The organism is Mesosutterella porci, from assembly GCF_022134585.1.
Classification (GTDB): Bacteria; Pseudomonadota; Gammaproteobacteria; order Burkholderiales; family Burkholderiaceae_F; genus Mesosutterella; species Mesosutterella porci.
Window position 1 is genome coordinate 1 of sequence record NZ_JAKNCT010000007.1, and the last position, 164,781, is coordinate 164,781.

Consider the following 164,781-nt stretch of genomic DNA (forward strand, 5'->3'; position numbering starts at 1 on the left):
CGTTCCGATACATTACTCACCCGTTCGCCACTCGCCGGCAGGAGCAAGCTCCCCCGCTGCCGTTCGACTTGCATGTGTAAGGCATGCCGCCAGCGTTCAATCTGAGCCAGGATCAAACTCTTGAGTTTAATCACTGCTGTTACTGCTGCCCTGTTTCCAGGGCGTCGCGCTCAAAATCATCGACTGGTGATGCGAAAGCTTCTTGCGAAGCCTTCTATCTTCCATTCGTTTTTTTTCGAGCACCTGATTTCTTTTGAGCGGAACTCCCGAAGGAATCCCTGAGGCTCTCAAAAACCAGATGCCCACGCTTATCGGTTCGTTGTTCAGTTTTTAAAGATCGCTGCGCTTTAAGCGGCGCAGATCATTATTATGCATCATCAATTCCGAAATGTCAAATATTTTTCCTGCTTCTTTTCTCGGCCGCTCCGCCTGATGTCATGAGGCTGCCTGCGTCATGGAAAAATCCTCTAGGAAATCTCGGAGCTATAAGGTGCCTCTATCCAGTTGACCGGCAAGCGGCCGTGCCGGGTCAGCCACTCATTTGCCTTGCGGAAATGCCCGCAACCAATGAAAGGCACCGGAGGCCTGTTAGCTGAAAGCGGGGAGGGATGGTTGCATTTAAGAATCAAATGATCATGGCCCGACGCCATAATCAGCTTCTCTTTTTTTTGGGCGGCGGCGCCCCACAGCAAGAAAACCTTTGGTGCACTGTTTCGTGCCAACGCATCGATGACCTGATCAGTCAGAATTTCCCAACCTCTGCCGGCATGACTCCCTGCCCTCCCCTCCTCTACGGTCAAAACCGCATTCTGAAGGAAAACTCCTTGCAAAGCCCAAAATGACAGGTCTCCGGAAACCGGGCACTGATCAGAGTACTCGCGGCGAAGTTCCTTAAAAATATTTCTAAGGGAAGGCGGAACAGGGCACTTGGCAGACACGGAAAAAGCCAACCCCTGAGCCTGGTCCCTCTCATGATAGGGATCCTGTCCCATGATGACGACCTTCACGCCATCACGCGGCGTCAGTTCGAAAGCCCTAAACGGGGTCGGAGGGTAGATGACAGCTCCCTGCTCTGATCTTTCTTTTAAGAACCTCTCCAGCCTTAGTCCCGGCTCTGAAAGGAAAAATTTTTTTAAAAGTGGCTCCCACCCGTTGGCTGCGCACCCTTCAGGCCACAGCATAAAAAAGCTCCCTCAGCCCGGCCCCGGGGTCAGCTTTCCGCATACAGGCTTCCCCAACCAAAAAAGATCGGATTCCAATCTGCTTGAGCCTTGAAACATCGGCCCTGTCGTGGATTCCGCTTTCACTGACAAGCCATCGGTCCGAAGGCACCAGCTGCTTGAGACGCACCGTCGTCTCGAGACTCACCTCGAAAGTATCCAAATTCCTGTTGTTGATGCCAATCAGAGCACGTGGAATCTCCAGTGCCCTTTCCAGTTCCTCCTCGTCGTGAGACTCAACGAGGACGTCAAGACCCTGTTCTTCCGCGGCCTGCGCCATCTCGCCGAGCTGCGAGGAAGACAAGGCGGCGATCAAAAGAACGGCATCCGCCCCCCAGGCTCGGGCCTCGAGGATCTGATAAGGATCTGACAGAAAATCCTTTCGCAGTATCGGCAGTGATGAGCACGCCCGCACCTGCATCAGAATTTCACTTGATCCAAGGAAATACCCCTCTTCGGTGAGCACCGACAAACAGGCCGCACCGTTCCTTTCATAGGACTTGGCAATTTCCTGCGGATTGAACTTTGGACGAATCAGTCCTTTGGACGGACTCGCTTTTTTAATCTCTGCGATGACAGAGCAACCGCTCAAGGACGCCTTCTCTGCCAGAGCTTTAGAAAAAACATGCCGGGGCCTGGCAGGCAGTTCCTCAATCTGCCGCAGCAGCTGAGCTTCGGGTACAGCACTTTTGCGTTCCTTCAGCCGAAGTTCCTTTTCTTTCCAGATCGTTTTCAATATTCCCTGCATGCCAGCCCCTTAGTTCAATGCCGCTAAAAATTAATACCTAACCGGAGGTTCTGTCCCGGCAAGTTCGTTTGTTTTCGCGACATATGCGCGCATTTTTTCCAAAGCAGCCCCGCTGTCGACAGCTTCCCGGGCCTTTTGAATTCCTGCGGCAATGGAAGGAACAAGGCCTGCCGTGTAAAGCCCGACGCCCGAGTTGAAAATCACCACTGTCTTTGCCGGGGTGTTTTCGCCATGAAGGACGTCCAGCATCATTTTTACAGACTCTTCGGGGCTGTTGACCTGGAGATGGCGGACAGAGCTCATCGGCAGATTGAAGTCTTCCGGATGAATGTCGTATTCACGAATCTTCCCGTCAATTAATTCGCCAATCATGGTTTTGGCACCAAGGCTGACCTCATCCATCCCATCACAGCCGTAGACAACCAAAGCCCGCCGCAGTCCCAGGTCTTTCAAAACCCGTACGCAGATGCCAACTAGATCCTGATGGAACACGCCCAGCATTTCGCAACCGGCATTTGCAGGGTTGGTCAGGGGCCCCAGAATATTGAAAATCGTCCTGACCCCCAGCTCCTTACGGACGGGAGCCGCATACTTCATGGCCGCGTGATGCAGCGGAGCAAACATAAATCCTGTGCCCGTCTCCTCGATGCACTGCGCGATCTGCTCGGGGTTGAGCATGATGTTGCCGCCGATAGCCTTCAGCGCATCCGCAGCCCCAGACTTTGAGGAAACAGACCCGCCGCCGTGTTTGGCAACCCGCCCGCCAGCTGCGGCGATGACAAACATCGAAGTCGTGGAAATATTGAACGTTTTCGCCCCGTCTCCGCCTGTCCCCACAATGTCCAAAAGCGTTTCCGGGTTCTTGACTACCACTTTCTTGGAGAGCTGGCGCATTACTTTTGCCGCCGCCGTAATTTCACCGATCGTCTCTTTTTTTACCCTCAGACCGATTGTTAGGCCTGCAATCTGCGCCTGAGTCAGCTTCCCGGTCATGAGCTCCATCCAGATCTGCGTCATTTCATCCGGGAATATTTCCCTGTGCTCAACCGTTCTCTGAATGGCCTCTGAGATAGTAATAGTCATTTTTACCTCGCAGTTAAGAGTTTAAAGATCACTGATTATTACCCGAAGAACCGGGGGAGAACCGCAGAAAACTGCTCAGGGCCCCGATCCGCGTGTGCAAAAGATTAATCCGGCAGGCAATCATCTGATTCCCCGCTCCGGTTCCGCTGCCCATCATCGCACTTTCGAACCCGCACTCCTTCTTGGCGTAGAGTTCGAATGCGCTGTTCGCTGAGCTGAGCATCGATGTCAAGCCGCCCGCACGCTTGTGCTTTTTCTGCCCGGCTCCATAGGGCTGGCCCTCGCGGTCAGACAGCTGCGCAGACAGCTTCTCAAGGATTTCCTCGTATTCGCGCTGGGTTTGGTCCAACTCCTTTTGAAGGCACTGACGGACCTGAACCCGATTTTCCGCATTTTTGTAACACTCAGACAATGCCTCTGCCTGAACAGATGCGGACACCAGCATTAAAAATGATGCACTCGCGCAAAATGCACATTTTCCAAACGCCATTTTCTAAATCCTTACATCAAGGAAATTCTTGAGCATCTCCATCCCGTGTTCCGTTGCGATGGACTCCGGATGAAACTGAACGCCCTGGATATCGTATTTCTTGTGGCGAACCCCCATGATCTCTCCGTCCGAAGATGTCGCCGTCACCTGGAGGCAGGAAGGAAGCGCATGAGGATCAATCACCAGAGAATGGTATCTTGCAACTGAAATGCCTTGCGGCAGCCCCTTGAAAACGCCCTCGTTGGTATGTTGGATGACATCAGTCTTGCCGTGCATCACGCGACCGGCAAGCGAAATTCTTCCCCCGAAGACCTCGCCGATCGCCTGGTGCCCGAGGCACACCCCCAGAATGGGCATCTTGCCTGCGAAATATTTGATCGCCGATTCTGAGATGCCTGCATTTTTAGGGACGCTGGGCCCCGGAGAAATGCACAGATAATCCGGCCTGAGACGTTCAATTTCCTCAAGCGATGTCTCATCGTTTCTAAATACCCTGACGTCCTGCCCCAGCTTTCCAAAATACTGGACGAGGTTATAGGTAAAACTGTCGTAATTGTCGATCATGACCAGCATGGCGTTCTCCTAAATTGCCTGTTCCAGCCCGTCTTCAACCATCTCTGCCGCCCTCAAAACGGCCCTGGCCTTGGTTTCAGTTTCCATGTACTCATTTTCCGGAATGGAATCTGCGACTATGCCTGCTGCCGCCTGCGCATACAGCATCTTGTTTTTGATAATGGCCGTGCGAATAGCGATGCACATATCCATGTCCCCGGCATAGGAAAAGTAACCGACGGCTCCGCCGTAAATGCCGCGGCGAACGGGTTCGAGCTCATCGATAATTTCCATGGCCCGGATCTTGGGGGCACCGGTGAGCGTACCGGCGGGAAATGAAGCCTTAAAGACATCAAAATTCGACAGCCCCGGGCGAAGACGCCCTTCAACCTCGCTGACAAGGTGCTGGATGTGACTGTATTTTTCTACGACAAACTTATCCGGGACATTAACCGAACCAATTTCCGCGATACGTCCGATGTCGTTGCGGGCCAAGTCGATGAGCATCAGATGCTCGGCTTTTTCCTTGGGATCAGTCTTCAGATCATTTTCAAATTTCTGATCCTGCTGCGGCGTCAGCCCCCTCCTGCGCGAACCCGCTATGGGGCGAATGTACACTTTCCGAGTTCCATCCGGCTCTCCTTCGCTTCGGACCAGAATTTCAGGAGAAGCGCCAACAATATGGAAATCGCCAAAATCGTAATAGTACATATAAGGCGAAGGATTCAGAGAACGCAGCGACCTGTAGAGGGATATTGGCTCATTGGCAAATTTTCTGGCGATCCTTTGCCCGATCTGGACCTGCATCACCTCCCCCTGAGCGATATAGTCCTTAGCCTTCTGAACCGCGGCTAGATAATCCTTTTTCGCAAACTCGCGGATTTCCGCCTGGCGCACGCCAGGCCCCACATACGGATTTTCAGTCGCCCTATGCAGCTTCTGCCGAAGTTCACGCAGACGGTTTACGCCCCTGGAATAGGCTTCAGGATGATTGGGATCGACATGGATGATCATGTAAATACGGCCGGAGATATTGTCAACCACCGCTATTTCTTCCGTCAGAAGAAGCACGATATCCGGAACACCCAGGTCATCCTTCTTGGGCGCCCCCAGCTTCTTTTCAATCAGACGAACCGTGTCGTAGCCCAGATACCCCACGAGTCCGCCGCTGAATCTAGGAAGACCGGGGCGCGGAGCTACCTTAAAGCGATGGAAGTACTTCTCAATGGCTTCCAGAGGGTTGCCCTCCAGCACTTCGATGACTTTCCCATCCTCAACGACGCGGGCCCGCGAATCCTCTCCGTTGATCCTTACTTCAATTCTCCGGCGGGCCGGCAGACCTATGAATGAGTAGCGCGCAAACCGCTCGCCTCCTGCTACTGATTCCAGCAGAAAGCTGTTGGGCCGGTCAGCCAGTTTTCTGTAAATAGACAAAGGGGTGTCCAGGTCAGCTAGGCACTCCGCAACCAAGGGAATGCGGTTGTAGCCTTCTGAGGCCAGGGCTTTGAATTCGGATTCGAGCATAGGGTACTCCTGCTAAATCGTCTGCCCCTGTCCCGGCGAGCTCTGAGCCCGCCTTGGTAAAAAATTCAATAAGGAGCAGACAAAAGAAATACGGAAAACAAGGGAATTCCCCGGAAAACGCGCAGGGAATTAATACGGCAGAAGCTTAGAGACGCCAAGACCATGCCCCCCGGGTGTGCAGACGGATCGACGCTGCCACCCGGCTGATGCTTCCAAATGAAACCGCAAACATCAACATGATCTAGCCAAAGAAAAGGGATAAGAGAGGATCAGCGCCGCATCTGTTTCAGCGCTTCACCAATATTGTCAAATATAGCACTAAAACCATTTTCGGAGGCCCACCTGTCTATGGGCACGCCTTCGTTATAGCCGGTTCTGACTAAAACGGACTGCATTCCCGCAGCTCGGGCAGCCAGAGCGTCATTTCGGGAATCGCCGAACATGGCGCATTGCCCCGCAGCAACGCCCAGCCTGCGGGAGGCCAGCAGAAGCATGTCCGGTGCGGGCTTCGGGGAGAGCCCGCCATCAGGAGAGATCCTCAAATTTTCCGGGAAAAACTCTTCCAATTCTGTTTTTTTTAGAACGTCTCCAATCAGAGCTCCAGCCTTGTTTGTCACCAGAGCAAGCGGAATGCCGTCTGCCCGTAAGGCAGCCAGCGACTCTTTTACCGTAGGCATCAGCCGGGTATGCGTGTTTCCGGAAACTGAAAGAGCGTTCACATAGTCCCTTGTGAATTTCTGTATCTCCTCTTCCCCGGCCTCCGGCAGCCTCGCCTGAAGAACCCGCTGAGCCAGGTTGACCACTCCTTTCCCGATATAGCGGCCGACCTCCTCCTCGCTCATCGAGGCCAGATGCCATTTCCTGAGAACCTGCTCGATTCCGAAATGCAGATCCGGCAGCGAGTCCACCAGAGTTCCATCCAGATCAAACAAAATGGCTTCGATTTTTCCTAAATACTGTACGCTCACGAACAGCACCTTTTAAATTCCCGATTTACCAATTTCGTCGCGCATGCTCCGCATAGCCTGCCGATAGCCGTCCTTGCCCTTCTGCCCGAATATGGCCGACCCGGCGACAAAAGTATCCGCACCGGCAGCGGCGATGCTGGCAATGTTTGCGGTTTTGACGCCTCCGTCGACCTCCAGCCGAATCATGTGTCCTGTCTCACTTTCATGCTGGTTCAGGACTTTCCTTGCTGCCTTTATTTTCGGAAGGCAGGAAGAGATGAACTTCTGCCCACCAAATCCCGGGTTGACGCTCATAAGAAGAACCATATCCACTTTATCCAGCACATAGTCCAGACAGGAAAGAGGGGTCGCAGGGTTAAGGGCGAGCCCTGCATGAATCCCAAAGGAGCGGATCAGCTGAAGCGTGCGGTCTATATGCCTGCACGCCTCAGCATGAAAAGTAATCCAATTGGCGCCCGCCTCAGCAAAAGGACCAACCAGCGCATCGACTGGCTCGACCATGAGATGCACATCGATGTCAACCGCAGTGTAGGGGCGGATTGCCTTTAAGACGCAGGGACCGATGGTCAAATTAGGAACAAAATGGTTGTCCATCACATCAAAATGAATCCAGTCAGCTCCTGCTTCCACGACGTCTTTGACTTCCTCCCCCAGCCGGGCGAAATCTGCCGACAAAAGAGAAGGGGCTATGAAAATTTTTTTCATCCGCTTTTCCTTGCGTTAAAGGGTAGTGTTATTTTAAAAGACCCCTGAGGTTTTCTTTTGCACCCTTTTCCTGCTTTGTTTATATAAAAGAGACTATCGTGAACTTTCAGCCGCTTCGCTGGATTCCGTCCCTCGTTCTGGCCGGCATCGCCAGCCTCGCCCTTTTCGGCTGCCAGAGCGTTCAGCCCCCCTCAGCCCAGATCAACCGCGTCAGCCACATGCCCCGGTTTGAACCCGCTTCCTTCTCTGATTTCCAGCATGTTTCGGCAAAAGACTGGGAAAATGCAAAGCAATCTTTCCAGTCTTCCTGTGCGCTGCCAGGATTCAGACAGTCTTCGCTCTGGGGACGGAGCTGCGCTTCTTTAGAAAATCAGAGCTCTGCGCGGAACTTCTTTTCCAACGGCTTCACAGTCTGGAAAATCCTGGATGAAAAACTCACGGACGGCGCCTCTTCCTTTTCAGCTACAGGTTTGCTCACCGGCTATTACGAACCTGTCCTGAAAGCCTCGCTGAAACGAACGGCTCAGTACTCCTGGCCTGTCCTATCTACTCCTCCGGATCTGATAGACGTTGACCTAGTCACTTTGTACCCCGAATTGAAGGGAAAAAGAGTCCGGGGCAAACTTTCTGGCCGCAGGCTCATCCCCTATGACGACCGGCACTCCATTGACGAACGAAGAGATCTTTACCCATATGCGATTGCCTGGCTGTCAGATCCGATTGACCAGCTTTTTCTGCAGATTCAGGGATCCGGCCAGCTTCAGATCCCTGGGAGGGGGGTTATCAGGGTCACTTACGCCAACCAAAACGGCCATCCATACAAAGCCGTGGCGCAATGGCTCATCAGGAAGGGATACATCACTCCCAAAGAGGCATCCATGCAGGCCATCAGGGCCTGGGCCAAGGACAATCCGGGAGAGATCCGCAGCCTGCTTGATTACAACCCCAGCTACGTGTTTTTCAGGCAGGACTTAACCGCCCGGCCTGGCCAAGGGCCCCGCGGAGCGCAGGGAGTCCCGCTGACCCCTCTGGCCTCCGTTGCGGTTGACCGCAGCATATGGAAGTTCGGCAGTCCGTTCATTCTTCAAGTGAGGCAGAGTTCTCCGGACATTCACTTTGTAAGGCCGGTCATAGCCCAGGATACAGGAGGAGCCATCAGGGGCATTCTCCGCTTCGATTATTTCTGGGGCTCAGGCGACGAGGCGGGGGACATGGCCGGAAGGCAAAAAAGCCAAGTCTCTGCTTGGATTCTGGTTCCCCGCGGCCACCGGCCGGAAGAACTTCTCCGGCCCTGAGCCAGGGCGGCACAAATATAAGCTCCAGAGCTGGACGTCCCTTGGCGGCTAGAAAATCGACACTCATGCTCTGCGGAACTGGCCGCCTGTCCGTCTTTGAAGCTGTCAACCTACTTAGTTTTTTGAGGGATCAAGGCTTGCATTCAAGAAATCGCACCAGAGGCTCAAATAGAATTGGATTTTTATGAAAAACTGTGCTAGGATATTATCCTCTCGCGTGGTCAGGTAGCTCAGTCGGTAGAGCAACGGACTGAAAATCCGTGTGTCGACGGTTCGATTCCGCCCCTGACCACCACTCATACAAAAAAGCGTCTTGCGATTGAATCGCTTGACGCTTTTTTCTTGACCACAATATTTATAGCAAATTGATTTTATTAATTTTATCTATTGCACGCTTTGAGTGACGCAACTCTTTTCCGCCGGGTATTGCTCGAAATGGGCATAAATGAACCATTCCCAAGGTCCCATAAAACGGGCAGTAAATTTATGCTAAAGAATAACCTGAAAGTTATACAACAGGCACACGTTCGGTTGATTTCGGCTGAGTAGACCGCAGAAAGGGTATGTTTTCTGCGGTTTTTTCTTGACCTATTTAGTGTTACTATATATAATATAGATAACATTATTGGAGCCAGCCATGTCCCGCCCCTATACCGGAAAAATCCATGTCGGCCAGCGCCGCGTAACCCGCGCCAATGGGGATGTCTACGTCTACGAGCGCCACACGCAGTACGACCGGGAGACGCAGAAGACCGTCACGTTGAAAAACAAGCTTTTGGGCAAACTAGACCCTGAGACGGGCGAAATTGTTCCGACAAGGCCTAAAAGCAAGTCTAAGAAGGAGGCTTCCGCCTCCATCGAGCACGCCTGCCTGGCTGACATCCTGGACCTTGTCGCAAGGGAAACCGGGATCGACAAGGGGCTTGAAAGCGCCTTCGGGACGGCCGCGGCTCAGAAGATCGCCACCATCGCCCGTTACCTGATCGCCACGGACGGCGCGGCGATCCCCCGCATGGAGGCCTGGCAGGTCGGCCACCCGACGCCCTACGAGGAAGGCCTGGGCGAAAGCGCCTGCAGCGAGCTCTTCGACAAGGTCGGCAAGGATGGCGACGGGCAGCAGAAGTTCTTTGCCTCCCGGGCGGCAAGGCTCGAGACGTCCCCGAGCATCGCCTTCGACTCGACCACGGTTTCGACCTGCAGCTCGGGGCAGGCCGAGGCCCGCCAAGGATTCAACAAGGACGGCGACGGGCTGGACACCGTCAAGCTGCTCACGCTCTACTCGATGAATGACCGCCAGCCCGTCGCCTTCGCGAAGCAGCCGGGGAACGTGCCGGACGTCATCTCCATCCAGAACGCCATCCGCCAGCTCCAGTGCTTCGACATCGACAAGCCCGTCGTGGTTACGGACAACGGCTTCTACAGCCAGGCGAACATGGCGGAGTTCGCACGGAACAGCATGAAGTTCCTGACGCTCGCCTCGCCCTCCACCCTCTGGATTCGGGAGATCGTCGACGAGCTGCGCGACAGGCTCGACTCGGTGTCCTCCGTCTGCTCGTTCGACACTTCGGTCCATTGCGCCTCGAAAATGGTCATGAAGGAGCTGTCCGTCGTCAGACAGAGGAGCCGCGGCGGCATTGCCGCCGGCGAGGCGGAGACCTTCAGCCGCAGGCTCTATGTCCACGTCTGCTATTCCAGGGACCGCGCCACAAAGGACGAGCAGAGGCTGGTGAACGACCTGTTCGAGCTCAAGAGGCTCGTCGAGGCTGGCGAGCAGCTCTCCCCCGCGGGCGAAAAGAAGGCGGAGAAGTTCCTCCACTGTTCGACCGTGGGCCGCGGCGGGAAGCTGAAGGTGGCCTTCATAGACGAGTCCTTCCGCGAGGCCAGGAAGTATTTCGGCTTCTTCGCGCTTGTCTCCAATGAGGTCAAGGGCGCCGAGGAGGCGCTGAAGTCCTACAGGCTGAGGGAGAATATTGAGGAGCTCTTCAATGTCCAAAAGAATGGCATGGACGGGCGCCGCCCACGCGTCTGGCACCCTGACAGCCTTCAGGGCAGGCTCTTCGTGCAGTTTGTCGCGCTCGGCTACCACTGCTACCTCACCAAGCGGATTGGCGAGATCAAGGAGCGGCTCGGCACGGAAAAGGATGGGAAAACGAAGACCGAGCTCGATCTGGAAGTCAGTCTCAAGAAATGGCTTGAGGCCAGGTCCCTGATTCAAGTCCTCGAGTGGTTTGACTGCGTGAAGACGACCTCCGTGATGACGCCGCGGGGAATGAGGCGCTGGAGCACCGAGTCCGTGAAGCGCGACCAACTGTTCCTGAAGCTGCTCGGCATTTGATGAGCCAGAGCCACGAAGGCTTTCGTGGCTCTATTGCAGAACTTTTGGGAGAATAAGGAGAATGCCAATACGGCGGCCATCATTCTTCCAAGAACCAAGAGCGAAGTCATGGCTTAGGGGGGAAAGGCGGACACAAAGGCACATTAACCTTCGGAGGCGTGTCCGGCCTGCCCACAACCTATTCACAGAAAAGCGCCAAGTGATTCAAAAACTTGGCGCTTTTCTTAGCTTAATTAACCGAGCTTGATGAATTTAATTGTTTTCAAACCTATTTCTCACTCATGCCGCCCTTCCTGTCTGGCATCCCTCGAAAGCAACTTCGGGACCTTTCGCAGTTCTCCTAAAGTAACCCGATCGTGACCTCCGAGATCCTTTAAAGTTCTTACGTCCGAGAACCCCGCCTCGGAGAACTGCCTCCGACAGGGATCGCCCTGATCAAAGCCATGCTCAACGGCAAGCCAGCCGCATGGGGAAAGAAATTTCGGAGCCTTGAGAATGATCTCCGTCAGATCATCCATCCCCTCCGGCCCGCTTACAAGCGCACCCTTCGGTTCATAGCTGAGATCTGCCAAGTAAGGGCTTGCTTCCGCAACATACGGCGGGTTTGAAACAATAAGCTCGAAGCGGCTCCCGTCAGGGACTTGGTCAAACCACCGGCTCTTGAAAAAAATAACGTTTGTTCCTGCGGCGTTGCCTGCGGCCACCCGCAGGGCAGGCTCAGAAATGTCGCAACCCGTCACCCGGGCCGAAGGATTCTCTCTCGCGATGGTCACGGCTATGCAGCCGCTCCCGGTCCCCAAATCCAGCACTCGTGGCGATTTGAACTGCCCCAGGATATGAAGCGCTGTTTCCACCAGCAGCTCAGTATCGGGCCGGGGAATCAGAACATCGGGCGTGACTTTAAAAGCCCTGCCAAAAAACTCCTGCTCGCCTGCGATATAGGCGTAAGGCTCGCCTTTAAGCCTTCGTTGAACTACCAGCCGGTAGGCCTGCTCCTGCGAAGCGGAAAGTTCCATCTCCGGGTGAGCAATTAATTTTTCAACGGGCACGCCCATGACATAGGCGAGAAGCAGCCGGGCCTCAAAGCGCCCTAGCCTGGTGCCTGCTTCCTGAAGAATGCGGCCTGCCTGCATAGTGACCGACCCTTAGCTCTGGCGCCCGGCCATCTCGGAGAGCTGCTTGGCCTGATGTTCCGTAATCAGAGCCGAAATAATCTCATCCAAATCGCCGTCCATGATCTGATCGAGTTTATACAGCGTCAAGTTAATCCGATGATCCGTAACTCTTCCCTGCGGGAAGTTATAAGTTCTGATTCTTTCGGAACGATCCCCGGACCCTATCAGGCTCTTGCGCTCCGAGGCTTCGGCCTCCTGTTGTTCTGCAACTTTTTTAGCGTAAAGCCGGGCGGCGAGCACCTGCATCGCCCGCTCCTTGTTCTGCCTCTGGCTTCGCTCGTCCTGACATTCCACGACCAGGCCGGTGGGAAGGTGGGTTATGCGGACTGCAGAGTCAGTTTTCTGCACATGCTGGCCACCCGCCCCCGAAGCCCGGTACACATCGATTCTCAGTTCCGATGGATCTATTTTTACAGCCTCCACCTCGTCGAGCTCCGGCAGCACGGCTACCGTGCACGCAGAGGTGTGAATCCGTCCCTGTGACTCCGTCACAGGGACTCGCTGCACCCGGTGGCCGCCGGATTCAAATTTGAGCTTCGAATAGGCTCCCCTGCCAATAACGCGGACAATGACTTCCTTGTAGCCTCCCAGATCGCTTTCATTCTTAGAGACTATTTCAGTTTTCCAGCCCTGCCGCTCCGCGTAACGCAGATACATGCGAAGAAGATCACCTGCAAAAAGAGCCGACTCATCCCCGCCGGTGCCTGCCCGGATTTCCAAGAAAATATTCCGATGGTCGTTGGGATCGGTCGGAAGAAGCAGCACTTTCAACTCGCTTTCCAATTCCGCCAGCCGCTTCTTGCCTGCGAGAAGCTCTTCCTGAGCCAGAGCCTTCATATCCGGGTCGGACAGCATCTCCTCGCAGTCGGAAACCTGCTGCTCCACTTTCTGGTATTCGCGCGCTTTCTGCGCCACAGGCTCGATTTCCGCCCTTTCCTGGGAGAGCGCACGATACTTGTCTATGTCGCTGCAGACTTCGGGAGACGACAGCATCGCGTCTATCTCTTCCAGCCTCCTGTCCAGAGCCCTAAGCCTAGCTCGCATTGATTCGTTCATCATGAGGAGTCTTACCGTCAAAAAAGAGGTTGGGATTTAAATCCCCAAAACTCAGGAAGCGCCGTTTTCGGACCTGGGCAGATAGAACTCCCGGAGAATTCCTGCCGCCTTGGCTCGCTCCGCCGGCGGCAGCCCGCCTCCATCGCGCAAAAGCACGGTAGGGGAATGCAGGAACTTTCGCGTCAGCGCCCTGGAGAGCTCCTCCAGCACGGTTTCAGCCTCCACCCCGGCGGCCAGCCTTTGACGAGCCTTCTGCAGTGCTTCCTGTCGAAGCTGCTCTCCCCTGCCGCGCAGAGCGCGGATTTCCGGGACGGCCTCACGCGTGGCAAGCCAGGCCTCAAAATCCCTGACACGCATTTCAATAATGGCCTCCGCCTGCGAAACCGCCACACGGCGGCTCTCTTTGCCGTAGGCCACGACTTTCCCCAGATCATCGACCGTATAGAGGTAGACATCCTCCAGCTTCGAGACTTCCGGCTCCACATCACGGGGAACGGCCAGATCAATGATCAGAATCGGACGGTGCCTGCGCTGAGCGACAGCCCGCTGGATCATGCCCAGGCCAATAATCGGCAGAGCCGATGCGGTGCAGGTGACGATGATGTCAAAATCCGAGATGATGTCAGGCAGGGACTTGAGCTCCGCCGCCTCGGCCTGAAAGCGCCGCGCAAGCGCTGCGCCGCGGTCAAGGGTGCGGTTGGCAATCACAACTCTGGCTGGATGCTGCGCACAGAAATGAGCGGCGCACAGCTCAATCATTTCTCCGGCACCGACGAACAGAATCTTTTCCTTGGAAAGGTCGCCAAACAGCTGGGAGGCCATCCGGACGCCGGCCGCGGCGAGTGAAACCGAGTTTGACCCAATGGCGGTCGCAGTGCGCACTTCCTTGGCAGCTGCAAAGGTGCAGTCAAACAAGTGTCCCAGCATCAGGCCGATCGCCTTCGCCTGCCTTGCCTCCCTCCAGGCTTTTTTGATCTGGCCGACAATCTGAGTCTCGCCAAGCACCATGGAGTCAAGCCCGCTCGCGACCCTGAAGGCGTGTCTTGCCACATCAGCCTGCCGAAACTGATAAGTGTGGGGGAGCAGTTCCCGAAGGCTGAGTCCCTTCGTGTCCGCAACAAAGGGAACCAGCTTTTGGGCAGCCAGGGATGCGTCCTCAGCCGAAAAGAAAAATTCCGTTCGGTTGCAGGTCGAAAGAATCATCGCCTCCTTTACGGCGCCTTCAGTCTTCGGAGCAAACGCATCCAGCACGGCCGGAAGCGCCTGCGCTATTTCCTCCGATGTAAAGGAGACGGACTCCCGAACAGCGAGCGGGGCTGTTTTATGGTTTAAACCTATGGCTAAGAGTTGCATTGCAGAATTTTTCCCAGGCTCTTGCAAAAGAGCCCGGGGAGGGTCATATGTCTTCTTTATTCAGGACCAAGCGGCTTTTTCTTCTGTTAAGAAAAGCAGACCACGATTATATGATCCTTTCCAAATGCCTCCGTGCCCATGCGAGCTAGTGGCTTTTATACACCTCTTTTCTGATTTTACTATTATAAATGAGAAACTCTTAAAATCTAAATCAAAACAATAGATTATCTATTATCAATCTTCCAGGAAGGACTCTCCCATCAAATACTTGTCCACGGCCTTCGCAGCATGGCGGCCATCCGCAATCGCCCTGACCACCAGGCTTTGCCCCCTTCGCATGTCTCCGGCCACGAAGACCTTGGGCACATTCGTCTGATAGGCCGAGGCTCCGGCAGCGGCAGCGCGCGCGTTTCCCCTGAGATCCTTCTCCACTCCGAAAGCGTCCAGCACTTCTGCGCTCGGATGCACGAATCCCATGGCTAGAAACGCTGCCTGGACAGGGATCTCCATTTCGGTGCCAGGCTTTTCCTTGAACACCCGGCGCCCCGTCACCGCATCATGCGACCACTCGAGCTGAACCGCCTTGACCGCGCGGAGATGGCCTTTATTATCGCCCAGGAACTCCTTGGTGCCGAAACACCAGCGGCGCTCGCATCCCTCCTCATGGAAAGCAGAGGTCCGAAGAATCCTCGGCCAGTCCGGCCAGACCGCAAACCGATCCGCTTTTTCAGGCGGCTCGGGATTGATTTCAACCTGCATGACGGAACGGGCGCCCTGCCTGTGCGCTGTGCCCACCACATCGGCCCCGGTGTCACCGCCGCCGATGACGATGACGTCCTGATCCTTGACGCAGATTTTTGACTTTCCTTCTCCCGATACCTCCCGATTGCAGACCTGCAGAAGCTCCAGAGCAAAATGCACCCCCTGAAGCTTGCGGCCCGGAACATCGAGATCGCGTGGCACCTCGGACCCGCCGCAAAGCACGACCGCGTCATAGGCATTAATAAGATCAGATGCCGCTATTTTCTTCTTGGCCTTGGAGCCCACGCCCGGAGAAAAACGGTCGGATCCCACCGCAGTGGAGACCACAAACTTCACGCCTTCTGCCTTCATCTGTTCGAGTCTGCGGTCCAGCACCGACTTGGAAAGCTTGAAATCCGGAATTCCAAACCTGAGGAGCCCGCCCGGGCGTTCGTTTTTTTCGTAAACGGTCACATCGTGCCCGGCTCTCGCAAGCTGTTGGGCGCAGGCGAGACCGGAAGGCCCTGAACCGACGACAGCCACCTTTTTGCCGCTTTTCTCCTTGGGAATCAGGGGCACAACCCAACCCTCTTTCCATGCGCGCTCCACAATGGCATTCTCAATGGCCTGGATGGTCACGCTGGAATCTTTTGCGAACCCCAGGGAGCAGGACCCCTCGCACAAAGCCGGACAGACCCGGCTGGTGAATTCAGGGAAATTATTGGTGCTCGCCAGACAGAGCCAGGCCTGTTTCCACTCGCCGCGCCTGACATCGTCATTGAACTCGGGAGCCAGGTTATGAACAGGGCAGGCCTGCGCACAGAAAGGCGTGCCGCACTCCATGCAGCGCTCGGCCTGCTCGATGGCTTTTTGCGGGGACAGCGTATGCCGGAACTCGCTCCAGCGCACAATCCGCTTCTCGACAGGATCCTCGGCCCGCTCTTCTCTCTCTATTTCCATAAAGCCGCGATTATTTATCATTTTTAAGGCTCCTTTCAGTGGATGAGGCCAGCTTGCAGCACTTTGCGGTACTCAAGGGGGAATATCTTGACGAACCTCGCCCTAGAGACCTGCCAGTTGTCCAGAAGCTCCTTGGCCCTTGCGCTACCCGTATATCTGTAGTGGCTGGCGATCAGCTCGTGGAGAAGCTCCTCGTCCGTGCGGCCCTGGTGCCACAGGGCGCGGCTTTCATTTCTCTCCTGCTCGGCCGAGGAGGGCACGCGCTCGAGCATGACCGAGGCCGAATTGCAGCGTCTTTCGAAATCCCCCTTGTCGTCGTAGACGTATGCGATTCCTCCGCTCATACCCGCAGCGAAATTCCTACCCGTTTCCCCGAGCACAACTACCGTCCCGCCGGTCATGTACTCGCAGCCGTGGTCCCCGCAGCCCTCGACCACCGCCGAGGCACCGGAAAGCCTGACGGCAAAACGCTCGCCAACTACGCCGTTGAAGTACGCTTCGCCGGAGGTTGCGCCATAAAGCGTCGTGTTACCCGCAATGACGTTTTCCGCGCCGCGGCCGTGAAATTCGTCTGTACACTCCACGATGATTCTTCCGCCGCACAGTCCCTTACCCACGTAGTCGTTGGCCTCGCCCTTCAGATCGAGAGTAATGCCGGGAACAAGGAAAGCCCCCAGGCTCTGTCCCGCGCTGCCGTGCAGTTCAACATGGATAGTGTCATCGGGCAGTCCCTCCTTCCCGTACCTGAGGGCGACCTGGCTTGACAGCAGGGTGCCGCAGGTGCGGTTGACATTGTGGACATCGAGGGACATGCGCACCTTCTCGCCTTTTTCCAAGGCCGGCTTCGCAAGTCGTATCAGCTCCCAGTCGAGGCTCTTCTCCAGCCCGTGGTCCTGGACGGTGCTGTTGCGCCGCTCCTCAGGGCTGGAAACCTCAGGCTCATAGAGCACTCTCGAGCAGTCTATCTTCGAGGCCTTGCCACCCGCATCTGCGCGCTGCACTAGGCAGTCTGCGCGTCCGATCATATCGTCGAAACGGCGGAAGCCGAGCGAGGCCATCAGCTCACGCACCTCTTCGGCCACAAAGTGGAAATAATTCACCAGATGCTCGGGCTTGCCGTGAAACAGCGCGCGCAATTCCGGATCCTGAGTCGCTATGCCGGCCGGGCAGGTGTTCAGATGGCATTTGCGCATCATCATGCAGCCCAGAACCACCAGTGGGGCCGTGGCAAACCCGAATTCATCGGCGCCGAGCAGCGCTCCTATAACAACATCGCGGCCAGTCTTGATCTGCCCGTCAACCTGAATGCGAACGCGGCTGCGCAGGCGATTCACCACCAACGTCTGCTGCGTCTCGGACAGGCCGATCTCCCAGGGAGTCCCGGCGTGCTTGACTGAAGACAAGGGGCTGGCGCCTGTGCCTCCGTCATGTCCGGAAATCACGATATGGTCCGCTTTGGCCTTGGCTACACCGGCGGCGATGGTCCCCACGCCAGATTCGCTGACCAGCTTCACGGAGATGGAGGCCTTCGGATTGGCGTTCTTCAGGTCGTGGATAAGCTGGGCCAGATCCTCGATGGAGTAAATGTCATGGTGTGGAGGCGGCGAAATAAGGCCGACGCCAGGCACCGAGTAGCGTAGCTTTGCAATATAGGGGCTCACTTTTTTGCCGGGGAGATGTCCGCCTTCGCCCGGCTTGGCCCCCTGGGCCATCTTGATCTGGATCTGGTCTGCTGACAGCAGATACGTTTCCGTCACGCCGAACCGGGCCGAAGCCACCTGCTTGATCCGGGAGCACAGGGAGTCTCCCTTTTTCAGATCAAGCCGCCCGGCAACGACGTCCTTGCCCAGGATGTCGGCCAGCGTCATGCCATCTTCGATGCCAGAGCTGCCCGTACGCAGTTCCCTCTCGTAGCGCTTTTCATCCTCGCCGCCTTCGCCTGTGTTGCTTTTCCCGCCGATGCGGTTCATGGCAACGGCAAGAGCCGCGTGCGCCTCCGCGGAGATAGAGCCCAGCGACATGGCCCCGGTTGCGAAGCGCTTGACGATTTCATCCGCGCTTTCCACCTCCGAGAGCGGCACCGCCGCCTCCGGGTTCAGCTTAAAGTCAAAAAGCCCGCGAATCGTCATGTGCCTTTTGCTCTGATCGTTGATGATCTGGGCGTATTCACGGTATCGGCCGTAATCGTTGAAGCGGGCGGCTCTCTGCAGGGCGCCGATGGCCTGGGGCGTCCACATGTGCTCCTCGCCCCTCGGCCTCCAGGCGTACTCTCCCCCGTCATCGAGCTGGAGGCTCATCGAAGGCGCCCGATGGAACGCCTCGTGATGCATGTTTACGGCCTCCTGCATGACATCGAAAAGGCCCAGGCCGCCGATCGAGGAGCGGGTTCCCTTGAAATACCGGTCCATCAGCTCCTGGGACAGCCCGATCGCCTCAAAGATCTGCGCGCCTCGATAACTCATGTAAGTGGAGATGCCCATTTTGGCCATGATTTTCGTCAGTCCCTGGTCAAGGGCGTAAATGTAGTTCTCCACCGCTTTTTCACTGGTCAGGCCACCATGCGCAGAGCCGTCTCCGTAATAGTCACGGAGCGTTTCAATGGCCAGGTACGGATGAACGGCTTCGGCCCCGAAACCGGCCAGGAGAGCGAAATGGTGCGTTTCTCTGGCGCTTCCGGTTTCGACCACAATGCCCGTCTGAGTACGCAGTCCCGCCTTGATCAGGTGCTGGTGCAACGCGCTGGTGGCCAGCAGTGCCGGCACCGCCACCATCTTCTCATCAACGCCGCGGTCCGAGACGATGAGAATGTTGAAGCCGCTGCGGACGGCGTCCACGGCCTTCGCGCACAAACTGGCAAGATGGGCCTCCACCCCGGCCGCGCCCCACTCCACCGGATAGCACAGCGACAGGCGGCAGGAACGGAACTTTCCGGCCGTGTATCTGGAAATTTGATTGATCTTCTCCATCTCACCGTCGTTGAGAATCGGCTGGTTCACCACCAAGCGACGCGGCGGATTCACGTTATTAATATCGAGAAGATCGGGCTTAGGGCCGATGAAGCTGATCAGGGAAGTCACCATCTCTTCCCGAATCGGGTCGATCGGCGGATTGGTCACCTGAGCGAAAAGCTGCTTGAAGTACTGGTAAAAGGACTGGCTTCGCGATGAAAGCACCGGCAGTGAAGTATCGTCGCCCATCGATCCCAGGGGCTCCTTTCGCTCCTCGGCCATGGGACACATCAGGACCTTCAGGTCTTCGGCAGTGTAGCCGAACGCCTGCTGCTCGCGGACAAGGGGAATCTTGCGCAGGTGCGGCAGCTTTTTCGGCTCCTCAATGGCCGACAGCTTAATGTTGATTTTCTGGGTCCACTCCTCATAGGGATGCGCGCCCGCGAGCTGTTTTTTGACTTCTTCGTCGCTGATGATCCTTCCGAGCCCAGTGTCAATCAGGAGCATCTTGCCCGGGTGCAACTTCTGCTTTCTCCGAATCCTTGAGTCCGGCACAGGGATGACTCCCGCCTCGGAGGCGAGGATGACGTAGTCGTCGTCGGTCTCCACGTAACGGGCCGGCCTCAGGCCATTGCGGTCGAGAGTCGCGCCAATTCTCACTCCGTCGGTGAAGGCGATGACGGCCGGTCCGTCCCAGGGCTCCATGATGGCGGCGTTGTACTCGTAGAGGGCCCGTTTTTCGGGCTCCATGTCCTTTTCCGCTCTTTCCCAAGCCTCTGGGATCAGCATCATCACGGCGTGCGGCAGTGAGTAGCCGCACATCACCAGCAGCTCCAGCGCGTTGTCGAGGCAGGCCGTGTCGCTCTGTCCCTCATAGATCAGCGGCGAGAGTTTTTTCAAGTCCTCGTCCGAGAGAACAGCGCTCTTCATCCCTTCGCGGGCCCTGATCCAGTTGAAGTTGCCTTTGACCGTGTTGATTTCGCCGTTGTGAGCGATGTAACGGTAGGGATGGGCGAGCTCCCAGCTCGGGAAAGTGTTGGTCGAAAACCTCTGGTGAACCAGCGCGATGGCGCTCTTGCATAGAGGATTGGCGAGATCCCGGTAGTAAACCCTCACCTGATCGGCCAGCAACAGCCCCTTGTAAACCACGGTTCTAGTGCTCATGGACGGCACAAAATACTCGTGCCCGTGCGTAAGCTTGAGCGCCTGGATTTTGTGGCTCGCGCTCTTGCGGATGACATAAAGGCGCCGCTCGAGAGCCTCCTGCACCATCACGTCCGGGCCTCGGCCGATGAAAATCTGACGGATGACAGGCTCGCTCGCTTTCACCGTCGGGGAGGTCGGCATCTCGTGGTCGACCGGCACCTCGCGCCACCCAATGACCACCTGGCCCTCGGCCCGCACGGCCCGCTCAAGCTCTTCTTCGCAGGCGCGGCGGCTGGCCGGCTCCCTGGGCAGGAAAATCATGCCGACCCCGTACTCTCCCGGCGGGGGCAGAGTGATGCCCAGCTGTCCGAACTCCGCCCTGAAAAGTTCATCGGGGATCTGAATCATGATGCCGGCGCCGTCCCCGCACAGGGGGTCGGCCCCGACGGCCCCGCGGTGATCCAGGTTGTGCAGGATCTTCAACCCCTGTTCGATCGTGCGGTGCGTCGCAACTCCCTTGATGCTTGCGACAAAGCCCACGCCGCAGGAGTCATGTTCATATGCCGGGGAATAAAGCCCCTTTTCTGCAGCCTCGCGGGCCGCCTCTGCCTTTTTCATCGTTGTCTCCCTGCGCTGTTTTCGAACACCAAGGGCGTTCCGCGCTGATGGGATTCATTTTTGCCGCAGAGGCCGAGGATTCGCAACGATGTCGCCCCCTTGATATGTCCCTAATTTCCAATAAATGCGATGTAGCTTGCTCTATAATAAGGGACATATCATATTTATCGTAGAGACACAACCTTACCGCCGAGGCCTTCGCGGCCGGCCCGGCTTCCTGCCGGTTGGAACCCTGTCGCGAGGAACGCCGCTCGAATCCATCCATCCCTTCGCACCAAAGGGGCGGCCCAGGCGGGTGGCGCAGCGCAGCTCGTCCAGCCATCGGCCGGACTCCGCCTTCATAAGAAAGTCCTGATACCTAGCCTGACGGTCGAACGGCGTGTTGCCCAAATCCCACCAGGATCTCGGAGTTTCGACATCAATCGCGCCGGGAGTCCCCATCACACGGGCCGAGCAGCTCGACCAGCGGTATTCCCACGGCCGTTCGCATACGCCCTGAAAGCAGGCCAGAGCGTCTACAAACCTCATCGCCCTCAGCTCCCAAGACGAGTCAACGGGACAGCTGTAATACCTGCCGGTCCACGGGGACCCGGTCAGGTGATGCCGCTGGTTGTACTGGGGAACCCAGCGGCGGCCAAGGCCCTGCATCAGCAGGGCGAGAGCGCCTTTCTCGCGGGGCCGGACCAGCAGGTGCACGGAATCCGGCAGCAGGGACCATGCGAGAAGACTGGCTTCCCTCTCCCTTGCTTCTTCCGAGAGCGCATGGAGCAGCATCACGCAGTCGGCCTCGTCGAAAAAAACCGTCTGCCGCCCCCTGAGAGCTACATGATGGATTTCGCCCACCAGCTCTAAACGCGCCATTCTTGCCATGGAGGCCTCTTTGATGGGAAATAAAAAAAACACCGAGGCGCCGCCCCGCAGCGATGCCTCAGTGCCTTCGTCCCAGCCTGCACAGCCGCACCGGCCTGTTTCAGAGTTGGGACCCCGTCAATAACCTGGTGCCCGTTGTCTGACTCGAACAGACGACCTTTCGCTTACAAGGCGAGTGCACTACCAACTGTGCTAAACGGGCAGGTATGGAACTATACCCGATTATTTGATTTTTTGTATGTTCAGCCGCTTCCCGCTCCCCGTCTGAGCGGGCTGGGCGTCAGCCGCGGGCTTGTAGTCCAGACAGAAGCCCGCCTCGGGGCATTCGGCGGGATAAGCCGCTATCACGGCGCGAACCGGAATCCTGATTTCACTTGCCTGCATGCCGAAGCGCGCCGCAAAAGTGATCTCTTCATTGCCAAAGTCGGCGTTGTGGGCAGCCTCGGCGGAGACGTTCAGCACGATCTGTCCATCCCGAACGTACTCGCGCGGAACCTGCACCCCGTCGTCGACCTGGATGACAAGATAAGGGCGCAGGCCATTGTCCTCACACCACTGGACCATGGCCCGGATCAGGTAGGGCTTCAACGGGACTGCAGGGTGGAAATCGCTTGTATCGTTCATATCAGCGGCGCATCACTTTTTCTGAAGGGGTCATGGACTCCATGAAAGCGGGCCGGGAGAACACTCTCTCCGCATAAATCTGGATCGCCTTCGCCGTCTTGGGCAGCTCGATCTTGTAGTAGTCAAGCCTCCAGAGAAGAGGGGCTATGCAGATGTCGAGCATGGAGAAATCTTCTCCGAGGAAATACTTGTTCTTGGAGAGGTGGCCGGAAAACTGCTGCAGCTGGTTGGCGATGCTCCTTCTGGCGATCGCCTTGTCTTTCTCGGCCGAGGCATGATTCTCCAGAACGCGCACAGGCTGATAGAGCTCGCGCTCAAACCCGTAGAGGAACATGCGGGTGCGGGCGCGCGTGATGGGATCCGGCGGCATGAGCTGAGGATGAGGAAACCGCTCATCAATGTATTCGTCAATGACGTTGGCTTCATAAAGGATAAGGTCCCTCTCACTGAGGACAGGCACCGTCCCGTACGGAGTCATGGCCTTGACTTCGGGCGGGATGTTGAACATGTCCACATCGCGAATCTCGAAGTCCATGCCCTTCTCGAAGAGAACAAAGCGGCAGCGATGAGAAAAAGGATCCGTTGTGCCAGAATACAATACCATCATATGATGCTGTTTCCCCGATTGAAGAAAAGCCTCGTTCCTTTTAGCCAAGGAGAAAGACTTTTGGTTCAGAAAACGGCTTTACGCCGTTTTTGATTTTAAAATAGTTATTTTAGAACTTTCAGCAAAGTGCCGCCAAAGCCAGCCTTTAGCGCAGCTCCGGCGCCTGTTCTCATCAACCTAAAGGTACCACGATGAGTTTTTTAAAAGAATTCCAAGCCTTCATCTCCAAAGGCAACGTCATGGATCTGGCTGTCGGCGTCATCATCGGCGGCGCTTTCAACCAGATTGTCTCGAGCCTTGTAAAGGACATCATCAACCCGGTGGTGGGCTTCATCATCGGCAAGCCGGATTTCCACAACCTGTTCTGGGTCATGAAGTTGCCCGACGGCTACACCGGACCGCAGACCTACGAGGCCCTCACCAAGGCCGGCGCCACCGTGTTCGGCTACGGCGCCTTTCTGACGGCGGTGATCCAGTTCCTCCTCCTGTCTCTGGTCATCTTCTTCATCATCAAATCGATGAACACGATGCGCGAGCGGCTGGAGCGCAAGCAGCCCCCCGCTCCGTCCGCTCCGGCGCCGGTCCCTGAAGACATCCAACTGCTACGGGAAATCCGCGACCTGATGAAGAAAAACGGCTGATTTTTCATCTCTCCCGGCTGTGCCGGGAGAGCCCGCCTCACTTGCCTTTCAGGGGAGGCCGCTCCTGCAGCGTCACCTGAGTCCTCCATTTCTTCCCGCCCCGATAGAACATCACCTCGACGGTCCGTCCGGGCTTGATGGCCGACACCTGCCGCATCATGGCCGCCACATCCGTGACCGGCTGCCCGTCCACCGATGTGATCAGATCCCCTTCGCGTATCCCGGAGGCCCACGCCGCTGCATCCTTCTTCACTACGGCGACCAACACCCCCTGGCGTCCGCCCAGCTTCAGCTTGTCCGCAATTTCAGGCGTTAGGGCCTGCGGCACCAGCCCCAAGTACCCGCGCCGGACCCTGCCGCTCTTCATGAGGGCCGGCAGCACCTCGTTCACCAGCCGAGTGGGAATCGCAAAGCCAATGCCGACAGAAGTCCCCGCATTCATGTCGGGGGAAAAAATCGCTGTGTTTATTCCGATGAGCTGACCGGAAGAATTGATGAGGGCACCTCCCGAGTTGCCGCGGTTGATGGCAGCGTCTGTCTGAATGAAGTCCTCGAAGCTATTCAGACCGAGACTGTGCCGTCCGAGTGCGGAAACAATGCCCATGGTGACCGTCTGACCGACGTTGAAGGGGTTGCCGATGGCCAGCACAACGTCCCCCACCTCCAGGGTGTCGCTCGAGCCGAACTCAATGGGCGAGAGATCCTGCGCGTCGACCTTGAGGAGCGCCAGGTCCGTCTCAGGGTCTATGCCCATCCTCCGGGCTTGGAATTCCCTGCCGTCATGCAGTGCAACAGAGATATCCGTCAGGTCTTCTATAACATGATTGTTGGTGAGGATGAAGCCGTTTCTGCTCACGACGACCCCGGAGCCCAGGGGAGTAGCGCCGGAGGAGCGGGGAATGCCAGCCGGGTTCGTTCCGGCTGTATCCTCGTCTTCCTCGACGGCCTGCGTCGTATAGATGTTGACGACAGCTGGAGCAGCTTTTTTAACCGCTTCCGAGTAGGAGAGCACGGTTCCGCTCTCCCGCATGACCGGCAGGCTGGCCGCGTCCGGGCTGCCGTGGAAATGCTCCCACAAAACAACCGCCAGGCCGACCCCCGCGCAGACGGTGACCGTTTGGGCGAAAATAAGCCACAGGCGCTTCAACATAGAGGACTCTTTCCATGCAGACCCAAATGCTGGTTGAAAAGCTCAACTCGCTGCTTGAAATCGAACGCTTCCATGATTATGCCCCCAACGGGCTGCAGGTCGAAGGCAGGAAGGAGACCGTCCGAATTATAACCGGCGTCACGGCCTGTCAGGCCCTGCTTGACGCCGCTGTCAGCCGGCAGGCCGACGCTGTGCTCGTTCACCACGGCTGGTTCTGGAAAAATGAAAGCCCCTGCATCACCGGCATCAGACGCAGACGCATCCAAACTGCCCTGCAAAACGGGCTGAACCTGATCGCCTACCACCTTCCGCTCGACGCCCACCCCGTCCTCGGAAACAACGCAAGGCTGGCGGGAGTTTTGGGCATTCAGCCCACCGGCCAGTGGGGGGAGATGAGCCTCGGCTGGAAAGGTATTTTAAAGAGCGGCCCGATGACGGCCTCCGGCTTTGCCGCCCTGGCAGCCGAAAAGCTTGCCAAGAAGCCCCTTCTCGTAGGTGATCCAGACCGAATGGTTCAAACGGTCTGCTGGTGCACGGGCGCCGCGCAAGGCTTCTTTGAGGAGGCTGCAGCTCAGGGCGCCGATCTGTACCTGTCCGGAGAAATCTCAGAGCAGACATTCCACCAGGCGAGGGAATCCGGCGTCCCGTATCTCGCCTGCGGACACCATGCGACGGAGCGCTTCGGCATCCTGGCTTTAGGCGGATGGATTCGGGAAAACCTCGGGCTCGAGGTGGAATTCATCGACATCAACAACCCCGTTTAAGGGGGCTGCGGCCGAACCCAGCGGCCCCGGGCGGAATGCGCCGCGCGGCCTCACTTCCCGTCCCCGGCTTCCTTTTCGCGCTTCTCGAGCTCTGCGATTTCCTCGCGCTCCTGCTCCATGAACGGCTTAGGGTTCTTTTTCCCAAAGAGCTGGACAAGCCAGATGCCCGCCTGGTAAAGGATCACAAGCGGCAGTGCCAGCAGGATCTGGGAGAGGACATCCGGAGGGGTGAAGATCGCCGCAAGAACAAAAGCGCCGACGATGACATAAGGACGGGCCTTTTTCAGGGCCTGCAGAGAAGCGATGCCCACATGGTTGAGCACCATGACGATAATCGGCACCTCAAACGTCACCCCGAAGGCGAAAAAGAGCGTCAGCACAAAGCTGAAGTACGAATCAATGTCCGGAGCGAAATTGACTGACTCCGGGGAGAACTGGGCAATAAAGCGGAAAACAAATCTGAAGACGACGAAATAGCAGTAGACGATACCTGCTGCGAACATCGCAACGGAAGAAACCAGAACCGGCAGGACCAGACGTTTTTCCTGACGGTAGAGCGCGGGCGCCACATAGGCCCAGGCCTGATAAAGCACATAAGGCAGAGCGATCAGGAAGGCGACGAACAGCGTCACCTTCAGCGGCACCAGAAACGGCGCGACGACGCCCGTTGACAGCAGTTTCGTTCCCTGCGGCAGTGCGACCATCAGCGGCATGGACAGAGCGTCAAACAGCTGCTTCATGAAGGGGGAAAGGATGAAAAAGACGATGATGATAGCCAGCATCGACTTGACCAGCCTGTTCCGCAGCTCGATCAGATGCTCGACGAGAGGCTGCTCGTTCCTCGGATCGTCTGGGGCTTCAATCGGAAGGTTTTCTTTCTTTTCGCTCATGGCATCTTTTTAGCGATAAATGCGGGGGCGGTTCGAACGGGCTCGCGGGGCATACCTGCGGTTGTTGCCCACGAACTGATGCCGGCTCATTTTCAGTTTTTCCCGAAGGTTTTCCACCTCCGCTGCCAGCTCGTCGACCGAGGGGCCAGAAATGTAGCGCTTTTCGAAGACATGCGTCTCCTGAGTCTTGTAGGAATCCGAATCATCGTTCCAAGAGAAATCGCTGCTGTCATAGGACTCGCCGCCACCAGACCCGGAAGAGCTCTCCGCATCCGAAGAACCACCTGCCGCATCATCGGAAAAAGAGTCGATGCTCGTCGCCACCTTGCCGGAGGTGTCTTCCAGCGCCTTCTCCGCCTCCGTCATGTTTTTCTGGGCTTCTCCCGCAACAGAGTCGACATTTTTTTCAATGTCCTTGGCCGCGTTCTGAACCGTGGAATTCAGATCGGAAGCCACTTTCTGAGCGTCATCCTTTATTTTCTTTAGCTCAGAGAGCTCTGTTTCGCGATCTATGTCTTCCTTCATCTGCTGAACAAAACGCTGAGCCTTGCCAATCCACTGCCCGGCCGTTTTGGCGACCTCTGGCAGCTTCTCCGGCCCAAGCACGACCAATCCCACGACGCCGCAGACAACAAGTTCGCTAAAGCCAAAATCAAACATAGATGCCTAAAAATAAAAGAAGACGCCCCGTGCGGCCCCATGGAAAGGGTGTACGGGGGGCAACGTCCGTCCGGTCAGACCGACGAAATCAGGCCTGCTTGTCTTTCGCTGCGGCTTCGGCTTTCACCACCTCAGGCTTCGCCGCCTCAGGCTTTGCCGCAGCTTCGCTCTTGGCAGCGGTCTTTTTGTCGTCTTCGGTGGCTTCGCTCATGCCTTCCTTAAAGCCCTTGATGGCGCCGCCCAGATCCTTGCCCATGTTCTTGAGCTTGCCGGTGCCGAACACCAGAACAACGATGGCAAGAACAATCAGCCAATGCCAGATGGAAAGAGAACCCATGATATTTAGCTCCTATGCCTGCTTCCAAGGACGGGGCCCGCCCAGAACATGGACATGCAGATGAGGTACTTCCTGACCGCCGTCGCGGCCTGTATTAATGACCACCCTGAAGCCGTTCCTGCACCCAAGGTCCAGGGCAAGCTTTCGGGCGAGATTTAGCATTTTACCCAAAAGCGCACTGTCTTCGGAAGTGGTTTCCGCCAAAGAGGTGATATGGCGCTTGGGAATGATCAGAAAATGAACGGGGGCATGAGGATTAATGTCATAGAAAGCAAACAGTTCCTCATCCTCATAAATCTTTTTGCTCGGGATTTCGCCGCGGGCTATTTTGCAGAACAGACAGTCCCCATTAGACATAAGCAGTCTCCCTTTGAAGTTCTATCGGGCCTTGCGGCTGGCCTTTTCGACCAGACCAGAAACGCCCTCCCTCCGGGCCAGCTCCGCAACAACATCCTCGGGGCGCAGCCCATAGCAGGACAGCGCCACCATGGAGTGGAACCACAGATCAGCCACTTCATACACCAGGTGGCTTTTGTCGCCGGAGCCATTGGCCACGTCCTTGGCGGCCATGATGACCTCCGAAGCTTCCTCGCCGATTTTCTTCAGCATGCCGTCTGGCGCCTTGGAAAACAGCTGCGCCACATAGCTTTTCGACGGATCCGCGCCATGCCGCGAGTCAATTGTATCCGCGATTTCTTCCAGTACGCCCGAACAGTCCCTGTTCATCGTTACTCTCCCTTCGGCCTGTGATGGTACATCTCTTCCGGGTCCTTGAGCACCGGCGAGTCTTCAACCCACCGCAGGCCCCCGTCCTGCTCGGCCAGCCTGCGGAAAAAGCAGCTTGCATGCCCGGTGTGGCAGGCCACGCCTCCAACCTGCTCAATCTCATACACCAGGGCGTCGCCGTCGCAGTCCAGATAAATGCCGAACACGTTCTGGACATTGCCACTTTCCTCGCCCTTGCGCCACAGCCGCGAGCGGGAGCGGGAATAATACACGCCCCGGTGGGTTCTCGCGGTTTCCTCAACTGCCTGCCGGTCAGCCCAGGCGAGCATCATGACGCGGCCGCTTGCGCGCTCCTGAGCAATGACCGGCACCAGGCCGCGGGAATCAAAACGAATGTCGTCAAGCCAGCTCATTCCCGGGCCTCCCCTGCAGGCAGGCGCATGCAGATGCCGCGGGATGCCATGTAGCGCTTCGCCTCTTCGATGGTGTATTCGCCGAAATGGAATATGGACGCCGCAAGCACGGCGTCAGCGCCGCCCTTCAGCACGGCATCAGCAAGATGGCTGAGATTACCCGCACCACCCGAGGCGATCACGGGGATGTCAACGGCCTCGCTCACCGCCCGCGTCAGGGGCAGGTCAAATCCCGCCTTCGTTCCGTCGGCGTCCATGCTGGTCAGAAGGATTTCTCCGGCCCCGAGGCTCTGCACGCGCTGCGCCCACTGCACGGCGTCCAGCCCCGTCGGCTTTCTTCCGCCGTGAGTGTAGACCTCCCAGTGCCCGTCGGCCGTCTTCTTCGCGTCGATGGCGCAGACAATGCACTGGCTACCGTACAGAGCCGCGGACTCGCCGATCAAATCCGGATTTAGGACGCCTGCCGTGTTAATGGAAATTTTGTCGGCGCCGGCGTTCAACAGCCGCCTGATGTCCTCCACGCGGCGCACGCCTCCTCCCACCGTCAGGGGGATGAAGACCTGAGAGGCCACCCCCTCAATGACCGAGAGGATGATATCCCTCGCATCAGAACTGGCCGTGATGTCCAGAAAGGTCAGTTCGTCTGCCCCTTCCCTGTCATACCGGCGCGCAATTTCAACTGGATCGCCGGCATCCCGGAGATCCACAAAATTGGTGCCTTTCACCACCCTTCCGGCGGTGACGTCCAAGCAGGGAATTATTCGTTTTGCCAGCATGGCACACTCCCCGGCGGGCTGTCGATCAAAGCTTGTCGTCGTCTGACACGGGGCCGCCGCCCGTGACGTAATTCAGCGCTTCCCTGAAGTCAAGCGTCCCCTCGTACAGCGCCTTGCCGAGGATGACCCCGGAAACACCGTCGGCCTCCGCCTCCATCAGCGACACCACGTCGCCGATGTCTCTCACGCCGCCCGAGGCGATGACGGGCACTGAGGTCGCTGCGGCGAGCCTTCTCGTAGCCTCCACGTTGACACCGCACAGCATCCCGTCTCTTGAGATGTCGGTGTACAGGAAGAAGGCCGGCCCAAGGTCCGCAAATTTCCGGGCGATCTCAAGAACGTCCACGCGGGATGTCTTCTTCCACCCGTCGGTCGCCACCCTCCCATCGCGGGCGTCCAGCGAGACGATGATGGCGTCCTGAAAAGCGCTGCAGGCATTGGCGAGAAAACCCGGCTGCTTGATGGCGGCGGTTCCGATCACTGCGTAGCGCAGCCCCTCGTCCAGATAGTCCTCGATCGTATCGAGGTCCCGCAACCCGCCCCCCAGGTCAATTTCCATGAGGCCGCCGTAGGAGCGGAGGATCTCGTTGATCACGTCGCGATTGGCAGAGCGGCCGCTGCGGGCGCCATCCAGATCCACAAGGTGCAGTCTTTTTGCCCCCATCTCAGCCCAGCGATAAGCCATTTCAACCGGGTTTTGGGAATAAACCGTGATGTCTTTGTCCAAATTGCCCTGTTTCAGGCGGACGCAGGCGCCGTCCTTGATATCGATGGCAGGGATGAGGTCAAGCACTTTTTTCACCTTCAAAGGTAAGAGTCAGAGGAAGGAAAGATTAAGGATTCCATTGGAGGAAATTCGAATAAAGCCGCAGGCCGTTCCCTGCGCTTTTTTCCGGATGGAACTGGGTTGCAAAGACATTATCCTTCGCCACCGCGCTGGCGTAAGGCAGGCCGTAGACCGTCATGCCGGTGATGAGGCGAATGTCCTCCGGACTGACGAAGTAGCTGTGTACGAGATAAAACCAAGCTCCGTCCTCGATGCCGGCCCACAGGGGATGGGCTGCGGCCTGGTAAACCCGGTTCCAGCCCATTTCGGGGACCTTCAGCCTCTCGCCCGTCGACAGCCGCATGGCGGAAGCCGGAAAGCGGATCACCCGCCCGGGCAGAATGCCCAGCCCCTGGGCATGATCTTCCTCGCTTTCCCTGAACAGCATCTGCATTCCGATGCAGACCGCAAACACCGGCTTGGTGGCCAGAGCCGAGCGGACGGCCTCCTCCAGACCTGAGGCCTTAAGGTGCCTCATGCAGTCGCCCATGGCACCCTGACCCGGCAGCACGATGCGGTCCGCGCTTCCCACTTCCTTCGGGTCTGAAGAGACCTTCACTTCATCCCCGGACTGCGCGACGGCCTCCAGAGCCTTGGAGACCGATCTCAGATTGCCGCTGCCGTAGTCGACGACGATGATTTTTCTCATAGCAGACCTTTTGTGGACGGAATGATCCCCTTCATGCGCGGATCGGGCTCCACTGCCATCCGAAGCGCCCGGCCGAAGGCCTTGAAGATGCTCTCAGCCTGATGATGAGCGTTTTCGCCGCGCAGGTTGTCGACATGCAGCGTCACCATGGCGTGGTTGGCAAAGCCCCGGAAGAACTCGCGCACAAGCTGGGTATCAAGTCCACCGATGCTCGGAGCGGTGAAGGCGGCTTCGAAGACAAGGCCGGGCCTGCCCGAGAGATCCAGAACCACTCGTGAGAGCGATTCGTCCAGCGGCACATAAGCGAACCCATAGCGCCTGACCCCTTTTTTGTCGCCCAGGGCGGAGGCCAGGACGTCTCCCAGAGCAATGCCCACGTCTTCGACCGTGTGGTGGCCATCCACGTAAAGGTCGCCCTTTGCATGAACCTTCAGATCGACCAGCCCGTGGCGGGCGACCTGCTCCAGCATGTGATCAAAAAAGCCGATGCCCGTCTGGATGTCCGATTTCCCGGTTCCATCCAGGTCAAGGCTCACGCAGACTTCGGTTTCCCGCGTTTTCCGGGTCAGTTCCCCTGATCTGGTCGGATTCATGTAGAGTCTCCCCCTCTCTTCGCCGTTTCGCGTTCCGCCCGCCGCAGGGCCGGGACGGAACGCTGCCGCTGCCGGCCCTTACTTTTTCAGACGATAGCAGGCGCTGGTCGCGTGAGCAATCAGGTGCTCGCCGCGCGCCAGTACGTCAGCGATCGGAGCAAGAACCTGCGCGCCCTGCTCCGAAACGCGGATGATGCTCGTGCGCTTCAGGAAGTCATAAACCCCGAGCGGCGAGGAAAAACGAGCCGTTCTGGAGGTCGGGAGCACATGGTTGGGACCGGCGCAGTAATCCCCGAGCGCCTCGACGGACCAGCGGCCCAGAAAGATGGCGCCGGCGTGCCGGAGATGGTCAACCCACTTCTCCGGGTTTTCAGTGGAGATCTCAAGGTGTTCCGGAGAAATGGTGTCCGCCACCCGGCAGGCCTCTTCAAGATCGCGGGTCACGATGATGGCGCCGCGATTGGCAAGGCTCTTCTCGATGATCGCCTTGCGGGGCATGGTCGGCAGAAGACGATCAATGGACTTGGAAACCTCCTCGGCGAAGGCCGTGTCCGGCGTGAGCAGAATCGCCTGGGCCAACTCGTCGTGCTCGGCCTGGGAAAACAGGTCCATGGCGATCCAGTCGGCCGGAGTCTTTCCATCGCAGATCACCAGAATTTCAGAGGGGCCGGCGATCATGTCAATGCCGACGCGGCCGAACACATACCGCTTGGCGGCGGCCACGTAGGCGTTGCCCGGCCCGACGATCTTGTCAACGGCCTCGAGCGTCTTCGTGCCATAGGCGAGGGCGGCGATAGCCTGCGCCCCGCCAATCGTGAAGGCCCGGGAAACGCCTGCAAGATAAGCGGCGGCCAGGACCAGCTGGTTGCGCTCGCCGCCCGGGGTCGGGAACACCATCTCAATGCGGGGAACGCCCGCCACGTGGGCCGGCATGGCATTCATCAGCACGGAGGAAGGATACGCAGCCTTGCCGCCGGGAACATAAAGGCCCACGGAGTCAACGGCACGGATCCTCTGGCCAAGCACGTCGCCCGCCTCGTCGGTGATGGTCCAGCCTTTTTCCAGCTGGTGCTCATGGAACACGCGAATCCTGCGGGCGGCCGTTTCAATCGCGTTCTTCTGGTCCGGCGGAAGGCTGTCGAAGGCCGCCTTCATTTCCTCGCGGCTGACAATAGCCTCGCTCATGTCCTTCAGATTCAGGCGGTCAAAGCGGTTCGTGTACTCAAGAACGGCCTCGTCGCCCCGCCGAGCAACGTCCTGCACAATCGCCTCGGCCCTGCGCGTGATCTCCGGGTCCACCGAAGCGTCCCGGGCCACCAGCGTCGAAAATCTGGCCTCAAAGTCTTTGTCTGTTGTCGAAAGTTTCCTAATCATTCTTTTTTGCCTTACGGATATTTTCAATAATCGGTGACAGTTCGGCCTTCTTCAGGCCCATGGAAATCTGATTCACGATCAGTCTAGAACTGATCGGGGCGATCACCCTCACCTCGCGCATGTTGTTGGCCCGCAGAGTCGCCCCCGTAGCCACAATGTCCACGATGGCGTCGGCCAATCCGGCGATGGGGGCAAGTTCCATGGAGCCGTAGAGCTTGATCAGATCCACATGAACGCCCTGGCGCGCGAAGTAATCGCGAGCCCACTTCATGAATTTGGTCGCGATGCGGATCCTCCCGCCGGAGCGCACCAGCCTTTCATAGTCAAAGCCGTTCGGGGCGGCCACGCTCATCCTGCACTTGGCGATCTGCAGGTCGACCGGAATAAACAGGCCGTTGCCGCCGTGCTCGTAGAGCGTATCCCATCCGCACACGCCCAGGTCCGCAGCCCCGTACTGAACGTAGGTGGGCACATCCGTCGCACGGATCACCACAATTCTCAGGTCGGGACGGTTCGTCGCGATCATGAGCTTGCGGCTTTTTTCTGGATCCTCGGCCGGGAAAATGCCGGCAGCCGCAAGGAAAGGCAGCGCCTCCTGATAAATGCGGCCCTTGGCCAGCGCCATCGTGATCATTCAGACAGTCTCCTGATATTCGCCCCAAGGGCGCTCAACTTCACCTCCATCCGATCATAACCGCGATCAAGATGATAAATGCGGTGGACGTCAGACTCCCCCTCGGCCGCCAACGCAGCGATGACCAGTGAAGCCGAAGCCCTGAGGTCCGTCGCCATGAGCTCCGCCCCCTCAAGCCTGCGCACGCCGTTCACAACTGCCGTATGCCCTTCGACCTGAATGTCCGCCCCCAGGCGCTGAAGCTCAGGAACGTGCATGAAGCGGTTTTCGAAAATAGTCTCCGTGATGTGCGAAGTGCCCTCGGCGATGCAGTCCATCGCCATGAACTGCGCCTGCATGTCCGTCGGGAAGCCAGGATGCGGCTCGGTTCTGACCGAGACGGCCAGGGGGCGCCTGTCCATCCGGATCCTGATCCAGTCCTCGCCTGTGGTGACTTCCGCTCCGGCCGCCCGCAGCTTATCGAGCACAACGGTCATGTCCGCGGGGCGGGCCGCAGAGAGGAGGACATCACCTCTGGTCGCCACAGCCGCCACGGCGAATGTGCCCGCCTCGATCCGGTCCGAAACGACAGTGTGCTCCGCGCCGTGAAGCGCCGGCTGACCTTCGATCACGATTCGCGAGGTACCGTCCCCCGTGATTCTGGCCCCCATCGCCCGCAGGCAGTTAGCCAGATCGACCACTTCCGGCTCCCTGGCAGCGTTCTCAATGATGGTATCGCCCTCGGCGAGCACTGCCGCCATCATGATGTTTTCTGTTCCGGTGACGGTCACCATGTCGGTCACTATCTTGCAGCCCTTCAGCCTCTTGCTCTGCAGGTCCACAAAACCGTGGTCTATCTCAACCTCCGCCCCCATGCGACGGAGGGCCTGGATGTGCTGATCGACGGGGCGCGCCCCGATGGCGCAGCCGCCCGGCAGGGACACTCTCGCCGAACCGAACCGGGTGGCCAGCGGACAGAGCACCAGAATGGAGGCGCGCATGGTCTTTACCAACTCATAGGGCGCGACCGTGCTGCGGATGTCCGAAGCCTGAAGTATGACGTCCTCGCCCTCGCGCCGGCACCGGACCCCCATACCGGCCAGAAGCCGAAGCATGGTCCTCACATCGGCCAGATCGGGCACGTTGTGCAGGATCAGATCTTCCGGAGTAAGAAGGCAGGCCGCCAGAATCGGCAGGGCCGCGTTCTTGGCCCCCGAAATCTTCACCGTCCCGCAGAGACGGCTGCCGCCAATGATCTTCAGCTTTTCCATAACCAACCCAAGTTGTGTTTCCGCAGCCCGGTCCGGACCGCCTTAAGTTTATGCGCGTCTTGCCCGCGGGAAGGACGCGCGCCGCTACTCCCGAGCTTCTCAGGCCGCTTCAGTCCCGCTCGCCTGCGGCTGAGGATTCAGCAGCCCTTCAACCTCATAGAGCCTGCACAGATCCAGTATTCCGGCCGGAAGCGTCTTCACGCGAAACGGCACGCCGGCCTTCTGGCAGCTCCGCTTCCAGTGCAGCAGACAGGCGACCGCCGAAGAATCCCCGCGCTGAACGCCGGAAAAGTCGAACTCCCCGTCTCCGGCTGCAATGGCGGCGTCACCGGCGGCAATCACCGGCTGAACATTCTTCAGCGTAACGAACGATTCCTTAATTTTCATACGCCATATTACTGTTTGTGGTTAAGCGCGGAATTCTTGTCGTTCATGGAGGCGATCAGGGCAGGAATGCCGCCGTTGGCAAGGATACTGCCGAACTGAGAATGATAATTCTGCACCAGCCAGATGCCGCTCACATTGACATCGATGATCTGCCAGCCGTTCGCACCCTTGGCCAGCCTGTAGCCTACATCGACCGGCTTTTCCGTCTTGGAGACCAGCCGCGTGCGCACGATCGGGGTGGCGCCGGCGGCGCCCCTGCTGGGCACGAGTTCAGCCCGGTAGTCCTTCACGCCGCTGAAGGCTCCGGAATAAACTCTTGTGAGCAGATTCCTGAACCCATCTTCGAGCTGCCTGCGCTGATCGGCGGAGGCCTGGCGCCACCGGGGTCCGACTGCCGTACGCGTCATGCGCGGAAAGTCGACGACCGGGAGAATCCTGTTGGACACGAAGGTCCTGATGCGCGCAGGATCCTCTTTCTTCAGGGCCGGGTCCTTGCGGATGTCCGCAAGCACCTGGTTCATCATTCCGACGACCCAAGCCGATGGGTCAGCGTCAGAAGGCGACGCGGCCTGAACCCTCAGGGAGACGAGGCCGAGTAAGGAAACGGGCAGAATCTCCGCCACAAATCTGCGTCTTGAAATCATAGTTCCTGCATCCTTTCTTCAAAACTCTTACTTCGCGGCCGGGGCGGAAGCCTCCGGCTGAGCTGGAGCCGGGGAGTCGCCCGGGTCTTCAGCAAAAGTGTCTTCCGGCGGCTCGCCGTCGTAGACCAAGTTGCGGCGATACTGCAGGTAGCCGTCGCGCGTCTGGGTGTACGGATCGACGGCCGTGTCGAGGACCTCGTCCATATCCAGAAGCCTCGCGCGAGTGTCAATGACGTCCACGCCCCAGACCGCCCAGCCCGCCCAGTCGGGATCCACCCATGTCTGTATGGAGGAGGCCCAGTTGACGCCCTTGCCCACGGTGTCGCGAACCGTCGAGGGCCCGAGGAACGGAATGACGAAATAGGGGCCATTGCCGATGCCCCAGTAGCCAAGCGTCTGTCCGAAATCCTCGGGCTTCGGGGTGAGGTCGCCCATGCTGGCCACATCAAAGCAGCCCAACAGCCCGAATGTCGAATTCACCACAAAGCGCATGAAGGACACGAACGCATTGTTGCCCTTGCCCTGCAGCGCGTTATTGAGCACGTTGCGCGGCTCAGTCAGGTTGTCCATCATATTGCTGATGCAGCTGCGCACAGGCTTCGGTGTCACCGTTTCATAGCCCTTGGCCACCGGGCGCATGAAGTACTTGTCAAAGCCCTGGTTGAACGCAAAGGTCTGGCGGTTCATGGTTTCCCACGGATCCACCGGATTTTCCCCGGAATTTGCGGGCACGCTGACGCACCCGCCCGCCATCAGGGCTGCGGCCAGCGCACCGACGACAGTCAAACGTTTAAGCGATCTCATTTCGCAGCCTCCTGATCAGGGGAGCCCCCCTTCTTTTCAGCCGTGTTGAACAGAAACTGACTGATCAGGTTCTCCAGGACAATGGAGGACTGCGTCTGCTGGATCCGGTCGTTGTTTTTCAGGTTGCTCTCCTCCGAACCGGCCTCCAGGCCAATGTACTTCTCACCGAGAAGACCTGCCGTAAGGATTTTGGCCGAGGTATCGGAAGGGAATTTGTAGTTGCTGTCGATGTCCAGCTTTACAACGGCCTGAAACGTCTGCGGATCCAGCGAAATCGATTTCACCCGCCCAACGTTGACCCCCGCGCTGCTTACGGAAGCACGCGGCTTGAGCCCTCCGGCATTGTCAAAAACCGCTGTCACTTCATAGGTTTTCTGCCCGAAGTTGAGAGAAAGCATATTGCCGGCCTTCAGGGCCAAAAACAACAGAGCCGCTATGCCCAGCAATACAAAAACGCCCACTAGCAAATCCGTTTTCCTGCTTTGTTCCATTTTTTCATCCGCTATATTCTTCAGGCGAACATGAGCGCCGTCATGATAAAGTCAAATCCAAGAATCATCAGCGACGAGACAATCACCGTTCTCGTTGTCGCAAGCGATACTCCGGCAGGCGTCGCGCGCGAAGTGAACCCCTGGAAAAGAGCCACCAGCCCGACAATCACCCCGAACACGACGCTCTTGATGAAACCGTTGCCAATGTCCTCAAAGAGGTCGACCGAGGACTGCATGTGCGACCAGTAGGCACCCGCGTCAGAGCCTATGAGGACGACCCCTACCAGCCAGCCTCCCAGAATGCCTACCGCGTTGAAAATCAGGGTGAGGATCGGCACGGAGATCGTCGTAGCGAGAAAGCGCGGCGCCAACACCCGCTGGACGGGGTCCACGCCCATCATTTCCATGGCCGAGAGCTGCTCGCCGGACCTCATGAGCCCTATCTCGGCCGTGAGCGACGTGCCGGCCCGGCCGGCAAACAGAAGCGCAGTCACGACTGGGCCAAGCTCCCTGATCAGCGCGAGCGCGACAAGCACGCCCAGGGCCTCCTCACTGCCGTAGGTGACCAGGATGTCATAGCCCTGAAGCCCCAGGACGGCCCCGATGAACAACCCGGAAATGGCAATAATCAGCAGGGAACGATTTCCCACAAAGAAAATCTGCTGAGCAAGCAGCGGCAGCCGCCGCAACGAAGCCGGGCAGCTCCTGAGCACGAGCCAGGTGAGCCTGCCGAAGCGGCCTGCGTAGAGAACTTGATTCACGACCCAGGCGCCCAGAGACGCGATTTTTTCGGCCAGAGCGTTCATGCCTGCACCCCGAAATCTTCAGCAATCGAACGGGTCGTGGGATAGTGAAAAGCCACGGGGCCGTCGGGCAGACCGTTGAGGAACTGCCGCACAAAAGGATCCTTCGAATGGGAAAGCTCTTCGGGAGACCCCTGTGCTGCCACCTTACGGTTGGAAATCATGTAAATGTAGTCTGCAATATCGAAAGTCGTCTTCACATCATGAGTGACCACGACGCTGGTGGCGTGCAGCGCTGTATTGAGCCGCTTAATCAGGCGCGCCGTCACGCCCATGGAGATCGGATCCAGTCCGGTAAAGGGCTCGTCGTACAAAATCAGCTCCGGGTCGAGCGCGATCGTGCGGGCGAGCGCCACGCGCCGGGCCATGCCGCCGGATATCTCAGAGGGCATCAGCCGGGCGGCTCCGCGTAGCCCGACCGCGTTGAGCTTCATCAGCACAAGGTCATGGATGGTCTCCTCATCGAGCTCCGTGTCCTCACGCATGGGAAACGCCACGTTATCGAAAACCGAAAGATCGGTGAAAAGGGCGCCAAACTGGAAAAGCATGCCCATTCTTTTGCGCAGGGCGAAAAGGCCGTCCCTGCTCTGAGCGTGAATATCGACGCCTCCCAGATACACGTGCCCCTTCTGCGGACGCAGCAGGCCGCCGATCAGCTTGAGGAGAGTGGTCTTTCCCATCCCCGAGCCGCCCATCACCGCAACGACCTTCCCCTTCCCAAAGGAAAGGGAAACGTCATCCAATATGACTCTGGCCCCGAAGCCGAAAGTCATATGGTCTACTTTTAAGAATTCTTCCATCTGGCAAAAATTAAACCCGAACAGCCCTTTGCCGGCGCTCTTTCGAAAAACCGAGACACTGAACGAGCGTTCATTTGGGGATAAAAAGCATTATCGCACAAGAGCAGCCGCCAACAGGCCCCTTCAGGGCGGCTTTTCAAGCCTCCGGGCCCTGCTCGCAGGCCGGCAGGCCCAGCTCCCTCGGGATCCACTTGACAGGTCTGGAGATGCCCAGTTCTTTTAGCCGGGGGTCATCGGGTGCAACCACATCGAAGGCATTCAGCAGGCTTTCGGGAACGGTGCATACTTTTTTTGTAACAAAGTCAATATGGGCCCACTCCGTTGCCGCGAGCGTGACCAGCTTGCCGTGGCGGACGAATGCATACCTTCTGAGTGACACAGGTCCCGCAACAGCCGAGATCCAGGTGTACAGGGCCAGCTCATCGCCCAGCAGCGCCGGCCTCAGGTACTCAATCCAGTGCTCCCGGGCCACCCAGACGTGCTTCTCGCGCAGATAGCGCTCCTGGGGCCAGCCCAGAGCCGCGGAGTGCTCTATGGCGAGGTCCTCCATCCAGCGCAGGTACTCTTTGTTGTTGACATGCCCCAGCACGTCAATCGATGCCTCGGTCACTTTCAATGTCTTGGAAAAAATGCTGCTGCACATATGTCAGGGGTTCCTTCTCATTGCTTCTTGCGGCGGGGACGTCCCTGCCGCCTCGCGGGACGGCGCCTGCCGTCCTCCACCGGGAGGCTTCGCACAAACGGCTCCTCTCCGGCCGGCCAGCCGCGCCTGGCCTGCTTCTCCAGATACCTTCCGAACCACTCCCTCTGAGGCGTGGCGCACATCTGCCTGTAGCGCCGGGCGCGCTCCTGGGGCGAGTCGCCCAGAGCCCACAGCACGGGCGAGTCGCTCAGAAATTCGTCTACCCGTGTGCCCGTATGGTGGGCATAGCTCGACCAGACATACTGCCCGGGCTGCAGAACAAAGCCGAGCCTGACGGGAAGCTCCTCCAGATACCTGCAGGCCTCAAGCTCCCAGGCCGGGTCCAGAACGCAGGACCTGAAGCGCCCGCCCCAGATGGTGCCCGAATGCAGGTAACGCGCGTTAAACCATCGGACATAGCGCCTGGAAAGCTCCTGCATGAAATGACTCAGCGCCAAAGAGGTCTCCGGACAGAGCAGCAGGTGCGCCCCTGCGGGCAGAAGGACGTAGCCGCGCACGGCGACGCCGGAACTTTCCGAACACCGGCGGACAGATTCCAAATAATACAGGTAATCCTCGTCGCTCCTGAAGACATCGAGCCTGCCCGCCCCCTTCTGAACCACCAGGTGGGGCAGGCCGGCAATTGTGCAGCGCGTCAGCCTTGCCATGAATCTCCCCGCCCTATGGCCGGTAGCCGCCCCAGAGCAGCGTCTGCCGCAGCAGTTCCATGGGCACTTCCTCGACAGTCGTGCGCCCGATGCCGTGAAGGACGACAAACCGGATGTGCCCGCCTGCGCTCTTCTTGTCTCCTTTCATGCAGGCAATGGCTGCCTCAAGTGGCAGTCCCTCGATCCTTACCGGAAGTCCCGCTGAGCGCACGGCCTCCGTCACTCTCCCGAGTTCTTCCTGCGTAAGATACCCGAGCCGCCTGGACAGATCGGCAGCGAGCACGAGTCCGCAGCCGACGGCCTCACCGTGCAGCCACGTGCCGAACCCGGCCAGCTTCTCGATGGCGTGGCCGAAAGTGTGCCCAAGGTTGAGCGTGGCTCGTATTCCCGACTCCTTCTCATCGCGCGAGACAATGCCGGCCTTCAGTTCGCACGACCCGGCGATGACCTTCGCGAGGACCTCGTGGTCGAGCCTGCGGATCGCCGCCATATTCCGGAACACCATGTCGAAATAGGCGGCGTCGCCCAAAAGCCCGTGCTTGATGATCTCTCCCAGCCCCGCTGAGACCTCGCGCGCGGGCAGTGTCTCCAGCGTCTGCGTATCGGCCACCACGAGCGAGGGCTGGTGAAAGCAACCGATAAGATTCTTTCCCGCGGGGAGGTTGACTCCGGTCTTTCCTCCTACGGAACTGTCCACCTGAGCGAGCAGCGTCGTCGGGAACTGGACGAAGCGGATGCCACGCATCCAAATGGCCGCCGCGAACCCGGCGATGTCTCCGACTACGCCGCCGCCCAGGGCGCATATCACAGAGTGCCGGTCAGCCCCCGCGGCCGTCAGTCCGTCAAGGACTTTCTGCACCGAGCTGAAATTCTTAAAACGCTCGCCATCCGGAAGGATGACCGAAGAGACCGGGGCGATGCCCCGGCAGGAGGTGGTCAGCCGCTCCAGATAAAGCGGCTGCACTGTCTCGTTGGTGACTATCACGATCCGGGTGGGGTTGAGCTTTTCCACCCAGGCCCCGGCCTGCTCAAGAAGCCCCGGTCCCGTCAGAATGGGGTAGCTGCGCCCCCCCAGATTGACCTCTGTTGTCTTAACCATGAATGTCCTCGCTCAGTAGTCTGCCCACACGGGGGTGCGCCAGGATCCGCGCCGCCAAGGCGGCGGGCGATCCCTCTGCACTCTGAAAGCTGATGTCCGAAGTGGCGCAGTACAAGGGATGCCTCGCCTCAAGCAGGCTTCTCACCCTTTCCTCCTTATTATCTCCCGCCAGTTTCGGGCGTCCGGTGCATCCCCGGGTGCGGGCGAGCACCGTCTCTGCGGACACCCTGAGATAAACGACTAGGCCCGTCTCCGAGAGGATCCGCCTGTTTTCCTCGGACAGTATCACGCCACCGCCGGTTGAAACCACAAGCCGGTCCCTCACCGACAGACGCCGGAGGAGATCGGTCTCCATTCTGCGGAATCCCGCCTCGCCAAGAAGCTCGAAAATCCTGGGAATACTGAGACCTCTTTCCTGCTCGATCTGGCGGTCCATGTCAACCCATGGCCAGCCGGTTTTCCCGGCCAAGATCCTGCCCACGGTAGATTTCCCTGTCCCCATCATCCCCACCAAATAAATAATCTTTCCCATTTCTGATCCGGCGTTGCACCCTATGCGCATTAGAGCATAACTCACCGAAAGGCCTCTCCCCGCCGTCGCAAATCTGCCACGGGAGGCGATCCGCGTTTCAAAACCGCTAAAATGAAGAAACTTCAACAACCCCGTCTGAAGCTGACGCCGCCCAGGCATTCGCTGTGCCGCCAGAAGCGGCCGGGCGGTTTTCATCATCCGGAACCGCAGGCATCAGCCGTACCGGGAGAACAGGTTTCTATGCTTCCTTCGAAGATCCAGGGTCAATCTCCTGTCAAAAAACGCAGCATCGGCAGGATTCTGGGCTGGGTGTGCGCCATCGGCGCCGCCTGCGCCGCAAGCGGCATGCTGCTGTTTACCTTTCTGTTCGCCATTGTCTACGCCCAACTGCCGGACATGACGGAAATGCGCTCCTATTCTCCAAAGCTGCCGCTCAAGATATGGTCCTCCGACAACCAGCTGCTGGCCGAATACGGTGAAGAACGCCGGGACTATGTTCCGATCGACGAACTGCCCAAGCATGTCAAGCTGGCTATTCTGGCCGCCGAAGACTCGGATTTTTACGAACACTCGGGCGTGGATCTCTCCGGCATTGGTCGGGCCCTCATCAGCAACATTCTTTCGGGACACAAGGGGCAGGGCGGATCCACCATCACCATGCAGGTCGCGCGCAACTGCTTTCTCTCTTCCGAGAAAAGCTACATGAGGAAGCTCTATGAAATCGCCATCGCGACCAAACTTGAGCACGAACTCACCAAGGACCAGATTCTGGAAATCTACGTGAACCAGATTTATCTCGGCCAGCGGGCCTACGGTTTTGGATCGGCCGCGAGGACGTATTTCGGCCGGCCGCTGAAGGAGCTGAGCATCGGGGAAGCTGCGACGCTGGCCGGACTGCCGGTGGCACCCTCGGCATACAACCCCGTTGTCAACAACCGGCGGGCCACCATGCGCCGCAACTACGTGCTCGGGCGGATGGCGGCCCTCGGGTTCATTTCCGAGCAGAAGCGGCAGGAAGAGCAAGCCAAGCCGGTCTATGTGCAGGATGCCGTGGCTGACGCCGTGGCCGGCAAACGCTCCCTCAAGATTCATGCTGAATATGCGACAGAGCTCGCCCGGCAGCTGGTTTACGACATTTTCAAGGACGATGCCTACACAAGGGGCCTCAACGTCTATCTCACCATCAACAGCAAGGACCAGCAGGCCGCCTATTCAGCCGTGCGCTCGAACATCGCCTCCTTTGACAAGGTCCGCGGCTACAGGGGCGCCGAAGGCCAGATTCGCCTCCCGGCCAGCCTCGACGAACAGGCTAAAACCATCAAGCAGGCCCTGCACGCCGCCGCCTCCAGCCCCAACCTTCTTCCTGCCATTGTTCTGAGCACATCGCCCTCTATCAGGGCGGCCATCTCCAATGGCGAAACCGTTACGCTGGACCGGGCCTCAAACGCATTTGCCGGAAAATTCCTCAAGGCGAAACCCGATGATCCGACTGGGCTGCGTCCCGGAGCCCTCATTAGGGTCACACGCACCTCCGGCGGCTGGACGCTCTCGCAGATTCCTCAGGTTCAGACCGGCTTCATGGCCGCAGACTTCCGCACTGGTGCTATCCGGGCGCTGGTCGGAGGGTTTGACTACGACCTCAACATGTTCAATCACGTGACGCAGGCCTGGAGGCAACCCGGCTCATCGTTCAAGCCGTTCATTTACTCCGCCTCGTTGGAGAAGGGATTTACGCCCAACACCATCCTTCAGGACTCGCCTTTCTATCTGGACGCCAAGAAAAACGGCGGCCAAGCCTGGTCCCCCAAAAATTACTCGGGGAAATTCGAGGGACCGATGCCTCTGCACAGGGCGCTGGAAAAATCCCAGAACATTCCTGTGATCCGCGTCATGAACGCCATAGGCCCCAAGTACGCCCAAGAGTTCCTGGCCCGCTTCGGCTTTCCAGCCTCACGGCACTCACCAACCCTCTCCACTGCGCTCGGTTCGGGCACCGTCACCATCTGGCAGATGGTGGAGGCATACTCGATTTTCGCCAACGGCGGCTACCGCGTGCAGCCCTACTTGATTGACAAGATTGTGGACGAAAGCGGCCGCACCATCATGACGGAGGAAAACCGCGAGGCCGGCGACGAATCCATCCGCGCCATTCCCGCCCGCAACGCCTTCGTGATGTCAACGCTTCTCAATGACGTCGCCCGCAGGGGAACCGCCGCGCGGGCCGGCGCTGCGCTGGGCCGGCCCGACGTGGGCGCCAAGACCGGAACTTCCAACGACTCCAACGACGCCTGGTTCGCGGGCTTCGCCGGCAATCAGGTCGCCGTGGGCTGGATGGGCTACGATCAGCTGCGCTCTCTCGGCAGCAAGGCAACTGGAGGCGTGCTCATGCAGCCTATCTGGATCAGCTATATGCAGACCGCGGTGCGCGGGCAGCCGATATACAATCGGATGCCGCCCGGCGGCGTTGAGCAGCGGGCGGGCGAATGGTGCTACTCGGAGGTGAGCGACGGCACGCATGCCGAGAGCTCTACCCCAGTCTCTTCGGGAGACGATCCCGTCAGCTCCCTGCTGAAGCTTTTTTAGGAGGCCTGGAGAAGCGAACCTCCTCGCCGGCGAGCAGGCTGGCCGCCGAGGCAAGAACCTCCCAGAACTCCCGTCCCTCGGAGTCTTCCCACCGCTCGCCGTGAAGCGAGAAGTGGAAGCCCCCGGAGCGGCGGGAAGCGAGCCAGACCTGCTGCGTAGGCGTCTGGAGGTTTATGACGATCTGCTCCCCGCTGTCGAATTCGATGGTCAGGACATTGCCGTTGCGGTCGCAGTCCGCCATTGACAGTTCAGGAGCGTCTTCAATTTCGGAGAGCAGCGATTCCGCTTTTTCTATAAAAAGAGTCTGATTCATGATGAAAAACAGGTTCCTACGTGCCTCGATCATTGTAAGTCTTTCCTGCTGCGCGCTTCTGACCGGCTGCGGGCTGAAGTCCGGGCTTTACATGCCGGCTCCCGCACACCGTCCGTCTGCCGCCGGTTCTGCCCAGAACCCGCAGGCCCGGCAGACGCCCGGCTCCGCCGCTCGGGATCAGACCTCTTCGGACGAACACGCCGCCTCCGGCGCTGCCGCTGAAAACAAATAACCGATAACCTGTCAAAAACATGACTGATACCTTGCAGACACAGATCCCTTCTCTACCAGATGGCGTGTCCTTCGCCTACAGAGGGGATGCCCTTTACTGCGAAGACCTTCCCGTTTCAGAGCTTGCGTCCCGCTACGGGACGCCGCTGTACGTCTATGGGCAAAAAGCCATCCAGACGGCCTACCAGGAATACGACCAGGCCTTCGGAGAGCATCCGCACAGCATCATGTACTCCGTGAAGGCCAATTCCAATCTGGCCATCGTAAATCTGCTTGCGCGGCTCGGCGCAGGCTTCGATGTTGTCTCGGGCGGGGAGCTGTTGCGCGTGATCGCTGCCGGCGCCGAGCCCTCCCGGGTCGTCTTCTCCGGCGTCGGAAAAACGGACGCTGAAATCACCCTCGCCCTGCAGAAAGGCATTCGCTGTTTCAACATAGAAAGCATCCCAGAGCTTGAGCAGATCGCGTCTATCGCGAGGAAGCTGGGCCGGAGGGCCCCGGTGTCCGTCCGCGTCAACCCGAACGTCGATGCCAAAACCCACCCCTACATTTCCACGGGCCTCCGGAACAATAAATTCGGAGTGGCCTACGAGCAGACCCTGTCCCTATACCGGCACGCGGCAGCCCTGCCTGAGATTGAAGTCACGGGCATCGACTGCCACATCGGCAGCCAGATCACCGAGCTCTCGCCTTTCGAGGACGCCGGAGAAAAAATCCTGGACCTGATCGCGAAGCTGGCCGAGGAGGGCATCGCCCTGAGGCACATCGACTTCGGAGGCGGCCTGGGAGTCCGGTACAAAGATGAGACGCCCCCCAGCAGAAAAGCCTTCATAGAGACTCTCCTTGGCATGCTGGAACGCCGGGGCATGAGCCGCCTCGACTGTCTCATCGAGCCGGGAAGATCGATCGTGGCCAACGCCGGCATACTGGTCTGCTCAGTCATCAGGGACAAAACGGGAGAAACCAAAAATTTCGCTGTAGTGGACGCTGCAATGAACGATATGGGCCGGCCCATGTTCTATCAGGCCTGGATGGGAGTCGTGCCCGTAAAAATCCGCAGGGGCGACTCCCGCTGCTATGACGTCGTAGGCCCCATCTGCGAGTCCGGAGACTGGCTGGCCAGGCAGAGGATGCTGTGCATCAGGCAAGGTGACCTTCTCGCCGTTACCTCGGCCGGAGCTTACGGCATGTCGATGAGCTCAAACTACAACACCCGGCCCAGGGCGGCCGAAGTGCTGGTCAGCGGAGAGCAGGCTTTCTGCATCCGGGAGCGGGAAAAGCCGGAAGACCTATGGAGGCTGGAGCATATCCCCCAGCCCTGAGGATTTTTCTCCTTCCTTCTTTTTTGGCAGGACGACAAAGTGAGCATCTACGAATCAGCCCGGTTTCTAACCTCTTCGAGCAGCATCAGCGGCCTTCCGGCGGCTGCACTGCCCGAGATAGCCTTTGCGGGCCGTTCCAACGCCGGCAAGTCCACCACCATCAACGTTCTTACCCGCCAGGGTAAGCTCGCCTACGCCTCCAAGACGCCTGGACGCACGCAACTGATCAATTTTTTTGAATTGGCACGCAAGGATCCTGCGAGCCATGAGCGCATTCCCCTGGGCTACCTTGTCGACCTCCCTGGCTACGGATTTGCCAAAACTACGGAACAGATCCGCTCGTCATGGTCTGATCTGGTCGGCGGCTATATGGATTCCCGAAGCTCGCTGATCGGTGTCGTCCTCGTGATGGATGCGCGCCGCCCGTTCATGCCGTCCGATGAATGGGTGATCAGCTTTCTTGCCAAGCGTCCTACCATGCGCATGGCGTGGCTTCTCAACAAGGCTGACCAATTAAGAACGGTTTCAGAACGCTGTGCTTTAATTCGCAGAGTCAGGGAACGCGCGGCGGAATTCGCCAACCCGGTTTCCGTCCAGCTGTTTTCGGGTCTGAAAAAAACAGGGACCGAAGAGCTTCGCTCGACATTGGACTCCTGGCTGGGCATTGGCTGAATCAATTTTCATCCCCGCCGCGGCCGGCTTGGGGAAGTTCTCCCCCCCCCTCCGCTGCCCTGAGTTTTTTTATTAGAGGCTTTATCCATGCAAACGCTTGGTCAGTTTCCGATGGTGCGCATGCGCCGCAATCGTCATGACGACTTTTCCAGAAGGCTGGTAAGGGAGACGACACTGTCCCCGAGCGATCTGATCCTTCCTGTCTTCGTAGAAGAAGGCCAGAACCGCCGCGACCCCGTCCCGTCCATGCCCGGCGTGTGCCGGCTCTCCATTGATCAGTTGCTTGAGGTCTGCGAGGAGATGGTCTCCCTGGGCATTCCCATGGTCGCCCTGTTCCCGCATATCGAGCAGAATTTGAAGGCCCCGGACGGACGCGAAGCCCACAACCCCGATGGCCTCATTCCTCGCGCCGTCAAGGCGATCAAAGCCAAATTCCCTCAGCTCGGCGTCATGACGGACGTCGCCCTCGACCCCTACACCACGCACGGCCAGGACGGGCTGATCGATAGCACAGGCTTTATCCTCAACGACGAGACGGTCGAGCAGCTGATTCTCCAGGCCCTCTGCCAGGCCCGGGCCGGCGCCGACGTCATCGCCCCGTCCGACATGATGGACGGGCGCATTGGCGCCATTCGCAAGGCACTGGAGGATGACGGAAGGATTTACACCCGCATCATGGCCTATTCCGCGAAATACGCGTCTTCCTATTACGGCCCCTTCCGCGACGCCGTCGGCTCGTCCTCCAACCTGGGACGTTCAAACAAGGACGTCTACCAGCAGGATCCTGCCAACGGCAACGAAGCGCTGTGGGAAGTCGGCTATGACCTGGCGGAGGGCGCCGACATGGTGATGGTGAAACCCGGCATCCCCTATCTGGACGTGCTTTGGAGAGTGAAGGAAGAGTTCAAGGCCCCGACTTTCCTCTATCACGTCTCCGGCGAATACGCCATGCTGAAATTCGCCGCGGCAGCCGGCGCCATCGATGAAAAGAAGATCACTATGGAAACCATGATCTGCGCCAAGCGTGCTGGAGCTGATGGCATCCTCACGTACTGCTCGCTTGACGTGGCACGCTGGCTCAAGGAGGGCTACGAGTACTAATTCCGCGCCTTGAAACCCCCGCCCTGCCGCTGCAGGGCGGCCCCGTGCCGGTCTTCTCTCACCGACCGGCCTTAAAGGCCCGCAGTCGCCTGCCCTCGCGCTTTGTTGGACGGCCACCCCTGATGGAGCGGGCCGGCTCCGCCGCCAGCTTAAGTATTTCCTTCCTGTGCTTTCTTAATTCACGGCTGGACTCGGTCTCCTCGTAAAGCTTCGAGGCTTCTGAGGCCGAACCCCGTTTGTCGCTCAGTCCGGTGACACGCACCTCCATCAGCTCCTCGCCCCGGCGGATCGACAGCAACATGCCGGGCCTGACCTCCCTGGAGGACTTCAGCCTCTCGCCCTCGCAGGTCACGCGCCCGGTGGCTATGGCATCCTGCGCAAGAGACCTTGTCTTGAAAAAACGCGCGGCCCAAAGCCATTTATCGAGCCGTACATCTTCTGCTTCTTTTTGCATTTTCGACCCTAAGAAAAAGCGGATCCTGCCGTTTAAACAGAATCCGCTTCGTCAGCTGCCGGCGCCGGGCGCAGCTGAAGGCCGCACCCGACGGGAAACCCTTGCTTACTCAGCCTTCTTGGCCTCAGCCTTTTCCTCAACAGGCTCGGCCTTCGGGGCGGCCTTTTCGGTGAGCTCCATATAAGCGAGGGGAGCGTTGTCGCCCACGCGGAAGCCCATCTTGAGGATACGGGTGTAGCCGCCGTTGCGCTTGGCAAAGCGCGGCCCGATTTCGTCAAACAACTTGGTGACGGTCGCACGGTCGCGCAGGCGGTTGAAAGCGAGGCGGCGGTTGGCAACGGAGGGATTCTTGCCGAGAGTGATCAGGGGCTCGACAATGCGGCGAAGCTCCTTGGCCTTCGGAAGAGTCGTCTTGATGGCTTCGTGCTGAAGCAGAGAGACGGCCATGTTGCGGAACATGGCAAGGCGGTGGGAGCTGGTGCGGTTAAGCTTGCGAAGACCTAAACGATGACGCATTTTAATTCCTATATTTTCTTTGAAAGTCGAAAAACGACGCTGTACCCGACTCTTCTATCCCCCGAAGGGGCGGACGGGTTATGAACGCCTGTGCTGCACGCACAAAGCAAGGGCGGAGATTACTCTCTTTTCCTGCTTTGTGCAAATAAAACAAAAGTTAACGCTCAAGTCCCTGCGGCGGCCAGTTTTCCAGCTTCATGCCGAGGGTAAGACCGTGAGCTGCAAGAACCTCCTTGATTTCGTTGAGGGACTTGCGGCCGAGGTTCGGGGTCTTGAGCAGCTCATTTTCCGTGCGCTGAATCAGATCGCCGATGTAGTAGATGTTCTCGGCCTTCAGGCAGTTGGCGGAGCGCACGGTCAGCTCGAGGTCATCGACCGGACGCATGAGGATCGGGTCAAGCGGCGGCGGATTGCTGGCGCCAGCTTCTTCCACAACAGCCTCATTCTTGTCGGCGGCTTCAGTCGTGATGGAACCGAAGACAGTGAGCTGGTCCTGCAGGATCCTAACGGCTTCGCGGAGTGCGTCCTCGGGCGTAATCACACCGTTGGTCACGATCTCGAGCGCGAGCTTGTCGAGGTCGGTCCTCTGACCGACGCGGGCGGAGCTCACCTGATAGGCGACGCGCAGAATCGGGCTGAAGGAAGCGTCCATGATCAGGCGGCCGATCTGCTGGCGCGAGTGGTCGTCCTCAAAAGCACGAACATTGCCGGGCTGATAGCCGCGTCCCTTTTCAACCTTCACCTGCATTTCCAGGCGGCCGCCCGAGAGATGGGCGATGACATGGTCAGGATTCTGGATCGTCACGTCATGCGGCAGCTCGAAATCCGCCGCGGTTACCACCGTATTGCCTTCCTTGCGGAGCATCAGGGAGACTTCATCGCGGCCCTCGAGCTTGAAGATGACGCCCTTCAGGTTCAGCAGGATGTCGACGACGTCTTCCATGACGCCTTCAATCTGGGAGTACTCGTGAACGATGCCCGTGATCTGGGCTTCAGTAGGAGCGTACCCGACCATGGAGGCGAGGAGAATGCGGCGCAGGGCATTGCCCAGCGTGTGGCCATAGCCGCGTTCAAACGGCTCCAGTGTGATGACGGCCCTGTTAGGGTTTTTCTCATCAACCGCAACGTCAATTGTGTTGGGCTTGAGAAGTTCAGCGTTGAACATTGGTTGACTATCCTATTCAATACCCTCGGCTCGTTACACCGATAAGGCTGATGGAGGTCAGGGGCTGAGGAAAAAACGCGGACAGCGCCCCAGTTGGTCCATCCGCGTCTGAAAATTGTAACTGGCCGATTCCCCGCTGGGGAACCGGTCAGATGCAGCCTGATTAACGAGAATAAAGTTCAACGATCAGGGCTTCGTTGACCTCAGGGTTGAACTCTTCGCGCTCAGGCAGGTTCTTGAAGGTGCCTTCAAACTTCTTGGCATCGACGGAGACCCAGCCGGGGAAACCGTTCTGGGTAGCCAGTTCAAGAGCCTCGGCGATGCGGGCCTGCTTGCGGGCCTTCTCGCGGACGGAGACGACATCCCCGGCTTTCACCAGGGCGGAAGGAATATCGACGCGCTGTCCGTTGACAGCGATCGCGCCGTGGTTCACCAGCTGGCGGGCTTCTGCACGGGTGGATGCAAAGCCCATACGGTAAACCACATTGTCAAGGCGGCTCTCAAGGAGCAGCATAAGGTTTGTACCAGTGTTGCCGCGCCGGGCTTCAGCGGTCTTGAAAATGCGGCGGAACTGGCGCTCAAGGATGCCGTACATGCGCTTGACCTTCTGCTTTTCGCGAAGCTGGGTGCCGTAGTCGGACATCCTGGCGCCGGAAATCTTGCCGTGCTGGCCCGGTTTGGTTTCGGCGTCCTTAACTTTCGAGTCGAAGGAACGGCGAGCGCTCTTCAGGTTGAGATCACAACCCTCACGACGCGCGAGCTTGAGCTTGGGACCGAGATAACGTGCCATTTAAATTAGCCTCTCTTATCCTGCGGAATCACTCCGCATTCAGTCTTTTCTCTCGGTTGATGGAGAAAGGACACGGAAATGTTGTTGATGTTAAACGCGGCGGCGCTTCGAAGGACGCACACCGTTGTGCGGGATCGGGGTCACGTCCTGGATGGAGGTGACGCGAATACCCACGGAGTTCAGGGCGCGGATGGAGCTCTCGCGGCCGGGGCCGGGCCCGGTGACCTGAACGTCGACGCTCTTAAGGCCGAATTCAAGGGCAGCGCGGGCAGCCTGTTCGCTGGCCACCTGAGCGGCGAACGAAGTGGACTTGCGCGAGCCTTTGAAACCCTGAGCGCCGGAAGAAGACGCCGAAATGACGTTCCCCTGGCGATCGGTGATGGAAATAATCGTGTTGTTGAAGGACGCGTGGATGTGCGCGACGCCTTCCGTCACGACCTTGCGGACCTTCTTGCGGCCGCGGGCGGCAGAAGCGGATCCTGCGGCTTTCTTATTGGTAGTTGTGCCAGCCATTCTTTACCTCGAAATTACTTCTTGAGCGTGACACCAACCTTGCGCGGTCCCTTGCGGGTGCGGGCGTTGGTGCGAGTACGCTGACCACGGACCGGAAGCCCACGGCGATGACGCATGCCGCGATAGGTCCCCAGGTCGATCAGACGCTTGATCGAAAGCTGAATTTCACGACGGAGGTCACCCTCAACGGTGAACTTGGAAACCGCATCGCGGATCTTCTCAAGCTCTTCATCATTGAGGTCTTTGACCAACTTGTCCTGCGGAACACCGCAGGCATCACAGATGTCGCCAGCGCGGGTGCGGCCGATGCCATAAATGGCGGTCAACCCGATGACGGCATGCTGATTCGGCGGAATATTAATACCGGCGATACGAGCCATTTTTTTTTCCTTACCTCTTTAGCCTTGACGCTGCTTGTGACGCGGATCGCTGCAGATCACGCGCAAAACACCCTTGCGCTTGACGATCTTGCAGTTGCGGCACATCTTTTTAACCGAAGCTGCTACCTTCATTTTCATCTCCAGCCATGCCGCTCAGCGGCATGGGTTCTGATGCTCTTGACAAGAAGGAGGGAGCATATACCATTTTCGGGATTTGCACAACCGGATTGAACAAAAAATGATCTCACCGGCTGCGCAATCCCGAGCCATGGAGCCCGGTCCCCTTGTCGCGGCTTTTGCAGAAAGCCGCCGGCACCGTATTATGCCGGGGTCAAAGTCCCCGACCAAAGCCTTGGAAGTTTGTCTTCCTCAGCAAACTTTCATACTGCTGTGACATCAGGTAAGCCTGGACCTGAGTCATGAAGTCCATCGCCACCACCACAACGATGAGCAACGATGTACCGCCAAAATAGAACGGAACGTTGAACTTCAGGTTCAGGAATTCAGGAACCAGACACACAAACACCAGGTAAATCGCACCACTCAGCGTGAGCCTCTGGAGGATCCGATCGACATACTTCGCCGTCTGATCCCCAGGACGGATGCCGGGGATAAACGCCCCGCCCTTCTTCAGATTTTCCGCCGTCTCCTTCGGATTAAAGACAAGAGCCGTGTAGAAGTAGGCGAAAAACACGATCAGCGCAGCATACAGCAGCGTGTAGATCGGCTGTCCCGGCGAGAGCGAAGAGGCAAGATCGCGCAACCAGCGGTTGGAGTCGCTGGCCGTCATCCAGCCTGCCACCGTCGCAGGAAACAGAATCAGGGAAGAGGCGAAAATCGGCGGAATCACGTTGGCCATGTTTATCTTCAGGGGAAGATAGGTCGACTGCCCCCCGACGATATTCCGGCCAATCTGGCGCCGCGCGTAATTCACCGTAATACGACGCTGCGCCCTCTCCATGAACACCACGAAGGCGGTCACGAGAAGGACCACGGCGATCACGAAGATAGCCGCGAGCGGGCTGATGGCTCCAGTGCTCACCAGCGACATCAGGCCGGACGCCGCATTGGGAAGCCCCGCGACGATACCGGCGAAGATGATGATGGAGATACCGTTGCCAAGCCCTCTTTCCGTAATCTGCTCGCCCAGCCACATCAGGAACATAGTCCCGGTCACCAGCGAGACCACGCAGGTGAACTGGAAGACCGGACCCGGATTGACGACCAGGCCCGGCTGGGTCTGCAGTGCCACGGAAATGCCCAGGGCCTGAAACAGGCCCAGGAACAGAGTCGTATAGCGAGTGTACTGAGTGATTTTTCTGCGGCCGGACTCTCCCTCTTTTCTCAGAGCTTCAAGGGAGGGCATCACATAGGACAGCATCTGCAGAATAATGGCTGCAGAAATATACGGCATGATGCCCAGGGCAAAAAGCGAAAAACGAGAGAGCGCCCCGCCGGAGAACATGTTGAACAGCCCGAGAATGCCGCCCTGCTGCTGATTGAACAGCTGCTGGAGCATATCAGGGTCAATGCCCGGAACCGGAATGTGAGCTCCGATCCGGTAGACGATCAGAGCAAAGGCAAGGAACAGCAGACGGCGCTTGAGGTCGCCGTACTTGCTTCCGCTCTGCTCTTTTTTGTTTCGGCTGTACGCCACGTTCTACCTCACTGAAGAAAGATTACTCTGCAGCGACAACCGTGCCGCCGGCGGCCTCGATGGCCGCCTTGGCGCCTTTGGTCACGCTCAGCCCCCGGACCGTCACCTTGCGGGTGATCTTGCCGGACAGGATGACGCGGGCTTCAGCGGTGAGCGGCGACACGACATTCGCCTTCTTCAGAACAAGCAGATCGATCTCGTCAACCGGGAGCTTCTCAAGGTCGCTCAGGCGGACTTCCTCCACATACTTGTGGGTAAGGGAGGTGAAGCCGCGCTTCGGCAGACGGCGGTAGATCGGCATCTGGCCGCCTTCGAAACCCACCTTGTGGAAGCCGCCAGCACGGGACTTCTGGCCCTTGTGACCACGAGTAGCGGTCTTGCCCATGCCGGAGCCAACGCCGCGGCCGACACGGCGGACCGCGGACTTGGAACCCTCAGCGGGCTTAATCGTATTCAAACGCATTTTTTATCCTCAGATCATTCAGCACGCACAAGGTAGGAAACCTTGTTGATCATGCCGCGCACGGCAGGCGTGTCTTCGAGCTCGCGGGTCTGGCGGATCTTCTTCAGGCCCAGGCCGAGAACCGTCTTGCGGTGGTCAGCCTTGCAGCCGATCGGGCTGCGAACCAGGGTGACTTTAACAGTCTTCTTGTCAGCCATTTAATCTTCTCCAAACTTAGCCAACAAGATCCTCGACCTTCTTGCCGCGCTTGGCTGCAATCTCGGCCGGAGAACGCATGTTGCTCAGAGCATCAAAAGTCGCGCGAACCATGTTGTAGGGATTCGCAGAGCCATAGGACTTGGCAAACACATCGGTGATGCCAATGGCGTTGCAGATGGCGCGCATCGGGCCGCCGGCGATAATGCCGGTACCTTCAGGAGCCGGGCGCAGCATCACGGTGGAAGCGCCGTGGTGGCCGGTGACGACGTGGTAGACGGTCCCGTGATTGAGCGGGAACTTCTTCATGTCGTGGCGGGCTCGGTCCATAGCCTTCTGAACGGCAGCCGGAACTTCGCGGGACTTGCCCTTGCCCATGCCGACGCGGCCCTCGCCGTCGCCGACAACCGTCAGGGCGGCGAATGCAAGAATTCGGCCGCCCTTAACGACCTTGGTCACGCGGTTGACCGCAATCATTTTCTCGCGGTAGTTGTCCTCAGCCGCCGCGTTTTTTCCTTGAAACTTAGCCATAGTTGCCCATGTCCTTAGAACTTGAGACCGGCTTCACGAGCGGCCTCGGCCAGCGCAGCAACGCGGCCGTGATAACGGTAACCGGAACGATCGAAGGCGCAGCTTTCAATTCCGGCCTTCTTCGCCTTCTCGGCAATGCGGGTGCCCACGATCTTAGCGGCGTTCACATTGCCGCCGTGGCCCTTCACGCTCGCGAGCTGAGCGCGAACCTCGGGCTCCACCGTAGAGGCAGACACGAGCACACGGCTTCCGTCAGCGCTGATGATGCTCGCGTAAATGTGCAGATTCGAACGATAGACCGTCAGGCGGTTCACCTTCTGCAGCTTGATGCGGGCACGCGTGGCACGCGCGCGACGCAGACGGCTTTCTTTTTTATTGATCATATCCGTCTCTCTTACTTCTTCTTGGTTTCTTTAATGATGACAACTTCATTCTCGTACCGAATGCCCTTGCCCTTGTAGGGTTCCGGCTTGCGGTAGGAGCGAACATCAGCAGCGACCTGTCCGATCAGCTGCTTGTCAGCACCAGAAATAACAATGGAGGTCGGGGTCGGGGTCTTCACGACCACGCCGGCCGGCATTTCATGCACCACAGGATGGGAGAAGCCGAGCGACAGATTGAGCTTGTTGCCCTGGGCCTGCGCACGGTAGCCCACGCCAACCAGCGTGAGGGTCTTCGTGTAGCCTTCGGAAACTCCCTTGTTCATGGAACGCACGATGGCGGTCATGGTGCCGGAGTTCTGATTGGCTTCGCGAGAATCGTCCTTGGCAGAGAACTTCAGGCTACTGCCTTCCTGAACAATGTTCACGCGGGGAAGGATGTGGGTGGAAACTTCACCGACCTTGCCCTTGAGGGTGATGCTATCGGCAGTGACCTTGCACTCGACGCCGGAGGAAAGGACGACCGGAACTTTTGCAATTCGCGACATTCTCTTCCTCCAATTAAGCAACGTAGCACAGGACTTCACCGCCGACGCCGGCAGCGCGGGCCGCACGGTCCGTCATCACGCCCTTCGGGGTGGAGACGCTCGCAACGCCCAGGCCGTTCATGACCTGCGGGATATCCTGATGATTCTTGTAGACACGGAGTCCGGGACGGGAAACTCGTTCAATGCGTTCAATCACAGGGCGGCCGGAATAATACTTCAGGCCGATGCGGAGTTCGGACTTGCCATCCTTGGTGCTAACAGTAAAACCGTCGATATAGCCTTCGTCTTTCAAGACCTTGGCAATGGCCACCTTCAGCTTGGAGGAGGGCATCACCACTTCCGTCTTGTCGACAATCTGCCCGTTACGGATGCGGGTCAGCATATCGGCGATCGGATCACTCATGCTCATTGTGTAATCTCCTCGCTTACCAGCTGGCCTTGACCAGGCCAGGAATATCGCCGCGCATCGCGGCATCACGGATCATGGAACGGGACAGGCCGAATTTGCGGAACGTTCCGCGGGGACGGCCGGTCAGAGCGCAGCGGTTGCGCAGACGAACCGGGCTTGCATTGCGGGGCAGAGCCTGCAACTGCGCGCGGGCTTCCATCCGCTCTTCCATCGTGCGAGTGGAGTCGTTGATAATCGCCTTGAGAGCAGCGCGCTTGGCCGCGAACTTAGCGACAGTCGCTTCACGCTTCTTTTCGCGATTGATAACTGCGAGTTTAGCCATTTGACACCTGCCTCAATTGCGGAACGGGAAATTAAAGCCGGCGAGAAGAGCCTTGCCTTCTTCGTCCGTCTTAGCCGTCGTAGTAATACTGATGTTCATACCGCGGATCGCATCGATCTTGTCGTATTCGATTTCCGGGAAGATGATCTGCTCGCGCAGGCCGATGTTGTAGTTGCCGCGGCCGTCGAACGCCCTGCCGGAAACGCCGCGGAAGTCGCGCACGCGCGGGAAAGCGATGGTAACGAGGCGATCAAGGAAGTCGTACATGCGGTCGCCGCGCAGCGTCACCATGCAACCAATCGGCATGCCTTCACGAATCTTGAAGTTAGCGATGGCCTTGCGGGTATACGTCACGATCGGCTTCTGACCGGCAATCTTGGTCATGTCGCCGACGGCGTTTTCAATGATCTTCTTGTCATTAACAGCTTCACCAACACCCATGTTCAGGGTGATCTTGGTGATGCGGGGCACTTCCATAATGGACTTGTAGCCGAACTTCTTGGTGAGCTCGGGAACAATCTTTTCGGAGTACAGAGTATGGAAACGAGACATCACGACTCCTTAAGCCTTGGCGCCGACAACAGAACCGTCCTTGAACACACGGACTTTCTTGCCGTCAACGATCTTGAAAGACACGCGTTCACCCTTCTTGGTGGCGGGGTTGAACAGCATGACATTGCTCTGGTCGATCGGCATCGTCTTCTCAACAATGCCGCCAGGCTGGTTGATCATGGGGTTCGGGCGGACGTGCTTCTTGACGACGTTGACGCCCTCGACGACCACATGGCGGTCATCAACGCGAGCAACCACAGTACCCTTGGTGCCCTTGAACTTGCCGGTGGTAACGATGACTTCGTCACCTTTACGGATACGCTGCATCGTTATCTCCTTAGATCACTTCAGGAGCCAGGGACACGATCTTCATGAACTGCTCGGTGCGCAGCTCGCGCGTAACCGGCCCGAAGATACGAGTGCCAATCGGCTCTTTCTTGTTGTCGAGAAGAACGGCGGCATTCTTATCAAAGCGAATGCAGGAGCCGTCCGGACGACGAATGGCGGCGGCAGTGCGAACCACAACGGCGTCGTACACCTCGCCCTTCTTGACGCGGCCGCGCGGAGCCGCTTCCTTGACCGTGACTTTGATAATGTCACCAACGGTGGCATAGCGGCGCTTAGAGCCGCCGAGCACCTTGATACACATTACTGAACGGGCGCCGGTGTTGTCGGCGACGTCCAGTCGAGTTTGCATCTGAATCATGGCTACTTATTTATCCAACTTATGCCGCAAAAGCGGACAGTATTGGTCCCGTACGGGAGAAAGCTGAAGCGTTCCGAGCCAGCTGGCTCGTGCGTTTTCAGCTGCTGAGCTGTCTTTCCCTGACAGGCTTGATCACCAGCCCGGAAAAGCAGAGTTCAGGATTATGCCTCAAAATTAAAAGCTTTGCAACCCAAACTGCTCATGATTTTTCAACCAGGGACCGCGTTAACAAGGAGGAGCCTCCTCTCCGGAATTTCCTCCTCATCTCGGGTCTGCGGGTACCCTTTTCCGGCTTATTCGTAGAATCCGGAAATGAGCAAGGCGCAGGGTGCCGCAGTATATCCGAAGTTGCTGTGAATTTCAACCGCCCGGCGCAAGGCACATGGCGCGCTTGAGCGCTCAAAACCTGTCGGCCGGGTCTGGCCGCTGCTGTCTCAAATCGAGTAGGAGGCGGGCGGTTCGCCCGCCGTCCTCTCACACCACCGCCCGTACCGGTCTGGTAGGCAGGCCTCGCGGTCTGTTTAATGGGATGGTCAGCCCCTGCAGCGGAGCATTATTCAGCGACCATCCATCATGAAACCTTCATTAGAAAAAAAAGGAGCGCCCTTATTTCTCAGAAGATAACCCCGCCCGGGGTTATAACTGAGTTATCCCAAAAAGAGGAGCGCTCCACCATGAATTCTACCTTCTCAGGCAACCCCGCTGTTGTCATCGGCATTGATCTTGCCAAAAGCCATTGCGATGTCGTCGGCTACGACAAGGACCGGAAGATGGTGCTGAGACGCCCCGGTTCGGCCTGAAGCCGCAGTTCGAGTCCGAGAACGTCAGGTCGTAGCGCATCCCGAGTACCTGCGCACGGCCTGCTGGACAAGCCGGTCGAGGACTGTCGGGATTCCAAGATCTCTGTATTTCCCTTTCTCTGGTTTAGGAATGGTCACCCACTTCACGGGGGAGGGGCGGTAACGCCCCTCGCGCACCGCGCTCGTGAGATCGCCCGGGTGGCTGACGATGTAGTCCCGAACCTCTTCGGTCCTCATCCCGTCCACGCCGGGAGCCCCTTTGTTCGACTCGACCTGCTTCAGGGCGAGCAGAAGGTTGGAGGGGCTCAGTATCCTCTCGCGCGTGATGCCCGAAAAGTCGGGCTCAGCATGTGTCGTCTCTTCCTTCGCTATGACGGTCTTTGCGCCCTCCCGGCACTCTTTCCCCGTTCCGCGGGTAATCCGGTGCCGGGCAGGTTCTGGTTTTCTGCGCCGTGAGGCTTTGCATCTCCTGGATGACACTCCGCTGGATTCGGGCCTTCGCCAACTGCTGCTCCGGTTACTATGCCCTCTGCTGACTTCTCGCGGCAGGCTTTACTCCATGAGCCGGGAGGCTTCATGTCCGCGAGATCTCCTCGGGTTAGAACACGTTCTTTCCCGCCATGCATCCGCCGCATTGACACCTCGGAATCCGGACAGCTGGGGACTTCGCCTTGTCTAGCAGGCTCATCCTTCCTCGTATGCCTTATGCGGTTCCTGTTCGTCGGATCGGCGGTTTGCCTCGGGCTTCCTTCAGATTCCGTCTCGCGGCGGACGCCCTTGCCTCCGGCTATGTGCTTGGTGCTGTCTCCTGCACTCGGGACTTTCACCCGTTAGAACGCGCTCATGCCGAGCGCACTAGCAAAAGCCCCCGTCCTTTCGGGCGGGGGCTGCAGATTTAATCTTTTTGTAAAAATTAAATCTTCTGAGCCTTGGTCACGACGCGGTCGAGCTTCCAGTGAACCGTCTTGGAAATAGGACGGGTCTCGGAAATCTGAACGGTATCGCCCTCAGCGGCCTCGTTGGCTTCGTCATGGACATGAACCTTGCGGCTCTTGATGACATACTTGCCGTAGATCGGATGCTTGACGCGGCGCTCAACAAGCACCGTAATCGTCTTGTCCATCTTGTCGCTGAGCACCACACCAGTCAGCGAGTGGCCCTCGGACTTCTCAACTTTTTCTTCAGTCATTATTTAGCGGCCTTCTGAGCGAGAATCGTCTTGATACGGGCAATGTCGTGCCGCGTATTGCGAATCTGGTTGGTGTTATGAAGCTGCTGAGTGGCCTTCTGCAGGCGGAGCTTGAAAAGCGCCTGATGGAGGTCATTCAGTTCCTTCTTAAGAGCGGCCTCGTCGAGGCCCTTGAGTTCTTTAACGTCCATTGCCGTCTCCTTACATGCCGATCTGGCGAACAACGAACGTGGTCTTCACGGGCAGCTTAGCAGCTGCCAGAGCGAAGGCCTCACGAGCCACGGACTCGTCCACGCCGTCCATTTCATAAAGAACGCGACCCGGCTGAACCTGGGCCACCCAGTACTCGGGATCACCCTTGCCATTGCCCATACGGACTTCCGCAGGCTTGGAAGAAATGGGCTTATCCGGGAAAATGCGGATCCAAACGCGACCACCGCGCTTGATGTGGCGGCTGATCGCACGACGGGCTGCCTCAATCTGGCGAGCCGTAATGCGACCGCGCTCGAGCGTCTTCAGGCCGAAGTCGCCGAAGGCAACATTGGCGCCGCGCTGGGCCAGGCCGTTGTTGCGGCCCTTCTGGTCCTTGCGGTACTTTGTACGCTTAGGTTGCAGCATTGTTTATTCTCCGTCTTTGGCTGAAGCCGTAGCCTCAGCCTCGTTGTTGCGATGGCCGGCGCCGCGGCGGGCACCCGGACGAGCGGGGCGATCGCCGTTGCGGCGGGCGCGATGCTCGCGCTCAGGAGCCGGCTCCATAGCCGTATCAACGCTGAGGTCGTCACCCTTGTAGATCCAGACCTTGACGCCGATCACGCCATACGTGGTGTGAGCCTCAGAGAAGCCGTAGTCGATGTTGGCGCGAAGGGTATGAAGTGGAACGCGGCCTTCGCGGTACCACTCGGTACGGGCGATCTCGGCGCCGTTCAGGCGGCCGGACGACATGATCTTGATGCCCTTGGCGCCAAGACGCATGGCATTCTGCATGGCGCGCTTCATGGCGCGGCGGAACATGATGCGCTTCTCGAGCTGCTGGGTGATCGACTCGGCGACGAGCACCGCGCAAAGCTCCGGACGGCGGATTTCTTCGATGTCGATGTGGACAGGAACGCCCATCATCTTCTGGACCTCAGCCTTCAGCACCTCAATGTCAGCGCCCTGCTTGCCGATCACGATGCCGGGACGGGCCGTGTAGATCGTAATGCGGGCGTTGTTGGCCGGACGCTCGATGAGGATGCGGCCGACGGAGGCGTTCTTCAGCTTCTTCTGAAGGAAGCTGCGAACCTTCAGGTCCTCAGCCAGAGTACGAGAAAAGTTGCGGCCAACCGCATACCAGCGGGACGTCCAGTTGCGCGTCACGGGCAGACGGAAGCCGGTGGGATTGATTTTCTGACCCATAATTCACCTTTACTTAGCTTTCGCGTCGCTGACAGTCACAAAAACGTGAGCCGTCTGCTTGCCAATACGGCAACCGCGGCCCTTCGCGCGAGCCTGGAAACGGCGCAGCGTGGAGGCCTTCTCGACGTAGATCTTGGACACATAAAGTTCATCAATATCCGCACCGAAATTGTGCTCGGCGTTCGCAATCGCAGACTCCAGAGCCTTGCGGATAATGACGGCGGCCTTCTTCTGGGTGAAAGCCAGAATATTAAGGGCCTTGTCAACAGGCTTGCCGCGGACGAGGTCGGCAACGAGGCGGCCACGCTGGGCCGACAGGCGCACACCGCGAACAATAGCAGTAGTTTCCATCTTTTACCCCTTAGGCGCCTGCCTTTTTATCGGCAGAAAGCGCGTGACCATGGAAGGTCCTCGTCATGGCGAACTCGCCCAGCTTGTGGCCAACCATATTCTCATTGATATAAACCGGAACATGCTGACGGCCGTTGTGCACGGCGATCGTCAGGCCAATCATTTCCGGAACGATGGTAGAACGACGGGACCAGGTCTTCAGCGGCCGCTTATCGCGGGTTTCCTGGGCCTTTTCAACCTTTTTCATCAGGGAAGCGTCAACAAACGGTCCCTTTTTGAGTGAACGAGACATTCACGCCCCCTTATTTGCGATAGCGACGCTGAACGATCATGCTGTCAGTGCGCTTGTTGTTGCGAGTACGGTAGCCACGGGTGAGCTGGCCCCACGGAGTAACCGGGGCGCGGCCCGTACCAGTCTTGCCTTCGCCACCGCCGTGCGGGTGATCCACCGGGTTCATCACAACGCCGCGGACCGTCGGGCGGATACCGCGCCAACGGTTGGCGCCGGCCTTGCCGAGCTCGCGCAGGTTGTGGTCGTCGTTGGAGACCACGCCAATGGTGGCACGGCAGTTGATGCCGATGCGGCGCACTTCGCCGGAACGCAGGCGAACCTGAGCGTACTCGCCTTCACGAGCGATCAGCTGAGCGTTGGAGCCGGCAGCGCGGGCGAGCTGAGCGCCTTTGCCCGGGAAGAGCTCAACGCAACAGATAGTGGTGCCGACCGGGATGTTGCGAAGGGGCAGGCAGTTGCCGACCTTGATGGCGGCCTCGGAGCCGTTCACGATCTCGGAGCCGGCAGTCAGGCCCTTCGGGGCGATGATGTAGCGGCGTTCGCCGTCGGCGTACAGCACCAGAGCGATGTGCGCGGAACGGTTCGGATCGTACTCAATCCTCTCCACACGGGCGGGGATGCCGTCCTTGTTGCGGAGGAAATCAATCAGGCGATAGGCGCGCTTGTGGCCGCCGCCCTTATGACGGGTCGTAATGTGACCGAAATTGTCGCGGCCGTTGATGCGGTTCTTCTTTTCGGTAAGCGCAGCGAAAGGCTTGCCCTTGTGAAGTTCCGGATGAACAACCTTGACCATGTGACGGCGTCCGGCGGACGTCGGCTTCATGCTGACGAGAGCCATTACTTCACCTCCTGCGCGAAGTTAATGTCCTGACCAGGCTTGAGGCACACGTAAGCCTTGCGGACATCCGAACGACGCCCCTCAAAGCGGCCAAAGCGTTTCTGCTTGCCCTTCAGGTTAGTAACCTGGACGGAGTCAACCTGCACCTTGAACAGCAGCTCGACTGCATCCTTCACTTCTTTCTTGGTCGCGTCCTTGGCAACGCGGAAGGCAACCTGGTTGTTTTTGTCGGCGATCATGGTGCTCTTTTCAGAGACGATCGGGCCAACCAGCACCTTGTAAAGACGTTCCTGGCTCATCCCAGCATCTCCTCGATCTTGGCGATCGCAGCTTTCTCAACCACCACGTTCTTGTAGTGAATAAGGGAAAGCGGATCAGCGTAGCGCGGCGTAACAACAGAGACATTCTTCAGGTTGCGGGAAGCAAGATAAAGATTGTCGCTGACTTCGTTGGCAATAAACAGAGCCGAATCGGCAACGCCCAGAGCCTTGGCCTTGGCGGCAAAAGTCTTGGTCTTGGGAGACTCGACATCGAGCGACTCGACCACGACCAGACGGCCGTCCGCAACCAGCTTCGAGAAGATCGAAGACAGCGCGGCGCGATACATCTTCTTGTTGACCTTCTGACTGAAATTCTCATCCGGAAGGTTCGGGAAGGCGCGGCCGCCCTTGCGCCACAGAGGAGAAGAGCTCATGCCGGCGCGAGCGCGGCCGGTGCCCTTCTGCTTAAACGGCTTCTTGGTGCTGTGGTGAACTTCGGCGCGGGTTTTCTGCGCGCGAGTTCCCTGGCGTGCGTTCGCCATGAAAGCGACAACGATCTGATGAATCAGAGCTTCGTTGTATTCGCAGCCAAACACGGCATCGGCAGCCGCCAGCTTGGCGGTTTCCTTACCCTGTTCGTTAATAACATTCAGTTCCATGGGTCACTCCTTACGCCTTAACTGCAGGACGGACGACAACCTGACCGTTCGCAGCGCCGGGAACAGCGCCACGGACTAACAGCAGACCGCGGGCAGCGTCCACACGGGCAACAACCAGATTCTGGGTGGTGCGCTGGACATCGCCGAGATGACCGGCCATGCGCTTGCCGGGGAACACGCGGCCCGGGTCCTGGCGGTTGCCGGTCGAACCGGGGGAATTCGTCGTCACGGAGTTGCCGTGGCTCGCACGCCCGGAACTGAAGTGGTGACGCTTGATCACGCCCGCGTAGCCTTTGCCGATCGTACGGGCGGTCACATCGACCTTCTGCCCGACGGTGAACATTTCTACGCTAAGGACCTGACCGGGCTTGTAGGAATCAAGCTTATCAGCGTCAACGTGAAATTCTTTAAGGGTAGAGCCGGCTTCAACACCGGCTTTGGCGAACTGGCCGGCAAGGGCTTTCGTCACGCGGCTAGGACGGCGGGTGCCAAAGGCAACCTGAATGGCGTTGTAGCCGTCGGTTGCTTCAGTCTTAACTGCCGTGACACGGTTGTTCGACACATCGAGCACAGTCACGGGAACAGACTTGCCGTCATCCGTGAAAATGCGCGTCATGCCGACCTTGCGACCAACAAGGCCAAGCTTATCACTCATTGTTTTCTCCACCCCGGCTACGATTGGCCGGGACCGTTACTTAAAAGCGCCGCCAAAAAGAGTACTGGCGGCAAAAATAGGTGCGATTTTAACCCAAAGGCTGAATTGCTGCAACCCGGGCAAAATCAAATCCGTTACTCCACCTTAATCTTCACATCCACGCCGGCCGGAAGATCCAGCTTCATCAGGGCGTCAACCGTCTTGTCCGTCGGATCAATGATGTCCATCAGGCGCTGATGCGTGCGGATTTCAAACTGATCGCGGCTGGTCTTGTTGATGTGAGGGGAGCGCAGGATGTCGAACCGCTGGAAGCGGGTGGGAAGGGGAACCGGGCCGCGGACAACGGCGCCAGTGCGTTTGGCCGTATCGACGATTTCCTGAGCGGACTGGTCGATCAGTTTGTAGTCATAGGCCTTGAGGCGGATGCGGATGCGCTGAGACTGCATTTCAAATTTCCTAAAAGAACTTAGAAAGAACAAACAACAAAACAGGGTCGAGATTTTATCTCGACCCTGTTTGTTTTGTCAACCGCCGAAGCCCGGCAGTTGGTAATCCTTGAGTTTACTCAAGAATCTTGGCCACAACGCCGGCGCCAACCGTGTGACCGCCTTCGCGAATAGCGAAGCGCAGGCCCTCTTCCATGGCGATCGGGGCGATCAGCGTGACGGTCATCGTCGTGTTGTCGCCAGGCATCACCATCTCAACGCCCTCTTCGAGCTCGATCGTGCCGGTCACGTCCGTCGTGCGGAAGTAGAACTGCGGACGATACCCCTTGAAGAACGGGGTGTGACGGCCGCCTTCTTCCTTCTTCAGCACGTACACCTGAGCTGTGAACTTCGTGTGCGGGGTGATCGTGCCGGGCTTGGCAACCACCTGGCCGCGCTCGACTTCCTCGCGCTTCGTGCCACGCAGCAGGCAGCCGATGTTGTCACCGGCCTCGCCCTCGTCGAGCAGCTTACGGAACATCTCAACGCCCGTGCAGGTCGTCTTCTGAGTCGGCTTGATGCCCACGATTTCAATTTCGTCGCCCACGCGGATCGTGCCACGCTCAACGCGGCCCGTCACCACCGTGCCGCGGCCGGAAATCGAGAACACGTCCTCGATTGGCATCAGGAACGGCTTGTCAAGCTCGCGCACGGGCTCCGGGAAGTACGTGTCCATCGTCTCAGCCAGCTTCAGGATGGAGGGAACGCCGTACTCGGACTGATCGCCTTCCAGGGCCAGCTTCGCAGATCCCTTGATGATCGGGATTTCGTCGCCGGGGAACTTGTACTCGGTCAGCAGGTCGCGGACTTCCATCTCGACCAGTTCAAGCAACTCCGGATCGTCAACCAGGTCGCACTTGTTCAGGTAGACGATGATGTTCGGAACGCCGACCTGACGGGCAAGCAGAATGTGCTCGCGGGTCTGGGGCATCGGGCCGTCGGAGGCGGCCACCACCAGGATGGCGCCGTCCATCTGGGCCGCGCCCGTGATCATGTTCTTCACATAGTCGGCGTGCCCCGGGCAGTCCACGTGAGCGTAGTGGCGCTTCTCGGTCTCGTACTCCACGTGAGCGGAGTTGATCGTGATGCCGCGGGCCTTCTCCTCAGGAGCCGCGTCAATCTGATCATAAGCCATGGCATGCCCGCCGAACTTCTGGGCGAGGACGGTCGTGAGCGCAGCCGTCAGGGTGGTCTTGCCGTGGTCAACGTGACCGATCGTGCCCACGTTCACGTGGGGCTTGGAACGTACATACTTCTCTTTTGCCATTTTTCTTCCTTATTGGGAATTGCTGTGAAGATCTGGTTATTTTATCTCAGATCATCAAATTACTTTGCTTTTTCTGCGATGACGGCTTCGGTCACGTTGCGCGGGGTTTCCTCGTAGTGATCGAATTCCATCACGTACGTAGCGCGTCCCTTGGTGAGCGAACGCAGACGGGTCGCGTACCCGAACATTTCAGCCAGCGGCACCATGGCGCGAATGGCCTTTCCGCCATTTTCCATGTCGTCCATGCCGTCAACCTTGCCGCGGCGGGAAGACAGATCGCCGACCACGTCGCCCATGCTCTCTTCCGGAGTCTCGACCTCGACCTTCATGATCGGTTCGAGCAGAACGGGTTTGCCCTGGCGCAGACCGTCCTTGAAAGCCATAGAAGCGGCCACCTTGAACGCGTTTTCGTTCGAGTCCACCTCGTGGTAGGAGCCGAAGTACAGGGTCGCCCTCACGTCAACCACCGGATAGCCGGCGAGCACGCCGGACTTCAGAGAGTCCTCAATGCCCTTCTGGACGGCCGGGATGTACTCACGCGGCACCACGCCGCCCTTAATGGCGTCGACGAACTCGAAGCCCTTGCCCGCAGGGAGCGGCTCAAGCTTGAGCACAACGTGACCGTACTGGCCACGGCCGCCGGTCTGCTTGACGAACTTGCATTCCGCCTTCTCAACCGTGGCGCGGATCGTCTCGCGGTACGCCACCTGGGGCTTGCCGACCGTCGCTTCGACATTGAACTCGCGGCGCATACGGTCAACCAGCACGTCGAGGTGCAGCTCGCCCATGCCGGAAATAATGGTCTGGCCGGACTCTTCATCGGTGTGGACGCGGAAGGACGGATCCTCCTGAGCCAGACGCTGAAGGGCGAGAGCCATCTTCTCCTGGTCGGCCTTGGTCTTGGGCTCGACAGCCTCAGAAATCACGGGCTCCGGGAATTCCATCTTTTCCAGAATGACCGGGTGATCGATGTCGCAGAGCGTATCGCCGGTGGTGACCGTCTTCAGTCCCACGGCAGCGGCAATATCGCCGGCCTCGACTTCCTTGATTTCCTTGCGGTGATTCGCATGCATCTGCAGCAGGCGGCCCAGACGCTCCTTCTTGTCCTTCGTGGCATTGAGCACGGTTTCACCGGAAATCATGACGCCGGAGTAGACGCGCAGGAACGAGATCTGGCCAACGAAGGGGTCGGTCATGATCTTGAAGACCAGGCAACTCGCGTATTCCTTGTCGTCGGCGCGGCGCTCGACAGGCTGATCGTTCAGGTCAAAGCCCTGAACCGGGGGAATGTCGACAGGAGAGGGCAGGAACTCGATCACGCCGTCAAGCATGCGCTGCACGCCCTTGTTCTTGAAGGCCGAGCCGCAGAACATCGGCTGAGCCTTGTTGGCAATGGTGAGCTGGCGAAGGCCCTTGATGATGTCCTCGTTGGAAAGCTCTCCGTTCTCGAGATACTTTTCCATGAGCTCGTCGTTTGCCTCGGCAGCAGACTCAATCATCTTCTCGCGCCATTCCTTGGCCTGGTCCACCAGCTCCGCGGGGATCTCCTCGTAGTCGAACTTGGTGCCCTGGGAGGCTTCGTCCCAGATGATGGCCTTCATTTCTAGCAGGTCGATCACGCCTTTGAAGGAATCCTCAGCGCCCAGCGGAATGACAACGGGAACGGGGTGGCCCTTCAGGCGGGTCTTCATCTGATCATAGACGCGGAAGAAATTCGCGCCGACGCGGTCCATCTTGTTCACGAAAGCGATGCGGGGCACGTGATAGCGCTCCGCCTGGCGCCAGACCGTCTCGGACTGGGGCTGCACGCCGCCAACGGAGTCATAGACCATCACAGCGCCGTCGAGTACGCGCATGGAGCGCTCAACTTCCACCGTGAAATCCACGTGCCCCGGGGTATCGATGATGTTCAGACGATAGGCATCCGGATACTGCATCTTCATGCCGTGCCAGAAGCAGGTCGTGCAGGCGGAGGTAATCGTGATGCCGCGCTCCTGTTCCTGCTCCATCCAGTCCATCGTGGCCGCGCCGTCATGGACTTCGCCGATCTTGTGGTTCACGCCGGTGTAGAACAGAATGCGCTCGGTCGTGGTCGTTTTGCCCGCGTCAATATGGGCAGAAATACCAATGTTGCGATAGCGCTCAATCGGAGTGGTACGCATAGTAAATTTGTCCCTTTAAAGGGAGGCGTTTTCAGCAAACGCCCTCCCTTGTTTGAAAAATTAGAAGCGGAAGTGGGAGAACGCCTTGTTGGCTTCAGCCATGCGATGGACCTCATCGCGCTTCTTAACCGCACCGCCGCGGCCCTCAGCGGCATCCATCAGCTCACCGGCGAGGCGCTGGGGCATGGATTTTTCGGAACGGCTCTTCGCGGATTCACGCAACCAGCGCATAGCCAGCGCCATGCGGCGAATCGGGCGGATTTCGACAGGGACCTGGTAGTTCGCACCGCCGACGCGGCGGCTCTTCACTTCAACCAACGGACGGACGTTATTCAGAGCTGTAGTGAAAACTTCCAGCGGGTCCTTGCCGGATTTTTCCTGAATCTGCTGGAGAGCGCCATAGACGATGCGCTCGGCGACGGCCTTCTTGCCGTCCAGCATGATCACATTAATGAACTTGGTGATTTCAACGCTGCCGAACTTAGGATCCGGCAGGACTTCACGTTTGGGTACTTCACGACGACGGGGCATTCTTTCCTCTCGTTAAATCTTCAGTCATTTTGACCCATTATGGCGGGCCATATATCCAGCAGCCACTTACTGCAGGCTGCGACTTACTCGGCATTCGGATAAACCGACTCTGCCGTTCTGTCCTTGCAGCTGCTCTGCGATGATCAGGCAGCCTTCGGGCGCTTCGCGCCGTACTTCGAACGGGACTGCTTGCGGTCCTTGACGCCCTGGGTATCCAGAGAACCGCGGACGATATGGTAACGCACGCCCGGCAGATCCTTCACACGGCCGCCGCGGATAAGCACCACGGAGTGCTCCTGCAGGTTGTGCCCTTCGCCGCCGATGTAGGAAATGACTTCGAAGCCATTGGTGAGGCGAACCTTCGCAACCTTACGAAGAGCGGAGTTCGGCTTCTTCGGGGTGGTGGTGTAGACACGGGTGCAGACACCGCGCTTCTGCGGGCTGTTCTTCAGCGCAGGGCTCTTGCTCTTCTCATGAGTGAGAGTGCGAGGCTTGCGCACAAGCTGATTGATAGTTGGCATTAAAAACGTCCGTTAAATAAAAAACTTTTAAATTAAAAGTTTCCGTTGGCTAATACATACTTAGTCTTTCCCCGCCGAGGCGCGGCAAAGCCTAAACCTTCCGCACACCTGCCGAGAAAAGACATGTGAGTATGGACTTTAAAGGCCGAATTGTCAAGTCACCTTCTGATTTTTTAAGATTTTTAGCTTCCGGGTACTTTAATCTGCGCCCCAAGCAAAAAGGCGGGCCATCATTCCTGATGGTCCGCCCTGTTGCGCGAGAACTTACCGCTTATTGCGCAGAAGGATCAGCCTTGGGAGCTGAGGCGCTCTGCGCGGCAAGCTCCGAGGCCGCCGCCACCTGTTCGGCGGCGGTAGCTTCGGCCAGAGCCCTGGCCTCAGCCGCCTCTGCGGCTTCCTTCGCCTTGACGGCCTTGTGATAGGCAAGCCCGGTTCCAGCCGGAATCAGGCGGCCGACGATCACGTTCTCCTTGAGTCCGCGAAGGTGATCAACCTTGCCCATGATAGCGGCTTCGGTGAGCACCCGGGTCGTTTCCTGGAAGGAAGCGGCGGAGATGAAGGAGTCCGTCGACAGCGAGGCCTTCGTGATGCCAAGCAACAGATTCTGGTAAGTGGCAGGCTGCTTGCCTTCCTTGACGGCAGCGTCATTGGCGTCGAGAAGCTCGGCGCGTTCAACCTGCTCGCCCTGGATAAACCCGGTGTCTCCCGGATTTTCCACGATGACGCGGCGCAGCATCTGGCGAACAATGACCTCAATGTGCTTGTCATTGATCTTCACGCCCTGCAGCCTGTACACGTCCTGCACCTCATCGACAACGTACCGAGCAAGGGCCTCGATGCCGAGCAGCCTCAGAATGTCGTGCGGATCCGTCGGCCCATCCACAATCTCCTCGCCCTTCTGGACAACCTGGCCGTCATGAACCAGCACGGTCTTGTCCTTCGGGATGAGGAACTCATGGTCGTTGCCTTCACCATCGGTGATGATGAGGCGCTGCTTGCCCTTGGTCTCCTTGCCGAACGTCACGGTGCCGGTCACCTCGGCGAGCATGCCGGCATCCTTCGGGGAACGGGCCTCGAATAGCTCGGCCACGCGCGGCAGACCGCCAGTAATGTCGCGGGTCTTCTGAGACTCGACAGGAATGCGGGCGAGGACTTCGCCCCGGCCGATGCTCTGGCCGTCGCGAACCAACACCAGAGCTCCCACAGGCAGCTGAATTGTCACCGCGTGGTCCGTGCCGGGAACCTTGACCTCGTTGCCGTTCACATCGAGCAGATGAACCAAAGGACGCAGGGTCGACACCGACCCGCCCTTGCGGGACCCGTGGCCGGAGGCGCCGGAACGCTTCGGATCGATCACAACCTGAGTGGACAGTCCGGTCACCTCGTCGGTCTGGCTCATCACCGTGACGTTTTCAATCACGTTTTCAAAGCGGACCTGACCAGCGTGCTCGGAAATGATCGGACGGGTCATCGGATCCCAGGTCGCGATCTGAGCACCGGCCTTCACCAGCTGGTCGGGATGCACGAGCAGCGTCGCGCCGTACGGGATCTTATGCCGTTCACGCTCGCGGCCGGTGGTGGCGTCAGAAACGACGACCTCGCCCGAACGGGAGATGACGACAAGCTCACCCTTGTCGGACGTAACGTAGCGCATCGCCGAGGTGTAGGACACCTTGCCCGCAGCCTTGGCCTCAACACTGGAGGCGACCGCCGCGCGGGAAGCCGCGCCGCCGATATGGAACGTACGCATCGTCAGCTGCGTGCCCGGTTCGCCGATGGACTGAGCGGCGATGACTCCCACCGCCTCTCCAACATTCACCAGCGAGCCGCGCCCGAGGTCGCGTCCGTAGCACTTCGCGCAAAGCCCGTGACGGGTTTCGCAGGTCAGCGGTGTGCGGACGGAGACCTCGTCAATTCCAGCTGCGTCGATCTTGTCGCAGATATCCTCGTCAATCAGCGTCCCGCGGGCCGCAATCAGCTCGTCGGTCTCGGGATTATGGATGTCCTCGGCGGCCACGCGTCCGAGAATTCTGTCGCGCAGAGCCTGGACAATATCTCCGGACTCCACGAGAGCGCGCATCTTGACGCCGCGGGTCGTGCCGCAGTCCTCTTCGGTCACCACGAGGTCCTGAGTCACATCGACCAGACGGCGGGTCAGATAGCCGGAGTTCGCGGTCTTCAGAGCCGTATCCGCCAAGCCCTTGCGAGCGCCGTGAGTCGAAACGAAGTACTGCAACACGTTCAGGCCTTCACGGAAATTCGCGGTAATAGGCGTTTCAATGATGGAGCCGTCCGGCTTGGCCATCAGGCCGCGCATGCCGGCCAGCTGGCGAATCTGGGCAGGAGAGCCGCGGGCGCCGGAATCGGCGGCCATGTACACGGAATTGAAAGACTCCTGCATCGTCTTCTTGCCGTGGCGGTCCACAACGGGCTCGACGGACAGGTTCTGCATCATAACTTTGCCGACCTTATCGGCCGTGCGGCCCCAGATGTCCACCACCTTGTTGTAGCGCTCGCCCTGCGTGACGAGGCCGGAAGTGTACTGGGACTGAATTTCCTTCACTTCTTTTTCAGCCGCAGCCACAAGCTCGTCCTTCTGTGCTGGGACCTTCATATCCGACACGCAGATCGAGATGCCCGCCTGTGTGGACAGGTAATAGCCGCGGTTCTTCAGAGCATCCACAAAATCCACCGTGGCTCTCAGGCCGCAGGTGCGGAAAGATGTTGCGATCAGACGGCCGATTTCCTTCTTCTTCAGCGTCTTGTTGATTTCTGCGAACTTCATGCCCTTCGGCAAGATTTCGGACAGCAGCGCCCGGCCCGCCGTGGTCTCGACGCGGATCACATGATCCTTGAGCTCGCCAGTCTCGCGATTGAGCTCGTACTCCTTGATGCGGACCGTGCACCTGGTCTGAAGCGTAACCACCTTGGCAGCGAGAGCCCGGCGCACTTCGTCCACGTCCTCGAAGAACATGCCCTCGCCCGGTGCGTTCACGCGGGCGCGGGTGCTCCAGTAGAGGCCGAGCACCATGTCCTGAGAAGGCACGTTGGCCGGATCGCCGTTGGCCGGGAACAGGATGTTGTTCGTCGACAGCATAAGCGTGCGGGCCTCGAGCTGAGCTTCCAGCGACAGGGGCACGTGAATAGCCATCTGGTCGCCGTCGAAGTCGGCGTTGAACGGGGCGCACACGAGCGGCGGCAGCTGCAGGGCCTTGCCGCTGATCAGCTTCGGTTCAAAGGCCTGAATACCCAGCCTGTGCAGCGTCGGGGCGCGGTTGAGCAGCACCGGATGCTCGTAAATCACCTCTTCCAGGATGTCCCAAATGACCGGATCCTGTGTTTCAACCATCTTTTTGGCGGCCTTGATGGTGTTGGCCAGGCCGCGCATCTCGAGCTTGTTGTAGATGAACGGCTTGAACAGCTCGAGAGCCATAGGCTTCGGCACGCCGCACTGATGCATCTTGAGCTCCGGCCCCACGCAAATCACAGAGCGGCCGGAATAGTCGACGCGCTTGCCGAGCAGGTTCTGGCGGAAGCGTCCCGACTTGCCCTTGATCATGTCAGCCAGGGACTTGAGCGGACGCTTATTCGGGCCGGTCATGGCCTTGCCGCGGCGGCCGTTGTCGATCAGGGAGTCCACGGCTTCCTGCAGCATCCGCTTCTCATTCCTGACGATAATGTCGGGAGCCTTCAGCTCAAGCAGCCTCTTGAGACGGTTGTTGCGATTGATGACTCTGCGGTACAGGTCGTTCAGATCCGAAGTGGCGAAACGCCCGCCGTCGAGCGGAACCAGCGGACGAAGATCCGGCGGCAGCACCGGGAGCACCTCGAGGATCATCCACTCGGGATGGATGCCGGAGCGGTTGAAGCCCTCGAGCACCTTAAGACGCTTCGCGTACTTCTTGATCTTGGCGTCGGAGTTGGTCTCCTTCAGCTCAGCGCGGAGCTGCTCGATCTCCTTCGGGATATTAATGGACTTCAGAAGCTCGCGGATAGCCTCCGCGCCCATCATGGCCTTGAATTCGTCTCCGAACTCCTCGGTCTTCGCGACATAGTCGTCTTCCGTCAGCAGCTGGCCGCGCTTGAGCGGGGTCATGCCGGGATCCACGACGACATAGGCTTCAAAGTAGAGCACGCGCTCGATGTCGCGCAGCGGGATGTCGAGCACCATGCCCATGCGGGACGGCAGGCTCTTCAGAAACCAGATGTGAGCCACGGGACTCGCGAGTTCAATGTGTCCCATGCGCTCGCGGCGAACCTTGGACAGCGTCACTTCCACGCCGCATTTCTCGCAGATGACGCCGCGGTGCTTCATCCGCTTGTATTTGCCGCAAAGGCATTCGTAGTCCTTGATCGGCCCGAAAATGCGGCAGCAAAAGAGTCCGTCACGCTCTGGTTTGAAAGTGCGGTAGTTGATCGTCTCCGGCTTTTTTACTTCGCCGTAAGACCACTCTCTGATTTTCTCCGGAGAAGCAATCGAAATGCGCAGGGCATCAAAATGATTATCCTGCTGCACCTGCTGAAACAGATTGAGAAAGGCGTTATTCATTCCGATAACCGTCCTTAATTTTTCACATAGTCGAGATCAATGCCAAGCGAGCGGATTTCACGAACCAGCACATTGAACGATTCCGGAGTTCCGGCGTCAATGGACAGATCGCCCTTGACAATGTTTTCGTACATCTTGGTGCGGCCGTTCACGTCGTCAGACTTGACCGTGAGCATTTCCTGCAGGGTGTATGCAGCGCCGTAAGCCTCGAGCGCCCAGACTTCCATCTCGCCGAAACGCTGACCGCCAAACTGGGCCTTTCCGCCCAGCGGCTGCTGGGTGACCAGAGAGTACGGACCGGTAGAGCGGGCGTGCATCTTGTCATCCACCAGATGATGCAGCTTGAGGTAGTGCATGTACCCGACCGTTACAGGGCAGGAGAACGCTTCACCGGTGCGGCCGTCGTAGAGCGTCGCTTGAGTCCTGTTCTTTGTGAGCTGCAGCCTCTTGACCTCCTCGTCCGGGAAAGCCATCTCGAGCATCTGGTTAATCTGCTTTTCGCTCGCGCCGTCAAACACAGGCGTTGCAAACGGAATACCGTCGCGGAGCCGGCGGGCCATGGCGATCACTTCATCATCGGTAAGGCTGTCGATGTCTTCCTTCTTGCCGGTCGTGTTGTAGACCTTGTTCAGGAAGGCGCGGACCTCCTTCACCTGCTTGCCGCGCTCGCTGTCGAGCAGTTCCTGGAGCCTCCAGCCCAGTCCCTTGGCCGCCCACCCGAGATGAACTTCCAGCACCTGGCCGATGTTCATTCGCGAAGGCACGCCCAGAGGATTAAGGACAATGTCCGCGGGGCGCCCGTCGGCCATATAAGGCATGTCTTCCACCGGATTGACCTTCGAGACCACGCCCTTGTTGCCGTGGCGGCCTGCCATCTTGTCGCCAGGCTGCAGGCGGCGGCGCTCCGCAATGTAGACCTTCACCATCTTAAGGACGCCGGGGGGCAGCTCGTCGCCGCGCGTGAGCTTGTCTTCCTTGAGTTTGTAGGCATCGGCAAACTCCTTCACCTTGTCCTCGAGGGCCTTGCGCGTGAGGTCGATCAGCTTCTGATCGTCCTCGGTTTCCATCACAATCGAGAACAGGCTGCGGGAATCAAGGCTGTTGAGGTACTCGGCCGTCAGAGCAGAGCCTGAGGCAAGCCCGTTCGGCGCAGACAGGGCCTTTTTACCGGCGAGCTGGCGGCGCAGACGGGCGCAGGCGTCGGTTTCGACAATTCTGCGCTCGTCGTCCAGGTCGCGCTGGTAACGCTTGAGTTCACTCTCGATGATCGACTTGGCGCGAGAATCGCGTTCGACGCCTTCACGGGTGAAGACCTGAACATCAATCACTGTGCCGGACATGCCCGAGGGCACGCGCAGCGAAGTGTCCTTCACGTCGGATGCCTTTTCGCCGAAGATCACGCGAAGCAGCTTCTCCTCGGGCGTGAGCTGAGTCTCACCCTTAGGCGTCACTTTGCCCACCAGCACGTCGCCCGCCTGGACCTCCGCGCCGATGAACACAATGCCGGCGTCGTCGAGGCGGTTGAGCTGCTGCTCGGGCAGATTCGAAATATCGCGGGTGATTTCCTCAGCGCCCAGCTTGGTGTCGCGAGCGACGACGGACAGCTCTTCAATGTGGATGGACGTGTACCGGTCGTCTGCAACCACCTTTTCAGAGACCAGAACCGCGTCTTCGTAGTTATAGCCGTTCCACGGCATGAAGGCGATCAGCATGTTCTGGCCCAAGGCGAGCTCGCCCTGGTCCGTTGAAGCCCCGTCGGCCAGCACGTCGCCCTTCGCAACATGATCACCGATCATGACGATAGGACGCTGGTTGATCGTGGTGGACTGGTTGGAGCGGGTGAACTTCTGCAGATTGTAGATGTCGACGCCCACTTCACCGGCAACGCTTTCGTTGTCGTTGACGCGGATCACGACGCGATTGGCGTCCACATAGTCGACAATGCCGCCGCGGCGGGCCTGAACCGTCGTCTTGGAGTCCACGGCAACCGTGCGCTCCATCCCGGTTCCCACCAGCGGATACTGCGGCCGCAGGCAGGGCACAGCCTGGCGCTGCATGTTCGCACCCATCAGGGCGCGGTTGGCGTCGTCATGCTCGAGGAACGGAATCATGGAGGCCGCAACAGAGACGATCTGCGACGGGGCGACGTCCATGTACTGGATGTCAGCAGGTCGTGCAAGAACGAACTCGCCCTTCTCATGGCACGAGACCAGTTCCTGGGTAAGCCGGTTGTTCTCATCGAGATCCGCATTGGCCTGGGCGATGATGTACTTGCCCTCTTCGATGGCGGACAGGTAGTCAATGGTGTCCGTTGCCACGCCGTCCACAACGCGCCTGTAGGGCGTCTCGAGGAAGCCGTAGGAATTGAGCCGGGCGTAAATGGCCAGGGAGTTGATCAGGCCGATGTTCGGTCCTTCAGGAGTCTCGATCGGGCAGACGCGTCCATAATGGGTCGGATGAACGTCGCGGACTTCGAAACCAGCGCGCTCGCGGGTGAGGCCGCCCGGCCCAAGGGCGGAAATGCGCCGCTTGTGGGTGATTTCCGAAAGCGGGTTCGTCTGATCCATGAACTGCGACAGCTGGCTGGAGCCGAAAAATTCGCGGATGGACGCCGAAATGGGCTTGCTGTTGATCAGATCCTGCGGGGTGAGTCCGTCGCTATCGGCCTGGCCGAGGCGCTCGCGGACCGCCCTTTCCACACGGACGAGCCCCGCGCGGAACTGGTTTTCGGCCAGCTCGCCCACGCAACGGACTCGACGGTTGCCGAGATGGTCGATATCGTCGACGCCGTTGACAGGAACAGTCCTTGACACGCCGTTGTCATCGGTCATGACAACATCGTCCTGACCGTTGCGCAGCGCAACGAGCAGCTGCATGGTGTCGACGATATCCTCAGCGGTCAGAGTGGAAGGTCCCTTGGGATCGGACTTGCCGAAGCGCGCGTTGATCTTCATGCGCCCGACGCGGGAGAGATCGTACGTATCCTCCGAGAAGAACAGACGCTCGAAGAGCCCTTCCACAGCCTCTTCCGTCGGCGGCTCGCCGGGGCGCATCATGCGGTAGATGGCGATGCGCGCCGAAAGCTTGTCGGCCGTTTCGTCAAGCTGCAGGGTATCGGAAATGTAAGCGCCGTGGTCGAGCTCGTTCGTGTAAAGGACGTCAATGTCCTTCACACCGGCTCCCCGCAGACTCTCAAGCAGCTTGTCCGTAATTTCAGCGTTGGCGGAAGCGAGGACCTCGCCGTCCTCCGAGACGATGTCCTTGGCCAGAACACGGCCGATCAGGTACTCGTCGGGGACGGGGATCTCCTTGATGCCGGCCTGGTTGATCAACCGGACATGGCGGGCGTTCACGCGCTTGTCGCCTGAGACAAGCACCTTGCCATCCTTGTCAAGGATGTCAAAGCCCATCGCATCGCCCTTCAGGCGCTCCGGAACCAGCGCGAGCTGCGCGCCCTCAGACTTGAGCGTGAAGTGGTCGAACTCGAAGAACCGGGCGAGGATCTGCTCCGAGGTCATGCCAAGGGCCTTCAGCAGAATCGTACCAGGCATCTTCCGGCGGCGGTCGATGCGGAAGTACAGAATGTCCTTTGCATCGAACTCAAAATCGAGCCAGGAGCCGCGGTAGGGAATCACGCGCGCAGAAAACAGCAGCTTGCCGGAGGAATGGGTCTTGCCTTTGTCGTTCTCAAAGAAAATGCCGGGGGAACGATGCAGCTGGGAAACGATGACTCGCTCGGATCCGTTGATGATGAAGGATCCCTTTTCCGTCATGAGCGGAATTTCGCCCATGTAGACTTCATTCTCGCGAACTTCCTTGACTGTCGTTGGAGATTCGCGGTCGTAAATTTCAAGCCGAATCTTCGCGCGCAGGCGGCTGCAGAAGCTCAGTCCGCGGAGCTGGCACTCGGCGACGTCAAACTCCGGCTTGGCAAGGTCGTAGCTGACAAAGCTGAGGCGGGCCAGCCCGTTGTGGCTGGAAACCGGGAAGATCGAATTGAAGGCTGCCTGCAGACCGATATCCTTGCGGGCATTGGGCTTCACATCAGCCTGAAGGAAATCCGCGTAAGACCGCAGTTGGATATCCAGAAGAGGAGGCACTGCAAGGACGCTCGGACGATTGGCGAAACTTTTCCGAATGCGCTTCTTTTCAGTGAACGAGTACGACATGGACACTCCGTTCGACGCGAGCGAGGAAATATCCTGGCTCAGGAGAAGAAAAAGCAAGGGACGGCAAAAGCCGCTTGGATAAGCACTGCTATCCTAGCGGCATAAACCTGCACGTCTGCAAGGCGACGTCTCTCACTCATTTGGGAAGATTTTGAAAGAAGCTCGACTGTGCAAGCCTCTTTCAAAAACTTCTGCGCTCTAGCGCTATTTTATCCGGTCCGGGGATACCAGACCGGATAAAACCTCAAGCAAAATTACTTGAGTTCGACCTTGGCGCCGACGTCTTCGAGCTTCTTCTTCAGCTCTTCGGCCTCAGCCTTGGGCAGAGCGGTCTTGATCGCCTTCGGGGCGGCTTCGACCAGATCCTTGGCTTCCTTCAGGCCCAGGCCGGTGGCTTCGCGGACGACCTTGATGACCTTGATCTTGTTCGCGCCGATGTCAGCCAGGACAACGTCAAACTCGGTCTTGGCTTCAGCAGCGGCGGCAGCGCCGGCGGCAGGGGCAGCAGCGACAGCGACAGCGGCGGAAGCGGAAACGCCGAACTTCTCTTCCATCATCTTGATGAGTTCAGAGATTTCGAGAACGGACTTGGAGGCAATAGCCTCGAGGATTTCTTCGTTGGAAAGCGCCATTTTGAATGACTCCCAAATTACGTTGTATGAAAATAAAAAAGCTTACTGGGATCAGGCCGCAGCCTTCTCCTTGGAATCGCGAACTGCAGCGACGGTGCGCACGAAGCGCGCCGGAACTTCGTTGAGCGTGCGAACGAACTTCGCAATCGGTTCGTTCATCGTTGCCATCAACTTGGCAAGCAGCTCGTCGCGGCTCGGCAGCTTGGACAAGGCTTCGATGGCAGCAAGGTCGAGTTCCTTGCCATCCATCACGCCGCCCTTGATGACGAACGCTTCGTTCTTCTTTGCGAAGTTGAACAGAACCTTGGCAACGGCAACCGGATCAGCGGAAAAACCGTAGACCAGCGGGCCGACAAATTTGTCAGCCGCGCAGGCAAACGGCGTTTCTGCCGCGGCGCGCGCAACCAGGGTGTTCTTGGCAACACGCAGTTTCACACCATTCTTGCGGGCCTCTGCCCTGAGAGCGGTGATCGCTTCAACGCTCAGTCCACGGTATTCAGCGAAAATCAGGGAAGAGCTTTCGGCGAAAATCGCCTTCACTTCTTCAATGACAGCCGCTTTGTCTTGACGATTAAGACCCATGGTCTGGCTCCACTCAGAGGTGCTAAAACTTCTAGCACCGGTTCCTTTATGACCGGCTCACCCCGAGAGAGGAAGATCTCTGCCGCTCCGCCGGAATATTCCAGCGGTACAACGTAATCCATTCTCTTCGGTATTTGCCGTCTGCGCTGGATATCTTTCTCTGCGCTGCCTTTCGGGTCGGCGCAGGAAAGATTTTTGAAACTATCTGTCTCCAGCGGTCTTTGACTCTGGCCCAGTCCCTTAAGGGCTGAGCCACCAAAGCCCTTGAGGCCTCACAGCCTCTCCCGCCCTTCTTCTTTCGAACAAAGGCGGGGTGAATCTTGAAAAATCAGAGGGTGCTCATATCCACGCGGACACCAACGCCCATCGTGGAAGAAACAGCCACCTTCTTCATGTAGACGCCCTTGGCGGCGGCAGGCCTGGCCTTGTTGAGGGCGTCAATCAGCGCCTTCAGGTTCGTCTGCAGCTTGGCGGTGTCAAAGGAAGCACGGCCGATAGCGGCGTGCACAATGCCAGCCTTGTCGGCGCGGAACTGCACCTGACCGGCCTTGGCGTTCTTGACAGCCTGAGCGACATTCGGGGTGACAGTACCAACCTTCGGGTTCGGCATCAGGCCGCGCGGGCCGAGGATCTGGCCGAGACGGCCGACAACACGCATGGCGTCCGGAGAGGCGATCACGACGTCAAAGTCCATGAAACCGCCCCTGATCTTTTCAGCGAGGTCATCGAAGCCGACAATGTCAGCACCCGCCGCCTTCGCGGCTTCGGCGTTGGCACCCTGGGTAAACACCGCCACGCGAACCACCTTGCCCGTGCCTTCCGGCAGGACACAGGCTCCGCGGACAACCTGATCCGACTTCTTCGGATCAATGCCCAGCTGGACCGCAACGTCAAACGATTCATCAAACTTGGCGGTGGCGCAGCTCTTCACCAGATCAATGGCGGACTTGACGTCGTAGAGCTTGCCGGCTTCAACCTTCGCCCGGTTTGCAGCGACACGCTTAGAGAACTTCTTAGCCATTACAGACCCTCCACCGTAACACCCATCGAGCGGGCAGAACCAGCAATGGTGCGGACCGCAGCATCAAGATCGGCAGCCGTAAGATCCGGCTCCTTCGCCTTGGCGATTTCCTCGGCCTGAGCGCGGGTGATCTTGCCAACCTTGTTCGTGTGGGGACGGGCAGAACCCTTGTCGATCTTAGCGGCCTTCTTGATCAGGACGGTCGCCGGCGGGGTCTTCATGATAAACGTGAAGGACTTGTCGGAGAAAGCCGTGATCACAACCGGGATCGGGAGTCCCTTTTCCATGGACTGCGTCTTGGCGTTGAAAGCCTTGCAGAACTCCATGATGTTCAGACCGCGCTGACCAAGAGCCGGTCCGATCGGGGGCGCAGGATTAGCCTTACCCGCAGGCACCTGCAGCTTGATGAAACCAATAATCTTCTTTGCCATTTGTTTACCTCTTGGGTTTTTGCGCCCTAAATCAGGCTCCCCAATGCAAGATTAAACGAGCCTTTGATTCTAACAGATCAAAGGCTCATTACTCAATACAAAAATTATCTCGCTTTGATTTAAATTAAATTTTTTCGACTTCGTCGAAGGCAAGATCCACCGGTGTCTGGCGCCCAAAAATTGAAACCAGAACCTTCAGGCGATTCTTGTCATAGTTGACCTCATCAACCCGCCCGTTGAAGTCTGCAAAAGCGCCTTCCTTGACCCGAACCGTTTCACCAAGCTCGAAGAGCACCTTGGGCTTCGGCTTTTCAACCCCCTCGGCCACCGTACCCTTGACTCGAGCGATGTCGGATTCCGGAATTCTTGTGGGCCGGTTGCCGCCGAGGAACTCCATCACGCGCGGCGTATTGCGGACCAGGTGCCACGTGTCGTCGTTCATTACCATCTGGATGAAGATGTACCCGGGATACAGGCGCCGCTCCGATGTCACCTTGCGGCCGTTGCGGATTTCCTCGACCTTTTCGGTCGGCAGGAGGACTTCGCCAAAACAGTCCTTGAAATCAGAATGAGCGATCCGGTCGGTAAGGGCGTTGTAGGCGCTCTTTTCCATGCTGGAATAAACATGCAGGGTGTACCAGTGCATCTCCCCGGCTGCGTTCTTTGACTGCGCAGGCTCCTGCTTCGATTCTTCAGCGGTCATCTCTTTCTCCGTCAACCGGCCAGGCAATTAAATAAGCTTGAGCAGGACATCATAAATGCCCCACTCAATGATTTTATCCATAATAAACAGGAAAAAAGCGATAATGAGCACAAAGCCCATGACCAGCCCCGTGCTCGTCAGCGTTTCCCTGCGGGTGGGCCACACGACAAGGCGAAGTTCGTCAAGCGAATCTCGGCCGTAGGCTATGAAGCGCTTGCCCGAAGGGCTGAACCAGGCCAGAGCCAGGCCAACGATCAGTCCGGCCGCCAGGCAGGCAAGCCTCACGCCGAGATGCTGCTCAGATAGGAAGGTAAAGGCAAGAACGCCGGCCAGGGCTGCAATAATCGCAAGAGTGACCAGGACAAGATCCAACCCCTTCCCGGATTCCTCCTCCTGCTGCTGAATTTTCGCTTTGTTGCTCATTGTCCACAATCCTGTCGGAACTACGCCCCGACAAACAGCTAAGCCGCGGTCACACTACTGATCGCGGCTTTGCCATTAATTTGGCAGGGGCAGAAGGAATCGAACCCTCAACCTACGGTTTTGGAGACCGTCGCTCTGCCGATTGAGCTATACCCCTGCAGAACGAGCCGCAATACGGCCCGTTGTCAGATTACTCAAGAATCTTGGCCACAACGCCGGCGCCAACCGTGTGACCGCCTTCGCGAATAGCGAAGCGCAGGCCCTCTTCCATGGCGATCGGGGCGATCAGCGTGACGGTCATCGTCGTGTTGTCGCCAGGCATCACCATCTCAACGCCCTCTTCGAGCTCGATCGTGCCGGTCACGTCCGTCGTGCGGAAGTAGAACTGCGGACGATACCCCTTGAAGAACGGGGTGTGACGGCCGCCTTCTTCCTTCTTCAGCACGTACACCTGAGCCGTGAACTTCGTGTGCGGGGTGATCGTGCCGGGCTTGGCAACCACCTGGCCGCGCTCGACTTCCTCGCGCTTCGTGCCACGCAGCAGGCAGCCGATGTTGTCACCGGCCTCGCCCTCGTCGAGCAGCTTACGGAACATCTCAACGCCCGTGCAGGTCGTCTTCTGAGTCGGCTTGATGCCCACGATTTCAATTTCGTCGCCCACGCGGATCGTGCCGCGCTCAACGCGGCCCGTCACCACCGTGCCGCGGCCGGAAATCGAGAACACGTCCTCGATTGGCATCAGGAACGGCTTGTCAAGCTCGCGCACGGGCTCCGGGAAGTACGTGTCCATCGTCTCAGCCAGCTTCAGGATGGAGGGAACGCCGTACTCGGACTGATCGCCTTCCAGGGCCAGCTTCGCAGATCCCTTGATGATCGGGATTTCGTCGCCGGGGAACTTGTACTCGGTCAGCAGGTCGCGGACCTCCATCTCGACCAGTTCAAGCAGCTCCGGATCGTCAACCAGGTCGCACTTGTTCAGGTAGACGATGATGTTCGGAACGCCGACCTGACGGGCAAGCAGAATGTGCTCGCGGGTCTGGGGCATCGGGCCGTCGGAGGCGGCCACCACCAGGATGGCGCCGTCCATCTGGGCCGCGCCCGTGATCATGTTCTTCACATAGTCGGCGTGCCCCGGGCAGTCCACGTGAGCGTAGTGGCGCTTCTCGGTCTCGTACTCCACGTGAGCGGAGTTGATCGTGATGCCGCGGGCCTTCTCCTCAGGAGCCGCGTCAATCTGGTCATAAGCCATGGCATGCCCGCCGAACTTCTGGGCGAGGACGGTCGTGAGCGCAGCCGTCAGGGTGGTCTTGCCGTGGTCAACGTGACCGATCGTGCCCACGTTCACGTGGGGCTTGGAACGTACATACTTCTCTTTTGCCATGGTGAACAGCTCCTGGAAGCCAGAGCCGGAAAATCATCTTTCCCGACTCTGCAGAAAAATGGTGCCCGTGATGCGGATCGGACGCATGACCTCTCCCTTACCAAGGGAGTGCTCTACCACTGAGCCACACGGGCATGTTTGGAGCGGGTGAAGGGAATCGAACCCTCGTCGTAAGCTTGGAAGGCTTCTGCTCTGCCATTGAGCTACACCCGCCTACCTAGACGAGATCCCTCCCGCCCTACAACTAGATTCTTCCCTCATCCGTAAATTTGGTGGAGGGGGATGGATTCGAACCATCGTAGGCGTAAGCCAACAGATTTACAGTCTGCCCCTTTTAGCCACTCAGGCACCCCTCCAGGGAAGCGAGATCAGGATTATGCTGACAGAAGCGGAAAAAGTCAAGCCTCTGCGATTATGATTTTTTATTTTTAGGTGTTTTCCCCAATGCGCGAGACCTGCTTTCTGTCCTCACCGCTCCTTTCGGCATCCCTGCGCGTCTTCCGCTCGACCTCTGAAACAACGACGGCATCCTGGATTTCAAGGTGACGGGCTCCCGCACTCGCAGGAGTTCCATCGTCCTGGGCCCGGGCCCTTTCGGCCATCTCCTCGCCTTTCTCTATTTCGTGCTCCACCTTCTTCTGGGCGAAATACTGCATCAGAGTCGCGCCAATGAACAGGGCAACGCCCAGGCCGAACAGTACAAGGACAAACACGCCGAGCACCGGCAGCAGCAAGACGGCAAGAGCGGCAAGAATCACGAGGCTTATCACAATGGACAGCCAGCTTTTAGGGGAGCCTCCCCCGCCAAGGTTGTAATAGAACATCCGCATGCTTTGAAGATTCACCCGATGTTTTTTGATTGAACCAGCCTCTATTTTCCACCAAACAAACTTAATTGTTGCAACAAAGCTGAATCTCTTTTCTTTATTTGGTTAAAATGTCTAATCTTTTTTATTTCTGAACAGCACCTTTTTTGTTTGGCAGCATCAGCGGCCTGCTTATGCAGCTCTCTGCCGACTACTGTCGGCTGGCTTTCAGCCCCGCGTCGTCTAAACCCGAGGGCCATATCGCCGCGGCTGCCATCATTGCTGCGCAATTCTATGATTCAAGAACAAAATTCCCGTACCGGAAGCGCTCTTCCGGACGTCCAGTCCAGCTCTGATGTCAGGCACATTCCGATTCAGCGTGTCGGGGTCAAATCCGTCTCCTACCCCGTCACCGTGAAGACCGCGGATGGCTTCATGCATACGGTGGCCAGCGTCAACATGTACGTTTCGCTGCCCGCCAGCCAGAAAGGGACCCACATGTCCCGCTTCTTCCGCCTTCTGGACGAAACGACACAACCCCTTTGCAAGGAGGTTGTCGAAGATCTGATGCAGCGCATGCTCACGGCGCTGCACGCCTCTGCCGGCACAATCGAGTTCGAGTTCCCCTTCTTCGTGAAGAAACCGGCCCCGATCTCGAAGATCCCGAGCCTCATGAGCTACAGGGGAGGTTTTACCGTGACCACCGAGGACGGACGCACTGCCGTAACCGAGCACGTCCTCGCCCCCGTCACCAGCCTTTGCCCCTGCAGCAAGGAAATTTCCCGCTATGGGGCGCACAACCAGCGCTCCCACATCACGATCGACGCCGAGTGCGCGGAGAGCGTGCCGCTGGAGGACCTGATCCACATCGCGGAGAACAGCGCCTCCTGCCCGCTGTGGTCGCTGCTCAAGCGGGAAGACGAAAAATTTGTGACGGAATTCGCCTACGATCATCCGAAATTCGTTGAGGACATCTCGCGGGACGCCGCAAAGGCGCTCAAGGACGACCCGCGGATCATTTCCTTCCGGCTTCAGGTTGAGAACTTCGAATCCATCCACAATCATTCCGCATACGCCCAGATCACTTTCGATCGGCGCGCACCCCTGTGCGACTGACCACCCCGGAGAGGCTGCCCCACGGCAGCCTTTCTTGACTGAGGGCGGCCTCTTTCCCCTGCTCCCCCGGTCTGGGACAATAAGCGGGTACCTTCCGATACTTTTTCTTTTTACCCAAAATGCTTGATCAACAGAAACAGGAACTCACAGAACTTTTCCAACGCGCCCTGGCATCTATCGGGGCCGGCGCCCTTCCCGTCGTACTGGAGCGGCCGAAAGTTGCATCTCACGGCGATGTCGCCTGCACCGTTGCCCTGCAGTCAGCAAAAATCCTCCACAAAGCCCCCCGCCAGATCGCGGAAATGATCGTCTCCGCTCTGCGCTCGGATCCCGAGTTCCCCAGGCTGCTCTCTTCCGTTGAAATCGCCGGCCCCGGCTTCATCAACATGAGGCTCGCCAATTCCGCTCAGCAGGAAATCATCAAGACCATTCTGGCCCAAAAGGAAAAGTTTGGAACAAACAGCTCGAAGGCCGGCCAGTCCGTTATAGTCGAATACGTCTCCGCAAACCCAACCGGCCCCCTGCACCTCGGACATGCCAGGCAGGGCGCCTTGGGCGACGTTCTTTCGAACATCCTGAAGACGCAGGGCTGGAAGGTAACCCGCGAGTACTACTACAACGACGCCGGCGCCCAGATCAACAACCTGACGGTCTCCGTCCAGCTGCGCGGCAGGGAGCTGCTCGGCGAAAAAATTGATTTCCCCGAAAAGGGATATCACGGCGAGTACATCATCGACATCGCTAGGGACTATCTTGCCCGCAGGCCCGTGACCTCCTCGGGTGTGACCATCACTCCGGACGGAAACCTCGAAAACGAGCAACTCGTCCGCAAATATGCAGTGGCCTATCTGCGCAACGAGCAGGACGCCGACCTTAAGAAACTGGGCGTCGAATTCGACAACTATTACCTTGAGAGCTCACTCTACAGCGACGGTCTAGTGAAGGAGGCAGTCGACGCCATCATCGCCTCGGGTCACACTTACGAAAAAGACAATGCGCTGTGGCTGAGAACCACCGACTTCTCCAAGGAAGACCTGGGCGGCCTGGTGGACGACAAAGACCGCGTTATGAAGAAGCAGGACGGCTTCTATACCTACTTCGTTCCCGATGTCGCCTACCACCTCACCAAATTCCGGCGCGGATTCTCAAGGGCCATCAACATCCAGGGCTCCGATCACCACGGCACCCGCGCGCGCCTGCGCGCCGGCATTCAGGCGGCGAGCCGCCAGCTTGGGCTCAACGTGCCAAAGGTGTTCCCCGAGTGGCTCCTGCACAAAATGCTCCTGGTGATGAAAGACGGCAAGGAGGTCAAGATGAGCAAGCGCTCGGGATCCTATGTAACCCTGAGCGATCTCGTGAACTGGGTCGGCAAGGACGCGGCCCGGTATTTCCTCGTCTCCCGCAAGGCCGACGCAGAATTCACTTTTGACATCAACCTCGCGGTCTCGAAGAGCGACGAGAACCCGGTTTACTACCTGCAGTACGCCTATGCCCGCATATGCTCCATCTTCAGGCAGGCCGAAGAAAAAGGCTTTTCAGTTCCCTCCACGGAAGAGATGGGCCGGCTGGATCTGTCCTGCCTGACGGCCAAGGATGAAATCGATCTGATCAACCGGCTCTCGGATTACTCCAACACCCTCACTTCCATCGCCGAATCCCTCTCGCCGCACCTACTGTGCTTCTATCTAAGGGACCTCGCCGCAAGCTTCCACGCCTTTTACAATGCGGAAAGGGTGCTGACGGAGGATGCCGTCACCCGCAACGGCAGACTCGCCCTGCTCGCCGCCGTCAGGCAGGTTCTGGGCAACGGTCTTTCGCTGCTTGGCATAAGCGCTCCCGAAAAAATGTAAGCCCGCCTGGTCGGCTCTGCCGATGACACAAGGAGTGGTTAAATATGAAACAATTTATTACCGGCTTCCTCTGCGGCGCAGTCGCCGCTTTGCTAGTCGCGGCAGGAGGCGCACTGTTCGTCACCGAGTCCCCGGTCCCCTTCATGAGCAAGGTTCAGTCGTCCTCCCAAGCCTACATCGAGGAAGCTTTGAAGGGGCGCTCGCCGGACCCCAATGAAAAGCTCTACGCCCCGGGCACCACTCCTCGCCCGGCAGCCTCGGCCGCGTCATCCTCGCCGGTAGCCGCCTCCTCAACCGCTCCTGCCGCAGCCTCGAGCCCGGCCGCCGGTATCAGTGACGCGGCGGTTCCCGCCCCTGCCCCGGCACCCGTTCAGCCGCAGAACCCGGCCTTCTTCATTCAGGTCGGCTCTTATAAGACGGCCGACGAGGCTGAAACAATTAGAGCCAAAATCGCCTTTTCAGGACTTGATTCCAGCGTTTCTCACGGGAAAGATGGGTACTACCGGGTGAGAGTCGGCCCCTTTGAGTCCGAGAGCGCCGCCCAGAATGCACTGGGCACGCTGAAATCAAACGATCTTCCGGGACAAATTATTCACTAAGAACAGGATTTCTTTAGCAATGATTTCGCGTAGAGATTTTTTAGGAATTTCATCGGCCGCACTGCTGTCCGCCCCTTTTTCAACCTTTGCCTCGCCACAGTCTCCAGTGGAAAAGAAGGAATACACGCTGGTTCGTCCGACTATCCCGGTGAAGGGCAAAAAGGTTGAGATCGTCAACTTTTTCGCCTACACCTGCCCGCACTGCCTGAAATTCGCCCCGGTGATCGAGCCCTGGAGTGAAAAGCTGCCCGCCTGGATCAGCTACAGGCAGGTTCCCGTCGCCTGGGACGCCAGGACTGAGCCTTTTTCACGGGCCTTCTATGTGTTGCAGAGCCTTCGGCTGCTGCCCAAGCTGCACATGAAGTTCTTCGAGTCCGTTATTTACCAGACCCACAAATACGAATCCGCCAGCCTCGCAAAGGATATCCGCGACTTCATGCTTGCCAACGGAGTTCAGGCTCAGGCTTGGGATTCCGCTTACAACTCCTTCGGCATAGCCAACAAGGCCCGAGCCGCCTCCCAGACCTGGCAGTCTTACGGACTTGACGCGACCCCGATGGTGGGCATCGACGGGAAATACCTGACCGGCCCTCACATGACCACTTCGCGCCAGGCCTGCCTCACCGTGATCGAGGCTCTGGCTCAGAAGGCGAGGAAGGCAAAAGCCTGAACCACTTTTTTCAGCGAGGCCTCGAAGCCATGTCTTTCAACGTTTTCATCACTGGGGCGACAGGCGGCATCGGAGCCGGCTTTGCACGCGCCTATGCCGCGAAGGGAGCTACCCTAGGGCTTGTCGCCCATCATCGGGACGCTCTCGATCACCTCATCAGCGAACTGCCGGGCAACGGCCACAGGGGATATGTCGCGGACGTCACGGATCGCGACGGAATCATCCAGACCGCTCACCAATTCGAAAAGGAAGTCGGGCCCGCCGACGTCGTCATTGCCAACGCGGGCATCTCCATCGGCGTCAAGACCCAGTACTACGAAGATCTCGCCGTCATGGACCGCGTCTTCCGCATCAACGTTATTGGCATGGCTAATACATTCCATGGCTTCCTGCCCTCCATGATCTCCCGCCGGGCGGGCACTCTGGTCGGCATCGGATCCGTGGCCGGCATACGCGGGCTTCCTGGCTCGGAGGCGTACTGCGCGAGTAAATCCGCGGTCATCACGTACTGCGAAAGCCTCAGAATCGAGATGAAGAAATCCAACGTTGAAGTCATCACGATCTGCCCGGGCTTCGTCCGCACACCTCTGACTGCAATGAACCCGTACCCTATGCCCTTCATTCTCGAACCCGATGAATTTGCCAGAAGGGCCGTCGCAGCCATCGAGGCTCATAAAACCTATGCCGTGATCCCCTGGCAGATGGCGCTGCTCGCCAAGATCATGAGGCTGGCGCCAAATGCGCTCTTCGACCGGATCCTGATGGGAAGAAAGCAAAAACCGCGGGCTAAGGACATGGGGAAATAACCTCACCTCACCGGAAGCGCCTCCTGCCGGCTTCCGTGGCGCGCCGCGCAGGAGACGCGGCGGCCTTCTCTCATGGATTATGAAGAGGCGCGCACTCGCAGGGTTTCACCGCCCTTCAGGAGCGATGCCGCCCGCCAGGGCTGCAGTACCCCGCCCTGCTCAAGATTAATGAACAGAATCCTTCTCGCGATGGCAGCGCGCGCGACCGTCCTCCATTCTGCTTCCGACAGATTCGCGCCGATCGCCCATGTCGTCAGCTCGTTGTGCCTTTCGGCCAGCACCTCTTCGGTCGCGTTGCCGCGAAGGACGTCGATAATGTGGCTCATCCGAAAATAGCGGCCCGATTTCCTGTAGCAGCGGATGACACAGCTCACGAATTTCCGGGCCTCCTCGGTCCTGTCGATCATTCGGGGAGGGGTGACGCAGTTGTCGCAGCGCCCGCAGAAATCCGCGGCACTTTCCCCGAAATAGCCCAGCAGGGCCTGACGGCGGCAGCTCCCTGCCTCCGCATAGCCGACCATGGAATCAAGCTTCTGCAGGCAAAGCTGGCGATATTCGTCGCTGCCCGTACTCTGAGCAATAAAGCTCTGCTGTACCACGACATCCCGCCAGCTCCAGATCAACCAGGCCTCGGCGGGCTTCCCGTCACGACCCGCCCTCCCCGTCTCCTGGAAGTAAGACTCGATGCTTCTTGGCAGCCCGATATGCACCACGAAACGGACGTCTTTTTTGTCAATGCCCATTCCAAAGGCAATGGTCGCCACCATGACCAGGCCGTCAGAGGCAAGAAAGCGGGCGCTGTTTTGCTCCCTGAGCTCCGGAGCCAGCCCTGCATGATAGGCCAGGGCCGGAATGCCCTGTCCACGCAAAAATTTCGCCATTTCCTCCGTTCTTTTGCGCGACAGGCAGTAGACGATCCCCGTCTGCGACGGATGGCGTTTCACGATGAAGTCAAGCAGCCGGGATTTCATTTCCGCCGTCCCGTAGCTGACCCGGTAAAAGATGTTGGGTCTGTTCAGGGAAGAAGAGAAAATAAGCGGATTGATGAGCAGGCGCTCCGAAATCTCCCTCTGGGTTCTTTCGTCCGCAGTGGCAGTCAGTGCAATTCTCGGCACGGCGGGAAACAGCTTCTTGATCACTCCGAGGGCGCTGTACTCCGGCCGGAAATCATGACCCCAGGTCGATATGCAGTGAGCCTCGTCGACCGCAAAAAGCGACAGCCTGATGCGCCTGAGCATCGACAGGATTTTTTCACTTACAAGACGTTCAGGCGTGATGTACAGCAAATCGAGACTGCCCCCCAGAAGCGCTTTTTCTGTCTCCCGGTTTTCTTCCACTGAATTGACTGAACAGAGGCTTGCGGCCTGCACCCCGGCCTTGCGCAACCTCGACACCTGATCCTCCATCAGCGCGATGAGCGGAGATACAACCACCGCGGTCCCCTGCCTGACCAGCGCGGGGATCTGATAGCAGAGGCTTTTCCCGCTCCCTGTAGGCATCAGGACGAGGACGTCGCGCCCCTGAATCAGGGCGCTGACGATTTTTTCCTGATAGGGCCTGAAATCGGAAAAGCCAAAGACTTGTTTGAGAGCCTCCGAGGCGGAGGGAAAACGTTGCATAGGCACTGTTGGAGGAAAGCTGCGGCCGGGAGCAGATGAACGGCACCGAGCTTAAACCAAAATAGCAGCCCTTTTCCGATGAGCCTAGGCCATCGCAAAAGGGCTGCTAAAGAGGTCAAACCAATAAATTTTCAGTTCTTGGTCGCTTTTTCAGCGTCCAGGCGCTGCCGCCTCAGGCAGGCCGCAGCCGTAAACATTACGTCGCTTGCAGAGTTAAGCGCAGTCTCGCAGGAGTCCTGAATCACGCCGATGATGAACCCCACAGCAACAACCTGCATGGCGGTGGAATTGTCGATGCCGAAAAGACCGCAGGCCAGAGGAATGAGCATCAGGGAGCCGCCGGGAACGCCGGAGGCCCCGCCGGCGCAGATAGAGGCCACGAAGCAGAGCAGCACTGCGGTCCAGAAGTCTACATGCACGCCGAGCGAATAAGCAGCTGAAAGTGTCAGGATCGTGATGGTGATCGCGGCACCGGCCATGTTGATGGTCGCGCCGAGAGGAATGGAGATCGAGTACGTCCCCTCGTCAAGCTTGAGACGCCGGCACAGATCGAGGTTGACCGGAATGTTGGCCGCTGAGGATCTGGTGAAGAATGCGCAGATGCCGGAGACGCGCAGGCACTCTAACGTCAGGGGGTACGGATTCCTGCGGATGCAGGCAAAAACCAGCAGCGGGTTCACCACAAACGCAATGAAGAACATGCTGCCCACCAGCAGAAGGATGAGCTTGCCGTAGCCTGCGAAAGCGCTCAGGCCAACCTCCGCCACCGTTCCCGACACCAGTCCGAGGATGCCGAGAGGAGCGAAGCGGACGACGATCCGCACGACGGACGTCACGGCTTCCGACAGATCCTGGATGACTTCACGGGTGGAGTCTGATGCGCGACGCAGAATGACGCCGAGAGCGGCCGACCAGGCCAGAATGCCGATGTAGTTCGCGTTCGCCAGCGCCTTGACGGGGTTGTCCACAATATTGAGGATGAGGTTCTTCAGAACCTCGGCGATGCCGCCCGGCGCCGTTGCCTTGGCGGCGTCAGCCGCCAAATGTATGGAGGTCGGCCAGATAAAGGAAACGATGACTGCCACCGCGGCTGCGCTGAATGTGCCAATGGCATACAGCACGATGATGGGCTTCATAGAAGTCCTGGTATCGACGCTCTGGGTGGCGATGGAGGCCGCCACCAGAAAGAAAACCAGCACCGGGGCGACGGCCTTCAAGGCGGAAATGAAGACTGTGCCAAGGAAACCAAGGGGCTTAGCGACGCCGGGAGCCAACAGGGCTATCGCAACGCCAATGACAAGAGCCAGCAAAATCTGTTTAACCAGAGACCATTCCAGGAATGGCATGAGGACACGAGAGATTTTTCGCATTTTTTTTGTTTATTTAAGGTGATGAGGGATTGCAGCGGCAACCCTGAAGTCCTTCCCTTCGGGCGCGCCTGTTTTCAAGAATAGCCTCTTTTGTATTTTTTTTCTTTCAACATCACGCAAATTTCCAACAACTACCGCCATTCGGCGGATAATGTCGGGAATTCAGAATTTCTAGAGCGCCGCGCAGCTAAGATATGCAGCAACTCAAACCCGCCGTCAGATTTGTATTAACCTGCGTTTTTCTGGACGCTCTGGGGTTTGGACTGATCATTCCCGTCCTGCCGCGCCTCATCGGAGAGCTGGCCGGAGCGCGGGATCTCCAGACTTACTGGTACGGCATCATTATGGCCGGCTACGGCCTGATGCAGTTTCTGTCCTCTCCGGTGCTGGGAGCGCTTTCCGACAGGTATGGCCGCAAGCCCGTGCTGCTGACAGGCATCTTCGGCCTCGGAATTATGCAACTGGTGCCGGCGCTCTCCTCGTCTCTGCCGCTTATTCTCGCCTCTAGGCTGGCTGGCGGCATGCTATCGGCCAACACTGTGGTGGCCCAGGCCTACATTGCCGACATCACGCCGGCAACGAAACGGTCTTCCTCGTTCGGGAAAATAGGCGCGGTCTTCGGAGTCGCTTTCGTGATCGGGCCCGCCATCGGAGGGATCCTCGGCCAGATCAATCCCAGAATTCCCTTCGCCTTCGCCGCGAGCATCTGCTGTCTGAACTTCCTGTACGGGATCTTCGTGCTTCCGGAAAGCCTCAGGACTCCGGACCCCCGGCCCTGGTGCTTTTCGCGGTTCAATCCCTTCGGCGGACTTTTCCGGCTGCTTGCAGTCAAACGCATCACGCCCATGGTGCTCGTGATCGGGCTCATTTACCTCGCTCAGTCCCTGATGCAGTGCACATGGGCCCTGTACACGGAATTCCGCTACGGGTGGGCTCCGTTAAACATCGGACTGTCCATGTTTCTCATAGGCGCCTGCATTGCCGGGGCTCAGGGCTTCGTCCTGCCGCGGCTGCTCCACTGGACGAGCGAGCCGCGCATTGTGACAAGCGCCCTGTGTATCGGATTTGCGACTCTGGCCGGCATCGGTCTCTCTCCGTGGGGATATCTAGCCGCGATACTTTCATGGCTGTTTGCCTTCACCGGAATGGCCCCCGCCGTCATTCAGGGAGCCGTATCGCGCCTTGTACCGGAAACATCCCAGGGAGAGGCTATGGGAGCCGTGAGTTCGCTTAACTCATTTTCCGGAGTGATCGCCCCCCTGATGTCCACTCCGATGCTGGTGTACACCGCATCGGGCGCCGCGTCCTCCTTCATGTCCGGCGTGCCCTACTTTCTTTCTTCGTCCATTCTGCTTCTGGCCCTGGTCATTGCCATGACGGCCATCAGATCTTACCGCTGAGACCGGGCGGAGCGGCAGCAACCGCCAGGCTCTCAAAAAACACTGCGGGCGGCGCCGCAGCCGCGGGAGATCCCGGACTGCGGCGGGGTTGTCAGATGTCCTCCTTTTTCATGTCAATGGCCCCGCAAGGGCACTCGTTGGCGCAAATGCCGCATCCCTTGCAGAAGTCGTAATTGATCTGATAACCCAGTCCCGGGCCAAGCTTCACGATCGCATTGTCCGGGCAGACGCCATAGCAGTTGTCGCACTCAAAGCAGTTGCCGCAGCTCATGCAGCGTCTAGCCTCGTAAAGCGCGTTGTCGGCCGTCAGGCCCTTGAGCACCTCCTCGAAGGTCGTCTGGCGGCGGACTATGTCGAGAAGCGGCCTTTCCGTCTTAGGCGCATCGGCGAAATACCAAGTGTTCAGGCTCTCAAACGCCGCCGGGCGACCGCGGACAGGCTCCTGGTACTCCGTTCCCCGCAGCCAGCAGTCGATCGCGCGAGCCGCGCGCTTTCCGTGCCCGATAGCCACCGTCACATTGCGGACATCCTTAACCGCGTCGCCACCGGCGAAAATGCCCGCGCGGGTCGTCATCATCTTTTGATCAACGACAATAGCCCCGGAGTCCGTCTTCAGGCCTTTCACGCCGTCCAAGAAGCCGAGATCCGTTTCCTGGCCCAGTGCCAGAACCACGGAATCAGCCGTTATCGTTTCGTATTCTCCGGTAGGCTTCGGGTTCCCCTCCTCATCAAGAACCATCTTCTCAATGCGGACCTTGCCCTCCTCTGCGTCAGCAATGGTAGAAAGCCACTTCATGGAAACGCCCTCTTCCGCGGCTTCCTCAATCTCGAAGCTGTGGGCCGGCGCCTTCTGCCGGGTTCTTCTGTAAACGATGAGCGGCTCGGCCCCCATTCTCCGCACGGAGCGGGCCACGTCCACCGCGGTGTTTCCCCCTCCGTACACGACGACCCGCCGGCCCAGCTGGGGCTTTTCCTCGCCCTCCATGGAGCGCAGAACCGAAACCGCGTCAAGGATATGGGCGGAATCGCCCGCTGGGATATAAGTCCTGCGCGCGAGCTGAGCTCCAACGCCAAGAAAGACGGCGTCATAGCTTCCATCCTCCATCTCTTTTTCCAGATCCTGAACCGCGTGATTGAGAACGATTCGAACACCTAGATCAGCAATTCTCTGGATCTCAGCATCCAAAACAGCTCGGGGCAGACGATACTTGGGAATTCCGTAACGCATCATTCCGCCGGGAGCCGCAGAAGACTCCAGCACCGTCACCTCATGCCCGAGCAACGCGAGATGATAAGCGGCGCTCAGCCCTGCAGGGCCGGAGCCGACAATCAGCACTTTCCGGCCGCTGCGCTCTTTCGCAGCGGGAACCTTCCACTTTTGCTTAAGCGCCTCGTCCCCCAAGAACCTCTCCACGGAATTGATTCCGACCGGCTCGTCTAGCTGCCCCCTGTTGCACGCCCCCTCGCAGGTGTGGTAGCACACCCTGCCCATGGTTGCCGGGAATGGATTGTCCTGCATGACCTTCGCCCAGGCCGCCAGATAATCGCCGTTTTCAGCAAGAAACAACCAGTCCCTGCACCTTTCGCCTGCGGGGCAGGTGGCGCTGCAGGGAGGCTCATGGAAGGCATAGGCGGGCTTAAGCGTTCGCCAAGCCCCCGTGTGATTCTCCAAGGAGGTTTTCGGCTTCAGGGTAATGGCAAACGGCGTTTTTTCACTCAGCTCAGACATGTTCCTGCTCTCCCTTAGGTTCAACCAGGCTGCGGAAGAGCCCCTCCGGCTCTTCATCCGACAGCGCGGTCAGACCGAATTTTTCAATGTTGCGATCGGCTATCCGCTGCAGATGCTCAACGGTTGCCGGGTCTCCTCTCTTGCCAAACAGGTGGGCGAAGCGCTTCTGGCCTTTCAGGTAGACCTCCACAGGAAGCTGGCGGCGGATTTTATAAGAGCCGGTGATCTCGCCGTTTTCCGCCTCGAACACGGGGAAAAGCCCCGTCTCGGCAGCAAGACGGGCCATTTCCACTGTTTTGGAGGAGGGGAAACCCCATCCCAGGGGGCAAGGAACGAGGATGTGAATATAGCGGGCGCCGTGGATCTGCATGGCTCTGGTCACCTTGCGCTCAAGGTCGTGCAGATCGGCTACCGTGGCCGTGGCCACATAGGGGATACCGTGAGCCATCGCGATCAGAGGAACGTTTTTGCCCTGACCGAACTCGTTGCCTTCGTAGCCGGGGATCGGCATCGTGGTGGCGGTTCGGGCCGTGGGGGGAGTCGCCGAGCTTCTCTGGACGCCGGTGTTCATATAGGCTTCGTTGTCGTAACAGATGTAAAGAACGTCATCGTTGCGCTCGAACATTCCAGACAGGCATCCCATGCCGATGTCGGTCGTTCCGCCGTCTCCGCCCTGGGCCACCACCCGGACCGGGCTCTTGCCCTCTTTCGCGGCCCGGATCCTGAAGGCGGCCGCCATGCCGGCGGCTACAGCGGCCGTGTTGCCAAAAAGCGAATGCAGCCAGGGCATGCGCCAGGCGCTTTCCGGATAGGGCGTCGAGAAAACCTCCAGGCATCCCGTGGCGTTGGCCACCGCCAGACGGCCGCCGGTCGCGGCAAGGGCGGCATCGAGCGCATAGCGCGCTCCCAGAGCCTCCCCGCAGCCCTGGCAGGCCCGGTGCCCAGAATTAAGGGAGTTATACCTGTGATCTGAACTCTGCAGTGTTTTCTGCTGTTCCGCCAGCAGGCGATTCCCGACCGTAAAAGTCCCGGTCTGGTAAAAGTGGACCGTGTTCTCTTCCTGCATGACTGTCTCCTATTTTCCTGCCTGGCGGGCAGCGTCGCGAACCATCTCTTCGTTGGCAGGCCCGACGCGCCAGCTCTTCTTCTCGCGCTCCAGCTGCCGATCCACCAAAGCCTTGTTCAGGTCCATGAAGTACAAGGCGGGCAGCCTTCCCTCGATAGCCGCGAGGAAAGTCTCCTTGAGACTCCTTTTGGTGATGGCGCGGCCTCCTAAGCCTGCGATTACGGTTGTGACCAGGGCGCCGGTTCCTCCCAGGGCGGATGCCACCTCCATGCCCAGAACTCCCCTGCTGCCGGGCGTGACTGTGCGGTCGATGACAATCACCCGCTTCGCGCCCCTCAAAGCCTCAGCCACCGCCTCATAGGGGAACGGCCGGAAGCTCTTCAGGCTCACCACGCCGATGGCAGTGCCGTCCTCCCTCATTTCGTCCACGGCGTCCTTAATGGTTCCCAGGCAAGACCCCATGGCGATCACCCGCGTCTCGGTTCCTTCGCAGCGATAGCAGGACAGCAGGCCGCCGGACTTGCGACCGAACACAGCCTCGAACTCACCGGCCACCTTCGGAATGACATCCAGGGCCTGCCTGAAGCGGCAGGCCTGCAGGCAGCGAACCTCCGTGAAAGCCTCCGGACCAACCATGGCTCCGATGGACACCGGATCGTCGGGGTCAAGGATCTGACGGGGCTCAAAGGGGGGCAGGAACTGATCCACCTGAGACTGCTCCGGAATATCCATCCTCTCGAGCGCGTGCGTCAACACAAAGCCGTCCATGCACACCATGACCGGAAGCGACAGGGTTTCCGCAATTTTGAAGGCCTGGATATGCAGATCGACCGCTTCCTGGTTGTCCTCGGCAAACAGCTGAAGCCACCCGCTGTCACGCTGGGAAAGGGAATCGGACTGATCATTCCAAATATTGATGGGAGCGCCGATGGCGCGGTTGGCAACCGTCATGACGATGGGAAGCCCCAGACCCGATGCGTTGTAGATGGCCTCCGTCATGAACAGAAGGCCCTGCGAGGCGGTGGCGGTATAGGACCTAGCCCCCGCTGCGCTCGCACCGATGACTGCGCTCATGGCACCGAACTCGCTTTCCACATTCATGAATTCGCAGTCCTTGATGGAGCCGCTCCGCACATAGCGGCCGAGCGCCTCAACGATGTGCGTCTGAGGGGAAATCGGGTAAGCGCAGATAACGTTTGGGCGGCAGAGAGCCACCGCTTGGGCAACGCCCTGTGAACCTTCCAGCTGCTTGAGCATATTTAATCTCCGTCCTTAAGCGAGAGCATGTGGCTCCAGGCCCCGGCGGCAACGTTCGCATTAGCCTGGGCTACCTTTCCGGAATATTTCTGTCCATAAGCCGCATTGATGCTCTCCAGCTTGAGAAGCCCCGTCATGGCGGCAAATCCGGCCAGCATGGCCGCACCGGGCAGCGGCCTGCCGATGTATTTAAGCGCCAGATCCGTGGCGGGAACCGTCCTGACATGGCCCTTGGGCAGCTTCGAGACAAGTTCGCCCAGGCCGATCTCCTCAGGAGCGGCGGCGCTGTTGACCAGCACGAAGCCGCTGCGGCTCAGGCCTCCGAAAACATCCACCGTCTCGATCAGCGTCCTGTCCTGAATGAGAACCGCATCGGGCTCCTCGATGGGCTCGTGGAGCCGGATGGAGTGATCGCTGATGCGGGCGAACGCCACCACAGGGGCCCCTGTCCTCTCGGAACCGAAGCTGGGGAACGCCTGCGCAAAGTGCCCTTCCATGAAAGCAGCCAAGGACAGCATTTCCGCCGCCGTGACCACTCCTTGGCCGCCGCGGCCATGTAGACGTACCTGAAACATAAGTCTCCTTCTTCGCTGTTTGAGCTTTGTTGTTGTGTTTGCGGGGTACTGCAGTAAGAGTCACGTTGATATATTAAATAGAAACCCTGCCCCCTTCTAGGCTTTTCTTTGCATTGGACGCAACCCGCGTTTTTCTCGGAAAGCCGGGGCCGGAGCTCGGCCGGACCGAGCGCTGCTGAAGCACTCCCGACCCGCCCGCTCCGTTCAAAATGCGAGGGCCGGCCTGCGGCCCGGGTAAAACTTTCCTCCTATTTTTGGTAGAATTATCAGTTGCAATTGGTTTTCTCCTGGAGTTCGAAGTATGGTTCCAACAGCAACGACGGTGGGGGGCTATCTGCAGACTTTGCCGCCCGACAGGCGCGTCGCGATGGCGCGTGTCTGCAGCCTGATTCGCCGCAATGCCCGCGGCGTTCATGAAAGCATGCGCTATGGCCTTGCGTTTTATGAATACGACACCAACCCGCTGTTTGCCTTGGAACCCGGCGAAAAGAGCATGACCCTTTTTGTCGCGGAACCCAAGGTGGTGGAACATTTCTCCGGGAAGCTGAAGGGCATTAACACCGAGACCAGCTCCATTTATTTCGACAACCTGAACCGCCTTCCCCTCGATATCGTTGAGAAGGTGATCAGAGAGTCCGTTGTTTCCAGGCAGGAACGCATCCGCAGCAACGAGCCCGTGCCCGGCCAGGAAGAGCTCCTCAAGCTCTGGCGGATCCAGGCGGAGGCCGCAGCGGTTCCTCCGCCCATCATTCACATTCCGGTCAATCCTCCCGAACCGGAAAACAAGGCCGAGTAAGCGCCGGCCCAAGACAGAGTCCTCAGCCGGGGGCTCTGTTTTTTGCATTCCAGGGGCCTTTTCCGCGCCTCCTCTCTGAAGGCCCTGCCTGTCCGCACGTTGCAAAGACCCGCCCGTTTTTCTTGGAAAGGCACCGTTGGATCTAAGTCTTTCTTCCCGCCTCTGAATGCCGGACATCCCCATTACGAGGGAGAAGCTACCTTAAAAGCCGGCCGCAGGATATGATGAAGAGAATTCTTACTCTGCGAAGAGCCTCTCTTATGAAAAGTGCCGACTCACACGGCAGAGAAATCAAACTGGCGCGCCCTCTTTGGCTTCTGATCGCCGTCAAGGCCGCCTGCATTTTCCTGCTGTGGCTTGCATTTTTTTCTCCCTCGCATCGTCCTGACACTTCCGTCGATGCGGTCGGACAGACTTTATTTCCTTCCACCCATCTCAATATCGATAACTCTAGAGACAAATCATGATTACGCCAGAATTAGTTGACCTGTCTCGTCTGCAGTTTGCCGTTACCGCCCTTTACCATTACCTCTTTGTCCCGCTGACGCTCGGTCTGTCCATGCTGTTGGTGGCCATGGAGGGATGCTATGTCATTACAAAGCGGGAAATCTACAGGGATATGACCCGCTTCTGGGGCAAACTGTTTGCCATCAATTTCGCCATGGGCGTTGCCACAGGCATCACCATGGAGTTCCAGTTCGGGACGAACTGGGCTTACTACTCGCACTACGTGGGCGACATTTTCGGACCGCCCCTCGCCTTCGAGGCCCTCATGGCCTTCTTTTTGGAGTCCACGTTCGCCGGTCTGTTCTTCTTCGGCTGGAAAAAGCTCAGGCCGGGCGTGCACTGGCTGTGCACGTTTTTGATGGCCTTCGGAACGAATATTTCCGCTCTGTGGATCCTGGTGGCCAACTCCTGGATGCAGCATCCCGTCGGCTCCGAGTTCAATCCGGTGACGCTGCGCATGGAAATGTCCAATTTCTGGGAGGTCATCTCGAGCGAGTGGGCCCAGGCAACCCTCGTCCATGACATTTCCGGCGGATACATGACCGGCGCCGTTTTCGTTGCCGCCATTTCAGCCTGGTACCTGCTCAAGAAACGCGACGTCGAATTCGCCAAGCGATCCCTGGCCGTGGCCTGTGCCTTCGGTCTGGTCACCTCGATCGTGACGGTGCACATGGGGGATGAATCCGGCTATCTGGTCACCCGCGACCAGCCCGAAAAAATAGCCGCCATGGAGGCGATCTGGGACACCGCTGAGGCGCCTGCCGGACTGACGCTCTTTGCCCTTCCGGACACTGAGCGGCGGTCCAACGCGCTTCAGGTCGAGTTCCCGTGGGTGCTCGGCCTCATCGGCACGCGGTCCCTTTCCACGCCTGTGCCCGGCATCAACCAGCTCGAGGAGCGCAACGCCGCCCGCATAGCGAGCGGCGCCAAGGCCGTGACGCTGCTTGAGCAGCTGCGCAAGGATCCCAGCAACGCAACCCTTCTGGAATCCTTCAATGTCGTCAAGAAGGACCTCGGCTACGGGCTGTTGCTGCGCAAATACACTTCCGACGTCTCTACTGCCACCCCCGAGATGATCAGGAAGGCGGCCGCGGATACGATCCCCCCTGTGTCGCTGGTGTTCTGGAGCTTCAGGGGCATGGTGACCTGCGGCGTCATCATGCTGCTGCTGTTCGTCCTCGGCTTTTACTATTCGGTCAAAGGCTGCCCGGAGACAAAAGGGCTCTACCTCAAGCTGGCAGCCCTGGCGCTGCCCCTGCCTTGGATCGCCAACGAACTGGGCTGGATCGTGACTGAAGTCGGGCGCCAGCCTTGGACCATCTACGGAGTGCTCCCGGTTCACATCTCGGTTTCCTCGCTCACGGCGGGCGAAGTTTTAGGCTCGCTGGCTGGATTCGCCCTTCTTTACAGCGCGCTGCTTATTGTGGAAGTCTGGCTGATGAAGCGCTTCGCAAGCCTTGGCCCCTCCACTCTGGGCACCGGCCGCTATTTCCATGAGAAACACTAACCGCTCACCGGAGACGCCAAAATGATTGACTACGAGATTTTGAAACTCATCTGGTGGCTTTTCATCGGAGTGCTTCTGGCCGGCTTTGCCGTCATGGACGGCCAGGACATGGGGGTAGGAGCCCTCCTGCCCTTCCTAGGCAAAACAAATGAAGAGCGCCGGATCATGATCAACTCCGTCGCCCCGCACTGGGACGGCAACCAGGTCTGGCTCATAACCGGAGGCGGCGCCATGTTCGCCGCCTGGCCCATTGCTTACGCCGCAGCCTTTTCCGGCTTTTACTGGGCGATGCTCCTGGTGCTGGCCATGCTTATCTTCCGCCCGGTTTCCTTCGACTACCGCAGCAAGTTCGACAGCTCGCGCTGGCGCAGCTGCTGGGACACGCTCCTGTTTCTCGGCTCTGCCGTGCCTCCCATTATCTGCGGCGTAGCCTTCGGAAATCTGCTGCAGGGCGTGCCGCTGGTCTTCGATGAGTCCATGAGGGTGAGCTACCAGGGCAACTTCTTCGGCCTTCTCAATCCCTTCGGCATTCTGTGCGGCCTTGTAGGCATCGTCATGGTGATCATGCACGGGGCCAATTTCCTCGGACTCAAGAGCGTCGGAGAGCTCAACGCAAGGGCAAAGAAAGCGGCAGCCGGGGCCTCTCTGGGTACCCTCGTGCTTTTCGTCCTGGCCGGTATCTGGATGGCGGCGGCCCTTCCCGCCTACAACGCGTCAGGAATCGACCCGGCGGGGCTTCCCAACCCGCTGGCAAAGACGGTCACGGTGGGCGGCAGCTGGCTCGACCACCTGTCCGCAACGCCTGCGCTGTTCATCTTCCCGCTGCTAGGCATTATCGGCGCAGCCATGAGCTTCGTGCTGTCCAGGGCGGAGAAGTGGGGCGCTGCCATCGTGAGCTCTGGAGCATCGCTGCTGGGGATCGTGTTCACGCCGCTTGTCACCATGTTCCCGTTCATCATGCCCTCGTCCATTGACCCGCGCTCGAGCCTGACGCTCTGGGACTGCACGAGCTCGCAACTCACGCTTGAAATCATGCTGTTCGTCACGCTGATCTTCCTGCCCATCCTTCTCTTTTACACCGGCTGGGCCTATCGAGTCATGCGCGGCAAGGTGACTCCGGAATATATCTCGGAAAACAGCCACCATCTCTACTAAAAGGAACTGAAATGGCCTACTTCTACTGGATTGCTAGCGTCACTCTGGGCTTGGTGCTGGGGGTCCTGCTGTGCATCAAGCAGGACATCTCGGACAAGGAAGAGTAGCCGGCCGGGCATAACGGCATCCGGCTCTTTGGGATGCTGCCCCGTCCGGGCCGCCCGCCTTCCGTCCCGAAAAAACGGGCCGCCTTTTAGGCGGCCCGTTTTTTCTCTTTTTCCTGCAGGGCTCAGTTGAACTTCTGGCCCATCTCGCGAGTGGTCAGGAACTTCACATTCTCCCAGTGCTTCTGGGTGGTCTGCAGGTTGTAGACCGAAGTGGCGAGATACACGAGGTTGCCGTCCGCATCAACGGCGAGGCGGGCCGCCTGCTCGTTGCAAAACTCCTCCTTCGTTTTTCCCTTGTCGTCAGGGAAAAGCAGCCATCTGGCCGTAGAAACCTCCGTGGGCTCATAGATCGCGTCCACGCGGTACTCGTTGGCCAGGCGCTGGGCCACGATTTCGAACTGCAGAACGCCGACTGCTCCCAGGTAGATGTGTCCGATGTCATCGGTGAAGACTTGGATGGCGCCTTCTTCTCCCAGCTCCTGAAGTCCTTGCCTGAGCTGCTTTTCCTTGAACGGATCCTTGCAGCGCACCGACCGGAACAGCTCCGGGGCAAAAAACGGGATGCCGACGAATCCGAGCTTTTCCCCTTCGGTAAGGGTGTCGCCGATGTGCAGCTGACCGTGGTTGTAAATGCCAATGATGTCGCCTGCGACGGCATCATCCATCCGCTTCCTTTCCTGAGCCATGAAGGTCAAGGCATTGGGGATCTTCATCTCCTTGCCCTCGCGGACATGGAAAACCTTCATGCCGGGCGTATAGCGTCCCGAGCAGACGCGGAAAAATGCGATGCGGTCGCGGTGCCGGGGATCCATATTGGCCTGGATTTTGAACACAAAGCCGGTGAACGGGGACTCGGTCGGCTGAACCATGCGGGTCCCGGCGTCCCGCGGCCGCGGCGACGGCGCCCAGTTGACCAGGGCTTCGAGCACATCCTCCACGCCGAAATTGTTGATGCCCGAACCGAAAAATACGGGGCTCTGGTCGCCGGCCAGATAGCGCTCCAGCGAGAAAGGCTCGCCCGCACCCTTCACCAGGCTGATGGCATCGCGGACATCCTTCATTTCCATCGGAAACAGCTCGTCGAGTTTGGGATTGTCCAGACCTCTGATGACCTCCGTCTCATGCGTCAGGTGATCTTCCCCAGGACGGAAGCGGACCAGCTCGTCATTGAGCAGCGAGAAGACTCCGCGAAAGTTTTTCCCCATTCCAATGGGCCAGGTGATAGGCACGCAGCTCAGCTGCAGCACGTCCTCAATTTCATCGAGTACGTCAAGGGGATCCCTCACCTCACGGTCCATTTTGTTGATGAAGGTGATGATCGGCGTATTGCGCAGCCTGCAGATCTCCAGCAACTTGATGGTCTGCGCCTCAACGCCCTTTGCCGCATCAATCACCATGACCGCGGCGTCTACAGCCGTAAGAACGCGGTACGTGTCCTCTGAAAAATCCTGGTGCCCCGGGGTGTCCAGAAGATTGATGACTTTGCCCTTGTAGTTGAACTGCATGACCGAGCTGGTCACCGAAATGCCACGCTGTTTTTCAACCTCCATCCAGTCGGACGTCGCGTGCCGAGCGGCTTTCCGGCCCTTCACCGCGCCGGCGAGCTGGATCGCCCCTCCGAAAAGGAGCAGTTTTTCCGTCAGCGTGGTTTTCCCCGCGTCAGGATGGGAAATAATAGCGAAAGTCCGCCGGTCAGCTACATCGCGGACCAGGGCTGGATTAGGAGAAGTCATAGGTGATTGAACAGAGCCTGAGGGCGGCAGGGCATGCTGCCGCGCCTTTTTCAGAAAGGTTTTGAATTTTAGCAAGCTTTCCGGGAGGCCGAGCCAAAAACCTTTACCATAACGTTAAAATTCCGGCCGTATGCAGATTTTCCTCTCCCCTTTCATGGCGGCCAGATCCTATGAGCTACTTTCCCAAATGGCAGACTAAAACCTCGGGCGTGATCGCCCCTGACGAGGCGCTGCCAGCCTCCCAGACCATTGCACTGGGCATACAGCACGTCGTGGCGATGTTCGGATCCACGATTCTCGCCCCGATCCTCATGGGCTTCGACCCCAATGTCGCCGTACTCATGAGCGGCATTGGGACCCTCATCTTTTTCCTTGTTGTCGGCGGCCGGATCCCCAGCTACCTGGGATCTTCCTTCGCTTTCATCGGCGTGGTTATCGCCGCCACAGGCTATGTGGCTGGCTCCGGGCTCAATCCAAACATCAGCGTGGCGCTGGGCGGCATACTGACCTGCGGCCTGGTCTATTTCCTCATCGGGCTCGTTGTTCAGGCTGTGGGGGTCAACTGGATCGAAAAGCTCATGCCCCCGGTGGTCACCGGCGCCGTGGTCGCAGTGATCGGCCTGAATCTGGCCCCGACTGCCTGCAAAAGCATCGGGCAGACGAATTTCGACGCCTGGATCGCCATTTTGTCCGTGCTATGCGTCGGAGGCGTCGCGGTCTATACGCGGGGGTTCGCGCAGAAGCTGCTCATTCTGATCGGCCTTTCCATCGCTTACGTCATATACGCCGTCCTAGCCAACGGCTTCGGCCTGGGAAAACCCATTGATTTTTCCATCATCTCCGACGCGGCCTGGTTCGGCGTACCCAATTTCCAGCATCCCGTGTTCAGGTCGGACGCCATCCTGCTCATCGTGCCCGTGGTGATTATTCTGGTGGCCGAAAACCTTGGACATGTGAAGGCCGTCACAGCGATGACCGGCCGGAATCTCGATCCCTACATGGGGCGCGCGTTCATGGGCGACGGACTTGCGACAATGATTTCCGCCAGCGTGGGCGGCACCGGCGTAACGACCTACGGGGAGAACATTGGGGTCATGGCTGCCACAAGGGTGTACTCCACGCTGCTGTTTCCCGTGGCGGCTGCGATTGCCATTCTGCTGGGCTTTTCGCCCAAGTTCGGTGCGCTCATCCACACCATTCCCCAGCCTATCCTTGCCGGCATGTCCATCGTTGTGTTCGGCCTCATCGCCATTGCCGGCGCCAGGATCTGGGTTGAAAATCACGTGGATTTCAGCAACAACCGCAACCTGATCGTGGCTGCAGTGACTCTCATTCTGGGGGGAGGCGACTTTACGCTCTCCCTGGGTGGGTTCACCATGGGAGGCATCGGAACGGCCACGTTCGGAGCCATCATCCTCAACGCCATCATGAGCCTCGGCGAAAAGAAGTCTCGCCGGTAACCCCTGCGCGCGCCTTGAGCCCAGGCGGCAAGGCGCGCGTCCTCCACTTTTTACGGAGCTCCATCAGCCCCTTTTCTGAAGCACTTTCCTGAAGGCTTCCGCCATGGAGCCTTCAGGCCGCCCGCGCTGTGGGGAGCTCGGTCTCCTGCCGCGCGCAGCCCCTGTTGCAGACGAAGAGCCGGCGGGGCGCTGCTTCATGGAAAGAGCGATCCTGCGGCGCTCCGCATTCACGTCCAGCACCCGCACCTTCACGATCTGCCCGACCCGGACCACCGCCGCCGGATCCTTGACGAAGGAGTCTGAAAGCTCGGAGATGTGCACCAGACCGTCCTGATGGACCCCGATATCGACAAAAGCGCCGAAAGCCGTGACATTGCTCACGACGCCCTCGAGCGTCATGCCCGGCCGAAGATCCGAGATCTCCTCGACTCCTTCTGCGAATCTGGCCGTGACGAAGTCCGGTCGGGGATCCCGCCCCGGCTTCTCCAGCTCGCTGAAAATGTCCTTGATCGTGGGCAGGCCGAAGCGCTCTGTTACGAAATCAGCGGCCCGTAGCCTGCGCAGCGCGTCATGATTGCCGATGAGCGACTCGAGGCTGAGGCCCGACCGCGAAGCGATCAGCCGAGCCAGCGGATAGGCCTCCGGATGCACCGCCGAGGCATCCAGCGGATTGGCTGCTCCGGGAATGCGCAGGAAACCCGCCGCGAGCTCGAACGTCTTCTGTCCAAGCCCTGGGACCTGCAGCAGCTGCTCCCTGCTCTGAAAGGCTCCGTGGCTGTCGCGCCACTGCACCACGGAACGGGCTGTCCGGGAGTTCAGGCCCGACACCCGGGCCAGAAGCATCGGGCTCGCAGTGTTGAGATCCACGCCGACTGAATTGACGCAGTCCTCCACAACAGCGTCCAGCTTTCTCGCCAGGCTGGCCTGATTCACGTCATGCTGGTACTGACCCACGCCAATCGCCTTGGGGTCAATCTTCACCAGCTCCGCGAGTGGATCCTGGAGCCTGCGGGCAATCGACACCGCCCCCCTGAAGCTCACGTCCATGTCCGGGAACTCTTCCGCAGCCAGTTCGCTGGCGGAGTAGACGCTGGCGCCCGCCTCGCTCACGACAACTTTGGCCATATGAAGCTCCGGGTGCTGCCGCAGCAGTTCTCCGGCCAGACGGTCCGTGTCGCGGGAAGCCGTCCCATTTCCAATGCTGATGAGGCTGGGACGGTACTTCAGAGCAAGACGGTACAGCGCCTCAAGGGCTCCCTTTCTGTCGTTTTTCGGCGAAAACGGATAGATCACCGACGTAGCCTGGACCGCACCCGTGTCAGAAATGACGGCCACCTTCACGCCCGTCCGTATTCCGGGATCCAGCCCGATGACGCCTTTGCGGCCAGCAGGCGCCGAGAGCAGCAGGTTCTGCAGATTGGAGCCGAAAACAGCTATCGCTTTTTCCTCCGCGCCCTCCCTCAGCTTCTGGAAAAGTTCGGTCTCGAGCGCCGTAAGGCACTTGACCCTCCAGGTCCAGCGGCAGACTCCCATCAGCCAGTCTTCAGAGGGCCGCCCCGAGAACGTGATGCCCTCCTGTTCGGCGATCATTGCCTGGCACGGATGAGGCTTTTTCTCCTCCAGGTCCTCCGGCAGAGCCACCTTGACCGAGAGGATCCCCTCGGAGCGACCGCGGAAAATAGCGAGAACCCGGTGCGACGGCACCTCTGGCAGCGGCTCCCTGAAATGGAAGTAATCCTCATACTTTTGGCCTTCCCGCTCCTTCCCCTCTATGACCTCGGAGCAGAGATCCGCTGTTTTCCAAAGATAAGCTCTCAGTTTTCCAACGAGCTCCGCGTCGGTCGAGAACTTCTCGGCCAGGATGTCCCTGGCGCCGTCAAGCGCCGAAGCGGCGTCCGGGAAAACCTCGGAAAGATACGCCGTAGCCTCTGCCTCCGGAACCAGCCGGGGATCGGCGAACAGTTTTTCTGCAAGGGGCTCCAGCCCGGCCTCGCGGGCCTTCTGCGCCCGCGTGTGCCTTCTGGGCCGGAACGGCAGGTACAGGTCTTCAAGCCGCTGCTTGCTCCCGGCCGAAAGAATCTGCTCCTGCAGTTGCGGCGTAAGCTGTCCCTGCTGCCGGATGGAGTCAAGGATGACGCCCCGGCGCTCCTCTAGCTCCTTCAGATAGAGAAGACGCTCTTCGAGCGTCCGCAGCTGCGTGTCATCGAGACCGCCTGTTGCCTCCTTCCGGTAGCGGGCGATGAACGGAACCGTCGCACCTTTCTCCAGCAGAGAGACCGCGGCCGCGGCCTGCGTCGGCCCGCAGTGGATTTCAGAGGCAATGACGGATGCAATTTTGCTGAGAAGATTTTCCATTTTTTCAATATCGCGGGCAGGACCTGAGACAGCGGAGCGCTCAGGCGGCCGACAGCTTCTGGGCGATGAGGCGGACGAGCCCCTGATCCTTGTTTCGATAAGCTTCGTTGCGAAGCTGCAGAATCTGCGGCGTTTTAAAAGACTGAGGGGTTTCCTGGCTGTATGTGAAGCGAAACCTCACCCCCTCGACGGTTTCCTCTATGTCAATCTCCTGCCAGCTGCGGGGCCATTCCCGGCTCGCGGCCACGTGAATTTCCAAGTGCCCGTCCGGCTGCAGGAAAACATGGTCTTCGACGCTGACGGTCCCGAAGTTCTTCACCCTGCGCAGCCAGCGGTTTCCGTCCTCCGAAGTGAACTCATGGACCTCTGAGCCCTCGCAGCCCGGCAGGAGCAGATCCGGGTGTCTGGCAAAATGCTCCAGCGCCTCCCAGGATTGGCTCTTTCCGGCCCCCTTCAGTTCTATTGAGTGTGAAAAAACCTTCATTTTTCTGATCGTTCCTTCTTCCGCCCCGGGCTCAGGCGCGCACCGTACCGCGCTTTATTCTTTTCTCAAGCCACTGGCTGTACCAGGACATCAGGAAAGAGGTGACGAAATAAATGAACCCTACGAAAAGATACCCAATGCCAAAAAACTCTCTCCAGACGGGATCTCCGAGCGCGAGCCTCAGGCTTCCAAGGAGATCATACATGGACACGACCGTCACCAGCGAGGTGTCCATGAAGGTCGACAGCAGGCTGTTGACAAAGGCCGGAATAACGGCCGCCAGGGCCTGAGGCAACAGCACGTACATGTAAGCCTGAAGCCTTGAAAGTCCCAGGGACTCCGCCGCCGCCATCTGAGCGGTTGGAATGGCCTGCAGTCCACCGCGCACGGTCTCTGCCATATAGGCGGCCTGGAACAGAACAATGCCCACTGCCACCCGCCAGAAAGTCGAGGACTCGGAGCCCACGGGCATCAGCAGCGGGAACACGAAGGCTGCGACAAACAGTACGGTGATCAGAGGGACTCCGCGGACCAGCTCGATATAGGCCGTGCACAGGTTGCGGACCAGCGGCAGTTCGGATCGCCTTCCGAGAGCCAGCAGGATGCCGATGGGCGCCGAGGCCGTCATGCCGATCAGCGTGAGCATCACGGTAAGCGGCAGGCCGCCCCAGGAATCGGAATCCACCTCCTCGAGCCCCCAGATGCCGCCGTACATCAGCGCAAAGAAAACGGCTAGGGAAGCTGCCCACCCCGCCACAAGGAAGCGCACGCCCTTCCTGTTCCAGAACCGGGGCAGGGCCGTGAGCACGAGCATCACAAGGATGATGGCCATGCCGACGGCCGGCCTCCACTGCTCCTCGTAGGGGAAGCGGCCAAAAATGATCAGGCGCCACTTCTCGGCGATGAACCCCCAGCAGGCGCCGGACGCCCGGTGGCAGGCCTCTGCGTCCGCCCGAAACACCGCATCGGCCAGCCCCCACTGGACAAAGCGCCACAGCAAGACGGCACCCATCAGAACGCCAAGCAGGGTCACGCCCGCCGAGAACCACCCGGCAGAGCCGCGCGCCGTCCGCGCAGAAAGAAAGTTCAGTGTCTTCATGCTGCCGCTCCTATCCGCATGAAATGCGCGTTAATCACGTTCATGATGACGGACGTAATGAGGTTCAACAACAGGTACACCAGCATGATGAGGCAAATCATCTCCAGAGCCTGCCCGGTGGTATTGATGGAGGTGTTGCCAATGCATACGACATCGGGATAGCCGATGACCACAGCAAGAGAAGAATTCTTCGTGAGGTTCATGAACTGGCTGGACAAGGGTGGAATGGCCAGCTTCATGGCCTGCGGGAAAATGACATAGCTCGAGGTCTGGAGCGGAGACAGGCCCAGCGCGAGACCCGCGTCCCACTGCCCGACGCCAACAGACTGAATCCCGGCCCGGATGACCTCCGCAATGGAGGCGGACGAAAAAAGGGTGAGCCCGAGCCAAAGGGCCAGGAACTCCGGTGTCAGGGATCCGCCGCCCTCCACAAGGAAGCCGTTGACGGCAGGATGACTCCAGCCCTGCAGCTGCCCGCAGATTGCCCAGACCAGGAACGCCGTGAGGAAAAAGGCCCCGAACGCCGCAAGCCAGGCCACCAGAAATGTAGAAGCCCTCAGGACGATGCGGCGCGTGAGCGCCGCAGCGGCCAGACCGGCAAGCAGACCCGCCAGGCAGGCCTCCGCGTTGTGGACCGGCACGGCGAACTGCAGCCCCGCCTTATCGAGGGTGAGCCACGCATCCGAACCGACCGTGGCCTCCATGTCCGGCAGCAGCTCCGTAATCACCGTGTAAATAGCGAGCAGCCCTACGATCAGAGGGATGTTGCGATAAAGCTCAACGTGCGCCCAGCCTAAAAAATGAACAACCGGCTGGCGCGAAATCTTCATAAAGGCGACGACGATGCCCAAGATCGTGGCGGTAAAAATGCTGACGACAGCCACTTTCAGAGTGTTGAGGATCCCCACTGTGAAGGCTCTTAGAAAAGAGTCCGAGGAACTGAAGGGGATCAGCGACTCTCCGATCTCAAAGCCCGCCGGGTGGCTTAGGAAACCGAATCCGTTCTGGATGTTCCTGGCGGCCAGGTTTTCAGAGACATTGGACGCGAGAAGAAGGAAAAACGCTAGGAGGCCCCCCGCGATGGCCAGCTGTATCATAGCCTCCCTGAACTTTCTGATCTGCTGTCTGCGGCGCCAGGCGGCGTCTCCGCAGGGCGGCTCTGCTTTTTTGTAACCGAACATATGGTTTCGGAAAGAACTTTGGGTTAAAGGCAGGCTCGCGGCCTTTCCCTGAGGCGGGCGGCCTGCCTTTTCATGCTTCTTTTAGCGCATCGGGGGAGCCATCAGCAGCCCGCCCTTTGTCCACAGGCGGTTCAGCCCGCGCGACAGACCGAGGGGAGTCTTCGGCCCGAGATTAGCTTCAAAAGACTCGCCATAGTTGCCGACCTGCTTGATGATGCGGTAGGACCACTGCTTGTCCAAGCCGATCATCTGCCCCAGATTCTCCTCCAGCCCGAGGAGGCGGCGAACGTTCGGGTTGTGGCTGCTCTTCATGGAGTCCACGTTGCTCTTCGTGATGCCCAGCTCCTCGGCCTCGAGCATGGTGTAGAAAGACCAGCGCACAATTTGAAACCAGTCCTCGTCCCCGCGGCGGATGGCCATGCCAAGAGGCTCTTTGGAAATGGTGTCCGGCAGGATGACGAAGTCATTGGGATTCTTAGCCCTCAGCCGGGCGCCGGCCAGATCGGAGCGGTCTGTCGTGTAGGCCTGGCAGCGTCCGGAAATGAAGGCACCCTGCGTGGCCTCCGTCGTACTGAACACAACCGGCTTGTATTTAATGTTGTTCGCCCTGGCGAAGTCCGCCAGATTCTTCTCGCTGGAGGTCCCGGTCTGGACGCAGATCGTCGCCCCGTTCAGCTTTTTGGCGGAATTAATCTTGTACTTCTTGGGCACCATGAAGCCCTGCCCGTCGATGTAATCTACGGCGACAAAAACAGAGCCCTGGGAGGCGTCGCGGCTCATGGACCACGTCGTGTTGCGGGCGAGCAGGTCGATCTGGCCTGACTGCAGGGCCGTAAAGCGTTGCTCGGAGGCAAGCGGCACATACTTCACCTTGTTGGCATTGCCCAGAACTGCGGCGGCCACCGCCCGGCAGATGTCCACATCAAGGCCGCTCCAATGCCCCTTGCTGTCGGCATTGGAAAAGCCGGGAGCGGCCGTGTTGACGCCGCAAATCAGTGTGCCGCGGTGCTTGACGGCATTGAGGGTTTTTCCGGCGAAGGCCGGCGAGGCGCAAAGCGCTGCGGCTGCCGCGATGGCGAAGGCTGACACTACCTTTTTGCGAAGCTTCATGGTTTTCTCCCTGACGGTCCTACGTTTTCTTCCCCCGCCGCCCGGCGTGGCTCCCCTGCAGACAGACACTCCTGAGCAAAAGAGGAATTTATTATTGAAAACTTTAGCAGACCGGCCCCGCCGAAAAACAGGGCCGTTTAGTTGATATTAGCTATTTCGGCCCCCTGCCGCTGTCTTTTTTGACTTAAAGCGAAGAAGAGCTCAACGCGCTCCTTTCTTTTTCTGACCCGCGGCCCTGGGCACCCGTTCCTCGAACTCGAAGCCCACCTTCCCCTTGCTGTCGAGCCTGAGGAAGGCCGAAAACTTCCGGTGCGTCTTGTTGGAAACGAACCCCTTCAGCAGATCGGTCTTGCCTTCCTTCAGAAGCTTCTCGAACTCTTTCCGGTCCAGCTCCTGCTGCAAAATGACCTTTCCCACGCGGAAGGAGCATTTCCCGGTGCCTCCCTTCAGCGCGTTCTCGCAGGCGTAGGCCATGGGCAGCTCGTAGAGCTTCCCTCCGCAGACAGGGCAGACCCCGATCGGACTAAGCGCGCTGAGGTCGGGTGCGGCAGTATCTGTGTCTTCGCGCGATGGACCGTCAAAAACAAACTCCAGCTTGTAGTCAGGAGCCGGCGTGAGGCGCAGCACAGCTGCAAAAGGCCGGCCCTGCTTGCTCACAAACCCCGTAAGCGGCCCGATCTTCTTCTTGGCGATCAGCTCCTCGACCTCCTCAGGCTCAAAGGTGCGTCCCCCGGGGTGCTTGGACAGGCTGAAGTCGCAGTCCTTATTGGTGCAGGCATACCGGCGGAACGTCTCTACCACCTCGCCGCCGCACTTCGGGCAGCGCTGCTTCAGATGGATGGGATTGGCCAGCGGCACGGAGTCTCCCTCGTACTGCTTGGCCGCATCCACGATCCTGCGGGTCATGTTCCTGATGCCGTCCATAAACTCTTCTCGCGAGAGGCTTCCCTTTTCAATCTGCGCGAGGCGGCTCTCCCACTCGCCCGTGAGCTCTGGCTCGGACAGTTCTTCGATTTTCAGCCCCTTCAGCAGAGTCATCAGCTCGAAAGCCTTGGCCGTAGGCCGCAGCTCCCTACCCTCGCGCAGAAGGTACTTCTGGACAATCAGTCCTTCGATGATGGCGGCCCGGGTGGCCGGCGTGCCGATTCCTTTTTCCTGCATGGCCGATCTCAGGGCATCATCCTCTACCATTTTGCCCGCGCCTTCCATGGCCGACAGCAGGGTGGCTTCCGTGTAGCGCGGCGGAGGAAGAGTCGTTTTCTCTAGGGGCTTCACCTCGTCCGTCCTGACGGTTTCGCCGGGCTTCAGTGCGGGAAGCCCCGCCTGGGCGCCGGCAGCATCTGCCCCGTAGACTTCGCGCCAGCCGGGCTTGACCAGTACGTTTCCCTTGGTCCGAAAGGATTCGCCCTCGACTTCAGTAATGCGCGTCGTCTCATCGACTTCGGCCGCCGGATAAAAAACAGCCATGAAGCGGCGCGCAATCATGTCGTATATCTTGGCCTCCGGCTCCGAGAGCTTGGACGGAAGGTGATCCGACAAAGGCACCAGGGCGAAATGGTCGCTGATTTTCGCCGTGTTGAAGATCCTCGGGTCGGGCTTCACCCAGCCCCCGCTGAGCGGTTGCGAGGCAATGCGGCTGAACTGCGGCAGCTGCGAGAGAAGCGACAGCGTCTTTCGCGCCTCCGGCACATAGTCCGTCGGCAGGCACTTGGCATCCGTTCGCGGATACGACAGCACCTTGTGCTTTTCATAAAGCGCCTGCGCCAGGGCCAGAGTTGTCTTGGCGGTAAATCCGAAGCGATTGTTCGCCTCGCGCTGCAAAGTCGTCAGATCGAACAGCGGGGGCGCGGAATGCTTGACCCTCTTGCGGCTTTCAGTCGCCTTTCCCGGCTTACCCCTACACTTCTCAGCCACGGCCTGCGCCTTCTCGCGCTCCCAGATCCTATCGGGCCGGTTCTCTCCGTCCGTTTTTTGCGACGGGTCGAACCACAGGCCCTCATAAGTCCCGTTCTCAGAGCTGAAGGAAGCCTGCACCTGCCAGTAGTCTCTGGGCTTGAAGGCGCGGATCTCCGCCTCGCGATTCACCACCACGGCGAGCGTCGGCGTCTGGACCCGGCCCACCGTTGTCAGGAAAAAGCCGCCGTTTTTGCTGTTAAAGGCCGTCATGGCCCGCGTTCCGTTGATCCCGACCAGCCAGTCGGCCTCCGAGCGGCTCCGTGCGGCCTGGGCAAGCGACCGCATTTCTTCATCGGACCTCAGATGCTGGAAGGCGCTTCGAATGGACGCCGGAGTCATTGACTGCAGCCAAAGCCTCTGTATCGGCTGCTTCGCCTTTGTGGCCTGCACAATGTAGCGGAAAATGAGCTCTCCCTCGCGGCCCGCATCGCAAGCGTTGATGAGCCCGGTAATGTCCTTGCGCTTGATCAGCTTCGCGAGCAGCTTCAGCCGCGGGGCGGTTTTCGCGATGGGCTTCAGCTCGAACTTCGGGGGAATAAGGGGCAGGTGCGCAAAGGTCCACTTCCCCCGCTTGACGTCATATTTGTCAGGAACTGCCAGCTCCAGGAGATGCCCGACAGCGCTGGCCACCACATACTGGTCGCCCTCAAAATAGTCTCCGGCATCGCTTTTTTTTCTTTCCATTCCGCCCAGAACTTTCTGGATGTCGTTGGCGACGGAAGGCTTTTCTGCAATGATCAGTTTTTTGCTCATGGGGGTCCAAGAGAAAAAGATAGATATATTTTTCAGGATAACAGCAACTTCAGGCCGGTGCTTTCAGCCCCGCCAGTCGGAAAGGCGGACCCTCGGATCAGACAGCCTGTTGATTTCGTTTGCGATATCCTGCACGCTTTCCACCAGCGTGGCTCCGTTCCTAATCAGATGGTTCGGGCCTTTGGAGTGAGGGCTGTGGATATCGCCCGGCACAGCGAGAACATCGCGTCCCAGGTCGGCTGCGATTTTAGCCATCCCGACGGCCTTGGACATCGCTCCGGCCTCCATGATCACGACGGCCTGGCTCAGGGCCACGAGAAGATAATAGCGGGCCCGCAAGTTGGCCTCCGAAAATTGGGCGCCAGGCATCAGAAAGCCAAGCACAAGTCCCCTGCGGGCCGCCTCGGCCATCAGATCCCGGCACTGGGGCGGATAGACGCGGTTCAGGGGCGTCGCGCAGACAACGGCAGCGTCGCCTCCTTCAGACAGAGCCCCTTTCAGGGACTCGGCGTCCACTCCCTCCATCATGGCACTGGCCAGAGCCAGATCCGCATGACCGAGCCCCGCTCCAAATTCGCGGGCCGTCCGGGCGCCCGACGGCGAAGGGCGCCGGGAGCCGAATATCGATACGAACCGGCTCCGAAGGAGCTCCCTTCGACCCAGCCCGAACAAGACGAAAGGCGGAGAAGACAGCTGCAACAGCCCCCGGGGGTAGTCGGAATCAGCCAGCGTGACGGCAAACGCCCCGCTTACCCGGCCCGTCCACTCGAGCGCCTGTTCGACGGAGCGCTGTCTCTGCTCATCCATCGGGCCGGCGACCTGCCGCGCCTGTTCTGGGGAAAGCCTGGACTGCAACCGGTGCGGCCCGGCCTCCAGGACGCCCTCCGGGCCGCCGTACTCCCTCAGCAGGGCAACAGCATCCTTCAGACCGAGGCCGGGCGCGGAGGAAAGAACCAGCCAGGCGCGTAATTCGTTTTCTGGTATTTTCAGATTCTCATCCACGGGCTCGCCTCGTAAAAATCGAATTACAATTTTCGCCTATTCTCCGCCGGGCATCCAGAGCCCCGCTCCAGCCCGGCCCATTCTCTGGAGCATGACGTGGCCAAACTGCCTATTGTTATTTATCCGAACCCTGTCCTTGCGGAACACTGCACCCCGGTCACCGAGTTTGATGAAAAGCTGGCCCAGCTTGCCGCAGACATGGCCGAAACGATGTACGCCGCTCCGGGCGTCGGCCTGGCCGCACCTCAGGTCGGAAAGACGCTGCGCCTGGTCGTCATTGATGTCTCTGAAGAGAAAAATCAGCTGCTTACGCTGGTCAACCCCCGGATCACCGCTTATTCGGAAGAAACCAAGGTCTGCGAAGAAGGCTGCCTGTCGCTGCCCGGGATCTGGGACAAAGTGAAGCGCCCGGCGGAAGTCACCGTGAGGGCGCAGGACCTGCAGGGGAACTTTTTCGAAAAGGACTGCGACGGACTGCTCGCCGTGTGCGTGCAACACGAGCTTGACCACCTCGACGGCGTCGTGTTCGTAGACCACCTGAGCCGGCTGAAAAAAGACCGCGACCTGAAGAAACTGCATAAACTCAAGCTCGAGGCGAAAAAAAAGAGGGCCGAGAGCGAGTCACGCTGACCGCTTACTGATCGGATGAGCGGCCATGTGATCGGCCATCGCCGTTCCGAGCCTGGCACCAAGAGCCTCCGGAAAGTCGTGCCCCATGCCGCTCACCATCAGCAGCTTCGCACCGGGAATCAGCCGGGCGGTCTCCCGGCCCGCGTCAGGAGGCAACAGCGGATCGCGGCTGCCGTGAAGCACCAGGGTTGGGGTCCGAATCTGCGAAACCGCCGGCCCGCGGTCGCCGCTTTTCAGAATAGCCAGAAGCTGCCGCCGCATCCCTTCCTGCGCCCGATCGCCGGGCGTCAGCCGCTCCAGAATGGCCTGTTTCTCCTGCTCGGTCCTCGGAAACTCGGGTGACCCGATGGCCCCGAGGAGCCGGTCCATGCTACGTGCCGCCTCCCGCTCTGAGTCCGCTCCGGGAGAAGAAAACACAACCGCACTGACGGCGCTCAGCCGCCCGAGCCCCGTTCTCGGGTTCCCGGTAGCGGAAGAAATGGAGGTGAGGCTCGCAGCCCTGTCCGGCGCAAGCCGGCACAGCTCCTGAGCCACCATCCCGCCCATTGAAATTCCCCCGACATGGAACCGCTCCAGGCTCAGATCATCGGCGGTGCGCAGCGCGTCCCGCGCCATATCCTCCAGATCGTAAGGCGCCTCGACTCTGAGCCGCAGAAGGTCCTTGAAGATGGAGGCCAAAAGCATCGGCATGCCCACTTTTCCTTCCATATAGGGCGAGTTCCCTGAATCACGGTTCTCTATGACCACCACGCGGTATCCGCGCTTTGCCAGACAGCCGGTGAAAGACCTCGGCCAGAGCCATCCCGGCATTCCGAGCCCCGGTATCAGAAGAACCGGCTCCCCGGCGGCGCTTCCCGTCTCCGTCACCGCCAGACGGACGCCGTTGCTTGCCTTTGCTCGCATTTTTTACAATACCTCCATTCCCACAGGCATCGAGCCTGTTTCGGCATTGGAATTCCGACATGAAAATTATTTTTGCAGGCACCCCGGATTTTGCAGCGTGCGCGCTGGAAGCCCTTCTTGGCGCCGGTCACGAGGTATGCCTGGTTCTCACCCAACCCGACAGGGCCTGCGGCCGCGGCATGAAGCTGACCCCCAGCGCCGTTAAAACAGTAGCGCTGGCCCATCATATTCCCGTGGCCACTCCCGTGACACTCAACATCGCCAAGGGCGGCGCACTGGCCGAGGAAGCCCACAGCCTCATCAAGGCCCAGGGAGCTGACGTTCTCATCGTCGCGGCCTACGGCCTGATCATTCCCCAGACAATTCTCGACATGCCGGCCGGCATCGGGCAGAATCGCGCCATCAAGGCAATCAACATCCACGCCAGCCTGCTGCCGCGCTGGCGCGGGGCCGCCCCCGTAGCGCGGGCCATCGAGGCCGGCGACCCGCAGACCGGCGTGACCCTGATGAAAATGGAGGCCGGGCTGGACACCGGCCCCATGATAGATACGGTCTTCACAGACATCGAAGACCAGGACACGACTGCGAGCCTGACTGAGCGGCTCGCCCGCATCGGCTCGGATCTGCTCGTCAAGAACCTGGAGCGGGCCCCGGAGCTCACGTGCACGCCGCAGCCCGAAGCGGGCGCCTGCTACGCCGCCAAGCTCCTCAAGGCGGAAGCCCGGGTCGACTGGGAGGCCAGCGCCGGCCTCATCTGCAGGCGCATCCGGGCCTTCAACCCGTTTCCGTCCTGCTCTTCGAGCGTGCGCGGCACCGCCATCAAGTTCTGGGCCGCGGAGCCCGTCAGGCTTGAAAGGGCCGATGCCGCCCCAGGCACCATCATCTCACTGGAGGACGGCATCACGATAGCCGCCGGAATCGGAGCCCTGCGTATCCTCGAGCTTCAGAAGCCCGGTAAAAACCGGATGAACTGGAAGCCTTTCCTGCAAAGCTTCCCGCTGCACATCGGAGAAACCTTTAAATGAATTCAGCGGATTTAGCCACCGTTTTTGTGTATGCGGTTCAGGTTCGGATGGCCATGGCCTGCGACGGCGCCTCGCTCGACCATGCCGTCGAGTCTGTCCACAGCCGGATAACCGATCCCGTTCTCAAGTCCGCCATCCAGGCCGTTTCCTATGAAACCGTCCGCAATCTGGCCGCAGCGGACAAACTGATCGAACAATTCGCCAAACGCGAGCCCGACCGTCCCGTCTGCGCACTGCTGGAAGCCGCGCTTGCCCGGATGATTGTGCATCCCGAAAAGGATTTCGTGACGGTCGACCAGGCCGTCAAGGCCGCCCGGCTGATGCCTGAAACCAAAGCCAGCGCCGGCTTCATAAACGCTATTTTGAGGAGATACGGCAGGGAGCGCAGCCAGCTCGCGCCCTGGCTGGCCGAGCAGGAAGGCGTCCGCTTCAACGCGCCCGACTGGTGGCTGGCCGCCTACCGCAGGGCGCTCGGAGAGAAAACAGACGCCGTGCTGCAGCTGCAGAGAACCAAGGCTCCGCTGACGCTGCGAGTCAACCGCCGGCAGAGCACTCCCGAAGCCTATATCCGGATGGCCGCCTCGCACGGCATCCAGGCGGTGAGGACGGGGCTGGACGCCGTCACCCTTGAAAAGGCGCTGCCGGTGTCGGACATCCCAGGCTTCAGCGACGGAATGGTCTCCGTGCAGGACGCCGGCAGCCAGCTGGCTGCCCCGATGCTCGCACCCGCGGACGGGGAGCGGATTCTGGACGCATGCGCCGCTCCGGGCGGCAAAACAACCCATCTGCTGGAAATCGCCGAGGCCGACATCACGGCCCTTGACGTCAGCCCCGGCCGCTGCCGGGCCATCCTCGAGAACCTGGATCGGCTGGGGTTCAGTGCCCGAGTCCAGACAGCGGACGCATCCAAACCCCAGTCATGGTGGGACCGCCGGAAGTTTGATGCCATTTTGCTCGATGCGCCCTGCACGGCAAGCGGCATCGTCCGCCGGCATCCCGACATCCCCTGGCAACATTCTAAGAAGGACATCCACCGTATGGCCAGAACCCAGAGATACCTGCTCGAGGCGCTCTGGCCGCTGCTCGAAAAGCACGGACGGCTGCTTTACTGCGTCTGCTCCATCTTCCCGGAGGAAGGCACCGAACAGATCGAGGCCTTCCTCCGAAGGCACCCGGAAGCCTGCTGCGAGCAGGGGCCTCGGCTGCTTCTGCCGCACGAGGACTACGAGCGGTCCTGGCAGGAAGAGCCCCTCGTGCATGACGGGTATTTCCTGACCCTTCTGCGTCACCGAAAGTAATAATCTGTCATTTATGAACGGTGCTGCTCTCCTACGACGAATTTTCATCTGGCTCGCTGCAATCCTGTTAGGGGCTGCGGCAGGAGCTTCCTGCGCCCTAGCGGAAGAAAACTCGATTTTTTATACAAGCGGCTCCGTCAGCAAGGAGGCGCCGGGAGACTCGCCAGGCGTATATGTCAACGCGAACTTTACCATCCACCTGCCCACAGCCGTGGAGGAATCGCTGCGCCGAGGCGTTTCCCTTTACTTCACCACTGAATTTTCTCTGCTGCAGAAGCGCTGGTACTGGACGGACAAAAACATCGCCTCGCGTAGCATCAGGCGCAAGCTCAGCTATAGTCTCCTCACGAGAAAATACTTTCTTGGCGGCGAGGGGCTGTCGCAGTCCTTCGCTTCGCTTGAGGAAGCCCTGACGGTCCTGGGCTCCGTAAGGCACTGGCGCGTCGCCTCTCCGAGAGCCGTGTCGGGACCGTTCCAGGACTACAGCGCCCGAATCCGCATCCAGCTGGACAAAAGCAGGTTGCCGCGCCCTCTGCAGATCAGTTCGACTGACTGGGACATAACCTCCGGCTGGGTGAGCCTCCCCATCTCTCCAACCGTGACCGCCCCATGACTATTCTCTGGACCAAACGATACCGGGCCCTTCTCGTACTCGTCCCGGTCGTTGTCTGCTCGCTGGTGGTCGTGCTGGCGATGGCGAGCTCCAACTCCGATCTACTGGATCGGTATTTCCGCCCCCTGATGTTCCTGAACGTCATCGTTGCGGGCGCCTTGGTGGCGGTGACGATCTGGATGTTCACCAACCTGTTCTGGCAGTGGAGGCGGCACAGGTTCGGCTCTCAGATGACGACCAGGCTCGCGTTGCAGATCGCGGCCATCGCCATCCTTCCCTGCCTCCTGCTCTTTGCCATTTCTTCGCGCTTTATCGGCCGGTCGATCGACTCCTGGTTCAATGTCCGCGTTGAAACAGCCCTAGACTCAGGCGTCAATCTTTCCCGGGCGGCGGTCTCCGGCTTTCAGCAGCAGACCTCCGAGCGCGCGGCGCTGCTGGGCGACGCGCTCATGGACATACCGCAGATAGAGTGGGAAGAGAGCCTGCCGCGCCTGAAGGACCGGTACGGGCTGAGCAATGTGCTCATCGTGAGCAGCCGCGGCGAAATTCTCACCACCTCACTGTCAGACAGCAGCCAGAAAATCCAGGTCCCTTCCTCTGAGACCCTGGCGGTTGCCGATGCGAAGGGGGTTTACTCTTCCCTGCTGGAAAATCCCGGAGAACCTACAGGAGACCAGGACATCCAGGTCCTTGCGGCCGCGCCGATCACCGACCGAGACTTCCCCTCGAGCTTCGAGTGGGGCGGCGAACTGGGGCTGACACCCGGCCAGCATGGGGGCGACTTTAAAAACCTGAGAAAGACCGCCTATTTTCTGGTCACTCAGGAGCCCTTGCCTCAGGAACTCGCCACAAACATCGGCTCCGTTACAAACGGCTATAGAGACTATCAGGAGCTTGTGCTCAGCCGGCAGGGCCTCAGGAAACTCTTCACCCTGTCGCTCACCGTGAGCCTCCTGCTTGCAGCGCTCGGGGCTTTGGTGGCCGCCGTCGCCTTCACTCAAATCATGATGGAGCCTCTGCGGCAGCTCGCCCGGGGCACCAGAAAGGTGGCCGGCGGAAACCTGAGCCCGATTCAGGAGTTCGCGGGACACAACGAAATCAACGTGCTTACCCAGTCCTTCAACAACATGATCGGCCAGCTCGCGGAAGCGCAGAAAAAAGTGCTCGCCCGGACCGAAGAGCTGGAGCAGACAGGACATTTCCTGCAAAGCGTCCTCTCCAATCTTTCTTCAGGTGTTGTTGTCGTCGACTCCGGGCTGCATGTCCTCACGGCCAATGAGGGAGCGGTGAAAATCCTGGGACCGGAGGTCGCTCGAACGGGAATCTCGCTGGAGGAAACGGCGCCAAAAATAGCATCCTTCCTGAAGGAACCGTCCCTAGAGCTCACCCATCCGCTCGACGAGAGCATGAGCCGGCGCCGGGAAATCGAGATTGACAGAATCGGCTCACAGACGCCGATGACCTTATTTGTCAGAGCCTCCCGGCTGCACCTGTCGGGGTACCCGAAACCCGGCTTCGTGCTCGTGATCGACGACATGACACAGGTCATCTCCGGGCAGCGTGCCATTGCCTGGGGAGAAGTCGCCAGGCGGCTGGCCCATGAAATCAAAAATCCGCTTACTCCCATCCAGCTCGCGGCCGAGCGGCTGGAGATGAAGCTCGCCGGCAAGCTCACGGAAAAAGACTCTCAGCTGTTATCCAGATCTGTCTCGACGATCGTGACCCAGGTCTCCGCCATGAAGCAGATGGTGGACGACTTCCGCAACTATGCCAAGCTGCCCCCGGCCGTGCTCCAGCCGACCGACCTCAATGAGCTGGTGGAAGAAGTCGTGAACCTGTACACCCAGGCGGGCAAGCCGGTCTCAAGCCGCCTGGAGGAGAACCTGCCCTGCATCCTGGCCGACGAGGCGCAGCTCCGGCAGGTCTTCCACAACCTGATCAGCAACTCCCTTGACGCCATGTCAGGCAAGCCCGATGGAAAAGTCGTCATCGCGACCGAATCCATTCATTACGGCGGGCAGCCTGTCGCCGTTCTGCTCAGCGTCACGGACAACGGTACGGGATTCTCTCCGGCCATCCTGCACAAATCCTTCGAGCCTTACGTGACCACCAAGGCGACCGGTACGGGCCTCGGGCTGCCGATGGTCAAAAAGATTGTCGATGAGCACAAGGCGGAGATCAAGATAAGGAACCTGCAGAACGACCGGGGTGAGATCCTCGGCGCGCAGGTGAGCATCATTTTCCGGGCCGGGACAGCCTGATGATGGTTCGACTTACAATTAAAAAGGGATTACCAGGCTGTTCTGCCTTTGGGAGACGCCGTAAATGGCAAAACTTCTTGTTGTCGATGACGAAGTAGGCATCCGAGAACTGCTTTCTGAAATACTGTCCGACGAAGGACACGCAGTTCAGACGGCGGCCAATGCCGAGGAAGCAAGACAGGCCATTCAGTCCGACAGCTTCAACCTGGTTCTTCTCGACATCTGGATGCCGGACATGGACGGCGTCACGCTTTTAAAGGAGCTTTCCGCCAAGCAGCTGCTTCACTGCCCCGTCATCATGATGTCCGGGCACGCCACAATCGACACGGCCGTGGAGGCCACGCGGTATGGAGCGAGCGATTTTCTGGAGAAGCCCATCTCCATGAAGCGGCTTCTCACAGCCGTGAACGCGGCGCTTCAGAACAGCCGCTTCCCCGACCCGGTTTCCGCCGCCGGTTCTGTGGCGGCCGCTGACAAAAACGGCCCGCACGCCGACGTCTTCCGCTCCTCCGACAGGCTGCTCGACACCATTTCCTTTTCCCTGCCTCTGCGTGAGGCGAGAGATAAATTCGAAAAACTCTACCTGCAGGTTCTGCTTGAGGAAGAAAATTATTCCATGTCCAAGGTGGCCGTGAAATCAGGACTGGAGCGCACACACCTGTACCGGAAGATAAAACAGCTGGAAGTCCCGATGCAGCCTAAGAGCAAGGGCTGACAAGAAACGCATTACGGGATGCCCCACATCACCATCTCCCCTTTTTTCCGCGCCTTCCTGAGCATCTGCAGCAGCGGGTAGACACGTGCGGAAAAAGGAACGATGCTTTTCTGCTCCTGCGCCTCGGCCTGCAGCCTGTCTTCTTCCTCGAAAAGCTCCTTCGCATGCAGCCCCGGCGAGCGGAAGCCGGCCTCGCATTTTTCCCTGCACCTGCGCCTCTCCTCCTGGGCGCGCTGCCTTTGCTGTTTTTCCAGAGCCACGGCCGCCTCGAGTTTTTCAATCCATTCAGCCGCGTCTTCGGCTGAGATGGCCCCGCTTTCGCTCAGAGGTCTGCCGATCACCTTGAAAATCTGCTTCTGTGTTTCCGGCATCAGGATAAAGCTGCCGGCAGCCTTTGAACTGAATCTGACAATTGCCATACACTTCTCCTATCACGCTTACAAGCATACGCAGTTCAGACCGACTTATGAAAAAAAACAACGCGCGCCTGTCCGATGCCGAATTCGCTGAACTCGAAGAACTCCTCGCCTCCGTGCCGGAAGAGCACCATCCTTTGGAGGCCGACGCAGCCGACGGGTACCTGACCGCGCTGCTGCTGCATCCGCAGGAAGTCTCCCCCGAGGACTGGATGCCCTATATTCTCGACTCTGAAGGCAGAGAGCCGGCTCTCGCGGCCGTCCCGCGGCTTGAAGAGCTGCTGTACCGCCGGTACAGGGAAATCGACTCCCAGCTGAGGGGGAAGTCGCCCATCGATCCCGTCATTCTCGAAGACGACGGGCCCAGCGGCGACGAGCTAGAGCCTTTTGCTCTGGGCTTTTTGACCGCCGTACGCCTGTTCCCGGGGCTGGAAGAGACCGGCAGCCAGGCTGTCAACGGGGCTCTGCTCGGGATTTTCCGGCATCTCCCGCCCGAGGCCCGCGGTGACCTGTCGGGGCCCATCGCGGAGATCTGCCGCGACTTCCCGCTCAAGGACGAGCGGGATGCGCTCGACGATCTCGCGGCCTGCGTTGCGGAAATAGCCGAAGTGACGAGAGGCTTCAAGATCCCGGCGTAAGCCCCCTCGCAAAGGGGCTGCGTCCAATCATCCAGACCAGGATCATCACGGGAACCCCGATCAGGGCCGTCAGAATGAAGAACCGGCTGTAGCCGACGCTGTCGACCACAACGCCTGAGAAGCCGGCGATTGTCTTGGGCAGCAGCAGCATGATGGAGGACAGCAGCGCGTACTGCGTTGCCGAAAACCTGCGGCTGGTCAGCCCCGACAGAAATGCCACGAACGCTGCGCTTGCAAGACCTCCAGCCAGATTGTCAGCGCTTACGATCACGGCAAGCAGCGGGACGCTGTGCCCGACGGCCGCGAGCAGGGAAAACAGGAGATTCGTCCCCGCCGACAACGCTCCGCCCAGCATCAGAGCTTTCAGGACGCCTATTTTCAGGACGACGAGTCCCCCGGCGAATGTCCCCAGCAACGTCATTGCCACGCCGAAGACTTTGATCACGACCGCTACTTCCGCTTTCGTAAAGCCCATGTCGGAGTAAAAGGGATTGGCCATGATCCCCATAACGACGTCTGAGATCCTGTAAACCGCCACAAGGGCGATCAGAACCGCCGTCCACCGGCCATAGCGCTCGTAGAAGTCAGCCAGAGGCTTCCAGAACATCCCGCGGAGCCTCGCCGGCAGGCCGGACTCCGCAGCGGGAGCCGCCTGTGCGTCCCGCGAGGGCGCCGGTTCCGGCGACAGCAGCACGGTGGCCAGTCCCACAGAGACCGAGGCCGCCATGGCGAGGTATGAAATGGTCCAGGCCCGCGGGACGTACTCGACGCTGTTGACTCCAGCCACCGCCGCGGCGATTCCGAGGGCCCCCGCTCCGGCCCAGATCATAGCGATTCGATAGCCGAACTGGTAGGCGGCCGCCAGCATGCCCTGGGTTTCAACGCTCGCGCTCTCGATGCGGTAGGCATCCAGCACGATATCCTGAGTTGCCGAAGCAAAGGCCGTGAACATTGCGAGAGCCACGGTCACTTTCAGGCTCTGGGCGGGGTCGACAAACGCCATGCCGCACAGTCCCGCAGCCAGAGCGACCTGAGAGGCTGCCAACCAGGAGCGCCTCCTGCCCAGTCTTTCCGTCAGCACGGGAATTGACAGGTGGTCCACGACGGGCGCCCACAGCCATTTAATGGCGTAGACGAGCCCGACCCAGGACATAAAGCCAATGGTCACCAGGCTGACGTGCGCCTCCCGCAGACGAAAGCCCAGCGTGCCCAGAACCAGCAGCAGCGGCAGTCCTGAAGAAAAACCAAGAAAAAACATTCGGATGCAGGGCGGCGTCAAATAGCCCTTGGCACCCTGAATCCAAGAGAGGCCGGTTGCCATCGCCTATTTCCCCGTGATCGCCGTAGCGGATTCAATCCAGCACCACTGACCGGGGCGCACGTCCTGGGGCAGCCTGTAGTTCCCAAACTGGATCCTGGAAAGCCGTTCGACCCTGTTGCCGGCGGCCGCTACCATACGCTTGACCTGATGGTACCTGCCTTGGTCGACCGTGATTTCCACCTCCCTGTCACCCGCGGGCTTCACTTCCAGAGCGGCCAGCGGCTGCGGCTCATCGCGAAGCTCCACTCCACGCAGCAGGGCCTGAACGAAATCCGGCGAAAGGGGGTGCTTCAGAACCGCGCGGTAAATTTTCCTCACATGCTTCCGGGGATGCGTCAGACGATGGCTGAGCGCACCGTCATCGGTGAGAATCAGCAGCCCCGTTGTATCCTCGTCCAGCCTTCCCACCGGCTGCACGCCTCTGGCACGCAGGGGGGCGGGCAGCAGCGACAGCACGCCCGGATGAAACACCGGCCTTGCGGAGCATTCATAACCCGCCGGCTTGTTAAGCGCGACGACTGCCTTCTCGAAGTAGGGCCACGACTGGCCGTCTACGGAAAAGACAAGCCCCTGTTCCTGCAACTCCTGCTCCGGGTCCGACAGGATCTTGCCTGAAACGCTGAAGCTTCCCCGCAGCACCAGCCCCCTGCATTCGCGGCGAGTGCCGAAGCCCTGGGAAAATAATATCTGCTCGAGACTAAGCATGGCATTTATACATCGTAGTCGATGATCAGGGGGGCGTGGTCAGAAAATTTTTCATCTGCATAAATGGACGTCTGCCTGGCCCTGTCGGCGATCTGCGGAGTTGCCAGCTGATAGTCGATGCGCCATCCCACGTTCTTCTCGCGGGCTTTGCCACGCTGGCTCCACCAGGTGTAGCGTCCGGGATTCGGGTCGAGCCTCCTGAACACATCGACCCAGCCGTACTGATCAAGGAATTCGGTCATCCAGGCCCTTTCCTGCGGCAGGAATCCGCTGTGATCGAGATTGCCCTTCCAATTTTTAAGGTCGATTTCCTTGTGGGCGATGTTCATGTCCCCGCAGAGAACGACCTGCCGGCCGCTGTTTCTGATACCGTCCACCACGGGCACTATCGCCTTAAGAAACCTGTATTTGGCAGCCTGGCGCTCGTCTCCGCTCGTCCCGGAAGGAAAATAGCTGGAGATCACCACTGCAAACCCAAGATCTGCCGCCACGAAGCGCCCCTCACTGTCGAACTCCGGAACTCCCATGCCAATTTTCCAGTTCTTTGCCGGCAGGCGGGTGTAAAGCGCACAACCCGAATACCCCTTTTTTTCCGCAAAATGAAACCGGGACTCGTAGCCGGGAAGCTGCAAGAGGTGCTCAGGCAGAGTCTCAGCCTGAGCTTTCAGCTCTTGGATGCACAAAACATCCGCATCCTGTCCGGCAAACCAGTTGAAGAAGCCTTTTTTATCGGCCGACCTTATGCCATTGGCATTGAAAGTGATGATGCGAGTCATGATCAGAGCGCACTGCAGACGGTTAAGATATAAGAAAACCTATTCTGCCTCAATCTCTCAACGAACACTGTCTCTCTTCCACGCTATGAACAATCTCGAGCATGACTTTATCGATTTCGCCCTGACAACCAAGGTGCTGCGATTCGGGGAATTCAAGACCAAGGCTGGCCGCCTCTCCCCTTATTTCTTCAATGCGGGACTTTTTAACACCGGCTCGACCCTGAATCGCCTTGGGGATTTTTACGCTCGGAAAATCCTAGAAAAGACCGGCGACGGTACCTTGAAATTCGACATGCTCTTCGGACCGGCCTACAAGGGCATTCCTCTGGTCGCCACGGTGGCCATCAATTTGGCCGAAAAAGGACTCGATCTCCCCTGGGCGTTCAACCGCAAGGAAAAGAAAGATCATGGCGAGGGCGGGACTATCATCGGCAGCCCCCTGCAGGGGCGGGTTCTCATTGTCGATGACGTCATCTCCGCCGGAACCTCCGTGCGGGAGTCTATCGACATCATCCGTGCAGCAGACGCCGAGCCCGCAGGGGTCGCGATCGCCATTGACCGCATGGAAAGGGGCGGGAATGCGGACAGCCTGACGGAAACCTCCGCCGTTCAGGATGTCGAGGCCTCGTTCCACATCCCGGTGGTCTCAATCGCAAGCTTGGACAGCCTTTTGAACTTCATGAGAAGCGGCAGCGACGCCGCTCGGTCCGTGGCAGGGTACGCCGAGGCCGTTGCCGCCTACCGCAGCCGCTACGGGGCCTGAAGCAGGCTCTTTCGGACTCCCCCGCTCCAGCCTTCGCTGGGAGCGGGCGGAAAAGCAGGTTTCACGTGAAACCTTTTCTCCCGCCCGGCCTGAAGCAGGGGGCCGCCCTTTAATCCAACTTCCGGTGCAGCAACTGATTCACCACCGCCGGAGAGGCCTTTCCACGAGCCACTTTCATGACCTGACCCACAAGGGCGTTGAAGGCCTTCTGCTTGCCAGACTTGTACTGTTCGACCATGGCTCCGTTTCGGGCCAGCACTTCATCGACCATTTTTTCAATGGCGCCGGCATCTGAAATCTGCTTGAGCCCCAGGGTTCCGATCAGGCCGTCGACATCGGTTCCTTCGCCGTTCCAAACAGCGCTGAAAACCTTTTTAGCCCCCTTCAGATTGATCGTCCCGTCGCTCACGCGGGCCATGATGGCCGCCAGCACTGCAGGCGTCACGGGAGCCTTGTCTATCGTCATGCCCTCGGACTGCTTCAGCGCGCTGCTGAGCTCCCCCATGACCCAGTTGGCCGCAGCCTTCTTGTCATCGACCAGGTGGGCGAGCTCGTCGTAGTACTGCGCCACGGCGTGGCTGGAGGTGAGAATGCCGGCATCGTACTCCGACAGGCCGTCTTCCTTTTTCAGGCGTTCGAACATCTGGTGGGGAAGCTCAGGCAGATTCCGGCGCAGCTCCTCGATTTCTTCGGCTGACAGCACGCAGGGCAAAAGATCCGGATCCGGGAAATACCGGTAGTCCATAGAGTCTTCCTTAGACCGCATGGGCCGCGTCTCGTCGTTCTCTGGATCGTAGAGCCGGGTCTGCTGGACCACCTTCCCGCCATCCTCGATCAGCTCGATCTGACGGTTCACCTCATAGTCGATGGCGCTCTGCAGGAACCGGAAGCTGTTCAGATTCTTGATTTCACAACGCGTGCCCAGTTTCGGGTCGCCCACCGGCCGGACGGACACATTGGCGTCACAGCGGAAGTTGCCGTTCTGCATGTTCCCCTCGGTGATGCCCAGCCAGACCACCAGAGCATGCAGGGCACGGGCATACGCAACCGCCTCGTCGGAGGAGTGCATCACGGGCTCGGTCACGATCTCGATCAGAGGGGTTCCGGCCCGGTTCAGGTCCACGCCGGTTTCGCCGGGATGAATTCCGTGGTTGCTCTTTCCCGCATCTTCCTCAAGATGAGCTCGCGTCAGCTCAACCACTTTGATGTACGGATCTCCCTTCTTCGGGGTGACCAGGCAGGAGAGCTTTCCCCCCAGCACGATGGGATGTTCGAACTGGCTGATCTGATAACCCTTCGGAAGATCCGGATAAAAATAGTTCTTGCGGTCGAAAACCGACTTCTCTGCCACCTTCGCCCCAATGGCCAGACCGAAACGCGCGGCCCTGAGGACGGCCTCCCTGTTGAGAACCGGCAGGGCTCCGGGCAGCGCCATGTCGATTGCGCAGGCATGAGAATTCGGCTCGCCGCCAAACTCGTTGTCCGCCGCGGAAAAAATCTTGGTTTTGGTCGAGAGCTGGACATGGGTCTCAAGCCCTATTACAACTTCCCATTGCATCTTGTGTTTTCCTTCCGTTCTCAGTTAAAACCCCGCGGGGACTTTTTCGTGCCAGCCGGTTTCGCTTTGCCAGGCGTCAGCCAGCTGCAGCAGCAGGGCTTCATTGAAGGGAGCGGTCGTAAGCTGAGCGCCGATCGGGCGGCCCGAGCCGGTAAAACCGCAGGGCATGCTCATGCTGGGCAGGCCGGCAAGCGACGCGGGCACGGTGTACAGATCGCCGAGATAAGCCGACACCGGATCAGCCTTTTCGCCAAAGTCATAGGCTGCGCCCGGTGCCACAGGAGACAAGATGGCGTCCACATCAGCAAACGCCTTCTGGAATTCCTGGGCGATCAGGCGGCGGACTTTCTGGGCTTTAAGGTAATAGGCATCGTAATAGCCGTGAGAGAGCACGTAGGTTCCAATCATGATTCGGCGCTTGGGTTCATCGCCGAGTCCTTCGTTGCGGCTGCGGCGGATCAATTCGTCCATGGTGGCGCAGTCCTTGGCGCGGTAGCCGTAGCGGATGCCGTCGTAGCGCGACAGATTGGAGCTGGCCTCGGCGCTGGCCACCACGTAGTAGACCGGGACCCCAAGCTTGGCCATAGGCAGGTCCATGTCCACGATGACGGCTCCCCGATCCCGATAAAAATCCCTGACGGACTCGATGCGGGCCCGAACCTCCGGACTAAGCTGCTCGGAGAACCAGGAGCGGGGCAACCCGATCCTCAGCCCTTCGATCGACTTTCCGAGGTTTCTGCTGAAATCTTCGGTCGGATGGTCTGCGCTGGTGGAATCCTTGGGGTCGAAGCCAACCATTTTGGAGAGAACCGGCGCAATATCCCTCGCGGAGGGGGCCATAAGGCTGGCTGTATCAAGGCTGGATGCGAAGGCGATCATTCCGAGGCGCGAGGGGCGGCCGTACGTGGGTTTCAGTCCTGTCACGCCGCAGAAAGCCGCGGGTTCGCGGACCGAACCGCCGGTATCCGTCGCCGTGGCCACAGGGGTGAGTCTGGCCGCCACGGCACTGGCCGATCCGCCGGAGGATCCCCCCGGAACGGCGCGGCTGTCCCAGGGGTTGAAGCATTTGCCGTAAGCCGAGTTTTCATTGGCGGAGCCCATAGCGAACTCATCGCAGTTCAGCTTTCCGAGACAGACCATCCCCTCGGCCTTCAGACGCGCAACGACAGTGGCGTCGAAGGGGCTCTTGTAGCCCTTCAGCATGCGGCTCGCAGCGGTGGAGAACCACTCCTTGGTCACAAAAATATCCTTATGGGCGACAGGCACTCCGGTCAGGAAGCCCCCCTTTCCCTGTTCAAGCATCTCATCGGCACGCCTGGCCTGATCCAGGGTCACTTCCGGGCGGACGTCGAGAAACGCATTGAGCTCCCTGTGGGCCTCGATCCGGTCAAGGAACTGCTGGGCCACTTCAACGGCTGAGATTTCGCGGGCGTGCAGCCTTTCAGACAGCTGCGCAACGGAGCAACGAGTAATGTCTTTCATAGCGGTTTCAGGACTCTACATACTGTGGTACAAGGAACATGCTGTCGCTCACTTCTGGAGCGTTCTCAAAGGCGGCCTGCCTGATGTCCTCTTCGGCCACCACGTCTTCGCGCAGCCTTTCCTCCCCGTCCATGGGATGAAGCATGGGCTCAATCCCGTCCGTGTTGACGGCGCGGATTTGCTCGATCATTTCAAAAATATCATTCAGCTCGCACTGCATTTTGGCAATCTGGGCCTCCGACAAATCTATGTGGGCCAGGTGGGCGATATGCAGAACGTCTTCCTTGGAAAGAGACATAATGAATTTTTCCGGTTTGTTCTCGACTCACGATGCCGCACGAAAGAGCACAGGACAAAATTGCTGTAAAAAACAGTTTCCAGTCCGGCATCTGACCAGCGCTTAGTCTATCATTGACCACTTGCATGGAATTGCTCCATGATCTTCCGTTTGCCGCATAAGGTTGGCTCTAAGCCAACGCAACAGCGGATAAAATAAGCAGTGTCCTTTTTGCCCCCCATTAGAGATTTTCAGAATGTTCGGCCTGAGCCTTTTCCGCAGCTATTTTTCCAATGACCTTGCCATTGACCTTGGCACGGCCAATACCCTTATCTATATGAGGGGAAAGGGGATCGTCCTCAATGAACCCTCAGTGGTTGCCATCCGCCAGGAAGGAGGCCCCAACGGCAAAACCACGATTCACGCCGTCGGCCACCGGGCCAAGCAGATGCTCGGGCGTGTGCCCGGCAACATCCAGGCTATCCGGCCCATGAAGGACGGAGTCATCGCCAACTTCACCGTCACTGAGCAGATGCTGAAGCAGTTCATCCGCATGGTGCGGCCGTCCAAGCTTTTCGCGCCCAATCCGCGCATCATCATCTGCGTCCCCTGCGGGTCGACTCAGGTTGAGCGCCGCGCCATCAAGGAAAGCGCCGAAGCAGCCGGAGCCTCCGAGGTCTTCCTGATCGAGGAGCCGATGGCGGCGGCCATCGGGGCGGGTCTGCCGGTGTCAGAAGCGGCAGGCTCCTTGGTCATCGACATCGGCGGAGGCACCACGGAAGTGGGCGTCATCTCGCTTGGAGGCATGGTGTATTCCGGCAGCGTCCGCGTCGGCGGAGACAAGTTCGACCAAGCCATCGTGGGCTATGTCCGCAGAAACTTCGGAATGCTCATCGGCGAGCCCACCGCCGAATTGATCAAAATGGAGATCGGCTCTGCGTTCCCCAGCTCGGAGGCGAAGGAAATAGAGGTGAAGGGGCGCAACCTCTCCGAAGGCGTTCCGCGCACCTTCACCATCCACAGCAACGAAGTGCTGGAGGCGCTCACCGAGCCCCTCAACCAGATCGTCGGCGCCGTGAAGACCGCCCTTGAAAGGACGCCCCCGGAGCTTGGAGCAGATATTGCCGAACGCGGCATGATGCTCACGGGCGGCGGTGCACTCCTGCGCGACCTGGATCAGCTGCTGCAGGAACAGACCGGCCTGCCCGTCCATATTGCCGAGGAGCCTCTCAACTGCGTGGTCAAGGGATGCGGCATCGCCCTTGAAAACATCGAGCAGCTGCGGACCGCCTTCACGTACGGCTGACCGGTCCCGGCCGGAGTACCGCCTGCTTTTGTGTGGGAACGCCTCGCTTTGAGCTTAATGAACTATGGATAACGGCTCGCCAGCGCTTTTCAGAAGAGGGCTGCCCGCGGGGGTGAGGCTCGTCTTTTTCGCAAGCCTCTCCATCATTCTGATGCTGGTTGACGGCAAGCTGAAAACCCTGGAGTCCTTCAGGGCAACCATCGACTCGTACCTTCTACGGCCCGCCGTCGCGGTTTCGGAGGGCGTCGGCCGCTCCTTCCACGGCATAGGACAGTTCTTTACGACCGTCGAGAAGCTGACCGCAGAGAACGAAGAGCTGAAGAAGAAAAACGCCGAGCTGAGCTTCGCCCTTTCGGAGTTCGAAAAACTCAAGGCCGAAAACAGTCAGCTGCAAGCCCTCGCAGGCGTCAAGACGCAGATCCGGCGCTCTGCAGCCATCGGCATCGTCAAGGGAGAAACCGCCGACGTCTTTTCCAAGCGCATTGAAATCAACATCGGCAAGAACAGCGGCATCGAGCCGGGTATGCCCGTCATAGATGAAAACGGCGTCATCGGCCAGGTCGCGCGGGTCAGCGCCGACCGCTCCGAGGTCACACTGCTCACGGACCCGGCCATGCAGTTCCCGGTTTACCTCCCGCGCTCAGGAATCCGATGCGCTACCTCGTACACGCAGTCCGACCAGACGGTCGAGCTGCAGTTCGTGCCGGCCGTAGCTGATATTCAGGAAGGCGACGCCGTGCAGACCTCCGGAATTGACGGAGTCTTTCCGCCGGGGATACCCGTCGGAAAGGTTACCCATGTGGAAAAGATCAGGGGCGACGCCTTCGCTCACGTCTGGGTCAGACTCTCGGCCTCGCCCTCGTTCGGCCGATACGTCATGGTGGCCCTCGTCAACGTCGACCCCGGCCGTAGCGTAGGAGCCGCACAAACAGAGAAAGCTGCGCCATGAACATTTTCTCCCGCCTGTTTTCCTCTCCGGCGCCATCCACCATCACTGAGCAGCCTAAGGCTTACATTCTTCTTCCCGCAAATCCTTTGTGGGTGGCGGCATCGATCCTCATCAGCTTACTGCTGAACATATTCCTCAAGCGCGCGGCCTGGGTGCCCGACTTTCTGGCCCTGACGCTTATCTTCTGGACCATGCGGCAGCCGAACTGGATCGGCATGGCCGTAGCCTTCATGCTTGGCATCGTCATGGACGTCCAGCAGGGCTCGCTGCTCGGGCAGCACGCCTTCGCCTACGTGGTGCTCTCGTATATGGTTCAGAAGGCCAGTCGGCGCCTTTTCTGGTTCCGCGCCCCGGCTCAGGCACTGCACCTGCTTCCCATGCTGCTGCTCACTCAGGTTCTGGTGCTTTTGGTCAGGAGCTGGGGAGAACGCGCCTGGCCCGGCTGGAGCTGGTTTCTGTCCAGCGTGTTCTGCGCCCTGCTGTGGCCCCTGTGGAGCTGGATTCTCCTCATGCCCCAGAGAAAATCTAAAAATGACGAAACCAGCCCGCTTTAAGCCGGTTTCTGCACCGGAGGCGCGATGAGACTCTTTCGCCGCTTGTCATCGATCGTCCCCCGCCAGAGAACCATCAGCTCGGTCGAATCAAACGCCGCTGAATTCAGGCGGAGAGCCATTTTCGCGCTCTGCTTCATTTTTTTCTGCTTTTCTCTGCTGGCAGTGCGATTCGTGTGGCTTCAGGTTATCCGGCACAACCAGTATTCTTCACAGGCGGAAAACAACCGCTCGGTCACGATTCCGTCACAGCCCTCGAGAGGACTGATCCTGGATCGCAACGGCATCATTCTCGCGAGGAACTACTGGGCCTACTCTCTTGAAATCACTCCGTCCAAAACCGAGGAGAAGCTCAGCACCCTGATTGAGAGACTCTCCCGAGTCATTCCCATTTCTGCGACGGACCAGAAGCGCTTTAAACGGCTACTCGCCGAATCCAAGCGCTTCGATCCCATACCCATCAGGCTTGACTTGACGGAGTCCGAAATGGCCATGTTTCTGGTGAATAAATGGCAGTTCCCTGGAGTGGAGCTCGCCTCGAGGGAATTCAGGCAGTATCCCTTCGGTTCCCTCGGCGCCCATCTTCTCGGCTACATGGGACGGATATCCGAAGCCGACGAAAAACGCATCGAACAGGACGGACTGGAAGAGCAGTACCGCGGAGCCTACAACATCGGCAAGGTCGGCATTGAAAGAACCTATGAGAACGATCTGCGCGGAACCGTGGGCAAATCTCTGCTTGAGGTCACGGCGGGCGGACGGCCAATTCGGTATTTGGCCTCGGCCCCCTCGGTGCCCGGTAAAAACCTCACTCTATCCATAGATGTCAACCTTCAGAAGGTGGCGGAGCATGCCTTCGGCGGCAACAACGGCGCCCTGATCGCCATCGATCCCGCCACGGGGGAAATCCTCGCCTTCGTGAGCAAGCCCACCTACGATCCGAACCTCTTTTTAAACGGCATCGACTACGAAACATGGAACAGCCTGAACACATCGCCCAGGAAGCCGCTGCTCAACCGCGCGATGCGGGGAATTTACCCGATCGGCTCGACCTACAAGCCGTTCATGGCGCTCGCGGGCCTCGAGAGCGGCGTCATCACTCCCTCCACCACCATCAACGATCAGGGCGTCTACGAACTCGGGGGACACAAGTTCCGGGATGCCTCCAAGGTTCACAAGGGCATTCTGAATCTCAGGCGCTCCATCACGGTCTCCAGCGACGTCTACTACTACAAACTCGCCCATGATCTCGGAGCGGAAAAAATCCACGATTTCATGGAGCCCTGGGGATTCGGACAGCTCACGGGCATAGACCTGCTCGGCGAGCAGAAAGGCGTGCTGCCCAACGCAGAATGGAAAATGAAGCAGTTTCACAAGCCGTGGCTGGCTGGCGACACCATTTCCCTCGGCATCGGGCAGGGCTATAACGCCTTCACCCTGCTGCAACTGTCGCATGCCGTAGCCACACTGGCCAACAGGGGAGTGTCCCTGCAGCCCCATCTGGTCAAGGCGATCTTCGATCCGGCAACACAGAAAACCCAGCCGGTCACGTCCAGCTACAGGAAAGTGATGCCCGCCTCAAGAAAAAACATTGAGTTCATCATCGACGCCATGACCACCGTCACCCGCGAAGGAACCGCGGCCGGCGCCTTCAGAGGAGCACCCTATGTAGCAGCCGGGAAAACCGGCACGGCTCAGGTCGTCGGCATTGCCCAAGGCCAGAAATACAATGCGGCGGCCCTGGCTAAGGCTCACCGCGACCATGGTCTGTTCATCTCCTTCGCCCCGGCGGCCTCCCCCAGAATTGCCATGGCGGTTCTGGTGGAAAACGGGGGATGGGGAGCCGGTTCCGCCGCTCCTATCGCGCGCACCGTTTTGGACTACTGGCTGCTTGGCAGAAATTCTTTAGGACTGCCGCCGCCGGCTTACCTGCAGAAGCCCGCCGGCCCGGCATCTTCCTCAAAAGAGGCGCAGCAATGAATTTTGACACCAGGATTTTGCGAAGACTCTGGAGCAGCTTTCTTGAGCGGCTGGCCCGGATGGACTTCGCGCTTGCCATAGTCGTCGCCATCCTGACGCTGACCGGCTTCATGACCCTTTTCTCCGCCGGCTACAGCTATCCCTGGCGCATCGCAGACCAGGCGCGCAACATTCTCATCGCTCTAGTCGTGCTGGTGATATTCGCAAACATCCATCCGCGCTATCTGATGAAAATGGCTTTGCCGCTTTATCTGGTAGGCGTACTGCTTCTTGTCGCCACCCTGGTGGCCGGCACCACCATCAAGGGGGCCACCCGCTGGCTTAACATCGGCTTTACTCAGATCCAGCCCTCCGAAATCATGAAAATAGCGCTTCCCATGATGCTGGCATGGTTCTTTCACACACGGCAGGAGAGCATTTCGGGAAGGGACTTTGCCATAGCGGCGGTGATCATTGCAGCGCCTGTCGCGCTGATTCTGAAGCAGCCTGACATGGGAACGGCCATACTGGTGGCCGCCGCCGGCGCGTCTGTTGTCTTTTTCTCGGGTCTGCCATGGAGATGGCTTTTCGCAATCCTGGGCACCGCCCTCGCTTCCCTTCCCATTATTTGGACCTTCATGCGGGATTACCAGAGGCAGAGGGTGCTCACGCTGCTTGACCCCACCACGGACCCGCTGGGAAAAGGCTTCCACACCCTTCAGGCGTTAATCGCCATCGGCTCGGGCGGCGTTTTCGGCAAAGGATGGATGGAAGGCACTCAGGCTCACCTGGACTTTATCCCGGAGCGAACAAGTGACTTTCTCTTTGCGGTCTTTTCAGAAGAATTCGGACTTGTCGGCAATCTGTTTCTCCTGGCGACCTACTTCGCGCTCATCTGCATCTCGATGCGAATCGCCATTAATGCTTCCAACACCTTTTCGAAGCTGCTGGCCGGTGCGATCACCGTTATTTTTTTCACGTACACGTTTGTCAACATGGGCATGGTGAGCGGAATTCTTCCTGTCGTAGGCGTTCCGTTGCCTTTTATGAGCTATGGCGGAACCGCCCTTCTGACCTTAGGCACCTGCACGGGCATGCTGATGGCTATATCCGCCAACAAGAAATATAAAGATGACTGAGATTATGCGAAGGCTGCTGGCGGCAGGCGTCCTGCCCCTTGTACTGGTTCTGGCATCATGCTCCACCACCCACTCGCCAGATCAGCCTGTCGGCAACGGCACCGAGATACCGACGCCGCCGACCGGAACGGCCCCGTCGTCAGCCGGGACGTCCCCTGCCGGAGCCCCTATGATAGGAACTCTTCCGAAGGTGGAAAAACCGGCCAGGGGTGCCAATCGCCCCTATGTGGTGCTGGGCAAGCGCTATGTCCCCATCACCGGCGATCAGCCGCTTAGGGAGCGGGGCATAGGATCTTGGTACGGACGGCAGTTCCACGGCAAGAAGACTTCCATAGGGGAGACTTTCAACATGTATGCCGTTTCCGCCGCCCACAAGACAATGGAACTGCCCAGCTATGCGAAAGTCACAAATCTTGAGAACGGGAAAAGCATCATTCTAAGAGTCAACGACCGGGGCCCTTTTTTCGGAGATCGGATCATCGATCTGTCCTATGAGGCCGCCCGGCGCCTGGGATACGCGGAGAAGGGAACCGCACGTGTTGAGGTCGAGCGTATTACGATGGCCGAAATTGCAAGCGGATCATGGCGCAGCGGAGCGCTGGCATCCGGAACGCTGCAGGCCAGCACCGAAACCGCCCAGAACGTTCCTAGCCAGAGCATCCAGCTGGATCGCCGCACCAGAAGCTGGTCCGTGCAGATCGGCGCCTTTTCCAGTGCTGACAATGCGAGGGCCTGGTCGGCGCATGCCGAGGCCCTGTTGTCTTCCTACGGATACCAGAGGTCCTACGCCACCCGGATCGTGAAATCCTCGGACGGACTGTACCGGGTCATGGCCGGGCAGTATCAGGGGCATGACGGCGCCGCTCAGGCCTCCGCAGAAATTTCGCAGATTATCGGGAGCAGGGCGTTCCCGTCTCAGCGCTGAGTATAAAAATGGATTATTCAAGCATTCTTCAGCAGGTCAGTTGTTTCTGGGATTCGCAGGCTCAGCCGGCGCTTGAAAGGTTTGTAAGCAGAAAGTCGCTGTCGCCGGGATTCGACGCCAAGTGGCGCGAGAACGGCGTTCTTCTGCAGGTGTGTCGGGAAGCGGCCGCGTTTGGGGAAAAGCACTTTCACGAGGCAAACTTTTCAGTCCTGCAGGATGAGGGACGCTCGCCCAGTCTGTTTTTCTCCATCGAACCGACCGGCCGGTTCAGGGAAAACTCAGAAAACACCGTCTTTTTCTACGGCCACTTGGATAAGCAGCCGGAAGCCAGCGGCTGGAGCGCAGGGCTTTCTGCGTGGCAGGCCGTTGTTCGGGACGGCAGGCTCTACGGCAGAGGCTGCGCCGACGACGGTTATTCCTTCTACGGGGCGATGACCGCGATACGGGCTTTGGAATGCGAAGGCATTCCGCACCCGCGCTGCGTCGGTTTTTTCGAAACACGCGAAGAAACCGGTTCAAATGATGTTGACTATTACCTTGCGAAGCTCAGGACCCGCTGCGGCAGCCCGAGGATTGTCTTTGTATTGGACTCTGGCGCCGGCAGCTACCGGCAGCTGTGGCTGACAAACTCCGTCCGCGGCACGCTGTCCGCCAACTTGACCGTCAAAATCCTCCGGCACGCCGTCCACAGCGGCGAAGCCGGCGGCATCGTCCCCGGCACATTCGATGCACTGCGCATTCTTCTGGACCGCCTGACAGACCCCTTGACCGGTCATTTCCGGCTCTCCTGCTTCAACCCGCCCATCCCGGAGCGCAGGCTGGAGGAGATCAAAAGCGCCGCCAAGTTCCTTGGAGAGGATTACCTGACGCGCTTTCCCTGGTGCCCGGGCCTTAACGGGGCGCCCACCCGTCCCTATGAAGACCTGGTCGAGAAGGCAGTAACCGCCCAGACGTGGAAGCCTTCGCTTTCGATCATCGGAGCCGGCGGGCTGCCGGCCCCCTCGGAGGCCGCCAACGTCCAGCTGCCCCAGACCACCCTGCGTCTGTCCATCCGTATTCCACCTGCCGCCGACCCTGAGGAGTCTCTGCGACAGATGACGAAGGAGCTCACCCGCGATCCGCCTTTCAACGTGGCCGTCTCCTTTTCAGACTCCGAGGCTCTTTCCGGCTGGCAGGCTCCGGAAGAGGCCCCTTGGTTCTCTCGTGCCTGCGACCAGGCGTCGCTGGCACTCTGGGGGCTTCCTGCGCTTCGGAAGGGTGAGGGCGGATCCATTCCAATCCTTAATCTTTTCGCAGGCCTTTTCCCGCGCGCTCAATTTGCCGTCACCGGCGTCCTCGGACCGGGCTCCAATGCACACGGCCCTGATGAAAGCCTGGACATAGGCTATACACGCAAGTTCCTCGCCTGCATCAGCTCGATACTTGCGAACGTTCCGGAGTAAAAAATGCGCCGCGACACAGTCACTCAGGTCATCGTAGATTACGGCGACTTTGAAGAAAATTTCGCCACCCCTCTTGAAGCCCAGATGTTCATCACAGCCTATGAAGATGAGTACGGCCTCCCTCGCGCAGCCTGGCTTGAAGACATGAGCGGCAACAAGAAATGGGACTACAGAGTCCTTGAGGATGAATCCGGCAACATCGTCCTATCAGAAGACTGAGAAGGTGAAGGCTGAGCCGCCGGCCTGCGCAGAATGCGCGGGCCGCGGCTACAGCTCAGTCGCCCGCGTCTATCAAAGGAAAAGCCGGTAGGCCGGGTTGGCTGTTTCATCTACATAGGGATATCCCAGATTGTCCAGGAACTGCTGAAACCTGGCATCATCCTCGGGAGGCACCTGGATCCCGGCCAGGACGCGCCCATAATCGGAACCATTGTTCCTGTAATGGAAAAGGGATATGTTCCACGCAGGATTAAGCGCAGTCAAAAAGACCATCAGTGCCCCGGGGTATTCAGGGAATTCAAATCGATAAAGCCTCTCGTTGACGGCCAGCGGGCTCTTGCCGCCCACCATGTGCCGCAGATGCAGTTTTGTGAGCTCATCGTGCGTGAGGTTGAGGCACTTAAGGCCCGCCCGCTGGAACAGCGACACAAGCTTCTCGTCATCTCCGGAACTTATTGTCTGGATTCCGACAAAAATCTGAGCTTCTTTCTCGGCGGAAATACGATAGTTGAATTCGGTGATGTTCCTCTCGCCGAGCAACTTGCAGAATTTCCGATAAGAGCCCCTTTCCTCCGGAATCGTGACGGCAAACATCGCCTCCTTTTCCTCGCCCATGGCCGCGCGTTCTGTCACAAACCTCAGGCGCTCGAAGTTCATATTTGCGCCGCTGTTGACGGCTACCAGCGTTTTGCCGCGAATGCTGTTGCGCCGCGTCCACGCCTTGATGCCGGCTACGCCAAGAGCTCCTGCAGGCTCGACAATGGAGCGAGTGTCGTCGAAAATATCCTTGATGGCCGCACACACTTCATCGGAATCCACCAGAACGATGTCATCCACATACTGCTGGCATATGCGGAACGTTTCATCTCCCACCTGCTTGACCGCCGTGCCGTCGGAGAAAAGCCCGACCTGAGGGAGAAACACCGGATGCTTCTCTTCAAGCGAGCGCTTCATGGCGCAGGAATCCTTCGTCTGCACGCCGATCACCTGAATTTCCGGGTAGAGCGCCTTAATGTAGGCGGCGACGCCGGAGATCAGACCTCCTCCCCCGACGGCGGCAAAGATGGCGTCGATCTGATCGCCGTCCGAAGGCTGATACTGGTGCAGCAGCTCCATAGCGATGGTGCCCTGTCCGGCAATGACGTCAGGATCGTTGAAAGGGTGCACGAACACCAGTCCCCGCTCACGCTGGAGCCGGGCCGCGCATTCGGCTGATTCGCTGTAGGAGCGCCCTTCCTGGATCACCTCTACAAACCTGCCCCCAAACCTCTTCACCGCCTCGACCTTAACGGACGGAGTCGTGATGGGCATGCAGATCACCGCCTTGCACTGCAGCCTGTTGGCCGCAAGGGCCACGCCCTGAGCATGGTTACCCGCCGAGGCCGTAATCACGCCGCAGCTTCTCTCCTCAGGCGACAGATGGACCATCCGGTTGTAGGCCCCTCTGAGTTTGAAAGAGAAAACCGGCTGCAGATCCTCCCTTTTAAGAAGAACTTTGTTGCCCAGTTTGTCAGACAGATGCGCTGCATAGTCAAGGGGCGATTCGTGCGCGACGTCATAGACTCTCGCCTTCAAGATTCGGCGAAGATATTCCTGTGCCAGCATGGAGGTGTCCTATAAAAAATTTTCTTAATGATACTCTTTAAAAAAAACCATTTCTTAAATATATATACTTTTATATATTATCAGGATCTGTAAAATTCGAATTTATACATAAAAGAATTAATAAATAACAAAAAAAAGACGGATTAGCCTAAAAAATAGGCCTAAAAAACGCTAACAGCGCACAACATGAGATATAACTTCCTATAGAACACACTGGCGCGGCAGATTCCAACAGCTGCGCCGCAGTTACCCAAGGAAAAAACAAACATGCCAGCCCCACGCCAAGCTCAAGAGCAGAGAAGAGAAATCCCCTACAACTACACGTCCTTTTCTGACCGTGAAATAGTTTCAAAGCTTCTGGGCCCTGATGCCTGGACGAAAATCTCTTCGCTGAGGCCTCATATCAGAACCGGCAGAAGCGCCCGCATGCTCTATGAAATTCTCGGTGACATATGGGTGTCCGTGAGAAACCCGTATCTTGAAGAGGAACTGCTTCAGGACAAGCCCCGCCGGGAACTGCTGGTTCAGGCCATGAGGCACAGGCTTGCGGAAATGGGAAAACGCCGGCAAAACGACGGATCCGAGAGAGATCAAACCGTCGAAGATCTGATCGGTAGGACTGAAAAAGCCATTGTTAATTTTGAAAAACAGTTCGACGGCCGCCTTGAATACAGGGAGAAAATTTTCCAGAGGCTGTCAAAAGTCACGAAAAAAAGAAACATCAGGTTCAGCCCGTACGACAGGGCTGTCCATGCGACTGACGCTACGGACTGGAGAGTCGCCTACCCCATCGTCGTCCTGTATCCGGACAGCGAACTTGAAATCCCCGGGCTTGTCAAAGGCTGCCAGTCCCTCGGACTGACGCTGATTGCAAGGGGAGGCGGAACTGGCTATACGGGGGGAGCTGTCCCCTTGTCCGAGCACACGGCTATTCTCAACCTGGAAAAGCTCACCCGCATCGGGGCCATAGAGCAGACGATGCTCCCCGGACTTGAGCAGGCCGTGTTCACCATAGAGACAGAATCCGGGGTCGTCACAAAGCGGGTATCAGAACGCGCGGAAGAAAAGCATCTTGTCTTCGCCGTCGACCCGGCCTCCGCGCACAGCTCCACCATCGGGGGCAACATTGCGGAAAATTCTGGCGGGAAAAAAGCTGTGCTCTGGGGCACCGCCATAGACAACCTAGCGTGGTGGCGCATGGTCAACGCGGACGGCAACTGGCTGGAGGTTGCCCGCGTGAACCACAATCTTGGGAAAATACACAAGCAGGAAACGGTGCTTTTCAAAGTCACGGTCAAGGATGGCCGTTTCCCTCCAGAGAAAGCTCCCGTGCTTGAAGAAAAGGAACTGTCTCTGTCCGGACCTTTGTTCAGAAAGCCAGGACTCGGCAAAGACGTTTCTGACAAATACCTGCAGGGACTTCCGGGCGTCCAGAAAGAAGGGTGCGACGGCGTCATTACAGCCGCCCGGTGGATCCTGCATCGTATGCCCAAATTCGGCAGAACCGTCTGCCTTGAATTCTTCGGCTCTGCCAGCGTTGCAGGCGAGGCTATTCTGTCGATCACCACGATGCTCGATTCTCAGCCCGACGGCGTGATGCTCGCAGGACTCGAGCACTTGGATGAGCGTTATCTCAAGGCCGTTGAATATCCTGTTAAAAGTCGGTGCGGCGGTTACCCGAAGATGGTGCTTGTCGGTGACATAGTCGCGGACAATGAAGAAGCGTTGGACAAGTACGCACTTAAGATTTCTGAGATCTGCTCACAGCGGCAAGGCGAGGCTTTCATCGCCAAAACCCCGGAAAAAAGAAAACAGTTCTGGAATGAAAGAGCCAGGACCGCCGCCATCAGCCGCCACACCAACGCCTTCAAGCTCAATGAAGACGTTGTCATTCCGCTCAAAAAACTCGGCGAATACACGAATACCTGCGAATTCTTCAACATCGAGCATTCCATCGCAAACAAGCTGGAGATGGTCGAAGCCGCACAAAACTATCTGGACTCTTCGGAAATCTTCCGCCCTTCCGACCTTTCTGAGGTAAACGCAAAAGAAAATCCGCGCGCAGAGTGCCTGGATGAAGCCTGCCGCATCCTCAGTCGTGCGCGAGAAAGATGGACGTGGCTACTTGAGCATTTCTCGGACCCTGCCATCCTTTTGAGGCAGGACGCCCAGAGGCTTGGCTGGGATTTGCCGGAAAAGATAGACCCGGACATGGAGATACGACAGCTGCTGCTCAGCCACAGCCTCGTGGTCTCATGGAAACAAGAGGTCCAGCAGCCGCTTTGCAGGCTTTTTGCACGAGAAGGGCTTCCGGAAGCGGAAGAAAAAATCAAGGCGATCCATGATTCAATCCTCAGGAAACGGCTGTTCATCGCCCTGCACATGCATGCCGGAGACGGCAATGTCCATACCAATATCCCTGTGCATTCATCAGATCCTGAAATGATGGCTGAGGCTTACAAGGGCGTAGATCTGGTCATGAAGACAGCACGGCAGCTGGGAGGATCCATCACCGGCGAGCACGGCATCGGCATGACAAAGATTAAATATGTTCCGGTCGAAGAGCTTCTGCCTTTTTACGATTATCTGAACAAAGTCGACCCCGGCCATCTGTTCAACAAGGGAAAGCTGCGCAAGGAGACTGATCTAAGCATCGCCTTTACGCCGAGCTTCAGGCTGCTGTCGGCAGAAACTCTGCTAATGCAGAGAAATGAACTTGAGGACATCGCCTCATCCATCCAGAACTGTCTGCGCTGCGGCAAATGCAAGCAGGTCTGCTCAACGCATTTTCCGACTGCCAACCTGCTTTATTCTCCCCGGAACAAAATCATCGCCACTTCGCTGCTGATTGAGGCTTACCTCTATGAAGAGCAGACCCGCAGAGGCCTTTCCCGACGGCATCTGGATGCGCTGGCGGACCTGAGTGACCACTGCACGGTATGCATGAAATGCCTGCCGCCGTGCCCAGTCAAAATCAATTTCGGCGAAGTCACAATCAAGCTGAGAAATTTCCTGGCCGCTAACAATTACCATCGCAGCAATCTGCCGAAGCGGGCTGGGCTGGGCTTCCTCACCCTGCAGAGCCCGGCATCCATCAAATTGGCAAGAACGGTTCTGGTGGACTACGGCTTTCTGGCCCAGAGGCTGGCGGCTGACGCCGTCAAGGTCACCACCAAACCCAGCCTGACGCATCCGACGCCGACAACGGAGTATCCGTCCACAAAACGCTCCTATTTCCTGCTGGCCAACAGAAAGCTGCCGCGTCCGCGGATGCACACCACCTTAAGGCACCTTCTGAACATAACGGACCCCAGCGTAGTCCCGGTCATACGGAACCCGGATCTGCCGGAAGAAGCTTTGGAAACAGTCTTTTATTTCCCCGGCTGCGGCAATGACCGCCTTTTCCCAGAGATAGGCCTGGCTTGCCTAGCGCTTCTCTGGCGTGCGGGTGTACGCACGGTGCTTCCACCTCAGTTCATGTGCTGTGGCTATCCCATGGTCGGCAACGGGATGCGGGAAACGGCGGAGAAAATAGTCACCAAAAACAAGGTGCAGTTCCACCGTATGGCGAATACCCTGAACTATCTGGACATCAAGACGATCCTCGTGTCCTGCGGCACATGCCTGAAGCAACTCAGGGATTACCATCTTGAACAAATTTTCCCCGGCAGCCGTCTGATGGATATCCATGAATACCTGGCAAGGAAAGGGATGAATGTCAATGGCGAAAGCAACACCCGTTACCTTTATCACTCGCCCTGCCATACCCCGTTCAGTCAGAATCCAAAGGGAATCGTCGGCTCGCTGATTAAGCCCGCGGACCACTCCTCCATTGAGTTGACGGAACGCTGCTGCGGAGAATCCGGAACGTTCGCCGTGGGCAGGCCAGATATCGCCAATCAGGTCCGCTTGAGCAAGGAGCTCAGCCTGAAGGCAGCCAAGGAAAAAGTGGAGAGCCAAGGGAACAGTCCGTTCGACGGTACAGTCAAAGTGCTCACCACATGCCCAGGCTGTTTCCAAGGCCTCAGCAGATATGAAAGCAGGACGCGGATACAGGCGGAGTTTCTGGCAGTAGAGCTTGCACGCCAGGCCATAGGGCCTGACTGGGCAAAAAAGACGCTGGAATCTGTCTCACGCGGAGGGCTGGAGCACGTGCTCCTGTAAAACTTCTGCTTGTTCCCTCTCTGGCGCCGTCCGCAGCGTCAGGGAGGACAACACGCAGTTTTTACTTTTCAGCACTGCTCCTGGCGGAATCCGGGGGCGTAAATACCGGTCGTATATTCTCCATATGATTCGGAGACACCTCCTGGGCGCTGATTCCTGCAGGAGAACTGAGGTAATTCTGAATATATATCTGGTAGGCCCCCAGAAGAGAGCAAATCACAGCCAGAGCAATAAAAACGAATTTCATGAGGCCTCCAGAATTCTGACCGTTCCAGATATAAACCTGCGCAGGACACCCTTTTCATCCCTCAGACAAAGAGCCCCCTGTGCGTCAATACCGGAATACAGACCAGTTTCCACCTGACCGGCGTTATTGTCTACAGAAATGCGTTTTCCAACCAGAAAATCAAATTTCTTCCAGCGAGACCAGTCAGGCAACGAGGACTTCCTCATATACTCGCCAACCGACTTCAAAATCGCAGACACGGCCCGCAGGAGCCAGAACGTTCTGCTCTCCACGACATCTTCCAAAGGATGAATGGAGGACAGGGCCGCAGCGGCACTCATGTCAGCCTTGCACTGAGGGTGCTGATGAAGGTCCAAATTAATCCCCACTCCAATCACAATCGAAGGCCCTGCGGCCATTTCACAAAGAATCCCGCCCATTTTTCCCGTGGTAAGCCAAAGATCATTCGGCCATTTCACTGAAACCGGCACATTCAATTTCTGGAATTCCTCGGCGATTGCGAAGCCTACGAGAACGGGAACCGGAGCCATCTTAGCGGCAGGCAGAGAGGGCAGGCCTAGAGAAAACAAAAGGCTTTCACTCGCATCATTCCACGCCCTTCCATGAGTACCGCGGCCTGCGGTCTGGTGATGCGCTACTCTTAAAATCATCGTGCGAGCCCTGGTGTGCTCAAAATAGTTGATGAGGTCGGTATTCGTAGAAGCCGTCACTTCTACCGGAGACACCACAATTGACCATCCCTGACTGGCAAGGCTGTCTGCAACAGCAGGTGCGTTGATGAACCGCGTCTCAGCGTTTGATCCGGTCATGTCGGAAAATGGAAAAATAGATAAAGTCAGTTGCTACTATATTTAATTCTTGCACATCCATTCTGCCAATCCTTATGAAAGAAGAAAACCAGCGCAGGCAGGTTCTTGTTTTCCCCTGCCCCTTTACCATTAAAGTAGTGGGAATCAAAAAAAAATCCCTCTTTGATGAAATCAACAGCTGTGTCCTCGAACTCTGTCCTGAGTACAGCCCGGAAAAAACTGCAAGGAGACTGTCTGCCCGCGGCCGCTATGAATCATTTAGCGTTGTCGTACAGGCTCAAAGCCGGGAACACCTCGATCATCTCTATGCGAAGCTCGTGAAAATTGAAGGAGTGAAGTTTGTGCTTTAATCGGCCACTGCCGCCTAAACTTTTTCACTCTTCCCTCTTTTCTCAAAAAATGCCAGCAAACGAAATAAAAAAAGGGTCCCTGCAGGCCTGGCTTGCGGCGATCCGTCCCAAGACATTCGGCATAGCCCTCGCCCCGGTTCTTGTCGGGATAACCGCTTCTCTTTCTGTTGAACACACCGGGAATCTACCGCTCGCTCTCCTCACGATACTGGTCGCCGTAGGAATTCAGGCCCTGACCAATATGGAAAACGACGTCGGCTACACCAAAAGAAAGGCTGAAAGAAGCAATCGAAAAGGCTTTCCTAGGGCTACTAGCGAAGGTTGGCTGAGTATTCGCCAAGTGGACGTGGCGATTCGCATCCTCTCAACCGTGCTTATTCTTGTCAGCGTCTCGCTGGTGACCATCGGAGGGTGGATTATTGTTCTCATGGGAGTCTGCTCGGTCGCTGCAGCTTACCTTTATATGGGCGGGCGAAAACCCATCGCCTACTCCCCATGGGGAGAGTTCACGGTTTTTATATTCTTCGGAATGGTCGCAGTGAATGGCACCTATTATCTGCAGTCCGGAACATTTTCTTTCATATCTCTGGCCTTAGGTGCAGCTTGCGGGGCCATCGCAGCAGGGGTCCTAGCTGTCAACAATTGGCGTGACATGCGACACGATGCCTCTGTCGGCCGGAGAACTCTGGCGGTTGTTCTTGGAGAAAAAAAGTTTCCAAGGCTCTACCTCTGCCTTTTGCTGGCGCCCTTCGCTCTGGTCCTTGCAACAGTCTCCGTATGGCCAGAGCACGCCGCATACCTTTTGAGCCTGATACCGATCTACCAAATTAAGAAACTTTACGGCGATTTTCTGAACAAAGAGGGCTATGAACTCAACGACACCATGCTGGGCACAATAAAGCTTGAGATACGCTTTGCCTTTCTGCTCTCATTGGGAGCTTTACTGGACACGCTTATCCACTGCCTTTAAAAATACCGTGGCTTGCGCAGGCCCGGGGAAGCTTGCAGACTTCCCGGACGTAGTCGGACAGTTTTCCTTTAAAATACGTGGTCAGCCCGAAGAGTTAGGGGCGTAGTTTCCCTGAATCATGCGCTGGCATGACTATCTTTCCTTCAAGAAGTCCTAAAAAGTTTAAATTAAACCCAAGATATTTTGAAAAGTAGAACTACACGGCAGCATCAAAGCCAAGCGTCTGCAATTCGGCTTTCAGCGACAGGTGCGACGGGACAGGAATCTGCATCAGTCTATAGAATTCCCTGGTCTGCTTGTTCGGCACTTCCACCGTGACCTTGTCGCCGTCGCGACAGCACATGAGCGACTGCGTTCGCCCGATGATTTCCGACACAGAAAAGCCTGACAAATCGATTTTCTCGCGCAACTGCAGGTAGATGATCGTGTTAATGATGTCGTAAAGAAGCTTGCCCCGAACCGTCTGGTCAGTCCATTTTGAGATGGGCAGCAGGCTCAGGTAGCTCTTGGACGTCTTGAAAACCTTCTCAATGTTGATGCGCTCGAAATAGTCGGTGAGAAGATCTTCCGGCGACTTGCAGCAGTTGGATATCAGGACGAAAAAGCCGCCCCTGACGGCAAGCCAGTCTTTGTCCTTGTCGCGCAGCTCCCGGAATTCCTCTTCAGAGTCGCGCAGATACTGTCGGAAGAAGGAAAGTGCGTTCTCATGGTCTACATAGACGTAGGCGTATTCCTCCTGCCCGAAGAGGGTGATCTCCTTGCGCTTGCCGAAATAGGTGTGCTCGCCGCGGACGAACTCATACTTGCCCCTTCCGAACGGGGGCCTGACTTCCCAGTACAGCGTCTTGAAGGGATAGCCTTTCTTTGCCGGCATGCGGCCGATCAGGCTTTTTTCGGTGCCGATGTGGCAGGCCCTGATCAGGTCCTGGCATACGTACCCGGCATCCAGCACCAGCGAGCTGATCTTCACGTCAAGGCTCACCGCGACGTCGTTGACAACGTTCATGACGGTGCTCAGGTCCAGCACGTTTCCGGGAATGACATCGAACCAGACAGGGAGTCCCGTGAGCTCGTCAAGAACCAGGACGAGCCGCATCTGCACAGCGGCCCCGCTGACTCCGTGACTGCAGAGAGCGTTGAACGGATTGTTCCTGGCGTCGTTCGGCAGGGGCATCGAGTCCACATAGCAGCAGCGGCCGAATGCCGGATGCGTTTCCCGCACGTGAGCCACAAAGGCCCTGAAGAAAGCCAGCCGCGTGCTGTCGCAGCCCATCCTGGCGAAGAACGCGCTGTCGCACCTCATGCTCTCAAGGCTGATCCCACCCATCAGATAAGAAAGGAATGACTTCTCCAGGAAGTCCCTGGCATTTATGCGGCTTCCGTCCCTCAGGACGCCGTGCGCCACATGCCCGAGCAGCCTCAGAAAATCGCCCTCTTTATGAAAAACGGCCTTCAAAACGGGCATCAGGCCCTGTTTTTCCAAAAATTTGAGTAGCAGATATCCGTCGCCGAAGACCGTGTGGACCTGCGGCTGGGCCGACGAAAAGTCCGCGGCAATGCGCGGATCGTCGCTTCCCACGGATTCGAAGGCATCTGCGTCAGCGCTGTAGCAGACCAGGCCGCGCGTCGGAGAAGCAAATATCCCGCTGCGCTTGTCTTCGGCCAGCCATAGAACCTTTCCAAGGCGCTCCCTGACCTTGTGCCTTGCGTGGTATTTGCGGTCGCCCTTCTCATAGATGGTTTCTACGATTGCCGCTGAGCCGCTCCGGATGGAACCGTCGGCATTGCGGACGATTTTCTGCGGTTTGATGAACCCTGAAAGTCGTCTAATGCCCGCATAAAATCGCCAGATATCAATCTGGGAACCGTCGAAATAATTGAAATTTCGCCGGTTTTTTCTTGACTTATTTAGTGTTGCTATTATATAATATGAATACACTATAGGAGATCGCCATGCCGCGTCCTTTTACGGGAAAAATTCACATCGGCACCCGCCGCATCACCCGCCCCAATGGGGACGTCTACGTTTACGAACGCCAGACGCAGTACGATCCGCAAACCCGCAAGACCAGGACGATTAAAACAACTTTGCTGGGAATTCTTGATCCCGAAACGGGGAAAATCAGGTCGACAAGGAAAAAATCGATTAAAAAGGTCTCGTCTAAGACTTCAAGGCAGTGCACCGGCACGACGGATCTTCTGGAGTGGGTCTCGCGGCAGACCGGAATTTCCGATCAGCTGCGGATGAGTTTCGGAGAACCCGCCGCTCAAAAAATTGACACGGTCGCGCGCTACCTGGTCGCCACCGACGGGGCCCCGATGCCCCGCATCGAGTCCTGGCAGATCACCCACCCGACTCCTTATGCTCCCGGGTTGAGCGAAGACGTTTACGGAAAACTCTTCCACGACGTGGGAGTCAATGAGGACGGCCAGCAGAAGTATTTCTCGCAGCGGGCGGCATGCCTCAGCACCAACCCCTGCATTGCATTCGACTCGACCACGATTTCGACCTACAGCCACAACCAGACCGAAGCAAGACAAGGCTTCAACAAAGACCGGGACGGACTCAACACCATCAAGCTGCTGACTCTGTACTCGACGTCGGACAGGCAGCCGATCGCTTTTGCAAAACAGCCCGGTAACATTCCCGATGTCATTTCGATCAAAAACACCCTCAGGCAGATCAAGTGCCTTCCGCTGGCCAGGCCCGTCGTAGTGACGGACAACGGCTTCTGCAGCCAGAGCAATATGGCCGAATTCGCCCGCGGCAACATGAAGTTCCTGACGCTCATCCGCTCAAGCGTCTCCTGGGTGCGGGAAGAAATCGACGCCGCCCGGGAAGAGGTGGGCAGACTTGAAGCCGTGTGCTCCTTCGATCAAAAGGTCAGCGGCGTCACCCGCCGCCGCATGCACCGGCTTTCTGTGGTCCGGCAGCGCACGCGCGGCGGCTTTGCCGCCGGTGAAACGGAAGAGTTTGAACGCCGTCTGTATGTTCATGTCTTCTACAACCGGGACAACATCGGCAGGGACGAACAGAATTTAATTGATGATCTGCTCGAACTCAAGCGCACGGTTGAGGCGGGAGACCCTTTGAGCGAAGCAGGCAGGAGGAAAGCCGAAAAATTTCTCATCTGCAGCCGTGTCGGCCGGGGAGGCGCGCTCAAGGTCTCGTTTAACGAAGACGCCTTCAGGCAGGCCAGGAAGTACTTCGGCTTCTTCGTGCTCGTTTCGAACGAGGTCAAAAATGCCGACGAAGCTCTGAGAATGCACCGGGAGAGGGAGAAAATCGAGGAGATGTTTGATGTGCAGAAGAACTCGCTTGACGGCAGGCGACCTCGCGTGTGGTTCCCGGACAGCCTCAAAGGCAGGCTCTTCTGCCAGTTCGTAGCGCTCGGCTATCACTGCTTCCTGACGAAGGCCATTGATGCCGTGAAGGAAAAACTCGGCAGAGAAGACGCATCAAAGACACAGTCGCAACTCGAGCTGGAGCGCAGCCTCAAGCGGTGGCTTGAGGCGCACTCCCTGGTTCAGATTCTGGAGTGGTTTGATTGTGTTGAAACGACGACCGTCCAGACACCCAGAGGCGCTCAGCGCTGGAGCACGGAATCCATTCGGCGGGACGAGCTGCTGCTTGAAATGCTGGGAGTCACTCACTGAATTTTCGTGGTTTCATTAGACGACTTTCAGGATGAACGCCATGACGCACAGTTCAAAATATGAGATCTAAGTAGAACTATTATATTCTGAAATGTTTTACGGCGCCACGTATATTAATCGCTTGATTTGTTGGTGCTTCGTCTGTATACCGACTGACAAAAAGACGGTGTAGTTCTACTTTTCAAGAAATCTTGGGCTTAAGAACTATTTTTAATAGCCTGCGTCTTCCCGTCGCCTTAAGCCGGATCGTCACGACAACATTGGCCTTCGTGGTCCTGAGAATTTTTGGGGTTGTGTTCAGTCTTAGGCTGCGGTCCCGGCCGATACAGTGGCTTGAGGCCTGTACGCCGCGTCCTTTTCTCGTAGGATTCGCCACGCTATGCGGGCGAGCTTGGCCGCAATGGCACAGACCTTGACGCCGTACTTCTTTCCGGAAGCCTTGATTTTCCGAACCCAGTCGCCCGGGTTCAGGAGCCGGCCGTCGTGTCCCAGCGCCTGCACCTTGCGGACGAAGCAGTGGCTCCCGCCGCAGGCTTCCATCAGAACAACAGCGCGGGGCATGTTTGAGAGCATCTCAAGCAGTTTCCTGTGTGCGATGCGGGGGCGCTTGAGCACCATCTTCCGGTCTTTGTCGTAGCCGACGACATCGCAGTGGCTTTTGGCAAGATCAATGCCGATGACAACAGCGGGGTTGCTTGAAAAGGTAGAATTCATGGTGGAGCGCTCCTCTTTTTGGGATAACTCAGTTATAACCCCGGGCGGGGTTATCTTCTGAGAAATAAGGGCGCTCCTTTTGTTTTCTAATGAAGGTTTCATGATGGATGGTCGCTGAGTAATGCTCCGCCATAGGGGCTGACCATCTCATTAAGCCAAGACCGGTCTCGCGGCTTATTGCTGGTCTTTATCCGTATTATTGGGGTTTTCAACCTTTAAGGCTTCCAATCTTTTGTTTATTTCAGCGGCTGTCTGATATTCAAAGACCTTGACAACACGCTTAACCCCGCTTGTCTTTGCAGCCGCTGCAGCTGCCGCCTGACCTTCCTCTTCAGTCACAAGCCCCATCAGGTACACAATGCCGCGATCAACTGTGACTTTCATCTGATTGAGCGTTGCGTTGCTGGTGCCAATAATTCGACTGCGAACAGAGGCGGCCAGCGACGAATCCTTCATCCTCTGGCTGAACGAAGCGGGAACCTGCACCGCAAGTTCATTAATGACCTGAGACACCTCAAGACTGCTGCGTGCCACACGGCCTGCCGTCTCTTTTTCTTCCTGAGTGAGCACTTCGCCGGTCAGCAACACTTTTCCGTTGTAGCAGGTCACCGTGAGATGCATGTCATCAGACTTAATCTTCTGCCCAATTTCCCACTCTATGCGGCTTTCCATCACCTGATCATTAACCTGTGTCCCCGTAGTCCTTCGATCTGTTGCAACCGTCGTCGCACCGGCAACGACCCCTCCAGCAAGGATCGGAGCACAGGCTGTCAAAGCGCCTGACGCCACAGCACCGGATGCCAGAAGCACCAACAGCTTTATTTTCATGGTCAGCCCCTCAGAAACTAGGCAAATTGAGACAGCCACTGTAAGTTTTCAAGCAGCTTCTCACGCCTTATCAATAAACTTCTATGAATTTTCTTAAAAATACCGCCTCGAATCCATAATAAAAGGATTTCATCCACTTTGGACACTTCGCAACCGATAATCTGAGCTATCAGCCGGCGAGGCGGAAGATCGGGCAGAGCTATCCATTCTTTCTTGTCATCGTACAGTTCCTGAACGGCCGCCCCGCTGCTTCTTAGAAAAAAAGCCACCAGAAACACACCCAACCTTCGCTCCGACTCTCCTGCTCTGCTCACCATCAGTCCGAGTCTATCAGCGAAATTGCAACCGGCATTGTATCCAGCCAGCTCCCGGTGCCACCGTCCATCATGATCAGCGAGCTTAAGCAAAAGTTCCCTGGGTACCGTCAACAGCTCACAGCCGGTCACAGCCCAGTGCTGCCTTGACAGCTGATCATTGGCATACAAGGTATCTATACAGCCAATCAGGCTTCCCGGCAACGCAAGAGAAACAAAAAAAGAGGTATCGAAGCCCGGTAAAAAAACAGCCTTGGCTGCGATACCGGACTGTACATAGATCACTCGCTCGAAAAGATTATCCGACTTATAAAGTACATCGCCCCGGTTCTTGGTCACTTTGTGCCCCAAATTGCGCACTATGACAGCTAGCGCTGGCGACACTTTTGGCACAAACCACGGTATTGAGGTTTTATCCATGGGACTTTTCTGCGGATCGGGAACTTCGAGCTGAATTGAAAGAGACAGACTTCGAAGCTTCCATTATATATTCTCGGGTTATTCCCAGTTTATCAACAGGAATACAAATCTCAAAACATTGTTTATTAAATAAATATTAAACTATTCACATATCCACACCTTATCTTTAGTGAAATATAAAAATATCCACAGGGCTTGAGAGAATAACACATGTAATATTTTGTCAGAAAACTTCAGTTATATTTTTGGGCTGAAACTTATACACATTTGTCCACAGCCGATAAACTTCAAGACTTAAAAATTATCCCCAAAGTATTCGACATGTCAACTCTTTGATTAATAATAAAAATATAAAGTTTCAAACAATTATCACGACAGTTATTATTGTTGTTTTTTAGAATTAAAAAATAAATACTTTAATTAATCAAAAGTGACAGAATTGATTCCAAAGGGCACCAGCACAGAGGGAACAGACTCAGAAGTAAGATGTCTGAGCTGATCATCAAAGAAAATATGAGGTTTAAGAACCTCCAGAACTTTGTCCTTGGGAAGTCCATCCATTAAAAAAAGCTCGGCAGCATACATGCCGAAGCTTTTCAGCGTCGTAATCAGGCGCTGTTCACTTGGCGCACCTCTTGATGTGACTATGGCTATCCGTAATGCTGGAAGGTAATAAGGATCATTCTTTCCTTTTTCTGCATCTAGTTTCTGGATTTCTGAAAGCTTAGAAAATAAGGTCTGCAGAGGCCCGGCTTTCAAAGGTTGCAGACGTTTATCCGTCTCCTGCCGCTGGAAAGCCTGAATGCCTTCAGTCTGAAATTTACGTTCTGCCTCATCGTCCGCAATAACACCGTCAAAATCGAAGGCAATCCGCAAGCCGACATCATGCTCGGTATCCTTAAAATTGCTTGGAAGAACAAGTCCGGCCGGCAACCCGCAAGCATTAGCTTGAATGACGCTTTGTCGGTTGGCTGATAAAAACAGACAGGCATTAAAAGCCTGCAAAAAAGGAAAGGTTGACTGCCCCGAAGTGAATGCCCCGGTCGTAATCGGGAGCTTGTAGTATCGGCAGGAATTAAAAAATCTCTGTCCGGTTTCCGGGCTGTTTCGTGACAGCACCACAACACGCACAGGTGATTTATCAGGAAATATTTCATTGAGCTTCAGCAGTCTGCTAATAAACGGAAAGGCTACACCGGGCTTCAGAGGCTCATTCATGTGAGCGATCTGAAACTTTCGGTAGGCCGAAACTCCTTTTGTTTCAAACAAGCCGTGCTCTTTTTCCAAATCAAAAAGCGCTCGTGATGAGACTGCAACTATCAATTTGTCTTGCTTGTCTCTCTGTTGTAATGTCGCTGAAGTTGTCATTTGAAGAGCTCCGTTTATTTCTAGCCCACGGTTGCAATAAGAGGCTGACAACACAGAATAAATATAACCAGTATTTCCAGGAAAAAGCAGTTTCTAGCGGAGGATCCGACAAACAGCCTGTATGGAAAGACGCATCCGCATTCAGGCCCTAACCTCTGGGGCTGAAGTGTTAATAGAGGACTGTCTTGTCCTGAAAAAAGTTGACTCGCAAACAGACGAGTCACTATGTTTAAATACCAAACTGAGAAGCAACTCCTGTATTACAACAAGATCACCCAACTCCGCACAGAGAAAGGCCTGAGTATCCGGCAGCTCTGCAGGCTGTTCCCTGTCTCAGACAGCACTATTAAGCGCTGGCTGCGCAATCATGATGAAGAGCATCTTCGGAAAGGACCCAAGGCAATGCCCAAATCTCCAGGAAACCGCAGCAGCAGTGCTCCGAAGACAGCTGAGTCCGAACTGATCAGAACCCTTCGGGAGGAAAACGCGCGCCTGAAGGCGCAGGCAGCCGGAGAATCAATGCGCGCTGACGCTTATGAAGAGATGATTAACATCGCCGAGAGGCGGTTTAACATCCCGATTCGAAAAAAACGTGGCGCCAAACAGTGATCAGCCTGCGAGGCAGGGACTCGCGCAAATACAGCATTGAGAGCCTCTGCCGGCTGTTTGGCAAGACCAGGCAGGCCTTTTACAAGCATGATGAAAACCGGCTGCTTCGGATCAGGGCAAAGGAAGACTTTGCCATTTCATTCGTGCAGAAGGTTCGCCTGAAGGACCCCGGAATCGGAGGCAAACTCTGGCTTATGTACCGGAAAGAGTTTCAGGGAGGGGCTTTGCTGGGCAGGGACCGCTTTTCAGATGTCCTGGATCAGTGCGGCCTTAAGCTGAGACAGCGCATCAGGAAGCCCCGGACAACGGATTCCACGCACGGACTGCCCGTGTTCTCCAACCTGGCGAAAGACTTCATTCCCACGGCGGTCAACCAATTGTGGGTCAGCGACATCACCTACATCACCATGTGGCTTGATAAGGAGCATGACGCCTTCTGCTATTTGTCTCTGGTACTGGACTCCTATTCAAAGGAAATCGTAGGCTGGGCATCAGGCCCTGCGCTTGCCGCCGAATTTACTCTGGCAGCGCTGGACATGGCCCTCAAGCGCCTTGACGGAGTTCCTGCGGGAAGCGTTCATCTTTTCCATCACTCGGACCGAGGCTGCCAGTATGCCAGCGACCGCTATGTCAGCAGGCTGCGGTCCCGCGGGATCCGGATCAGCATGACTGAATCCGGCGATCCAAAGGACAACGCACAGGCGGAACGCATCAATAACACGATGAAGAACGAGCTCCTGAAGGGCGTCCGGTTCGAATCCATCCAGGAAGTAACGAAGGCGGTTGAGAAGGCCGTCAGGTTCTACAACGAGGAGCGTCCTCACATGAGCGTAGACATGAAGACACCAAGAGATGCTGCGGACAACGTTGGAGATATTCCTAAACGGCGGACCAGCCGCAGGGAGATGCACTTGAAAAATCAGCGCGACGCTTGCAATAACCCTGAGATATGTTTACTTTCGGATTCGTGCCGGCAGGGTTAGTACAGCCGGCACTTTGGCAGTCAACTTCCGAAAGGAATAAGGCGACGGCAGTCCACTTATTTCGGGGTTAGGAGAAAGAAGTCAACTTTCTTCCGTTTTAGCAACTTAACCGAGTCAAACTTTTTAAAGGTTAAGAGGCAAAAGTAGTCAACCTATTTCAGGAAACTACAATTTCCTTCTGAATTTTTTCGTCAATTTTTGGATCTTCCTGTCTGAGTTTTACAAGATCACCGTAAGTTTTGACTGTCCTGGAAGAAGATCCACGGCGCTGTTTGCTGTAAATGTCTTCCACTATCGCAGCGTATTCCCTGCCATTGATCTTTGTTACCTTGAGCCGAAAAGACATGAAAAATCTCACAAAAGATTGTTATTTTAGACGCTAATTAGACACTTAATGTAGAAATATCTATTAAAAATCAATCAGATGAAATCGTGTATATAAAAATAGGGTTCTAACGGCTGATGAAAAAATAAAGGAATAAAAATTTAAGCCGATGAAATATTAAGAATTTCATCGGCTTAAACTGCAAAGGCCCCTCTACGGAAACCTATGGAAGGATAGATGCACGGTTGGCGTAGGGATATTGAGAGAGGAGCGCTTAGATATCGAGATTGGATACCCTGTGGGCATTCTCTTCAATATACTGGCGGCGCCTCAGCACATCGTCTCCCATCAGTTTTTCAAACACTTCATTGGCTTTTACTGCGTCAGGAATGGAGACCTTCAGCATCCTTCTTACGCGTCTGTCCATAGTTGTTTGACCGAGCTCATCGGCATTCATTTCACCGAGCCCTTTGAAGCGCTGCAGCGTGATGCCTTCGTAGGCAAGAGAAACCAGCCATTCATAAAGAGCGTTGATGCTGTCGACACTCTTTTCACGAAGCTTTCCAGCGACATTTTTGACGATTTTTGCTCCAGGCTTCAGGTATTCCGCCTGATACGTTCCGATTGACCTGATGGCTTGATAATCTTCGCTACTGGCGAACTGGGGCGTGAGTTCGGTGTAGTGGCTTGTGCCATACACCTTCCGCGTGATGCGAAGCGAGAATTGCCCTGGATTATCAGAAGAGGGAACAACGCTCAGTGTGAGGGCAGGATCAGAAATCTGTTTCGAGAGAGCATCAGCCGAGGCCTGCGCTCTTTCCTGAGTCGAGAGATCGATGTCGACTCCGGCAGCTATGGCCTTCAGAACAGATTTGTCGATAAAGCGTGCGTTACTGTTCATGACATCGATGGCAGACTGGTAATTTTTCAGGAGATTATCAAGCTTAGTTCCTCGAATTCCATTTTCCGGCGCAGAGATAATCCCGTCAGAATAAAGAACGGCATCTTCCGTTGCTATGTTGCGAAGGAAATTAGCCAGTTCCTTATCGTCTTTCAGATATTTCTCCTCATTGTTTTTTCGCCCTTTTCTCTGAACTTTATAAAGCGGGGGCTGCGCAATGAACACGTGTCCTTCCTCTATCAGCTGAGGCATTTGACGATAGAAGAACGTGAGAAGCAGGGTACAGATGTGAGCGCCGTCCACGTCAGCATCGGTCATAATGATGACTCTGCCGTATCTCAGTTTTTCAATGTTGAAATCTCTGTCGATGCCCGTTCCGAGCGCCATCATCAGATTTTTAATCTGCTCTGAATCCAGCAGTTTGTCTGCAGAGGCCTTTTCCACATTGAGTATTTTTCCCCGAAGCGGAAGAATGGCCTGAAATTTAGAGTCTCTGCCGACTTTAGCGGATCCTCCGGCTGAATCTCCCTCTACCAGGAACAGTTCGCATTCTGAAGAAGGGGTGCCTTTGGCACAGTCGGCCAGCTTTCCAGGCAATCCACCTCCGTTCAGAGCGCTTTTCCGAATAATATTTCTAGCCTTACGAGCTGCTTCTCTGGCCCTGGCCGCAGATACGATTTTCTCGCATAGCCTCTGCGCCGTTTCAGGGTTCTCTTCCAGATAAGCAGACAGTTCGGAATTAATGACCTCCTCTACGGCGGGGCGGACTTCGCTTGAGACTAGCTTGTCCTTAGTCTGCGAGCTGAATTTTGGCTGCGGGACTTTAATGGATAAGACGCAGGTTAAGCCCTCTCTCATATCGAGAGGATCCAGTTCAACCTTGGCTTTTTTATCCAGACCGGACGCAGAAATGTAATTCTTTAAGACCCTGGTCATGGCATTTCTCAGCCCGGTGACGTGGGTACCGCCGTCTTTTTGAGGGATGTTGTTGGTGTACGCGTCGAGAACCTCGTTGTAACCGTCGTGCCACTGCATGGCGACCTCTACGGTTACGGGTGTTCCCTGGCTGTCAACCGTTTTAACGGCGTGGAATGGCTCCTTATTGATGGGCTCTCTTTCTGCGATTTCGTTGAGGTATTTGACGAAGCCGCAGACGCCGTTTTCGCTTTTTAAGTCTTCCTCCTTGCCGGTTCGCTCGTCTTTCAGAATGATGTGTGCGCCGGAGTTTAGGAAGGCGAGCTGCCGAAGTCTGTCGAGCAGGGTGTCGTAGTTGAAGGTTAGAACGTTCTTAAAAATTTCGTCATCGGGAAGGAACTCAACCAGAGTCCCATTGGGGTGCTCTGGAGCAGAGGTAACCTCTATCATCGGTGAGGTGCGGATTTCCTTTCCATCCGGCGTTGTTTCAGTGCGTATCTGCCGGTTGACGACTTTCCCTTTTTCAAAATTCAGCTGAAACGTTTTCCGCTGACGATAGACTGTGAGCTTCAGCCATTTGGACAGTGCGTTGACACAGGACACACCTACTCCGTGCAGTCCTCCGGAAATCTTATAACTGTTCTCATTGAACTTGCCCCCGGCATGCAGTTCCGTCAGTGCGATTTCAGCTGCGCTGCGCTTCGGATTATGTTTGTCATCGTATTTGATGTCTGTCGGAATGCCTCTCCCGTCATCCAGCACCGAAACAGACTGGTCGTTGTGGATAGTGATTACGATATCCTTAGCGTAGCCGGCAAGCACTTCGTCAATAGAGTTATCGACGACCTCGTATACCAGATGATGAAGTCCGGATCCATCATCTGTGTCTCCAATATACATACCCGGTCTTTTCCGAACCGCCTCCAGACCTTCGAGGATCTGAATGGCATTGGCTCCGTAGCTAGAGGAGGTATCTTTGTTCTGAATGTTTTCGTCAGTCATAAATCATCAACTTGCTTGCGGTGCACGGTGGCTGCGCAAGATTCTTAAAAAGGGAGCCTGATCAAAGCCTCATGGGCATAAGAACATATTTGAAAGAGTCGCTGTCAGGCATTGTTATCAAAGCCGGCGACTGAGGGCCCGACAGAGAAATTTTCACTTTGTCATTTTTCAGATTGCTTAGGACATCAGACATGAAATTCACATTGAAGCCAATGTCCAGCGGCTCTCCCTGGTAGTCCACCGCAATATCGTCATTACCCTCTTCCTGCTCGGAGTTTGAAGTCTGAATTGAGAGCAGGCCCGGCGTTAGTAGCAGACGAACGCCTTTGAATTTGTCGGATGCGAGAACTGCTGTCCGGTGCAGCGCCCCAAGCAGTTCTTCGCGATTGACAAGGAACTGTTTGTCGTTGTTTGTCGGGATGACTCTTTCAAAATCAGGATATTTCCCTTCTACCAGCTTGGTGATGACCTCTACGTCCTCGAAAGTAAAGCGCGCCTGGTTGGGGGCGATCTCAATGGTGACAGGCGTATCTGTGTCCGGAACTAGGCGCTTAAGCTCGGAGACCGTTTTTCTCGGGATCGTGGCACTCATTTCCGCGGAGCTGTCGGCCCCGTCAAGCTTAATCTCGCAGTAAGCCAGGCGGCGACCGTCAGTAGCAACGGCGCTCATGGTTCCGTTTTTGACGATCAGGCGCATGGCATTGAGATAAAAACGGATATCCTGAACGGCCATCGCATAATGCACCATCGACAGGAGGTACTTGAACTGGGTAGCGGGGATGACCACCTTGCTTTCAAATTCTGCCTGAGGAAAATCCGGATAATCTTCGGCGGGAAGCGTCTGCAAGGCGAAGCGACTGCTGGTGGTCTTTACTTCCAGTTTTCTGGAAATTTGGTTGCATCCTTCCGCACCGATGCTTTTTTTCGGCGCGCCCAGCGAGAGGGTTACTTCGGTATCGGGTAAAACCTTGAACAGATCCAGTGCCTTCCGGGCAGACACTGTGAAGGCAACAGGATCCCCGCCATCAACGCCGTTGCTGTTGTGAGTGCGGATCAAGATTTCAAGGTCCGTTCCTGTAAAGCTGACATCCGTGCCATTTTTTTTAATGAGCACATTGCTGAGGATGTTCATAGTCTGGTGGTTCTCAATAATGCCCCCGACAATGGTCAGTGGCTTGAGCAACGCTTCGCGCGGACCTTTTATGACTTGCATGATTTAACCCTTTTGCTTAATGGAAACAAACCCTTCTCAGGTCTACAAATCAGAAACTCTGAATGTTTTGCTCGAGTACATGGAGTTCATGATTGAGCTCTTCATTTGTACGCCGTTCTGTCTCTATTTTCTGGCAGGCGTAAATAACCGTCGTGTGGTCCTTGCCCCCGAATAATTCACCAATCTCGGGGTAGCTTTTCTGCGTCAGCTTCTTGGATAAGTACATAGCGATCTGACGAGGGACAGCTATTTGTTTCGGCCTGCGTTTAGAGTGCATATCAGCGACTCTGATTTTGTAGTAATCAGCGACCTTTTTCTGGATGTCCTGAACAGTGATCTGATCATTCGGAGTGATGATGTCGTGCAGCGCCACCTTAGCCTGCTCAATGGAAATCTCTATGCCATTGAACTGGGCATGAGCAATGACCTGCTGCAGCGCCCCCTCTAGCTCCCTCACGTTGCTTTTCATATGTTTTGCTATGAAAAACGCCACGTTTTCCGGAAGGACCTTTCCGCGCTGTTCTGCCTTTTTCATGAGAATGGCCTGGCGCGTTTCCAGTTCCGGCGGGTCAATTGGAACAGACATCCCGCCTGCGAAACGGCTTTTCAGTCTTTCATCCACGTCTTTCAGCTGTCTGGCATAGGTATCGCTGGTCAGGACGATTTGCTTGCCATGCGAGACGAGAGACTCGAAGGTAGAGAAAAAAGCATTTTGTGTGCCGCCGCGGGCTCCCAGCATCTGCACGTCATCCAGTAAAAGCAGGTCCAGGGAATTGAAGCTTTGATAGAACCCCTGATCCTGGTTTTTTATGGCCTTCATGAACTCAGAAATGTAGGAGTTCGCACTGATGCACAACACTCTGGCTCTGGGATTCCTTTTCAGAACTTCAAGCCCTATGGCGTGCATCAGGTGAGTTTTTCCCAACCCGACTCCGCCGTAGATGTACAGGGGGTTGTATGACTTGGTGCCGGGGTGGCTGGCGACATACATTGCGGCCCCCAAAGCAACGTTATTACTTAACCCTGACACAAAGTTCTCAAACGAGAGTTCCGTCATCAGGCCGCAGGATTTTGCGAGCTGGTCCGAAACCTGTTGAGATTTCTGCTCCGGCCGTACGGGGGCGCTGCTCATTGAAGAGCGCACGGGAGAGGCTTCCTGCACCGTCCAGATGATCTTGACTGGCTGGTCGTCATTGGCGCGCTGCGCATGAAATGCAATGATTTCCCCGTAGGTGTCCCTGGTTACTTCCTTTTTGGGGCTACTCGGGGCCGCGAGCGTCAGCACCCCGTTTTCCGGGTCCCATGACTGCATCTGCAGCGGTTCAATCCAATTGGAATATTTCTCCCCGCCAAGACGCGCATCCAAGCGCAGCCGATCGCAGCAGTCTTTCCAAAAGTCTTTCATTTATTATGTGAAAAGAAAATCATAAGAGACAAAAACGGCTTCTTAATGACCTTCTTGAGGAGTTTCAATATCATCTTACAGAACTCCTTATTCTACCAGTTATCCACAGGTTGTGCCTCGACTCAAGATGATTGATTTAAGGGCGAAACAGCTGCTATTTGCACCACGTTTTATGGAGAAAAAAATGCAGATATGCACTAAGGGTTGTGTGTCCTAGAGAGGCGGTTCTGAAAAAATCTGCTTCTCAGCAAAAAAGCTAGTACAAGCTTGACAAGAAAGGTATTTTTGCGCTCTAATATCAGAATTTCTCTGAAGCGCCCTGTAAGACTTGAGGCGCCTCTGATTTTTTTAGGGTTCGGATGCATGCCGCAACCCGGATACAGCCCTTTTATTTAGGGCTAAAAGAAACAATATAAGGATTCATCATGGCAACCAAGCGTACTTATCAGCCTTCCAAGATCAAACGTGCCCGTACCCACGGCTTCTTGGTTCGTAGCCGCACCCGTGGCGGCCGCAAGGTGCTTGCAGCGCGTCGCGCAAAGGGCCGCCACACCCTCGCCCTGTAAGCTGTTCTGTCACGGCAGAGAAAAGCCGTGGAAGAATCTTTGCGAAAAAGATATACCCTGCCCCGTAGCAGACGTCTGATCAAGACGGCTGATTACGGGGCTGTTTTATCTTCTGGCACAAAGCGGGTATATCGTTGTTCGACAAAATGGCTGGCTTTGACGGCCCTGCTTCAGACGCATCCTCTTCCTCAGACCGGCCTCCGATTTGGGTTCACGGTTGGAAAGCTAAATGCTCACCGCGGCGTTGACCGGGTTCTGATCAAGAGAATCCTGCGTGAGTCTGCGCGGCATCAGCAACACGAGCTGCGTTATGAGCATGTGTCGCTGGACGTTATTCTTCGCTTGAGAAGGAAAATTCCTAGCCTGGGTAAGGATATTTCTCTGAAAACTTTCAAAAAGGAATTGAGAAGCGACTGTGACCAGTTGCTTCAAAGCTTTTTCTTGAAATTTTCGCAGCGGAATACTTCTGCAGAAAAATGATGAAAATCATTTTGATCAGAATGATCCGCATTTATCAGATTTGCCTTTCTCCTTTTTGGGGATGGAAGTGCAGATTTGTCCCCAGCTGTTCTCATTACGGCATACAGGCTATTGAGCGGTTTGGAGCCTTCAAGGGCCTGTACCTGACCCTGATAAGGCTATTAAAGTGTCAGCCTCTGGGACCTTGGGGATATGACCCTGTGCCGGAAAAATTCAGTTGGAAATTTTGGACAAATAAAACCTGATGGCTGTCGATGTCCTGATCTTTTTCAGGGCCGGGTAAGAATTAAATAAAAGAGAGCAACCTGTTATGGGAAGTGATTTCAAACGTACTCTTGTCTGGGTTGTATTCCTATCAGCATTGTTCCTTCTCTGGGATAGTTGGCAGGTCTACAACGGTCGCCCCTCCTTTTTTGGCACGAATACAGAACAGAGCGCAAAGGCTTCGGCTTCTGCAGCCGCTGCCGCTCCGGCTTCGCCTGCCGCTGTTCCTTCTGCGGATCAGGCTTCAGGTCAGGTTCCAGCTTCTCAGGAGGGTAAGAGCGTTGAGGTGACCACTGACCTCATGAAGCTCACCTTTGATGAGCAGGGAGCGAGCGTCATCCGAGCCGAACTGCTGCAGATGAGCGAGCTTCCCAAATGGGACGAGGTGGGTCTGGTCGGGTTGATTCTCGGCAAGAAAGAGGCTGAGCACAAGAATGTTGTTTTGTTCGATCATTCCAAAGAACACTTCTATGAAGCTCAGACTGGCATCATTGGCGTTGAGGCGGCTCCTAATCATCGCTCTTCATTCAAGCTTCTGGAGGGCCCTCTTGCCCTGTCCAAGGATCAAAAGGCGCTTAATGTGCGTTTTGAGAGTGAATCCGGCGGCATAAGTCTCGTGAAGACCTTCACTTTCCAGCCCGGACATTATGGGATGGAAGTGACGCACGAGGTGACCAACAAGGGAGACAAGCCGGTTTCTCCCTCGCTTTACTATCAGCTGGTGAGGGATGATCATCAGCCCGAAGGGCAGAGCTCCTTCACGAGCAGCTATCTTGGTGCGGCTGTTTATACCGAGGAGGACAAATTCAGGAAGGTCACCTTTAAGGATATTGCAGGAGACTCCAAAGACTATCCTGCGAAATCCGATAACGGGTGGATTTCTATTATTCAGCAGCACTTTTTGTCTGCTTGGGTTCTCCCTCAAAAGCAGCAGAGGGAAAACTTCACCCGTCGTCTGGGCAAAGATCTGTATGCCGTAGGCTCCATTACCAATTTGGGAGAACTGGCCCCCGGCCAGTCCAAGTCCCAGACTGCGACGCTGTACGTTGGTCCCCAGTCCCAGAAACGGCTCAGTGAAATTGCCCCTGGCTTGGATCTGGTTGTCGATTACGGATGGCTGACATTCCTTGCCAAGCCCATTTACTGGCTTCTGTCCTGGCTGTACAGCCTCGTTGGAAACTGGGGATGGTCTATCGTCCTGCTGACTGTGCTGGTCAAGGCGATTCTTTATCCGATTTCCGCCGCTGGTTACAAGTCTATGGCTCGCATGAAGGATCTCGGGCCAAGGATGAAGGAAATGCAGGCGAAATACGGCAACGACAAGCAGGCCCTCAACATGGCCATGATGAAGATGTATCGGGAAGAAAAAATAAACCCGATGGGCGGCTGTCTTCCTATTCTTTTGCAGATTCCAGTGTTTCTGGCTCTGTACTGGGTTCTCCTGGCGTCCGTGGAACTCAGGGGCTCGAGCTGGCTGCTGTGGATCCATGACCTTGCTGCTCCGGATCCTTGGTTCATTTTGCCGTTGATCATGATGGCGACGATGTTCATTCAGATCAAGTTGAATCCGAAGCCCGCCGATCCGACTCAGGCAAAAATGATGATGATTATGCCGATCGTTTTCAGCGTGATGTTCTTCATTTTTGCGTCCGGCCTTGTTCTGTACTGGCTGACGAATAACATCCTTTCTATTGCCCAGCAGTGGTATGTCAACAAACAGATTGATGAGGAAAGGGCTCGCAGGAAAGCTGAGAAAGAACTGAAGGCGTTGAAAAAATAAAAGCCTTGTGTTCTGAAGCTCAGGGGGCACCGGAAGGTGCCCCTTTTTTTGATGGTGCGCCCAGCAGCGCACGTGTGACCAGTGGTGAAAGTCCACCGTCCGCCTGATCGAGGGAAGGGCTAGCGACTCGGCAGAGTCAGGGAGGTAACAAACTGATGAAGGAAGCCGATAGCAAAACGTCAGCCTGACGAACAGGAACTGGATATGAGGCGACGACTCCGGGAGAGCAGGCCACATTCTGTTAAC

Annotated in this window: 163 protein-coding genes, 6 tRNA genes, 1 rRNA gene and 1 pseudogene; 48 read left to right on the forward strand and 123 right to left on the reverse strand. The window is 57.7% G+C overall.

Features of this window, described 5'->3' with window-relative positions:
• From MAF45_RS06290 to rpe, 9 genes are all read right to left on the reverse strand, one after another.
• Positions 1-128 (reverse strand): 16S ribosomal RNA (locus tag MAF45_RS06290); the annotation flags it as partial.
• Positions 129-467: 339 nt separating this feature from the next.
• Complete coding sequence (locus MAF45_RS06295; protein ID WP_237978712.1) at positions 468-1,181, reverse strand: uracil-DNA glycosylase; 714 nt, start codon at positions 1,179-1,181, stop codon at positions 468-470.
• On the reverse strand, positions 1,168-1,968 hold the full coding sequence (gene trpC / locus MAF45_RS06300) for an indole-3-glycerol phosphate synthase TrpC (RefSeq protein ID WP_237978713.1): 801 nt from the start codon (positions 1,966-1,968) through the stop codon (positions 1,168-1,170). Before trpC ends, MAF45_RS06295 begins: the two co-directional genes overlap by 14 nt.
• A gap of 30 nt (positions 1,969-1,998) precedes the next feature.
• Complete coding sequence (gene trpD, locus MAF45_RS06305; RefSeq protein ID WP_237978715.1) at positions 1,999-3,051, reverse strand: anthranilate phosphoribosyltransferase; 1,053 nt, start codon at positions 3,049-3,051, stop codon at positions 1,999-2,001.
• 28 nt (positions 3,052-3,079) lie between these two features.
• A complete protein-coding gene (locus MAF45_RS06310) occupies positions 3,080-3,541 on the reverse strand; it encodes a lysozyme inhibitor LprI family protein (protein WP_237978716.1) in 462 nt (153 codons plus the stop codon).
• A 3-nt stretch (positions 3,542-3,544) separates the two neighbouring features.
• Complete coding sequence (locus tag MAF45_RS06315) at positions 3,545-4,114, reverse strand: anthranilate synthase component II (protein ID WP_237978717.1); 570 nt, start codon at positions 4,112-4,114, stop codon at positions 3,545-3,547.
• A gap of 9 nt (positions 4,115-4,123) precedes the next feature.
• Complete coding sequence (trpE, locus tag MAF45_RS06320) at positions 4,124-5,617, reverse strand: anthranilate synthase component I (protein WP_237978718.1); 1,494 nt, start codon at positions 5,615-5,617, stop codon at positions 4,124-4,126.
• A gap of 269 nt (positions 5,618-5,886) precedes the next feature.
• A complete protein-coding gene (locus tag MAF45_RS06325; protein ID WP_237978720.1) occupies positions 5,887-6,594 on the reverse strand; it encodes an HAD-IA family hydrolase in 708 nt (235 codons plus the stop codon).
• Positions 6,595-6,597: 3 nt separating this feature from the next.
• On the reverse strand, positions 6,598-7,290 hold the full coding sequence (rpe, locus tag MAF45_RS06330; protein WP_237978722.1) for a ribulose-phosphate 3-epimerase: 693 nt from the start codon (positions 7,288-7,290) through the stop codon (positions 6,598-6,600).
• A gap of 218 nt (positions 7,291-7,508) precedes the next feature.
• Between rpe and mltA the strand changes: the two genes are divergently transcribed.
• The 3 genes from mltA to MAF45_RS06345 all read left to right on the forward strand — a co-directional run bounded on the left by mltA (position 7,509) and on the right by MAF45_RS06345 (position 10,920).
• Positions 7,509-8,585: a murein transglycosylase A gene (gene mltA, locus MAF45_RS06335; protein WP_237978723.1), complete on the forward strand. Its 1,077-nt coding sequence runs from the start codon at positions 7,509-7,511 to the stop codon at positions 8,583-8,585.
• A 219-nt stretch (positions 8,586-8,804) separates the two neighbouring features.
• Positions 8,805-8,880, forward strand: a tRNA-Phe gene (locus tag MAF45_RS06340).
• Positions 8,881-9,222: 342 nt separating this feature from the next.
• Positions 9,223-10,920, forward strand: coding sequence for an IS1634 family transposase (locus MAF45_RS06345; protein ID WP_237978724.1), 1,698 nt, complete (start codon positions 9,223-9,225; stop codon positions 10,918-10,920).
• A 275-nt stretch (positions 10,921-11,195) separates the two neighbouring features.
• Here the strand turns inward: MAF45_RS06345 and prmC are convergent, their stop codons facing one another.
• The 9 genes from prmC to MAF45_RS06390 all read right to left on the reverse strand — a co-directional run bounded on the left by prmC (position 11,196) and on the right by MAF45_RS06390 (position 23,018).
• Positions 11,196-12,053: a peptide chain release factor N(5)-glutamine methyltransferase gene (gene prmC / locus MAF45_RS06350; protein ID WP_237978725.1), complete on the reverse strand. Its 858-nt coding sequence runs from the start codon at positions 12,051-12,053 to the stop codon at positions 11,196-11,198.
• Positions 12,054-12,065: 12 nt separating this feature from the next.
• The gene (gene prfA, locus MAF45_RS06355) at positions 12,066-13,151 is read right to left on the reverse strand and encodes a peptide chain release factor 1 (protein WP_237978945.1); all 1,086 of its coding nucleotides are present in this window, start codon (positions 13,149-13,151) and stop codon (positions 12,066-12,068) included.
• Between the two features lie 51 nt (positions 13,152-13,202).
• Positions 13,203-14,504 (reverse strand): glutamyl-tRNA reductase, encoded by a 1,302-nt coding sequence (gene hemA, locus MAF45_RS06360; protein WP_237978726.1) that lies wholly within the window; start codon positions 14,502-14,504, stop codon positions 13,203-13,205.
• Positions 14,505-14,738: 234 nt separating this feature from the next.
• Complete coding sequence (locus MAF45_RS06365; RefSeq protein ID WP_237978727.1) at positions 14,739-16,226, reverse strand: glutamate synthase subunit beta; 1,488 nt, start codon at positions 16,224-16,226, stop codon at positions 14,739-14,741.
• 14 nt (positions 16,227-16,240) lie between these two features.
• Positions 16,241-20,917 (reverse strand): glutamate synthase-related protein, encoded by a 4,677-nt coding sequence (locus tag MAF45_RS06370; protein WP_237978728.1) that lies wholly within the window; start codon positions 20,915-20,917, stop codon positions 16,241-16,243.
• Between the two features lie 183 nt (positions 20,918-21,100).
• Positions 21,101-21,787 (reverse strand): transposase, encoded by a 687-nt coding sequence (locus tag MAF45_RS06375; protein WP_237978729.1) that lies wholly within the window; start codon positions 21,785-21,787, stop codon positions 21,101-21,103.
• Between the two features lie 126 nt (positions 21,788-21,913).
• Positions 21,914-21,989: transfer RNA gene (locus MAF45_RS06380), tRNA-Thr, on the reverse strand.
• A 20-nt stretch (positions 21,990-22,009) separates the two neighbouring features.
• Positions 22,010-22,411 (reverse strand): stringent starvation protein B, encoded by a 402-nt coding sequence (locus tag MAF45_RS06385; protein ID WP_237978731.1) that lies wholly within the window; start codon positions 22,409-22,411, stop codon positions 22,010-22,012.
• Position 22,412: 1 nt separating this feature from the next.
• Complete coding sequence (locus tag MAF45_RS06390) at positions 22,413-23,018, reverse strand: glutathione S-transferase N-terminal domain-containing protein (RefSeq protein ID WP_237978733.1); 606 nt, start codon at positions 23,016-23,018, stop codon at positions 22,413-22,415.
• Between the two features lie 191 nt (positions 23,019-23,209).
• Here MAF45_RS06390 and mscL point away from each other — a divergent pair, with 191 nt between their 5' ends.
• A complete protein-coding gene (gene mscL, locus MAF45_RS06395; RefSeq protein WP_237978735.1) occupies positions 23,210-23,659 on the forward strand; it encodes a large conductance mechanosensitive channel protein MscL in 450 nt (149 codons plus the stop codon).
• Between the two features lie 37 nt (positions 23,660-23,696).
• Here the strand turns inward: mscL and MAF45_RS06400 are convergent, their stop codons facing one another.
• On the reverse strand, positions 23,697-24,809 hold the full coding sequence (locus MAF45_RS06400; protein WP_237978737.1) for a S1C family serine protease: 1,113 nt from the start codon (positions 24,807-24,809) through the stop codon (positions 23,697-23,699).
• Between the two features lie 14 nt (positions 24,810-24,823).
• On the opposite strand from MAF45_RS06400, the gene MAF45_RS06405 reads away from it, so the two are divergent.
• Positions 24,824-25,573 (forward strand): Nif3-like dinuclear metal center hexameric protein, encoded by a 750-nt coding sequence (locus tag MAF45_RS06405; RefSeq protein WP_237978739.1) that lies wholly within the window; start codon positions 24,824-24,826, stop codon positions 25,571-25,573.
• Positions 25,574-25,623: 50 nt separating this feature from the next.
• Here MAF45_RS06405 and tatC read toward each other — a convergent pair whose 3' ends face one another.
• The 23 genes from tatC to MAF45_RS06520 all read right to left on the reverse strand — a co-directional run bounded on the left by tatC (position 25,624) and on the right by MAF45_RS06520 (position 41,611).
• Positions 25,624-26,463, reverse strand: coding sequence for a twin-arginine translocase subunit TatC (tatC, locus tag MAF45_RS06410; RefSeq protein WP_237978741.1), 840 nt, complete (start codon positions 26,461-26,463; stop codon positions 25,624-25,626).
• A gap of 9 nt (positions 26,464-26,472) precedes the next feature.
• Positions 26,473-27,123, reverse strand: coding sequence for a Sec-independent protein translocase protein TatB (gene tatB, locus MAF45_RS06415; protein ID WP_237978742.1), 651 nt, complete (start codon positions 27,121-27,123; stop codon positions 26,473-26,475).
• An 88-nt stretch (positions 27,124-27,211) separates the two neighbouring features.
• Positions 27,212-27,460, reverse strand: coding sequence for a Sec-independent protein translocase subunit TatA (tatA, locus tag MAF45_RS06420; RefSeq protein WP_237978743.1), 249 nt, complete (start codon positions 27,458-27,460; stop codon positions 27,212-27,214).
• A 12-nt stretch (positions 27,461-27,472) separates the two neighbouring features.
• Positions 27,473-27,817 carry a histidine triad nucleotide-binding protein gene (locus MAF45_RS06425; protein WP_237978745.1) on the reverse strand — a complete coding sequence of 115 codons (345 nt, stop codon included), beginning with the start codon at positions 27,815-27,817 and terminating at the stop codon, positions 27,473-27,475.
• A 21-nt stretch (positions 27,818-27,838) separates the two neighbouring features.
• A complete protein-coding gene (locus MAF45_RS06430) occupies positions 27,839-28,186 on the reverse strand; it encodes a phosphoribosyl-ATP diphosphatase (protein ID WP_237978746.1) in 348 nt (115 codons plus the stop codon).
• Positions 28,187-28,188: 2 nt separating this feature from the next.
• Positions 28,189-28,599, reverse strand: a complete 411-nt coding sequence (hisI, locus tag MAF45_RS06435; protein WP_237978747.1) for a phosphoribosyl-AMP cyclohydrolase — start codon at positions 28,597-28,599, stop codon at positions 28,189-28,191.
• On the reverse strand, positions 28,596-29,375 hold the full coding sequence (gene hisF / locus MAF45_RS06440; RefSeq protein ID WP_237978748.1) for an imidazole glycerol phosphate synthase subunit HisF: 780 nt from the start codon (positions 29,373-29,375) through the stop codon (positions 28,596-28,598). Before hisF ends, hisI begins: the two co-directional genes overlap by 4 nt.
• A 25-nt stretch (positions 29,376-29,400) precedes the next feature.
• The gene (gene hisA, locus MAF45_RS06445) at positions 29,401-30,168 is read right to left on the reverse strand and encodes a 1-(5-phosphoribosyl)-5-[(5-phosphoribosylamino)methylideneamino]imidazole-4-carboxamide isomerase (RefSeq protein ID WP_237978749.1); all 768 of its coding nucleotides are present in this window, start codon (positions 30,166-30,168) and stop codon (positions 29,401-29,403) included.
• Between the two features lie 40 nt (positions 30,169-30,208).
• Positions 30,209-30,850 carry an imidazole glycerol phosphate synthase subunit HisH gene (gene hisH / locus MAF45_RS06450; protein ID WP_237978750.1) on the reverse strand — a complete coding sequence of 214 codons (642 nt, stop codon included), beginning with the start codon at positions 30,848-30,850 and terminating at the stop codon, positions 30,209-30,211.
• Positions 30,847-31,443, reverse strand: coding sequence for an imidazoleglycerol-phosphate dehydratase HisB (gene hisB, locus MAF45_RS06455; RefSeq protein WP_237978752.1), 597 nt, complete (start codon positions 31,441-31,443; stop codon positions 30,847-30,849). Before hisB ends, hisH begins: the two co-directional genes overlap by 4 nt.
• Before the next feature lie 78 nt (positions 31,444-31,521).
• Complete coding sequence (gene hisD / locus MAF45_RS06460) at positions 31,522-32,817, reverse strand: histidinol dehydrogenase (protein WP_237978753.1); 1,296 nt, start codon at positions 32,815-32,817, stop codon at positions 31,522-31,524.
• Positions 32,810-33,451 (reverse strand): ATP phosphoribosyltransferase, encoded by a 642-nt coding sequence (gene hisG / locus MAF45_RS06465; RefSeq protein WP_237978755.1) that lies wholly within the window; start codon positions 33,449-33,451, stop codon positions 32,810-32,812. The genes hisD and hisG overlap by 8 nt, the downstream gene beginning before the upstream one ends.
• On the reverse strand, positions 33,448-34,701 hold the full coding sequence (murA, locus tag MAF45_RS06470) for a UDP-N-acetylglucosamine 1-carboxyvinyltransferase (protein WP_237978756.1): 1,254 nt from the start codon (positions 34,699-34,701) through the stop codon (positions 33,448-33,450). Before murA ends, hisG begins: the two co-directional genes overlap by 4 nt.
• 99 nt (positions 34,702-34,800) lie before the next feature.
• Positions 34,801-35,088 (reverse strand): STAS domain-containing protein, encoded by a 288-nt coding sequence (locus tag MAF45_RS06475; protein WP_237978757.1) that lies wholly within the window; start codon positions 35,086-35,088, stop codon positions 34,801-34,803.
• 8 nt (positions 35,089-35,096) lie between these two features.
• Positions 35,097-35,612: an MlaC/ttg2D family ABC transporter substrate-binding protein gene (locus MAF45_RS06480; RefSeq protein WP_237978758.1), complete on the reverse strand. Its 516-nt coding sequence runs from the start codon at positions 35,610-35,612 to the stop codon at positions 35,097-35,099.
• A 147-nt stretch (positions 35,613-35,759) separates the two neighbouring features.
• On the reverse strand, positions 35,760-36,536 hold the full coding sequence (locus MAF45_RS06485; protein ID WP_237978759.1) for an MlaA family lipoprotein: 777 nt from the start codon (positions 36,534-36,536) through the stop codon (positions 35,760-35,762).
• On the reverse strand, positions 36,533-37,027 hold the full coding sequence (gene mlaD / locus MAF45_RS06490) for an outer membrane lipid asymmetry maintenance protein MlaD (protein ID WP_237978760.1): 495 nt from the start codon (positions 37,025-37,027) through the stop codon (positions 36,533-36,535). Before mlaD ends, MAF45_RS06485 begins: the two co-directional genes overlap by 4 nt.
• 20 nt (positions 37,028-37,047) lie before the next feature.
• On the reverse strand, positions 37,048-37,833 hold the full coding sequence (gene mlaE / locus MAF45_RS06495; RefSeq protein ID WP_237978761.1) for a lipid asymmetry maintenance ABC transporter permease subunit MlaE: 786 nt from the start codon (positions 37,831-37,833) through the stop codon (positions 37,048-37,050).
• Complete coding sequence (locus MAF45_RS06500; RefSeq protein ID WP_237978762.1) at positions 37,830-38,630, reverse strand: ABC transporter ATP-binding protein; 801 nt, start codon at positions 38,628-38,630, stop codon at positions 37,830-37,832. The genes mlaE and MAF45_RS06500 overlap by 4 nt, the downstream gene beginning before the upstream one ends.
• Before the next feature lie 136 nt (positions 38,631-38,766).
• Positions 38,767-39,273, reverse strand: coding sequence for an acyl-CoA thioesterase (locus MAF45_RS06505; protein ID WP_237978763.1), 507 nt, complete (start codon positions 39,271-39,273; stop codon positions 38,767-38,769).
• A 17-nt stretch (positions 39,274-39,290) separates the two neighbouring features.
• Positions 39,291-39,980 (reverse strand): transposase, encoded by a 690-nt coding sequence (locus MAF45_RS06510; protein ID WP_237978764.1) that lies wholly within the window; start codon positions 39,978-39,980, stop codon positions 39,291-39,293.
• A 13-nt stretch (positions 39,981-39,993) separates the two neighbouring features.
• Positions 39,994-41,079, reverse strand: a complete 1,086-nt coding sequence (gene aroB, locus MAF45_RS06515) for a 3-dehydroquinate synthase (RefSeq protein ID WP_237978765.1) — start codon at positions 41,077-41,079, stop codon at positions 39,994-39,996.
• Positions 41,072-41,611, reverse strand: a complete 540-nt coding sequence (locus MAF45_RS06520; RefSeq protein WP_237978766.1) for a shikimate kinase — start codon at positions 41,609-41,611, stop codon at positions 41,072-41,074. Before MAF45_RS06520 ends, aroB begins: the two co-directional genes overlap by 8 nt.
• A gap of 240 nt (positions 41,612-41,851) precedes the next feature.
• On the opposite strand from MAF45_RS06520, the gene MAF45_RS06525 reads away from it, so the two are divergent.
• Complete coding sequence (locus MAF45_RS06525; RefSeq protein ID WP_237978768.1) at positions 41,852-44,194, forward strand: penicillin-binding protein 1A; 2,343 nt, start codon at positions 41,852-41,854, stop codon at positions 44,192-44,194.
• On the opposite strand, the gene cyaY is transcribed toward MAF45_RS06525, so the two are convergent.
• Positions 44,169-44,507 (reverse strand): iron donor protein CyaY, encoded by a 339-nt coding sequence (gene cyaY / locus MAF45_RS06530; protein WP_237978769.1) that lies wholly within the window; start codon positions 44,505-44,507, stop codon positions 44,169-44,171. The two genes, MAF45_RS06525 and cyaY, sit on opposite strands and share 26 nt — an antisense overlap.
• Before the next feature lies 1 nt (position 44,508).
• Here cyaY and lptM point away from each other — a divergent pair, with 1 nt between their 5' ends.
• The 4 genes from lptM (at position 44,509) to hemB (ending at position 47,830) form a co-directional block, all read left to right on the forward strand.
• On the forward strand, positions 44,509-44,739 hold the full coding sequence (lptM, locus tag MAF45_RS11460) for an LPS translocon maturation chaperone LptM (RefSeq protein ID WP_370659312.1): 231 nt from the start codon (positions 44,509-44,511) through the stop codon (positions 44,737-44,739).
• Between the two features lie 19 nt (positions 44,740-44,758).
• Positions 44,759-46,057, forward strand: a complete 1,299-nt coding sequence (gene lysA / locus MAF45_RS06535; protein ID WP_237978771.1) for a diaminopimelate decarboxylase — start codon at positions 44,759-44,761, stop codon at positions 46,055-46,057.
• A gap of 39 nt (positions 46,058-46,096) precedes the next feature.
• Positions 46,097-46,729 carry a ribosome biogenesis GTP-binding protein YihA/YsxC gene (gene yihA, locus MAF45_RS06540; protein ID WP_237978772.1) on the forward strand — a complete coding sequence of 211 codons (633 nt, stop codon included), beginning with the start codon at positions 46,097-46,099 and terminating at the stop codon, positions 46,727-46,729.
• Between the two features lie 87 nt (positions 46,730-46,816).
• A complete protein-coding gene (hemB, locus tag MAF45_RS06545; protein ID WP_237978774.1) occupies positions 46,817-47,830 on the forward strand; it encodes a porphobilinogen synthase in 1,014 nt (337 codons plus the stop codon).
• A gap of 58 nt (positions 47,831-47,888) precedes the next feature.
• Here the strand turns inward: hemB and MAF45_RS06550 are convergent, their stop codons facing one another.
• The 18 genes from MAF45_RS06550 to rplN all read right to left on the reverse strand — a co-directional run bounded on the left by MAF45_RS06550 (position 47,889) and on the right by rplN (position 57,411).
• Complete coding sequence (locus tag MAF45_RS06550; RefSeq protein WP_237978775.1) at positions 47,889-48,284, reverse strand: RNA-binding S4 domain-containing protein; 396 nt, start codon at positions 48,282-48,284, stop codon at positions 47,889-47,891.
• A gap of 105 nt (positions 48,285-48,389) precedes the next feature.
• Positions 48,390-48,800, reverse strand: a complete 411-nt coding sequence (rplQ, locus tag MAF45_RS06555; RefSeq protein WP_237978776.1) for a 50S ribosomal protein L17 — start codon at positions 48,798-48,800, stop codon at positions 48,390-48,392.
• A 157-nt stretch (positions 48,801-48,957) separates the two neighbouring features.
• A complete protein-coding gene (locus tag MAF45_RS06560) occupies positions 48,958-49,965 on the reverse strand; it encodes a DNA-directed RNA polymerase subunit alpha (RefSeq protein ID WP_237978777.1) in 1,008 nt (335 codons plus the stop codon).
• A 163-nt stretch (positions 49,966-50,128) separates the two neighbouring features.
• Complete coding sequence (gene rpsD / locus MAF45_RS06565; protein ID WP_237978778.1) at positions 50,129-50,755, reverse strand: 30S ribosomal protein S4; 627 nt, start codon at positions 50,753-50,755, stop codon at positions 50,129-50,131.
• A gap of 90 nt (positions 50,756-50,845) precedes the next feature.
• Positions 50,846-51,268, reverse strand: a complete 423-nt coding sequence (gene rpsK, locus MAF45_RS06570; protein ID WP_237978779.1) for a 30S ribosomal protein S11 — start codon at positions 51,266-51,268, stop codon at positions 50,846-50,848.
• Between the two features lie 14 nt (positions 51,269-51,282).
• Positions 51,283-51,648 carry a 30S ribosomal protein S13 gene (gene rpsM / locus MAF45_RS06575; protein ID WP_237978780.1) on the reverse strand — a complete coding sequence of 122 codons (366 nt, stop codon included), beginning with the start codon at positions 51,646-51,648 and terminating at the stop codon, positions 51,283-51,285.
• 18 nt (positions 51,649-51,666) lie between these two features.
• Positions 51,667-51,780 carry a 50S ribosomal protein L36 gene (rpmJ, locus tag MAF45_RS06580; protein WP_237978782.1) on the reverse strand — a complete coding sequence of 38 codons (114 nt, stop codon included), beginning with the start codon at positions 51,778-51,780 and terminating at the stop codon, positions 51,667-51,669.
• 199 nt (positions 51,781-51,979) lie between these two features.
• On the reverse strand, positions 51,980-53,305 hold the full coding sequence (gene secY / locus MAF45_RS06585; RefSeq protein ID WP_237978783.1) for a preprotein translocase subunit SecY: 1,326 nt from the start codon (positions 53,303-53,305) through the stop codon (positions 51,980-51,982).
• Between the two features lie 22 nt (positions 53,306-53,327).
• Entirely contained in the window at positions 53,328-53,768 is a 441-nt protein-coding gene (gene rplO / locus MAF45_RS06590) for a 50S ribosomal protein L15 (RefSeq protein ID WP_237978784.1), read from the reverse strand.
• Positions 53,769-53,782: 14 nt separating this feature from the next.
• Positions 53,783-53,965 (reverse strand): 50S ribosomal protein L30, encoded by a 183-nt coding sequence (gene rpmD, locus MAF45_RS06595; protein ID WP_237978785.1) that lies wholly within the window; start codon positions 53,963-53,965, stop codon positions 53,783-53,785.
• Positions 53,966-53,981: 16 nt separating this feature from the next.
• Entirely contained in the window at positions 53,982-54,494 is a 513-nt protein-coding gene (gene rpsE, locus MAF45_RS06600; protein WP_237978787.1) for a 30S ribosomal protein S5, read from the reverse strand.
• Positions 54,495-54,508: 14 nt separating this feature from the next.
• Positions 54,509-54,877: a 50S ribosomal protein L18 gene (rplR, locus tag MAF45_RS06605; RefSeq protein ID WP_237978789.1), complete on the reverse strand. Its 369-nt coding sequence runs from the start codon at positions 54,875-54,877 to the stop codon at positions 54,509-54,511.
• An 11-nt stretch (positions 54,878-54,888) separates the two neighbouring features.
• Entirely contained in the window at positions 54,889-55,422 is a 534-nt protein-coding gene (gene rplF / locus MAF45_RS06610; RefSeq protein ID WP_237978790.1) for a 50S ribosomal protein L6, read from the reverse strand.
• A gap of 13 nt (positions 55,423-55,435) precedes the next feature.
• Positions 55,436-55,831, reverse strand: a complete 396-nt coding sequence (gene rpsH, locus MAF45_RS06615; protein WP_237978792.1) for a 30S ribosomal protein S8 — start codon at positions 55,829-55,831, stop codon at positions 55,436-55,438.
• 16 nt (positions 55,832-55,847) lie between these two features.
• Positions 55,848-56,153, reverse strand: coding sequence for a 30S ribosomal protein S14 (gene rpsN / locus MAF45_RS06620; protein WP_237978794.1), 306 nt, complete (start codon positions 56,151-56,153; stop codon positions 55,848-55,850).
• Between the two features lie 12 nt (positions 56,154-56,165).
• On the reverse strand, positions 56,166-56,705 hold the full coding sequence (rplE, locus tag MAF45_RS06625) for a 50S ribosomal protein L5 (RefSeq protein WP_237978795.1): 540 nt from the start codon (positions 56,703-56,705) through the stop codon (positions 56,166-56,168).
• 9 nt (positions 56,706-56,714) lie between these two features.
• Positions 56,715-57,032: a 50S ribosomal protein L24 gene (rplX, locus tag MAF45_RS06630; RefSeq protein ID WP_237978797.1), complete on the reverse strand. Its 318-nt coding sequence runs from the start codon at positions 57,030-57,032 to the stop codon at positions 56,715-56,717.
• Positions 57,033-57,042: 10 nt separating this feature from the next.
• Positions 57,043-57,411 (reverse strand): 50S ribosomal protein L14, encoded by a 369-nt coding sequence (rplN, locus tag MAF45_RS06635; RefSeq protein WP_237978798.1) that lies wholly within the window; start codon positions 57,409-57,411, stop codon positions 57,043-57,045.
• Positions 57,412-58,085: 674 nt separating this feature from the next.
• On the opposite strand from rplN, the gene MAF45_RS11305 reads away from it, so the two are divergent.
• Positions 58,086-58,211 carry a hypothetical protein gene (locus tag MAF45_RS11305; RefSeq protein ID WP_283207025.1) on the forward strand — a complete coding sequence of 42 codons (126 nt, stop codon included), beginning with the start codon at positions 58,086-58,088 and terminating at the stop codon, positions 58,209-58,211.
• Positions 58,212-58,235: 24 nt separating this feature from the next.
• Here the strand turns inward: MAF45_RS11305 and MAF45_RS06640 are convergent, their stop codons facing one another.
• From MAF45_RS06640 to MAF45_RS06785, 30 genes are all read right to left on the reverse strand, one after another.
• Complete coding sequence (locus MAF45_RS06640; RefSeq protein WP_237978799.1) at positions 58,236-58,691, reverse strand: reverse transcriptase family protein; 456 nt, start codon at positions 58,689-58,691, stop codon at positions 58,236-58,238.
• A 433-nt stretch (positions 58,692-59,124) separates the two neighbouring features.
• The gene (gene rpsQ / locus MAF45_RS06645) at positions 59,125-59,400 is read right to left on the reverse strand and encodes a 30S ribosomal protein S17 (RefSeq protein ID WP_237978800.1); all 276 of its coding nucleotides are present in this window, start codon (positions 59,398-59,400) and stop codon (positions 59,125-59,127) included.
• Entirely contained in the window at positions 59,400-59,591 is a 192-nt protein-coding gene (rpmC, locus tag MAF45_RS06650) for a 50S ribosomal protein L29 (protein ID WP_237978802.1), read from the reverse strand. The genes rpsQ and rpmC overlap by 1 nt, the downstream gene beginning before the upstream one ends.
• 10 nt (positions 59,592-59,601) lie before the next feature.
• Positions 59,602-60,018, reverse strand: coding sequence for a 50S ribosomal protein L16 (gene rplP / locus MAF45_RS06655; RefSeq protein WP_237978803.1), 417 nt, complete (start codon positions 60,016-60,018; stop codon positions 59,602-59,604).
• A gap of 3 nt (positions 60,019-60,021) precedes the next feature.
• Positions 60,022-60,795, reverse strand: a complete 774-nt coding sequence (gene rpsC / locus MAF45_RS06660; RefSeq protein ID WP_237978804.1) for a 30S ribosomal protein S3 — start codon at positions 60,793-60,795, stop codon at positions 60,022-60,024.
• Positions 60,796-60,804: 9 nt separating this feature from the next.
• Positions 60,805-61,146 carry a 50S ribosomal protein L22 gene (gene rplV, locus MAF45_RS06665; RefSeq protein ID WP_237978805.1) on the reverse strand — a complete coding sequence of 114 codons (342 nt, stop codon included), beginning with the start codon at positions 61,144-61,146 and terminating at the stop codon, positions 60,805-60,807.
• 10 nt (positions 61,147-61,156) lie between these two features.
• Positions 61,157-61,438: a 30S ribosomal protein S19 gene (gene rpsS, locus MAF45_RS06670; protein WP_237978806.1), complete on the reverse strand. Its 282-nt coding sequence runs from the start codon at positions 61,436-61,438 to the stop codon at positions 61,157-61,159.
• Between the two features lie 10 nt (positions 61,439-61,448).
• Positions 61,449-62,276, reverse strand: coding sequence for a 50S ribosomal protein L2 (rplB, locus tag MAF45_RS06675; protein ID WP_237978807.1), 828 nt, complete (start codon positions 62,274-62,276; stop codon positions 61,449-61,451).
• Complete coding sequence (gene rplW / locus MAF45_RS06680) at positions 62,276-62,575, reverse strand: 50S ribosomal protein L23 (RefSeq protein WP_237978809.1); 300 nt, start codon at positions 62,573-62,575, stop codon at positions 62,276-62,278. Before rplW ends, rplB begins: the two co-directional genes overlap by 1 nt.
• On the reverse strand, positions 62,572-63,195 hold the full coding sequence (rplD, locus tag MAF45_RS06685) for a 50S ribosomal protein L4 (RefSeq protein ID WP_237978811.1): 624 nt from the start codon (positions 63,193-63,195) through the stop codon (positions 62,572-62,574). Before rplD ends, rplW begins: the two co-directional genes overlap by 4 nt.
• 10 nt (positions 63,196-63,205) lie before the next feature.
• Positions 63,206-63,850 (reverse strand): 50S ribosomal protein L3, encoded by a 645-nt coding sequence (gene rplC, locus MAF45_RS06690; RefSeq protein ID WP_237978812.1) that lies wholly within the window; start codon positions 63,848-63,850, stop codon positions 63,206-63,208.
• A 134-nt stretch (positions 63,851-63,984) separates the two neighbouring features.
• Complete coding sequence (gene rpsJ / locus MAF45_RS06695) at positions 63,985-64,296, reverse strand: 30S ribosomal protein S10 (RefSeq protein WP_237978814.1); 312 nt, start codon at positions 64,294-64,296, stop codon at positions 63,985-63,987.
• Between the two features lie 115 nt (positions 64,297-64,411).
• A complete protein-coding gene (gene tuf, locus MAF45_RS06700; RefSeq protein WP_237978816.1) occupies positions 64,412-65,602 on the reverse strand; it encodes an elongation factor Tu in 1,191 nt (396 codons plus the stop codon).
• A gap of 59 nt (positions 65,603-65,661) precedes the next feature.
• Complete coding sequence (fusA, locus tag MAF45_RS06705; RefSeq protein WP_237978817.1) at positions 65,662-67,764, reverse strand: elongation factor G; 2,103 nt, start codon at positions 67,762-67,764, stop codon at positions 65,662-65,664.
• Positions 67,765-67,824: 60 nt separating this feature from the next.
• Positions 67,825-68,295 carry a 30S ribosomal protein S7 gene (rpsG, locus tag MAF45_RS06710; protein WP_237978818.1) on the reverse strand — a complete coding sequence of 157 codons (471 nt, stop codon included), beginning with the start codon at positions 68,293-68,295 and terminating at the stop codon, positions 67,825-67,827.
• Between the two features lie 143 nt (positions 68,296-68,438).
• The gene (rpsL, locus tag MAF45_RS06715) at positions 68,439-68,816 is read right to left on the reverse strand and encodes a 30S ribosomal protein S12 (protein ID WP_237978819.1); all 378 of its coding nucleotides are present in this window, start codon (positions 68,814-68,816) and stop codon (positions 68,439-68,441) included.
• Positions 68,817-69,087: 271 nt separating this feature from the next.
• Entirely contained in the window at positions 69,088-73,365 is a 4,278-nt protein-coding gene (rpoC, locus tag MAF45_RS06720; protein WP_237978820.1) for a DNA-directed RNA polymerase subunit beta', read from the reverse strand.
• Between the two features lie 14 nt (positions 73,366-73,379).
• On the reverse strand, positions 73,380-77,534 hold the full coding sequence (gene rpoB / locus MAF45_RS06725; RefSeq protein WP_237978821.1) for a DNA-directed RNA polymerase subunit beta: 4,155 nt from the start codon (positions 77,532-77,534) through the stop codon (positions 73,380-73,382).
• 254 nt (positions 77,535-77,788) lie between these two features.
• Positions 77,789-78,166 carry a 50S ribosomal protein L7/L12 gene (rplL, locus tag MAF45_RS06730; RefSeq protein ID WP_237978822.1) on the reverse strand — a complete coding sequence of 126 codons (378 nt, stop codon included), beginning with the start codon at positions 78,164-78,166 and terminating at the stop codon, positions 77,789-77,791.
• A gap of 51 nt (positions 78,167-78,217) precedes the next feature.
• On the reverse strand, positions 78,218-78,748 hold the full coding sequence (gene rplJ, locus MAF45_RS06735) for a 50S ribosomal protein L10 (RefSeq protein ID WP_237978823.1): 531 nt from the start codon (positions 78,746-78,748) through the stop codon (positions 78,218-78,220).
• 328 nt (positions 78,749-79,076) lie between these two features.
• On the reverse strand, positions 79,077-79,769 hold the full coding sequence (gene rplA, locus MAF45_RS06740; RefSeq protein WP_237978824.1) for a 50S ribosomal protein L1: 693 nt from the start codon (positions 79,767-79,769) through the stop codon (positions 79,077-79,079).
• Positions 79,769-80,200, reverse strand: a complete 432-nt coding sequence (rplK, locus tag MAF45_RS06745) for a 50S ribosomal protein L11 (protein ID WP_237978825.1) — start codon at positions 80,198-80,200, stop codon at positions 79,769-79,771. The genes rplA and rplK overlap by 1 nt, the downstream gene beginning before the upstream one ends.
• Positions 80,201-80,324: 124 nt before the next feature.
• Complete coding sequence (gene nusG, locus MAF45_RS06750) at positions 80,325-80,903, reverse strand: transcription termination/antitermination protein NusG (protein WP_237978826.1); 579 nt, start codon at positions 80,901-80,903, stop codon at positions 80,325-80,327.
• Positions 80,904-80,930: 27 nt separating this feature from the next.
• Positions 80,931-81,326 carry a preprotein translocase subunit SecE gene (gene secE / locus MAF45_RS06755; protein ID WP_237978827.1) on the reverse strand — a complete coding sequence of 132 codons (396 nt, stop codon included), beginning with the start codon at positions 81,324-81,326 and terminating at the stop codon, positions 80,931-80,933.
• 81 nt (positions 81,327-81,407) lie between these two features.
• A tRNA-Trp gene (locus MAF45_RS06760) sits at positions 81,408-81,483 on the reverse strand.
• 33 nt (positions 81,484-81,516) lie between these two features.
• Positions 81,517-82,707: an elongation factor Tu gene (gene tuf, locus MAF45_RS06765; RefSeq protein ID WP_237978816.1), complete on the reverse strand. Its 1,191-nt coding sequence runs from the start codon at positions 82,705-82,707 to the stop codon at positions 81,517-81,519.
• 59 nt (positions 82,708-82,766) lie between these two features.
• Positions 82,767-82,841 (reverse strand) — tRNA-Thr (locus tag MAF45_RS06770).
• A 5-nt stretch (positions 82,842-82,846) separates the two neighbouring features.
• Positions 82,847-82,920, reverse strand: a tRNA-Gly gene (locus tag MAF45_RS06775).
• Between the two features lie 57 nt (positions 82,921-82,977).
• Positions 82,978-83,063, reverse strand: a tRNA-Tyr gene (locus MAF45_RS06780).
• Positions 83,064-83,135: 72 nt separating this feature from the next.
• Positions 83,136-83,537 (reverse strand): hypothetical protein, encoded by a 402-nt coding sequence (locus tag MAF45_RS06785; protein ID WP_237978828.1) that lies wholly within the window; start codon positions 83,535-83,537, stop codon positions 83,136-83,138.
• A 270-nt stretch (positions 83,538-83,807) separates the two neighbouring features.
• Between MAF45_RS06785 and folE2 the strand changes: the two genes are divergently transcribed.
• From folE2 to MAF45_RS06810, 5 genes are all read left to right on the forward strand, one after another.
• Positions 83,808-84,629, forward strand: a complete 822-nt coding sequence (gene folE2, locus MAF45_RS06790; protein ID WP_237978830.1) for a GTP cyclohydrolase FolE2 — start codon at positions 83,808-83,810, stop codon at positions 84,627-84,629.
• 119 nt (positions 84,630-84,748) lie between these two features.
• On the forward strand, positions 84,749-86,479 hold the full coding sequence (gene argS / locus MAF45_RS06795; RefSeq protein ID WP_237978831.1) for an arginine--tRNA ligase: 1,731 nt from the start codon (positions 84,749-84,751) through the stop codon (positions 86,477-86,479).
• 44 nt (positions 86,480-86,523) lie between these two features.
• Positions 86,524-87,078, forward strand: coding sequence for an SPOR domain-containing protein (locus MAF45_RS06800; protein ID WP_237978832.1), 555 nt, complete (start codon positions 86,524-86,526; stop codon positions 87,076-87,078).
• A gap of 106 nt (positions 87,079-87,184) precedes the next feature.
• Positions 87,185-87,748, forward strand: coding sequence for a thiol:disulfide interchange protein DsbA/DsbL (locus tag MAF45_RS06805; protein WP_237978833.1), 564 nt, complete (start codon positions 87,185-87,187; stop codon positions 87,746-87,748).
• Positions 87,749-87,777: 29 nt separating this feature from the next.
• On the forward strand, positions 87,778-88,554 hold the full coding sequence (locus MAF45_RS06810; RefSeq protein ID WP_237978834.1) for an SDR family oxidoreductase: 777 nt from the start codon (positions 87,778-87,780) through the stop codon (positions 88,552-88,554).
• Between the two features lie 77 nt (positions 88,555-88,631).
• Here the strand turns inward: MAF45_RS06810 and MAF45_RS06815 are convergent, their stop codons facing one another.
• Both MAF45_RS06815 and sstT read right to left on the reverse strand, forming a co-directional pair.
• Positions 88,632-90,173 carry a RecQ family ATP-dependent DNA helicase gene (locus MAF45_RS06815; protein WP_237978835.1) on the reverse strand — a complete coding sequence of 514 codons (1,542 nt, stop codon included), beginning with the start codon at positions 90,171-90,173 and terminating at the stop codon, positions 88,632-88,634.
• 131 nt (positions 90,174-90,304) lie between these two features.
• Positions 90,305-91,543, reverse strand: coding sequence for a serine/threonine transporter SstT (gene sstT / locus MAF45_RS06820; RefSeq protein ID WP_237978836.1), 1,239 nt, complete (start codon positions 91,541-91,543; stop codon positions 90,305-90,307).
• A gap of 194 nt (positions 91,544-91,737) precedes the next feature.
• Here sstT and MAF45_RS06825 point away from each other — a divergent pair, with 194 nt between their 5' ends.
• Positions 91,738-92,943, forward strand: coding sequence for an MFS transporter (locus MAF45_RS06825; RefSeq protein ID WP_237978837.1), 1,206 nt, complete (start codon positions 91,738-91,740; stop codon positions 92,941-92,943).
• 91 nt (positions 92,944-93,034) lie between these two features.
• On the opposite strand, the gene MAF45_RS06830 is transcribed toward MAF45_RS06825, so the two are convergent.
• Genes MAF45_RS06830 through MAF45_RS06845 form a run of 4 tightly spaced genes read right to left on the reverse strand, consistent with a single transcriptional unit; the run spans position 93,035 to position 97,570 of the window.
• Positions 93,035-94,672, reverse strand: coding sequence for an NAD(P)-binding protein (locus MAF45_RS06830; protein ID WP_237978838.1), 1,638 nt, complete (start codon positions 94,670-94,672; stop codon positions 93,035-93,037).
• A complete protein-coding gene (locus MAF45_RS06835) occupies positions 94,665-95,738 on the reverse strand; it encodes a thiamine pyrophosphate-dependent enzyme (protein ID WP_237978839.1) in 1,074 nt (357 codons plus the stop codon). Before MAF45_RS06835 ends, MAF45_RS06830 begins: the two co-directional genes overlap by 8 nt.
• Positions 95,739-95,747: 9 nt before the next feature.
• A complete protein-coding gene (locus tag MAF45_RS06840) occupies positions 95,748-96,995 on the reverse strand; it encodes a transketolase C-terminal domain-containing protein (protein WP_237978840.1) in 1,248 nt (415 codons plus the stop codon).
• Between the two features lie 2 nt (positions 96,996-96,997).
• Positions 96,998-97,570, reverse strand: a complete 573-nt coding sequence (locus MAF45_RS06845; RefSeq protein WP_237978841.1) for a 2-oxoacid:acceptor oxidoreductase family protein — start codon at positions 97,568-97,570, stop codon at positions 96,998-97,000.
• A gap of 301 nt (positions 97,571-97,871) precedes the next feature.
• Between MAF45_RS06845 and MAF45_RS06850 the strand changes: the two genes are divergently transcribed.
• The 4 genes from MAF45_RS06850 to cydB all read left to right on the forward strand — a co-directional run bounded on the left by MAF45_RS06850 (position 97,872) and on the right by cydB (position 101,535).
• The gene (locus MAF45_RS06850; RefSeq protein ID WP_237978842.1) at positions 97,872-98,366 is read left to right on the forward strand and encodes a DUF1801 domain-containing protein; all 495 of its coding nucleotides are present in this window, start codon (positions 97,872-97,874) and stop codon (positions 98,364-98,366) included.
• A 260-nt stretch (positions 98,367-98,626) separates the two neighbouring features.
• Entirely contained in the window at positions 98,627-98,833 is a 207-nt protein-coding gene (cydP, locus tag MAF45_RS06855) for a cytochrome oxidase putative small subunit CydP (RefSeq protein WP_237978843.1), read from the forward strand.
• Positions 98,830-100,380, forward strand: a complete 1,551-nt coding sequence (locus MAF45_RS06860) for a cytochrome ubiquinol oxidase subunit I (RefSeq protein ID WP_237978845.1) — start codon at positions 98,830-98,832, stop codon at positions 100,378-100,380. The genes cydP and MAF45_RS06860 overlap by 4 nt, the downstream gene beginning before the upstream one ends.
• 24 nt (positions 100,381-100,404) lie before the next feature.
• On the forward strand, positions 100,405-101,535 hold the full coding sequence (gene cydB, locus MAF45_RS06865; RefSeq protein ID WP_237978947.1) for a cytochrome d ubiquinol oxidase subunit II: 1,131 nt from the start codon (positions 100,405-100,407) through the stop codon (positions 101,533-101,535).
• 229 nt (positions 101,536-101,764) lie between these two features.
• Here the strand turns inward: cydB and MAF45_RS06870 are convergent, their stop codons facing one another.
• Entirely contained in the window at positions 101,765-103,375 is a 1,611-nt protein-coding gene (locus MAF45_RS06870) for a peptide chain release factor 3 (RefSeq protein ID WP_237978847.1), read from the reverse strand.
• Between the two features lie 170 nt (positions 103,376-103,545).
• On the opposite strand from MAF45_RS06870, the gene MAF45_RS06875 reads away from it, so the two are divergent.
• On the forward strand, positions 103,546-104,835 hold the full coding sequence (locus MAF45_RS06875; RefSeq protein WP_237978848.1) for a solute carrier family 23 protein: 1,290 nt from the start codon (positions 103,546-103,548) through the stop codon (positions 104,833-104,835).
• 63 nt (positions 104,836-104,898) lie between these two features.
• Here the strand turns inward: MAF45_RS06875 and MAF45_RS06880 are convergent, their stop codons facing one another.
• From MAF45_RS06880 to MAF45_RS06910, 7 genes and pseudogenes are all read right to left on the reverse strand, one after another.
• Positions 104,899-107,190 carry a Tex family protein gene (locus MAF45_RS06880; RefSeq protein ID WP_237978849.1) on the reverse strand — a complete coding sequence of 764 codons (2,292 nt, stop codon included), beginning with the start codon at positions 107,188-107,190 and terminating at the stop codon, positions 104,899-104,901.
• Between the two features lie 40 nt (positions 107,191-107,230).
• Positions 107,231-107,674: an SRPBCC family protein gene (locus tag MAF45_RS06885; RefSeq protein WP_237978850.1), complete on the reverse strand. Its 444-nt coding sequence runs from the start codon at positions 107,672-107,674 to the stop codon at positions 107,231-107,233.
• Positions 107,675-107,705: 31 nt separating this feature from the next.
• Positions 107,706-108,773, reverse strand: a complete 1,068-nt coding sequence (locus MAF45_RS06890) for an amino acid ABC transporter permease (RefSeq protein WP_237978851.1) — start codon at positions 108,771-108,773, stop codon at positions 107,706-107,708.
• Complete coding sequence (locus MAF45_RS06895) at positions 108,770-109,870, reverse strand: ABC transporter permease subunit (protein ID WP_237978853.1); 1,101 nt, start codon at positions 109,868-109,870, stop codon at positions 108,770-108,772. Before MAF45_RS06895 ends, MAF45_RS06890 begins: the two co-directional genes overlap by 4 nt.
• Positions 109,871-110,035: 165 nt before the next feature.
• Entirely contained in the window at positions 110,036-111,064 is a 1,029-nt protein-coding gene (locus tag MAF45_RS06900) for an amino acid ABC transporter substrate-binding protein (RefSeq protein WP_237978854.1), read from the reverse strand.
• A 204-nt stretch (positions 111,065-111,268) separates the two neighbouring features.
• Positions 111,269-113,773: pseudogene (locus MAF45_RS06905) on the reverse strand (DNA topoisomerase III); the annotation flags it as partial.
• A 63-nt stretch (positions 113,774-113,836) separates the two neighbouring features.
• Positions 113,837-114,775, reverse strand: coding sequence for a DNA-processing protein DprA (locus tag MAF45_RS06910; protein ID WP_237978855.1), 939 nt, complete (start codon positions 114,773-114,775; stop codon positions 113,837-113,839).
• Between the two features lie 96 nt (positions 114,776-114,871).
• On the opposite strand from MAF45_RS06910, the gene def reads away from it, so the two are divergent.
• A complete protein-coding gene (gene def, locus MAF45_RS06915) occupies positions 114,872-115,405 on the forward strand; it encodes a peptide deformylase (protein ID WP_237978857.1) in 534 nt (177 codons plus the stop codon).
• Here def and MAF45_RS06920 read toward each other — a convergent pair.
• Complete coding sequence (locus MAF45_RS06920) at positions 115,397-116,308, reverse strand: alpha/beta fold hydrolase (protein ID WP_237978859.1); 912 nt, start codon at positions 116,306-116,308, stop codon at positions 115,397-115,399. The two genes, def and MAF45_RS06920, sit on opposite strands and share 9 nt — an antisense overlap.
• A 59-nt stretch (positions 116,309-116,367) precedes the next feature.
• Here MAF45_RS06920 and fmt point away from each other — a divergent pair, with 59 nt between their 5' ends.
• The 5 genes from fmt to MAF45_RS06945 all read left to right on the forward strand — a co-directional run bounded on the left by fmt (position 116,368) and on the right by MAF45_RS06945 (position 122,220).
• Complete coding sequence (fmt, locus tag MAF45_RS06925) at positions 116,368-117,333, forward strand: methionyl-tRNA formyltransferase (RefSeq protein WP_237978861.1); 966 nt, start codon at positions 116,368-116,370, stop codon at positions 117,331-117,333.
• On the forward strand, positions 117,330-118,631 hold the full coding sequence (rsmB, locus tag MAF45_RS06930; RefSeq protein ID WP_237978862.1) for a 16S rRNA (cytosine(967)-C(5))-methyltransferase RsmB: 1,302 nt from the start codon (positions 117,330-117,332) through the stop codon (positions 118,629-118,631). The genes fmt and rsmB overlap by 4 nt, the downstream gene beginning before the upstream one ends.
• Before the next feature lie 13 nt (positions 118,632-118,644).
• Entirely contained in the window at positions 118,645-119,244 is a 600-nt protein-coding gene (locus MAF45_RS06935; protein WP_283207028.1) for a DUF4390 domain-containing protein, read from the forward strand.
• Positions 119,241-121,505 carry a sensor histidine kinase gene (locus MAF45_RS06940; protein WP_237978865.1) on the forward strand — a complete coding sequence of 755 codons (2,265 nt, stop codon included), beginning with the start codon at positions 119,241-119,243 and terminating at the stop codon, positions 121,503-121,505. Before MAF45_RS06935 ends, MAF45_RS06940 begins: the two co-directional genes overlap by 4 nt.
• 64 nt (positions 121,506-121,569) lie before the next feature.
• Positions 121,570-122,220, forward strand: coding sequence for a response regulator (locus tag MAF45_RS06945; protein ID WP_237978867.1), 651 nt, complete (start codon positions 121,570-121,572; stop codon positions 122,218-122,220).
• Between the two features lie 11 nt (positions 122,221-122,231).
• Here the strand turns inward: MAF45_RS06945 and MAF45_RS06950 are convergent, their stop codons facing one another.
• Complete coding sequence (locus MAF45_RS06950) at positions 122,232-122,639, reverse strand: DUF1840 family protein (protein WP_237978868.1); 408 nt, start codon at positions 122,637-122,639, stop codon at positions 122,232-122,234.
• 47 nt (positions 122,640-122,686) lie between these two features.
• Here MAF45_RS06950 and MAF45_RS06955 point away from each other — a divergent pair, with 47 nt between their 5' ends.
• Positions 122,687-123,274, forward strand: coding sequence for a YecA/YgfB family protein (locus MAF45_RS06955; protein ID WP_237978869.1), 588 nt, complete (start codon positions 122,687-122,689; stop codon positions 123,272-123,274).
• Here MAF45_RS06955 and MAF45_RS06960 read toward each other — a convergent pair.
• From MAF45_RS06960 to MAF45_RS06970, 3 genes are read right to left on the reverse strand one after another with little or no spacing between them, the layout of a single operon-like run.
• On the reverse strand, positions 123,258-124,595 hold the full coding sequence (locus MAF45_RS06960; RefSeq protein ID WP_237978870.1) for an AmpG family muropeptide MFS transporter: 1,338 nt from the start codon (positions 124,593-124,595) through the stop codon (positions 123,258-123,260). The two genes, MAF45_RS06955 and MAF45_RS06960, sit on opposite strands and share 17 nt — an antisense overlap.
• Positions 124,596-124,598: 3 nt before the next feature.
• Positions 124,599-125,300: a pseudouridine synthase gene (locus tag MAF45_RS06965; RefSeq protein WP_237978872.1), complete on the reverse strand. Its 702-nt coding sequence runs from the start codon at positions 125,298-125,300 to the stop codon at positions 124,599-124,601.
• A gap of 5 nt (positions 125,301-125,305) precedes the next feature.
• The gene (locus tag MAF45_RS06970; RefSeq protein WP_237978873.1) at positions 125,306-126,076 is read right to left on the reverse strand and encodes an exodeoxyribonuclease III; all 771 of its coding nucleotides are present in this window, start codon (positions 126,074-126,076) and stop codon (positions 125,306-125,308) included.
• 85 nt (positions 126,077-126,161) lie between these two features.
• Here MAF45_RS06970 and pyrE point away from each other — a divergent pair, with 85 nt between their 5' ends.
• A complete protein-coding gene (gene pyrE / locus MAF45_RS06975) occupies positions 126,162-126,839 on the forward strand; it encodes an orotate phosphoribosyltransferase (protein ID WP_237978874.1) in 678 nt (225 codons plus the stop codon).
• Between the two features lie 109 nt (positions 126,840-126,948).
• Here pyrE and gatB read toward each other — a convergent pair whose 3' ends face one another.
• Genes gatB through gatC form a run of 3 tightly spaced genes read right to left on the reverse strand, consistent with a single transcriptional unit; the run spans position 126,949 to position 130,177 of the window.
• Entirely contained in the window at positions 126,949-128,397 is a 1,449-nt protein-coding gene (gatB, locus tag MAF45_RS06980) for an Asp-tRNA(Asn)/Glu-tRNA(Gln) amidotransferase subunit GatB (RefSeq protein ID WP_237978875.1), read from the reverse strand.
• Positions 128,398-128,421: 24 nt separating this feature from the next.
• Positions 128,422-129,879, reverse strand: a complete 1,458-nt coding sequence (gene gatA / locus MAF45_RS06985; RefSeq protein ID WP_237978877.1) for an Asp-tRNA(Asn)/Glu-tRNA(Gln) amidotransferase subunit GatA — start codon at positions 129,877-129,879, stop codon at positions 128,422-128,424.
• A 7-nt stretch (positions 129,880-129,886) separates the two neighbouring features.
• Positions 129,887-130,177, reverse strand: a complete 291-nt coding sequence (gene gatC, locus MAF45_RS06990; RefSeq protein ID WP_237978878.1) for an Asp-tRNA(Asn)/Glu-tRNA(Gln) amidotransferase subunit GatC — start codon at positions 130,175-130,177, stop codon at positions 129,887-129,889.
• Positions 130,178-130,412: 235 nt separating this feature from the next.
• Between gatC and MAF45_RS06995 the strand changes: the two genes are divergently transcribed.
• The 8 genes from MAF45_RS06995 to MAF45_RS07030 all read left to right on the forward strand — a co-directional run bounded on the left by MAF45_RS06995 (position 130,413) and on the right by MAF45_RS07030 (position 138,646).
• Positions 130,413-131,462, forward strand: a complete 1,050-nt coding sequence (locus tag MAF45_RS06995) for a rod shape-determining protein (RefSeq protein ID WP_237978879.1) — start codon at positions 130,413-130,415, stop codon at positions 131,460-131,462.
• Positions 131,463-131,526: 64 nt separating this feature from the next.
• The gene (gene mreC, locus MAF45_RS07000) at positions 131,527-132,411 is read left to right on the forward strand and encodes a rod shape-determining protein MreC (RefSeq protein WP_237978881.1); all 885 of its coding nucleotides are present in this window, start codon (positions 131,527-131,529) and stop codon (positions 132,409-132,411) included.
• A complete protein-coding gene (gene mreD / locus MAF45_RS07005) occupies positions 132,408-132,965 on the forward strand; it encodes a rod shape-determining protein MreD (protein WP_237978883.1) in 558 nt (185 codons plus the stop codon). Before mreC ends, mreD begins: the two co-directional genes overlap by 4 nt.
• Positions 132,966-132,989: 24 nt before the next feature.
• Positions 132,990-134,942, forward strand: a complete 1,953-nt coding sequence (gene mrdA, locus MAF45_RS07010; protein WP_237978884.1) for a penicillin-binding protein 2 — start codon at positions 132,990-132,992, stop codon at positions 134,940-134,942.
• A complete protein-coding gene (gene rodA / locus MAF45_RS07015) occupies positions 134,939-136,060 on the forward strand; it encodes a rod shape-determining protein RodA (RefSeq protein WP_370659311.1) in 1,122 nt (373 codons plus the stop codon). Before mrdA ends, rodA begins: the two co-directional genes overlap by 4 nt.
• Positions 136,053-136,985 (forward strand): septal ring lytic transglycosylase RlpA family protein, encoded by a 933-nt coding sequence (locus MAF45_RS07020; RefSeq protein WP_237978885.1) that lies wholly within the window; start codon positions 136,053-136,055, stop codon positions 136,983-136,985. The genes rodA and MAF45_RS07020 overlap by 8 nt, the downstream gene beginning before the upstream one ends.
• A gap of 8 nt (positions 136,986-136,993) precedes the next feature.
• Positions 136,994-138,427 (forward strand): M20/M25/M40 family metallo-hydrolase, encoded by a 1,434-nt coding sequence (locus tag MAF45_RS07025; protein ID WP_237978886.1) that lies wholly within the window; start codon positions 136,994-136,996, stop codon positions 138,425-138,427.
• Positions 138,428-138,430: 3 nt separating this feature from the next.
• Positions 138,431-138,646 carry a hypothetical protein gene (locus MAF45_RS07030; protein ID WP_237978887.1) on the forward strand — a complete coding sequence of 72 codons (216 nt, stop codon included), beginning with the start codon at positions 138,431-138,433 and terminating at the stop codon, positions 138,644-138,646.
• A 72-nt stretch (positions 138,647-138,718) separates the two neighbouring features.
• Here the strand turns inward: MAF45_RS07030 and ilvA are convergent, their stop codons facing one another.
• Positions 138,719-140,251: a threonine ammonia-lyase, biosynthetic gene (gene ilvA / locus MAF45_RS07035; protein ID WP_237978888.1), complete on the reverse strand. Its 1,533-nt coding sequence runs from the start codon at positions 140,249-140,251 to the stop codon at positions 138,719-138,721.
• Between the two features lie 267 nt (positions 140,252-140,518).
• On the opposite strand from ilvA, the gene MAF45_RS07040 reads away from it, so the two are divergent.
• Positions 140,519-144,415, forward strand: coding sequence for a DUF3683 domain-containing protein (locus MAF45_RS07040; protein ID WP_237978889.1), 3,897 nt, complete (start codon positions 140,519-140,521; stop codon positions 144,413-144,415).
• A 243-nt stretch (positions 144,416-144,658) separates the two neighbouring features.
• Here the strand turns inward: MAF45_RS07040 and MAF45_RS07045 are convergent, their stop codons facing one another.
• Entirely contained in the window at positions 144,659-145,471 is an 813-nt protein-coding gene (locus MAF45_RS07045; RefSeq protein WP_237978891.1) for a biotin--[acetyl-CoA-carboxylase] ligase, read from the reverse strand.
• Positions 145,472-145,545: 74 nt separating this feature from the next.
• Here MAF45_RS07045 and MAF45_RS07050 point away from each other — a divergent pair, with 74 nt between their 5' ends.
• Together MAF45_RS07050 and menA are read left to right on the forward strand one after the other, a co-directional pair.
• Positions 145,546-145,821 carry a YbeD family protein gene (locus MAF45_RS07050; RefSeq protein ID WP_237978892.1) on the forward strand — a complete coding sequence of 92 codons (276 nt, stop codon included), beginning with the start codon at positions 145,546-145,548 and terminating at the stop codon, positions 145,819-145,821.
• Positions 145,822-145,870: 49 nt separating this feature from the next.
• Complete coding sequence (gene menA, locus MAF45_RS07055; RefSeq protein ID WP_237978893.1) at positions 145,871-146,791, forward strand: 1,4-dihydroxy-2-naphthoate octaprenyltransferase; 921 nt, start codon at positions 145,871-145,873, stop codon at positions 146,789-146,791.
• Between the two features lie 196 nt (positions 146,792-146,987).
• On the opposite strand, the gene MAF45_RS11405 is transcribed toward menA, so the two are convergent.
• Positions 146,988-148,730 carry a transposase gene (locus MAF45_RS11405; RefSeq protein ID WP_237978894.1) on the reverse strand — a complete coding sequence of 581 codons (1,743 nt, stop codon included), beginning with the start codon at positions 148,728-148,730 and terminating at the stop codon, positions 146,988-146,990.
• Between the two features lie 14 nt (positions 148,731-148,744).
• On the opposite strand from MAF45_RS11405, the gene MAF45_RS07065 reads away from it, so the two are divergent.
• Positions 148,745-150,448 carry an IS1634 family transposase gene (locus tag MAF45_RS07065; protein WP_237978897.1) on the forward strand — a complete coding sequence of 568 codons (1,704 nt, stop codon included), beginning with the start codon at positions 148,745-148,747 and terminating at the stop codon, positions 150,446-150,448.
• 303 nt (positions 150,449-150,751) lie between these two features.
• Here the strand turns inward: MAF45_RS07065 and MAF45_RS07070 are convergent, their stop codons facing one another.
• From MAF45_RS07070 to MAF45_RS07085, 4 genes are all read right to left on the reverse strand, one after another.
• Positions 150,752-151,162: a hypothetical protein gene (locus MAF45_RS07070; protein WP_237978898.1), complete on the reverse strand. Its 411-nt coding sequence runs from the start codon at positions 151,160-151,162 to the stop codon at positions 150,752-150,754.
• Between the two features lie 174 nt (positions 151,163-151,336).
• Positions 151,337-151,990: a BON domain-containing protein gene (locus tag MAF45_RS07075; protein WP_237978900.1), complete on the reverse strand. Its 654-nt coding sequence runs from the start codon at positions 151,988-151,990 to the stop codon at positions 151,337-151,339.
• Positions 151,991-152,007: 17 nt separating this feature from the next.
• Positions 152,008-152,724, reverse strand: coding sequence for a cyclic nucleotide-binding domain-containing protein (locus MAF45_RS07080; protein ID WP_237978902.1), 717 nt, complete (start codon positions 152,722-152,724; stop codon positions 152,008-152,010).
• Positions 152,725-153,144: 420 nt separating this feature from the next.
• Entirely contained in the window at positions 153,145-154,092 is a 948-nt protein-coding gene (locus MAF45_RS07085) for a 5'-nucleotidase (protein WP_237978903.1), read from the reverse strand.
• A gap of 225 nt (positions 154,093-154,317) precedes the next feature.
• Here MAF45_RS07085 and MAF45_RS07090 point away from each other — a divergent pair, with 225 nt between their 5' ends.
• Together MAF45_RS07090 and MAF45_RS07095 are read left to right on the forward strand one after the other, a co-directional pair.
• Positions 154,318-154,701: a hypothetical protein gene (locus tag MAF45_RS07090; RefSeq protein WP_237978905.1), complete on the forward strand. Its 384-nt coding sequence runs from the start codon at positions 154,318-154,320 to the stop codon at positions 154,699-154,701.
• Positions 154,698-155,684 (forward strand): IS3 family transposase, encoded by a 987-nt coding sequence (locus MAF45_RS07095; RefSeq protein ID WP_237978906.1) that lies wholly within the window; start codon positions 154,698-154,700, stop codon positions 155,682-155,684. Before MAF45_RS07090 ends, MAF45_RS07095 begins: the two co-directional genes overlap by 4 nt.
• Before the next feature lie 599 nt (positions 155,685-156,283).
• Here the strand turns inward: MAF45_RS07095 and MAF45_RS07100 are convergent.
• From MAF45_RS07100 to dnaA, 3 genes are all read right to left on the reverse strand, one after another.
• Positions 156,284-158,827, reverse strand: coding sequence for a DNA gyrase subunit B (locus tag MAF45_RS07100; RefSeq protein ID WP_237978912.1), 2,544 nt, complete (start codon positions 158,825-158,827; stop codon positions 156,284-156,286).
• Positions 158,828-158,888: 61 nt separating this feature from the next.
• Complete coding sequence (gene dnaN / locus MAF45_RS07105; protein WP_237978919.1) at positions 158,889-160,040, reverse strand: DNA polymerase III subunit beta; 1,152 nt, start codon at positions 160,038-160,040, stop codon at positions 158,889-158,891.
• A gap of 49 nt (positions 160,041-160,089) precedes the next feature.
• Complete coding sequence (dnaA, locus tag MAF45_RS07110) at positions 160,090-161,445, reverse strand: chromosomal replication initiator protein DnaA (RefSeq protein ID WP_237978932.1); 1,356 nt, start codon at positions 161,443-161,445, stop codon at positions 160,090-160,092.
• 425 nt (positions 161,446-161,870) lie between these two features.
• On the opposite strand from dnaA, the gene rpmH reads away from it, so the two are divergent.
• The 4 genes from rpmH (at position 161,871) to yidC (ending at position 164,535) form a co-directional block, all read left to right on the forward strand.
• Complete coding sequence (rpmH, locus tag MAF45_RS07115) at positions 161,871-162,011, forward strand: 50S ribosomal protein L34 (RefSeq protein WP_022443127.1); 141 nt, start codon at positions 161,871-161,873, stop codon at positions 162,009-162,011.
• A 27-nt stretch (positions 162,012-162,038) separates the two neighbouring features.
• Complete coding sequence (locus tag MAF45_RS07120) at positions 162,039-162,491, forward strand: ribonuclease P protein component (protein ID WP_237978934.1); 453 nt, start codon at positions 162,039-162,041, stop codon at positions 162,489-162,491.
• Complete coding sequence (gene yidD / locus MAF45_RS07125; protein WP_237978950.1) at positions 162,491-162,736, forward strand: membrane protein insertion efficiency factor YidD; 246 nt, start codon at positions 162,491-162,493, stop codon at positions 162,734-162,736. Before MAF45_RS07120 ends, yidD begins: the two co-directional genes overlap by 1 nt.
• A 65-nt stretch (positions 162,737-162,801) precedes the next feature.
• Positions 162,802-164,535: a membrane protein insertase YidC gene (gene yidC / locus MAF45_RS07130; protein WP_237978936.1), complete on the forward strand. Its 1,734-nt coding sequence runs from the start codon at positions 162,802-162,804 to the stop codon at positions 164,533-164,535.
• The last annotated feature ends 246 nt before the right edge of the window (positions 164,536-164,781 follow it).

What these genes read in the sequence shown, in the direction of transcription:
- MAF45_RS06295 (WP_237978712.1), bottom strand. Translation starts at nt 1,181, where the DNA reads ATGCTGTGGCCTGAAGGGTGCGCAGCCAACGGGTGGGAGCCACTTTTA.
- trpC (WP_237978713.1), bottom strand. Translation starts at nt 1,968, where the DNA reads ATGCAGGGAATATTGAAAACGATCTGGAAAGAAAAGGAACTTCGGCTG.
- trpD (WP_237978715.1), bottom strand. Translation starts at nt 3,051, where the DNA reads ATGACTATTACTATCTCAGAGGCCATTCAGAGAACGGTTGAGCACAGG.
- MAF45_RS06310 (WP_237978716.1), bottom strand. Translation starts at nt 3,541, where the DNA reads ATGGCGTTTGGAAAATGTGCATTTTGCGCGAGTGCATCATTTTTAATG.
- MAF45_RS06315 (WP_237978717.1), bottom strand. Translation starts at nt 4,114, where the DNA reads ATGCTGGTCATGATCGACAATTACGACAGTTTTACCTATAACCTCGTC.
- trpE (WP_237978718.1), bottom strand. Translation starts at nt 5,617, where the DNA reads ATGCTCGAATCCGAATTCAAAGCCCTGGCCTCAGAAGGCTACAACCGC.
- rpe (WP_237978722.1), bottom strand. Translation starts at nt 7,290, where the DNA reads ATGAAAAAAATTTTCATAGCCCCTTCTCTTTTGTCGGCAGATTTCGCC.
- mltA (WP_237978723.1), top strand. Translation starts at nt 7,509, where the DNA reads ATGCCCCGGTTTGAACCCGCTTCCTTCTCTGATTTCCAGCATGTTTCG.
- MAF45_RS06345 (WP_237978724.1), top strand. Translation starts at nt 9,223, where the DNA reads ATGTCCCGCCCCTATACCGGAAAAATCCATGTCGGCCAGCGCCGCGTA.
- prmC (WP_237978725.1), bottom strand. Translation starts at nt 12,053, where the DNA reads ATGCAGGCAGGCCGCATTCTTCAGGAAGCAGGCACCAGGCTAGGGCGC.
- prfA (WP_237978945.1), bottom strand. Translation starts at nt 13,151, where the DNA reads ATGAACGAATCAATGCGAGCTAGGCTTAGGGCTCTGGACAGGAGGCTG.
- hemA (WP_237978726.1), bottom strand. Translation starts at nt 14,504, where the DNA reads ATGCAACTCTTAGCCATAGGTTTAAACCATAAAACAGCCCCGCTCGCT.
- MAF45_RS06365 (WP_237978727.1), bottom strand. Translation starts at nt 16,226, where the DNA reads ATGATAAATAATCGCGGCTTTATGGAAATAGAGAGAGAAGAGCGGGCC.
- MAF45_RS06370 (WP_237978728.1), bottom strand. Translation starts at nt 20,917, where the DNA reads ATGAAAAAGGCAGAGGCGGCCCGCGAGGCTGCAGAAAAGGGGCTTTAT.
- MAF45_RS06375 (WP_237978729.1), bottom strand. Translation starts at nt 21,787, where the DNA reads ATGGCAAGAATGGCGCGTTTAGAGCTGGTGGGCGAAATCCATCATGTA.
- MAF45_RS06385 (WP_237978731.1), bottom strand. Translation starts at nt 22,411, where the DNA reads ATGAACGATACAAGCGATTTCCACCCTGCAGTCCCGTTGAAGCCCTAC.
- MAF45_RS06390 (WP_237978733.1), bottom strand. Translation starts at nt 23,018, where the DNA reads ATGATGGTATTGTATTCTGGCACAACGGATCCTTTTTCTCATCGCTGC.
- mscL (WP_237978735.1), top strand. Translation starts at nt 23,210, where the DNA reads ATGAGTTTTTTAAAAGAATTCCAAGCCTTCATCTCCAAAGGCAACGTC.
- MAF45_RS06400 (WP_237978737.1), bottom strand. Translation starts at nt 24,809, where the DNA reads ATGTTGAAGCGCCTGTGGCTTATTTTCGCCCAAACGGTCACCGTCTGC.
- MAF45_RS06405 (WP_237978739.1), top strand. Translation starts at nt 24,824, where the DNA reads ATGCAGACCCAAATGCTGGTTGAAAAGCTCAACTCGCTGCTTGAAATC.
- tatC (WP_237978741.1), bottom strand. Translation starts at nt 26,463, where the DNA reads ATGAGCGAAAAGAAAGAAAACCTTCCGATTGAAGCCCCAGACGATCCG.
- tatB (WP_237978742.1), bottom strand. Translation starts at nt 27,123, where the DNA reads ATGTTTGATTTTGGCTTTAGCGAACTTGTTGTCTGCGGCGTCGTGGGA.
- tatA (WP_237978743.1), bottom strand. Translation starts at nt 27,460, where the DNA reads ATGGGTTCTCTTTCCATCTGGCATTGGCTGATTGTTCTTGCCATCGTT.
- MAF45_RS06425 (WP_237978745.1), bottom strand. Translation starts at nt 27,817, where the DNA reads ATGTCTAATGGGGACTGTCTGTTCTGCAAAATAGCCCGCGGCGAAATC.
- MAF45_RS06430 (WP_237978746.1), bottom strand. Translation starts at nt 28,186, where the DNA reads ATGAACAGGGACTGTTCGGGCGTACTGGAAGAAATCGCGGATACAATT.
- hisI (WP_237978747.1), bottom strand. Translation starts at nt 28,599, where the DNA reads ATGAGCTGGCTTGACGACATTCGTTTTGATTCCCGCGGCCTGGTGCCG.
- hisF (WP_237978748.1), bottom strand. Translation starts at nt 29,375, where the DNA reads ATGCTGGCAAAACGAATAATTCCCTGCTTGGACGTCACCGCCGGAAGG.
- hisH (WP_237978750.1), bottom strand. Translation starts at nt 30,850, where the DNA reads ATGAGAAAAATCATCGTCGTCGACTACGGCAGCGGCAATCTGAGATCG.
- hisB (WP_237978752.1), bottom strand. Translation starts at nt 31,443, where the DNA reads ATGAATCCGACCAGATCAGGGGAACTGACCCGGAAAACGCGGGAAACC.
- hisD (WP_237978753.1), bottom strand. Translation starts at nt 32,817, where the DNA reads ATGATTAGGAAACTTTCGACAACAGACAAAGACTTTGAGGCCAGATTT.
- hisG (WP_237978755.1), bottom strand. Translation starts at nt 33,451, where the DNA reads ATGATCACGATGGCGCTGGCCAAGGGCCGCATTTATCAGGAGGCGCTG.
- murA (WP_237978756.1), bottom strand. Translation starts at nt 34,701, where the DNA reads ATGGAAAAGCTGAAGATCATTGGCGGCAGCCGTCTCTGCGGGACGGTG.
- MAF45_RS06475 (WP_237978757.1), bottom strand. Translation starts at nt 35,088, where the DNA reads ATGAAAATTAAGGAATCGTTCGTTACGCTGAAGAATGTTCAGCCGGTG.
- MAF45_RS06480 (WP_237978758.1), bottom strand. Translation starts at nt 35,612, where the DNA reads ATGATGAACCAGGTGCTTGCGGACATCCGCAAGGACCCGGCCCTGAAG.
- MAF45_RS06485 (WP_237978759.1), bottom strand. Translation starts at nt 36,536, where the DNA reads ATGAGATCGCTTAAACGTTTGACTGTCGTCGGTGCGCTGGCCGCAGCC.
- mlaD (WP_237978760.1), bottom strand. Translation starts at nt 37,027, where the DNA reads ATGGAACAAAGCAGGAAAACGGATTTGCTAGTGGGCGTTTTTGTATTG.
- mlaE (WP_237978761.1), bottom strand. Translation starts at nt 37,833, where the DNA reads ATGAACGCTCTGGCCGAAAAAATCGCGTCTCTGGGCGCCTGGGTCGTG.
- MAF45_RS06500 (WP_237978762.1), bottom strand. Translation starts at nt 38,630, where the DNA reads ATGGAAGAATTCTTAAAAGTAGACCATATGACTTTCGGCTTCGGGGCC.
- MAF45_RS06505 (WP_237978763.1), bottom strand. Translation starts at nt 39,273, where the DNA reads ATGTGCAGCAGCATTTTTTCCAAGACATTGAAAGTGACCGAGGCATCG.
- MAF45_RS06510 (WP_237978764.1), bottom strand. Translation starts at nt 39,980, where the DNA reads ATGGCAAGGCTGACGCGCTGCACAATTGCCGGCCTGCCCCACCTGGTG.
- aroB (WP_237978765.1), bottom strand. Translation starts at nt 41,079, where the DNA reads ATGGTTAAGACAACAGAGGTCAATCTGGGGGGGCGCAGCTACCCCATT.
- MAF45_RS06520 (WP_237978766.1), bottom strand. Translation starts at nt 41,611, where the DNA reads ATGGGAAAGATTATTTATTTGGTGGGGATGATGGGGACAGGGAAATCT.
- MAF45_RS06525 (WP_237978768.1), top strand. Translation starts at nt 41,852, where the DNA reads ATGCTTCCTTCGAAGATCCAGGGTCAATCTCCTGTCAAAAAACGCAGC.
- cyaY (WP_237978769.1), bottom strand. Translation starts at nt 44,507, where the DNA reads ATGAATCAGACTCTTTTTATAGAAAAAGCGGAATCGCTGCTCTCCGAA.
- lptM (WP_370659312.1), top strand. Translation starts at nt 44,509, where the DNA reads ATGAAAAACAGGTTCCTACGTGCCTCGATCATTGTAAGTCTTTCCTGC.
- lysA (WP_237978771.1), top strand. Translation starts at nt 44,759, where the DNA reads ATGACTGATACCTTGCAGACACAGATCCCTTCTCTACCAGATGGCGTG.
- hemB (WP_237978774.1), top strand. Translation starts at nt 46,817, where the DNA reads ATGCAAACGCTTGGTCAGTTTCCGATGGTGCGCATGCGCCGCAATCGT.
- MAF45_RS06550 (WP_237978775.1), bottom strand. Translation starts at nt 48,284, where the DNA reads ATGCAAAAAGAAGCAGAAGATGTACGGCTCGATAAATGGCTTTGGGCC.
- rplQ (WP_237978776.1), bottom strand. Translation starts at nt 48,800, where the DNA reads ATGCGTCATCGTTTAGGTCTTCGCAAGCTTAACCGCACCAGCTCCCAC.
- MAF45_RS06560 (WP_237978777.1), bottom strand. Translation starts at nt 49,965, where the DNA reads ATGTTCAACGCTGAACTTCTCAAGCCCAACACAATTGACGTTGCGGTT.
- rpsD (WP_237978778.1), bottom strand. Translation starts at nt 50,755, where the DNA reads ATGGCACGTTATCTCGGTCCCAAGCTCAAGCTCGCGCGTCGTGAGGGT.
- rpsK (WP_237978779.1), bottom strand. Translation starts at nt 51,268, where the DNA reads ATGGCTGGCACAACTACCAATAAGAAAGCCGCAGGATCCGCTTCTGCC.
- rpsM (WP_237978780.1), bottom strand. Translation starts at nt 51,648, where the DNA reads ATGGCTCGTATCGCCGGTATTAATATTCCGCCGAATCAGCATGCCGTC.
- rpmJ (WP_237978782.1), bottom strand. Translation starts at nt 51,780, where the DNA reads ATGAAGGTAGCAGCTTCGGTTAAAAAGATGTGCCGCAACTGCAAGATC.
- rplO (WP_237978784.1), bottom strand. Translation starts at nt 53,768, where the DNA reads ATGCGTTTGAATACGATTAAGCCCGCTGAGGGTTCCAAGTCCGCGGTC.
- rpmD (WP_237978785.1), bottom strand. Translation starts at nt 53,965, where the DNA reads ATGGCTGACAAGAAGACTGTTAAAGTCACCCTGGTTCGCAGCCCGATC.
- rpsE (WP_237978787.1), bottom strand. Translation starts at nt 54,494, where the DNA reads ATGGCTAAGTTTCAAGGAAAAAACGCGGCGGCTGAGGACAACTACCGC.
- rplR (WP_237978789.1), bottom strand. Translation starts at nt 54,877, where the DNA reads ATGATCAATAAAAAAGAAAGCCGTCTGCGTCGCGCGCGTGCCACGCGT.
- rplF (WP_237978790.1), bottom strand. Translation starts at nt 55,422, where the DNA reads ATGTCGCGAATTGCAAAAGTTCCGGTCGTCCTTTCCTCCGGCGTCGAG.
- rpsH (WP_237978792.1), bottom strand. Translation starts at nt 55,831, where the DNA reads ATGAGCATGAGTGATCCGATCGCCGATATGCTGACCCGCATCCGTAAC.
- rpsN (WP_237978794.1), bottom strand. Translation starts at nt 56,153, where the DNA reads ATGGCTAAACTCGCAGTTATCAATCGCGAAAAGAAGCGTGAAGCGACT.
- rplE (WP_237978795.1), bottom strand. Translation starts at nt 56,705, where the DNA reads ATGTCTCGTTTCCATACTCTGTACTCCGAAAAGATTGTTCCCGAGCTC.
- rplX (WP_237978797.1), bottom strand. Translation starts at nt 57,032, where the DNA reads ATGCAGCGTATCCGTAAAGGTGACGAAGTCATCGTTACCACCGGCAAG.
- rplN (WP_237978798.1), bottom strand. Translation starts at nt 57,411, where the DNA reads ATGATTCAGATGCAAACTCGACTGGACGTCGCCGACAACACCGGCGCC.
- MAF45_RS11305 (WP_283207025.1), top strand. Translation starts at nt 58,086, where the DNA reads ATGAATTCTACCTTCTCAGGCAACCCCGCTGTTGTCATCGGCATTGAT.
- rpsQ (WP_237978800.1), bottom strand. Translation starts at nt 59,400, where the DNA reads ATGACTGAAGAAAAAGTTGAGAAGTCCGAGGGCCACTCGCTGACTGGT.
- rpmC (WP_237978802.1), bottom strand. Translation starts at nt 59,591, where the DNA reads ATGGACGTTAAAGAACTCAAGGGCCTCGACGAGGCCGCTCTTAAGAAG.
- rplP (WP_237978803.1), bottom strand. Translation starts at nt 60,018, where the DNA reads ATGCTGCAACCTAAGCGTACAAAGTACCGCAAGGACCAGAAGGGCCGC.
- rpsC (WP_237978804.1), bottom strand. Translation starts at nt 60,795, where the DNA reads ATGGGTCAGAAAATCAATCCCACCGGCTTCCGTCTGCCCGTGACGCGC.
- rplV (WP_237978805.1), bottom strand. Translation starts at nt 61,146, where the DNA reads ATGGAAACTACTGCTATTGTTCGCGGTGTGCGCCTGTCGGCCCAGCGT.
- rpsS (WP_237978806.1), bottom strand. Translation starts at nt 61,438, where the DNA reads ATGTCTCGTTCACTCAAAAAGGGACCGTTTGTTGACGCTTCCCTGATG.
- rplB (WP_237978807.1), bottom strand. Translation starts at nt 62,276, where the DNA reads ATGGCTCTCGTCAGCATGAAGCCGACGTCCGCCGGACGCCGTCACATG.
- rplW (WP_237978809.1), bottom strand. Translation starts at nt 62,575, where the DNA reads ATGAGCCAGGAACGTCTTTACAAGGTGCTGGTTGGCCCGATCGTCTCT.
- rplD (WP_237978811.1), bottom strand. Translation starts at nt 63,195, where the DNA reads ATGGAACTGAATGTTATTAACGAACAGGGTAAGGAAACCGCCAAGCTG.
- rplC (WP_237978812.1), bottom strand. Translation starts at nt 63,850, where the DNA reads ATGAGTGATAAGCTTGGCCTTGTTGGTCGCAAGGTCGGCATGACGCGC.
- rpsJ (WP_237978814.1), bottom strand. Translation starts at nt 64,296, where the DNA reads ATGCAGTCTCAGCGCATCCGCATCCGCCTCAAGGCCTATGACTACAAA.
- tuf (WP_237978816.1), bottom strand. Translation starts at nt 65,602, where the DNA reads ATGGCAAAAGAGAAGTATGTACGTTCCAAGCCCCACGTGAACGTGGGC.
- fusA (WP_237978817.1), bottom strand. Translation starts at nt 67,764, where the DNA reads ATGCGTACCACTCCGATTGAGCGCTATCGCAACATTGGTATTTCTGCC.
- rpsG (WP_237978818.1), bottom strand. Translation starts at nt 68,295, where the DNA reads ATGCCCCGTCGTCGTGAAGTACCCAAACGTGAAGTCCTGCCGGATCCT.
- rpsL (WP_237978819.1), bottom strand. Translation starts at nt 68,816, where the DNA reads ATGCCAACTATCAATCAGCTTGTGCGCAAGCCTCGCACTCTCACTCAT.
- rpoC (WP_237978820.1), bottom strand. Translation starts at nt 73,365, where the DNA reads ATGAATAACGCCTTTCTCAATCTGTTTCAGCAGGTGCAGCAGGATAAT.
- rpoB (WP_237978821.1), bottom strand. Translation starts at nt 77,534, where the DNA reads ATGTCGTACTCGTTCACTGAAAAGAAGCGCATTCGGAAAAGTTTCGCC.
- rplL (WP_237978822.1), bottom strand. Translation starts at nt 78,166, where the DNA reads ATGGCGCTTTCCAACGAAGAAATCCTCGAGGCTATTGCCTCCAAGTCC.
- rplJ (WP_237978823.1), bottom strand. Translation starts at nt 78,748, where the DNA reads ATGGGTCTTAATCGTCAAGACAAAGCGGCTGTCATTGAAGAAGTGAAG.
- rplA (WP_237978824.1), bottom strand. Translation starts at nt 79,769, where the DNA reads ATGGCTAAGAAGTTCTCTAAGCGTGTCGCTGCAAACCGGGCGAAGGTT.
- rplK (WP_237978825.1), bottom strand. Translation starts at nt 80,200, where the DNA reads ATGGCAAAGAAGATTATTGGTTTCATCAAGCTGCAGGTGCCTGCGGGT.
- nusG (WP_237978826.1), bottom strand. Translation starts at nt 80,903, where the DNA reads ATGACCGCTGAAGAATCGAAGCAGGAGCCTGCGCAGTCAAAGAACGCA.
- secE (WP_237978827.1), bottom strand. Translation starts at nt 81,326, where the DNA reads ATGAGCAACAAAGCGAAAATTCAGCAGCAGGAGGAGGAATCCGGGAAG.
- tuf (WP_237978816.1), bottom strand. Translation starts at nt 82,707, where the DNA reads ATGGCAAAAGAGAAGTATGTACGTTCCAAGCCCCACGTGAACGTGGGC.
- MAF45_RS06785 (WP_237978828.1), bottom strand. Translation starts at nt 83,537, where the DNA reads ATGCGGATGTTCTATTACAACCTTGGCGGGGGAGGCTCCCCTAAAAGC.
- folE2 (WP_237978830.1), top strand. Translation starts at nt 83,808, where the DNA reads ATGATTCAAGAACAAAATTCCCGTACCGGAAGCGCTCTTCCGGACGTC.
- argS (WP_237978831.1), top strand. Translation starts at nt 84,749, where the DNA reads ATGCTTGATCAACAGAAACAGGAACTCACAGAACTTTTCCAACGCGCC.
- MAF45_RS06800 (WP_237978832.1), top strand. Translation starts at nt 86,524, where the DNA reads ATGAAACAATTTATTACCGGCTTCCTCTGCGGCGCAGTCGCCGCTTTG.
- MAF45_RS06810 (WP_237978834.1), top strand. Translation starts at nt 87,778, where the DNA reads ATGTCTTTCAACGTTTTCATCACTGGGGCGACAGGCGGCATCGGAGCC.
- MAF45_RS06815 (WP_237978835.1), bottom strand. Translation starts at nt 90,173, where the DNA reads ATGCAACGTTTTCCCTCCGCCTCGGAGGCTCTCAAACAAGTCTTTGGC.
- sstT (WP_237978836.1), bottom strand. Translation starts at nt 91,543, where the DNA reads ATGCGAAAAATCTCTCGTGTCCTCATGCCATTCCTGGAATGGTCTCTG.
- MAF45_RS06825 (WP_237978837.1), top strand. Translation starts at nt 91,738, where the DNA reads ATGCAGCAACTCAAACCCGCCGTCAGATTTGTATTAACCTGCGTTTTT.
- MAF45_RS06830 (WP_237978838.1), bottom strand. Translation starts at nt 94,672, where the DNA reads ATGTCTGAGCTGAGTGAAAAAACGCCGTTTGCCATTACCCTGAAGCCG.
- MAF45_RS06835 (WP_237978839.1), bottom strand. Translation starts at nt 95,738, where the DNA reads ATGCAGGAAGAGAACACGGTCCACTTTTACCAGACCGGGACTTTTACG.
- MAF45_RS06840 (WP_237978840.1), bottom strand. Translation starts at nt 96,995, where the DNA reads ATGCTCAAGCAGCTGGAAGGTTCACAGGGCGTTGCCCAAGCGGTGGCT.
- MAF45_RS06845 (WP_237978841.1), bottom strand. Translation starts at nt 97,570, where the DNA reads ATGTTTCAGGTACGTCTACATGGCCGCGGCGGCCAAGGAGTGGTCACG.
- MAF45_RS06850 (WP_237978842.1), top strand. Translation starts at nt 97,872, where the DNA reads ATGGTTCCAACAGCAACGACGGTGGGGGGCTATCTGCAGACTTTGCCG.
- cydP (WP_237978843.1), top strand. Translation starts at nt 98,627, where the DNA reads ATGAAAAGTGCCGACTCACACGGCAGAGAAATCAAACTGGCGCGCCCT.
- MAF45_RS06860 (WP_237978845.1), top strand. Translation starts at nt 98,830, where the DNA reads ATGATTACGCCAGAATTAGTTGACCTGTCTCGTCTGCAGTTTGCCGTT.
- MAF45_RS06870 (WP_237978847.1), bottom strand. Translation starts at nt 103,375, where the DNA reads ATGACTTCTCCTAATCCAGCCCTGGTCCGCGATGTAGCTGACCGGCGG.
- MAF45_RS06875 (WP_237978848.1), top strand. Translation starts at nt 103,546, where the DNA reads ATGAGCTACTTTCCCAAATGGCAGACTAAAACCTCGGGCGTGATCGCC.
- MAF45_RS06880 (WP_237978849.1), bottom strand. Translation starts at nt 107,190, where the DNA reads ATGGAAAATCTTCTCAGCAAAATTGCATCCGTCATTGCCTCTGAAATC.
- MAF45_RS06885 (WP_237978850.1), bottom strand. Translation starts at nt 107,674, where the DNA reads ATGAAGGTTTTTTCACACTCAATAGAACTGAAGGGGGCCGGAAAGAGC.
- MAF45_RS06890 (WP_237978851.1), bottom strand. Translation starts at nt 108,773, where the DNA reads ATGAAGACACTGAACTTTCTTTCTGCGCGGACGGCGCGCGGCTCTGCC.
- MAF45_RS06895 (WP_237978853.1), bottom strand. Translation starts at nt 109,870, where the DNA reads ATGATACAGCTGGCCATCGCGGGGGGCCTCCTAGCGTTTTTCCTTCTT.
- MAF45_RS06900 (WP_237978854.1), bottom strand. Translation starts at nt 111,064, where the DNA reads ATGAAGCTTCGCAAAAAGGTAGTGTCAGCCTTCGCCATCGCGGCAGCC.
- MAF45_RS06920 (WP_237978859.1), bottom strand. Translation starts at nt 116,308, where the DNA reads ATGCGAGCAAAGGCAAGCAACGGCGTCCGTCTGGCGGTGACGGAGACG.
- fmt (WP_237978861.1), top strand. Translation starts at nt 116,368, where the DNA reads ATGAAAATTATTTTTGCAGGCACCCCGGATTTTGCAGCGTGCGCGCTG.
- rsmB (WP_237978862.1), top strand. Translation starts at nt 117,330, where the DNA reads ATGAATTCAGCGGATTTAGCCACCGTTTTTGTGTATGCGGTTCAGGTT.
- MAF45_RS06935 (WP_283207028.1), top strand. Translation starts at nt 118,645, where the DNA reads ATGAACGGTGCTGCTCTCCTACGACGAATTTTCATCTGGCTCGCTGCA.
- MAF45_RS06940 (WP_237978865.1), top strand. Translation starts at nt 119,241, where the DNA reads ATGACTATTCTCTGGACCAAACGATACCGGGCCCTTCTCGTACTCGTC.
- MAF45_RS06945 (WP_237978867.1), top strand. Translation starts at nt 121,570, where the DNA reads ATGGCAAAACTTCTTGTTGTCGATGACGAAGTAGGCATCCGAGAACTG.
- MAF45_RS06950 (WP_237978868.1), bottom strand. Translation starts at nt 122,639, where the DNA reads ATGGCAATTGTCAGATTCAGTTCAAAGGCTGCCGGCAGCTTTATCCTG.
- MAF45_RS06955 (WP_237978869.1), top strand. Translation starts at nt 122,687, where the DNA reads ATGAAAAAAAACAACGCGCGCCTGTCCGATGCCGAATTCGCTGAACTC.
- MAF45_RS06960 (WP_237978870.1), bottom strand. Translation starts at nt 124,595, where the DNA reads ATGGCAACCGGCCTCTCTTGGATTCAGGGTGCCAAGGGCTATTTGACG.
- MAF45_RS06965 (WP_237978872.1), bottom strand. Translation starts at nt 125,300, where the DNA reads ATGCTTAGTCTCGAGCAGATATTATTTTCCCAGGGCTTCGGCACTCGC.
- MAF45_RS06970 (WP_237978873.1), bottom strand. Translation starts at nt 126,076, where the DNA reads ATGACTCGCATCATCACTTTCAATGCCAATGGCATAAGGTCGGCCGAT.
- pyrE (WP_237978874.1), top strand. Translation starts at nt 126,162, where the DNA reads ATGAACAATCTCGAGCATGACTTTATCGATTTCGCCCTGACAACCAAG.
- gatB (WP_237978875.1), bottom strand. Translation starts at nt 128,397, where the DNA reads ATGCAATGGGAAGTTGTAATAGGGCTTGAGACCCATGTCCAGCTCTCG.
- gatA (WP_237978877.1), bottom strand. Translation starts at nt 129,879, where the DNA reads ATGAAAGACATTACTCGTTGCTCCGTTGCGCAGCTGTCTGAAAGGCTG.
- gatC (WP_237978878.1), bottom strand. Translation starts at nt 130,177, where the DNA reads ATGTCTCTTTCCAAGGAAGACGTTCTGCATATCGCCCACCTGGCCCAC.
- MAF45_RS06995 (WP_237978879.1), top strand. Translation starts at nt 130,413, where the DNA reads ATGTTCGGCCTGAGCCTTTTCCGCAGCTATTTTTCCAATGACCTTGCC.
- mreC (WP_237978881.1), top strand. Translation starts at nt 131,527, where the DNA reads ATGGATAACGGCTCGCCAGCGCTTTTCAGAAGAGGGCTGCCCGCGGGG.
- mreD (WP_237978883.1), top strand. Translation starts at nt 132,408, where the DNA reads ATGAACATTTTCTCCCGCCTGTTTTCCTCTCCGGCGCCATCCACCATC.
- mrdA (WP_237978884.1), top strand. Translation starts at nt 132,990, where the DNA reads ATGAGACTCTTTCGCCGCTTGTCATCGATCGTCCCCCGCCAGAGAACC.
- rodA (WP_370659311.1), top strand. Translation starts at nt 134,939, where the DNA reads ATGAATTTTGACACCAGGATTTTGCGAAGACTCTGGAGCAGCTTTCTT.
- MAF45_RS07020 (WP_237978885.1), top strand. Translation starts at nt 136,053, where the DNA reads ATGACTGAGATTATGCGAAGGCTGCTGGCGGCAGGCGTCCTGCCCCTT.
- MAF45_RS07025 (WP_237978886.1), top strand. Translation starts at nt 136,994, where the DNA reads ATGGATTATTCAAGCATTCTTCAGCAGGTCAGTTGTTTCTGGGATTCG.
- MAF45_RS07030 (WP_237978887.1), top strand. Translation starts at nt 138,431, where the DNA reads ATGCGCCGCGACACAGTCACTCAGGTCATCGTAGATTACGGCGACTTT.
- ilvA (WP_237978888.1), bottom strand. Translation starts at nt 140,251, where the DNA reads ATGCTGGCACAGGAATATCTTCGCCGAATCTTGAAGGCGAGAGTCTAT.
- MAF45_RS07040 (WP_237978889.1), top strand. Translation starts at nt 140,519, where the DNA reads ATGCCAGCCCCACGCCAAGCTCAAGAGCAGAGAAGAGAAATCCCCTAC.
- MAF45_RS07045 (WP_237978891.1), bottom strand. Translation starts at nt 145,471, where the DNA reads ATGACCGGATCAAACGCTGAGACGCGGTTCATCAACGCACCTGCTGTT.
- MAF45_RS07050 (WP_237978892.1), top strand. Translation starts at nt 145,546, where the DNA reads ATGAAAGAAGAAAACCAGCGCAGGCAGGTTCTTGTTTTCCCCTGCCCC.
- menA (WP_237978893.1), top strand. Translation starts at nt 145,871, where the DNA reads ATGCCAGCAAACGAAATAAAAAAAGGGTCCCTGCAGGCCTGGCTTGCG.
- MAF45_RS07065 (WP_237978897.1), top strand. Translation starts at nt 148,745, where the DNA reads ATGCCGCGTCCTTTTACGGGAAAAATTCACATCGGCACCCGCCGCATC.
- MAF45_RS07070 (WP_237978898.1), bottom strand. Translation starts at nt 151,162, where the DNA reads ATGAATTCTACCTTTTCAAGCAACCCCGCTGTTGTCATCGGCATTGAT.
- MAF45_RS07075 (WP_237978900.1), bottom strand. Translation starts at nt 151,990, where the DNA reads ATGAAAATAAAGCTGTTGGTGCTTCTGGCATCCGGTGCTGTGGCGTCA.
- MAF45_RS07080 (WP_237978902.1), bottom strand. Translation starts at nt 152,724, where the DNA reads ATGGATAAAACCTCAATACCGTGGTTTGTGCCAAAAGTGTCGCCAGCG.
- MAF45_RS07085 (WP_237978903.1), bottom strand. Translation starts at nt 154,092, where the DNA reads ATGACAACTTCAGCGACATTACAACAGAGAGACAAGCAAGACAAATTG.
- MAF45_RS07090 (WP_237978905.1), top strand. Translation starts at nt 154,318, where the DNA reads ATGTTTAAATACCAAACTGAGAAGCAACTCCTGTATTACAACAAGATC.
- MAF45_RS07100 (WP_237978912.1), bottom strand. Translation starts at nt 158,827, where the DNA reads ATGACTGACGAAAACATTCAGAACAAAGATACCTCCTCTAGCTACGGA.
- dnaN (WP_237978919.1), bottom strand. Translation starts at nt 160,040, where the DNA reads ATGCAAGTCATAAAAGGTCCGCGCGAAGCGTTGCTCAAGCCACTGACC.
- dnaA (WP_237978932.1), bottom strand. Translation starts at nt 161,445, where the DNA reads ATGAAAGACTTTTGGAAAGACTGCTGCGATCGGCTGCGCTTGGATGCG.
- rpmH (WP_022443127.1), top strand. Translation starts at nt 161,871, where the DNA reads ATGGCAACCAAGCGTACTTATCAGCCTTCCAAGATCAAACGTGCCCGT.
- yidD (WP_237978950.1), top strand. Translation starts at nt 162,491, where the DNA reads ATGAAAATCATTTTGATCAGAATGATCCGCATTTATCAGATTTGCCTT.
- yidC (WP_237978936.1), top strand. Translation starts at nt 162,802, where the DNA reads ATGGGAAGTGATTTCAAACGTACTCTTGTCTGGGTTGTATTCCTATCA.